The sequence below is a fragment of the Candidatus Pantoea gossypiicola genome, from assembly GCF_008632075.1.
Lineage (GTDB): Bacteria > Pseudomonadota > Gammaproteobacteria > Enterobacterales > Enterobacteriaceae > Pantoea > Pantoea gossypiicola.
The window spans coordinates 57,672-288,357 of the sequence record NZ_VWVM01000005.1 but is presented as its reverse complement, the minus strand read 5'-3'; the positions used below and the strand labels follow the sequence as shown (position 1 = coordinate 288,357).

216 protein-coding genes, 3 tRNA genes, 2 other RNA genes and 3 pseudogenes (1 of these 224 running past the window's edge) are annotated in these 230,686 nt (G+C 54.1%); 104 read left to right on the top strand and 120 right to left on the bottom strand.

Translation table 11 applies throughout. From position 1 onward, the window contains the following. A protein-coding gene (gene znuC / locus F3I20_RS09155; RefSeq protein ID WP_150015316.1) for a zinc ABC transporter ATP-binding protein ZnuC crosses the window boundary here: on the top strand, positions 1 to 204 show its end. Its footprint begins 552 nt before the window's first position; the window shows 204 of its 756 coding nt (coding positions 553-756); the start codon falls outside the window, past its left edge; the stop codon is at positions 202 to 204. Beyond that, complete coding sequence (gene znuB, locus F3I20_RS09150; protein WP_150037462.1) at positions 201 to 986, top strand: zinc ABC transporter permease subunit ZnuB; 786 nt, start codon at positions 201 to 203, stop codon at positions 984 to 986. Before znuC ends, znuB begins: the two co-directional genes overlap by 4 nt. Here znuB and ruvB read toward each other — a convergent pair whose 3' ends face one another. From ruvB to aspS, 6 genes are all read right to left on the bottom strand, one after another. After that, a complete protein-coding gene (gene ruvB, locus F3I20_RS09145) occupies positions 987 to 1,991 on the bottom strand; it encodes a Holliday junction branch migration DNA helicase RuvB (RefSeq protein ID WP_150015314.1) in 1,005 nt (334 codons plus the stop codon). It lies immediately after the preceding gene. Positions 1,992 to 1,999: 8 nt separating this feature from the next. Next, positions 2,000 to 2,614: a Holliday junction branch migration protein RuvA gene (gene ruvA, locus F3I20_RS09140; RefSeq protein WP_150015313.1), complete on the bottom strand. Its 615-nt coding sequence runs from the start codon at positions 2,612 to 2,614 to the stop codon at positions 2,000 to 2,002. Between the two features lie 94 nt (positions 2,615 to 2,708). After that, positions 2,709 to 3,236, bottom strand: a complete 528-nt coding sequence (gene ruvC / locus F3I20_RS09135) for a crossover junction endodeoxyribonuclease RuvC (RefSeq protein WP_150015312.1) — start codon at positions 3,234 to 3,236, stop codon at positions 2,709 to 2,711. A gap of 37 nt (positions 3,237 to 3,273) precedes the next feature. Further along, positions 3,274 to 4,017: a YebC/PmpR family DNA-binding transcriptional regulator gene (locus tag F3I20_RS09130; RefSeq protein ID WP_150015311.1), complete on the bottom strand. Its 744-nt coding sequence runs from the start codon at positions 4,015 to 4,017 to the stop codon at positions 3,274 to 3,276. A gap of 275 nt (positions 4,018 to 4,292) precedes the next feature. Beyond that, positions 4,293 to 4,724: a dihydroneopterin triphosphate diphosphatase gene (gene nudB / locus F3I20_RS09125; RefSeq protein ID WP_150037463.1), complete on the bottom strand. Its 432-nt coding sequence runs from the start codon at positions 4,722 to 4,724 to the stop codon at positions 4,293 to 4,295. Continuing rightward, positions 4,724 to 6,502, bottom strand: coding sequence for an aspartate--tRNA ligase (gene aspS, locus F3I20_RS09120; RefSeq protein ID WP_150015309.1), 1,779 nt, complete (start codon positions 6,500 to 6,502; stop codon positions 4,724 to 4,726). The genes nudB and aspS overlap by 1 nt, the downstream gene beginning before the upstream one ends. A 211-nt stretch (positions 6,503 to 6,713) precedes the next feature. On the opposite strand from aspS, the gene F3I20_RS09115 reads away from it, so the two are divergent. The 4 genes from F3I20_RS09115 (at position 6,714) to cmoB (ending at position 9,775) form a co-directional block, all read left to right on the top strand. Next, positions 6,714 to 7,535, top strand: a complete 822-nt coding sequence (locus F3I20_RS09115; RefSeq protein WP_150037464.1) for a DUF72 domain-containing protein — start codon at positions 6,714 to 6,716, stop codon at positions 7,533 to 7,535. 69 nt (positions 7,536 to 7,604) lie between these two features. Next, the gene (locus F3I20_RS09110) at positions 7,605 to 8,000 is read left to right on the top strand and encodes an MAPEG family protein (RefSeq protein WP_150015307.1); all 396 of its coding nucleotides are present in this window, start codon (positions 7,605 to 7,607) and stop codon (positions 7,998 to 8,000) included. 81 nt (positions 8,001 to 8,081) lie between these two features. After that, positions 8,082 to 8,810 carry a carboxy-S-adenosyl-L-methionine synthase CmoA gene (cmoA, locus tag F3I20_RS09105; RefSeq protein ID WP_150015306.1) on the top strand — a complete coding sequence of 243 codons (729 nt, stop codon included), beginning with the start codon at positions 8,082 to 8,084 and terminating at the stop codon, positions 8,808 to 8,810. Further along, complete coding sequence (gene cmoB / locus F3I20_RS09100) at positions 8,807 to 9,775, top strand: tRNA 5-methoxyuridine(34)/uridine 5-oxyacetic acid(34) synthase CmoB (protein ID WP_150037465.1); 969 nt, start codon at positions 8,807 to 8,809, stop codon at positions 9,773 to 9,775. The genes cmoA and cmoB overlap by 4 nt, the downstream gene beginning before the upstream one ends. A gap of 4 nt (positions 9,776 to 9,779) precedes the next feature. Here cmoB and F3I20_RS09095 read toward each other — a convergent pair whose 3' ends face one another. Continuing rightward, positions 9,780 to 10,403 (bottom strand): LysE family translocator, encoded by a 624-nt coding sequence (locus tag F3I20_RS09095; RefSeq protein WP_150053189.1) that lies wholly within the window; start codon positions 10,401 to 10,403, stop codon positions 9,780 to 9,782. Between the two features lie 146 nt (positions 10,404 to 10,549). Between F3I20_RS09095 and F3I20_RS09090 the strand changes: the two genes are divergently transcribed. After that, positions 10,550 to 11,647 carry a glycerol dehydrogenase gene (locus F3I20_RS09090; RefSeq protein ID WP_150053187.1) on the top strand — a complete coding sequence of 366 codons (1,098 nt, stop codon included), beginning with the start codon at positions 10,550 to 10,552 and terminating at the stop codon, positions 11,645 to 11,647. Between the two features lie 30 nt (positions 11,648 to 11,677). Here F3I20_RS09090 and F3I20_RS09085 read toward each other — a convergent pair whose 3' ends face one another. Next, positions 11,678 to 12,526, bottom strand: coding sequence for a hypothetical protein (locus tag F3I20_RS09085; RefSeq protein ID WP_190286157.1), 849 nt, complete (start codon positions 12,524 to 12,526; stop codon positions 11,678 to 11,680). 451 nt (positions 12,527 to 12,977) lie between these two features. Next, positions 12,978 to 13,730 (bottom strand): copper homeostasis protein CutC, encoded by a 753-nt coding sequence (gene cutC / locus F3I20_RS09075; RefSeq protein ID WP_150015300.1) that lies wholly within the window; start codon positions 13,728 to 13,730, stop codon positions 12,978 to 12,980. An 85-nt stretch (positions 13,731 to 13,815) separates the two neighbouring features. On the opposite strand from cutC, the gene F3I20_RS09070 reads away from it, so the two are divergent. Then, positions 13,816 to 14,961 (top strand): MalY/PatB family protein, encoded by a 1,146-nt coding sequence (locus F3I20_RS09070; RefSeq protein ID WP_150037468.1) that lies wholly within the window; start codon positions 13,816 to 13,818, stop codon positions 14,959 to 14,961. Here F3I20_RS09070 and F3I20_RS09065 read toward each other — a convergent pair. Next, the gene (locus F3I20_RS09065; RefSeq protein ID WP_150015298.1) at positions 14,958 to 15,521 is read right to left on the bottom strand and encodes a VOC family protein; all 564 of its coding nucleotides are present in this window, start codon (positions 15,519 to 15,521) and stop codon (positions 14,958 to 14,960) included. The two genes, F3I20_RS09070 and F3I20_RS09065, sit on opposite strands and share 4 nt — an antisense overlap. 311 nt (positions 15,522 to 15,832) lie before the next feature. Here F3I20_RS09065 and F3I20_RS24340 point away from each other — a divergent pair, with 311 nt between their 5' ends. The 4 genes from F3I20_RS24340 (at position 15,833) to F3I20_RS09050 (ending at position 20,128) form a co-directional block, all read left to right on the top strand. After that, entirely contained in the window at positions 15,833 to 15,955 is a 123-nt protein-coding gene (locus F3I20_RS24340) for a hypothetical protein (protein ID WP_009089698.1), read from the top strand. Positions 15,956 to 16,165: 210 nt separating this feature from the next. Then, positions 16,166 to 17,896, top strand: a complete 1,731-nt coding sequence (gene argS, locus F3I20_RS09060) for an arginine--tRNA ligase (RefSeq protein ID WP_150037469.1) — start codon at positions 16,166 to 16,168, stop codon at positions 17,894 to 17,896. A gap of 83 nt (positions 17,897 to 17,979) precedes the next feature. Next, positions 17,980 to 18,891, top strand: coding sequence for a LysR family transcriptional regulator (locus F3I20_RS09055; protein WP_150037470.1), 912 nt, complete (start codon positions 17,980 to 17,982; stop codon positions 18,889 to 18,891). A 238-nt stretch (positions 18,892 to 19,129) separates the two neighbouring features. Continuing rightward, entirely contained in the window at positions 19,130 to 20,128 is a 999-nt protein-coding gene (locus F3I20_RS09050; RefSeq protein ID WP_150015295.1) for an aldo/keto reductase, read from the top strand. An 89-nt stretch (positions 20,129 to 20,217) separates the two neighbouring features. Here the strand turns inward: F3I20_RS09050 and flhE are convergent, their stop codons facing one another. From flhE to otsB, 18 genes are all read right to left on the bottom strand, one after another. Beyond that, entirely contained in the window at positions 20,218 to 20,610 is a 393-nt protein-coding gene (gene flhE / locus F3I20_RS09045; protein ID WP_150015294.1) for a flagellar protein FlhE, read from the bottom strand. Continuing rightward, a complete protein-coding gene (gene flhA, locus F3I20_RS09040) occupies positions 20,610 to 22,709 on the bottom strand; it encodes a flagellar biosynthesis protein FlhA (RefSeq protein WP_150037471.1) in 2,100 nt (699 codons plus the stop codon). The genes flhE and flhA overlap by 1 nt, the downstream gene beginning before the upstream one ends. Continuing rightward, positions 22,702 to 23,853, bottom strand: a complete 1,152-nt coding sequence (gene flhB / locus F3I20_RS09035; RefSeq protein ID WP_150037472.1) for a flagellar biosynthesis protein FlhB — start codon at positions 23,851 to 23,853, stop codon at positions 22,702 to 22,704. The genes flhA and flhB overlap by 8 nt, the downstream gene beginning before the upstream one ends. Before the next feature lie 188 nt (positions 23,854 to 24,041). Further along, positions 24,042 to 24,683 carry a protein phosphatase CheZ gene (gene cheZ, locus F3I20_RS09030; protein ID WP_013358224.1) on the bottom strand — a complete coding sequence of 214 codons (642 nt, stop codon included), beginning with the start codon at positions 24,681 to 24,683 and terminating at the stop codon, positions 24,042 to 24,044. Between the two features lie 9 nt (positions 24,684 to 24,692). Continuing rightward, on the bottom strand, positions 24,693 to 25,082 hold the full coding sequence (cheY, locus tag F3I20_RS09025; protein ID WP_010258559.1) for a chemotaxis response regulator CheY: 390 nt from the start codon (positions 25,080 to 25,082) through the stop codon (positions 24,693 to 24,695). Between the two features lie 39 nt (positions 25,083 to 25,121). Then, complete coding sequence (locus F3I20_RS09020; RefSeq protein WP_150015331.1) at positions 25,122 to 26,171, bottom strand: protein-glutamate methylesterase/protein-glutamine glutaminase; 1,050 nt, start codon at positions 26,169 to 26,171, stop codon at positions 25,122 to 25,124. After that, positions 26,171 to 27,043 (bottom strand): protein-glutamate O-methyltransferase CheR, encoded by an 873-nt coding sequence (gene cheR / locus F3I20_RS09015; RefSeq protein WP_150015291.1) that lies wholly within the window; start codon positions 27,041 to 27,043, stop codon positions 26,171 to 26,173. Before cheR ends, F3I20_RS09020 begins: the two co-directional genes overlap by 1 nt. Positions 27,044 to 27,123: 80 nt before the next feature. Next, positions 27,124 to 28,800, bottom strand: a complete 1,677-nt coding sequence (locus tag F3I20_RS09010) for a methyl-accepting chemotaxis protein (protein WP_150037473.1) — start codon at positions 28,798 to 28,800, stop codon at positions 27,124 to 27,126. A gap of 105 nt (positions 28,801 to 28,905) precedes the next feature. After that, positions 28,906 to 30,468 (bottom strand): methyl-accepting chemotaxis protein, encoded by a 1,563-nt coding sequence (locus F3I20_RS09005; protein WP_150037474.1) that lies wholly within the window; start codon positions 30,466 to 30,468, stop codon positions 28,906 to 28,908. Between the two features lie 192 nt (positions 30,469 to 30,660). Next, the gene (locus tag F3I20_RS09000) at positions 30,661 to 32,331 is read right to left on the bottom strand and encodes a methyl-accepting chemotaxis protein (RefSeq protein ID WP_150037475.1); all 1,671 of its coding nucleotides are present in this window, start codon (positions 32,329 to 32,331) and stop codon (positions 30,661 to 30,663) included. 165 nt (positions 32,332 to 32,496) lie between these two features. After that, positions 32,497 to 32,994 carry a chemotaxis protein CheW gene (gene cheW / locus F3I20_RS08995; protein ID WP_150015287.1) on the bottom strand — a complete coding sequence of 166 codons (498 nt, stop codon included), beginning with the start codon at positions 32,992 to 32,994 and terminating at the stop codon, positions 32,497 to 32,499. A gap of 23 nt (positions 32,995 to 33,017) precedes the next feature. After that, positions 33,018 to 35,000, bottom strand: coding sequence for a chemotaxis protein CheA (cheA, locus tag F3I20_RS08990; RefSeq protein WP_190286158.1), 1,983 nt, complete (start codon positions 34,998 to 35,000; stop codon positions 33,018 to 33,020). An 11-nt stretch (positions 35,001 to 35,011) separates the two neighbouring features. Further along, entirely contained in the window at positions 35,012 to 35,956 is a 945-nt protein-coding gene (gene motB / locus F3I20_RS08985) for a flagellar motor protein MotB (RefSeq protein ID WP_150015285.1), read from the bottom strand. Continuing rightward, the gene (gene motA / locus F3I20_RS08980; RefSeq protein WP_150015284.1) at positions 35,953 to 36,840 is read right to left on the bottom strand and encodes a flagellar motor stator protein MotA; all 888 of its coding nucleotides are present in this window, start codon (positions 36,838 to 36,840) and stop codon (positions 35,953 to 35,955) included. The genes motB and motA overlap by 4 nt, the downstream gene beginning before the upstream one ends. A 133-nt stretch (positions 36,841 to 36,973) precedes the next feature. Further along, positions 36,974 to 37,552, bottom strand: a complete 579-nt coding sequence (gene flhC / locus F3I20_RS08975; protein ID WP_013358233.1) for a flagellar transcriptional regulator FlhC — start codon at positions 37,550 to 37,552, stop codon at positions 36,974 to 36,976. Then, complete coding sequence (gene flhD, locus F3I20_RS08970) at positions 37,549 to 37,902, bottom strand: flagellar transcriptional regulator FlhD (RefSeq protein WP_150015283.1); 354 nt, start codon at positions 37,900 to 37,902, stop codon at positions 37,549 to 37,551. The genes flhC and flhD overlap by 4 nt, the downstream gene beginning before the upstream one ends. Positions 37,903 to 38,920: 1,018 nt before the next feature. Then, the gene (gene otsA / locus F3I20_RS08965; RefSeq protein ID WP_150037477.1) at positions 38,921 to 40,357 is read right to left on the bottom strand and encodes an alpha,alpha-trehalose-phosphate synthase; all 1,437 of its coding nucleotides are present in this window, start codon (positions 40,355 to 40,357) and stop codon (positions 38,921 to 38,923) included. After that, positions 40,354 to 41,142 (bottom strand): trehalose-phosphatase, encoded by a 789-nt coding sequence (otsB, locus tag F3I20_RS08960; protein ID WP_150037478.1) that lies wholly within the window; start codon positions 41,140 to 41,142, stop codon positions 40,354 to 40,356. Before otsB ends, otsA begins: the two co-directional genes overlap by 4 nt. A 452-nt stretch (positions 41,143 to 41,594) precedes the next feature. Here otsB and eptA point away from each other — a divergent pair, with 452 nt between their 5' ends. The 9 genes from eptA (at position 41,595) to F3I20_RS08915 (ending at position 48,004) form a co-directional block, all read left to right on the top strand. Next, complete coding sequence (gene eptA / locus F3I20_RS08955; RefSeq protein ID WP_150037479.1) at positions 41,595 to 43,223, top strand: phosphoethanolamine transferase EptA; 1,629 nt, start codon at positions 41,595 to 41,597, stop codon at positions 43,221 to 43,223. Continuing rightward, complete coding sequence (pmrA, locus tag F3I20_RS08950) at positions 43,223 to 43,903, top strand: two-component system response regulator PmrA (protein ID WP_150015278.1); 681 nt, start codon at positions 43,223 to 43,225, stop codon at positions 43,901 to 43,903. The genes eptA and pmrA overlap by 1 nt, the downstream gene beginning before the upstream one ends. Further along, positions 43,900 to 44,958, top strand: a complete 1,059-nt coding sequence (gene pmrB / locus F3I20_RS08945) for a two-component system sensor histidine kinase PmrB (RefSeq protein ID WP_150015277.1) — start codon at positions 43,900 to 43,902, stop codon at positions 44,956 to 44,958. The genes pmrA and pmrB overlap by 4 nt, the downstream gene beginning before the upstream one ends. 311 nt (positions 44,959 to 45,269) lie before the next feature. Beyond that, on the top strand, positions 45,270 to 45,836 hold the full coding sequence (locus F3I20_RS08940) for a flavin reductase family protein (RefSeq protein WP_190285950.1): 567 nt from the start codon (positions 45,270 to 45,272) through the stop codon (positions 45,834 to 45,836). A 59-nt stretch (positions 45,837 to 45,895) separates the two neighbouring features. After that, entirely contained in the window at positions 45,896 to 46,429 is a 534-nt protein-coding gene (msrA, locus tag F3I20_RS08935) for a peptide-methionine (S)-S-oxide reductase MsrA (RefSeq protein ID WP_013358241.1), read from the top strand. Between the two features lie 269 nt (positions 46,430 to 46,698). Then, a tRNA-Ser gene (locus F3I20_RS08930) sits at positions 46,699 to 46,786 on the top strand. Between the two features lie 45 nt (positions 46,787 to 46,831). After that, positions 46,832 to 46,959: non-coding RNA, RtT sRNA (locus F3I20_RS08925), on the top strand. Positions 46,960 to 47,004: 45 nt separating this feature from the next. After that, a non-coding RNA gene (locus F3I20_RS08920) (RtT sRNA) lies at positions 47,005 to 47,132 on the top strand. 314 nt (positions 47,133 to 47,446) lie between these two features. Beyond that, positions 47,447 to 48,004 carry a serine acetyltransferase gene (locus F3I20_RS08915; protein WP_150014920.1) on the top strand — a complete coding sequence of 186 codons (558 nt, stop codon included), beginning with the start codon at positions 47,447 to 47,449 and terminating at the stop codon, positions 48,002 to 48,004. A gap of 316 nt (positions 48,005 to 48,320) precedes the next feature. Here F3I20_RS08915 and phoH read toward each other — a convergent pair whose 3' ends face one another. The 5 genes from phoH to putP all read right to left on the bottom strand — a co-directional run bounded on the left by phoH (position 48,321) and on the right by putP (position 54,627). Next, positions 48,321 to 49,109, bottom strand: a complete 789-nt coding sequence (gene phoH, locus F3I20_RS08910) for a phosphate starvation-inducible protein PhoH (RefSeq protein ID WP_033732961.1) — start codon at positions 49,107 to 49,109, stop codon at positions 48,321 to 48,323. Positions 49,110 to 49,678: 569 nt separating this feature from the next. After that, positions 49,679 to 50,956 (bottom strand): iron uptake transporter deferrochelatase/peroxidase subunit, encoded by a 1,278-nt coding sequence (gene efeB / locus F3I20_RS08905; RefSeq protein ID WP_150014914.1) that lies wholly within the window; start codon positions 50,954 to 50,956, stop codon positions 49,679 to 49,681. A gap of 2 nt (positions 50,957 to 50,958) precedes the next feature. After that, positions 50,959 to 52,071 carry an iron uptake system protein EfeO gene (gene efeO, locus F3I20_RS08900; RefSeq protein ID WP_150037480.1) on the bottom strand — a complete coding sequence of 371 codons (1,113 nt, stop codon included), beginning with the start codon at positions 52,069 to 52,071 and terminating at the stop codon, positions 50,959 to 50,961. 55 nt (positions 52,072 to 52,126) lie between these two features. Then, the gene (gene efeU / locus F3I20_RS08895; protein ID WP_150014908.1) at positions 52,127 to 52,951 is read right to left on the bottom strand and encodes an iron uptake transporter permease EfeU; all 825 of its coding nucleotides are present in this window, start codon (positions 52,949 to 52,951) and stop codon (positions 52,127 to 52,129) included. Between the two features lie 191 nt (positions 52,952 to 53,142). Then, positions 53,143 to 54,627, bottom strand: coding sequence for a sodium/proline symporter PutP (putP, locus tag F3I20_RS08890; RefSeq protein ID WP_150014905.1), 1,485 nt, complete (start codon positions 54,625 to 54,627; stop codon positions 53,143 to 53,145). A 451-nt stretch (positions 54,628 to 55,078) separates the two neighbouring features. Here putP and putA point away from each other — a divergent pair, with 451 nt between their 5' ends. After that, positions 55,079 to 59,026, top strand: a complete 3,948-nt coding sequence (gene putA, locus F3I20_RS08885) for a trifunctional transcriptional regulator/proline dehydrogenase/L-glutamate gamma-semialdehyde dehydrogenase (RefSeq protein ID WP_150037481.1) — start codon at positions 55,079 to 55,081, stop codon at positions 59,024 to 59,026. 189 nt (positions 59,027 to 59,215) lie between these two features. Here the strand turns inward: putA and F3I20_RS08880 are convergent, their stop codons facing one another. Next, entirely contained in the window at positions 59,216 to 59,878 is a 663-nt protein-coding gene (locus tag F3I20_RS08880; RefSeq protein ID WP_150014900.1) for a Fe2+-dependent dioxygenase, read from the bottom strand. Positions 59,879 to 59,941: 63 nt separating this feature from the next. Here F3I20_RS08880 and F3I20_RS23910 point away from each other — a divergent pair, with 63 nt between their 5' ends. Then, positions 59,942 to 60,211, top strand: coding sequence for a hypothetical protein (locus F3I20_RS23910; RefSeq protein WP_190286156.1), 270 nt, complete (start codon positions 59,942 to 59,944; stop codon positions 60,209 to 60,211). A 456-nt stretch (positions 60,212 to 60,667) separates the two neighbouring features. Here the strand turns inward: F3I20_RS23910 and F3I20_RS08870 are convergent, their stop codons facing one another. The 11 genes from F3I20_RS08870 to F3I20_RS08820 all read right to left on the bottom strand — a co-directional run bounded on the left by F3I20_RS08870 (position 60,668) and on the right by F3I20_RS08820 (position 76,721). Next, positions 60,668 to 61,735 (bottom strand): acyltransferase family protein, encoded by a 1,068-nt coding sequence (locus tag F3I20_RS08870; protein ID WP_150037482.1) that lies wholly within the window; start codon positions 61,733 to 61,735, stop codon positions 60,668 to 60,670. Positions 61,736 to 62,191: 456 nt separating this feature from the next. Further along, positions 62,192 to 62,944 carry an L-cystine ABC transporter ATP-binding protein TcyN gene (tcyN, locus tag F3I20_RS08865; RefSeq protein ID WP_150014894.1) on the bottom strand — a complete coding sequence of 251 codons (753 nt, stop codon included), beginning with the start codon at positions 62,942 to 62,944 and terminating at the stop codon, positions 62,192 to 62,194. Continuing rightward, complete coding sequence (gene tcyL / locus F3I20_RS08860) at positions 62,941 to 63,609, bottom strand: cystine ABC transporter permease (RefSeq protein WP_013358251.1); 669 nt, start codon at positions 63,607 to 63,609, stop codon at positions 62,941 to 62,943. The genes tcyN and tcyL overlap by 4 nt, the downstream gene beginning before the upstream one ends. Continuing rightward, the gene (tcyJ, locus tag F3I20_RS08855; RefSeq protein WP_150014892.1) at positions 63,609 to 64,409 is read right to left on the bottom strand and encodes a cystine ABC transporter substrate-binding protein; all 801 of its coding nucleotides are present in this window, start codon (positions 64,407 to 64,409) and stop codon (positions 63,609 to 63,611) included. The genes tcyL and tcyJ overlap by 1 nt, the downstream gene beginning before the upstream one ends. A 113-nt stretch (positions 64,410 to 64,522) precedes the next feature. After that, entirely contained in the window at positions 64,523 to 65,509 is a 987-nt protein-coding gene (locus F3I20_RS08850; RefSeq protein ID WP_150014890.1) for a D-cysteine desulfhydrase, read from the bottom strand. A gap of 204 nt (positions 65,510 to 65,713) precedes the next feature. Then, complete coding sequence (gene fliZ, locus F3I20_RS08845; RefSeq protein ID WP_008926851.1) at positions 65,714 to 66,217, bottom strand: flagella biosynthesis regulatory protein FliZ; 504 nt, start codon at positions 66,215 to 66,217, stop codon at positions 65,714 to 65,716. Between the two features lie 50 nt (positions 66,218 to 66,267). Then, entirely contained in the window at positions 66,268 to 66,990 is a 723-nt protein-coding gene (locus tag F3I20_RS08840) for an RNA polymerase sigma factor FliA (protein ID WP_003854529.1), read from the bottom strand. 142 nt (positions 66,991 to 67,132) lie between these two features. Further along, on the bottom strand, positions 67,133 to 68,101 hold the full coding sequence (locus F3I20_RS08835; RefSeq protein ID WP_150037483.1) for an HNH endonuclease signature motif containing protein: 969 nt from the start codon (positions 68,099 to 68,101) through the stop codon (positions 67,133 to 67,135). Between the two features lie 169 nt (positions 68,102 to 68,270). After that, on the bottom strand, positions 68,271 to 71,678 hold the full coding sequence (locus F3I20_RS08830; RefSeq protein ID WP_150014886.1) for a glycosyltransferase family 2 protein: 3,408 nt from the start codon (positions 71,676 to 71,678) through the stop codon (positions 68,271 to 68,273). Positions 71,679 to 71,794: 116 nt separating this feature from the next. Beyond that, on the bottom strand, positions 71,795 to 75,313 hold the full coding sequence (locus tag F3I20_RS08825) for a glycosyltransferase (protein WP_150014884.1): 3,519 nt from the start codon (positions 75,311 to 75,313) through the stop codon (positions 71,795 to 71,797). 208 nt (positions 75,314 to 75,521) lie between these two features. Continuing rightward, positions 75,522 to 76,721 (bottom strand): FliC/FljB family flagellin, encoded by a 1,200-nt coding sequence (locus F3I20_RS08820; RefSeq protein WP_150014882.1) that lies wholly within the window; start codon positions 76,719 to 76,721, stop codon positions 75,522 to 75,524. Positions 76,722 to 77,057: 336 nt separating this feature from the next. Here F3I20_RS08820 and fliD point away from each other — a divergent pair, with 336 nt between their 5' ends. From fliD to amyA, 4 genes are all read left to right on the top strand, one after another. After that, a complete protein-coding gene (fliD, locus tag F3I20_RS08815; protein WP_150014880.1) occupies positions 77,058 to 78,476 on the top strand; it encodes a flagellar filament capping protein FliD in 1,419 nt (472 codons plus the stop codon). Between the two features lie 8 nt (positions 78,477 to 78,484). After that, entirely contained in the window at positions 78,485 to 78,892 is a 408-nt protein-coding gene (fliS, locus tag F3I20_RS08810; protein ID WP_033733039.1) for a flagellar export chaperone FliS, read from the top strand. Further along, entirely contained in the window at positions 78,892 to 79,257 is a 366-nt protein-coding gene (gene fliT, locus F3I20_RS08805; RefSeq protein ID WP_150014878.1) for a flagella biosynthesis regulatory protein FliT, read from the top strand. Before fliS ends, fliT begins: the two co-directional genes overlap by 1 nt. 101 nt (positions 79,258 to 79,358) lie before the next feature. Next, the gene (gene amyA / locus F3I20_RS08800; RefSeq protein WP_150014876.1) at positions 79,359 to 80,840 is read left to right on the top strand and encodes an alpha-amylase; all 1,482 of its coding nucleotides are present in this window, start codon (positions 79,359 to 79,361) and stop codon (positions 80,838 to 80,840) included. A gap of 73 nt (positions 80,841 to 80,913) precedes the next feature. On the opposite strand, the gene yedD is transcribed toward amyA, so the two are convergent. After that, positions 80,914 to 81,387: a lipoprotein YedD gene (gene yedD, locus F3I20_RS08795; protein ID WP_150014874.1), complete on the bottom strand. Its 474-nt coding sequence runs from the start codon at positions 81,385 to 81,387 to the stop codon at positions 80,914 to 80,916. A 241-nt stretch (positions 81,388 to 81,628) separates the two neighbouring features. Between yedD and F3I20_RS08790 the strand changes: the two genes are divergently transcribed. Then, positions 81,629 to 81,952 (top strand): DUF6388 family protein, encoded by a 324-nt coding sequence (locus tag F3I20_RS08790; RefSeq protein WP_008926858.1) that lies wholly within the window; start codon positions 81,629 to 81,631, stop codon positions 81,950 to 81,952. Between the two features lie 192 nt (positions 81,953 to 82,144). Here the strand turns inward: F3I20_RS08790 and iraP are convergent, their stop codons facing one another. Beyond that, positions 82,145 to 82,444 (bottom strand): anti-adapter protein IraP, encoded by a 300-nt coding sequence (gene iraP, locus F3I20_RS08785; protein ID WP_013358264.1) that lies wholly within the window; start codon positions 82,442 to 82,444, stop codon positions 82,145 to 82,147. Positions 82,445 to 82,619: 175 nt separating this feature from the next. Between iraP and F3I20_RS08780 the strand changes: the two genes are divergently transcribed. After that, positions 82,620 to 82,859: a DinI-like family protein gene (locus F3I20_RS08780; protein WP_003854508.1), complete on the top strand. Its 240-nt coding sequence runs from the start codon at positions 82,620 to 82,622 to the stop codon at positions 82,857 to 82,859. Between the two features lie 38 nt (positions 82,860 to 82,897). On the opposite strand, the gene F3I20_RS08775 is transcribed toward F3I20_RS08780, so the two are convergent. The 3 genes from F3I20_RS08775 to F3I20_RS08765 all read right to left on the bottom strand — a co-directional run bounded on the left by F3I20_RS08775 (position 82,898) and on the right by F3I20_RS08765 (position 84,027). Continuing rightward, positions 82,898 to 83,164 carry a hypothetical protein gene (locus F3I20_RS08775; protein ID WP_150014872.1) on the bottom strand — a complete coding sequence of 89 codons (267 nt, stop codon included), beginning with the start codon at positions 83,162 to 83,164 and terminating at the stop codon, positions 82,898 to 82,900. Between the two features lie 151 nt (positions 83,165 to 83,315). Then, on the bottom strand, positions 83,316 to 83,657 hold the full coding sequence (locus tag F3I20_RS08770; RefSeq protein ID WP_150059916.1) for a hypothetical protein: 342 nt from the start codon (positions 83,655 to 83,657) through the stop codon (positions 83,316 to 83,318). Then, positions 83,644 to 84,027: a hypothetical protein gene (locus tag F3I20_RS08765; RefSeq protein ID WP_150014868.1), complete on the bottom strand. Its 384-nt coding sequence runs from the start codon at positions 84,025 to 84,027 to the stop codon at positions 83,644 to 83,646. The genes F3I20_RS08770 and F3I20_RS08765 overlap by 14 nt, the downstream gene beginning before the upstream one ends. A 136-nt stretch (positions 84,028 to 84,163) precedes the next feature. Here F3I20_RS08765 and F3I20_RS08760 point away from each other — a divergent pair, with 136 nt between their 5' ends. Then, on the top strand, positions 84,164 to 84,796 hold the full coding sequence (locus F3I20_RS08760; protein WP_150014866.1) for a helix-turn-helix domain-containing protein: 633 nt from the start codon (positions 84,164 to 84,166) through the stop codon (positions 84,794 to 84,796). Positions 84,797 to 84,861: 65 nt separating this feature from the next. Here the strand turns inward: F3I20_RS08760 and F3I20_RS08755 are convergent, their stop codons facing one another. Beyond that, positions 84,862 to 85,110, bottom strand: a complete 249-nt coding sequence (locus tag F3I20_RS08755) for a hypothetical protein (RefSeq protein ID WP_150014864.1) — start codon at positions 85,108 to 85,110, stop codon at positions 84,862 to 84,864. Positions 85,111 to 85,428: 318 nt separating this feature from the next. Between F3I20_RS08755 and F3I20_RS08750 the strand changes: the two genes are divergently transcribed. Then, complete coding sequence (locus F3I20_RS08750; protein WP_010247636.1) at positions 85,429 to 85,629, top strand: hypothetical protein; 201 nt, start codon at positions 85,429 to 85,431, stop codon at positions 85,627 to 85,629. A 399-nt stretch (positions 85,630 to 86,028) separates the two neighbouring features. Next, a complete protein-coding gene (locus F3I20_RS08745) occupies positions 86,029 to 86,385 on the top strand; it encodes a hypothetical protein (RefSeq protein WP_150014862.1) in 357 nt (118 codons plus the stop codon). Between the two features lie 29 nt (positions 86,386 to 86,414). Here F3I20_RS08745 and F3I20_RS08740 read toward each other — a convergent pair whose 3' ends face one another. Continuing rightward, a complete protein-coding gene (locus F3I20_RS08740; protein ID WP_223811668.1) occupies positions 86,415 to 86,822 on the bottom strand; it encodes an STY1065/STY2022 family phage-derived protein in 408 nt (135 codons plus the stop codon). Positions 86,823 to 87,589: 767 nt separating this feature from the next. Between F3I20_RS08740 and F3I20_RS08735 the strand changes: the two genes are divergently transcribed. From F3I20_RS08735 to F3I20_RS08730, 3 genes and pseudogenes are all read left to right on the top strand, one after another. After that, positions 87,590 to 88,903 (top strand): hypothetical protein, encoded by a 1,314-nt coding sequence (locus F3I20_RS08735; RefSeq protein ID WP_150053185.1) that lies wholly within the window; start codon positions 87,590 to 87,592, stop codon positions 88,901 to 88,903. A gap of 182 nt (positions 88,904 to 89,085) precedes the next feature. Then, entirely contained in the window at positions 89,086 to 89,226 is a 141-nt protein-coding gene (locus tag F3I20_RS23905) for a hypothetical protein (RefSeq protein WP_156085418.1), read from the top strand. Positions 89,227 to 89,300: 74 nt separating this feature from the next. After that, positions 89,301 to 89,576: pseudogene (locus tag F3I20_RS08730) on the top strand (tyrosine-type recombinase/integrase); the annotation flags it as partial. Positions 89,577 to 89,607: 31 nt separating this feature from the next. Here the strand turns inward: F3I20_RS08730 and fliE are convergent. Next, the gene (gene fliE / locus F3I20_RS08725) at positions 89,608 to 89,919 is read right to left on the bottom strand and encodes a flagellar hook-basal body complex protein FliE (protein WP_013358280.1); all 312 of its coding nucleotides are present in this window, start codon (positions 89,917 to 89,919) and stop codon (positions 89,608 to 89,610) included. 232 nt (positions 89,920 to 90,151) lie between these two features. Between fliE and fliF the strand changes: the two genes are divergently transcribed. The 15 genes from fliF to F3I20_RS08650 all read left to right on the top strand — a co-directional run bounded on the left by fliF (position 90,152) and on the right by F3I20_RS08650 (position 104,021). Continuing rightward, positions 90,152 to 91,879: a flagellar basal-body MS-ring/collar protein FliF gene (fliF, locus tag F3I20_RS08720; RefSeq protein ID WP_150014858.1), complete on the top strand. Its 1,728-nt coding sequence runs from the start codon at positions 90,152 to 90,154 to the stop codon at positions 91,877 to 91,879. Further along, on the top strand, positions 91,876 to 92,868 hold the full coding sequence (gene fliG / locus F3I20_RS08715) for a flagellar motor switch protein FliG (RefSeq protein ID WP_150037486.1): 993 nt from the start codon (positions 91,876 to 91,878) through the stop codon (positions 92,866 to 92,868). The genes fliF and fliG overlap by 4 nt, the downstream gene beginning before the upstream one ends. Then, positions 92,861 to 93,553, top strand: coding sequence for a flagellar assembly protein FliH (fliH, locus tag F3I20_RS08710; RefSeq protein ID WP_150014854.1), 693 nt, complete (start codon positions 92,861 to 92,863; stop codon positions 93,551 to 93,553). Before fliG ends, fliH begins: the two co-directional genes overlap by 8 nt. Then, positions 93,553 to 94,923, top strand: a complete 1,371-nt coding sequence (gene fliI / locus F3I20_RS08705) for a flagellar protein export ATPase FliI (protein WP_150014852.1) — start codon at positions 93,553 to 93,555, stop codon at positions 94,921 to 94,923. Before fliH ends, fliI begins: the two co-directional genes overlap by 1 nt. Before the next feature lie 19 nt (positions 94,924 to 94,942). Further along, positions 94,943 to 95,386, top strand: a complete 444-nt coding sequence (gene fliJ, locus F3I20_RS08700; RefSeq protein ID WP_003854478.1) for a flagellar export protein FliJ — start codon at positions 94,943 to 94,945, stop codon at positions 95,384 to 95,386. Then, entirely contained in the window at positions 95,383 to 96,666 is a 1,284-nt protein-coding gene (locus tag F3I20_RS08695; protein WP_150037487.1) for a flagellar hook-length control protein FliK, read from the top strand. The genes fliJ and F3I20_RS08695 overlap by 4 nt, the downstream gene beginning before the upstream one ends. A gap of 127 nt (positions 96,667 to 96,793) precedes the next feature. Further along, positions 96,794 to 97,279 (top strand): flagellar basal body-associated protein FliL, encoded by a 486-nt coding sequence (gene fliL, locus F3I20_RS08690; RefSeq protein WP_061062737.1) that lies wholly within the window; start codon positions 96,794 to 96,796, stop codon positions 97,277 to 97,279. Between the two features lie 4 nt (positions 97,280 to 97,283). Further along, positions 97,284 to 98,291 (top strand): flagellar motor switch protein FliM, encoded by a 1,008-nt coding sequence (fliM, locus tag F3I20_RS08685; protein WP_150014848.1) that lies wholly within the window; start codon positions 97,284 to 97,286, stop codon positions 98,289 to 98,291. After that, the gene (gene fliN, locus F3I20_RS08680; protein ID WP_013358288.1) at positions 98,284 to 98,691 is read left to right on the top strand and encodes a flagellar motor switch protein FliN; all 408 of its coding nucleotides are present in this window, start codon (positions 98,284 to 98,286) and stop codon (positions 98,689 to 98,691) included. Before fliM ends, fliN begins: the two co-directional genes overlap by 8 nt. Positions 98,692 to 98,701: 10 nt before the next feature. Continuing rightward, complete coding sequence (gene fliO / locus F3I20_RS08675) at positions 98,702 to 99,100, top strand: flagellar biosynthetic protein FliO (protein WP_150014846.1); 399 nt, start codon at positions 98,702 to 98,704, stop codon at positions 99,098 to 99,100. Then, positions 99,100 to 99,831, top strand: coding sequence for a flagellar type III secretion system pore protein FliP (gene fliP / locus F3I20_RS08670; protein WP_010247675.1), 732 nt, complete (start codon positions 99,100 to 99,102; stop codon positions 99,829 to 99,831). Before fliO ends, fliP begins: the two co-directional genes overlap by 1 nt. 25 nt (positions 99,832 to 99,856) lie before the next feature. Continuing rightward, positions 99,857 to 100,126: a flagellar biosynthesis protein FliQ gene (fliQ, locus tag F3I20_RS08665; RefSeq protein ID WP_003854466.1), complete on the top strand. Its 270-nt coding sequence runs from the start codon at positions 99,857 to 99,859 to the stop codon at positions 100,124 to 100,126. Next, positions 100,126 to 100,911: a flagellar biosynthetic protein FliR gene (gene fliR / locus F3I20_RS08660; protein ID WP_150037488.1), complete on the top strand. Its 786-nt coding sequence runs from the start codon at positions 100,126 to 100,128 to the stop codon at positions 100,909 to 100,911. The genes fliQ and fliR overlap by 1 nt, the downstream gene beginning before the upstream one ends. 627 nt (positions 100,912 to 101,538) lie before the next feature. Further along, on the top strand, positions 101,539 to 102,174 hold the full coding sequence (gene rcsA / locus F3I20_RS08655; protein ID WP_010247685.1) for a transcriptional regulator RcsA: 636 nt from the start codon (positions 101,539 to 101,541) through the stop codon (positions 102,172 to 102,174). Between the two features lie 140 nt (positions 102,175 to 102,314). Continuing rightward, positions 102,315 to 104,021 (top strand): methyl-accepting chemotaxis protein, encoded by a 1,707-nt coding sequence (locus F3I20_RS08650; protein ID WP_150014842.1) that lies wholly within the window; start codon positions 102,315 to 102,317, stop codon positions 104,019 to 104,021. Positions 104,022 to 104,125: 104 nt separating this feature from the next. Here F3I20_RS08650 and dsrB read toward each other — a convergent pair whose 3' ends face one another. Both dsrB and F3I20_RS08640 read right to left on the bottom strand, forming a co-directional pair. After that, entirely contained in the window at positions 104,126 to 104,320 is a 195-nt protein-coding gene (dsrB, locus tag F3I20_RS08645; protein WP_013358293.1) for a protein DsrB, read from the bottom strand. A 62-nt stretch (positions 104,321 to 104,382) separates the two neighbouring features. Beyond that, the gene (locus tag F3I20_RS08640; RefSeq protein WP_013358294.1) at positions 104,383 to 104,541 is read right to left on the bottom strand and encodes a YqaE/Pmp3 family membrane protein; all 159 of its coding nucleotides are present in this window, start codon (positions 104,539 to 104,541) and stop codon (positions 104,383 to 104,385) included. A gap of 316 nt (positions 104,542 to 104,857) precedes the next feature. Between F3I20_RS08640 and F3I20_RS08635 the strand changes: the two genes are divergently transcribed. From F3I20_RS08635 to F3I20_RS08625, 3 genes are all read left to right on the top strand, one after another. Then, complete coding sequence (locus F3I20_RS08635) at positions 104,858 to 105,091, top strand: DUF2525 domain-containing protein (protein ID WP_013358295.1); 234 nt, start codon at positions 104,858 to 104,860, stop codon at positions 105,089 to 105,091. A 354-nt stretch (positions 105,092 to 105,445) separates the two neighbouring features. Then, positions 105,446 to 106,237, top strand: a complete 792-nt coding sequence (locus tag F3I20_RS08630; RefSeq protein WP_150014840.1) for a mannosyl-3-phosphoglycerate phosphatase-related protein — start codon at positions 105,446 to 105,448, stop codon at positions 106,235 to 106,237. 30 nt (positions 106,238 to 106,267) lie between these two features. Continuing rightward, complete coding sequence (locus F3I20_RS08625) at positions 106,268 to 107,488, top strand: glycosyltransferase family protein (protein ID WP_013358297.1); 1,221 nt, start codon at positions 106,268 to 106,270, stop codon at positions 107,486 to 107,488. A gap of 85 nt (positions 107,489 to 107,573) precedes the next feature. On the opposite strand, the gene F3I20_RS08620 is transcribed toward F3I20_RS08625, so the two are convergent. From F3I20_RS08620 to F3I20_RS08605, 5 genes are all read right to left on the bottom strand, one after another. Continuing rightward, positions 107,574 to 107,753, bottom strand: coding sequence for a YodC family protein (locus tag F3I20_RS08620; RefSeq protein ID WP_013358298.1), 180 nt, complete (start codon positions 107,751 to 107,753; stop codon positions 107,574 to 107,576). A gap of 185 nt (positions 107,754 to 107,938) precedes the next feature. Then, positions 107,939 to 108,070: a hypothetical protein gene (locus F3I20_RS24335; RefSeq protein ID WP_003854444.1), complete on the bottom strand. Its 132-nt coding sequence runs from the start codon at positions 108,068 to 108,070 to the stop codon at positions 107,939 to 107,941. Between the two features lie 33 nt (positions 108,071 to 108,103). Continuing rightward, positions 108,104 to 109,015, bottom strand: a complete 912-nt coding sequence (locus tag F3I20_RS08615) for a DUF808 domain-containing protein (RefSeq protein ID WP_150014838.1) — start codon at positions 109,013 to 109,015, stop codon at positions 108,104 to 108,106. Between the two features lie 10 nt (positions 109,016 to 109,025). Then, positions 109,026 to 109,301, bottom strand: coding sequence for a hypothetical protein (locus tag F3I20_RS08610; RefSeq protein WP_150014836.1), 276 nt, complete (start codon positions 109,299 to 109,301; stop codon positions 109,026 to 109,028). A gap of 52 nt (positions 109,302 to 109,353) precedes the next feature. Beyond that, positions 109,354 to 109,833, bottom strand: coding sequence for a very short patch repair endonuclease (locus F3I20_RS08605; RefSeq protein ID WP_150014834.1), 480 nt, complete (start codon positions 109,831 to 109,833; stop codon positions 109,354 to 109,356). Between the two features lie 190 nt (positions 109,834 to 110,023). Here F3I20_RS08605 and dcm point away from each other — a divergent pair, with 190 nt between their 5' ends. Beyond that, the gene (dcm, locus tag F3I20_RS08600) at positions 110,024 to 111,409 is read left to right on the top strand and encodes a DNA (cytosine-5-)-methyltransferase (protein ID WP_150014832.1); all 1,386 of its coding nucleotides are present in this window, start codon (positions 110,024 to 110,026) and stop codon (positions 111,407 to 111,409) included. Positions 111,410 to 111,676: 267 nt separating this feature from the next. Here the strand turns inward: dcm and F3I20_RS08595 are convergent, their stop codons facing one another. Continuing rightward, positions 111,677 to 111,958: an Arc family DNA-binding protein gene (locus tag F3I20_RS08595; protein ID WP_150014830.1), complete on the bottom strand. Its 282-nt coding sequence runs from the start codon at positions 111,956 to 111,958 to the stop codon at positions 111,677 to 111,679. Positions 111,959 to 112,030: 72 nt separating this feature from the next. Then, entirely contained in the window at positions 112,031 to 112,735 is a 705-nt protein-coding gene (locus F3I20_RS08590) for a phosphohydrolase (protein ID WP_150014828.1), read from the bottom strand. Positions 112,736 to 113,346: 611 nt separating this feature from the next. Here F3I20_RS08590 and F3I20_RS08585 point away from each other — a divergent pair. The 3 genes from F3I20_RS08585 (at position 113,347) to F3I20_RS08575 (ending at position 115,152) form a co-directional block, all read left to right on the top strand. Beyond that, positions 113,347 to 114,024 (top strand): ASCH domain-containing protein, encoded by a 678-nt coding sequence (locus tag F3I20_RS08585; RefSeq protein WP_150014826.1) that lies wholly within the window; start codon positions 113,347 to 113,349, stop codon positions 114,022 to 114,024. 172 nt (positions 114,025 to 114,196) lie between these two features. Further along, a complete protein-coding gene (gene mtfA / locus F3I20_RS08580; RefSeq protein WP_190285948.1) occupies positions 114,197 to 114,973 on the top strand; it encodes a DgsA anti-repressor MtfA in 777 nt (258 codons plus the stop codon). Positions 114,974 to 115,076: 103 nt separating this feature from the next. Further along, positions 115,077 to 115,152: transfer RNA gene (locus F3I20_RS08575), tRNA-Asn, on the top strand. A 194-nt stretch (positions 115,153 to 115,346) separates the two neighbouring features. On the opposite strand, the gene F3I20_RS24530 is transcribed toward F3I20_RS08575, so the two are convergent. After that, the gene (locus F3I20_RS24530) at positions 115,347 to 115,604 is read right to left on the bottom strand and encodes a LysM peptidoglycan-binding domain-containing protein (protein WP_150014822.1); all 258 of its coding nucleotides are present in this window, start codon (positions 115,602 to 115,604) and stop codon (positions 115,347 to 115,349) included. A gap of 155 nt (positions 115,605 to 115,759) precedes the next feature. Between F3I20_RS24530 and F3I20_RS08565 the strand changes: the two genes are divergently transcribed. Both F3I20_RS08565 and F3I20_RS08560 read left to right on the top strand, forming a co-directional pair. After that, positions 115,760 to 116,020 carry a GlsB/YeaQ/YmgE family stress response membrane protein gene (locus F3I20_RS08565; RefSeq protein ID WP_150014923.1) on the top strand — a complete coding sequence of 87 codons (261 nt, stop codon included), beginning with the start codon at positions 115,760 to 115,762 and terminating at the stop codon, positions 116,018 to 116,020. 25 nt (positions 116,021 to 116,045) lie between these two features. After that, positions 116,046 to 116,426: a YidB family protein gene (locus tag F3I20_RS08560; RefSeq protein ID WP_150014820.1), complete on the top strand. Its 381-nt coding sequence runs from the start codon at positions 116,046 to 116,048 to the stop codon at positions 116,424 to 116,426. A 114-nt stretch (positions 116,427 to 116,540) separates the two neighbouring features. Here F3I20_RS08560 and F3I20_RS24150 read toward each other — a convergent pair whose 3' ends face one another. The 7 genes and pseudogenes from F3I20_RS24150 to F3I20_RS08535 form a co-directional block, all read right to left on the bottom strand. Beyond that, a complete protein-coding gene (locus F3I20_RS24150; protein WP_223811673.1) occupies positions 116,541 to 116,693 on the bottom strand; it encodes a hypothetical protein in 153 nt (50 codons plus the stop codon). Beyond that, the gene (locus F3I20_RS24410) at positions 116,626 to 116,820 is read right to left on the bottom strand and encodes a barstar family protein (protein ID WP_223811667.1); all 195 of its coding nucleotides are present in this window, start codon (positions 116,818 to 116,820) and stop codon (positions 116,626 to 116,628) included. Before F3I20_RS24410 ends, F3I20_RS24150 begins: the two co-directional genes overlap by 68 nt. A 75-nt stretch (positions 116,821 to 116,895) precedes the next feature. Next, positions 116,896 to 119,784 (bottom strand): annotated as a pseudogene (locus F3I20_RS08550) (hemagglutinin repeat-containing protein); the annotation flags it as partial. A 130-nt stretch (positions 119,785 to 119,914) separates the two neighbouring features. Then, on the bottom strand, positions 119,915 to 120,142 hold the full coding sequence (locus tag F3I20_RS08545) for a SymE family type I addiction module toxin (protein ID WP_150014816.1): 228 nt from the start codon (positions 120,140 to 120,142) through the stop codon (positions 119,915 to 119,917). Between the two features lie 429 nt (positions 120,143 to 120,571). Beyond that, a complete protein-coding gene (locus F3I20_RS23900) occupies positions 120,572 to 120,727 on the bottom strand; it encodes a hypothetical protein (protein WP_190285947.1) in 156 nt (51 codons plus the stop codon). 152 nt (positions 120,728 to 120,879) lie between these two features. Beyond that, complete coding sequence (locus F3I20_RS08540; protein WP_150037489.1) at positions 120,880 to 121,992, bottom strand: lactonase family protein; 1,113 nt, start codon at positions 121,990 to 121,992, stop codon at positions 120,880 to 120,882. Positions 121,993 to 122,189: 197 nt separating this feature from the next. Next, positions 122,190 to 123,599, bottom strand: a complete 1,410-nt coding sequence (locus tag F3I20_RS08535; RefSeq protein WP_150014812.1) for an EmmdR/YeeO family multidrug/toxin efflux MATE transporter — start codon at positions 123,597 to 123,599, stop codon at positions 122,190 to 122,192. A gap of 462 nt (positions 123,600 to 124,061) precedes the next feature. Between F3I20_RS08535 and F3I20_RS08530 the strand changes: the two genes are divergently transcribed. From F3I20_RS08530 to F3I20_RS08515, 4 genes are all read left to right on the top strand, one after another. After that, entirely contained in the window at positions 124,062 to 125,516 is a 1,455-nt protein-coding gene (locus F3I20_RS08530; protein WP_150014810.1) for an AMP nucleosidase, read from the top strand. Positions 125,517 to 125,870: 354 nt separating this feature from the next. Further along, the gene (locus F3I20_RS08525) at positions 125,871 to 126,062 is read left to right on the top strand and encodes a hypothetical protein (protein WP_150059915.1); all 192 of its coding nucleotides are present in this window, start codon (positions 125,871 to 125,873) and stop codon (positions 126,060 to 126,062) included. 634 nt (positions 126,063 to 126,696) lie between these two features. Then, on the top strand, positions 126,697 to 127,380 hold the full coding sequence (locus F3I20_RS08520; RefSeq protein ID WP_150037491.1) for a helix-turn-helix transcriptional regulator: 684 nt from the start codon (positions 126,697 to 126,699) through the stop codon (positions 127,378 to 127,380). A gap of 4 nt (positions 127,381 to 127,384) precedes the next feature. Beyond that, positions 127,385 to 128,050 (top strand): PAS domain-containing protein, encoded by a 666-nt coding sequence (locus F3I20_RS08515; RefSeq protein ID WP_150037492.1) that lies wholly within the window; start codon positions 127,385 to 127,387, stop codon positions 128,048 to 128,050. A 1,230-nt stretch (positions 128,051 to 129,280) separates the two neighbouring features. Here F3I20_RS08515 and F3I20_RS08510 read toward each other — a convergent pair. Further along, positions 129,281 to 130,579, bottom strand: coding sequence for an NCS2 family permease (locus F3I20_RS08510; RefSeq protein ID WP_197042348.1), 1,299 nt, complete (start codon positions 130,577 to 130,579; stop codon positions 129,281 to 129,283). 422 nt (positions 130,580 to 131,001) lie between these two features. Between F3I20_RS08510 and F3I20_RS08505 the strand changes: the two genes are divergently transcribed. Further along, a complete protein-coding gene (locus tag F3I20_RS08505) occupies positions 131,002 to 131,745 on the top strand; it encodes a response regulator (RefSeq protein ID WP_150037493.1) in 744 nt (247 codons plus the stop codon). Positions 131,746 to 131,769: 24 nt separating this feature from the next. Here F3I20_RS08505 and F3I20_RS08500 read toward each other — a convergent pair whose 3' ends face one another. Beyond that, the gene (locus tag F3I20_RS08500) at positions 131,770 to 132,090 is read right to left on the bottom strand and encodes an SDR family NAD(P)-dependent oxidoreductase (protein WP_223813099.1); all 321 of its coding nucleotides are present in this window, start codon (positions 132,088 to 132,090) and stop codon (positions 131,770 to 131,772) included. Positions 132,091 to 132,271: 181 nt separating this feature from the next. On the opposite strand from F3I20_RS08500, the gene F3I20_RS08495 reads away from it, so the two are divergent. Genes F3I20_RS08495 through F3I20_RS08485 form a run of 3 tightly spaced genes read left to right on the top strand, consistent with a single transcriptional unit; the run spans position 132,272 to position 134,224 of the window. Beyond that, the gene (locus F3I20_RS08495) at positions 132,272 to 132,508 is read left to right on the top strand and encodes a helix-turn-helix domain-containing protein (protein ID WP_150037494.1); all 237 of its coding nucleotides are present in this window, start codon (positions 132,272 to 132,274) and stop codon (positions 132,506 to 132,508) included. Beyond that, positions 132,498 to 133,061: a hypothetical protein gene (locus tag F3I20_RS08490; protein WP_150037495.1), complete on the top strand. Its 564-nt coding sequence runs from the start codon at positions 132,498 to 132,500 to the stop codon at positions 133,059 to 133,061. The genes F3I20_RS08495 and F3I20_RS08490 overlap by 11 nt, the downstream gene beginning before the upstream one ends. 5 nt (positions 133,062 to 133,066) lie before the next feature. Next, positions 133,067 to 134,224 carry a DNA cytosine methyltransferase gene (locus F3I20_RS08485; protein WP_150013853.1) on the top strand — a complete coding sequence of 386 codons (1,158 nt, stop codon included), beginning with the start codon at positions 133,067 to 133,069 and terminating at the stop codon, positions 134,222 to 134,224. Positions 134,225 to 134,719: 495 nt separating this feature from the next. On the opposite strand, the gene F3I20_RS08475 is transcribed toward F3I20_RS08485, so the two are convergent. The 4 genes from F3I20_RS08475 to F3I20_RS08460 all read right to left on the bottom strand — a co-directional run bounded on the left by F3I20_RS08475 (position 134,720) and on the right by F3I20_RS08460 (position 138,927). Continuing rightward, entirely contained in the window at positions 134,720 to 135,349 is a 630-nt protein-coding gene (locus F3I20_RS08475) for a D-lyxose/D-mannose isomerase (RefSeq protein WP_150037496.1), read from the bottom strand. 44 nt (positions 135,350 to 135,393) lie between these two features. Beyond that, a complete protein-coding gene (locus F3I20_RS08470; protein ID WP_150037497.1) occupies positions 135,394 to 136,332 on the bottom strand; it encodes an ABC transporter substrate-binding protein in 939 nt (312 codons plus the stop codon). A gap of 89 nt (positions 136,333 to 136,421) precedes the next feature. Further along, positions 136,422 to 137,402: an ABC transporter permease subunit gene (locus F3I20_RS08465; RefSeq protein ID WP_150019418.1), complete on the bottom strand. Its 981-nt coding sequence runs from the start codon at positions 137,400 to 137,402 to the stop codon at positions 136,422 to 136,424. A 10-nt stretch (positions 137,403 to 137,412) separates the two neighbouring features. Beyond that, positions 137,413 to 138,927 carry a sugar ABC transporter ATP-binding protein gene (locus F3I20_RS08460; RefSeq protein ID WP_150013845.1) on the bottom strand — a complete coding sequence of 505 codons (1,515 nt, stop codon included), beginning with the start codon at positions 138,925 to 138,927 and terminating at the stop codon, positions 137,413 to 137,415. 147 nt (positions 138,928 to 139,074) lie between these two features. Between F3I20_RS08460 and F3I20_RS08455 the strand changes: the two genes are divergently transcribed. Next, positions 139,075 to 141,681, top strand: coding sequence for an ATP-binding protein (locus tag F3I20_RS08455; RefSeq protein ID WP_150037498.1), 2,607 nt, complete (start codon positions 139,075 to 139,077; stop codon positions 141,679 to 141,681). Here the strand turns inward: F3I20_RS08455 and phnE (F3I20_RS08450) are convergent. The 16 genes and pseudogenes from phnE (F3I20_RS08450) to F3I20_RS08375 all read right to left on the bottom strand — a co-directional run bounded on the left by phnE (F3I20_RS08450) (position 141,635) and on the right by F3I20_RS08375 (position 155,838). After that, the gene (gene phnE, locus F3I20_RS08450) at positions 141,635 to 142,519 is read right to left on the bottom strand and encodes a phosphonate ABC transporter, permease protein PhnE (protein WP_150037499.1); all 885 of its coding nucleotides are present in this window, start codon (positions 142,517 to 142,519) and stop codon (positions 141,635 to 141,637) included. The two genes, F3I20_RS08455 and phnE (F3I20_RS08450), sit on opposite strands and share 47 nt — an antisense overlap. Further along, entirely contained in the window at positions 142,516 to 143,376 is an 861-nt protein-coding gene (gene phnE / locus F3I20_RS08445) for a phosphonate ABC transporter, permease protein PhnE (RefSeq protein ID WP_150013839.1), read from the bottom strand. Before phnE (F3I20_RS08445) ends, phnE (F3I20_RS08450) begins: the two co-directional genes overlap by 4 nt. Positions 143,377 to 143,471: 95 nt before the next feature. Next, positions 143,472 to 144,398: a phosphonate ABC transporter substrate-binding protein gene (gene phnD / locus F3I20_RS08440; RefSeq protein WP_150013837.1), complete on the bottom strand. Its 927-nt coding sequence runs from the start codon at positions 144,396 to 144,398 to the stop codon at positions 143,472 to 143,474. A gap of 26 nt (positions 144,399 to 144,424) precedes the next feature. Then, entirely contained in the window at positions 144,425 to 145,255 is an 831-nt protein-coding gene (phnC, locus tag F3I20_RS08435; protein ID WP_150037500.1) for a phosphonate ABC transporter ATP-binding protein, read from the bottom strand. 78 nt (positions 145,256 to 145,333) lie between these two features. Then, complete coding sequence (gene phnP / locus F3I20_RS08430; protein ID WP_150013833.1) at positions 145,334 to 146,104, bottom strand: phosphonate metabolism protein PhnP; 771 nt, start codon at positions 146,102 to 146,104, stop codon at positions 145,334 to 145,336. Positions 146,105 to 146,160: 56 nt separating this feature from the next. Beyond that, positions 146,161 to 146,697: a ribose 1,5-bisphosphokinase gene (gene phnN, locus F3I20_RS08425; RefSeq protein ID WP_150013831.1), complete on the bottom strand. Its 537-nt coding sequence runs from the start codon at positions 146,695 to 146,697 to the stop codon at positions 146,161 to 146,163. Beyond that, positions 146,697 to 147,833, bottom strand: a complete 1,137-nt coding sequence (gene phnM, locus F3I20_RS08420; RefSeq protein WP_150013829.1) for an alpha-D-ribose 1-methylphosphonate 5-triphosphate diphosphatase — start codon at positions 147,831 to 147,833, stop codon at positions 146,697 to 146,699. Before phnM ends, phnN begins: the two co-directional genes overlap by 1 nt. Beyond that, positions 147,830 to 148,543, bottom strand: a complete 714-nt coding sequence (phnL, locus tag F3I20_RS08415; RefSeq protein WP_150037501.1) for a phosphonate C-P lyase system protein PhnL — start codon at positions 148,541 to 148,543, stop codon at positions 147,830 to 147,832. The genes phnM and phnL overlap by 4 nt, the downstream gene beginning before the upstream one ends. After that, positions 148,544 to 149,305 carry a phosphonate C-P lyase system protein PhnK gene (phnK, locus tag F3I20_RS08410; protein ID WP_150037502.1) on the bottom strand — a complete coding sequence of 254 codons (762 nt, stop codon included), beginning with the start codon at positions 149,303 to 149,305 and terminating at the stop codon, positions 148,544 to 148,546. Then, positions 149,295 to 150,143 (bottom strand): alpha-D-ribose 1-methylphosphonate 5-phosphate C-P-lyase PhnJ, encoded by an 849-nt coding sequence (locus F3I20_RS08405; RefSeq protein ID WP_150037503.1) that lies wholly within the window; start codon positions 150,141 to 150,143, stop codon positions 149,295 to 149,297. The genes phnK and F3I20_RS08405 overlap by 11 nt, the downstream gene beginning before the upstream one ends. Then, positions 150,136 to 151,212, bottom strand: a pseudogene (locus F3I20_RS08400) (carbon-phosphorus lyase complex subunit). The gene F3I20_RS08405 and the pseudogene F3I20_RS08400 overlap by 8 nt, the downstream one beginning before the upstream one ends. Further along, complete coding sequence (gene phnH / locus F3I20_RS08395; RefSeq protein WP_150013819.1) at positions 151,212 to 151,787, bottom strand: phosphonate C-P lyase system protein PhnH; 576 nt, start codon at positions 151,785 to 151,787, stop codon at positions 151,212 to 151,214. Before phnH ends, F3I20_RS08400 begins: the two are co-directional and overlap by 1 nt. Continuing rightward, a complete protein-coding gene (gene phnG, locus F3I20_RS08390; protein WP_150013817.1) occupies positions 151,787 to 152,233 on the bottom strand; it encodes a phosphonate C-P lyase system protein PhnG in 447 nt (148 codons plus the stop codon). Before phnG ends, phnH begins: the two co-directional genes overlap by 1 nt. Further along, a complete protein-coding gene (phnF, locus tag F3I20_RS08385; RefSeq protein ID WP_150013859.1) occupies positions 152,233 to 152,946 on the bottom strand; it encodes a phosphonate metabolism transcriptional regulator PhnF in 714 nt (237 codons plus the stop codon). Before phnF ends, phnG begins: the two co-directional genes overlap by 1 nt. 316 nt (positions 152,947 to 153,262) lie before the next feature. Then, entirely contained in the window at positions 153,263 to 154,573 is a 1,311-nt protein-coding gene (locus F3I20_RS08380) for an SIR2 family NAD-dependent protein deacylase (RefSeq protein ID WP_150037504.1), read from the bottom strand. A 155-nt stretch (positions 154,574 to 154,728) separates the two neighbouring features. Further along, positions 154,729 to 155,838 carry a mechanosensitive ion channel family protein gene (locus F3I20_RS08375; protein ID WP_150037505.1) on the bottom strand — a complete coding sequence of 370 codons (1,110 nt, stop codon included), beginning with the start codon at positions 155,836 to 155,838 and terminating at the stop codon, positions 154,729 to 154,731. A 425-nt stretch (positions 155,839 to 156,263) separates the two neighbouring features. Between F3I20_RS08375 and F3I20_RS08370 the strand changes: the two genes are divergently transcribed. Further along, the gene (locus tag F3I20_RS08370) at positions 156,264 to 158,450 is read left to right on the top strand and encodes a putative bifunctional diguanylate cyclase/phosphodiesterase (RefSeq protein ID WP_150037506.1); all 2,187 of its coding nucleotides are present in this window, start codon (positions 156,264 to 156,266) and stop codon (positions 158,448 to 158,450) included. 91 nt (positions 158,451 to 158,541) lie between these two features. Here the strand turns inward: F3I20_RS08370 and biuH are convergent, their stop codons facing one another. Genes biuH through F3I20_RS08355 form a run of 3 tightly spaced genes read right to left on the bottom strand, consistent with a single transcriptional unit; the run spans position 158,542 to position 161,958 of the window. Next, the gene (gene biuH, locus F3I20_RS08365) at positions 158,542 to 159,228 is read right to left on the bottom strand and encodes a biuret amidohydrolase (RefSeq protein ID WP_150013809.1); all 687 of its coding nucleotides are present in this window, start codon (positions 159,226 to 159,228) and stop codon (positions 158,542 to 158,544) included. Then, positions 159,209 to 160,525 carry a purine-cytosine permease family protein gene (locus F3I20_RS08360; protein WP_150019402.1) on the bottom strand — a complete coding sequence of 439 codons (1,317 nt, stop codon included), beginning with the start codon at positions 160,523 to 160,525 and terminating at the stop codon, positions 159,209 to 159,211. Before F3I20_RS08360 ends, biuH begins: the two co-directional genes overlap by 20 nt. Next, positions 160,522 to 161,958 carry an amidase gene (locus F3I20_RS08355; protein ID WP_150037507.1) on the bottom strand — a complete coding sequence of 479 codons (1,437 nt, stop codon included), beginning with the start codon at positions 161,956 to 161,958 and terminating at the stop codon, positions 160,522 to 160,524. The genes F3I20_RS08360 and F3I20_RS08355 overlap by 4 nt, the downstream gene beginning before the upstream one ends. 334 nt (positions 161,959 to 162,292) lie before the next feature. On the opposite strand from F3I20_RS08355, the gene F3I20_RS08350 reads away from it, so the two are divergent. The 3 genes from F3I20_RS08350 (at position 162,293) to F3I20_RS08340 (ending at position 164,062) form a co-directional block, all read left to right on the top strand. Beyond that, entirely contained in the window at positions 162,293 to 163,003 is a 711-nt protein-coding gene (locus F3I20_RS08350) for a hypothetical protein (protein ID WP_150037508.1), read from the top strand. Further along, positions 162,996 to 163,643, top strand: a complete 648-nt coding sequence (locus F3I20_RS08345; RefSeq protein WP_150037509.1) for an RES family NAD+ phosphorylase — start codon at positions 162,996 to 162,998, stop codon at positions 163,641 to 163,643. The genes F3I20_RS08350 and F3I20_RS08345 overlap by 8 nt, the downstream gene beginning before the upstream one ends. Before the next feature lie 191 nt (positions 163,644 to 163,834). Further along, the gene (locus F3I20_RS08340; RefSeq protein WP_150019399.1) at positions 163,835 to 164,062 is read left to right on the top strand and encodes a hypothetical protein; all 228 of its coding nucleotides are present in this window, start codon (positions 163,835 to 163,837) and stop codon (positions 164,060 to 164,062) included. A 69-nt stretch (positions 164,063 to 164,131) separates the two neighbouring features. Here the strand turns inward: F3I20_RS08340 and F3I20_RS08335 are convergent, their stop codons facing one another. From F3I20_RS08335 to F3I20_RS08220, 24 genes are all read right to left on the bottom strand, one after another. Next, positions 164,132 to 164,974 (bottom strand): oxidoreductase, encoded by an 843-nt coding sequence (locus F3I20_RS08335; protein WP_150019398.1) that lies wholly within the window; start codon positions 164,972 to 164,974, stop codon positions 164,132 to 164,134. A 98-nt stretch (positions 164,975 to 165,072) separates the two neighbouring features. Further along, on the bottom strand, positions 165,073 to 166,854 hold the full coding sequence (locus F3I20_RS08330) for a thiamine pyrophosphate-requiring protein (RefSeq protein ID WP_150037510.1): 1,782 nt from the start codon (positions 166,852 to 166,854) through the stop codon (positions 165,073 to 165,075). A gap of 62 nt (positions 166,855 to 166,916) precedes the next feature. Further along, entirely contained in the window at positions 166,917 to 168,875 is a 1,959-nt protein-coding gene (locus tag F3I20_RS08325; RefSeq protein WP_150013791.1) for a hydantoinase B/oxoprolinase family protein, read from the bottom strand. Between the two features lies 1 nt (position 168,876). After that, the gene (locus F3I20_RS08320; RefSeq protein WP_150037511.1) at positions 168,877 to 170,922 is read right to left on the bottom strand and encodes a hydantoinase/oxoprolinase family protein; all 2,046 of its coding nucleotides are present in this window, start codon (positions 170,920 to 170,922) and stop codon (positions 168,877 to 168,879) included. An 18-nt stretch (positions 170,923 to 170,940) separates the two neighbouring features. After that, entirely contained in the window at positions 170,941 to 171,387 is a 447-nt protein-coding gene (locus F3I20_RS08315; RefSeq protein WP_033783466.1) for a GNAT family N-acetyltransferase, read from the bottom strand. A 254-nt stretch (positions 171,388 to 171,641) separates the two neighbouring features. After that, positions 171,642 to 172,154, bottom strand: coding sequence for an Lrp/AsnC family transcriptional regulator (locus F3I20_RS08310; protein WP_010247853.1), 513 nt, complete (start codon positions 172,152 to 172,154; stop codon positions 171,642 to 171,644). A 165-nt stretch (positions 172,155 to 172,319) separates the two neighbouring features. Next, positions 172,320 to 173,636 (bottom strand): 4-aminobutyrate--2-oxoglutarate transaminase, encoded by a 1,317-nt coding sequence (gene gabT / locus F3I20_RS08305; RefSeq protein ID WP_150013787.1) that lies wholly within the window; start codon positions 173,634 to 173,636, stop codon positions 172,320 to 172,322. Between the two features lie 113 nt (positions 173,637 to 173,749). After that, positions 173,750 to 174,883, bottom strand: coding sequence for a M20 aminoacylase family protein (locus F3I20_RS08300; RefSeq protein WP_150013785.1), 1,134 nt, complete (start codon positions 174,881 to 174,883; stop codon positions 173,750 to 173,752). A gap of 1 nt (position 174,884) precedes the next feature. Continuing rightward, complete coding sequence (locus F3I20_RS08295; RefSeq protein ID WP_150013783.1) at positions 174,885 to 175,811, bottom strand: 2-hydroxyacid dehydrogenase; 927 nt, start codon at positions 175,809 to 175,811, stop codon at positions 174,885 to 174,887. Continuing rightward, the gene (locus F3I20_RS08290; protein WP_150013781.1) at positions 175,811 to 176,653 is read right to left on the bottom strand and encodes a GNAT family N-acetyltransferase; all 843 of its coding nucleotides are present in this window, start codon (positions 176,651 to 176,653) and stop codon (positions 175,811 to 175,813) included. The genes F3I20_RS08295 and F3I20_RS08290 overlap by 1 nt, the downstream gene beginning before the upstream one ends. An 11-nt stretch (positions 176,654 to 176,664) precedes the next feature. Next, on the bottom strand, positions 176,665 to 177,996 hold the full coding sequence (locus tag F3I20_RS08285; RefSeq protein WP_150037526.1) for an NAD(P)/FAD-dependent oxidoreductase: 1,332 nt from the start codon (positions 177,994 to 177,996) through the stop codon (positions 176,665 to 176,667). A gap of 138 nt (positions 177,997 to 178,134) precedes the next feature. Beyond that, positions 178,135 to 179,799: an ABC transporter ATP-binding protein gene (locus F3I20_RS08280; RefSeq protein ID WP_150013779.1), complete on the bottom strand. Its 1,665-nt coding sequence runs from the start codon at positions 179,797 to 179,799 to the stop codon at positions 178,135 to 178,137. Then, the gene (locus tag F3I20_RS08275) at positions 179,796 to 180,647 is read right to left on the bottom strand and encodes an ABC transporter permease (RefSeq protein WP_013358371.1); all 852 of its coding nucleotides are present in this window, start codon (positions 180,645 to 180,647) and stop codon (positions 179,796 to 179,798) included. Before F3I20_RS08275 ends, F3I20_RS08280 begins: the two co-directional genes overlap by 4 nt. Further along, positions 180,644 to 181,600: an ABC transporter permease gene (locus F3I20_RS08270; RefSeq protein WP_150013777.1), complete on the bottom strand. Its 957-nt coding sequence runs from the start codon at positions 181,598 to 181,600 to the stop codon at positions 180,644 to 180,646. The genes F3I20_RS08275 and F3I20_RS08270 overlap by 4 nt, the downstream gene beginning before the upstream one ends. Before the next feature lie 25 nt (positions 181,601 to 181,625). Continuing rightward, positions 181,626 to 183,233, bottom strand: coding sequence for an ABC transporter substrate-binding protein (locus F3I20_RS08265; protein ID WP_150037512.1), 1,608 nt, complete (start codon positions 183,231 to 183,233; stop codon positions 181,626 to 181,628). 81 nt (positions 183,234 to 183,314) lie between these two features. Next, positions 183,315 to 184,592 (bottom strand): NAD(P)/FAD-dependent oxidoreductase, encoded by a 1,278-nt coding sequence (locus F3I20_RS08260; RefSeq protein ID WP_150037513.1) that lies wholly within the window; start codon positions 184,590 to 184,592, stop codon positions 183,315 to 183,317. A gap of 9 nt (positions 184,593 to 184,601) precedes the next feature. Further along, positions 184,602 to 185,270 carry a haloacid dehalogenase type II gene (locus F3I20_RS08255; protein ID WP_150013771.1) on the bottom strand — a complete coding sequence of 223 codons (669 nt, stop codon included), beginning with the start codon at positions 185,268 to 185,270 and terminating at the stop codon, positions 184,602 to 184,604. Positions 185,271 to 185,297: 27 nt separating this feature from the next. Next, entirely contained in the window at positions 185,298 to 186,767 is a 1,470-nt protein-coding gene (locus tag F3I20_RS08250; RefSeq protein ID WP_150037514.1) for an aldehyde dehydrogenase family protein, read from the bottom strand. A 446-nt stretch (positions 186,768 to 187,213) separates the two neighbouring features. Next, complete coding sequence (locus F3I20_RS08245; RefSeq protein WP_150037515.1) at positions 187,214 to 188,671, bottom strand: NAD-dependent succinate-semialdehyde dehydrogenase; 1,458 nt, start codon at positions 188,669 to 188,671, stop codon at positions 187,214 to 187,216. 160 nt (positions 188,672 to 188,831) lie between these two features. Continuing rightward, positions 188,832 to 189,791 (bottom strand): HTH-type transcriptional regulator Cbl, encoded by a 960-nt coding sequence (gene cbl / locus F3I20_RS08240; RefSeq protein WP_013358380.1) that lies wholly within the window; start codon positions 189,789 to 189,791, stop codon positions 188,832 to 188,834. A gap of 1,138 nt (positions 189,792 to 190,929) precedes the next feature. Continuing rightward, the gene (gene nac, locus F3I20_RS08235; RefSeq protein ID WP_150037516.1) at positions 190,930 to 191,847 is read right to left on the bottom strand and encodes a nitrogen assimilation transcriptional regulator NAC; all 918 of its coding nucleotides are present in this window, start codon (positions 191,845 to 191,847) and stop codon (positions 190,930 to 190,932) included. A 452-nt stretch (positions 191,848 to 192,299) separates the two neighbouring features. Continuing rightward, positions 192,300 to 193,325, bottom strand: coding sequence for an ABC transporter permease (locus F3I20_RS08230; protein WP_190285965.1), 1,026 nt, complete (start codon positions 193,323 to 193,325; stop codon positions 192,300 to 192,302). 23 nt (positions 193,326 to 193,348) lie between these two features. Next, a complete protein-coding gene (locus F3I20_RS08225) occupies positions 193,349 to 194,833 on the bottom strand; it encodes a sugar ABC transporter ATP-binding protein (protein ID WP_150013753.1) in 1,485 nt (494 codons plus the stop codon). 32 nt (positions 194,834 to 194,865) lie between these two features. Beyond that, positions 194,866 to 195,789: a sugar ABC transporter substrate-binding protein gene (locus F3I20_RS08220; RefSeq protein WP_150037517.1), complete on the bottom strand. Its 924-nt coding sequence runs from the start codon at positions 195,787 to 195,789 to the stop codon at positions 194,866 to 194,868. Between the two features lie 505 nt (positions 195,790 to 196,294). On the opposite strand from F3I20_RS08220, the gene F3I20_RS08215 reads away from it, so the two are divergent. From F3I20_RS08215 to mobC, 29 genes are all read left to right on the top strand, one after another. Continuing rightward, positions 196,295 to 196,370, top strand: a tRNA-Asn gene (locus F3I20_RS08215). A 161-nt stretch (positions 196,371 to 196,531) separates the two neighbouring features. Next, positions 196,532 to 197,782 (top strand): tyrosine-type recombinase/integrase, encoded by a 1,251-nt coding sequence (locus tag F3I20_RS08210; protein ID WP_047955800.1) that lies wholly within the window; start codon positions 196,532 to 196,534, stop codon positions 197,780 to 197,782. A gap of 421 nt (positions 197,783 to 198,203) precedes the next feature. Next, complete coding sequence (locus F3I20_RS08205; RefSeq protein WP_047955801.1) at positions 198,204 to 199,211, top strand: TauD/TfdA family dioxygenase; 1,008 nt, start codon at positions 198,204 to 198,206, stop codon at positions 199,209 to 199,211. A gap of 26 nt (positions 199,212 to 199,237) precedes the next feature. Next, positions 199,238 to 200,821: a phenylalanine aminomutase (D-beta-phenylalanine forming) gene (locus tag F3I20_RS08200; protein WP_080346973.1), complete on the top strand. Its 1,584-nt coding sequence runs from the start codon at positions 199,238 to 199,240 to the stop codon at positions 200,819 to 200,821. Further along, positions 200,818 to 201,870: a pyridoxal phosphate-dependent aminotransferase gene (locus F3I20_RS08195; protein ID WP_047955802.1), complete on the top strand. Its 1,053-nt coding sequence runs from the start codon at positions 200,818 to 200,820 to the stop codon at positions 201,868 to 201,870. Before F3I20_RS08200 ends, F3I20_RS08195 begins: the two co-directional genes overlap by 4 nt. 71 nt (positions 201,871 to 201,941) lie before the next feature. Next, positions 201,942 to 202,664 carry an alanyl-tRNA editing protein gene (locus F3I20_RS08190; RefSeq protein WP_223813098.1) on the top strand — a complete coding sequence of 241 codons (723 nt, stop codon included), beginning with the start codon at positions 201,942 to 201,944 and terminating at the stop codon, positions 202,662 to 202,664. An 8-nt stretch (positions 202,665 to 202,672) separates the two neighbouring features. Then, positions 202,673 to 203,725 carry a hypothetical protein gene (locus F3I20_RS08185; RefSeq protein WP_047955804.1) on the top strand — a complete coding sequence of 351 codons (1,053 nt, stop codon included), beginning with the start codon at positions 202,673 to 202,675 and terminating at the stop codon, positions 203,723 to 203,725. Between the two features lie 45 nt (positions 203,726 to 203,770). Then, a complete protein-coding gene (locus tag F3I20_RS08180; RefSeq protein ID WP_047955805.1) occupies positions 203,771 to 205,126 on the top strand; it encodes an FAD-binding oxidoreductase in 1,356 nt (451 codons plus the stop codon). A 49-nt stretch (positions 205,127 to 205,175) separates the two neighbouring features. Continuing rightward, on the top strand, positions 205,176 to 206,411 hold the full coding sequence (locus F3I20_RS08175) for an ATP-grasp domain-containing protein (protein WP_047955806.1): 1,236 nt from the start codon (positions 205,176 to 205,178) through the stop codon (positions 206,409 to 206,411). Next, entirely contained in the window at positions 206,408 to 207,592 is a 1,185-nt protein-coding gene (locus F3I20_RS08170; protein ID WP_047955807.1) for an MFS transporter, read from the top strand. Before F3I20_RS08175 ends, F3I20_RS08170 begins: the two co-directional genes overlap by 4 nt. Positions 207,593 to 207,851: 259 nt before the next feature. Then, complete coding sequence (locus F3I20_RS08165) at positions 207,852 to 208,769, top strand: hypothetical protein (RefSeq protein WP_150059914.1); 918 nt, start codon at positions 207,852 to 207,854, stop codon at positions 208,767 to 208,769. A 349-nt stretch (positions 208,770 to 209,118) separates the two neighbouring features. Continuing rightward, positions 209,119 to 209,313 carry an AlpA family transcriptional regulator gene (locus tag F3I20_RS08160; protein ID WP_041165340.1) on the top strand — a complete coding sequence of 65 codons (195 nt, stop codon included), beginning with the start codon at positions 209,119 to 209,121 and terminating at the stop codon, positions 209,311 to 209,313. A gap of 53 nt (positions 209,314 to 209,366) precedes the next feature. Then, positions 209,367 to 209,954, top strand: coding sequence for a DUF2857 domain-containing protein (locus tag F3I20_RS08155; protein WP_047955809.1), 588 nt, complete (start codon positions 209,367 to 209,369; stop codon positions 209,952 to 209,954). After that, positions 209,944 to 210,153 carry a TraR/DksA family transcriptional regulator gene (locus F3I20_RS08150; RefSeq protein ID WP_047955810.1) on the top strand — a complete coding sequence of 70 codons (210 nt, stop codon included), beginning with the start codon at positions 209,944 to 209,946 and terminating at the stop codon, positions 210,151 to 210,153. The genes F3I20_RS08155 and F3I20_RS08150 overlap by 11 nt, the downstream gene beginning before the upstream one ends. Before the next feature lie 395 nt (positions 210,154 to 210,548). Further along, complete coding sequence (locus F3I20_RS08145; protein ID WP_047955811.1) at positions 210,549 to 210,770, top strand: hypothetical protein; 222 nt, start codon at positions 210,549 to 210,551, stop codon at positions 210,768 to 210,770. Between the two features lie 72 nt (positions 210,771 to 210,842). After that, positions 210,843 to 211,487: a lytic transglycosylase domain-containing protein gene (locus tag F3I20_RS08140; protein ID WP_047955812.1), complete on the top strand. Its 645-nt coding sequence runs from the start codon at positions 210,843 to 210,845 to the stop codon at positions 211,485 to 211,487. After that, positions 211,484 to 211,762 (top strand): TrbC/VirB2 family protein, encoded by a 279-nt coding sequence (locus tag F3I20_RS08135; RefSeq protein ID WP_047955813.1) that lies wholly within the window; start codon positions 211,484 to 211,486, stop codon positions 211,760 to 211,762. The genes F3I20_RS08140 and F3I20_RS08135 overlap by 4 nt, the downstream gene beginning before the upstream one ends. A gap of 11 nt (positions 211,763 to 211,773) precedes the next feature. After that, the gene (locus F3I20_RS08130; RefSeq protein ID WP_047955814.1) at positions 211,774 to 214,521 is read left to right on the top strand and encodes a VirB4 family type IV secretion/conjugal transfer ATPase; all 2,748 of its coding nucleotides are present in this window, start codon (positions 211,774 to 211,776) and stop codon (positions 214,519 to 214,521) included. Positions 214,522 to 214,543: 22 nt separating this feature from the next. Continuing rightward, on the top strand, positions 214,544 to 215,272 hold the full coding sequence (locus F3I20_RS08125) for a TrbJ/VirB5 family protein (RefSeq protein ID WP_047955815.1): 729 nt from the start codon (positions 214,544 to 214,546) through the stop codon (positions 215,270 to 215,272). 11 nt (positions 215,273 to 215,283) lie between these two features. Next, positions 215,284 to 215,559, top strand: a complete 276-nt coding sequence (locus F3I20_RS08120; protein ID WP_047955816.1) for an EexN family lipoprotein — start codon at positions 215,284 to 215,286, stop codon at positions 215,557 to 215,559. Between the two features lie 71 nt (positions 215,560 to 215,630). Next, positions 215,631 to 216,662: a TrbL/VirB6 family protein gene (locus F3I20_RS08115; protein ID WP_047955817.1), complete on the top strand. Its 1,032-nt coding sequence runs from the start codon at positions 215,631 to 215,633 to the stop codon at positions 216,660 to 216,662. Between the two features lie 89 nt (positions 216,663 to 216,751). Next, on the top strand, positions 216,752 to 216,892 hold the full coding sequence (locus tag F3I20_RS23895) for a hypothetical protein (RefSeq protein WP_047955818.1): 141 nt from the start codon (positions 216,752 to 216,754) through the stop codon (positions 216,890 to 216,892). Beyond that, the gene (locus F3I20_RS08110) at positions 216,885 to 217,568 is read left to right on the top strand and encodes a VirB8 family type IV secretion system protein (protein ID WP_047955819.1); all 684 of its coding nucleotides are present in this window, start codon (positions 216,885 to 216,887) and stop codon (positions 217,566 to 217,568) included. The genes F3I20_RS23895 and F3I20_RS08110 overlap by 8 nt, the downstream gene beginning before the upstream one ends. Further along, positions 217,565 to 218,455: a P-type conjugative transfer protein VirB9 gene (gene virB9, locus F3I20_RS08105; protein ID WP_185939365.1), complete on the top strand. Its 891-nt coding sequence runs from the start codon at positions 217,565 to 217,567 to the stop codon at positions 218,453 to 218,455. Before F3I20_RS08110 ends, virB9 begins: the two co-directional genes overlap by 4 nt. Then, entirely contained in the window at positions 218,452 to 219,759 is a 1,308-nt protein-coding gene (gene virB10 / locus F3I20_RS08100; protein ID WP_047955821.1) for a VirB10/TraB/TrbI family type IV secretion system protein, read from the top strand. The genes virB9 and virB10 overlap by 4 nt, the downstream gene beginning before the upstream one ends. Then, on the top strand, positions 219,749 to 220,768 hold the full coding sequence (gene virB11 / locus F3I20_RS08095; RefSeq protein ID WP_047955822.1) for a P-type DNA transfer ATPase VirB11: 1,020 nt from the start codon (positions 219,749 to 219,751) through the stop codon (positions 220,766 to 220,768). Before virB10 ends, virB11 begins: the two co-directional genes overlap by 11 nt. Before the next feature lie 60 nt (positions 220,769 to 220,828). Next, positions 220,829 to 221,131: a TrbM/KikA/MpfK family conjugal transfer protein gene (locus tag F3I20_RS08090; protein ID WP_047955823.1), complete on the top strand. Its 303-nt coding sequence runs from the start codon at positions 220,829 to 220,831 to the stop codon at positions 221,129 to 221,131. Between the two features lie 699 nt (positions 221,132 to 221,830). Beyond that, positions 221,831 to 223,690 carry a type IV secretory system conjugative DNA transfer family protein gene (locus F3I20_RS08085; RefSeq protein WP_047955824.1) on the top strand — a complete coding sequence of 620 codons (1,860 nt, stop codon included), beginning with the start codon at positions 221,831 to 221,833 and terminating at the stop codon, positions 223,688 to 223,690. A gap of 9 nt (positions 223,691 to 223,699) precedes the next feature. Next, positions 223,700 to 224,446, top strand: a complete 747-nt coding sequence (gene mobC, locus F3I20_RS08080; protein WP_047955825.1) for a MobC family replication-relaxation protein — start codon at positions 223,700 to 223,702, stop codon at positions 224,444 to 224,446. 193 nt (positions 224,447 to 224,639) lie between these two features. Here the strand turns inward: mobC and F3I20_RS08075 are convergent, their stop codons facing one another. Beyond that, the gene (locus F3I20_RS08075) at positions 224,640 to 225,584 is read right to left on the bottom strand and encodes an ArdC family protein (protein ID WP_047955826.1); all 945 of its coding nucleotides are present in this window, start codon (positions 225,582 to 225,584) and stop codon (positions 224,640 to 224,642) included. Between the two features lie 425 nt (positions 225,585 to 226,009). On the opposite strand from F3I20_RS08075, the gene F3I20_RS08070 reads away from it, so the two are divergent. Genes F3I20_RS08070 through F3I20_RS08060 form a run of 3 tightly spaced genes read left to right on the top strand, consistent with a single transcriptional unit; the run spans position 226,010 to position 229,697 of the window. Then, on the top strand, positions 226,010 to 227,218 hold the full coding sequence (locus F3I20_RS08070; RefSeq protein WP_047955827.1) for an ABC-three component system protein: 1,209 nt from the start codon (positions 226,010 to 226,012) through the stop codon (positions 227,216 to 227,218). Then, positions 227,215 to 227,721 (top strand): ABC-three component system middle component 4, encoded by a 507-nt coding sequence (locus F3I20_RS08065; RefSeq protein WP_047955828.1) that lies wholly within the window; start codon positions 227,215 to 227,217, stop codon positions 227,719 to 227,721. The genes F3I20_RS08070 and F3I20_RS08065 overlap by 4 nt, the downstream gene beginning before the upstream one ends. Beyond that, the gene (locus tag F3I20_RS08060) at positions 227,718 to 229,697 is read left to right on the top strand and encodes an exonuclease SbcC (protein ID WP_047955829.1); all 1,980 of its coding nucleotides are present in this window, start codon (positions 227,718 to 227,720) and stop codon (positions 229,695 to 229,697) included. Before F3I20_RS08065 ends, F3I20_RS08060 begins: the two co-directional genes overlap by 4 nt. Positions 229,698 to 230,686 lie beyond the last annotated feature (989 nt).

Below are 230,686 nucleotides of genomic sequence, written 5' to 3'. Positions count from 1 at the left end.
ATGGCGAAAACGGATGAAGTGTTGTGTCTCAATCATCACATCTGCTGTTCGGGCACGCCGGAAGCGGTCTCCCAGCATCCCGAATTCATCGCGATGTTTGGCCCGCGTGGCGCGCAGGAGCTGGCTATTTACCGTCATCATCATAATCATCGTCACGACCTTCAGGGACGCATCGTTTTACGCAAAGGACAGAGTTCATCATGATTGAGTTGTTATTACCGGGCTGGATAGGTGGTGTGATGTTAGCGCTGGCTGCCGGCCCGCTGGGTTCGTTTGTGGTCTGGCGCAAGATGTCCTATTTCGGCGATACCCTGGCGCACGCGTCTCTGCTCGGCGTGGCGTTTGGCCTGCTGCTGAACGTGAACCCCTACTACGCAGTGATTCTGGTCACGGTCTGCCTGGCACTGGGACTGGTCTGGCTGGAGCGTCGTCCTCATCTGGCCATCGATACCCTGCTGGGCATCATGGCACACAGCGCGCTGTCTCTGGGCCTGGTGGTCGTCAGCCTGATGAAGAACGTGCGCGTCGATCTGATGGCGTATCTGTTTGGCGATCTGCTGGCGGTGACGCCAGATGACCTCTGGATGATGGGTGCCGGCGTGGTGATTGTGCTGCTGGTGATGGCGTGGCAGTGGCGTTCGCTGCTGTCGATGACCATCAGCCCGGAACTGGCGCAGGTGGATGGCGTGAATATCCAGCGAACCCGGCTGATTCTGATGCTGGTCACGGCGCTGACGATTGGGGTGGCGATGAAGTTTGTGGGTGCGCTGATCATCACCTCACTGCTGATCATTCCGGCTGCCACCGCACGTCGTTTTGTGCGCTCGCCGGAGGGCATGGCGGCCGTCGCCGTGGTCATCGGGGTGATCGCCGTCACCGGCGGTCTCACCTTCTCTGCGTTTTACGACACACCTGCCGGGCCGTCCGTGGTGCTCTGCGCCGCCATCCTGTTTATCTTCAGCATGGTGCGCAGACCGGCTATGTAATTACTCTTCGCGCGCAATGCCGAAGTGGCGATAAGCATGCTGCGTGGCCAGACGGCCACGCGGCGTGCGCTGAATGAAGCCCTGCTGAATCAGGAAGGGTTCAATCACATCTTCGATGGTCTCACGCTCTTCACCAATCGCGGCAGCCAGGTTATCCAGCCCTACCGGCCCACCCATAAACTTGTCGATAATCGCCAGCAGCAGTTTACGGTCCATATAATCGAACCCTTCGCTGTCGACGTTAAGCATATCCAGTGCGCTGCAGGAGACCTCACCGCTCATATCACCATTAGCCCGTACTTCAGCGAAGTCACGTACCCGGCGCAGCAGGCGGTTGGCGATACGCGGTGTGCCGCGCGCACGACGGGCGATCTCTAACGCCCCTTCATCACTCAGCGCCAGGCCCAGACAGGCGGCACTGCGTCCTACGATGTGCTGCAGATCTTTAACCTGATAGAACTCCAGACGCTGCACAATGCCAAAGCGATCGCGCAGCGGCGAGGTCAGCGAGCCTGCACGAGTGGTGGCACCAATCAGGGTAAACGGCGGCAGATCGAGCTTAATCGAACGTGCCGCCGGGCCTTCACCGATCATGATATCCAGCTGATAGTCTTCCATTGCCGGATAGAGCACCTCTTCCACCACCGGTGACAGGCGATGGATCTCATCGATAAACAGCACGTCATGGGGTTCAAGGTTGGTCAGCATCGCCGCCAGATCGCCTGCCTTCTCCAGCACCGGACCCGAGGTGGTACGCAGGTTAACGCCCATCTCGTTGGCCACGATGTTCGCCAGCGTGGTTTTCCCCAGGCCTGGCGGACCGAAGATCAGCAGATGATCCAGCGCATCGCCACGCAGCTGTGCGGCCTTGATGAATATCTCCATCTGCTCACGCACCTGCGGCTGACCGACATACTCGGTAAGCATCTTCGGGCGAATGGCACGATCGATTATCTCTTCTTCGTTAATGCTGGCAGCAGAGACCAGGCGGTCGGCTTCTATCATGACTTACCTCAAATGGCGGCGCGGAGCGCTTCGCGGATCAGGGTTTCGCAATCCGCATCCGGTCGACCGACTTTACTGATCATACGGCTCGCTTCCTGCGGTTTATACCCCAGCGATACCAGCGCTGCAACCGCTTCGGATTCCGCATCGTTGGTTTCCGGCTCGGCGCTCGGCGTGGTGAGCGTAAAGGCCGAATCGCCGCCAAACAGGTCGCCGTGCATCCCTTTGAAGCGGTCCTTCATCTCGACGACCAGACGCTCAGCGGTCTTCTTGCCTACGCCTGGCAGTTTCACCAGTGACGCGATCTCTTCTTTTTCTACCGCAGTAACAAACTGCTGCGCCGACATGCCGGAGAGGATCGCCAGTGCCAGCTTGGGTCCGACGCCATTCACTTTAATCAGTTCGCGAAACAGTGCACGCTCCTGCTTGCTGTTAAAACCAAACAGTAACTGGGCATCTTCACGCACGACAAAGTGGGTAAAAATCACCGCTTCGTGCTGAAGTTCAGGCAGTTCATAAAAACAGGTCATGGGCATGTGAATTTCATAGCCTACGCCGTGTGCCTCAAGCAGCACCAGTGGCGGCTGCTTTTCCAGAATGTTGCCCCGTAAACGACCTATCACCTGAATGCTTCCTTAACTAACGAATGTGGCGGATTTTATAACATAAAAAAGGCTGGATGAATATCCAGCCTGAGCGTGTGTTCTGTGCGGTGTCCTAACCTGAGCGCAACCGGCCGCGCGTCAACACCAGCTTACTGTCACTCATGCGCGCGGCGTTCTGCGCTACGTGACAGTGAGTAATGGCTATAGCCAGCGCATCGGCGGCATCCGCCTGCGGGTTTGCTGGCAGCTTCAGCAGAGTTCTCACCATGTGCTGCACCTGACTTTTCTCGGCGCTACCGATGCCCACCACCGTCTGTTTTACCTGACGGGCGGCATACTCAAACACGGGCAGATCGTGGTTTACCGCAGCAACAATCGCGACACCGCGTGCCTGGCCGAGCTTTAGCGCTGAGTCTGCGTTCTTCGCCATAAACACCTGTTCAATAGCGAAGAAATCGGGAGAAAACTGCGTGATGATTTCGCACACGCCCGCATAAATCAGCTTCAGGCGGGCGGGCAATTCGGTGGTATTAGTGCGGATACAGCCGCTGCCCAGGTAGGTGAGCTGGCGGCCAGTCTGACGAATAACACCATAACCGGTGATGCGTGAACCGGGATCAATACCCAGAATAATCGACATTACGCCTCTCCGGTTAACGCTGTGACGATAAACGCCATTACAGCGTTTCCGCCACCTCATCGGAGATCTCACCGTTGTGATAAACCTCCTGCACATCGTCGCAATCTTCCAGCATGTCGATCAGACGCAGCAGTTTCGGTGCGGTTTCCGCATCCATTTCCGCTTTGGTGGTCGGGATCATTGCCACTTCTGCGGTATCCGCTTTCAGGCCAGCGGCTTCCAGTGCATCACGCACGGTGCCCATCTCTTCCCAGGCGGTAAAGACATCAATCGCACCGTCATCATAGGTGACGATGTCTTCGCCGCCCGCTTCCAGTGCGGCTTCCATCACCGCGTCTTCATCCTGACCTGGCGCGAAAGAGATAACCCCTTTCTTGTTGAACAGGTAAGCCACGGAGCCGTCGGTGCCCAGGTTGCCGCCGGTTTTGGTGAAGGCGTGACGCACTTCGCCTACGGTACGGTTACGGTTATCACTCAGGCATTCAATCATGATGGCTGAGCCGCCAGGACCGTAACCCTCATAAATGATGGTTTCCATGTTGGCGTTGTCTTCGCCACCCACACCGCGCGCGATGGCGCGATCCATGGTGTCACGGGTCATGTTGTTGGCCAGCGCTTTATCCATCGCTGCACGCAGACGCGGGTTGGAACCCGGATCGCCACCGCCCAGCTTGGCCGCCGTCACCAGTTCACGAATGATTTTGGTGAAAATTTTGCCGCGCTTGGCATCCTGCGCTGCCTTACGATGTTTGGTGTTTGCCCACTTACTGTGTCCTGCCATGTTAACTTTTCTCCGATCTTTTACAGGGTGCAGACTCTCCTGGCTGCGAGCTTATCTACCGTCGGTTTTTTAAAAAACCGTCTGCCCTCAATGGGCGAGCTTAGTGCATCATCCTCACGTAGCGGTGTACGCAGGGGATGTCGCGCTGACGGTGAACAATTTCGTGGCGAGGATGACGCCTGACTGTTCAATAGGTTGGTGTAGTCCTGTTAAAACTCACCAGATTCATAAAATTTAATCTATCCGCCGATGGAATACCGGGCGATGGCGAGCATTCAGATAAATTCTTCAATTGCCTGGCGGTTACTCCATGATCGGGTTAATGCTGCAGCGTCAGCGGGTGCCAGCCAGCGAAACGCCAGATGCTCGGTCAGCGTAATATCCCGCTCTTCCGGCAGTTGCAGGCGAAACCAGTGCTCGTGATTATGGGTGACATCCGGAGCATAGCGATGGCGGAAATGGGGGAAGATTTCAAAGTCTATCTGACGCTGACAATCTTCTATTTCCAGCCGCTCAGCCAGCACGTTAATGCCGACCTCTTCCTCCACCTCACGACACGCGGTTGCCAGCGGTGACTCACCCGCTTCCAGGCTGCCGGTCACCGACTGCCAGAACGTGGGATCGTCACGCCGCTGCAGCATAAGCACCCGGCCAGTATCGCGCGCCGAAATGACGACCAGCACTGAAACCGGGTGTTTGTAGCCCATTATTTATTCTCAGGCTTTTCTTTTTTAACCACCTGGATGCCAAGCTCCAGCAGAGAAGCCGGGTTCGCTTCGCTTGGCGCTTCGGTCATCATGCAGGCTGCCGCCGTGGTTTTCGGGAACGCGATAACGTCACGAATGTTGTCTGTCCCGGTCAGCAGCATGGTCAGGCGATCCAGACCAAAAGCCAGGCCCGCATGCGGTGGTGTACCGAACTTCAGCGCATCCAGCAGGAAGCCAAACTTCTCGCGCTGCTCTTGCTCTTCAATACCCAGAATGCTGAACACCGTCTGCTGCATTTTACCATTGTGGATACGCACTGAACCACCGCCCACTTCATAACCGTTGATCACCATGTCATAGGCATTCGCCACGGCACGGGTCGGATCGGCTGCCAGCTCTTCTGCGCTCATCTCTTTTGGCGCAGTGAACGGATGGTGCATGGCAGCCAGACCGCCTTCCTCGTCCTCTTCGAACATCGGGAAGTCAATCACCCACAGCGGTGCCCAGGCTTTCTCATCGGTGATGTTCAGCTCGCGGCCCACTTTCAGGCGCAGCGCACCCAGGGCGTCAGCAACCACTTTGGCACGATCAGCACCAAAGAAGATAATGTCGCCATCCTGCGCGCCGGTGCGGCTCAGAATGCCTTCAACGATCTCTGCATTCAGGAATTTGGCAACCGGGCTCTGCACGCCTTCCAGACCATCGGCACGGACGTTAACCTTCATCCACGCCAGCCCTTTCGCGCCGTAAATCTCCACGAATTTGCCATATTCATCAATCTGCTTACGGCTCAGCTGCGCACCGGTCGGTACGCGCAGCGCGGCAACACGGCCTTTTTCGTCGTTAGCCGGGCCAGAGAAGACCTGGAACTCCACATTTTTCAGTAGATCGCCAACGTCCACCAGCTCCATCGGGTTACGCAGATCCGGCTTATCGGAACCGTAGCGATGCATCGCTTCCGCAAAGGTCATCTGCGGGAACTCACCGAGATCCACGCCCTGCACGTCCTGCCACAGATTGCGGATTAAACGCTCCATGATTTCACGCACCTGTGGCGCGGTCATAAAGGAGGTTTCTACGTCGATCTGGGTAAACTCTGGCTGGCGATCGGCTCGTAAATCTTCATCGCGGAAGCATTTTACGATCTGATAGTAGCGGTCAAAGCCGGACATCATCAGCAGCTGTTTGAACAGCTGTGGTGACTGCGGCAGCGCATAGAATTTGCCTTTGTGAACCCGGCTTGGCACCAGATAGTCGCGCGCGCCTTCTGGCGTCGCCTTGGTCAGCATAGGGGTTTCGATATCCAGGAACCCTTCGTCATCCATAAAGCGACGGACAAAGCTGGTGATTTTTGCGCGGGTTTTCAGACGCGTTACCATCTCAGGGCGACGCAGATCCAGATAGCGGTATTTCAGGCGCGCTTCTTCGCTGTTGGTCTGATTCGAGTCCAGCGGCAGGGGCTCAGAGCGATTAATGATGGTCAGTGCCTGGGCAAACACTTCGACTTCACCGGTTGCCATGTCGCTGTTCTTGTTCTTCTCATCGCGTGCGCGCACGGTACCGGTGATCTGGATGCAGAATTCGTTACGCAGTTCAGAAGCCAGCTTAAATGCGTCCTGACGATCGGGATCAAAAAACACCTGCACGATGCCTTCACGGTCGCGCATGTCGATAAAAATCAAACTGCCCAGATCGCGACGGCGGTTTACCCAGCCGCAAAGCGTGACTTGCTGACCCACATGAGACAGATTGAGCTGTCCGCAATATTCTGTACGCATAACACTATCCTTTTAACTTCGCCGCTGCAGCTGACAGCATCCGGCCGCGTTACCTGATGCGATGCTGTCGCAAAAATGGCGGCCATTATAATGGAAAAAGCCAGACAGGATAAGCAGATCAGCGCCAAAGCGCCGATTTCCTGTGTGCATTTGCCCCTCAGCCTGACCCTGGTCGATAATGGGATCACTTAACCTGCAGCCAGGAGCGCGCGTGACACTTCGTATTGGCCTGCCCCAGTGGCAGCATTCACACTGGAAACGCTGGGGTATTGAGAGCCTGGCGGACTATGCCCGCTACTTCCACTGTGTAGAGGGAAATACCACGCTTTATGCGCTGCCAACTGCGGAAACGGTGATGCGCTGGCGCGATATGACGCACGATGCATTTCGCTTCTGCTTCAAATTTCCCAACACCATCAGCCATCAGACGGCGCTGCAGCATAGCGACGACCTGCTGACCGATTTTCTGCGCCTGATGGAGCCGCTGGCCGACCGCATCGGTCAGTACTGGCTGCAGTTGCCCGCCAGCTTCTCCCCGGCGCAGATCGACGACCTGTGGCGTTTTCTGGATAGTCTACCGCGCCGTTTTCACTACGGCGTTGAAGTGCGTCATCCGGCTTTCTTCACCAAGGGCGAGGCGGAACGGTCACTGAATCGGGGCCTGCTGGCGCGTGGCATCAATCGTGTGATGCTCGACAGCCGTCCGGTTCATGCCTCCACCTCACAAAGCCCGGCGGCGCTGGTGGCGCGTTCTCAGAAGCCGAAAGTACCGCCTCATGCTCTGCGAACCGGCTCGCAGCCGATGGTGCGCTTTATCGGCAGCGACAGCGTGGACGAGAGCGTGCCGCTGTTTCAGATCTGGCGTCCCAAGCTGGCTGAGTGGCAGCAACAGGGCGACGCCATGCTGTTTCTGCACACCCCCGATATGGGCCAGGTTTTTCCGCTGGTGCAGGCACTCTGGCCGCAGTTGCAGGAGATCGATCCGGCTATCGGTAACGGACCCGACTGGCCGCAACAGACGTCACTGTTTTGATTGCGTTACAGGACAGCGGGCTGCACGCCCGTTAGAATAGAACCATTATGGACAGTCGCGGGAGTGGCTATGGTTAGCGCGTTATATGTGGTGATAGGTGCATTACTGATAATGAAATTCACGCTGGACGTGGTGCGTTACCGCCGGTTCTACCGGGTGGCATATGGCGATGGCGGCTATCACGACCTGAAAATGGCAATCCGCATTCATGGCAATGCCATCGAAACCATTCCGCTGGCGCTGTTTCTGCTGGTGATGATGGAGATGAACGGTGCCGATATCTGGATGGTGCATCTCACCGGCCTGCTGTTCTTTATCAGCCGCCTGCTGCACGCCTGGGGATTGCGCAGCAGCGCCATGGCAGGCCGCAAATATGGCATGCTGCTGACACTGTTTTCCCTGTGCGGCATGGTGATTTTCAACCTGATCTATATGCCATGGGAGCTGGTGCTGACACTCCATTAAACCAGCCTGGGTTAAGGGGTGCAGCCCGCCCCACTTTCTGCGAGAATAACGCCCTTTCCGTCGTCTCTTCGGATTTTCGATATGTCTGACCGCGATCAACTCTTCTCAGCGCCCATTGCAAAACTGGGCGACTGGACTTTTGACGAGCGTGTAGCTGAAGTCTTTCCAGACATGATTCAGCGCTCGGTGCCGGGCTACTCCAACATCATTTCGATGATTGGCATGCTGGCAGAACGTTTTGTGACTCCGGACAGCAGGGTCTATGACCTGGGCTGCTCGCTGGGCGCGGCCACGCTTTCGGTGCGCCGCAATATTCATGTGCCAGGTTGCCAGATCATCGCGGTGGATAACTCCCCTGCGATGGTGGAGCGCTGCCGCCGACATCTTGATGCGTTTCGCGCTGACACGCCAGTCACGGTGCTGGAAGCGGATATCTGCGACATTGAGATTGAAGACGCCTCGCTGGTGGTGCTCAACTTCACGCTGCAGTTTCTGGAGCCGCCTGCACGCCTGGCGCTGCTGGAAAAGATCTGGCAGGGACTCAAACCGGGCGGCGCGCTGGTGCTGTCGGAGAAGTTCAGCTTTGAAGATGCCGAGGTCGGTGAGCTGTTATTCAACATGCATCACGACTTCAAACGCGCCAATGGCTACAGCGAGCTGGAAATCAGCCAGAAACGCAGCATGCTGGAAAACGTGATGCTGACAGACAGCGTTGAAGCGCACAAAGCCCGCCTGAAACAGGCCGGGTTCTCGCACGCCGAACTCTGGTTCCAGTGCTTTAATTTTGGATCTCTGGTGGCGTTGAAATGATCGACTTTGGCCGTTTTTATCAGCAAATTGCAGTGGGACCACTGGCGAAGTGGCTGGAAGTATTACCGGCGCAAATCAGTGAGTGGCAACGTGAAAACCTGCACGGGCACTTTCGTGACTGGTACAAGTCGCTGGAGTATCTGCCGCTGCTGGAACCGCAAAAGCTGGACCTGCTGCACAGCGTCACCGCCGACCGCGATGATATCAGCGACCGTCATCGTCAGGGGATTGAGAAATTACTGCGTAACCTGATGCCGTGGCGCAAAGGGCCTTATTTCCTCTACGGCACCCACATCAATACTGAATGGCGATCTGACTGGAAATGGGAACGCGTGCTGCCGCACATCTCCCCGCTGGCGGGCCGGACGGTGCTGGATGTGGGCTGTGGCAGCGGTTACCACATGTGGCGGATGATTGGCGCGGGCGCACACCTGGTGGTCGGCATCGATCCAATGCAGCTATTCCTGGTGCAGTTCGAAGCAGTGCGTAAGCTGCTGAATGACGATCGCCGGGCACATATGCTGCCGCTGGGTATTGAGCAACTACCGGCGTTACAGGCGTTTGATACCGTATTTTCGATGGGTGTGCTCTATCACCGTCGTTCCCCGCTGGATCACCTGCTACAGCTGAAAAATCAGCTGGTGAGCGGAGGCGAGCTGGTGCTGGAAACGCTGGTGATTGACGGCGATGTCAATCAGGTGCTGGTGCCCGGTGAACGCTACGCCCAGATGCGCAATGTCTTCTTTATCCCGTCAGCGGAAGCGCTGAAAAGCTGGCTGGAAAAAAGCGGGTTTGTCGATGTGCGGATTGTCGATTTTGCTCTGACCACCACCGAAGAGCAGCGCCGCACCGATTGGATGACCAGCGAGTCGCTGGCGGAATTCCTCGACCCCGAGGACCCCAGCAAAACAGTTGAAGGCTATCCGGCTCCCCTGCGCGCCGTACTGGTCGCCACTAAACCTTAATGCCCTAGCGGCGAGACAACGCCAGTTTCGCCGCAAATCCAATAAATACGCAACCGGTCAGGCGATCCATCCCCTTCAGCACCGTCGGTTTTCGCAAATATCCGGCGAAATAGTGGCTGCCGCCAATCAGTACCGCATTCCAGAACAGCCCCAGCAGCATGTGTGTCAGTGCCATCAGCGTGCACCAGAGCGCAACCGACGCGCCCGCCGGGATAAACTGCGGCAGAAAAGTGACGTAAAACACGCCAATTTTCGGATTCAGCAGATTTCCCATTAATCCCCGACTGAAGCAAGCCAGATAGCCCTGCGGTTGTGCAGGCTGTTCGGCTGTCTCCACGGATTGCTGACGCGGCTTAAGCAGCAGCTTTATGCCCAGATAGAGCAGCCAGCCGGCACCGATCCACTTCAGCAGGTTATAGGCGATCTCAGAGGCCATCAGTAGCGCGCCCAACCCCAGCCCAACTGCGATGCCCCAGAGCAGACAACCCAGCGTCACGCCAAGGGCTGTCGCCCAGGCACGCTGCCAGCCCTGCGCAATGGCGGTTCGCAGCACGAGCGCGGTATCAAATCCAGGTGTGAGTGTCAGAATGGTTATCGCAAACAGAAATGAAAAGAGCGTGGCGCTCATGATGATTCTCCGTTATCTCTCCCGGCCAGGGGTGTTCAGGCAGCTTAACAGCCCATGACACAGTCATGTGCGGGATCACCTGCCACGCTGAGCGGATTGTGCCAGGCTGGATCGGGTCGAACCATTCATATTAAGGAGATGTGGTTATGAGTAAATTTATATTTTCATCACCCCGTAAATATGTGCAGGGTGCAGGTGTGCTGGATGAGCTGGGAACCTACCTGACTGAACTGGGCGATCAGGCTTTTCTGGTGGCGGATGACGTTGTCTGGAAGCTGATTGGCGAACGCACACAACAGACATTGCAATCCGCCGGGGTGAAATTCAGCTGGCAGCAGTTTAACGGCGAGGCCTCCAGTAATGAGATCACCCGTCTCAGTGCGCTGGCGAAGAGCCAGGGCTGTAACGTGGTTGTCGGGCTGGGCGGCGGCAAAACGCTGGACACCGTTAAGGCGGTGGCGGACGAACTTAAACAGCCGGTGGCGATTGTGCCGACCATTGCCTCCACCGATGCCCCCTGTAGCGCGCTGTCAGTGATCTACTCTGACAACGGCGTATTTGAGAGCTATCGCTTCTACAGCAAAAATCCCGACCTGGTGCTGGTGGATACCGCAGTCTGCGCCAGTGCGCCTGCACGGCTCTTTGCCTCCGGCATTGCCGATGGCCTGGCCACCTGGGTTGAAGCGCAGGCAGTGGCGCGGTCCCATGCTAAATCCATGGTCAGCGGCGATCCGACCCTTGCCGGTCTGGCGATTGCCCGCGCCTGCGAAGAAACACTGCTTAAGTGGGGATACAGCGCCTATATCGCCGTTACCGAAAAACGGGTCACGCCCGCAGTGGAAGCCGTGGTTGAGGCGAACACGCTGCTCTCGGGATTGGGCTTTGAAAACGGCGGGCTGGCAGCCGCCCACGCTATTCATAATGGTTTTACCGCCATTGATGGCGATATCCATCATCTGACCCACGGCGAGAAAGTCGCCTATGGCACACTGGCGCAGATGGTGCTTGAGAAGCGGCCGGATGAGGAAATTGCGCGCTACATCCGTTTCTATCGCTCTATCAACATGCCGACCACACTGCGTGAAATGCATCTGGAAAATGAAAGCTGGGAGAATCTGGTGAAAGTGGGCGCACTGGCGAACAGTGAGGGTGATACGCTGAAAAACCTTAACCCTCATTTGTCACCGGAAGATATCGCCAACGCCCTGCTGGCGCTGGATGCTTTTAGTCAGACGGTGAAATAAACCGCCAACAGGCGATCATTCGATCGCCTGTTACTCTTCTGCCGCAGGCTGATCCCAGTACTCATATTTGTAGGCGGAACTGAGATGGCGCTCGATGGTGCCACGCGTGAAGATTTCGGTTTCATGCAGATAGCTCAGGGTACAGTTGCCGACCTCATCCCAGGACTGACACTCATCGACCGACCGGATGGTGCTCAGCGGTGTGGTCGCCGTGCCGTTAAGCCGCACTTCACGCCACTGGGGGTCGTAGGTGTATTCGTCAGTTCTCCGGGCGGAGGTGGTGCGCGTCACCAGGCCCTTTGGATTCCAGTGGTAGTGGAACTCGCCGTTAGTCAGCGGATCGCTGCCACGTGCCACACTCTTCTCCAGTCGTAGCTGGCGATCGTAGCGATAGGTGGTGTCGGTAAAGCCGGTTTTACCCATGCTGGTAAATCTGTCGGAGGCGCTGGTAATATTGCCATGCTGGCCTTTCTGCCAGTTAATCGTTCCCTGCCGGTTATCAACAACGACTTCTTTGCCCTCTTTCAGCACTTTGACCAGATACGCATATTCCGCCACCCAGCCGCCCTGTACCCTGGCAATGTGTTGCTCCATGCTGAGGATCACGTTGCGTTCACTTTTGTCGTAGCTGACGTCAGCTACCGTGAGATCGCCACAGGCGTCAAACTGACCCAGCACCCGCTTTTGCGAATTCACATCTTTGCCAAATTCACCTGCAATCACCTGCTTCACTGCGCCTTTCGCATTGCCGCCCAGCAAAATCAGGTTGTTGCTGTTGGCCACGGCGGCGTTGTCAGCGCGGCATGCACTGGCCACAGCGTTGCCGCTGCACAGCATGGACAGCAAAAGGATGAGAGCGGCACTCTGATTGCGATTCATAGGGTCAGTTCCGGGCAACGTTGCTGTAAGTGTAAACCCTGCCGTGAAAAACAGCGGCAAGCGGTGACGAATTGAAGCTGCCGCCCGGGGTTATGCCTGAAGCGGTGCGGTGATGTAAGCGTAACGGATAGCCCGGCGGTTTGCGTGGGTCTCAGCAGTAAAAGTCCTGGATGGCAGTGAAAAATTCATTCGAACGACGGCTGCTCATGCCTGTCATGCCGGTTTACCAGGCTGACCGGCTGCGGGGGATAAACTGAAGTCCGATATGATCGTCTGTTCAAGCGAGGTAAGCGAAGGTGAGATGATGAGCAACCTGGCACTAAATGCGGCAGAGAACCGGGGCGAGCAGCAGATTTTACACAAAAAGAACCCCAGCAAGCTGTACTGGGGTTTGGTACTTGCAAACACCACGTCAATGATCGGCGTGCTGCGCGGCAAAATCTGTTGTGGTTCAGGCAACCCGAACGGTGCTCATCTGCATCACGCTTTTCATCGCCTCAACCACATCGCCGTCGACACAATAGCGGCTGAACTCGTCGGTTTCGGCTTCAGAACACATGGAGACGCCCGCTTTGCGGTAACGCATCGGTGACGCCATCAGGCGGCTGGCCGAGCTGTGGACTTCATCAATCCCCATGTCGAGAAACTTTTGCAGGTTGCTGAGACGCACGCCCGCACCCGCCATAATAATAGGACCGGTACTGGTCTCATTTAGTTCCCGAAGTAATGCAATTCCGTTTTCAGCGCTCTGCTGCTGACCGGATGTCAGAATGCGCGCCACCCCCAAATCCGTTAACGCTTCCAGTGCGCGCTTAGGGCTGTGACAGAGATCGAAGGCGCGATGGAAGGTCACCGCCAGACCGTCACACAGCGCCATAATCTGTCGCATCTGCCCCTCATGAATATGGGCGTCCTCATCCAGCATCCCAATCACCAGACCGGGAAATCCAAGTTCACGGATTAACGCCACATCCGATTTCATCGCCTCAAATTCACGTGCGGTATAACAAAAATCGCCACCCCGTGGCCGGACAATAGGATGAACCGGAATCGAAACCTCGCGCCGGGCGGCGTTCAGCATCCCCGCCGACGGCGTCAGGCCGCCTTCACGCGGTGCAGCACAAAGTTCAACCCGATCAGCGCCCGCCTGTTGTGCGGTCACGGCGCAATCCACGCCATAGCAGCAAATTTCCAGTGTGGTCATTCTCTTCTCCTTTACATGACTCTGGTTCAAGGCAGATTCATCAGTTAGTCTGGCTGCTGGAATGAGTTTACCGGGAAAGTTAACTATGACATTCAATTTCGACCAACGGATAGACCGTCGTCACAGCGATAGCCTTAAATGGAACAAATATGCGGACCAGGACATTCTGCCGTTGTGGGTGGCAGATACGGATTTCCGATCGCCTGACTGTGTCATCGACGCAATTCAGACCCGCGCCGCGCATGGGATTTTTGGTTATGGCGATACGCCGGTTGAATTTATCGACAGTGCGATAGCGTGGCTCGCCTCACGCTATCAGTGGCACGTTAATCCGGAGTGGATTGTAGTTTTGCCTGGCGTGGTCTGTGGACTGAATCTCGCCGTGCGTGCGTTTACCGCACCGGACGAGCTGACGATTGCCCCCACGCCCATCTATCCGCCGTTTCGCGGTTCGGCAAAACTGGCAGAACGGGGTCAGCTCAGTTTGCCGCTGACGCTGCAACAGGGGCGCTGGGTAGTGGATATGGATGCGGCTGAAGATCAGCTCACCGGCAAAGAGCGGCTGTTAATGCTGTGTAATCCGCAGAACCCGGGCGGTACCGTTTATCGCCGCGACGAACTGCAGGCACAGCTGGAATTTGCGCAGAAGCACAATCTGATCGTCTGTTCCGACGAGATCCACAGCGATCTGCTGCTGGAACCGGGCGCTGAACACATTCCGTTTGCGTCGCTGAGTGAAGATGCCGCGCAGCGCAGTGTGACACTGATGTCACCCTCCAAGAGCTTTAACATTGCCGGCCTGGGTGCGTCCATCGCCATTATCCCCAATGCCGAACTGCGCGCGCGCTTTAACCGGATGCGACGCGGGATTGTGCCGGATGTGGATATTCTTGCGCTGATCGCTGCTGCAGCAGCATGGCGCGAAGGTGAACCCTGGCTGCAGGCGCAGAATATCTACCTGCGCAGTAATCGTGACTGGCTGGTATCACAGGTCAATAAAATGAGCGGCTTGTCCGTCGCCACGCCGGAGGCGACCTATCTGGCCTGGATCGACGCCAGTGCGCTGGGTGTGGCCAGCCCTGCTCTCTATTTTGAGAAGCACGGACTGGGTTTATCGGCCGGACGTGAGTTTGGTAATGACCAGTTTGTCCGGCTCAATTTCGGCTGCACCCGTGCACTGCTGGATGAGGCCGTTGCGCGCCTGAAGCGCGCAGTAGCCGCCCGTATCTAGTTCTGCTCGCTGGCGACAATCTCTTCCAGTCGCCATGGGTGAAACTTGATTGTCGTCTGCCCATCCGTTACCGCCAGGGTCGGATTGGGCAGACGCTCATTCTCGCCCTGCGGTGAGCTGGTTTTAAATGAAATACCCGGCTGCGTCAGCGCGTCATCGGAAAGCAATGCCATCGCGCGCATGCCCAGCGTCTGATGATCGCCGCGCAACACCACCTCAATATGCTCCCAGCCTTCATGACGATAGCGCTTTTCACCCGGCCACGGCAGCTCAACCACATCAATCTGCCTGCCCGCCACGAACAGCGGATCATCTAGTTTAAACAGGCAAATCTGCCGTCCGTTAATCATCGCTGCTGAAAATTCAGTCCCAATCTGCCGCAGGCCTTGCTGCCAGCGCATCGCCGTCGTGTCCTGATGACAACGCAGCGAAATATGGTCAACTTCCAGATCGTTAAGACGCAAACCCAGTCTCTGCGCAAAACTTTGCAACGATTCTTCAAAGCGTCCCAAATCTGTCTTTAAATCATCCAATTCTGGCGGAAAAGATCGCTCAGTCACCGGGATTCCTCTCTATTTGTTAAGCATTTATAATTAGTCTGGTTTATTGTGCGCCGCGTGTCCCGCGTCACAAAATGGTAAGATTCATCTTATTTGGACCGGAATTTAACGCAAAACCGTATAATAACATCTTTCATTTCAGATTTATCTCCTGTTTAGGACCATGAGTTCCTTGATGAAAGTAGCTTAATTAATTGATTTAAAACACCTTCTTTAATACAATAAGATAACTCTCATTTGAACGACAAACAATTGCAGCCTCCCCCACCTTCCTATAAATTTGACCTAACACAACCAAAAGGAATGGCTCTATGTCTATGCTCATCGTTGTCGCTGTCCTGATCGCACTGATGGGGTTTGCAATCTCCCGCCATTGGAAGGTGCGTGAAGATAAAAGCGTAAAGAACCCACGCCGTCATCTGCGACGTCGTTAACGCCTACGGGAAACATCTTCTTCAGCTCTGTTTCCCCGCTTCATCCAACTACTGACGCCCATCCACATTTCACGTATACTTTTCCCCTCATTTTTTTCCGTTTTGTCTGCCCCATCCGTTTCTGCCTATTCGTTACGCGATGCGCTCAGGCAAGATGATGACAGCCCGGCTTTTTGTTCCGGGCGTTGTTCAGCACATGAAGGTAACTCGGTGAATATTCAGGCACTTCTTTCCGCAAAAGTCAGTCAGGCAATGGTTTTAGCCGGCGCACCCGCCGATTGCGAACCGCAGGTTCGTCAGTCTGCCCGGGTTCAGTTTGGAGACTATCAGGCCAACGGCATTATGGCTGTGGCAAAAAAGCTGGGGCAGGCACCGCGACAATTAGCGGAAGCGGTTATTCAGCACCTCGACCTGACCGGCATCGCCAGCAAAGTGGAAATTGCCGGACCGGGCTTCATCAATATCTTCCTCGACCACAACTGGCTGGCAAAGCATGCCCGCGAAGCACTGAGTCTGCCGCGTCTGGGTGTGCAGCTGGCCGAACCCCAGACCATTGTGGTCGACTACTCTGCGCCCAACGTTGCGAAAGAGATGCACGTAGGTCACATCCGCTCCACCATCATTGGTGACGCGGCGGTGCGTACGCTGGAGTTTCTCGGACACAAGGTGATCCGTGCGAACCACGTTGGCGACTGGGGTACGCAGTTCGGCATGCTGATTGCGTTCCTGGAAAAACAGCAGAATGAAAACCACGCTGAGATGGCGCTGGCCGATCTCGAAGGCTTCTACCGTGAAGCCAAGCGCACCTATGATGAAGATCCTGTGTTTGCCGAGCGTGCGCGCGGTTACGTAGTGAAATTACAGGGTGGCGATGCGTACTGTCGCCAGATGTGGAAGAAGCTGGTCGACATCACCATGAGTCAGAACCAGAAAATCTACGACCGCATGAACGTGACGCTGACGCGCAACGACGTAATGGGTGAAAGCCTCTATAACGATATGCTGCCTGGCATTGTTGCCGACCTGAAACAGAAAGGTCTGGCTGTGGAAAGCGAAGGCGCGACCGTGGTGTTCCTGGATGAATTCCAGAACAAAGAAGGTGAGCCGATGGGCGTCATCATCCAGAAAAAGGATGGCGGCTACCTCTACACCACGACTGATATCGCCTGTGCGAAATACCGTTACGAAACGCTGAAAGCCGATCGTGTGCTCTACTACATCGACTCCCGTCAGCATCAGCATCTTGTTCAGGCCTGGACCATCGTGCGTAAAGCGGGATATGTGCCGGAATCTGTGCCGCTGGAGCACCATGCGTTTGGCATGATGCTTGGCAAAGATGGCCGTCCGTTTAAAACCCGCAGCGGCGGCACCATCAAGCTCTCCGATCTGCTGGATGAAGCCTGGCAGCGTGCCTACACGCTGGTGCGTGAGAAGAATCCGGAGATGAGCGAAGCGGAAGTCAAAGCGCTGGCGGAAGTGATGGGCATCAGCGCGGTGAAATACGCTGACCTGTCAAAAAGCCGCACCACCGACTACATCTTCGACTGGGACAATATGCTGGCCTTCGAGGGTAACACGGCACCTTACATGCAGTACGCCTATACCCGCGTACTCTCGGTATTCCGCAAGGCGGGCATTGATGCCGATTCGCTGGATGCAGAGATTGTCATCAGCGAAGAGCGCGAAGCACAGCTGGCAACCCGCCTGCTGCAGTTCGAAGAGGTTATCATGCAGGTGGCTCGCGATGGCACACCACACGTGATGTGTGCTTATCTCTATGATCTGGCCGGTCTGTTCTCCGGATTCTACGAGCACTGTCCGATTCTCAGCGCAGAATCAGAAGCGACGCGTCTGAGCCGACTGCAGCTGGCGGCGCTGACCGCGAAGACGCTGAAGCTGGGTCTGGATACGCTCGGTATTGACACCGTGGAGCGCATGTAATCGCCGGGACGGAGAGGGTCTTCCCTCTCCGTCGCTAGCTGCTCCTGCCTTATTCCCCCTTCTCTGAGTGGCAGAACGACCTCATGTCTGTAGCAGCGCATCTCATCAGCAATCACCTTCCTGCGGTCAGGCAGTTGCAATGCTTTCTGGCTGTCGCGCATGAGCTTAACTTTCGCCGGGCGGCCGAACGGCTCAGAATGACGCAGCCTCCCCTGACCCGCCAGATTCAGAATCTGGAAGATCTGCTGGGGCAGCCCCTCTTCAGCCGGACGCCCCACGAGGTAACGCTCACCGAATCCGGGCAGGCTCTGGTTGCTAAAGCGGAAGCGATCCTCATCGCCCTCGAAGCCTTAACCCAGCGTGCGGACCCTGTTGTCTCGCGCCTGCGTATCGGCGTAACCCGAACGCTGAACTTTGAAGCTATCACGCCGCTTAACCAGCAGCTCGTTGCACTTCGTGCCAGTGAAGAGATGGAGATGCCCAGCCTGACCTCTGCGCAGCTGCTGCAGAACCTGGCCCGTAACACGCTCGATTTAATCCTCACCGGAGAAAAAGGCGCGGAGGCTGATGAGGCCGTCCACTACACCTGGGTTTACCGCGAGCCGCTGCTGGTCGTCCTGCCCGCATCTCATCCTGCCGCACGGGCGGAACAGGTTTCGCCTGAGGCCGTTGCTGACCTGCCCATGTTCTGGTTCGCGCGCAGTGCCAATCCGCTGTTCTACGACAAATGTGAGCGCTACTTCGCTACGCTCTGCGTGACGCTGAAACGGCAGCGGGAGCCGGAAGATTCACTGCTGATGCTGTCGCATATCGCCAGAGGCAAGGGTTTCGCCCTGATGCCCCGGTCAAAATGTACCTTCAACCAGGCCGGACTCTGCTACCGGCCGCTGAGCGAACGAGCGGCCCGGCACTTAGCCATTGATGTGTATGCGGCTATCCGTGCCGATGAAAAAAACGAGGCGATACTCGCGGCGCTGGAAAAATTATCCCCTTAAAAGTAAGGCATTCCGGTACAAAAAGCCGCACTTCATCGGCGAAGCTATATTTACGCCCCCTCAAAACGAAGCGTTAATTTCCCATTCCCGCGCTTTTCCGTTGTGCAATTAATCGCCTCCGTCGCCGCTTCTCCGGTTATTTATTCACCTGCCTGATACCTTTCTGGCATTGCCGGAATAGCAATTCATGGCTGTCGGTATGAGTGAAACAATAGCGACTCATTCGCGAGGAGAGACAATGAAAACACGCACGTTATCTCAGGGGCTGGACGTCAGCGCAATCGGTTATGGCGCAATGGGGCTGAGCGAATTTTATGGTCAGACCGACGACCGCCACTCCCTGCAGCTGCTTAACCAGTTACGCGAAACCGGCATCAACTTTATCGATACCGCCGATCTTTATGGCCGTGGCCACAACGAGCAGTTGATCGGTCAGTTTCTCGCCGGGCTAAGCCAGGCCGACCGGCAGACATTTACCATCGCCACCAAATGTGGCATCGCCCGGCCAGCCGATGAGGCCTATGCCCGCACCATTAATAATGAGCCGGACTACATTATCCGCAGCTGCCACGCGTCGCTGAAACGGCTGGGCGTTGAGCGCATCGACCTGTTCTATCTGCATCGTATCAGTCCGGCGACACCGATTGAGGAGAGCATGGCGTGCCTCAGCAGTCTGGTGCAACAGGGCAAGATTGCACGGATCGGATTGTGCGAAGCCTCTGCCGCCACGCTGAAGCGGGCGCATGCCGTGCATCCCCTGGCGGCATTACAGACGGAATATTCACTCTGGACGCGGGACATTGAGGCGGCGATCCTGCCGATGGTGAAACAGCTCGGCATCGGACTGGTGCCCTACTCGCCGCTGGGCAGAGGTTTTCTCACCGGTAAATACCGTAACAACAGCGATTTTACTGAAGGCGACTTTCGCAAAAAGAATGACCGCTTCCAGCAACAAAATCTCGACCACAATCTCAACCTTCTTAACGCGATCGCGCCGCTGGCTGAGAAATATAACGCCACTACCGGGCAGATTGCGCTGGCATGGTTGCTGGCACAGTATGACAAAATTGTCCCGATTCCGGGCACCAGACAGATCGCTTATCTCACTGAGAATGCGCACGCCGCAGATATCAGGCTGGAAGAGGACGACGTAGGGTTACTGAATACGATTCATCAGCAGATTGAGGTCAAAGGCGGCCGCTATTCTGAGGAGGGAATGAAGGGAGTTAACGCCTGAAGACATATTGCGCACTTGCGCACCGTGCTGCGGAAAGGAGCCAGAAACAGAATTCTGGCTCCCCTTCACTCAATTCAGCAGCAAGACGCTTACTGGTAATTGACCATCACTTCGCTGCTTACCACCCGTAATCCCGGTGGCAACGCTCCGCTGCCGGCAAAACCAAAGACCATATGCAGGGTTTCACCGGCGTTGAGATGTGCCAGCCCGCGTGTGGTGCCGCTGGCACCCTCCAGCGTGGTGCAGCGCTGTTCGCCGCACAGCCGCACTTCCAGGCCCGACGGCGCAGGTCTGCTCAGCTCATAACGCCAGTTAATGATGCTGACCTCCCCGCCGACATCGGCGGGTGGCGTCAGCGGCTGCGCCCGTTGCCAGCTGCCACGATTCGCCAGCAGCGGTCCGTTGGCCGTGGCGCTCCAGGCACCACCGGCCGCCTGAGCCACCATCGGCAGCATGAAGAGCACCAACAGCAGCCCGCGCATTATTTGCCTCCGATGGTAGCAGTCATACGGATCTGGCGGTTGTCGCTCAGCTCCAGATTCGAGAGTACGACCAGCTGCGGCAGATTACGGCGCAGGAACCGCGCCAGCAGCGCTCGCAGCGGATGATTGACCAGCAGCACCGGTGGCGCACCCAGCATCTCCTGACGCTGCAATGCCGCCTGTGCCTGGCTTAACAGCCGATCGGCCAGCCCCGGCTCCAGGCCGCCACCGCCCTGCAACGCCTGTAACAGCAGGCGCTCAAGCGTGGAATCCAGCCCGATAACCTGCACTTCATCATTGCCCGGGAACCACTGCTGCGTAATCGCGCGACCCAGCGCCACACGTACCACGCTGGTCAGCTCCTGTGGATCGCTCTGTACCGGCGCATGTTCCGCCAGCGTTTCGATAATGGTGCGCATATCGCGAATCGAGACCCGCTCCACCAGCAGGTTCTGCAGTACCTTATGCAGCGTGGTCAGTGAGATCACCCCCGGTACCAGATCTTCGGTCAGCTTTGGCATCTCCTGCGTCACGCGATCCAGCAGCTGCTGCGCTTCCTGACGGCCAAACAGCTCGCTGGCGAACTGGCCGATCAGATGGTTGAGGTGCGTTGCCACCACGGTACTGGCTTCTACTACGGTAAAGCCCTGAATCTGCGCCTGCTCTTTCAACGCGCTGTCGATCCAGACCGCCGCCAGGCCAAAGGCCGGATCGACCGTTGCTTCTCCCGGCAGACTGCCGGCAGCCGTGCCCGGGTTAATCGCCATCCAGCGGCCAGGATAGGCATCACCACTGCCAATCTCCACCCCTTTCATCAGGATGCGATAGCGCGCAGGAGGCAACTCCATGTTGTCACGGATATGTACCACTGGCGGCAGGAAACCCACATCCTGCGCAACTTTCTTACGGATACTGCGGATACGACCCAGCAGCTCGCCGTTTTGCTGATGATCGACCATCGGAATCAGGCGATAGCCCACTTCCATGCCCAGCGTATCTTCCAGCTGTACATCAGTCCAGGAGGCTTCGGTCGCGGCGGGCGTGTCTGCTGCCGCTTTGTTGCTGATGCTGCCAGCAACGTCCACTTTCTTCTTCGGCTGCATTTCGCGTCCGCGCAGCCACCAGGCCAGACCCAGCAAGGCGGCGGTGAACAGCAGGAAGACGAAGTTAGGCATACCAGGCACCAGCCCCAGTAGGCCAATCACCCCGGCGCTGAGCATCAGCACGCGGGGATCCTTGAAGAGCTGGGTAACCATCTGCTCGCCGACATCCTGATCGGTGGCGACGCGCGTCACGATAACACCCGCTGCGGTAGAGATAACCAGCGCCGGGATCTGAGCAACCAGACCATCACCGATGGTCAGCAGCGTATAGGTCTCTGCGGCATGCCCGACATCCATACCATGCTGCACCACACCCACCAGCAGGCCGCCGATGACGTTGATCACCATGATCATGATACCGGCGACAGCATCACCACGAACGAACTTACTGGCACCATCCATCGAACCGTAGAAGTCCGCTTCCTGGGTCACTTCAGCACGGCGGCGTTTAGCTTCATCTTCACCGATCAGACCGGCGTTGAGGTCGGCATCGATCGCCATCTGCTTACCAGGCATCCCGTCCAGTACAAAGCGCGCGCCCACTTCGGCGATACGACCTGCACCCTTGGTGATAACCATGAAGTTAATGATGACCAGGATGATAAACACCACGATACCGATGGCGAAGTTACCGCCCACCAGGAAGTGACCGAAGGCTTCAACGACCTGCCCTGCCGCGGCGGCACCGGTGTGCCCCTCCATCAGGATGATACGGGTTGAGGCCACGTTCAGTGCCAGACGCAGCAACGTAGAGAAGAGAAGAACGGTTGGGAACGCCGCAAACTCCAGGGTCCGCTGGGTGAACATCGACACCAGCAGGATCATGATCGACAGCGCAATATTAAAGGTGAACAGCAGATCGAGGATGAACGGCGGTAATGGCAGAACCATCATCGACAGGATCAGCAGGATCAGCACTGGCCCGGCCAGCACCTGCCACTGCATATCTTTAAAGTTGCCCGGTAAACGTAGTTTTGCGGCCAGGTTATTAGCCATCGTTTTTGCTCTCTCCTGCAAAGTCCATCTCTGCCGGAACCGGCAGGATTTTTGGTTTGGTTGGGATCAGGCCACCTTCGCGCTTCCAGCGGCGCGACTGCCAGACCCACGCCAGTACCTCGGCCACGGCAGCATAGAGCGCGCCGGGGATGTGCTGACCAATTTCGGTATGTCGGTATAGCGCACGCGCCAGCGGCGGTGCTTCCAGAACCGGGATGCGATGTTCGGCAGCCAGTTCACGAATTCTCAGGGCGATTTCGCCTGCGCCCTTAGCCACAACCTTCGGCGCGCTCATCTTCTTCTCGTTGTACTGCAGTGCCACCGAATAGTGCGTCGGGTTAGTGACGATGACATCGGCTTTTGGCACATCGGCCATCATTCGGCGGCGCGCGGCGGCGCGCATCTGCTGCCGGATGCGCCCTTTAACGTGCGGGTCACCTTCCTGCTGCTTATGCTCGTCACGGATCTCCTGCATCGACATCTTCAGCTTTTTAACGTGGCTGTAGAGCTGCCAGAAGACGTCATATCCCACCATCGGGATCAGCCCGAGCATGACCAGTGAACAGCAGACCGCGATCATTTGCATGCCGTGAATCAGCGCAGTGACGGGCGATTCGCTGATCAGCCGCAGCATCTCCGGCCAGTGGCTCCAGATGTACCACCAGCCCACTGCGCCGACCAGGATCGTCTTAAGGATGCCTTTAAACAGTTCGGTCCAGGCCTGCGCGGCGAACATCCGCTTGAAACCTGCCATCGGGCTCATCTTCTTCAGGTCGAACTTAATCGATTTACCGCTGAAAACAATACCGCCCAGCAGCATGGGCGCGGCGATGGCCACCAGCACCAGCCCCCCCATTAGCGGCAGCAGCGCCATCAGTGCCTGGGTAATGAGGCTGCCGATATGGCTGACGATAATTTTGTCATCTCTGACCATGCCGTGGTCAAAACGAAGCCCGGTGGCGACCATTGCTGCCAGCCGGTGCGCCATCATGTTGCCGCCCATCCACAGGATCATGATGCCGGCCAGCAGCATCAGCAGTGACGTCAGTTCGCGCGAACGCGGAATCTGGCCCTCTTCACGCGCTTTCTCAAGTCGGTGAGCCGTGGGCGATTCTGTTTTGTCTTCGTCGCTATCTTCAGCCACGACAAACCTCGGTTGGCAGGAATTCTGAGCTTAGAATGCCAAATCTGGCTTAAGTTAAAGCGGAGATAAGATGGGGAAAAAGGGCGTTCTTTGGGGGATGGGTCTGACAATGCGGAACGGGGCCTCCCGAAGGTGACCCAGTTATTTGACGCTGCGAGCCGTTTTGCCCGCCCGCAGGCGGACGAAACCTAGAACCCTAAGCTGTCCAGCAGGTCATCAACCTGATCCTGGTTCGCCACCACGCCTGGTGCATCAGCGTGAATCTGCGGTCCGTTCAACAGGCTGGTGCCTTCCTGACGCTTCTCAGCGCTGACCTCTGGCATGTTTTCCAGCAGCACCATTAACAGCTGGCGCTCGATTTCCTGGATCACATCCATCATGCGCTTGATCACCTGACCGGTCAGGTCCTGGAAATCCTGCGCCATCATGATTTCAAGCAGCTGCTTGTTGGTAAACGCGGTGTGCTCAGGCACGGCGGTGAGGAATTCGCGCGTATCCGTCACCAACTCCCGCGCATCACCCAGTTCAATCGGGTTCTCAAACCACGCATCCCAACGCCCTTTCAGCTGAGTTGCCCCGGCTTCCATCTTATCCTGATGGGGTTGTGCAGCTTCAACACAGTTCAGCGCACGGTCGGCGGCCTGCGCCGTCATCTGCACCACATAATCAAGACGATCGCGGGCATCAGGAATGGCTTCAGCTGCATCGGCAATGGCTTTATCCAGCCCCAGCTCGCGCAGACTGTCGCGCAGCATGCGCGTCAGTGAGCCAATACGTGAAATGATGTCGTGTGCCGCGGCATCCTCAGTTGGTTTCGGAAAGTCGCTCATCACATCTCCTTACATGCCCAGTTTTTCGAAAATTTTGCCCAGCTTCTCTTCCAGGGTTGCCGCAGTGAATGGCTTCACGACATATCCGCTGGCTCCCGCCTGGGCGGCGGCGATAATGTTCTCTTTCTTCGCTTCCGCGGTCACCATCAGCACCGGCAGCGAACTCATCGCCGCATCGGCACGAATGGTCTGCAGCAGCTGCAGGCCATCCATGTTTGGCATGTTCCAGTCGGAAATCACGAAGTCGAAGCCACCCGCTTTCAGTTTGCCGAGGGCATCCACACCATCTTCCGCTTCTTCTACGTTATTGAAGCCCAGCTCTTTCAGCAGGTTACGCACAATACGACGCATCGTATTGAAGTCGTCTACTACCAAAAAGCGCATGTTTTTATCAGCCATATCTACTCCTGAGTTGTCTCGCCCGGCGGGACGGGCCTGTTAAATACGCAATGCCTGTCCGGCGCTAATTTTCGCCAGCATATGCTGGCTGATGTTGCTTAAATCCACGACTTCACTCACGCCGCCTGTGGCGATGGCCTCACGCGGCATGCCAAATACCACACAGCTGGCTTCGTTCTGGGCGATAGTCCAGGCACCTGCCCGATGCATTTCCAGCATCCCGGCGGCACCATCGTTACCCATTCCGGTAAGGATGACCCCTACTGCATTTCGTCCGGCGTACGTTGCCACCGATTTAAACAGCACATCCACTGAGGGTTTGTGCCGGTTAACCGGTGGACCTTCATTCAGTTTCACTACATAGTTGGCACCACTTCGGGCCAGCTCCATGTGCATCGCGCCTGGTGCGATATAAGCGTGCCCCGGCAGAATACGCTCACCGTCTTCGGCCTCTTTCACCGTGATCTGACACAGCTTGTTCAGACGCTCGGCAAAAGAGCGGGTAAAGCCTGGCGGCATATGCTGGGTAATCAGCAGCGCCGGGCTGGTAGCCGGTAACGGCTGCAGCACGTGACGAATCGCCTCGGTGCCGCCGGTAGAGGAGCCAATCGCAATCAGCTTCTCACTACTCAGCAGTGGCCCCGCTTTCAGCGTCGCTGGTACTGGCATCGCTGCACGGTTGTGCAGGCGGGCACGGGCCGCCGCGCGGATTTTGTCGCCAATCATCTGGCTGTAGCCCAGCATGCCTTCGCGGATGCCGAGCTGAGGTTTGGTGACGAAATCCACCGCCCCCAGTTCCAGCGCACGCAGGGTGATTTCGGAGCCTTTCCCGGTCAGCGATGAAACCATCACCACCGGCATTGGCCGTAATCGCATCAGTTTTTCCAGGAAATCGAGGCCATCCATGCGCGGCATTTCCACATCCAGCGTCAGCACCTGCGGATTAAACTGCTTAATCAAATCGCGGGCGACCAGCGGATCGGGTGCCGTAGCGACCATCTCCATATCCGGATGGCTGTTGATGATCTCGGTCATCAACTGCCGCATCAGCGCAGAGTCATCTACGCACATCACGGTGATTTTGCTCATCATCTTTCCTTCGTCAGTCCATAGACGGTTTGTCCACGCAGCCAGAACTCTTTACTGATCTGACTAAAGTTTTCTGAGTGTCCGGCGAACAGGATGCCGCCCGGCTTCAGCAGCGGGACGAACCGACGCAGAATCTTCTCCTGCGTCTCTTTATCGAAATAGATCATCACATTGCGACAGAAAATTGCGTCGAACTGGCCCGGCAGCGCCCAGTCGTTGGCCAGCAGGTTAAGCTGTGCATAGGTGACCATATTGGTCAGCTCGGGACGCGCTCGCACCATTCCGGCGTGTGGACCGGTGCCGCGCAGGAAAAAGCGCTGCATTTGCGCCGGTGACAGCGTACGCAGCTCCTCCTGGCGATAGACACCCGATACCGCTTTTTCCAGCACCTGCGTGTCGATATCGCTGGCATGGACCTGGAACTTACCTGGCCCGGTTCCCAGCGTTTCCGCCAGCGTCATGGCGATGGAATAAGGCTCTTCACCGGTTGACGCCGCGGTACTCCAGACGCTGAAGTTGCCCTGTCGCTTACGTGCATGCTCCGCCAGAATCGGGAAGTGATGCGCTTCGCGGAAGAACGCGGTCAGGTTGGTGGTCAGGGCGTTGATAAACGCCTGCCATTCGGCACTGTTCGGATCGGACTCCAGCAGCGCCAGGTAACGACCGAAATCATCGATATTCAGCGTGCGCAGGCGACGAACCAGACGGTTGTAAACCATCTCACGCTTATGATCGGCCAGTACGATACCGGCACGCTGATAGATCAGCTGGCTGATACGACGAAAATGCGTATCGGAGAGCGGTAAACGCTGCACCATCTGCGACAGCAGCGTTGTCGTCTCACTTTGATCTAAAATTGTCGATTTTTTCATCTCTGCACCTGGCCCGAACTGAATATATTATTTTTCTGCTGCGATGCCCGGCGGCTCAATGGCGGCCGGACCACGGGCGATTAAAAGGTTTCCCAGTTGTCGTCGCTGCGTACCGCAGACGAACGACCAACGGCTAACGGTGCATCTGACTGGCGCGTTTTTGTCGCCGTTGTCTTGTTAACGGCCTGAGCGACAAATTCTTTACCAATATTGAACACTGATACCGCTTGTTTTAAGTGACTTGCCTGATCTTCGAGCGCTGCAGCCGCTGCCGCTGACTCTTCAACCAGTGAGGCGTTCTGCTGCGTGACGCGATCCATCTCGGTCACCGCAAGGCCCACCTGGTCAATGCCACGGCTCTGTTCGTCTGACGCAGAAGCGATCTCGCCCATGATGTCAGTGACGCGTGTGACCGCGCTGACGATGTTGCTCATGGTGTCACCGGCGCTCTCTACCAGCACCGAGCCGGTATTAACGCGGCTAACGGAATCCTCAATAAGACCCTTGATCTCTTTGGCGGCCTGAGCGCTACGCTGCGCCAGGCTGCGTACTTCACCCGCCACGACGGCAAAGCCGCGACCCTGCTCACCGGCGCGTGCGGCTTCAACCGCCGCATTCAGTGCCAGGATGTTGGTCTGGAAGGCGATGCCGTCGATCACACTGGTAATATCGGCAATCTTTTTGGAACTGCCCGCAATCTCTTTCATGGTGGTAACCACGCCATCCACCACTTTCCCGCCCTGCTGTGCGGTTTCAGAGGCGGTCAACGCCAGCTTCGACGCCTGACGGGCGTTTTCGGCATTCTGCTTCACGGTCGCGGTGAGCTGCTCCATGCTGGCAGCGGTCTGCTCCAGCGAGGCGGCCTGCTGTTCGGTACGCGAAGAGAGATCGTTATTACCGATGGAGATTTCGCTGGCACCGGTATAGATGGCATCTGAGCCGTCACGCACGGTACGGACGGTACGAGCCAGCTCCTGCTGCATATGCTGCAGTGACGTCAGTAACTCACCGATTTCGTTGCGCACGGTCATCTCAACCGGCTGAGTCAGATCACCGCGCGCGATGTGCTGAATATGCTCAATGCTCTGACGCAGAGGACGGATCAGCACAGAGCGCATCACGTTCCACACCAGGATAATCATCAGCAAGGTCACGGCCAGCGTGGCGATGACGATAGTGATGGAGCGGCTATAAGCCTGCTGGTTGGCTTCCACCCCCTGCTGCGCCATCTGTTTATTGGTCTCAAGCCAGGCGCTGTAATCTTTCTGGAACTTGTCCTGGAAACTCTGCGTGGGCTGATCCACAAACCCTTTAAAGTTGCCGGTGGTGAAAAACACCATCAGCTCTGCCAGCGCATCGTGATAGGCCTTGTAGTTCGCCTGTAACGCCAGGACGTTTTCAGCCGTTTTGCCCTGTTCTGACAGATTATCGTTAAAGATCTGATAGTTAATTTCAGCCTGTTTCAGCTCCTCGCCCGCCAGTGCGACCAGCTCTTTTACGCTGGCACCCGATCCCGACATCTGCGCATCCTGCAGAAAACGGATACCGGCGCGGTTGAGGGTGTTACGCGCCTGAACCAGCGAAACCCATGAGGTGCCCATCGCCTGTTGCAACGTATTCAGACGCTGGTTGTAGGCAAAATTCTCTTTATCTGAACTGACAGTTTTGAAAAACATTCCGCCGGAAAACAGCTGCAGCAGCGCAAACAGCGCCAGCACACATAGCAGGCCGGAAACAACGCGTACTCGACTAAACATAAACACCTCATTGGTTGGCGATTCGTGTTTATTTATCGGCGGCGTCGGGGGGAACTTTATGCGTAGCAACGGCTTTAAACCGCCGCCACGCTGAAAGGCAGAAAATCAGGCGCGGGAAATTTTGAAAACCGAGACGGCCTGGGTGAGGACGCTGGCCTGCTGCTCCAGTGCGGCAGCGGCGGCGGCTGACTCCTCCACCAGCGAGGCATTCTGCTGGGTCACGCGATCCATTTCGGTGACGGCAAGACCGACCTGCTCAATGCCACGGCTCTGCTCGTCTGATGCAGAGGCGATCTCGCCCATGATGTCGGTTACGCGGGTAACGGCACCCACAATCTCATTCATGGTGCTGCCTGCGCTTTCAACCTGCAGTGAACCGCTGTTGACGCGAGACACCGAGTCCTCAATCAGCCCTTTGATCTCTTTCGCGGCCTGAGCACTTCGCTGTGCCAGACTGCGCACTTCACCGGCCACCACCGCAAAACCGCGACCCTGTTCACCGGCACGCGCCGCCTCAACCGCGGCATTCAGCGCCAGGATGTTGGTCTGGAAGGCAATACCGTCGATCACGCTGATAATATCTGCGATCTTCTTCGAGCTGCCCGCAATCTCTTTCATGGTCGTCACCACGCCATTCACCACTTTGCCGCCCTGCTGCGCGGTTTCTGAGGCGGTCAGCGCCAGCTGTGAGGCCTGACGGGCGTTATCAGCATTCTGTTTCACCGTGGCGGTGAGTTGCTCCATGCTGGCTGCAGTCTGCTCCAGCGAGGCCGCCTGCTCTTCGGTGCGGGCTGACAGGTCGTTATTGCCGGCTGCGATTTCGCTGGCACCGGTAAAGATGGCGTCAGAGCCGTCACGCACATTACCCACCGTCATCACCAGTGATTGCTGCATCTCATGAATGCCGGCCGCCAGCTGGCTCATCTCATTACGTCCTTCAACCACAATCGGCTGGGTCAAATCGCCGGAGGCGATAGCGCGAATCTGCGCCAGCAACTGTTGCAGAGGCTGAATCAGCACCTGACGCAGGCCAAACCAGCAGGTAATAATTACCACCAGCACCACAACACCAATGGTGGCCAGCAACCACATCATCTGTGTAAACGCTTTCTGATTCTTTTCCATACCCTGATCAGAAAGGGCAGTCTGGAGCGCACGCCATTTGTCATAGCTGCCCTGCATCGCCACCTGCTTCTGCTCAATATTCTGTTTGAACATGCCTTCCAGGTCGCGCGCCTGCAGGCTTTTTACCATCGCTTTCAGGCCATTTTCGTAATTCGCGTAATCAGCTTCCAGCTTGTCACCCAGCTTCTCGTCAAGACCCGGCGTGGTTGGCAGGTGGTAATAGATTTTGAAGTGGCGATCGGCTTCAACCAGCTGTTTATTCGCTTTGACAATCAGTTCATCAAGCTGACCGCCGTTCATCTCCGATGCCATGCTGGTCTGTAAGCGCAGCATGCCGCGGTTCAGCGTGGTACGACTGTTGTTTAAGGCAATATAAGCGTCAGTCATCTCGGTGACATTGCGATTAGAGACCTGCGACAGTGCGAAGGACTCTTTGTCTTTATTGAGCGCTGACCAGAAAAGGCTGCCAGCGACTAACTGGAGCGCGCCAAAGATAACCAGAACTGCGATTAAACTGGTCACCACTTTTATTTTTTTTAACATCTCGTTCCCCTGCAGGTTAATTTAGGTGCAGCGGCTATATCGGCGTGTTTATAGTATTAATTAATGCTTTTCGGCGCTTTCAGAAGAGAAGTGGCTTTTGTAATTAATTTTATCAGCAGGAGCTGCTGAGTTTGGCTTTAAGCAGTAGATTAAAAGGGGTGGCTGCGCAACCCGCAGGATGCGCAGCATTAATCAGAAGGTTTCCCAGTTTGTATCACTGACCGGGGCCGTCAGGGCTTTGCGTGGTGCCAGCGCCTTTGTTGCGGACGAAGCAATCGGCAGATGCTTTGTCAGCGTCTGCCTGGTTTCACGTTTGATTTTAAAGACAGAGACTGACTGACTTAAACGGCTGGCCTGATCTTCCAGCGACGCGGCCGCTGCCGCGGACTCTTCCACCAGCGAGGCGTTCTGCTGGGTGACGCGATCCATCTCGGTGACGGCCTGCCCGACCTGATCGATACCACGACTCTGCTCATCCGACGCCGAGGCGATTTCGCCCATGATGTCGGTGACGCGTGTGACCGCACTGACGATATCGCTCATGGTTTCCCCGGCGGTACCGACCAGCTGCGAACCCACGCTGACGCGGTTGACTGAATCATCAATCAGTCCTTTGATCTCTTTGGCGGCCTGGGCGCTGCGCTGTGCCAGACTACGCACCTCGCCCGCGACTACCGCAAAACCGCGACCCTGTTCACCGGCACGCGCTGCTTCAACGGCAGCGTTGAGCGCCAGAATATTCGTCTGGAACGCGATCCCATCAATCACGCTGGTGATATCAGCAATCTTCTTTGAACTGCCAGCAATTTCGCTCATGGTTTTCACCACACCCGCCACCACGCTGCCGCCTTTTTCTGCGGTTTCGGACGCGCTGAGTGCCAGCTGTGACGCCTGGCGGGCGTTTTCGGCGTTCTGTTTCACGGTGGCGGTGAGCTGCTCCATACTGGCCGCCGTCTGCTCCAGAGATGCCGCCTGCTGTTCTGTGCGGGCGGAAAGGTCATTGTTTCCGGCAGAGATTTCACTGGCACCGGTGAAAATCGCATCCGATCCTTCACGGACATGGGTTACAGTGCGGACCAGCGACTGCTGCATGTCATGCAGGCTGGCGGCGAGCTGTGTCATCTCGTTACGTCCTTCCACCACGATCGGCTGGGTTAAATCACCCTGAGCGATATGCTGGATATGGTTAATGCTGCCATTCAGCGGGTTTATCACGATTTTGCGCAGGCCAAACCAGCAAAGCACGATCACCGCAACCACAACGCTCATAATAGCGGCAAGGATCCACATCATACGGCTGTAAGCGTTACTGTTCTCGGCCACGCCTAGCGTGGTCAGGCGACTCTGATCGGCCCGCCATTCGCGGTAAAGCGTCAGAAACGCACTCTGGCTCGGTGCCACCGGAGCTTTTGCGGCTGCGGCCATATCATTGACCTGCAGCGCACTCTGCAGGCTGTTCAGCGCGCCCGCATAATCATTGAAGCGCTGGTCAAGCTGATTGTTAAGTTGCTCATCCTGTCCTGGGGTATCTGGCGTCTCTTTGAACGTCTTGTAGAAACCCGCTGCAGCCTGCTGGAAGCGCTGACTCTCTTCAAACAACGAAGCAACATCAGCCGTTTTACCTTCCAGTTTGCTGGTGGCGATACGCAGCTGAACGCGGGTCAGCAAAACACGGCTCTGGTTGAGACTCATATAAGCGTCATTGAGCGCCTGCGTGTTTTGCATCGCCAGCTGTGACACAGCGAAACTTTGTTTATCGTGGCTTAATGCAGAGTAAAAGACAGAACCGGATAAGGCCTGTAACAGCCCGAATACCAGTAACACCAGTAACAGGCTGGTGACCACACGGATTTTCGTTAACATGAGTAACCCTGAACAATGTAGGTGATTTAAAAGTAGCAGTGAGATTATCGACAGGTGAGAGCAGGAAATTAGGGCGGACGTCGGTTTTAAGGATATGAATTCAAAAGAAACTATTACAGTCTGTAACGATTACGGGCCAGCCTAAGCCAGCCCGTGATGATGCGATTACGCGGTACGCAGGTTATCCACCAGCGCCATCTCGTCGCTGCTCAGCAGCTTCTCAATGTCGACCAGAATCAGCATGCGTTCGCCCAGCGCACCCAGACCGGTCAGGTACTCGGTAGACATAGTTACCGCGAACTCTGGTGAAGGTCGGATCTGATCCTGGGTCAGTGACAGCACGTCAGAAACACCATCGACCACGATACCGACCACGCGATTTTCCAGATTCAGTACGATGACCACGGTGTTGTCATTGTACTCAACGTCAGGCTGCGCAAACTTTACGCGCAGATCGATAATCGGCACGATTACGCCGCGCAGATTCGTGACGCCGCGGATGAATTCAGGGGTATTCGCAATACGCGTTACCTGATCGTAACCGCGAATTTCCTGAACTTTGAGGATATCGATGCCGTACTCTTCGTCGCCCAGCGTGAAGACCAGAAACTCCTGACCCACAGTTTCGCCAGCGATTTTTGTCACGGTTGCCATTCCATTCATGTTATTTACCCTTTCGTTATCTGTCAGGCGGCAGCGCCGGCCACACGTTTTTCACGGTTAAGTGACTGCAGTGCTGATACATCAACAATCAGCGCTACGCTACCATCGCCAAGAATGGTCGCGGCGGAGATGCCCGGCACTTTGCGATAGTTACTTTCCAGGTTCTTCACCACCACCTGATGCTGACCAATCAGCTGATCAACCAGCAGCGCGTAACGTTTGCCCGCGCTCTGCAGGATCACCACGATGCCCTGCGTGGCCTCGGTTTTGGCACCCTGCACATCAAAGACGTTCCACAACTCGACCAGTGGCAGATATTCACCACGCACTTCCAGCACGCACTCGCCACCGGCCAGCGGTTTCAGCTCTTCGGCACGCGGTTGCAGTGATTCCATCACCGCATTCAACGGCAAAATAAAGACTTCATCCGCCACGCGGACGGACATGCCATCAAGGATGGCCAGCGTCAGCGGCAGCAGGATACGAATAGTGGTGCCTTTACCCTGCTTCGAGGCGATTTCAACGTGACCGCCCATCTCCTGAATATTTCGTTTCACCACGTCCATTCCGACGCCGCGTCCTGACACATCCGTCACCTGCTCCGCCGTAGAGAAGCCCGGTGCGAAGATCAGCATGCCGACCTCTTCGTCGCTCATGTTCTCATGAACCGGCAGGCCCGATGACAGGGCTTTAGCCAGAATACGTTCACGGTTCAGGCCGGCACCATCATCTGACACTTCGATACAGATGTTACCGCCCTGGTGTTCCGCGGAAAGCGTCAGGTTACCGGTAGCCACCTTACCGGCCACCAGACGTTTCTCTGGCGTTTCGATACCGTGGTCAAGACTGTTACGCACCAGATGCGTTAACGGGTCGATGATGCGTTCGATCAGGCTCTTATCAAGTTCGGTTGAGCTGCCCAGCAGGGTCAGTTCGACCTCTTTGCCGAGTTTGCTCGCCAGGTCACGCACCAGACGCGGGAAGCGGCTGAAGACATATTCCATTGGCATCATACGAATCGACATCACCGATTCCTGCAGGTCGCGGGCGTTACGCTCCAGCTGCCCCATGCTGTTCAGCAGGTCGCCGTGCGCCACCGGGTCGAGTTCACCGGAACGCTGGGCAAGCATCGACTGGGTAATCACCAGTTCACCCACCAGGTTGATCAGCTGATCGACCTTCTCTACCGCAACACGGATGCTGGAAGATTCGCTCGACTTCGCCGGTGCCGCGACGCGCTTACTTTCACGCTTCGCCGCTGCCACGGGCAGTTCGGTAACGCTGGCGGTGTGAACCTCTTCTGCAACCGGTGCGACGGCTGCAACAGCAGCAACCGGCGCGGCAACCGCTTCGCCAGCCTCCGGGAAGCGGATCTGCGCTTCGTCGATGACGAAGCAGAGCACCGCCACGATGTCATCTTTACCGACGCCATCAATGCAGACGTCCAGCGTGGTGCTGCCCTTCTGCACATTGGTCAGGGTGCCGAGATTGCTCATCTCTTCCAGCATCAGGTCGACTTCTTTTTCTTTGAGGTCGATCAGCTGTACCCGCAGACCGCTGGTGCTGGCCGGTTCCGTGCTGGCAGGGGTTACCGTCGCCGGCACATCAACCGGCAGACCTTTCGCCTCGAGCGCCAGCTGGCGCAGCGCTTCACAGATATATTTGAAGCTCTCCGCGTTAGGCTCCTGCGCGGTTTTATAAGCATCGAGCTGTTCCTGCATAATATCTTTGGTTTCCAAAAACAGGTTGATGATGTCGGTGCTGAGCTGCATCTCGCCGCGACGAGCACCATCCAGAATGTTTTCCAGGATATGAGTCGTTTCCTGTAATACCGTAAAACCAAAGGTTCCGGCCCCACCCTTAATGGAGTGGGCGGCACGGAAGATGGCGTTTAGCTGTTCCGAATCTGGCTCCTGCGGGTCCAGGCCCAACAGGTGTTGTTCCATATCCGCTAACAGCTCATCGGCTTCATCAAAAAACGTCTGGTAAAAATCGCTGATGTCCATACTCACGGGAATCACCTCGGCTGTGAGGGGGCTGCTGTATTCACCGCGCTGCCCTGGGGTGCTGGCGGTGCGGTAATTTTTTCAATGGCCGCCGGATCGCTGATCTGGACGGCATCACTTTCTGCGTTCTCTTTTTCTATTGCCGCTTCGGTGTCGTGGTTCAACACCAGCAGGCTGATGCGGCGGTTAACTGCGTCATTACCGCCACGATTTTTCAGGCGCATGGTGTCGGCCATACCTAACACCCGTAAAATTTTGCCACTATCCAGACCGCCCATTACCAGTTCCCGGCGTGAGGCGTTAGCGCGGTCGGTAGAGAGTTCCCAGTTGCTGTAGCCTTTGTCACCGCTGGCATACTGGAAATCATCGGTATGTCCGGCCAGGCTGATGCGGTTCGGGATATCATTGAGGATCGGCGCTATCGCACGCAAAATGTCGCGCATATACGGCTCCACCTCGGCACTGCCGGTCTTAAACATCGGGCGATTCTGGCTGTCGATAATCTGAATACGCAGTCCCTCTTCCACCATGTTGATGATCAGATGTGGCCGCAGCGCTTTGAGACGCGGATCCGCTTCAATCATCTGGTCGAGCTTTTCACGCAGCCGGTTAAGGCGAATCTCATCCAGCTTGCGTTTCTGGGCGTCCATATCGACGACTTTGTTCACTTCGCCAATCTTTTTGGTCGGATCGTCACCGCCGCCAGGGATCGGGCTATCGCTGTCGCTGCTGCGCGCGCCGCCGGTAATCGCGACCTTAAGCGGCGTTTTGAAGTAGTCTGCAATCTGCACCAGTTCCTGCGGGTTGGCGATCGACAGCAGCCACATCACCATAAAAAAGGCCATCATCGCCGTCATAAAGTCGGCGTAGGCAATCTTCCACGATCCGTGGCTGCCTTCATGGCCTTTATGTTTGCGCTTTTTGATCAGCACAATTGGGCGATTGCCGTGTTTCATGAAGCCTCGTCTGAAGTCTGTTTAGCCGGGTTCTTGGCGTTACGTACATGCTCTTCAAGTTCGCTGAACGATGGGCGCTCGGCGGAGTAAAGGGTTTTACGACCAAACTCCACCGCAATCTGCGGCGCGTATCCATTAAGGCTCGACAGCAAAGTCACCTTGATGCACTGCATCATCTTGGTGGTTTCCGCACACTTCTGACGCAGGACTGACGCCAGTGGAGAAATAAATCCGTAGGCCAGCAAAATGCCCAGGAACGTTCCCACCATCGCATGGGCTACCAGCGCACCGAGTTCAGCCGCCGGACGGTCGGCCGAGGCCAGTGCGTGAACCACGCCCATTACCGCCGCCACGATGCCGAAAGCCGGAAGACCATCGCCTACTGCTGCAATACTTTGCGCTGGTACGTCACACTCGTGTTCGTAGGTCTCGATCTCTTCATCCATCAACGCTTCGATTTCAAAGGCGTTCATGTTGCCGCTGACCATCAGGCGCAAATAATCGGTAATAAAATCTACTAACTGTTTATCGGCAAGAATGCGGGGATAATTAGCAAAAATTTCACTCTGGCTGGGATCTTCAATATCACGCTCCAGCGATAACATGCCCTGCTGACGCGACTTCGCCATCAGGCGATAAAGCAGCGACATCAAATCCATGTAAACCGCTTTATTGTATTTGGAGCCGCGAAATAACAGTGGCAGCGCTTTCATCGTTTTTTTAATCGACTTTCCATTGTTGCCGACTAAAAAAGCACCGGCACCGGCACCGCCGATCATCAATAATTCGGCTGGCTGATAAAGCGCGCCCAGATGGCCACCGACCAGCGCATATCCGCCCAACACGGAGCCTATAACAATCAGGTAACCTATAATTATCAGCACAAAAAAATCCTTACGTTCATAACGTGTTGGTGGAAGTTAAGCCAGAGAGCCGCAGGCGTTATTCCTGAACCGCAAGCAAAAAAAAAGCAGCGGTATTAACCGCTGCTGGATGACTTCCACAGTGCGAACAAACTTAAACGGCGTGTTTAACCTGTTCATCCAGCAGTTGTGGAAACATATCGGCAGGTTCTGCAGAAAGTTTACGTCTTTTTACGGCACGTGATGGTGGCTGGCACAGGCTGCAGGTAAAGCTGCCAACCGGCTGATGCGCATGATTAATAAAGCTGCCATTACAGCATTTGCAATCCGCCAGTTCCAGCATGCCACTTTCAACGAATCGGACCAGGGTCCAGGCGCGGGTCAGCGCCAACAGCGGGCCCTCGTCCGATTGCGGACACTGTTCGAGATATAAACGGTAAGCTTTGATCACGGCATCGACGCCGCTGCACAAACCGGTTTTCAGTAAAAATTTCCAGGCGTTACAGAACATAGAAGCATGGATGTTCTGCTCCCACGTCATAAACCAGTCCGTGGAGAACGGCAGCATGCCTTTTGGCGGCGGACTGCCACGTAATTCTTTATAGAGCTTGATCAGACGACCACGGCTCAGCTGAGTTTCACTCTCTAACATCTGCAAGCGCGCACCTAAAGTGATGAGCTCCATGGCGAGCTGAATATCACGGGCTTCCTGAACAATACTTTTCTCACTCATGACATTGCTCTCTTTTTAGCAGGCGCTTCATCTTTAGACGCATTACGCAGTAAACGGCTTGATAATAAAATGCCGGTGTGGATTTGTTGTAAATCATCCACGCGTGATTCCTGCGTCAGGCGATTAATGGTGTTGCTATCGGTAAAACGAAACTGGCAAACCAGCTGATTGGTTTCCGCCATTTTTACCATCTCAGGCAATGTTAATTCAGATAATGCGTTCGCCATTTTTTCGTCAATACCGAGGCGAAACATTGCAGAAGCTTTATCCTGGTTAATTAAACGCTGCGCGAGCAGTAAATAAGACAAGTTAAGGTCATAAATATGTTTCAGTACTTCAGAGGTGCCCATTATTTTTCCATCCTGAGAGATGCGACGTAACTGTATCGCAGATTAAAATCTGCGGTTCGAGCTGCTGTTTGTTAAATCAAAAGATGGCAAAAAAAACTTCACATAATTTCAATGTCACTGTTTTTCGCCTTCTATTTTCGTGGGTTTCAGACCCACTGAAGGTCGAAAATCCATGCCATTCTATTTTCGAGTTCCGGACATCTTCCGTGACGTCTTCTTACATTTTTTAGGACTATTCCGAAAACAACGCAAATCTATATCGTCTGATTTCGACATACAACGACAGCCAGATGAAATTTTAGATAAAGTGTGACGCAGATCACACTTTTAACGCAAATTTCTTCAGCAACCCTTTACGATTACTCGCTGAGTGGTCACTTTTTGAACAAAAAAGTGTGTTTTTAAGTCCAATTTGTCCTGAGAAAGGTTTAATAGGGGGTAAAAGCATCGCTATTCATCGCTTTAAGCAGTCCGAAATGATTATCGGGTGTTAATCGCTTTAACACCCTATTTAGAACCATCTAAAAGAGGGTTATCAGGATATTATGCTGGCAAGGCAGGGAGTTATTTGCTGTTAAATTAGTTACTTAATGGGAGTATCGCAGGGTGTGAGTAATGAAATCGTTAAGGTTTCGACGGCAGTAAGGGGGGGTTCTGGCAACCTGGTGTTAACAGTGACAGCGGGATGTTCAGGCTCCGACACCCAATGTAACAAGGGGTTACATAAGAAAGACGAATGAATTAACGACAGGTTATGCGTTGGCACTATGACTATCGGCAGCCTGAAGAAAAACTTTAGCAAAGTAGTTAAAGAAAGCGGCAGGCAGCGGTATGACAGGGTTTTCGTGTTTCTGTGCATATATCAGGCCACTCTTAGCCGCTACTGAGGTCATCGGCAGATAATCGCAGCATCAGGTCGTTAACAGATAGCGGGCGAGTTTTCTGTGAGCTGGGCCCAAAAAAAAGCAGCGATACCCTGATGGTATCGCTGCTTCCATTATTCCCCTAAAGACTCAGGTCAGGCGAGCTTTGGGAAGGTCGCCACTTTGTTAACGGTGCTATGGTCAACACTGCGTGGGTCAATCCGCTCCAGGTCCTTCAGGAAGCTCTCACGCCAGGCGGTAATGTCGTTTTTGCGTAATACCGCCATCATGTCGTTGTAGCGTGAAATCCTTTCGGTACGCGGCATGGTAATCGCCTTATCCAGCGCGGCGGCGACTTCATCACGGTCATAAGGATTCACGATCAGCGCGGAGGTCAGCTCATTGGCCGCCCCGGCAAAGCGTGACAGCACCAGTACACCAGGATCGTCCGGGTCCTGCGCAGCGACATACTCTTTCGCCACCAGATTCATACCGTCACGCAGCGGTGTCACCAGACCGACATCGGTCAGCCGGAAGATCTTCATCAGCAGGCGACGGTCGAAATGCTGGTTAAGATAATAGAGCGGGGTCCAGCCCAGCGTGCCGTACTTACCGTTGATGCGCCCTGCTTCTGTCTCAAGCTGATGCCGGATATCCTGGTATGCCTGCACATCGCCACGCGAGGTTGGTGCGATCTGCGAATAGCGGATTTTGCCGCGATGCTGCGGGTAGTTCTCCAGCAGCGCTTCATAAGCAAGAAAACGCTCCGGCAGCCCTTTTGAATAGTCGAGACGTTCACAGGCAATAATGTTGCGTGCATCGCCCAGCTCTTTCTTCATAGCAGCCATTTTCGGCGGCAGTGGCCCCTCGGCCATCTCTTTAATACTGTCTGGCTCAATCCCGATGGGATAAACCTCAGTCATAAAGGTGTTGCCAAAGGCGCGATGCTTTTTGTCGCCTTTATTCTGCAACTGTGTCAGCTGGCTGACGCTGTCCAGGAACGCCACCCGATCGGATTCAGTCTGGAAGCCCAGCAGGTCATATTCACACAGCATTTCCAGCAGCTCTTTGTGCGGAGGCAGTGCGTTGAAAATTTCAGGCGTCGGGAACGGAATGTGCAGGAAGAAACCGATGCGGTTATTAATACCGGCCCGACGCAGCGCAGCAGCAAACGGTAAAAAATGATAATCATGGATCCAGACAATATCATCCGGTTTGATCAGCGGTTTTAATCGCTGCGCCACCGCGTCATTAACCTCGCAATACCCTTCCCACGCTTCACGCTGAAACTGCACCAGATCGAGGCGATAATGGAAGGCGGGCCAGATAACCGTGTTCGAGAACTGGCAATAATAGAGATCATAATCATTCTGGCTCAGCGGGAACGAGGCATACTCGATACCCTCATGCTCCTGAACCTTAACGTCTTCAACGTCTTCGCCGGTGAACTCGCTGATTTCACCGTTCCAGCCAAACCATAATCCACCGGTGCTTTTCAGTGCATCGAGAATGCCGACGGCCAGGCCGCCTGCGCTGGTTTTAGACCCATCTGGCATGGCGACACGGTTAGATACAACCACTAAACGACTCATAACCTAAACTCCTTACCGACGTTGTCTTGCTCTAATAGTAATAATGTTCTTTCCAGCCAGCCGTAAACGTCATCGACATCATTGAGTCGATAATGGGCCTGGCTTGATCCTTCGCCAACTTTAACTGAGACGCCCTGCCGTTCATTAACGGCCAGAAAGCCCTTCTCATCCGTCAGATCGTCGCCAATAAAGACTGGCGTACGCCCGGCAAAAGGCGTCTGCTGCATAAAGTCGCTGATTGCCGCGCCTTTATCGATGCCTGCCGGTTTAATCTCAACGACACATTTCCCTGGCTGAAGCGCCAGTCCCGGGAAACGCTTCACTGACTGTTCAGCCAGTCGCAACACATCCTGCTCATGCTGCATCGCCTGGCGGTAATGAAGTGCAAAGGCCATGCCTTTCACCTCAAGCTGAGTGCCAGGCCAGCAAGCCATCGCATCCTGCAATTCCTTCCTGAGATTTTGTTCAACCTCAACAGGCAGGCTGATGCGCTGCACATTACCCTCTGCATCACGACGCTCAGCGCCATGCACGCCCGCCGCCGGGCCGTGCCACGGCGCAGCCAGTGCATCCAGTTGTTCAATGGGTCTGCCGGAGACCAGCGCCAGTGCGCCCTGAGAAAGCGCAGAGAGTTGTTGAAGTTGTGCGATGACCTGCTCAGGAATAAATACCGCTTCGGGACGGGACTGTATCGCTGCCAGCGTACCGTCGACATCAAAAAAGAAGGCGTACTGCCCGCTGCTTAATGTCGGGTACCTGGCATAGGTGTCTGCCGCTTGGGTCACGTTACTTCTCCTGAAAATCCAATTTAATAAAACATTGAGTTAAAACAAGAATGTCCTGACGCAGTCAGGTCAGCAAGCGGGAAATTCTGATAAAGCGGTGATTGAGGGGTAAAACGCGGTGATTGGATAGGTCACTCTCCTCAAACTTGCAAGCGCATTGCTGACAATACTGGCTAACTGAGAACATCTTCACAATAAGTGTAGTCATTAACAGGGGTTATGCCAGAAATATGCACTTTTCATGCCAGCCGCTGCGGTTAAGTCAGCAGAAAAGCGCCATTCTCACCTGTTCTTTATTAATAATCGTAGCGGTATCGATCCGCATCACGCTGGAGTGATACCTGTTAAGCACTCCATACACATGACATTCTTCAGAGCTTAAGTTTCTTAAGGTATTCCTAATCTGGAAAGCGCACTCTCGTGACACTTTTATTACTCTGGTTCCTGCTCACATGGCGTTTATCCTGAAGAGGCCGCTGATTAGCCGCCTAAGCTTGCTGATTCTGGCTGCGGTTTATATCGCGGTTTTCCTTAATATCGCTTATTACCGTCAGGTGCTGGCGGTCATGCCGCTGAACAACCTGCATACCACGCTGGTGTTTTTATCGATGCCGTTAGTCGCCTTTAGCGTGATTAACATCGTGATTACGCTGGCCTCATTTGTCTGGCTGGACCGGCTGCTGGCCGCCCTGTTTATTCTGCTCTCTGCGTCGGCACAGTTTTTTATTCAGACTTATAACATCGTGGTTGATCGCTCAATGATCACCAACATGATGGATACCACCGCTTCTGAATCCTTTGCGCTGATTACGCCGCAGCTGCTCTTCACCCTGCTCACCTCAGGCGTGCTGATGGCGTTGCTGGTGTTCTGGCCGCGCATAAAACGGCAGCAGTGGCGTGGCGTGCTGGCGCGACTGCTCAGCGTGCTGTTTTCCGCTGCGCTGATCGTGCTGGTCGCCCTGTTCTTCTATAAAGATTACGCTTCGCTGTTCCGCAACAACCACGAGCTGGTTAAAGCGCTCAGCCCGTCGAACAGCATTGCGGCAACGCTCTCCTGGTATAAGCATGAGCAGCTGCAGAATGTGCCGCTGGTGCGCATCGGTGAAGATGCCCATCTGCAGCCCAGCCGCAGCAGCGGTAAGCCGAATCTGACGATTCTGGTGCTGGGAGAGACGTCGCGCGCGCAAAACTTCTCGCTGGGTGGCTACGGTCGTCTGACCAATCCTTTACTGGCGAAAGACGATGTAATCTACTTCCCACACACCACCTCGTGTGGCACAGCGACAGCCGTTTCTGTGCCCTGCATGTTCTCCAACATGCCGCGCGCGCACTATGATGATGTGCTGGCCGCTCATCAGGAGGGACTGCTGGATATTATTCAGCGCGCCGGCATCAGCGTGTTATGGAATGAAAATGATGGAGGCTGCAAAGGAGCCTGTGACCGTGTGCCGCATCAGGACATGACCAGCCTGAACCTGCCCGGCATGTGTATTAATGGTGAATGTTATGACGACGTGCTGTTCCACGGTCTGGACGACTACATCAGCCAGCTGAAAGGTAACGGGGTCATTGTTCTGCACACCATTGGCAGTCATGGCCCGACCTACAGCCATCGCTATCCGCCACAGTTCCGTCAGTTTGAACCGACCTGTGACACCAATCAGATTCAGGACTGTTCGCAACAACAGCTGATCAACACCTATGACAACACGCTGGTCAATGTGGATCATATTGTCGATAAAGCAATAAATGTCCTGCGCGCGCATCAGGACCGCTTCACCACCAGCCTGGTCTATCTTTCTGATCACGGCGAATCGCTGGGTGAAAATGGGGCTTACCTGCATGGCCTGCCCTATGCTATTGCCCCGGATACGCAGAAACATGTGCCGATGCTGATCTGGCTTTCTGATGATTATCAGAAACGTTACGCGGTCAATCGCGGCTGTCTGAATAAACTGGCGGCGACAGACGATTTTTCACAGGATAATCTGTTTTCAACCATGCTGGGATTAACCGGCACCACGACCCACGAATATGTGCCTGCGGATGATATTTTGACGTCGTGTCGGAGCCAACCTTAATGAAGATACTGATTGTTGAAGATGACGCACTGCTGCTGCAGGGCCTGATACTGGCGCTGGAAGGTGAAGGCTATGTCTGCGATGGCGTGACGCGGGTACGGGATGCAGAAGCGCATTTTGCCAGCGGTCTCTATAGTCTGGTCGTGCTGGACCTGGGCTTACCGGATGAAGATGGATTGCACTTCCTGATACGCCTGCGGCGGCAGAAGAAGATGACGCCGGTGCTGATTCTGACCGCGCGCGACACTATCAGCGAACGCATCGCCGGGCTCGACGCGGGTGCTGATGACTATCTGATCAAGCCGTTTTCGCTGGATGAGCTGCTGGCGCGGATCCGCGCACTGATTCGCCGTCACGTTAATCAGGGCGACAGCCAGGTGAGAGTCGGCGCGCTGGCGCTGGATATGACCCATCGTCAGATCACCCTCAGCGATGTGCTGCTCGATCTGACGCCCAAAGAGTTTGCGATTCTGTCACGACTGATGCTGAAGGCCGGCAATCCGGTTCACCGTGAAATTCTCTACCAGGACATCTATAACTGGGAAACCGAGCCTTCTACAAATACGCTGGAAGTGCATATCCATAACCTGCGCGACAAAATTGGTAAAAGCGCCATTCGTACCGTGCGTGGGTTTGGTTATGCGCTGGTGACGCAGGATGGCGTTCGCGAGGCAACATGATAAATCGTTTCGATCACCGCAGTATGCGCTTTCGCCTGATCCTGACTATTGGTCTGATCCTGCTGGTATTCCAGGTGATCAGCGTGGTCTGGCTGTGGCATGAGAGTAAAGAACAGATTCAGTTTCTGGTGGAAGCGCAGTTACAGAAGCGCAACATGGACAGCCACGTGAAGCGTGAAATCCACGAAGCAGTGGCCAGTCTGGCAGTGCCGAGCCTGGTGATGATTACGCTGACGCTGCTGCTTTGCTATCAGGCGGTGAAATGGATCACCCGACCGCTGTATCAGCTGCAGCGGGAACTGGAGAGCCGCAGCGAAGAGAATCTCGATCCCGTCACCTGTCACAGTCAGGTTCATGAGATCGATGCGGTAACTCAGGCGATAAATCAGCTGGTCGCCCGCCTCAATAGCAGTCTGGAACGCGAACGATTGTTCACCGCCGACGTGGCGCATGAGTTGCGCACGCCGCTGGCAGGATTACGGCTGCATCTGGAGTTAATCGAACGCAACAGCGATGTCAAAGTTCAGCCGCTGGTTCAGCGTCTGGATCAGATGACCCACAGCGTATCGCAGCTGCTGAATCTGGCACGCGCTGGCCAGTCATTTACCTCAGGCACCTATCAGAACGTCGGGCTGATCGAAGATGTGATCCTGCCGATGGAAGCGGAGCTGAGTATCATGCTGGAGGCGCATCAGCAGACGCTGGTGCTGGATCTGCCGCAGGAGCAGTTTGTGCGTGGAGATGCCACCCTGCTGAAGATGCTGCTGCGTAACCTGGTGGAGAACGCCCATCGCTACAGTCCGGATAACAGTACTATCAGCGTGCAGCTGTTGTCTGTTCCACAGCCTATGATGGTGGTGGAAGATGAGGGACCGGGCATTGATGAGAGTAAAAGTGGCGAGCTGAGTAAAGCGTTTATCCGGATGGACAGTCGCTATGGCGGTATCGGACTCGGGCTGAGCATTGTCAGCCGCATCGTCCAGCTACACCGTTTTCAGTTTTTCTTAGAGAACCGTCGCGACCGGAGCGGCTGCCGGGCCGTCATTAAGTTTTAAGCGGTAAACCAGGCAGACAGGAACAGCACAACGGTTGCTGCGGCAATCAGCAGAGCCGCATATTCACTCATCGGGCGTGTCGCAGTGACAGTCAGGGTAGCAGGCGCAGTTTTCATAGCATTATCCTCCGTTAAAGCAGGCAGTATCGCGACTGCATATTAAGGAAACCTTAAGCTCGCGAGGCGGTGGGTGAATATCTCTGCTCTCTCCTGTTTCCCCCGTGAACCTTCCCTTTATGCTCGCTACCCATCCCGTCGCCCCCGCAGGGTGCTCTACACTTAATGGCACCCTTCCGTTATAGGAGCTACGCCATGAGCCAACGCATGCACAAATATGCTTTTCCGGTCAGCAAAGCCCGTAAATATCTTGAGCCCGGTCCGGTATTGCTGCTCAGTTCGCAGTATCAGGATCAGCATGACATCATGACGCTCGGCTGGCACACGGTGCTGGAATTCTCTCCGTCACTGGTCGGCTGCATGATTGCCGGCATGAATCACAGCCACGAGCTGATCCGCAACAGCGGTCAGTGCGTGCTGAATATTCCTTCTGCCTCGCTGATTAATGAAGTGGTAGCGGTCGGCAACAGCCACGGTGACAGTATTGATAAGTTTGAGGCGTTTGGCCTGACGCCGGAACCAGCTCAGGTAGTGGGTGCGCCGATGATTGCCGAATGCTTTGCCAGCTTTGAATGTCAGCTTTATGACGATTCCATGGTCGCCCGCTACAACCTGTTTATTTTTGAGATCGTTAAAGCGCATGTCGCCGGGGAGCCAGAATATCCCGCTACCCTGCACTACACCGGTGAAGGCCGCTTCAGCGTGATGGGCGACAAAATGCTGGATAAGAGCGGAGATTTTAAACCAGAGATGCTCATCTAGTTGAAAGCGCTCTGCTGCGCCCCCATTCACCTCTTTCGACCTGACAGGAGTAAATTATTATGGCAATCGAATACGCAGTTATCGCTGGCGGCTGTTTCTGGTGTACCGAAGCGGTATTTAAAGATGTGATCGGCGTAGAGTCGGTTGAAAGCGGCTATACCGGCGGAGCCCGTCCTAATCCGACCTATGAGCAGGTCTGCAGCGGTGCAACCGGTCATGCTGAAGCGATCCGCATTGGCTTTGACCCGGAGCAGGTCACCTACGGCGATCTGCTGGATATCAGCTTTGTCACGCATGATCCGACCCAGCTTAACCGTCAGGGCAATGATATTGGCACTCAGTATCGCTCCGCCATTTTCCCGGCGAATGCAGAGCAGGAAGCAGAAGCGCGCGCCGCCATTGAACGTGCCCAGGCCGACCATGATGTGCCCGTGGTCACCACGATTGAGCCGTTGAAAGAGTGGTATCCCGCCGAGGCGTATCATCAGGATTACTGGGAAGGTGCGGGCCAGCGCAACGGTTACTGCATGGCAGTCATCCCACCGAAACTGCAGAAGCTGCGCAAGAGCTTCGCTAATCGGGTGAAGAGCTGATTTAGCGTCTGACGGTGCGGCGTCTGGCTGGGAGACAGGCCCGGACGCCGCAACGGGTTATTTCCGTAGTAATGCAGCCCTGAACATGAACCGGTCTGCTTTTATTACTGAGGAAGATGGCGCATAAATGGCCGGTTTTAAGCCGCAGTAAATGGATTCGTTCAGAGCTTAAGCGAATAGATCGAAAGAAAAAAATAGTGCTTGACCCTTTTCAGCCGACTCCCTATAGTACCGCCCCGTTGACCCAGCGCGGTCAGCGAAGTAAATGTGGTGAGGTGTCCGAGTGGCTGAAGGAGCACGCCTGGAAAGTGTGTATACGGCAACGTATCGGGGGTTCGAATCCCCCTCTCACCGCCACATTCCGAAGAAGAGCCTGAACTTTTGTTCAGGCTTTTTTTTTGCATATTGCAAAGTAAGAGGGGGTGAGAACCCCCGCCGGGGTTCGACAGCGGGCGCAGCCCGATGGACAGCGGAGCCTGCGACGCTGCCCGCAGGGTGAGCGAAGCGAATCCATCCCCCTCTCACCGCCACATTCCGAAGAAGAGCCTGAACAAACGTTCAGGCTTTTTTTTTGCATATTGCAAAGTAAGAGGGGGTGAGAACCCCCGCCGGGGTTCGACAGCGGGCGCAGCCCGATGGACAGCGGAGCCTGCGACGCTGCCCGCAGGGTGAGCGAAGCGAATCCATCCCCCTCTCACCGCCACATTCCGAAGAAGAGCCTGAACAAACGTTCAGGCTTTTTTTTGCATATTGCAAAGTAAGAGGGGGTGAGAACCCCCGCAGTGGAAACGATCGCATGCTGAGCGAATTCCTCTCTTCGCTGATGTTCCCTTTCTTTAATTTCCCTATGCTTTGCTCATTATTCTTATTTGAGGCCATTAATTAAATTTACGTAATACCCAAACTGGAAAGTTTAAATTTAATTCTGCGACACATTAAATGACCTGCCTCAAAAAGCACCTGCTATAGCCTGTTACTCTACGCGGCTATAAATTTGCAAAACGCTGATAAAGAACGATGAAAAAAGATGAATTAAAAAAACACCTGCATGAATGCTTACGTCGTGAAGTTATGATAAGTGATAAACCTTTTAGCTGGGCGCGTACGATTCATAAAGCCATTAAGTGTCCGGACAGGCGATTTAATTTCTGGTGGCGGATCGTCTCATTTCTGTACCATTCAGAGAGTAAAACCTCAACGATGCTCGCGAAGAAAATTAATCGTAAATTAATTCAGAAGTACAACACTGAAATCCAGCCCGGCACCCAAATCGGACCGGGACTGACAGTCAGCCACTTCTTATCGGTGGTAATAAATGAATGCACCGTTATTGGCTGTAATTTCAAAATCCGTCAGAACGCAACAATCGGCATCCCCGGCCGCAGAGATAACAGCACACCCGCCCGCATCGTTATTGGCGATAATGTTGAAGTGGGTGCCGGAAGTTGCATCATTGGCGACGCCCTGGTTATAGGCAGTAACGTCACTATCGGCGCGATGTCATTTATCAATAAGAGCATCCCGGACAATAGCCTTGTTTATACCGAAAAAACGCTGATCATCCGCCATAAATAACAGCCAGCGTTATGGTTAAACTGTACGAAAGTTTCCTGCATAACACTATGCAGGGCGTACCCCTGAATGTCAGCCTGCATTATTCCGAAGTCATGGTCAAAACCTTGATGTCTGACTTATCAGCATCAGCCTGTCATTAAATCCGTCAGGCAACACCCCTTGCCTCAGCTTTTTTATATTAAGTCTGCGGTGCGATTATTCACAACGTCACCTGTTTTTCTGACATCCACGCCGTTATAGCGCCCTAACCTAAACAGACAATAAGAAAACCCGACCGGAGCCGGGTTTGGGCGCTACACTTCTACTCAATCGAACACTAGCTGTACGCGTGCAGGGTGCGCTGACACAGCGCTGAACGCACACAATCCTCTTTGCCGAAGCGCACAATGCCAACCATCTCGTCCTCTTCAAAACGCGCCAGCGCGTCCGCGAGACCAGAAGGCACCCCAGCGGGCAAGTCGCACTGGGTAATATCGCCGTTAACAATGACCGTGACGTTTTCGCCCAGTCGGGTCAGGAACATTTTCATCTGCGCGGCGGTCACGTTCTGCGCCTCGTCCAGAATTACCACAGCATTTTCAAAGGTGCGGCCACGCATATAGGCGAAGGGCGCAATCTCTACCTTGGCAATTTCCGGACGCAGACAATATTGCATAAATGATGCGCCAAGACGTTTAACCAGAATGTCATACACCGGGCGGAAATAAGGGGCGAATTTCTCAGAAATATCACCGGGCAGGAATCCCAAATCCTCATCTGCCTGAAGTACCGGGCGCGTAACAATAATCCTGTCGATATCCTTATTAATCAGGGCCTCAGCTGCTTTTGCAGCACTGATCCAGGTTTTACCACATCCGGCCTCACCGGTTGCAAAGATCAGCTGTTTCGTTCCTATGGCATTAAGATAGTGCGCCTGGGCTTCATTACGGGCTTCAATCGGTAGCCGGTCACGCGTATCGCGCGCCATGCCAATTGCATCCAGTCCGCTCATATGCACCAGCGAAGTGACCGACTCTTCTTCACGCTGACGATGACTCCGGGAGTCATTACGAAGCACTCTTCTCGCTTCACGACGCGCTTTGATCACTGCTTTCTGTCTTCCCATAGTGGCACCTTTCAGTTGGTTTCATTTCCCGCGCGAGGCCGGTGGCCCGTTGCGATTACGTGAACGCTTTAGAGGTTTCAGTTGGCTTCCTTTTGAGCCATGACAGGACAGGATAGTGGGTATGCAGCAGCGCAATAGCGTGGCTGAACACCGGATAAAACAGGCTGTGCTAAAACAAAAGAAATGGTTGAAGGAAGGGAGAAATAACGAGGCAGAATTGCCCTCGCGGTCAGGCGCAATTTATTCAGTGACAGTAACGTTCCATAAAAGACTCGACCCATGCGCGAACTCCAGTGTGATACATCGACACATCCGATTACGCCTGTTGAATAAAGTGCATCATTTCGTTGGACCTTTGCAATAGTAATTTTACCTGCTGGCAAAGGAATTGCTAATCACACGTAACTATTTCTTTTAAGGCGAAATGTAAAATTAATAGATTACAGTAACTTAGAATATTTTATATATGCCAGAGAACGGTTTAATCTCAGCGAAAACTCAGTAAGCAAAGCGCTGAAACCGAAAAGGCAGGCGGTCTGGGAGAGGCCGCCTGGATGGTTAAAATTTAATCAGACTTCAAGCAATGGCTGCGCTAAATAATGGCTGGCGTCGGGGACACCGGGTAAAACGAAAAAGTAACCGCCGCCAAAAGGCCGGATATATTCTTCCAGCGCTTCCCCGTTCAGGCGCTGCTGCACGGTCAGAAACCCACGTTCCAGATCGTGCTGGTAGCAGACGAACAGCAGCCCCATCTCCAGCTGGCCGGATGCAGAGATACCCGCCGAGTAACTGTAGCCGCGTCGCAGCATCAGGCTGCTGGCCGTCTCAGGTGTGCGAGGGTTGGCAAGACGGATGTGCGCATCCAGTGCAATCACGTCGCCGTCCGGGTCACGGGCGTAATCCGGAACGTCACGCTCATGCTTCATCCCCAGCGGCGCACCGCTCAGCTTCTCGCGTCCAAAGATGGTCTGCTGCTCACCCAGCGGCGTGCGGTCCCACATTTCGACGTGAAAGCGGATAAGCCGCACGGCCTGATAGCTGCCGTTGCGTGCCCAGGCAGGTTCATCCTGGTCCGCGGTCACCCAAAGCAGTTGGTTCATCAGCACAGAATCGTGAGTATCCGGATTCGCGGTGCCATCTTTAAAGCCCAGCAGATTGATCGGCGTCTCCTGCCCCTGACTGCGTGCCGCGTGGTCGGAGATAAAGCCTTCGCGCCGCCAGCGTACACCCAGCAGATCGGGCGTATGCTTGATGATGTCACGCAGGGCATGAATCACTGTGTCCTGGGTGTTGGCGCAGAGCTGTAACAGCAGATCGCCGTGACACTGGCTGGCATCCAGCGAATCATTGGGGAAACGCGTCATCGGCTGCAATTTTTTTGGTTTATGCGGCGCCAGACCAAAGCGTTCGTCAAAGAGCGAGTGCCCGACAGATACGGTAATCGTCAGATTATCCGGCGCGATCGTCGCTCCCAGAATGCCGGAATCCATCGGCGGCAGTTGCGGATTGGTGACCGCAGGTGCCGGACCGCCTTTAGTGAGAAAGGCGATACGCTGGGTCAGCAGCTGAAAGAGACGCTTCAGTTCGGCTTTATCGCTGCTGAGCAGGTCAAACGCCACCAGCATCATTGATGCCTGCTGAGGCGTCGTAATGCCCGCCTGATGCTGACCATAAAACGGTTGCATCTGTTGTCGCGCCTGCGGCGTCACCGTACCTGGCGAAAAGCTGTCAGCGGCAGCGGTGTGGAACGGACAGCCGCCGCCGATGGCCGCCGCCCCGCCAAGCAGACCCAGTCCTTTCAGTAAACGACGACGCGCAGGTTGCGCGTCATCTTCCTTACGACTCATGATTAATCCAGACCCAGAGTGCCACGAAGTAATGAAAGATCTTCCGCCAGCGCGGTGATCGGCCCTTTCAGCGCGTTACGGTCAGCGCTGGTCAGCTTCTCATAGGATTCGAAACCGGTTTGGGTGCGGTACTTGCTCAGGATCGCATCCACTTTTTTGAAGTTGGCGTCAACTTTGGCCAGCAGCTGCGGATTTGCTTTGCTCACCAGCGGTCGCAGCAGCTCAACGATTTTCTGTGCACCATCGACATTGGCCTGGAAATCCCACAGGTCAGTGCGACTGTAGCGATCTTCCTCGCCGGAAATCTTGCTGGAAGCCACTTCTTCAATCAGACCGGCTGCGCCGCCGACGACTTTGGCTGGCGGGAAGGCCAGTTCGCTGATGCGCACCTGCAAATCTTTTACATCTTTACTCAGCTTATCCGCGTAGTCCGCCATGTCTTTGGTGCTGTTATCAGCAAACAAAGCTTTTTCCAGACGGTGGAAACCGGTGAACTTCGGATCGGCTGATTTCTTCTCGTAGTCATCTTCGCGGGCATCAATGCTGCCGTCGAGATCGGAGAACAGCTCAGCAATGGGCTCAATACGCTCATAGTACTGACGGGTCGGGGCAAACAGCGCTTTGGCTTTTTCCACATCGCCCGCTTTAACTGCGTCCGTAAACGCCTGGGTGCTGCTCACCAGCTGGTTCACCTGCTCCGTCACATAGGCTTTATATTCGGTGATCGGCCCTTCCAGCTGCATACGTGGAGAAGAGCTGACTGTCGCTGCACCCTCCCCTTTTACAATCAGCTTGCCTTTCGGATTGCTCAGCAGGCCACAGGTCATCTCATAATCGCCCGCTTCCAGATTGGCAGTCAGCTTCTGACTGAAGCCCGGCGCGATGTTTTCACGCTCTTCCACCACCAGCACGCCTTTAAGGATCTCCCACTCCAGCGCTTTCTGGCTGTTGTTTTTAATCAGGAACTGGGTTTTGCCAGCCTTGACCGTCAGGCTCATCGGCTCACACTGCCTGTCATTGACGCTTACGGTAACCTGAGGAACCGCTGCGGTAGCCGATGCGGAGATTGCCAGCAGAGGAAGCAGCAGCGCCTTGCGGCGGAAACGCATTGTCATCTCGATATTCCCTGTTAAGTTGCAGGCGCGGCGGGCGCACCTAAAAAATGTCTGATTACACCGTCGCCGACGCAGCAGGTCGCGCAGGCATAAAGAACAGAATCAGCGCCGGGATCAGATAGACGAAGTAAATCGTCACTTCACTGACGCTTGGCGTCTCCTGATAACCCAGAATGCCTTCCAGCAGCGTGCCGAACAGCGAATGGGTCGATAAGGTATTGCTGAGATCAAAGGCCACATCCTGAAAGCGATTCCACAATCCCGCTTCGTGGAAGGCGCGAATCGCACTGGCTGCAAGGCCCGCCGCGACAAAGAGGATGAAAACGCTGGTCCAGCGGAAGAAATGCGCCATGTTCAGGCGGATACCGCCCCAGTAAAGCAGCATGCCCAGCACCACGGCGGTTGCCAGACCCAGCACCGCGCCGATCGGCGGCGCATAACCGACATCCTGCGTAAAGGCCGCCAGCAGGAAGAACACTGACTCCAGCCCTTCACGCGCCACGGCAAGAAACACCATCAGCACCAGCGCCAGACCGCCCCGGCCTGAACGTTGCAGCGCCTGATCGACCGCCTGCTCAAGCTCGACCCGAATGTTGCGGGCGACTTTGCGCATCCAGAACACCATTGAGGTAAGGATTACCACCGCAATCACCGCCACGATGCCTTCAAACAGCTCCTGCTCTTTTTGCGGGAATTCACCGGTAGTCGCATTGATAAACAGACCCAGGCCCAGACAGAGCGCAGCGGCGATAAACACGCCTGCCCACATCGCCGGAAACCATTGGGTGCGCTGGGTGCGCTTGAGATAGCTGGCTATCAGGCTGACTATCAGCGCGGCTTCAAGCCCTTCCCGCAGCATGATGAGAAACGGAACAAACATCGCCAACCTCTTGAATGTTAAGCAGCGTCAATGAACAGTAAAATCAGGTAAAGTGTAAACGATACCGATTATCATTATCGCTGCGAAAAAAACAAGTTACTGGCGGAGATAATTTCATCCTTGGGTGATTTATCTTTGTAACAAAAAAAGCCCGCTCCTTGCGGGGCGGGCTTTGATGATTAACGCTTCGCTTATTTGGTCTGGAACTCCGCTTCTGCGGCAGCAAAGCGCTGCTGCGCTTCGGCTGAGGGTTCACGTCCCATCAGGCTGAAGACCACAATCGCGATGCTGGCGAAGATGAAGCCAGGGATGATTTCATACAGTCCCAGCCAGCCATACTGTTTCCATACCAGCACGGTCAGGGCACCGATAATCATCCCCGCCAGCGCACCGTTGCGGTTCATACGCTTCCAGCAGACGCCAAACAGCACCACCGGACCAAACGCCGCACCAAAGCCCGCCCAGGCGTAGCTTACCAGGCCCAGCACGCGGTTTTCCGGGTTCGACGCCAGCGCAATCGCAATCAGCGCCACCAGCAGCACCATCAGACGCCCTACCCATACCAGCTCTTTCTGACTGGCATTTTTGCGCAGGAAGCCTTTATAGAGGTCTTCGGTCAGGGCGCTGGAGCAGACCAGCAGCTGACAGCTCAGCGTTGACATCACTGCTGCCAGAATGGCAGACAGCAGAATACCGGCAATCCACGGATTGAAGAGAATGCGCGCCAGCTCGATAAAGACGCGCTCAGCGTTATCATTGACGCCGGTTGCCAGGGTCGGGTTGTTCTGGAACCAGGCAATACCGAAGAAGCCAACGGCCACCGCGCCCGCCAGACAGAGCACCATCCACGTCATACCGATACGGCGTGCGGTGCGGATAGAGCGATGCGAATCTGCCGCCATAAAGCGCGCCAGAATATGCGGCTGTCCAAAGTAGCCCAGACCCCAGCCGAGCAGCGAGATGACCGCGACAAAATTCAGCCCTTTCAGCATATCGAGGTTTTCAAGGCTCTTCGCCTCGATTACCGCCATCGAATCGGACCAGCCACCGACGGCGATAATCACAAATACCGGCGTCAGGATCAGCGCAAAAATCATCAGGCTCGCCTGAACGGTATCGGTCCAGCTCACCGCCAGGAAACCGCCCACCAGGGTATAGAGGATGGTCGCCGCGGCACCCGCCCACAGTGCAGTCTCGTAACTCATCCCAAAGGTGCTTTCAAACAGACGCGCACCGGCTACCACACCTGAGGCGCAATAGATGGTGAAGAACACCAGAATCACAATAGCGGAGATAACGCGCAGGATTTTACTGTGGTCTTCAAAGCGGCAGGTAAAGAAGTCCGGCAGCGTCAGGGCATTGTTATGATGCTCGGTCTGAACACGCAGGCGACCGGCCACGATTTTCCAGTTCAGCCAGGCACCGATCGTCAGACCAATCGCAATCCAGCTCTCAGAGATGCCGGAAATGAAGATGGCACCCGGTAAGCCCATCAGCAACCAGCCACTCATATCGGATGCACCGGCAGAGAGTGCCGTGACCACACTACCCAGACTGCGGCCACCGAGGATGTAATCATCGAAGTTTTTGGTCGAGCGATAAGCCGCAAAACCGATTAATACCATCCCAAGAATATAAACCACAAAGGTCACCAGCATCGGTGTACTTACACTCATCTGTCTCTCCACTTATTATTTGATATCCCAAGGAAATCGCCAGCTACCCGCCTGCCGGAACGGGGCAAAGCGGGTCGATTTTCTTCGTCAGGGCGTCAGTCATTTCCCAGCGGCGCGGTATCCTGCCGGAAAGGCGTTCCGCGCACAATGGATTTAACACAGGCGTTACAGTGATTTCACTAACCGTTTGTGAAAACGTGCTGATAGGTTGCACTCGCTCACAGTTATCTGGTTGCACCTCTGTATAACCGGCCGGAAACCCGCTTTTTATCAGGCCAGCCGACCTGGCGAGGATCTTGCAGCAATATCCGTGCCGCATTGCGGGATTTAACAATTGCTGATGTCAGAAGGGTGTTAACTGGCTCACATTTAACACGGTTGCACAAAGTTGCAACTTAAGTGATAGTGCAGCCAACGCCGTACCGAACCACTATTAAGGAGCTCTGGAGTCATGGCTACAACCACCATGGGTGTAAAACTGGATGACGCGACACGCGAGCGCATCAAACTGGCTGCGCAGCGAATTGATCGCACGCCACACTGGCTGATTAAACAGGCGGTCTTTAACTATCTCAGCCAGCTGGAGAGCGGCGACGCCGTGCCGGAGATCCCGCTTTCTGCCCAGGCCGCCGCGGAATCGGACGACATCCAGTCAGAGGAGACGCACCAGCCGTTCCTTGACTTCGCAGAGCAGATTTTACCTCAGTCCGTGACGCGTTCAGCGGTGACTGCCGCCTGGCGTCGCCCGGAGACCGATGCGGTCCCGATGATGCTGGAGCAGGCACGGTTACCCGCGGCGCTGGCAGAGAAAACGCATCAGCTGGCTTATCAGCTCGCCGACAGGCTGCGGCACCAGAAAGGTGCAACCGGACGCGCTGGCATGGTGCAAAGCCTGCTGCAGGAGTTCTCTCTTTCTTCACATGAAGGTGTGGCGTTAATGTGTCTGGCGGAAGCGCTGTTGCGTATTCCTGACAAGCCGACACGCGATGCGTTAATCCGCGACAAGATCAGCAACGGTAACTGGCAATCTCACCTGGGACGCAGTCCGTCGCTGTTTGTCAATGCGGCGACCTGGGGCCTGTTGTTTACCGGCCGGCTGGTCTCGACCCACAATGAGGCGAATCTTTCCAGCTCGCTCAACCGCATTATCGGTAAAGGCGGCGAGCCCCTGATCCGCAAAGGCGTGGATATGGCGATGCGTCTGATGGGTGAGCAGTTCGTCACCGGTGAAACCATTGCTGAAGCACTGGCGAACGCCCGCAAGCTGGAAGAGAAAGGTTTCCGTTACTCTTACGATATGCTGGGTGAAGCGGCCCTGACCGCAGGCGATGCCAAAGCCTATCTGCTCTCTTATCAGCAGGCGATTCACGCCATTGGTAAAGCATCAAATGGTCGTGGCATCTATGAAGGCCCGGGCATCTCCATCAAGCTCTCAGCCCTGCATCCCCGCTATAGCCGCGCGCAGTATGAGCGGGTGATGGATGAGCTCTACCCTATTTTGAAATCGCTGACGCTGCTGGCCCGCTCTTATGACATCGGCATCAACATCGATGCAGAAGAAGCCGACCGGCTGGAGCTGTCGCTGGATTTACTGGAAAAACTCTGTTTCGAGCCAGAGCTGGAAGGCTGGAACGGCATCGGCTTCGTGATTCAGGCTTACATGAAACGCTGTCCGTTTGTGATCGATGAGCTGATCGATCTGGCGCAACGCAGCCGCCGTCGCCTGATGATACGTCTGGTGAAAGGCGCATACTGGGACAGCGAAATTAAGCGCGCCCAGATGGAAGGCCTGGAAGGCTACCCGGTTTACACCCGTAAGGTTTACACCGATATCTCTTACCTGGCCTGCGCTCGCAAACTGCTCTCTGTTCCCAGCCTGATCTATCCGCAGTTTGCCACCCACAACGCCCACACGCTGGCCGCGATTTATCAGCTGGCAGGCAATAACTACTATCCGGGTCAGTATGAGTTTCAGTGTCTGCATGGCATGGGTGAACCGCTGTATGAGCAGGTGGTTGGCAAAGTCGCTGACGGTAAGCTGAATCGCCCCTGCCGTATCTATGCGCCGGTCGGCACCCATGAAACCCTGCTGGCCTATCTGGTGCGTCGACTGCTGGAAAACGGAGCCAACACCTCCTTTGTTAACCGCATTGCCGATACCTCGCTGCCGATTGATGAGCTGGTAGCCGATCCGGTGACTGCTGTAGAGAAACTGGGTGTCAGCGAAGGCGCTATTGGTCTGCCGCATCCAAAAATCCCGCTGCCGCGCGAGCTGTATGGCGAGACCCGCGTGAACTCAGCGGGTCTGGACATGGCTAACGAACACCGTCTCGCCTCACTCTCCAGCGCCCTGCTGAGCAGCGCCGCACAGCCCTGCCTGGCCGAGCCGATGGTCGACGGTGAAGCGGGTGCGGGTGAGTTGCGCGACGTTCTGAACCCGGCCGCACCAAACGATCGTGTAGGTCAGGTACGTGAAGCCACTGAGCAGGACGTCTCTGTGGCGCTGGATGCCGCCGTGAACAGCGGACCGATCTGGTTTGCTACCCCGCCGCAGGAGCGTGCGGCGATTCTGGAACGCGCCGCACAGATTATGGAAGGCCAGATGCAGCAGCTGCTTGGCATCCTGGTACGTGAAGCAGGCAAGACCTATAACAACGCCATCGCGGAAGTGCGCGAAGCGGTGGATTTCCTCTATTACTACGCCGGTATGGTGCGCGACGATTTCGACAATGAAACCCATCGTCCGTTGGGTCCGGTGGTCTGCATCAGCCCATGGAACTTCCCGCTGGCGATCTTCACCGGTCAGATTGCGGCTGCACTGGCCGCTGGCAACAGCGTGCTGGCTAAACCGGCTGAGCAGACTCCGCTGATTGCCGCGCAGGCGGTTCAGATCCTGCTGGATGCGGGTGTGCCACCAGGCGTACTGCAACTGCTGCCGGGTCAGGGTGAAACCGTGGGCGCACAGCTGACCGGGGACAATCGGGTCCGTGGCGTGATGTTTACCGGTTCAACCGCTGTCGCGAGCCTGCTGCAGCGGAATCTGGCCGGTCGTCTTGATCAATACGGTCGTCCTGTACCGCTGATTGCGGAGACCGGCGGGATGAATGCGATGATCGTTGACTCTTCCGCGCTGACTGAGCAGGTAGTGATCGATATCGTCGCATCCGCCTTCGACAGTGCAGGACAGCGCTGTTCTGCCCTGCGTCTGCTCTGCATTCAGGAAGATGTCGCCGACCATACGCTGAAGATGTTGCGCGGCGCGATGGCGGAGTGCCGCATGGGCAATCCGGAGCGCTTCTCAACGGATATCGGCCCGGTGATTGACGCCGAGGCAAAAGCCAATATCGATCGCCATATTCAGGCGATGCGCAACAAGGGCTTCACCGTTTATCAGGCAGTACAGGATAATCCGCAGGACAGCAAAGAGTGGACCAGCGGCACCTTTGTCAAACCGACGCTGATTGAGCTGAATCAGGTCAGCGATCTGGATAAAGAGATTTTTGGACCGGTGCTGCACGTGGTGCGTTTCACCCGCAACAACCTGCCGAAGCTGGTAGAGCAGATCAACGCCTCCGGCTATGGCCTGACGTTGGGTGTGCATACCCGCATCGACGAGACCATCGCACAGGTTACGGCCAATGCCCGTGTCGGTAACCTCTACGTTAACCGCAACATGGTGGGCGCGGTAGTCGGCGTCCAGCCGTTTGGCGGCGAAGGCTTATCCGGAACCGGTCCGAAAGCCGGCGGTCCGCTCTATCTCTACCGCCTGCTGGCCAGTCGTCCGGATGGCGCGCTGCGTCTGACCTTTGATCGTCAGGATGCCGAGCGCCCGGCAGACAGCACACTGCGTCAGGCACTGCTGGCACCGCATCAGGCACTCAGCAACTGGGCAAAAGATAAACCGGAACTGGCGCAACTCTGCCAGCACTATGGCGAGCTGGCGCAGGCAGGCGTGGTCCGTCTGCTGCCTGGTCCGACTGGCGAGCGCAACACCTTCTCGCTACTGCCGCGCGATCTGGTGCTTTGTCTGGCAGATAACGAGCAGGATGCGTTAATCCAGCTGGCTGCCGTGACCAGCGTCGGCAGTAAAGCGCTGTGGCAGGATGATGAGCTGCATCGCGCGCTGCGGGCCTCGCTGCCTGATGCCGTGAAAGCGCGCATCACGCTGGCACATGACCCGTTAGCGGCAGAGTTTGATGCGGTGATCTATCACGGTGATGCCGATCAGTTGCGCACCCTGTGTGAACAGATCGCAGCGCGTGATGGCGCGATTGTCTCGGTGCAGGGCTTTGCCCGCGGCGAAACCAATCTGCTGCTTGAGCGTCTGCTGATTGAGCGTTCGCTGAGTGTGAATACCGCGGCGGCAGGCGGTAATGCGAGTCTGATGACTATTGGGTAAGGGGCTTTGGCTGTCAGTCTTGCACTGAATCCCGATCATGAACAGTTCGGATGAATGAATGTGTAGTGGACAGATTAACTCTGCCACTACACATTTTCATGTCCCGTTTTTATCATCTGGAATCTGATGAGATATTTAGCGTCAGAATGACTTTTAACGGATATGCCGGGGTTTGCGTTTCAACTTACCTTAATCCTCGACCCAGCGCCGAAGCAGGTTTGACTGCGTCTTTGCCAGCAGGTCCATTTCTGGTGTCTTTCCTAACAACTCGAAGAGTCGATGCCGGGCAGTGTCCAGATCAAAAAGCGTCTCCCGATCAGCGGCATTCCGCACAAAACTGCGCACCCAGGTGACCGCGGCTAACCGCTCGCCAGAGACGACAGGCGCAACACGATGCAAGGATGTTGTGGGATAGGTTACGGCATAACCGGCCGGTAGCTTCACCTCGCGCTCACCGCCAGGAGAATCCATGACCAACTGACCGCCTTCATACTGGTCTGGATCCGAAAGGAAAATGGTTACGGAAACATCAGTGCGCACCCCTCTCATAATTGAGTTATCAACATGATTCCCATACTCCATGCCCGATTCATAGCGGCTGAACATCGGGGGAAGGATAATTTTGGGCCTCACAGCCATACGGAACAAATCATTGCTCATCAGGCGATCTGTGACGAGTTTCTGCATATCTGCCAACGCTGGATCAGTGCGAGCAACTTGTTGGTTCCGTTTCACCGGGCGAGCCTCTCGTCCAGCAGTAACGCGACCATCAACATAACCGGCATGACGCATCTTTTCGCAAAGCAAACCCGCTTCATTTGAATTAAGTAAATTGGTTATCACAACTAACATGTATAATCCCTTCTGCAATTAATCCTTAGGAATGTTTATCCTAACACTGAAGGAACAGTAAACATGCGTTTAAAATTATGGATTGGCGTCGGTATCTTTGTCATGGCTCAATCAGGACAGTCCGCACTTGCTGCGGTTGAAAATAGTCGTGTCAGTGCTCACCCGATAAGTGACCTGCGTGGTGAGCACGAAGGCGGTGAGTACGAAGGCGGTGAACATGAAGGCGGTGAGCACGAAGGCGGCGAGTACGAAGGTGGCGAGCACGAAGGCGGCGAGCACGAAGGCGGCGAGTACGAAGGCGGCGAGTACGAAGGCGGCGAGTACGAAGGCTAAATAAAAAGGAGTCTGGGGCTTTTATTCAGGCTTCAGACTCCTTCCTGAGCAGATTTTTTAAAAAAGTAAGCTGAGAAGGCCACAGGTTTTATAAGTAAGCGAGGCAGTTTGAGAATAAACATTACATAAGCGTTACGATAGCTTTAAATAAGACAACACTGTTAAAAAATCATTAACAAAAAAGTCATGCTAATACGTTAGCAATTATCTGCTTCTGAATTAAAGCGTGAATACGCTGAAATCCCCCCTTGCCATAGCTCTGTCAATTCCCGGTTACCCTGGCCGGCAAAACAACGACGTTGCATCCAGCGTTGCGGGTCAGGAGTACGTCAGGCAGAACGTGACGGGGGAACACTATTTCCCGCCGCCCGCACCGTTTCACCCTGCGTCAGTCCGACTTCCCCCGGCTGCCTGATGCGCGCATTCATTGGCTGCCACGCGTAACCCGGTGAGCCACTATCCAACCCGCTTCATTAAGGTTGGAAAGACAAACAGCGACTGTCCGACGCCACGGTTTGTCAGCGACCAGATCGCCACTGAACAGAGCGAACAAAGGCCCACGATGGCCACCGGATAGAAACAGGCCCACAGGAACGAAAACCATGCCTGCCCGAACAGATGATGCCGCTGCGCGAACAGAATCGCGGACATCCCAAAGAACTCGATGAAAATACGATGAATGACGTAAATCTGCAGCGTATTGCGGCCCACCCAGTTGAGATAGCGCATGCTGAAATGCTGATTCAGCCAGCGGCATGCAGCAATACTGAACAACACCGCCAGCACACACAGGAACAGACTCTTATCCAGACCGAATATCACATGAATACCGGCGACCGCAGCAAGCAGCGCCCAGGGCATCAGATTCTCTCGCCGCCATTCACTCAGGCGCAGCATGGTCTGGCTCCAGAACGTCCCTAGCAGGAAGAACAGGAAATATTGCGCCAGACTCTGCGGCCCCCAGAACGGGATTACTTTTTCGACAGCCAGATAATTCAGCAGAATCGCCACCGCTACCAGGGCCAGCTTATATTGGCGAAAAACTTTGGCGCAGAGGAAATAGAGTCCCAGCCCATAGAGATACCACGAGGTACTCATGGCCATAAAGGTCAGCTTGAGAAATTCAAACAGCGAACCGGCATAGGCGGCATTCAGATTCTGCGAAATCCGCTGGCCGGTAATTTCTGTGGAGATGCCAGTGATGGACCACCACTGAATAAACCCCCACAAAATATAGAGATAAAAAAGATTGGTGATGCGGCTGGTAAACACCTGTTTCCAGGGCCGGTTAATAATACCATTGGTCGCCAGCAGTCCCGACACAAAGAAAAAGGCGGGCATACGCAGCGGCGACAGGACCGTATTAAACTGTATCCATATTTCGGCGGGGATCCACCCGGCAGTGAGGTATTTCATCGTCCCTTCAAAACCCGGTAATACCGTGTGGTACAGGACCACCAGTAATATGCAGGCACCCTTCAGGGTATCTACCCACAATATCTGGTCTGACTTAGTCTGGCTCATTCAATGACTCCTGCTATGTAGGTCAGAATGCTGGAAAGTAAAAGCGAGGAAATCAGTATTGCTTTTATGATTATCCAGCGATTATTCGCCATTGAACCGATGATGAATGTAGCGAAACTCTTAAAAGCCGCGGGGTGGACCTGATGCCACAGTTATTTACTCAGCAGAACGTTTCCTTACACTTATTAATCATCATGAAAACAGGCTAATTATCAGCGTTACAGCCGGAATAATGAGAAAGAATTTTTCATAGTGCAGGAAATATAAATAAGAGAAAGCGGCACCGGGAAAAACCATTAAATAACCGATGAAAGGAAAAGATTTGTCAGATGCAGCAAAAGGTTTAACGGCTGAATAATGGGTTGTGATATCACGGCACGCATTATGCTGACAGCCGTCCGTTATCGTTTAAACAGTGGGGCGATTAAAACTGCCTTCCCCGGGAAGGCAGTGAGGTTACTGACTGAGGAACTTATCGAGGAACTGACGGGTACGCGGCTGCTGAGGATTACTGAATAACGCTTTCGCCTCGCCCTGCTCCACAATGCGCCCCTGATCCATAAAAATAGCGCGGTCAGCGACGTCGCGGGCAAAGCTCATCTCATGCGTCACGATAACCATGGTGCGTTTCTCTTCGGCCAGCGCGCGAATAGTGCTGAGCACCTCACCCACCAGCTCCGGATCCAGCGCCGAGGTTGGTTCATCAAACAGGATCACTTCAGGTCGCATTGCCAGTGCACGCGCAATCGCCACGCGCTGCTGCTGTCCACCCGACAGACGACGCGGATAGCTCTCCTCTTTGCCGTGCAGCCCGACCTTCTCCAGCAGCGTGCGGGCGCGGGCTATCGCATCCGCTTTCGCTTCACCTTTGACGATAACCGGCCCTTCAATGATGTTCTCCATCACCGAACGGTGCGGAAACAGATTGAAGTTCTGGAAGACAAACCCGACCTGCTGACGCAGACGACGCACCTGCTCTTTCTGCTTACTCTGGGCCAGCGCCGCATCCACGGTAATCTCTCCGACGCGGATAGTGCCGCTGTCCGGTACTTCCAGCAGGTTGATACTGCGCAGCAGCGTGGTTTTACCCGAGCCGCTGGGGCCGATAATCGCCACCACTTCACCGGCAGCCACATCAAGGTCGATGTCGTGCAGCACCCTCTGGCCGTTAAAAGATTTCACCAGCTTTCTGACTTCGATGGCGCTCATTTCGACTCCGAATCCTGACGATTAACATGCTGTTCCAGCCGGTTCTGCAACGCAGACAACACCGTTGCCATTACCCAGTAAATCAGCGAGGCCGCCAGATACATAGTAAAGACTTCCAGCGTGCGCGAGGTGATCAACTGCGCCTGACGGAACAGTTCCGGCACCTGAATGGTCGCCGCCAGCGAGGTATCCTTCACCAGGCTGATAAAGCTGTTGCCCAGCGGAGGCAACGCGGTGCGGGCCGCCTGCGGCAGGATCACCCGGCGCAGGGTCTGCCAGCGGGTCATGCCGATACTCGCTGCCGCTTCCCACTGTCCGCGCTCAATCGATGCAATCGCGCCGCGCAGTGACTCTGAAGCATACGCGGCGGTATTCAGGGAAAGACCAATCATCGCGGAGGGGATCGGATCCAGCTCAATGCCAAACTGCGGCAGGCCGTAGTAGATCATAAACAGCTGGGCGATCAACGGGGTCCCACGGAAAATCGAGACATAGATCCGCGCCAGCCAGCGAACCGGCCAGAAGCGCGACAGACGCATCAGTGCCAGAATAAAGCCCAGCAGCAGGCCGAAGAACATGCCGCCGATGCTGAGCTGTAGCGTAAACAGCGCGCCTTTTAATAAAAAAGGTGCTGAATCCAGCACCAGTTGAAGACTTTCCTGCATTATTTCGTCACGTCCGCGCCAAACCATTTCTGAGACAGCTTGCTCAGCGAGCCATCTTTCTGCATATCAGCAATGGCCTGGTCGATCGCTTTCAGCAGATCGTCGTTGCCTTTACGCACTGCAACGCCCGACTCCTGACGGGAGAAGGCACCACCCGCAACCGCCATGGTATCCCCGGTTTTCTTGACCAGATCCAGCGCGGCCAGACGGTCAACCAGAATGGCATTCAGACGACCAGAGCGCAGATCCTGATATTTTGTCGGGTCATCATCATAGGTCCGGATGTCCACGTCCTTCACGTTCTCACGCAGCCACTGCTCGTAGTTGGTGCCCAGCCCCACGCCCACTTTCTTGCCCGCCAGATCGGCCGGTTTAGTGATGGTATTCGCGTTGGCTTTCATCGTCAGCGCCTGAATGCCAGAGACCGTGTATGGCGTGGAGAAGTCATACTTCTTCTTACGCTCATCAGAGATGGTGACCTGGTTGATGACGACATCGATACGCTTCGCGTCGAGTGAGGCCAGCATGCCGTCCCATTTGGTCGGTTTCAGGCTCGCTTTAACGCCCATGTGCTGCGCCAGCTGTTCCGCGAACTCCACTTCAAAGCCGGTCAGCTTGCCCTTTTCATCCTGGAAACTGAATGGCGGATAGGTGCCTTCCAGCCCCACCAGCAGCGTGCCACGCTCTTTAATTTTGTTCAGCAGGTTTTCGGCTGCAAATGTTTTAACGTTAACGCCTGCGATCAGCGCCACCGCCATGACGCCCATCACCATCTGACGACCTGCACGAGAAAAGGACATATTCACCCCATTATTGACAGTATTGTGTGTGTGTTTTTATAAGGGCAGCACCGCGAGTTGCTGCCAGTCCAGAATGATAACGCACGGAGTATAAACTGTTTTATTCGCTTGTCTCAGACCGAAGGATGATAAGCAAATAACGCCGGTGCGCCGCCCGTATGAATAAACAGCAGCGGACCTTCACGACGGAAGCGATTCTGACTGATGCCATCCAGCAATCCAGCCATTGCCTTGCCGGTATACACCGGGTCAAGCAGGATGCCTTCCAGTTGCGCCAGCAGTTTCACCGCCGCCATGCCTTCATCATTGGGTTCACCGTAGCGTGGCGCAAAATAGTCATCCCACAAGGTAATCGGTGCCGTGGCCTGCACTTCCAGCGTCTCCGCCAGCGACTGACGCAAACGCTCTACCAGCGGCAACTGCGCATCGACCTGGCGTGAAACGGTGACGCCGACCAGCTCAGTTTCCGGCAGCAGATGTTCCAGGCCTACCGCCAGTCCGGCATGCGTGCCAGCACTGCCCGAAGCGACAACCACGGCGGCGAAATCGACCACGCCTTCGCTCTGATGGGCGATCTCCTGCGCGCACTCTACATAGCCTAGTGCACCCAGCGCATTTGAGCCGCCTACCGGCACGATGTAAGGACGGAAGCCCTGAGCTTCCAGACGCGTAGCCTCTTCAGCCAGCTGCTCTGCGGGATTGTGCAGTGCATCGACCCTTATCACTTCCGCGTCCATCAGGTCCAGTAACAGACGATTGCCGTTGCTCAGGTAGTTTTCAGCGTGGGTGCCAATCGGGTTTTCCAGCAGCGCCACACACTTCAGGCCAAGCCGGGCCGCGACGGCCGCCGTCTGTCGCACATGGTTAGACTGGATCGCGCCCGCTGTCAGCAGCACGTCTGCGCCTTCGCGCAGCGCATCGGCTGCCAGGAATTCGAGTTTGCGCAGCTTGTTGCCGCCCATCGCCACCGGTGTGAAGTCATCACGTTTGATGAAAATATCGCGACCCAGATAGTCGGAAAGCCGTGGCAGATGTTCTAACGGCGTCGGTGCGCCAAGCAGTTCAAGACGCGGGAATTGATGTAACAGATGTAAAGACAAGACTGCCTCCGGTCGGGCATGAAAATTATCCTTACAGTGTTGCAGAAGATGCGCAAAGGATCACCCTGATTCAGGTGTCCGCAGATGCGGTAATAAAGAGGCGAGAAGAAAGAAGCGCCGTGCTCCCCCTTCCCTTTTACCTGGCTGGCAGGTAAGGGAGAACGTGCCGCAGGCACGCGGGGGAGCAATCGGTGCAGAACAGGCTTACGCCTGCTGCCAGCCTAAAAACTGATCGTACTTGCGCAGCGCGATACGGTAATTGTTATTACCGGCATCGGGCAGATCGCTTTCCAGGCACTGATGCCAGCTATTTCCTTTAAGCTTTTCAGCCGGGAAATTTTTGGCTTTCAGCATCTCATCCAGTCGACGCAGACGCACCACATATTCACGAATCGTGCTTGGGCTCATCTCTGTCTGTTCAAACAAATATTGTTTAAACGCCATAATGTCGAAGTAATTAGGATGGGTATTACAAAAAATATCACTACAAAAACGACAAAGCGCGGTCAGTTCGGGCTGAAGTTTCAGCCACAGCTGTTCATCAATCATCTGGTCCATCCGTGCGATGGCCTCTTTATTGATGATCTGGCCACGAAAAACGAGCGCCATTCGATCTAATACCTTGCCACAGTGTGAACAGTTGCTCTGGCTGTGTTTATAGTCTTTAAGATAACGACTTAACGGTCTGGCCTTGGTCTTGGCTCCCATTACTGAGTCCCCGGTTTCTTATAATTTTGAATCGCCAGGAACTGATACTGCTAGCGCGCTCCCGCAAGTCGGGCCCGCAGGCGTTTAATCGCCTGACTGTGCAGCTGGCTGACACGGGATTCACCCACATCAAGTACCGCGCCAATCTCTTTCAGGTTCAGTTCTTCCTGGTAGTACAGTGTCAGCACCATCTTTTCACGATCGGGTAACGCTTCGATCGCTTCAATGACGCGCTCACGCAGACTCCCTTCCAGCAACTGGTGAAGCGGATTAGCCTCTTCATGGCCTTCCGTCACCAGCTCCGCGCTGTCGCCGTGCTCTTCCCGATACTCGTCGTAGGAGAAAAGTTGACTATTGTTGGTGTCCAGCAGGATCTGCCGGTACTCCTCCATGGAAACATTCAGCTGCTGCGCCACTTCCTGCTCGGAAGCAGATCGCCCCAGCGACTGTTCCACTCTGTGCATTGCGCCCGCCACTTCACGTGCGTTACGACGCACGCTGCGTGGTGCCCAGTCCCGACTGCGAAGCTCGTCGAGCATTGCGCCACGAATACGCTGCACGGCGTAGGTGGTAAAAGCTGTGCCCTGGAGCGCGTCATAACGCTCTACGGCATTTAACAGCCCTATCCCACCTGCCTGCAGCAAGTCGTCAAGCTCAACGCTGGCTGGCAGGCGAACCTGCAGACGCAACGCTTCATGGCGCACCAGCGGCACGTAGCGCTGCCAGAGCGAATGCTTGTCCATCACGCCTTCGGCGGTATAGAAATCGTTCACGTTGACTACCCTGCGTTAATGAAGTTATCGGCATGATTATCCAATTCTGTAGCGTTTTCGATTGGCTGAATAGGCGGGGTAAAACGAGGCTATTTGATTTTTGTTAAGTCAGCGTGCAGTTATTTCTGCACGCCTCCTGAAATTAACGACGGGCGCGCAGCCGTTGCCGCGTGGCGGGCGGCACCGCGGCCCACAAACTGCAGATACGCCCCTCCAGCTCCTGATACCAGGGCGCAATGTGCTGCCGTGCCTCCTCGCCGGGATGCACCTGAATCGCGCCTGATTCAGCATCAATGCTAATCAGTCGGTTAATAAATAGCCGCTGCAGATCGCTGCGTAAAAACAGGCCGTTATCAATACTGTTGTCTGCCAGAACGCCGTCATCGCCCACCTGCGTGTCGATATGACAGGCTTCCACCCACGGCCAGTTGTGCCGTTCAGTAAGCTCGGTGCCGGTCATCACGCAGGCACCATAGCGCGCTTTGACACCCGCGCTGAATTCCGCCTGGCTGGCACGCTGCAGCACCCGTGCTTTAACGCGACGTCCGACTTCAGTTCCAGGCATTACCGCCGCAGGGACTTTGTGCTGCGGCGTACTGAGCACCACGATGAACTGAATACGCTGCGATTGGGGAAAACAGGGGTCCGCCTGCGGATTAAAGAGTTGCCAATAGATGTCTTCATCATCCTGATGCATCAGCACCAGTTTGTAGCCGCGACTGTTTAACAGATTCTGTGCCGTGGCCGATTGTGGATCAATCATTGCGAAGACCTGACTGCTGCCCATCACTTTCCACAGGTTGTCGCGCTTATCGTTGTCGCTGCGACGAAAATAGAGGAAAGAGAGATTCTGCTTAAGGTAGTGCTCAAAACGGCGCAGATAATTTTTACGCTCATTGTCATGGGAGATGAACAGCAAATCTTCCAGCGGACTGTTGCTCTCTTCACTTGCGAACACCGCACGGATTTTCAGCGTGCGCAGGCCGGTAGACGGGCTCAGCAAGGCACGCGCCGTCAGCTCTTTATCATCAGGATATTGCAGCGCATAACGCCGGGCGATCTCGTCGAAGGTCAGCCGCTCGCCCGGTAAAAGGTCATAATTGAAGCGCATAGACACTCCACAAAGTTAAAATCAAAAATGATGTTGTTCTGTGGAGAGTTATCGGCAGGCTGGAGGGGAACTGTAACGGACGGGATGATCGTCATTATCTGGCTGACTGTGCCAGGCTGTGGAAATCCATGCACAGAATGGGTACGTATACGTACCCATCTTCCCGGTATCAGCGATCTTTACGGGCAAGCCATACCGGCAGTTCTCCGGGCTGGTAAATCCAGCGTCTGTTAACTTCCTGATAGAGGTTTTCACCGAGGCTTTGCATTAAAAACGGATTGCGGATCATTTTGTTAATCATAAATCGCCACTGCGACGTTTTATTTTTAATACGCTCAACGCTCATTATCTCTTTATAAGCATCGTGATCGCTGGCCAGCACCGGGTAACCGCAGGCACCTAACTGCGCGATAACACGATGCCCTTCCGCCTGGTTGAGTAACGAATCTGAGAGAGGTGCAAGCGCAAGGTTTAAATTTAAGGACTGAAACAACTGCGCAAGCCTGTTTTGCGGCACTTTACGATGATATTCATGGATAAAGGCTTTCCATGCGTCAGGACAGGCTCCGTAAATAATCCAGCAGACATCTTCACACATCTCCCTGATAAGCACCTCAATGTGCCGCCAGTCTTCCGGGTGCAAATCCGTCAGCACGATGCCCACTCTGGGCTTATCATGATTGACGGATAGAAACGGACGGGGCTGGATAAGTTGCTGCCAGTCTGTGCCGAGTTTGTCAGCCTGCAGGACGATGTTTTTATGGCTGAAAAGTTTCCGGGCAGCGTCATTTCTCACCACCAGCAGATCGGTGTTCTGCAGGATCTCATCATGATCAGACTGAAGACTGTTCATGATGAATGATGCTTTGGTCGCCTCAACAATAAAACGGGTGCCAGGGAAAAGGTGTCTTTTTTTGAACAGCAGCAAGTTTCTGTGAGCCATCACATCGCTCAGCACAATACACTCCGGCTTTATCCTGTAAAGTTCAGCAGCAGATAAACGCTGAGACATTAACGTATGTATGCCATTGCCGGCGTGTGAAACTGACAGGAAGCGTTCTTTTGCGCGCTGTGTTTCCGCAGAGTCTTCGGCATTAAACAAAAATACCGCATCGGGTTTTAAGCCCTGCCGTGCGGCTATCAGCGAACGATTATTCTCGCGGACTACATGCTCCCCATTCCAGGAGAGGTTAGGATTAACAGCAGGATCTCGGGCTAACCGGTCAATCCATTTATCATAAAAGAGAGAGGTGGCAGGGATGCGTTCTGCGTCAGAAAGGATGTCATCGCAACACACCCGTGACTGAGGCACGGCTAACATCAACGTTTCTTGATCAGAAGCCCTTAGCAGCAGGTCGCTAATCGCCGCATTTATCGTCGGGAACGCTTCATCCAGGCCCCCCGCCTGCTGGCAGGATACGGTTCTTAGCATGATACAGTCACTGCTGAGCAGTAAATATTGTCGTGGAACGATCAGTTCCAGGGCGTTCACCCCGTTCGATGAATGCCCTGTGTATGACGGATCGTAGTGATAGCGCACTGCTCCCTCAATCACGCCAGGTGAATAGAGATGGTTACGTTTATCTGTTAAAAATGGCGCGCAGGCGAGGAGTTCAGAACGCCCGCAATGATTCAACAAGGCGTTAAGCCACGCTACATTGTTAAAATAAATGCCACAGGAAAGATAAAGTGTAAATTCACCGCGCGCCACAGAGAGAGCATAATTCAGCGCACTGACGCTGCTGATTTTCTCATCAACGAAATAGACTCTGAAGATATCTTCATTTATTTCTGAGAGTGAAGATAGCCATGCTCTGACGCTCTCGTCTTCTGACAGATTATCGATAAAAATGATTTCATAGTCTGTATCAGTGACGGTGTCGACAAACGTCGACAGCGTCCGCTTAACCTGATCAATTTCATTGTCTACGATAAGAACGACGGTAAGCTTTTTAATTGCTGACGTATTGTAATGTATAGCAAACACGTTCTTATTTTTTTCAATTGAAGCATAGCTGTACCCTCTTAGCGTCAGGTGCTCTGCCAGTAAAGCCTGCGTTAACTCGTCATTATTATTGTCTGCTGATAACACCTCTAACACAGGCAGCGGGATATGCTGAATATCAGCCATCATTCGCGCATTGAGCAGTGGGAATAAAAAATCGATTTCAACCGTCCGGGGTGAAATGTCACGTGATTTAATTATCTCCATACACAATTCACGTCTGAAGAAAGCTCCCCTGGCAAAGCACTCTGGCTTCGCTAAAAAGTAATCAGGATCAAAATCGGGCAGAAAAAGTGACGAAGTTTCCCCATCCGGATCCAGCCAGATACGGTCTGTATAAAATGCCAGCGATGTCGTAATTTTTTCGCTGAAAAGTGAGAGACTGTTGAATATATTGGGGAAAATTCTGTCGCCAGAATGGAGAAACAGTATCCATTCATTCTGGTCTTCAGCCAGGATTTGGCTTAACCAGCGGCTGAAGTGATCCGGTTTTGGATCCTTTTTACTCATTTCCACAGTGGCGTAGATGTTAATATCCACGCACAACGTATGAAGTGAGGTGAGTGTAATATCGAGTGCCTGCTGCGATAGATTGTTATCCAGCACCACCACGCTGAGGGACAGACCGGCACTCGCTTCAGCCAGAGATTTTTCAGGCACGGGATAATGGGCCAGCCAGTTTTCCGTTGAGACAAACCTCTCTTCACTTTTCTTTTCTGCAGCCTTCTGCGTTTTACTAAAAAAGTGCGTTAACTGCTGCGAGAAATTTGCTTCAAATTTTCGCATGTGGTCGCGAACGTTAAAAAGCCCGGCACGCGTGCTCTCCAGTTCCGCGGGATCGTCACTAAAGCAGACACCCGCCCCGCCCATATCGCGAATCGAAGCGTCGGAGATGGCGAGTTTTTCATAACCCGGGGCGACCAGAGAAACCACCGGCACCCCACACAACGCAGCCAGGTTACAGGTTCCGGACCATTCAAAGGTGTACATCACCGTGGCCGACTTTAAAATTTCTGCCAGCTCTGCCAGAGGACGAGGATTTTTAACCGATATAATCGTGATATCGTCGGGTAAAGCAGTAAAATCGACTTTCTCTTCAGGTACCCGATTCAGATAGAGAAGTTTTGTCGTTTTTACTCTACCGTCATCCGAGAACATCTCTAAATCCGGGCCTACCATCGTTAAAAAATCAACGTCAGGTTCTTTCACAATCAGCTGTGAGCTATACCAGAAAAAGAGATCCTCTTCTGTTTCATTAAGACGATTACCATTGAGCAGCGCTTCATGATTTAACATGTAGCGCACGCAGACGTCAGCTTTAATTGGATTACCAGAATAAATTTCAGGATAAACAGCGATGGGGATCAGCGCCAATTTTTTATGCTGATCATAAATTTCAACATCCAGCTTAGGCGTAGTCCAGGCAGGATTGGTGACATCGCTATTTACCATCCATGCATTGCCGCCATGCAGATTGATTTGATGACAGAGTTTGTGCAAAGCCTGAATACCGCCGGATGACTCCCGATAATCAGGTGAAAATATATAATAAGGATGTTTGAATTCAGACATTGCAACTCCGCCCGCCAGGTTGATGAAATCACTTAACCGTTCTGTGCGCTGCGCTGTTTCAGGCCATCTGAAATTTTGATCAGATAGCCTGAAAGGTTAACAGCTGCCGAAAGAAATCAGGGCTGCCAGGCTTTTGCCCACAGGCGCAGGGTCTCACCGGTCAGCATCCAGTTACGTCGAATCTCAGCCTGCAATTCCATCCCCATTTTTGCGCTGGCATCCGGGTCAGCCAGATGCATCCGGATAGCCTCGCGCCAGTCAATGAAACGGTTATTAACACGGGTAACCGGCAGATTATCGTCCCGATAACAGGCAACGTTACTGCAAATAACGGGCACCCCGCAGGCACCGTACTCCAGTAACCTCAGGTTACTTTTACAGGCGTTAAAGATATTGTCTTCAACCGGTGCCAGCGCCAGATCGAGATTGAGCGACGCGAGCGCTGCAGGATAAAGTGTGAGATCAACGCCATTGTGTATTTCATGCACGTAGGGACGGAGTTTATCCGGACACATACCCATAAAGATCCATTCAACGTCTTTCGAAAATTCCCGGACAATGTCGAAAATCATTTCAAGATCGCCCCGATGGCTGACACCGCCGGCCCAGCCCACACGGGGTTTCTTACCCTGCTGACGCAGTGAACGAAGGCTGCCCCAGGCCTCTGAAGGAAGGCGATTTTTCATCACAACGATGTCCGGGTGCATATCACGCATCGCGTCGGCCAGTGGTGCGGTAGAGACCACAAAGCGGTCAAAAAAGCTCAGGCTTTTACGTATTAATTTTGTCGTCTCCTGCTTATAAGCGTGACGGCCATGATGTTTCATGGGCAGATTAATGATGTAATCGTCCAGTTCAAACACCTTAAATACGTTGTGAAGTTTACTGACTCGCTCCATCCAGTTATGAAATGCTGGTGCATACCGGCGCTGGATAATCAGACTATCGGGGCTGAACTGCCCCATTTCACTCAAAGTCAGCAGTGTCATACCGCTTTTCCCCTGAGCAACGCCTTCCGCTATCATCGCCTCAAGCGGTTGAGTGATACGGTAATGTCCGCAACCGTAAATATCGGCATTATGCGCAAGGAAGGTGGGCAGATTTTCTGCTCTGACCGGCAGCCAGTTAACATCGTCATTTCGTAATTCGAAGTGACGACTTCGCATTGAAAGGTTTGGGTTATACGCAGGGTCACTGGCCACAACCGGCATCCATTCAGCATAAATTTTGTCTTCTTCCAGCTGTTTTAATTTACTGGACGCCTGCACGCTTTCATCCGGGAACGGGCTGGTGCGTGCTGCGGGACGATGCAGACGGGCATAAGGTGTCCAGACCGTCAGATAGCCCTGCTCCCGTGCCTTCAGGCACAGATCAACGTCAGCATATAAGCGCTTATCCTGATCAAATCCTCCCAGCTCGTCGAATACCGATTTGCGCATCAGCATCAGATCACCCGAAACGGCACTGTAGTTCTGATCGACATTCATGCGTCCCAGATAGTTGGCGTCTTTGTCGTCATTCCCTCTGAAGACTTCACCCACTGCACCGTTTACCCCCAGGACGTAACCTGCATGCCTGATCTTATTGTCAGATGAGAGATGCTTTCCACCCACAGCAAAGACTTCGGGTCGTAGTCCATGATTCAGGAGATTATCGAGCCATTCACCGTCCGTGACCGCCATTTCACAATGCATGAACAGCAGATAGTCTCCTGTGGCCTGTTCAGCGGCGAGATTAGCCATCGCACTGTGGCTGAATGCGCCGTTAAAGCTTGCCGTTTTTATGCGGACAGGATCAACTTTTGCAATATCTGACAACCATTTATCCCGCTCAGTCGTACCCTGGTTATCAGAGATGATGATCATCTCGTAGTGGTGCCAGGTGGTTTTTTCCAGCACGGTCGTGACGCAACTAATCAGCGAAGCGAGATCCCAGTTAGCCAGAATGATGATTGAGACAACCGGCTTATCGGGATGGTTGTATCGTAAACGGTAATTGAAGAATTTATCTAATGCCGCTCGTCCATCGGGGTAGCCGCGATTATGCAAATGCCGCTCAATGATCGCCACATCTTCAAGGATATCTCTGCTTTTCAGATGACCTGTTAACAACGGCTCAGCGAGGTGACCGATACCCTCAAACCCCTGAGATTCAATCAGCTTAACAATGAGATCAAACTCTGCTGAAGCGGGATAATCGGCATCCAGTCCTTCCGCCGCTAACAGCAGCTCTCGCCGGAATAACCAGTGTTGCGCCATCGTTTTGGGCGAACTGAGCAGTAAGTCAAGATTAAAATCGGGCCTGAAAGCGGCACCAAGTGGTGCATTATCGATATAAAAAAATTCATCCGCATAGAGTGCTAAATAATGGTTTTGAACGAGGAGCATTTTGCTCAATGCGATCATACCGGATGCGTGCAGAATCGTGGTCGCCTCAAGAAACATGACCCAATGGTCTTCACGTTCATGGATGATTTGATTGATGACACTGATTCGGCTCTGCTCTGTTGCGGCATAGCATTCAGCGTCCGTGTCAGGCGTTACGTCGATGGCAACGATAACCGGTTCAAACCGGATGCCCACTGTCGCTGTCTGGCCGATCGATTTTAAAAGTGTATCCAGACCGGTGACGGTCTCTTCTGTAACCGTAATCACGACCAGCACGCTGACGGGATGCGTGTGCGTCGCGGCAAGATCCACCAACATATTATGCTGCAATGGATTCAGGGTGCGTGAAGCTCTCCACGTCGCAAGCGTGTCTAAGGTAAAGTTCTTCTGCTGCTCTTCAGAAAGATTTTTGAGGCCAAACAGATCAGGTCGATCCGTGGAAGCAACGCGCGTGAGATGTGGCTCATGGTCGACATCATTAAACCAGCTTTCGTTACGGATCTTTTCATATAACGCCTCTCGCCCGTCTCTGAAAATATCGTTACTTTCACGCTGATGAGGCTGAAATTCCACATCTGAAGCACGAATGCTACACAACGGCGTAGCAAACCAGAGAAGGTGGCTGTGCCTTAATAAATGGTGAAAAATAACCAGTGCCGGAACCGCCTGCAATGCCGGATCGCCGGAGGTGAGCAGTGAATGATCGATAAGGCTGCTGGTGAGATCTTCGCGGTAAAACAGGGCGGCGGTCATTTCTCCCGGCAGACTGTACGCTTTCAGTGTCTGATTACGCAGCAAATCCTGGCCGTTGATAATGCTGTTTTCACTGTACAAAGCCGATGTTGAGATAAGCTCGGGCAGCACTTCACCCTGTGGACCTACCCGTTCCCGAGGGGAGGCAGCCACACGGCACGCAGGCTGTGCCATCAGGCCTGAGACTAGTGTGGAGACGCAGGCAGGTTTCAGGAGATCGGCATCTGACAGGAATTTAATATATTTTCCGCGCGCTGCGCTGACGGCAGCCTGATAAACCGGTGTCCCATCATCTATTTTTAAATAGCGAAGAAGATGGCCGTATCGGACAAGATAACCCTGTAGCTTCTTATGAATAAAAGGCGCGTCACTGTAATCAGCCACAATGATTTCAGTATGCGGGTAATCCTGGCTGAGCACACTGTCGAGTGCGTTTGTAAACCAGGCTGAAGCGCCTGAGGTAATGATGATGCTGACAAGATCATGTTGATGCATTTTACTCTCTCTCACTGATTCCTCTGAGTCATGACCGACTGAGAGCAGCGCACATTTTGCTTTAGCATAATCTTTGTGCCTGGGTTCAATCGGAGAAGTAAAACAGCAAAGAGGGCCTAATCTGCCAGAACAACAACGCAGGACTATTCTTCAGCCATAAAAAAACCCCGCCGAGGCGGGGTTTTTGCGTGGATTCTGAGGGAATCGATTAGCCCTGCAGCAGAGACAGAACCTGCTGTGGAACCTGGTTAGCTTTCGCCAGCACGGAGTTACCAGCCTGCTGTACGATCTGCGCTTTAGACATGTTTGAAACTTCAGTTGCGTAGTCAGCATCCTGGATACGAGACTGTGCAGCTGACAGGTTGGTCGTGGTGTTGCTCAGGTTAGTCACGGCTGAGTTCAGACGGTTCTGAATCGCACCCAGTGAAGAACGGAACTTATCCACGCTTGCAATCGCTTCATCCAGTTTAGCCAGTGGGCTTGATGATGCGCCAGTGGTCAGGCTTGACAGGCTCATGTTAGAGGTGTCCAGCTTGAACGCTGCGGTGCCTGCAGTCGTTGCAGTATCGGCTGACTGTGGGTCAACTGCGACGAAGAAGGACTGAGACGCGCCGCTGGCGATATCAAAGCCATTTGCTTTCAGGTTGTTGGTTTCAGCAGCGCTTGCTGATGCAACAGTGACTTTAGCAAACATTTTGCCGTTGTCATCTTTGTACACAGTACCGGTGTCAACAGTCACACCTGAAGTTGCCACACCCAGACGGGTAGACAGGGCATCAGCAGTTGATTCAGCAACAGTTGCGCCAGTTACGTTGGTAGTAGAACCGTAAGCAGCTTTAAATTCTGTTGCGCCAGCTGCAGTTGGGGTACCCGCAGGACCGTTCACGTTGAAGCTATCCAGACCCAGGGTCTTGGAGTCGATTTTTTTCAGGTCGATAGTGATGGTTTCGCCATCGTTAGCGCCAACCTGGATGTTCATTTTGCCGTCTTTAGCCAGCACGTTCACGCCGTTGAACTGAGTCTGACCCGATACGCGGTCAATCTCGTCCAGACGTGATTTGATTTCGTCCTGGATTGAAGATTTGTCAGAATCTGAGTTAGTACCGCTTGAAGCCTGTACAGTCAGCTCACGGATACGCTGTAAGTTGTTGTTGATTTCTGACAGCGCGCCTTCAGTAGTCTGCGCAGCAGAGATACCGTCGTTAGCGTTACGAGCAGCCTGAGTCAGGCCCTTGATGTTAGAGGTGAAACGGTTGGCAATCGCCTGACCAGCAGCGTCATCTTTCGCGCTGTTGATACGTAAACCAGAAGACAGACGCTCCATTGAAGTAGACAGAGCTGACTGGTTCTTGTTGATGTTGTTCTGAGTGATCAGCGAGAGGCTGTTGGTATTAATGACTTGGGCCATGATAAATTTTCCTGTTAATCAAGTCTTTCGGTTAAGGTGTGGGCTTCAACCCGCCGGCTTCAGCGCCGTCAAAGTTGTTATCGTCTGCCGTTTAACAACCTTTAGAATTTTTTTAGTACCAGGCGAATTTTTCTGCTTCAGCCTGTCACGTTTTAAGTTATCGCCACCCTGCCGAACTTCTTTAGACCTGATTCATTAATTTTCTAGTCACTGAATTACCCTTCTCTATAGGGCTTATTTACCTCATTACCCTAAGGCAAATAACGTTAAACTTTCCTTATTCAAGGCCGATAACCCAGGTATCAATTTCCCTGTCGACCTTATAAAGGAATTAACATGGCTAGTATAAGTAACCTGGGTGTAGGTTCCGGCCTGCCCCTCAGTACCATGCTTGACAGTCTGACCACCGCTGAAAAAGCTGCACTCACACCGATTTCAAAACAACAGTCAGCTTATACGGCCAAGCTCAGTGCCTATGCCACCCTGAAAAGTTCACTGACGACGTTTCAGACCGCCAACACCAAGCTGAACAGTGCCGACCTGTTCACCGCCACCACCGCGACCAGTAGCTCTTCGGCGTTCAGTGCCACTACTTCGGGCAGCAGCACCGTCGCCGGTAAATATGCGATTAACGTCACGCAGCTGGCACAGGCGCAGGTTCTGACCTCAGCAGTGCAGAGCAGTAGCACTACCGCACTGGGTGACAGTTCAGTGGCCAGCCGTAGCATCGCGATTACCTTAAAAGATGGTACCAGCAAAAGCGTGACGCTCTCGGCCGATCAGACCTCGCTGACCGGTATGCGTGACGCTATTAATGGCGCGAATGCGGGTATCACCGCCAGTATCATTAAGGTGTCAGACGGCAGTTTCCGTCTTTCCATGAGCGCCAATAAAACCGGCAGTGACAATGCGGTGGCAACGATTGCCGTTACCGGCGACGACACGCTGCAGGGAATCGTAGGCTTTGACGCATCCGCCAGCAGCAATGTAATGACCCAGAGCGTCGCGGCGCAGAATGCCAAACTTACTGTGAACAACGTTGCGATTGAGAACAGCAGCAACCAGATTAGTGATGCACTGGAAGGGATAACCTTAAATCTGACCGCGCAGACGGTTGGTGATCAAACTCTGACGATCACCAAAGATACGTCGAAAGCCTCCAGTGCTATCAGCGCCTGGGTGGATGCCTACAATACGTTGCTGGATCAGTTCAATACGCTGACCAAATATACCAAAGTCGACACTAACAGTGACGAACAGGACTCCAGTAATGGTGCCCTGCTGGGTGACAGCACGTTACGCACCATTGAGACTCAGCTGAAAAGCATGCTCACCAACGCGCAAAGCTCATCTTCTTATAAATCACTGGGTCAGATTGGTGTGACCACCGATCCTACTACCGGTTCATTAAAACTGGATTCGACCAAGCTGAGCGCCGCCCTGGATAAAGATGCTGCGGGCGTGAAAGAGATGATCGTGGGTGACGGTAAAACAGGCATTACCGCGAAAATCGACAGCAAACTGACTGACTGGCTTGCAACTAAAGGGATTGTTCAGGCGGCTACTGATGGTGTCAGCAAAACGCTGAATAACTTAACCACCCTCTACAACACCACCAGCGATCGCATTGATGCGGATATCGCACGCTACAAAACACAGTTTACCCAGCTGGATCTGGCCATCAGTAAACTTAACTCAACCAGTACATATCTGACGCAGCAGTTTGATACGTCAAGTTCTTCTGACAAATCATAGGAGTGACCATGTACACCGCTACAGGCACCAAAGCCTATGCAAAAATTGGCGTAGAAAGCGCCGTGATGAGCGCCAGCCAGCAACAGCTGGTCGTGATGCTGTTCGACGGCGCACTAAGCGCGTTAATCCGCGCCCGTCTGTTTATGCAGGATGGCAATATTGAAGGCAAAGGCAGTTCCATTTCCAAAGCCATCAATATTATCGAAGCGGGCCTGAAAGAGGGTCTGGCTGAAAACCGGGGTGATGAGCTGGCAGACAATCTGCTGGATCTTTACAACTATATGACGCGTCGCCTGTTGCAGGCCAACCTGCACAATGATGTTGCAGCGGTTGAAGAGGTCGAAGGCCTGCTGCGCAACATCGCGGACGCGTGGAAAGAAGTGGTTCAACCTAACCTGATTCAGGACGCCGTTTAATGACTACTGCACCGCATCTGATTACCGTTTACCAACAGTTACTCGATCTCAGCCAGGGAATGCTGCGTCATGCCGCACAGGGCGAATGGGATGAATTGATCAGCCGGGAGATGGAGTATGTCAATGCGGTGCAGAACTTAGCCCAGTCGACAGAGGCGGTATCGCCTTCATCCCAGACGCAGGAGCAGTTACGTCCGGTGCTGCGCCGTATCCTCGATAACGAAAGCGAAGTGAAACGCCTGCTGCAGGCGCGGATGGATGAGCTGGCCTCGCTGGTCGGTCAGAACAGCCGTCAGAAATCGGTGATGTCCGCCTATGCCAGCCAGGGCGGCATTGTGATGGTGCCGCGCGAAACCCTCTCCTGACCCCCTGCTCTGCTACGCCGCCAGATTTATTTTTCTGCGCGGCGTCTCTTTTCTGCCGCTTACTCCATACTTGATTTTCATCATCCCCTGGAGTGTGGTATATGCAAAACCCAACGTTATTACAGTTTTTCCATTGGTATTACCCGGATGGCAGCAGACTGTGGCCCGAAGTCGCCGATCGCGCGGCCTGGCTCAGCGAAGTTGGTATCACTATGGCATGGCTGCCACCCTGCTACAAAGGGGGTTCGGGCGGCTATTCAGTGGGTTACGACAGCTACGATCTGTTCGACCTGGGGGAATTTGATCAGAAAGGGGGCGTTGCCACCAAATATGGCGACAAAACGCAGTTACTGGCTGCCATGGAAGCCCTGCGCAGCCACAACGTTGGGGTGCTGCTGGATGTGGTGCTGAACCACAAAATGGGCGCGGACGAGAAAGAGGCGATCAGCGTCAATCGCGTCAATCCGGACAACCGCGATGAAATTTATGACGAGGTCGTCGAATGTGAAGCCTGGACGAAATTCACCTTTCCGGCACGCGCCGGTGAGTATTCGAAATTTGTCTGGGACCACAAATGCTTTAGCGGCGTAGACCACATCGAAAACCCGGACGAAAACGGCGTATTCAAAATCATCAACGACTACACCGCCGAAGGCTGGAACGATCAGGTTGATAACGAGCTGGGCAACTTCGACTATCTGATGGGTGCCAACATCGATTTTCGCAACAATGCGGTCAGGGAAGAGCTGAAATACTGGGCGCGCTGGGTGATGGAACAGGTGCCCTGCACCGGCTTCCGTCTGGATGCGGTAAAACATATCCCGGCCTGGTTCTATAAAGAGTGGATCGATCATATTCAGGAAGTCGCTGAAGAGCCGATGTTTATCGTCGCGGAATACTGGTCGTTTGAAACCGAGAAACTGCAGGAGTATGTGCATCAGGTGGAAGGCAAAACCATGCTGTTTGATGCGCCACTGCATATGAACTTCCATCAAGCCTCAACCGCAGGCAGCGCCTACGACATGAGCCAGATTTTCGCTAACTCGCTGGTGGTGGCGGATCCGTGGCATGCCGTAACGATCGTGGCTAACCATGACACCCAGCCGCTGCAGTCGCTGGAAGCGCCGGTTGAAGCCTGGTTCAAACCGCTGGCCTATGCGCTGATCCTGCTGCGTGAGCAGGGCGTACCGACCATTTTCTATCCTGACCTGTTCGGGGCGACGTATGAAGATGAGGGCGGCGACGGCGAGGCGCACAAAATCGAGATGCCGGTCATTCCTGAACTCGAAGGATTAATCCGGGCGCGTCAGCAGTATGGCTGGGGCGTGCAGACCGACTATTTTGATCATCCCAACTGCGTGGCGTTCAGCCGAAGCGGCACCGAAACGCAACCTGGCTGTGTGGTGATCATGTCGAACGGCGATGCGGGCGAGAAAAGTGTGCCGATGGGCGAAGGCTTTGCCGGTAAGGTCTGGCGCGATCATCTGGGCAACCGTGAAGAGACCATTACCGCCGACGAGCACGGCACAGCCGTCTTTGTCTGTAACGGTGGCAGCGTCAGCGTCTGGGTTGTAGCAGAATAAGTGACTGAGTAAACGTAAAACCGCCCCGGCAGACGCGTGCGTGCGCTACCGGGGCGTTTTTTATGGGCTGCGGTTACGACTGCGCGTTATGGTCAGTAATAGGCGTGCGCAATAGCTGCGGTTCAATGTTCTGAATGACAGCAGCTTTCGGCTGTTTTGCCACTTCTTCCAGTGCCTGCTGACACTCTGTTGTCGGCCGCGCCACCTTGCGCAGAGTCAGCCCGTCATAGTTAAGTTCGCTGTTATCAACGACCAGCGGCATCACCCGAATCTTGCGCGTGACGTTGACATAGTCACCGTTCAGACGGGTGAGTTTGCCCGGCTTCGCAATCACACGCATCCACTGACGGCAATCCAGCGTGCTGCCATCCGCATTGATAATCAGACTGGCTATTGCCTGTCCGCTGATCAGACTGCTCTGTGGTCCAACGGTTTGCCAGTTCCCCTGCAGATCAGCGGGTGCCGGCGTCTGTACCGCATTTTCATAATCGTTGATTTGCGCACAGCCACTCAGTGCCAGCGCGGCAATCAGCATCCACTTTTTCATGTTTAATCCCTAAGATCGCGTCAATGGCGGCTACGTTATAATTTTTCTACCGCGTAGCGCAAGGTATCTGGCTGTTCAGACACCCGCGAGCGACTGTTTACAGCAGAATTTACCCTTGAGCCAGGAGACCGGTCAGCTTTTTGATCGGCAACTGGCAGTCTGAATGGGCTCTGGCACGCCTGACAAGCGGAAGACAACCCGATACACTGACGCGCTGCATCAGCCTTTCAGGAATATAAATATGAAAACGCCAGAAGCCTATTATGCTCAGGCACGTGAAATGTTTTTTACCGCGCATCCCGACTTTCAGTCTGCACTGGATGAGTTAACGGAGAGCGATGCTCGTGCCGCTAATCTGTCACTGCGACAGCTGCGTGAATGGCACGCCGAACGCATCTATGCAGCCTTTTTACGGCAGAAGAATCTGGATGGGATGATTTTTTCTATTCAGCTCGCTGAGCCGGATAAAGCGGTAGCGGCTGAGGCTATCGAGACCTATCTCAAATCTCATGCTGAGTCTCTGGGGATGAGCTGGGAAGAGTTTTGCATCAAAAACGAGCTGTAATGTTCAATCCACTGAAGAGGTATAAGTTACACCTCTCAGCCTGTCGTGCAGCATCGGATAAAGCAGTAAAGCAAAAACGCGAGACCTTCGCGTCATGCCGCAGGTCATGATTGCCCTTGTGGGCAAAGCAACTGCACTGCCTCCGGAGAGATTGCCGGGCTTCCCTCTCTGGAGGCATATTGATAAATGGCCCTACTCCCGCTCTTCCGTGGCTTTGCCTTTCACTTCTACATAGCTTGCAACCGCCAGCAGACGATTGATGTGTGTCAGGAGCAGATCAACATCCGACTGCAGAAACTCAGTCGACGATTGCGAAGCGGTAATGATGGCATCCTGCACCGTTTCTGTAATAGTCAGCGAGTTGTCCTGTTTCGCCTGCACCAGCAGCGCTGCAACCAGCAGGGATTGCGCTTCAAGCTGCGCCGTCAGCTCTTTTGCGTCGACGTCCATCTTTGCCAGCTTCAGCAGAATATCAATTACCAGTTGTCGCATCGCGGACCTCCTGAAAAGTAAGCCGACATTATGTCGTGATGCGTGCGCATTTTGCTAGCCGAAGATTGAGGTCTGGGCGAGATAAAAATTTACGCGAAATCAGGCGTACTGCCTTGCTACTGTTTTTATTTACAGTATTATATATCAGCGATTTTGCCCTGAATGGATTGCCATCATGTTTGTTGAGTTGATTTATGACAAGCGCAACGTTGCCGGTTTACCGGGTGCTCGCGAGATGATTCGTGAGGAGCTGGAAAAGCGGGTGCATCGGGTGTTTCCTGACATCGAAGTTAAGGTTAAGCCGATGGAACGTAACGCGATTGATACTGATTTGAGTAAGAACGATAAGGCGACAGTTGCGCGTATTGTTGAAGAGATGTTCGACGAAGCGGAAATGTGGCTGGTAGCCGACTAATCCATTAGCGGCCACCGTATCAGTCAGCGGGAGATGAATCAGCTCTCCTGCTCACTGTGATTAATTTCAATCTCGATGTCCTGAATAGCGGCATCCAGATCTTCCAGCAGTTTACCCTGCTTATTCAGCAACCCATCGATACGATCGGCGTTTGTCTTATCTTTATATTCACCGGCATCAAACGCTAACCAATGGCTGGAAAGGGTTTCGGTGTTGGTCTGCGCGTAGTGGCGCATCTCCTTCAGCTGCGAAGTCACATCGCGCAGATAGTCGTTTTTGGTTTTGGTTTCTGTTGAATCGCTCATGCTAAATTTCCTTCTGGTCAATTATCAAAAGTGATTAGGCTTAGCGGTTCATCAACCGGCCAATCAGCGGACGTCAGTTCAGATACAAAATGTCGTCCGGAGATTTAAAACTAGTCGATGATAGCGAAGCCGCACTAAGAATAATCGGAAGTTACGGTTTCTCCGTGGGTTTCGCGGATGGCACCTCCTTCTCAATCACGACTTTTTTTACTTTTGTGATCGTTTTGTCAGCGATGCGATCCGGTATCACATCAAGCTTATGCTGTAACGCTGACACCTGACTGGTCAGCAAATCCACACGGTCATCACGCCGCGCTGCAATGATCCGATAATCTGCCCGGATCTCCTCAACCCGCTTATTTGCCGTGTTACTGACGTAAAGAAAAATAATTGTCATCAGAATGCAAATCATCGAACAGCTCAGCAGAATGCAGCCGAGAATAACTTTGCGCCGGTATGACATAGGTGCCTTAAGGCTGTTAATCGTTGCCATCGCTGCGATCCTCCAGAGTTGAGATCAGCCGATCAATTTCATTACGAAATTTATCGTTCTGACCGGTTTCGGTCATTGCCAGTAAAATGCCTACGGCATTTTTGATTAACCGCAGATCTGTTTCGAGTGTCGCGATACGTCGCAGATTTCTGTCGTGACGTTCACGTAACTCATCGTTCTCCTCCCGTATTATCAGGTTGCTCTCTTTCAACAACTCCACCTGCTCTTTGTAGCTGGTAATAATTTCGCCGCCGGCTCGATTACTGGTTACGATTGACGCAATACCCGCCAATAACGGTTTCCAGAACAGTGCTGCAGCCCCCCCACCCAGAACTAACGCACCCATACTGGTAATCAGACTACTTTCCATGCCACACCCCTTTTTCCGGTAAGGTCTCTGGAACACACCGCGTGCAGAACAACCACGACCTCCACCCTGAATTTAAGATTGCTTAAATACCAGAGTTAAGTATACTTAAGCCACTCTCAACCAAAAAGTCAAGCTAATGAAAAACGAAACGCTGGGTGACCGCATCCGACTCCGACGTAAATCACTGCAATTAACGCAGAAGCAATTGGCGCAACAGGTAAAAGTCTCTCATGTAGCGATTTCGCAATGGGAAAAAGAGGAGACGCTGCCGCGCGGTGAGAACCTGCTGCGGCTTGCCGAAGCGCTGGGCTGCGCGCCGTCTTATCTGATAGATGGGGATGGTCCTGTTTTCAGCGAAATTAGCTGGGCTGGCCTGCATCAGGTCCCGCTTCTGGCACAACGCGATCTGGCGCAATGGCTGAGTGACACCCGCTCTGTCCGCTATGAGAAACTGATGCACAACGACATGGCGCTGTCGCAACAGAGTTTTGCCTTCCGGGTGGAAGAACAGGCCATGTCACCCGCCATTCTGCGGGAGGATGTGGTGATTATCGATCCCTGTCTGGCACCTCAGCCTGGTGACTGCGTGCTGGCAATGCAGCAACAGAATGCCCTGCTGCGCACCTGGCGTCAGCGCGGCAGTGAAAATGGTGTTGCGCAGTTTGAACTGGCACCGGTCAATATCAACTTCCCCGAGCTGCATTCAGGCCGCGACAGCCTGAAGCTGATAGGAACACTGGTAGAATTGCGCCGCTTTCGGCAGCCATAAAAAAACCCGCCGGGTGCGGGTTAACGTTTCAGCGGAAAACAGTAGCCAGAGTCATAGCCCTGCAACTACAGGGCGTCGACCAGTTGATCCACTACTACCTTGCCCTGCAGGTCGGTCTGCATAATGCGATAGTTGACTGGCCATGAGCGGCGGGTGCTGAATTTATCGAACAGGGTCACGCCACCTTTTTTGACACCCTGACGGCTGACAATAATCCATTCCGTCACCTCTTCCTGACCACGATTTCTCAGGCTCAGTGTGCGCTGTTCAATTAGCTGGTCTTCCGCTTCAATCTTTAAATAGTCTCGTAACATAATGTCTATCTCCTGGTAACGCAGGTCACTATATGCTTTTTATTAATCTCTTCAATCGAATTTATTAATCGATGTTTATCGTCGGGAATGTGACCTGCCGCAGGTGATATGACAGGTTTGTCCATTTCTGCATCAGGCCTTTACCGTTAGCATGGTTGTGCTGCACACACCCGAACATCGAAAAATGACGTGTTCAGTATGAGAGAAACTCCGATTAGCCCGCCTCTGGCGGGCTTTTTTTGCTCTCCTGATCCCGATGTAAATGCGGGATGTCAGGGCTGGTCTAGACTTAAGGCACTGGAAAAAAAGGAGTGAGTTATGTTTAAACACAATACGAATGAAGAACGTAAGAAAGAAGGTGATGTCAGCAAAAGCCTGCCTGAAGCTGCGCCAAACGCGGGCAATGCCTATGAAGAAGATGATCATCCTGCCACTGACGCGCCGAAAGATCATGGCGAAGTACCGCGCAAAAATGATGACAGCCAGGATGATAAGAAAGATCCCTACAAAGCAAGTTGATGTGCATAAGGCGCGCCCGGCGGGCGCGCCCGTTATCGTTGCTTAAGAATGCTTTCGGCAATGGGGACGCCAGGCCTTAAGGGCAAAAAATTTTCTGCGTAATCGTGTTTCTCACCGTTTCGCCACCTTCCTGCTTATGTGCGGCAACTTCTCCTGACAGACTGCTCATTAAACCCTGAAGGTTCATTCTGGAGCAGCGCTTTACGAATTTTTCGTACATTACCCATAAATTGATCCTTCCATCCGCCCTCCGTTAACTCAAAGTGAGGCGGATAAGTATTGTGTTCATGAATTGGTGACGCTGAGTGTTGTACCATCTGCTCTGACTGACTTAATCACAGGTCCATGACCATGCCTTAAAGGCGCAGATTAGCCGGATAAATAATGAGAGTGGATGCCATGAATAGATTAATCATCGCTCTGAGCGTAAGCCTGCTGAGCGGATGCGTGGATATGGGTCGGGTTGGATTGCACCCGGAAACGAAGACCGCCTGGTTCGACGGTCATCCTTATCAGGTTGAGTCCTGCCTTATCGAAATGGCGCAGAATCAGCGGGCTTACCTGGAGCAGGATGATCCTCTGCCAGATGGCACGAAGCGATATAACCTCGAAAAGGATAATGAAACCGTAGCCTGGGTTGAAATTGCAAAGTTCAGCCATCATCAGACCAGCGCGACATTTTACTACGATCCTAAAGCGCCGGATATCAACGCACTGGTTTCAGCGATGATTACAGCGTGCAAAACATTGCGTTAGCGGCATCGCCGGGCTGGTCGCAGATCCGGCTATTTAACGGATTCGCAATCATAGAGTCCCCGTATGCGGATCTGACTCTGACTGGTGCGGACGATTTGCGCCCTTAACATTCCTTTGCCCTCTGGATTCGTCAGCTCCATGTCTATCATCCCCGGTGCTTTGCTGTTTTTAACCAGCAACTTTATCGTGGCGTTGTCGTAATCACCCTTCTCTTTTGAAAACGTGACTTTCTGCGTTTTTGCGCGTTCTCCGTTGACTGAGAACCAGCCACTCTTATCGGCTCTAAGGTAGAACGGCCCGCACTGTGTGGCGGCAAAAGCTGGGGCTGACAGGCTGATTAATGATGTTATCAGAATAATTATTTTTAGCATGAAGGTGTCGTCCTGCTGATAAATGGTGTCGTACAGAATCGTATCCGCTGAATATATTCTACTCACTCGAGGCTCAGGATGCATTGCAGTATAGCTAATGATGGCTCCAGCATTGCCTACTCAGTGTCAGGGATATGAATCTTACAGCACGCTGGAATCAGTAAGTTCTGACCGGATTTTCGGGATTGTGCAAACAGACATTAACGCCATGCTGACGGCTAATCGATTACATATGACATCACACTCTCGCATCCGTTTTACCGTTGAGCGTGCCAGACTCTGCTAACATGTCCCCGATCTTTCTGTCCGCTCTTTTAGGCTGCGGGTTAACGAGATAATGATCTCACTGTAGGCATCCATTAAGCTTTATCCGGCATGGATGTGCATTAGCTCGGGCCGGCTTTTTGCTCACCAGGAATGTTGAACACAACAAAAATGAAGATTTTTATGCCTGCTCTTCTGACTTAGTATAAGATGCAACTGAGCTGACAACCTGCTCTGGAGATGAATAACATCCTGAATTTTATGATTAAATCACTTTAGTAGTGATATTTGCCAACATACATAATTCAGGGACGGCACATGAACGTCATTGCTAACATGTCTCAGGGATTACACCACAGGCAATGAATGGCGAGAAAAGAATGATAGTCATTCAGCCTGCATATCCACTGGTAAGTCGCTCATACAGAAAATCGTCTAACGATAAAAGAAGGTTAGTGAAATGAGATGTTTAGTTACGTATCCACAGCCCGTTATCTGTCATATGTGTTAAATGCCCGAGCATACCATTCATCCTGATATTCGCTTTTACGCTACATTGATTTAGCATTATGGAGGTTCCTATTAAAACTTTAAGCCATTCGAAAGTAGCCATGATTACTTTCGTAATCTCATTCCTGATATTTTTTGCCAGATTTCCCCAGCCTGTTATCACCCCCACGATATATGCTGAGGACGGAGTCTGGATTGGCTCTGCATTGTCAAATGGATGGCTATACACTTTCCTTCATGCCCGTCCTGACTACTTTGTTTTCTTCAATATATTTTTTCTGTTTTCATCTGCACTCCTTAGTAAGGTGTTTAGCGGCAGCGTACTCATGCTTCTGCCTCTTTTTATTGCGCTTATTTCTTATGCTTTTTATGCTCTGACTTCAGTCATCATATATTTTACTGTTCGCCGCTACGCCAATAATATGATGGCAGTGCTTGCTTTCATGATGTCTGTATTGGTACCGCTTGGCGTCTCGCAGGCAGAATCCATTGGAACGTTAGTTCAGATTGGCTTCTATATGCCCGTTTTGTCGATATGCGCCCATCTTTATCGTGACAGCTCATCATGCAAAAAACGCAGGGCCGTCTGTGACATTCTTATCTTCCTGATGGCGGCTACGAACCCGGTAAATTTTGCCGTTACAGGCTCATATCTCTTCATTAAGTTTTTCTGCACAGAAGATAAAAAGAAGTTACTCATCGGATTTGCCCCCCTGCTAGTTGCAATGTTGGTTCTTTTTATCGTTATTGTTCCCAGAATGAATGGAAGCGGGGGTATTTTAGGGGCATTTAATAGCAGCAATCTTATTGAGATGTTAACTGCCAGGTCGATACTTTTTCCTTTTGTCTTTAGTTTCTATGATAAATTAGGCAATGCATCTGCAATTATACTGACGCTTGGTTATTTTCTCCTGATTCTTGTCGCTTATATCAAAGCTGAACCACAGGTACGCATTTCAATATTGCTGCTCTTTTTCATGTTGATCATCTATGATGCCGCTACGGCAGCAGGCAGATCTGGTATTACGGGCCTGCTCAACGGTTACAACTCGACATATCCCGATCGCTATTTTATGGGAATAAACATCATCTCATCCGTGCTAATTGCAGTTTGCCTGGGCCAGTTTAAAAAAAGACGGTTCAGATATGTTGTCGTTTTATTATTAATCATCGTTTACGCTTGTGGACTAAAAAACACGTTTGAAAGCTCACAGGATAAGCGTCGTATACCGCTGGACTATATTTATACCAATGCCTTATGCAGTGCCAGCGATGAAGGGACAGGCTTTAGTCGGATAAAAATATTGCCTTCTGCAGACTGGTATATAAGGTTGCCCTCAGGGTATGTCCAAAGCATTGGATGCGTAAAATAACAGAAAGCCCCTTACGGGGCTTTTTTCCATCGGTATGATATAACTCAATAATGAGAAATGACTCATAGCGGACACTGAAGTAACCTTCCCACTCTCGCACTCTGAGTGACGTGTTTCCAGGCGGCAATCAGCATGAACTGGATCATGGTTGTTGAGTGTGCCGTCATTGTTAAAAAGGAGAGATGGATTATGAAGAAGGTTGGGTCAACGGCGATAAAGAAGTGATGAAGAATATCCGCAACATCTCAAGCGGCGAGCTCACTCCAGGTTCGCTTTTTTTATTGGTATCGTGCTGCTCTGAATTCGCGACAGGAAGGCTATAGGGAAGTGGATTGATAACCCGCCAGCGACGGTTGCCAAAAATAAATTTACTTAAACTAGCGCCATTTCAACAACTGAATCATTCGGGCAGATATGGACCGGCGCACTGAGGCGTGCAGGCCTCCGTCACCGGAAAGCCTATCAGTCGCGTCATACGTTCGCATGCTGGGCTCTGTCAGCAGGCGCAAACCCGAACTACGTTGCATCGCAAATGGGTCACTCCGATGCGCAGATGGTGTACCGGGTTTATGGCGCCTGGATGTCAGAGAACAATACCGACCAGCTATCACTCATCAACACGAAAATGAGCGATCTTGTGCTACATACGTGCTTCACCAAAGTGGCAGTATGATAAACTTCAGCATCTTCAGACAGTTACCCGCCTAAACCTGCATATTCATAATTTCACTATAAGCCGACACCAGCTTGTTCCTGACCTGAATCCCCATCTGCATAGAGATGGATGATTTCTGCAGATCGACCATCACATCATTCAGCGCGATGCCGGGTTTCCCCATTTCAAAATCCTGCGCCTGGGTGCGGGCGGTGGTCTGCGTCTCGCTGATCTTATCCAGCGCCGCTTTCATGGTCGCGCCGAAATCGATCTGATTAGTGGCTTCACTGCTGCGGTTACTGGCCTGCAGTGAGGTCGCCTGAAGCTGCTGCAGTACGCCGTCAATTGCCTGAATAGACATGAACGATACCTTATTAAAGAGGATGACATTTTTGATGTGAGGAAAAGTTAGCACGTTGTCAATGAGACAAAGCCGCTAAATGACAGCAAAAAACCTACCTTATCCAGCCATCGAATTTTGCTTATCACCTAATAATGCCTGGCATTGAAGTGGAAATTTTATCTACGCAGGTCAGGGAGTCTGTTTTGCCATCTCAACTTACCCGGTCAATTACGTCAGGCAGGAATCGGTCATGAATGCGAGCACAGCCGCCACAACAGAACAAGAAAAGAAAGGCTTCGGTGACCTGCTCGCTCGCCTGCGCGCAAATCCGCGTATTCCTTTAATCGTCGCGGCGGCTGCCGTGGTGGCGATCGTGATCGCGATGGTGCTGTGGGCAAAGCAGCCCAGCTATAGCGTCCTTTATAACAACCTCACTGATGAAGATGGCGGCGCCATCGTCACCCAGCTGACGCAGATGAACATCCCCTACCGCTTCGCCGAAAATGGCGGCGCACTGATGGTGCCGGAAGCGAATGTGCATGAGCTGCGTCTGCGTCTGGCTCAGCAGGGTCTGCCAAAAGGCGGCTCGGTGGGCTTTGAACTGCTGGATAAAGAGAAGTTCGGTATCAGCCAGTTCAGCGAGCAGGTTAACTACCAGCGCGCGCTGGAAGGCGAACTGGCCCGCACCATTGAATCACTGGGTCCGGTCAAAAGCGCCCGCGTTCATCTGGCGATGCCAAAACCCACCTTATTTGTACGTGAGCAGAAAGCACCATCCGCCTCTGTCACCTTAACTCTGCAGCCTGGCCGTGCGCTGGATGAAGGCCAGATTCAGGCCATCGCCCACATGGTTTCAAGCAGCGTCGCCGGTTTACCGCCGGGCAATGTCACCGTGGTCGATCAGACTGGTCGCCTGCTGACCCGTTCTGATAACGCCGGTCGCGATCTGAACGACGCGCAGCTGAAGTACTCGTCTGAAGTGGAAGCGCGCTACCAGCAACGTATCGAAGCGATCCTGAATCCGATTCTTGGTCAGGGCAATGTGCATGCGCAGGTAACCGCGCAGATTAACTTCGACACCAGTGAGCAGACCGACGAGAAATATCAGCCTAACGCCAACCCGTCTAACACGGCGATCCGTTCGCGTCAGACCAGCACCAGCGACCAGTCGGGCAGCCCTTATCCGGGTGGCGTGCCAGGCGCGCTCTCTAACCAGCCTGCGCCAGCCAATACCGCGCCGGTCACGACGCCAAACAATAATGCGGCCAATGGTCAGAATGCCAATGGACAGAATGCTAACGGACAGAATAACGCCGGTCAGACCACCAGCACTGCCACAGCCAGCGCGACGCCGACCAACTCACGTCGTGATGACACGGTGAACTACGAGCTGGACCGTACCATTCGTCATACCAAACTCAACGTCGGCGACGTACAGCGTCTGTCGGTGGCAGTCGTGGTTAACTTCCGTGCAGATGACAAAGGCAAAGCCGTTGCGCTGAACGAACAGCAACTTAAGCAGATTGAAGACCTGACCCGCGAAGCGATGGGCTACTCCCAGACGCGTGGCGATAGCGTCAACGTCGTGAACTCGCAGTTCAACACCACTGAAGCAGTGACCGCCGATCTGCCCTTCTGGCAACAGCAGTCCTTCTTTGATCAGCTGATGAACGCCGGTAAGTGGCTGTTGATTGCCCTGGTAGCCTTTATCCTCTACCGCAAACTGGTTCGTCCGCACCTGGTTCGTAAGCAGGCCGCAGAGAAAGCCGCTGCAGAAGCCATTGCCGCTCGTGCCGCTGAACAGCCAGAAGAAGAAGCCTTTAGTGTGCAGCTCAGCAAAGACGAGCTGGAGCAGGAACGTAAGTCTAACAACCGCATGAGCGCAGAAGTGATGAGTCAACGCATCCGCGACATGTCAGAAAACGATCCGCGCGTTGTTGCGCTGGTGATTCGCGAATGGATGAGTAAAGAGCTATGAGTCTGACCGGAACCGAAAAAAGCGCCATCCTGATGATGACCATCGGCGAAGAGCGCGCTGCGGAAGTTTTCAAACATCTGAACCAGCGCGAAGTACAGCACCTGAGCGCGGCGATGGCCAACATGCGTCAGGTGTCACACAAGCAGCTGACTGAAATATTGCGTGAGTTTGAAACCGATGCTGAGCAGTTTGCTGCATTGAGCCTGAACTCCAACGAATACCTGCGTTCGGTGCTGACCCGGGCGCTGGGCGAAGAGCGCGCCTCCAGCCTGCTGGAAGACATTCTCGAAACGCGCGAAACCACCAGCGGGATGGAAACGCTCAACTTTATGGAGCCGCAGGCTGCCGCCGACCTTATCCGCGACGAGCATCCACAGATCATCGCCACCATCCTGGTCCACCTCAAGCGTGGTCAGGCCGCCGATATTGTGGCGCTGTTCGACGAACGTCTGCGTCACGATGTGATGCTGCGTATCGCCACCTTCGGTGGTGTGCAGCCAGCTGCGCTGGCCGAACTGACCGAAGTGCTGAATGGCCTGCTGGATGGCACCAACCTCAAGCGCGCGAAGATGGGCGGCGTGAGAACCGCAGCCGAGATCATCAACCTGATGAAAACGCAGCAGGAAGAGGCCGTTATCGAAGCGGTACGCGACTTCGATGGCGAACTGGCGCAGAAAATTATCGACGAGATGTTCCTGTTCGAAAACCTGGTGGAAGTGGACGACCGCAGCATCCAGCGTCTGTTGCAGGAAGTGGAGTCCGAACAGTTGCTGGTTGCACTGAAAGGTGCCGAACAGCCACTGCGCGAGAAGTTCCTCAAAAACATGTCAGCCCGAGCGGCCGATATCCTGCGCGACGATCTGGCCAACCGGGGTCCGGTGCGTATGTCCGCAGTAGAGAACGAACAGAAAGCGATCCTGCTGGTGGTCCGTCGCCTGGCCGAATCGGGCGAGATGGTGATTGGTGGTGGCGAGGAAACTTATGTCTGATGCATTTTCTGCCCGTCCCTGGCAGCTGTGGCAGCCCACTGATTTAGGCCGTTTTGATGAGCCTGAACCGGAGCTGCAGCCAGAAATTTACGAAGCTGAAGAGGGCGTGGATGAGCAGCAACAGCAGCTCGAACGTCTGCAGCAGCAGATGCGCAAAGAGGCGCAGGGTCAGGGTTACAACGAAGGCTATCAGCAGGGTATGACCGAAGGCCAGAAAGCGGGCTACGACGCCGGTTTTCAGCAGGGGCTGGCGGATGCCCGGCAGCAGCAGGCACCGCTTCAGGCGCGGATGCAGCAGCTCGTAACGGAGTTCCAGAACACGCTGGAGTCACTGGATAGCGTAATTGCTGCCCGTCTGATGCAGCTGGCGCTGGAAGCGGCTCGCTCGGTTATTGGTCAGGCCACTACGGTGGATGGTACCGCCCTGCTCCGCCAGATTCAGGGTCTGCTGCAGCAGGAACCGATGTTCAGCGGCAAACCGCAGCTGCGTGTTCACCCGGACGACTTACAGCGTATTGAGCAGACTTTAGGTCCGACGCTGGATCTGCACGGCTGGCGGCTGATCGCAGACAGCACCCTGCACCCTGGCGGCTGCAAACTCAGCGCTGAAGATGGCGATCTGGATGCCAGCGTCGCAACGCGCTGGCAGGAACTCTGCCGCCTTGCCGCGCCGGGAGAAATCTGATGACCACCCGTCTGAATCGCTGGCTGGGCTCGCTCGACGTCTTTGAAAAACGCATCAACCAGGTGCAGGCGGTGCGCCGTTATGGCCGCCTGACCCGCGCGACCGGTCTGGTGCTGGAAGCGACGGGTTTACAGCTGCCGCTGGGTGCGACCTGCATCATCGAACGCAACGATGGCAAAACCATCAGCGAAATCGAAAGCGAAGTGGTGGGATTCAACGGTCAGAAATTGCTGATGATGCCACTGGAAGAAGTCGACGGCATTTTACCGGGTGCGCGGGTCTATGCGCGCCAGAATGGTGACAACCCGCAGGCGGGCAAACAGCTGATGCTGGGACCGGAACTGCTGGGCCGCGTGCTCGACGGTAGCGGCCGACCGCTGGACGGTCTGCCGTCACCGGATACCGGCTATCGCGCACCGCTGATCACCCCGCCGTTTAACCCGCTGCAGCGTACGCCGATTACCGATGTGCTGGATACCGGCGTGCGGGCCATTAATGCCCTGCTGACGGTGGGTCGCGGGCAGCGTATGGGTCTGTTTGCCGGTTCAGGCGTGGGGAAAAGCGTGCTGCTCGGGATGATGGCGCGCTACACCAAAGCGGACGTTATCGTGGTCGGTCTGATTGGCGAACGTGGCCGCGAAGTGAAAGATTTTATTGAGAACATTCTGGGTGCTGAAGGCCGAGCCCGTTCGGTGGTAATAGCTGCCCCGGCAGATGTTTCGCCGCTGCTGCGTATGCAGGGTGCCGCTTACGCCACCCGTATCGCTGAAGATTTTCGCGATCGCGGCAAGCATGTGCTGCTGATTATGGACTCCCTGACCCGCTACGCCATGGCGCAGCGTGAGATCGCCCTGGCGATTGGTGAGCCACCGGCAACCAAAGGCTACCCGCCTTCCGTGTTCGCCAAACTGCCTGCGCTGGTTGAGCGTGCCGGTAACGGCATCGACGGCGGCGGTTCGATCACCGCCTTCTATACCGTCCTGACCGAAGGCGACGATCAGCAGGATCCGATCGCAGACTCCGCGCGCGCCATCCTCGATGGCCACATCGTGCTGTCGCGCCGGCTCGGGGAAGCGGGTCACTATCCGGCTATTGATATCGAAGCTTCGATCAGCCGTGCGATGACCTCGCTGATCGATGAGAACCACTATGCGCAGGTGCGCCAGTTTAAGCAGTTGCTCTCCAGCTTCCAGCGTAACCGCGATCTGGTCAGCGTCGGTGCCTACGCCGCCGGGAGCGATCCGATGCTCGATAAAGCCATCAGGCTCTATCCGCAGATGGAAGCCTTCCTGCAACAGGGCATCTTTGAGCGCAGCGATTATGACGACGCCAGCCTGCATCTGCATGCGCTGTTCGGCTCGTCACAGTGATTAACGCGAGGTAACGGCAATGAAAACTGCAAATGCCATTGATACGCTGCGCGACTTAGCGGAGCAGGATCTCGAACGTGCCGCCATCTATTTAGGCGATATGCGCCGCGGCCAGCACGCCGCTAACGAGCAACTGACGATGCTGCTCGATTATCAGGACGAGTATCGCAACAAGCTCAACGATGACATGTCGTCCGGCATCGCCAGCACCCGCTGGACGAACTATCACCAGTTTATTCAGACGCTGGAAAAAGCGATTGAGCAGCATCGCAACCAGCTTAATAACTGGAATCAGCGACTGGAGCAGGCGCTAATCAACTGGCGCGACAAACAACAGCGGCTGAACGCCTATCAGACTCTGATAACACGGGCAGCGGAAAATGCTTTACGACAGGAAAACCGTCTCGACCAGAAACGGATGGATGAATTTGCCCAACGGGCCGCATCGAGGAGAGGCGAATGATTACGCTGCCACACATTGGCATAAAAGCGGCGGCTAAAACCGACGCGGAACCATCAGGCGCGACGGACCTTGCAGCAGGGGCTGATGCCCTGCCGCAGGACTTTCTGACCACGCTGGGAAACCAGCTGGCAGGCCTGGCGAAACAGCAGGGAAAAGCGGCGCAATCCGCTGACGTTAAAGCAGAAACTGCCGATGACGCCCGACCAAAAGCGCCGCTGAATGCGCTGATGGCCGCGCTGGATAATCCTGCTGAACTGACCGCCCTGTTTAAACCGGAAAATATTAAAGCTGGTATAAAATCAGCCGATGATAAAGACAAGCCGGAGGCCGCAACCTTAAGCGCCAGTGACATGCAGAATGTGCAGGCACTGTTCGCCATGTTACCGGTTGCGGTGACGCCGACAGCGACGCCTTCGACGCCGGTCAGCAGTGAAGCAGGTGAGTTGATTGCCCAGACCGACACCGGCCGGAAAAGTCAGACCTCGCTGACGCAACTGCTGAACAGTGCGCAGCAGAGCCACGCACCGGATAACCCTTTGCCGGGTAAAGATGAGAAGCATGACGCTAAAGGTGCCGCACTGAACTCACCTGTCGTGAACAGCACCGCCAGTCAGAATCAGCCTGCCGCGCAAAGTGCGACCAACAGCAGCCTGATACTCGACAGCAGTTTCCAGCAGGCGCTGAGCACTATGGTGAAGCAGGATGATCAGGGTGCGATCAAAGCCAGTACCAGCGACAACGCGATCAGCGCCACGCCGTTCGCCAGCGCCAGCAGCCTGCCCGCGCCTGTGACCGCCTCCGCGACCAGCAGCACCCCGTCCACCCCGATGCTGAATTCACAGCTGGGCAGCGACGAGTGGCAGCAGGCGCTGAGTCAGCAGATTGTGATGTTCAGCCGCAACGGCCAGCAGAACGCGGAGTTGCGTTTACATCCGGAAGACCTTGGCGCTATCCAGATCAGCCTGAAACTGGATAACGATCAGGCACAAATTAATCTGGTTTCCAGCCATAGCCACGTCAGATCGGCACTGGAAGCCGCGATACCGCAGCTTCGCAGCGCGCTGGCAGAGAGCGGTATAAACCTGGGCGAGAGTCAGGTGAGCAGTGACAGTTCCACGCAGGGCCAGCAATTCCAGCAACAGCAGGAGGCGCGCCGCGATGGACAGCATGGCCGCTTCTCCCTCACCCAGGACAGTGACACCGACATTACGCCGATTGCCGTTCCCGCTGCCCTTCAGGCTCGCGTTAGCGGCAACAGCGCCGTCGACACTTTCGCCTGACAGCGGCAAACGCTGAAGGTAAGCGTAAAACCCGCGTCTTTTCTACCCATTGGTTTGACTTAAGACGCGGATAATCTGTCCCGTGAGCCGAGAGGCTTGCCCATAATTCACAGGAAGTAACTGCACCATGTCTGATAACGCGAAAGCAAAAGGCAGCAAACGTAAACTCTTAATACCAGTGTTGATCATTCTGACGCTGGCCGCTTGCAGCGTGGCAGGCTATGCAGTCTGGCGAATGATGAATAAACACGAGGGCGATAAGCCTGAGGTGGCGAAAGTTGAACCGCCTCCCGCTCCGGTCTTTTTTGCACTTGATACATTTACGGTTAACCTGGTCAATCCCGACAACGATCCTGACCGCGTGCTTTACGTAGGCTTTACCCTGCGTCTGGCCGATGAGGAGTCCCGGAGTCGGATGAATGACTATCTGCCTGAGGTGCGCAGCCGTCTGCTGCTGCTGCTCTCGCGTCAGAGCGCTGCGGCGCTGGCGACAGAGCAAGGAAAACAGGCGCTTGTTGAACAAATCAAACAGGCGCTGACACCCCCGCTGGTAAAAGGTCAACCTCCGCAGGCTGTAAACGACGTGCTGTTTACTGCCTTCATTTTGAGGTGAATCAATGGGCGATAGCATTCTCTCCCAGGCTGAAATTGACGCCCTTTTAAACGGCGACAGCGGCAGCGCGGAAGAAGAAAAGAAACAAAACGGGCCGGAGGGCGATATTCGGCCTTACGACCCGAATACCCAGCGCCGCGTGGTGCGCGAGCGTTTGCAGGCGCTGGAGATTATTAACGAGCGTTTTGCCCGTAGTTTCCGTATGGCGCTGTTTAACCTGTTGCGCCGTAGCCCGGATATCAGCGTCGGGACGATCAAGATTCAGCCGTATCATGAGTTTGCCCGCAATCTGCCGGTGCCAACCAACCTGAATCTGATCCACCTGAAACCGCTGCGCGGCACGGCGCTGGTGGTGTTCTCACCCAGCCTGGTGTTTATCGCCGTCGACAACCTGTTTGGTGGTGACGGACGTTTCCCGACGAAAGTCGAAGGCCGTGAGTTTACCCATACCGAGCAGCGCGTTATCCGCCGCATGCTGAAGCTGGCGCTGGATGGTTACAGCGATGCATGGAAGGCGATTTATCCCCTGGACGTCGAGTACGTACGTTCAGAGATGCAGGTGAAGTTCACCAACATCACCACTTCACCGAACGACATCGTGGTTAACACGCCGTTCCAGGTGGAGATTGGCAACCTGGTGGGTGAGTTTAACATCTGCATCCCGTTTTCAATGATTGAACCGCTGCGCGAGCTGCTGGTGAACCCACCGCTCGAAAACTCCCGCCAGGAAGATAACCACTGGCGCGATAACCTGGTCAAACAGGTGCAGCACTCTGAGCTGGAACTGATTGCTCACTTTGCCGAAACGTCACTGCGTCTGTCACGGATTCTGCAGCTGAAACCCGGTGATGTGCTGCCGATTGAGAAGCCGGAACGCATTATCGCCCATGTCGATAGCGTCCCGGTCTTAACCAGCCAATATGGCACGATGAATGGGCAATATGCGCTCCGTGTCGAACACCTGATTAACCCGATTTTGAATTCGCTTAACGAGGAACAGCCCCATGACTGACAGTAATAAACCGTCTGACGATATCTCTGCGGACGATCTGTGGGCTGAAGCGATGAACGAGCAGGTCGGCAGCAGCAGTGCGCCGCAGACCGATGACGTCTTTAAGTCATTCGACAGCGGCAATGTCGCGGGCTCGTTGCAGGATATCGATCTGATTATGGATATCCCGGTGAAACTCACCGTCGAACTGGGCCGCACTAAGATGACCATCAAAGAGCTGTTGCGTCTGACGCAGGGTTCGGTGGTAGCACTGGACGGACTGGCAGGTGAGCCGCTGGATATCCTGATCAACGGTTACCTGATTGCACAGGGTGAAGTAGTAGTTGTGAACGACAAATATGGCGTTCGTATCACTGACATCATCACCCCGTCTGAACGTATGCGTCGTCTGAGTCGCTAAGAGTCACATTATGAATAGCCAGAATCAAACGCTGCAACCGGCCGCACCGCACGCACAGGCGATTTCGACCGGTTCTATGCTGGCACAGGTCAGCAGCGTGTTAGCAGTGATTATTTTATTGATTCTGGCCTGCGCCTGGCTGGCACGCCGTGCCGGCTTTGCGCCGAAAAAGGTCAGTGGTCAGGAGCTGAAACTCACGGCCAGCGTCTCAGTGGGCCAGCGTGAGCGGGTAGTGATTGTCGATACTGCTGACGCGCGTCTGGTGCTGGGCGTCACTGCCCAGCAGATTACTCATCTGCATACGCTGCCGCCGGGTGAGCCGGTCTCTGTGACGCCGGCTGACCGTGCGCCACAGGATTTTCGTCAGCTGTTACAGAATCTGGTTAAACGTCCCGGAAAACCACAATGATGCGTCGACTGCTTCCTTTACTGCCACTGCTGCTACTGGCACCGGTTGCCCATGCCCAGTTGCCGGGCCTGGTGAGTCACTCACTGCCGAATGGCGGTCAGAGCTGGTCACTGCCGGTACAGACGCTGGTCTTTATCACTGCGCTGACCTTTATTCCGGCCGTGCTGCTGATGATGACCAGCTTCACCCGTATCATCATTGTGTTTGGTTTACTGCGTAACGCGCTGGGCACGCCCTCTGCGCCGCCTAACCAGGTGCTGCTCGGACTGTCGCTGTTTCTGACTTTCTTTATTATGGCACCGACCTTCGACAAGATTTATCAGGATGCTTACCTGCCGTTCAGCCAGGACAAGATCAGCATGGAAGTGGCGATTGATAAAGGAGCCCAGCCGCTGCGCGAGTTTATGCTGCGTCAGACCCGTGAAGCAGATTTAGCCCTGTTTGCCCGTCTGGCGAATACCGCGCCGATTGCCGGTCCTGAAGCGGTGCCCATGCGTATTCTGCTGCCCGCCTATGTGACCAGCGAACTGAAGACCGCGTTCCAGATTGGCTTTACCGTATTTATCCCGTTCCTGATCATTGACCTGGTCGTCGCCAGCGTGCTGATGGCGCTGGGGATGATGATGGTTCCGCCAGCGTCCATTGCGCTGCCGTTTAAATTGATGCTGTTTGTTCTGGTCGATGGCTGGCAACTGCTGGTCGGTTCACTGGCGCAAAGCTTCTACTCCTGATCCCCTTTTCTTACCGGAGCACGACATGACACCCGAATCAGTAATGGTAATGGGACAGGAAGCGATGCGCGTCGCCCTGATGCTGGCCGCCCCGCTGCTGCTGGCAGCTCTGGTCAGCGGTCTGCTGATCAGCCTGATCCAGGCGGCGACCCAGGTCAACGAACAGACCTTATCCTTTATTCCTAAGATCCTGGCGGTTGCCACCACTGGTATCATTGCCGGCCCATGGATGCTGAATCTGCTGCTGGACTATATCCGCACCGTCTTTACCAACCTGCCTTATATCATCGGCTGATGATTACTCTCGACAGCAGCCAGCTGGTTCAGTGGGTCAGCCAGTTCTTCTGGCCACTGGTGCGCATCATGGCGTTGTTTGCCACTGCGCCGATCCTCAGTGAACGATCCGTCAGCAAACGTGTCAAAATCGGACTGGCGGTGATGATCACCTGGCTGCTGATGCCGATGTTGCCTGCTGTCAATGTGACTCTGTTTTCCCCTGCTGGTTTCTGGCTGCTGATTCAGCAGATGCTGATTGGTATCGCGCTGGGCTTTACCATGCAGTTTGCGTTTGCAGCTGTGCGTCTTGCCGGGGAAGTCATTGGTTTGCAGATGGGCATTTCGTTCGCCACCTTTTTTGACCCTGGCAGCCGTCTTAATATGCCGGTGCTGGCCCGTTTTCTCGACATGCTGGCCATGTTGCTGTTCCTGACCTTTAACGGACATCTTTGGCTGATCTCACTGCTGGCGGACAGTTTTCATACGCTGCCGATTGGCGGTCACCCCCTGAATGCCAACGCATTTATGGCGCTGGTGAAATCCGGCGGATTAATTTTCCTTAATGGCATGATGTTAGCGCTGCCCTTAATCGTTTTGTTACTCATGGTAAATCTGGTACTGGGTTTGTTAAACCGCGTTTCACCACAGTTATCAATCTTCGCAATTGGCTTCCCGATTACCTTATCAGTCGGAATTTTAACCATCAGCCTGCTGATGCCCCTGCTGGCCCCGTTCTGTGAGCATTTGTTCAGTGAAATATTTGATTTACTGGCCCTGTTCCTGACAGAACTATCCCGCCCCTGAACATTAAGTTTCTAACTACCTTTGCTCAGCGACACTTAAGTATCGCAAAACCATCCCTGCATTTTCCGAACCATGTTTTCCAGAATGCAACTAAGGAAATTCTGATAAATGTGCTGAGAGTCTGAAAATAATTCTTATTAAACCGGGCTTCGCGTATTTTAGTTGGGTGGTTCACAGAAGCGGTCAGACTGTGAATGTGCAGGCAAAACCGGCAATGGACTGAATTTACAAGGAAAAAAACTTTAAGTGATTTTTCTTGTTAAAAAATGTTTTTTCCGGCATTGTCATCGCACGCTGAGACTTCACACTTTCGTAAAACAAATGTTTTTGAGAATTGTCCTATCAGAAAACTTCCTGTTTTCAGGGATAGTGACATAGTTCTCAAAAAATGAGCTTTACTGAATCTCCGGCACTTCACTGGCATTCCCCGCCATTGCCGGAGAATGTGTGACGTCATGGCAGCACAAATTTTTTGCAGAACGGGTCAGGGATGAAGACTTTTACGGGCGTTTGCCTGTTGCCACACTGCACGAGCAGAATAAAAAAGTACCTAAGAAATCTCTCTCGTACCGCAACGCGTATTCATCGTTGATTTAAACGGATAACAAATTGGTGAGGGTCGCTATTATGCCAACTATTATTATGGATTCCTGCAACTACACACGCCTGGGATTATCAGACTACATGTCTTTAAAAGGAGTTAAGAAGAAAAATATCTCTTCTGTCTCCGATATTGAGCAACTACAGCAAAAATGTGAGCAATTAAATCCTGGTGTCGTCTTTATTAATGAAGATTGTTTCATTCATGAGTCAGATTCCAGCGAACGTATCCGCAGTATTATTACGCAGCATCCTGATACGCTGTTCTTTATATTCATGGCGATTAGCAATATCCATTTTGAGGAATATCTCTACGTTCGTAAGAACCTGATTATTACATCAAAATCGATGAAGACATCGACCCTGGATTCCTTACTCAGCACCTATTTGCAGAAGAAGCTTAACCAGTCTGCGCGCATCTCTTCGGGCATGGATGTTCACCCGCTGACGCTGAGCCAGACTGAGTCAAACATGCTGAAGATGTGGATGTCAGGTCATGACACCATTCAGATCTCAGATAAAATGCAAATTAAGGCCAAAACGGTATCGTCACACAAAGGTAATATTAAACGCAAAATCAAAACCCATAATAAACAGGTTATTTATCATGTGGTGCGTTTAACCGATAATGTAACCTCGGGTATTTACGTTAATATTCGCTGATCGTCAGACCTGAAGAACCGGCCTTAATGGCCGGTTTTTTTTGCGCTGAATTGGGAGCCAGGTCTCACTCTTGCTGCTAAGCCTTTACGCTCTTTTGCCGATGTTAAGCCTTATAACAACAGCCTCAAGAGAGCAAGGATATGAACACTGCATTAGATAATGATGGACAGAAAAGCGCTGGCATCTGGCAGAATCTCCGCCTGGTGCCGCTGTTTAGCCTGATCTTCGGCGGCATTTTGCTGCTGTTCGCACTCTGTATTGGTGTCGCCAGTTACTTTCTTATTTCAAGCAACCACTCCCTCGATGATGCTACGGACGAAATCCAGGTTCGTATGGGCCTTGCTAACAGCTCCAATCACCTGCGTACGGCACGCCTGACCATTATCCAGGCCGGTGCCGCCGCGCGTATTGGTGAAATGGATGAGTTTCGCGCCAACGTGGCGGCTGCTGAAAAACGTATTCAGCAGGCTAAAGATGGCTTTGCAGTTTATGAAGCGCGCAAAGTGAAGTCTCCGGCTGACACTGAACTGGATGCTACGCTACAGGCACGCTTCAATAATTACATTAATAAAGGCCTGATACCGATGATTAATGCCGGTAAACAGGGCAGCTTTGAGGGCATCATCGCGCAGGAAACAGACGTTACCCGCAGACTGGATGATGACTATAACGCGGTGTTACTGAAGGCGATCAAAATCCGTACTGACCGCGCGAATGCCATTACTGCCGAAGCCGATCATCAGTCGCGCATTGGCTTTATCTCCATGGCCGTGGCGTTTAGTGCCGCACTGGTGCTGGTACTGATGACCTTTGTCTTCCTGCGTCGCGTGGTAATTAACCCGCTGCGTCAGTCTGTGCTGCGCATTGAACGCATTGCGCAGGGCGATCTGACCTCTGCTCCCCTGCCCTATGGCCGCAGTGAGATTGGTACATTGATCCACAATCTGCAACTGATGCAGCAGGCGCTGGTGACCACCGTCGGGACAGTACGTGAAGGTGCCGTTGCGATTTATCAGGGCTCCAGCGAAATCTCCGCCGGTAACACCGACCTCTCTTCACGCACCGAGCAGCAGGCGGCAGCACTGGAGCAGACCGCTGCCAGCATGGAACAGCTCACCGCCACGGTAAAACAGAATGCCGAGAATGCCCATCACGCCAGCCAGCTGGCCGCGGATGCTTCTGGCAAGGCGCGCAGCGGGGGTGATCTTGTCGATAGCGTGGTGAAAACCATGACCAACATTTCCGGCAGCTCGAAGAAAATCGCTGAGATCACTAACGTCATTAACAGCATCGCGTTTCAGACCAACATCCTGGCGCTGAACGCAGCAGTTGAAGCAGCGCGCGCCGGAGAACAGGGTCGCGGCTTTGCGGTGGTGGCAAGCGAAGTGCGCAATCTGGCCCAGCGCAGTGCGCAGGCGGCCAAAGAGATTGAATCCCTGATTGCTGAGTCGGTCACGCTGATTAATGACGGTTCGCATCAGGTTGGCGCAGCGGGCAGCACCATGGGTGAGATTGTCGAGGCGGTACGCCGCGTCACCGATATTATGTCGGAGATCGCCGCGGCATCGGACGAACAGAGTCGGGGTATTCAGCAGGTGAGCCAGGCGGTCACTGAGATGGACAACGTCACTCAGCAGAACGCCTCGCTGGTGGAAGAAGCCTCAGCGGCAGCAGCCTCGCTGGAAGATCAGGCGGGCAAACTGACACAGGCGGTGGCGGCATTCCGTCTGCAGGATTCGCCTGCCACGAAAAGTGTGGCCGCGCGCGTCACATCACCAGCCAAAACATCCGCTCTGACACCGCTCCCCGCGCTGGCCACCGGTAGTGATAACTGGGAAACCTTCTGACGCCCTCCAGGTAACCGTCAGCGGCTGTTGTCGACGACAGCGGCACTGAATGCAAAAAAGCCCCGTTACGTTAACGTAACGGGGCTTTTTTATGCACGTCAGGCTCAGGCGTCGTGGTAAGGCTCGACGAAAATGCCATCCGGCTGCTGCGTTTCATTAAAAAACCAGATGCCTAGTGGATAATCTTCCAGCGCGACCAGAAACATGGTGCCTTCATTAAATGGCTCCATAGCCAGAATGGTACCCACGCGACGCGGGCCGCCATCGGTTTTGACGCTGACGCGATCATTTACCTTCATTTCGGTTCTCCTGATTATTTACTGCGTACAGTCTAAACGAAGAACCGGCACGATGCAGCGCGTTAGCGGCGGGCAATGACCCAGACGGCATGAACGATACCAGGGATGTAACCACAGATCGTCAGCAAAATATTCAGCCAGAAAGCCCCCCCAAAACCGACCTGCATAAACACGCCCAGCGGTGGCAGCAGAATTGCGATAATAATTCTTAAGATGTCCATAACCATTCCTTTAGGTATTGAATAAAATCAGCTTTATCATCAACTATAGCCGAATCTGCATTGTTCAGGGGCAAAGTCAGGTAAATCTGAGTAAGGACCATTTTTGCAATTTCTTAACATTTCACCGCAAGACTTCTTACGCGCCTGGCCTTTACACTTCCTCCACTGCACCACCCCCATAGGTGCAGCCACAACCTAAAGTAACAAGGATTTTGCCCGCGCAGCGCGGGCTTTTTTTTATCTGCGATCTGCCCAATCCCCTCTTTCTGCCCCGCGTTCTATACTGATTATTCTGTTTGCTCTCAGGAGTCAGAAAATGACAGACGAAAAGCAGCACACCGATATGCCAGCGTCCGATTTGAAGGTGGATGTTGAAGGTTTACTGGCGGCGATACAGGCGAAAACGTCAGGAGAGATACGGGAGTATATGGAGCAGGGCCAGATGCCACGGCTTGAAGTTGAAGGCCAGATTTTTCACTCGTATACCGAACTGGCGGAAGCGTTTGAAATCGACATCTGTGACTATCGCGCCTATGAAGCTAACCGCTGAAATCGATTTCAAAAAAATACCCGGCTGTAAAGCCGGGTAAAAATTCAATTCGTTACACCAGGGAATTCTTAACACCTCTGCAGATTACGCGAACGCGTCACCAAAACAAGTATCAGATATGCACGTTTCTGCAACGAACCGGGTCGTTATGGGGCAATAGTTACCGAAAAAACCGCGCCAGCCAGTGACTTAGCGCCTGCACACTTCCTGCATCCCTCGCTTTTCTCCCTTTCTTTTTTAAGATTTATCCTGGATTTTCAGTCAGCGTGGCAGGAAAAAAAGTGTGAGCCATATTCAACTATAATATTGAAAAATCGCTGCTTTAGCCGCGAACGTGATGAAAGGAGCCTGTTAATGCCCGATCTTCAACAGCCGTTAATGATTATTACCGATCTCGATGGTTCCCTACTCGACCACCATACCTATCGCTGGGATGCGGCCACTGAGTGGCTTACCACGCTGAAACAGCACGAGGTTCCGCTGGTGATCTGTTCCAGTAAGACGGCCGCCGAAATCCTTCCGCTGCAAAAAAAACTGGGGATCAGTGGTTCACCCTTTATTGCCGAGAACGGGGCCGTGGTCCAGACGCAGGAGCAGCAGCGTATCCGTCTGCCTGATAATACGCTGACCTATGACGCACTCTGCCAGCGGCTGGCCGCATTGAAAACAACCTACCGTTTTACCGGCTTCCATGACTTCTCCGATCCGGAAGTGGCCTCAATGACCGGACTGAGTGAGGCAGATGCCGCGCTGGCACGCCAGCGCGACGCGTCTGAAGTGATTGTCTGGCGCGACAGTGACGAGGCTTTCGATAGCTTTCAGGCGGCACTGGGTGCTGAAGGGCTGGCGCTGACGCAGGGCGGCCGTTTCTGGCATGTAATGCAAGCAGGCTGCGGCAAAGGCGAAGCGCTGCGCTGGCTGCTGGACCATTCTCCCGGTGAAACAGCCATCACAATTGGTCTTGGTGACGGGCCGAATGATGCGCCGATGCTGGACGCAGTTGATTATGCCGTCGTGATTAAGGGCTACAGTAAAACACCGGTAACACTCAGCCGGACCGATCAGCAGCAGGTCTATTACACCGCTCACCATGGCCCCGAAGGCTGGCGTGAAGGACTGGACTATTTTTTGACTCAACCTCAATAAGCTGCCCACGGGCATTAAAAGGATGATGCGATGAGTGACTTTTATCAGAATGGCGTAATCACCAACTTCCACAACCTGACCCACCGCAGCGTGGAGTCGCTGGAAAAAGAGATGGTTCGCTTTGCCCGCAAACGCAAAATGGGGCTGATCCTGCCATCGCTGTTTTCCGAACTTGAAGGTCCGGCGCTGACGAAAATCGTTGATGAGCTGGCCAAAGTGCCTTATCTGGATGAGATCGTGATTGGTCTGGATCGTGCTGACCGCGATCAGTTCCTGTTTGCCCGCGAGTTCTTCTCCCGCCTGCCGCAACGGCATCGCATTCTGTGGAACGATGGCCCGCGTCTGAAGGCCATTGATGCGGAACTGGATAAAGAGGGTCTGTCGCCTACCAATCCCGGTAAAGGCCGTAACGTCTGGTTTTGCACCGGTTATACCCTGGCGTCGGACCGCACCAGCTGTGTGGCGCTGCATGATTGCGATATCGTCACGTATGAGCGTGGCATGCTGGCCCGCCTGCTCTATCCGCTGGCAAACCCGGCGTTTCAGTATGAGTTCTGTAAGGGCTTCTACGCGCGCGTCGCGGATGGCAAGCTGAATGGCCGTGTCGGGCGTCTGCTGGTCGGGCCGCTGCTGCGCTCACTGCAGAAAGTCTATGGCCATTCGGAATACCTGGATTACCTGACAAGCTTCCGCTATCCGCTCTCTGGCGAGTTCGCCATGCGAACGCATGTGCTGAACGGCATCAAGATCCCCGGCGACTGGGGACTGGAGATTGGCGTGCTGTCGGAGATTTATCGTAACTACACCACCCGCCAGTCGTGCCAGGTTGAGATCGCCGATAACTACGATCACAAGCATCAGCCGCTGGCAGAAGATGATGGCACCGGCGGACTCAAGCGTATGAGCAGCGACATCGTTCAGTCCCTGCTGCGTAAACTCGCGACCATGGGTGTGCCGCTAACCAGCGATTCATTCCGGGTGCTGAAGGCAACCTATTACCGTAATGCGCTGGATATGATGGAGACCTATAACCACGAAGCGGCAATGAACGGACTGAAGTTTGATCAGCACGTCGAAGAGGCCGCGGTGGAGATGTTTACTCAGTCGATTCTGGAAGCGGGACAGGCGTTTATTGAACGTCCTAACGATAAACCGTTTATACCCAGCTGGAGCCGGGTTCAGTCGGCGTTCCCGGATGTATTGCAGCGCATCTATCAGGCGGTTGAAGAGGATAACGACGGTAACGTCTGAAACAGGGCGGCACAGGGAGTGTGCCGGGCCTCAGGCAATATGAAACCGGGCCTGTCGGGTCATCTGACCTTCAGGCCTGAGGCTCTCAGCTTGCGAGTTGTTGCGCAGGATTCAGGGCGCAGAGTTCATCACTGCGAAAAGCCTCGCTGCGCACGGCATAGCCGTCATACCAGCGGCATTCCACCATGCCACTGGCGTAGCCGGTCACCACCATCGTATGACCTTCTTCCTTGTGCTGCACTTCTTCACTGATTGCGAAAACCATGTTGCGCTCCTTTCATGCGTGTTATTAACCTGAGTGATTATTTTCTTTATAGCAGGCAAAGCCGACCCTTGCCTGTTAAGGCACGCAAAAAAAGGGCAAATTCAGAATTAAGCAGCTGGATATGCGGAATATAAAAAAAGCGGATAAAAAAACTTATCCGCTTTGATAAAGTGTTGACGCTGACGTCAGATTTTACAGCCTTCGCAATCGGCTTCGTCACCGAGATCATCCGGCACTTCGCTGGCTTTTTTCTCTGCTTTCGCTTCAGCCTGCTCAAGCTGTGCGTCGATATCAAATTCAAACATGTCGTCGTTCATCGTCATTCTCCTGACCGTAAATCACAGTGCGCTTTATACCGATTTTCCGCGCACTCTGGCAATAAGGCTGACCACTAACAGCACAATCGACCCAATGATAAAGCCCAGCACCAGGTTTGCGCCGTTGCTGAGCAGCATCGCGATCCAGCCGCTGAAACCGCCGCTGACTTCCTCAATCAGATGATGCAGCGGCGTGATGCCATGCACCACGATGCCGCCGCCGACCAGGAACATCGCAAGGGTGCCGACCACCGAAAGGGTCTTCATCAGCCACGGCGCGGCGGTCAGCAGCACACTGCCAATACCCTGCGCAACGCGCGACGGCTTTTCACGCAGCCAGAAACCGAGGTCATCAATTTTAACGATACCCGCCACGATGCCATAGACACCAATGGTGACCAGAATGGCGATGCCCGCCAGGATGATCACCTGGTTGAGCAGCGGTGCTTCCGACACTATCCCCAGGGTAATCGCGACAATTTCCGCCGAGAGGATGAAATCGGTGCGCACCGCGCCTTTGATTTTTTTCTTCTCGTACTCTGCCGCGTTCTGATTCGCCAGCGAATCGAGGCGCTGCTGACGTGCTTCCGGTGATTTGCTCTGCTTGTCGTGCTGCAGACTGTGCATCACCTTCTCCACGCCTTCGTAGCAGAGATAAGCCCCGCCAATCATCAGCAGCGGCGTAATCAGCCAGGGCGCAAACGCGGAGATAATCAGCGCCAGCGGCACCAGGATCAGTTTGTTAAGAAACGAACCTTTAGCCACGCCCCAGACCACGGGCAACTCACGGTTGGCTTTTACGCCGGTAACCTGCTGTGCATTCAGCGACAAATCATCGCCCAGGACGCCAGCGGTCTTTTTTGCCGCCACTTTTCCCATGACGGAAATATCGTCCAGAAGTGTTGCAATATCATCAAGTAAAGTCAGTAAACTGGTGCCTGCCAAAATCTTATCCTTAGTCTGGTTCGTTATGTTGACAACATGGGCAGCGCTCAATTTCCGTTACGGTCATCTCAGCGATGCCCTCACAATCCCACTCTACCCGCACCGCATCACCTTCTGCGCGTTCAGCGTGCAGGTATTTGCTGACCGGGCTTTCGGTCATGCCGGTGATCGCCTCCGTAGCGATAAGCCTGTCGCCGCAATAGACCCGCGCAGTGGCTTTGGTGTTCACCATCCGCTCGTCACGAATCTGGTAAAGGCGTTTAACCGTCAGTTTTATGCTGCTCATGTCAGGCTCCTGGCCACGGAGAAAGCGCAGATCTAACCAATTATGGTCCTGATTAGCAATCAGCGTTGTAATGATGAATCCCCTGATGGTCGATCTCGGCACTCTCCGACATCGCCAGCAGCCACTCTTCCAGCCGCTCCAGCAGATCCTGATCCGTCAGGCGCAGTCTGCCACGCAGCGCACACTCCCAGATGATCAGCACTTTCCAGCCGCTTTCCTGCAGCTGGCGCACATAACGCCGGTCGCGTTCAACATTGCTGTTAATTTTCCCGGTCCAGAATTCTGTGCGCGTCGCCGGCAGTTTAAACAGATAGCAGTGATGACGATGCCAGAAGCAGCCATGAACAAAAATAATCGCCTGCTGTTCGGTCAGAACAAAATCAGGCCGTCCCGGCAGGTTTTTATCCTGCACGCGAAAGCTGAATCCCCGATCTTTCAGCAGCAGCGCAATACGTTGCTCAATGGCCGTATCCTGAGCGCGAATGGCACGCATATTTTTGCTGCGTGTTTCGCTGGAGTGAACATCAGCCATAACGTCTCCTTTTTTGCTGGTTCTGTAACTTTAGCCTGCGCCGCGAAAAGCGAAAGCTGTCGCCGGAGGACTTCGGAGCTTACGCCGCAAAAACAGAACTTTCCGGCGGTCTGACACAGGGCACATCCCGACAATTTCCTCGCAGCCTCTGGAGTGTTAGCATAGGCTCCTTACTGTTAAGGAAAAACGCATGCATCCCGCCGCTCTCGCTGAACCACTCTCTGCTGCACTTTCATCTGCTGATGTGTCTGAACTCTTTGGACAGGTGCTGGACATCTATTCGGTTCGTGATCTCACGGCCCGACTGCAGCAGGCGGGATTTTCCTGCTGGACCCCGGCCCTGCTGAACCGGATCCGTCAGGGTAAAAGCGCCCTGCCACCGCTGTGTGAGGCGGAGCTGTCGCTGTTGCAGAGTCTGCTGCCGACCCGGCCCGCCCACTATGATAATCCTGAGTTTCGTTTTATCGATCTCTTTGCCGGGATTGGCGGCATCCGTAAAGGATTCGAGGCGATCGGCGGTAAGTGTGTGTTCACCAGTGAATGGAATAAAGAGGCGGTTCGCACCTATAAAGCCAACCACTATAGCGATCCGCTGGAGCATCACTTCAATACCGATATTCGTCAGGTGACCCAGCCTGAAGGTCTGACTGACGATGAAGCGATATACCGCGCGATTGATGCAGCAATCCCCGACCATCAGGTGCTGCTGGCCGGTTTTCCCTGCCAGCCCTTTTCGCTGGCAGGGGTCAGCAAGAAAAATGCGCTGGGCCGCGCCCACGGGTTTGAGTGTCAGGCGCAGGGTACGCTGTTTTTCGATGTTGCGCGCATTCTGGCCGCCAAGAAACCGCCGTTTTTTGTGCTGGAGAATGTGAAAAACCTCAAGAGCCACGATAAGGGCCGCACCTTCGCCATCATCATGGAGACGCTGGATGAGCTGGGCTATGACGTGGCCGATGCCGGAGCCGACAGCCCCGATGCCAAAGTGATTGACGCACGTCACTTCCTGCCACAGCATCGCGAACGCATTGTGCTGGTGGGGATTCGCCGTGACCTGAAAAAGCAGGATTTTACGCTGCGCGATATTCGCCGTTTTTATCCGGCGCAGGTGCCCAGCCTGCAAAGTCTGTTAGAGAAGACGCCAGACGACAAATATATTCTGTCGCCGGTGCTGTGGCGCTACCTCTATCAGTATGCGAAAAAGCATAAAGCGAAAGGTAATGGCTTTGGTTTTGGCCTTAACGATCCGCGCAATCCTGACTGCTGCGTGCGGACGCTGTCAGCACGCTACTACAAAGATGGCTCAGAGATTCTGATTGACCGCGGCTGGAACAGCGTGCTCGGTGAAGCGGAGTTTCAGAATGCGGATAATATGGCACGGCGTCCGCGTCGTCTTTCTCCGCGCGAATGCGCACGCCTGATGGGCTTTGATGTGCCGGGCCGCGAGCCGTTCCGCATTCCGGTTTCAGATACCCAGGCCTATAAGCAGTTTGGTAACTCGGTAGTCGTGCCGGTGTTTGCAGCGGTCGCGCAGCTGCTGCTGCCGCATATTCGTCAGCTGAAGTCGTCATCGAACTGAAATAAAAAACCCGTCTTGCGACGGGTTTCAGGCTGATGAAGAACTTACATCTGACGATACTCACAGCAACAAATAAGCTCAACTCGCAGGGAACACGGTCAGAAGGGGAAAGCGTCCCGCGCCAGGACGGTGCGGGCCGAGCATGCCATGGATGGCGGCTTTTGCGTCTTTCCGATCTGACCGTGTTCCCTGAGCAGGCACAGTCTCATAGCGAAACAGTCCAGCCTTTCTCCAAAGTAAAAACCCGTCTTGCGACGGGTTTCTGTTTTATTTCTTCTTTTTGCTCTGCTTCTTCAGCAGCAGGCGGATCTGCTTCAATTCGCTGGCGCTCAGTCCATCAACTTTCACGTCACCGGCACCCGCGTCATCGGCTCCCTCTTCAGTGATGTCCTGATTATCAATGGCGGGATGCGGATGCGTTTCCAGACTGGCCTGCAAACGCTGCACAATTTCCTGGCTCATTGAAATCTGGTTTTCCAGCGCCAGCTGTTTAATTGTTTCTTTCAGCTCGGGATCAATTTTAATCGTTAAATTAACAGTTTCGGTCATCGGGCAGCTCCTTTTTGTTATTGCTCACACGCTACCGGATGACCGTTTCGATTAACATACTGTCATAAAAATTTAATATTCGGTTTTCAATGGAGTGAAATCCCGCAGCACGCCCTCATCCATCCCCACCAGGTTACCCTGAAGCTCGGCATATAGCTTCGCCATGTAGCGCACCAGGAAATCGGCGTTATGCTCAGCCAGCATGCGGCCGGTTTCGGTATGCATGGTTTCCGGCAGGCGCAGCAGCTTCTTCTGGAAATGGTCCAGCGTCCACTTAACATCATTCAGCTCGCGATCTTTACCCAGCGGATCCTGACTGTCGAATAACGGGCGATTCAGTGCACCGGCCGTGTAAAACACCCTGGCCAGCCCGATTGCGCCCAGTGACTCGAGCCGGTCTGCATCCTGCACAATTTTGGCTTCGAGCGTCTCTGGCGGGATACCGGCGCTGAAACTATGGGTTTTAACCGCATGCATAACGGCATCGATCTTTTCTGCCGGGAAATCGAGAAAATCCTGCTGCAGAATACGCTGCGTTTCCGCGGCTGCATACGTTGAGGCGAGATGCCGTTCCGGATGATTCTTGGGAAGATTCACTACATCATGAAAATAGCAGGCGGTGAGCACCACCAGCGGGTCCGCCTTCGTGCCGGTCATGATTCGCTGCGCGCTCATCCAGACGCGTCGCAGATGGGCGATATCGTGCGCGCCGTCGTCGTGGATCCAGTTCGCCTGAAACCAGCTTTCATAGCGGGATTGCCAGAGTGTAAGTGACATAATCTATCTCCCTGTAGTGATCGACAGCGGATTCTCTGTCGTGATCAGTGCGCAAACGGCAAGCCATCATAGCGACTGGCTAATGACACTTTTTTTACAGTGCTGTTGAAAAGAGCGGCGCTGCCAGCGATTTCGGGCAGAAAAATGAGATCTTGATCATCTGTATAGCATCTCTGTTACAGAAATACCGCAATTTCGGCGGTTTTCAGCCTTTCCTCAGTGAGTTTCTGCTAAGAAAATTAGTTTAACAGTAGTAATGTTTGATTGCTTTTGAACCATTTGAACTGGCCATTCTTAACCTTTTTTTGTCACGCATTTAATTGTAAAAGTGTGGGCAATAGCAGGTGAAAAAATCTGAAAAGGTTCCTATTTTTACCGTTATAACGTACTGTATCCGGGCTGTTCGTCGCGTTCTGCCGATTGCATGATAAGCTTTGGTGCGCTTTTTGCATTTTGCTGGTTTTTAACACCCAACGTGACAAATTTAAAGTGACTGTCAGGCGACAAATTATTAAGCAAAATGATTTAAAGCTTTTATGATAATTCTTAGATGTGAAGCAAATGGACGTTTACAGCAGTAACCGGGTTCTACTAATAAAAAGAGGTAATCCATGAAAGAACGGCCGATTCTTTTTTCCGAACAGCGTGTTCGTGCCCTGTTGGTTGGCCAGCAAACACAAACCCGGCGCATTATGAAAACTCAGGCTTTCGGGCCGGGTCAGGATCATCACGAGGGCGTACACGCTTTCGATGTCAGTGCTAACCATCTGCATGGCTACAAGATGATGTCGATGGCGGACATCAGCTATCAGTGCCCCTACGGTAAACCGGGTGACATCCTCTGGGTGCGTGAAACCTGGCGCGGCCCGATGGTGCCGGAGAACGATCTCGCCGAATATGAACGCGACCCGACGCCGTTTCGCCTGCCGGAATATTGCCAGTATCGTGCCGACAGTAATGAGCTGGGTCAGCATGCGATGAGCACCCCGGAAGCCGAGGAGTTTGGCTGGCAGACCGCCATCCACATGCCGCGCTGGGCCAGTCGTATCAACCTTGAAATCACCGGCGTACGCGCGGAAAAGATTCAGGATATCAGTGAAGATGACATTATGGCGGAGGGCGTACAGACCGACTCGCATTTCCTTAATAACTTCTTCACCATGAACGTTAATTCTGAGTCGCCAAAAGAGGCGTATCGTAAAGCCTGGGAAAAGCAGTACGGTGCAACCAGCTGGGAAGTGAATCCCTGGGTCTGGGTCATTGAATTTCAGCGCGTTGAACGCAGGTAATGCCTCAACCCTGCGCTTTGCGGGTTGAATCACAGACAACGGCCGCGCTAACGGGTTGAATAGACAGCCTTCAGTCCTGAAGTGCGACAGAAGATGCCAGCATTCGATGCTGGCATTTTTATGTCTGCCGCGTCAGGATAGCGACATAGCCCGGTTCTGTGCAGGAGTTGCGATGTTTAAATGGCCCTGGAAAACGCATAACGACACCATACTGACGGCACTGCCGTGGCAACAGGGGCTGTCACAGCCTGTCTTCAGCCCGCTGGATGAGTCTGAACAGCAGGCGCTGGTGGAGCTGGCAAAGCGCTTTCTGCAACAGAAAAAACTGGTGCCTCTCGGGGGCGTTCAGCTGGATGAACTGCGCAGCGTGCGGATTGCACTGCTCTTCTCTCTGCCAGTGCTGAAGCTGGGTCTGGAGTGGCTGGACGGTTTTCATGAGGTGCTGATCTATCCCGAGCCGTTTGAGGTTGACGATCAGTGGCAGGATGAAGATGGGCTGGTTCACAGCGCACCTGCCGTTCACGCCGGACAGAGCTGGACCCAGGGACCGGTCGTCCTCAACTGGCTCGATATTCAGGATTCATTCGATCTCTCCGGCTTTAATCTGGTGATTCATGAGGTGGCACACAAACTGGATGCGCGCGGCAGCGGTTATACCAGCGGCGTTCCGGTCATGCCGCTGCGGGTCGTAGCCCGGTGGGAAAAGGATTTGCGAGCCGCGATGGCAGAGATTGAAAGTGAGGTGGAACTGGCAGGCGAACAGGCTGCGACTGTCGATCCTTACGCCGCCAGCGATCCGGCGGAGTGCTTCGCTGTACTCTCTGAGTATTTCTTTACGGCTCCGATTCTGCTGGCAGAACGTTTTCCTGCGATGTATGAACATCTGCGTCAGTTTTACCAGCAGGATCCCCTGAGTCGGATGACATCTGAAACGGTTCAAACTGCTTAAATCCCGATCGCATTGCGTTAAAGCTAGCCAGTTGAATGATAATGTCTTTTTTGCTGTTGACACCATAGTGCGACGCGGCTAATATTCGCCTCGTTCAAACGATTCCTCTGTAGTTCAGTCGGTAGAACGGCGGACTGTTAATCCGTATGTCACTGGTTCGAGTCCAGTCAGAGGAGCCAGAATTAGAAAAGCCCGCTCAGGGAAACCTGAGCGGGCTTTTTGCTTTTCAGTACTCCCAATTTTCTCGTTCTTTCTGATTAGCATCCGGATCCGCCTGCTGTTACCTGCATATGCCTGGTGAATCCGGCGGTGATAAATGCAAAAACCAGCCGGGCAATCCCTGCTCAGGCTGGCTCGTACTCCCGGCGAATTATTACTCAGGAATAGTCAGTACCTGACCCGGCGCAATATTATCCGGGTTGCTGAGGATATTTTTATTTGCCTCAAAGATTTTCATATATTTTGATGCATCATTATAAAACTGCTTAGCGATTGCGCTGAGCGTGTCCCCGGATTTCACCGTATAAGTGCGGACACCTGCTGCTGAAACATCGCCCTTATTCTCAACATTTTTATCAACGCTATGTAACAACTCATCGCCAATATTTTTAATATTATCCAGAATGCTCACAATTACTCCCCTATCGTTTCCGATACGTTTAGTTTAATTAAAAAAACAGGATTGCCAGACAAATACTGCGCGGCGTACGATACACCTGCTTTTATTTCGTGAATTAAACCACTGCTAAACACGCAGTAATTTATATAAAAAGAAGGATGGTAATGATGGGTATATTGTCATGGGTTGTATTTGGTCTGATCGCCGGTATTATCGCCAGATGTATTATGCCAGGTAAAGAACATATGGGCATTTTCATGACCATGATCCTGGGTATTATCGGCGCGCTGATTGGCGGTGTTGCCAGTACGGCTCTGGGCTTTGGCAAGGTCAGTGGTTTCAATATTTACAGCATTGCGATTGCAACCCTGGGTTCAATTATTGTGCTGTTTGTTATTCATAAAATCAGAGCTTGTAAACAGTCTTAAGCGATTACTATTCAGGGGAAATAAAATGAGTTTACTCGAAACGGTGCTGGCGATGTGCGGCCTGAATACGCAGACCAGTCAGGAAGTGAAAGGTGTGCTGGAGTGGGTGGAACAGCAAGGCGGTTTACACACCATCGTAAGCCATCTTCAGAGCGGTGAGTACAGTGAGGTGGTTAATTCCTGGCTCGGCGATCAGCAGAACGTTGCCCTGAGCAGCGATCTGGTGCAGAAGATGATTAACTCTGAAGCGATTGAGCAACTGGCTACGCGGATGGGTATCAACACCAGCGATGCACTGAATTTGCTGGTCAAATATCTGCCACAGCTGGTGGATAAAGCGTCATCTGCAGGTGTGATTGATAAAAAAGCCGATCTCACCGGGCTGGTCAGTCAGTTAATGCACTGAGCGTGATGCAATTGGAAGATAAAAGCCTGCTGCGAAAGTATGAGGCTTTTATCTTTTAGATTCAGGGGAATTAAGCAAAGTTGTTCAGCACATAGTCTGAATATTGAGAAGAGGTTATTTTAGCCAGTAATCAAATTTATCTTCCAGAGAAAAGCTTATATCCTGCTGCCTTACCCTTTCGAAAACCTTGATGATTTTATCAAATCGCTCTCCAGGCTTTTTTTGATAAACCTGAGTGACACCAGGTAATTCTTGTTGGCCTTTCAATATCTGTATTCAGGCAATCCCAGAGAGCATCCAGATTCCTGCCGTAACAGGGGTCCAAATCCATCATCTCAGCCAGAATACGATGAAGATCAGATTCTGTATGTATATCACGACCCTCTAAGATCATATTTTATCTCATTCGATTTACCTACAGGCAGAGGTAAGACTTCAGAAAGTGCGAGCAGAGTAAATACAGGCTAAGGCCAGCGCCATTCGACAGCGCAATGCTGCCGCCGCTGTGACTGACTTTATAATCAGCAGAGTTACCGATGTCGCTGAAGCCCAGCGTGCCGGTATCCAGACGGTTGTCTGCGGCATCACCCTGGCTGGCAATCACCGCACCGTTAAGCTGCGTGTGATTGCCGACGGTGATATCGAAGCCCCCTTTACCGGCATAGATACCGCTTTGCTCCTGCACACTGTCGTAGTTGCTGTGCATTTTGTCCTGATTGATGCTGGCATACCCGGAAGCCGTCATCGAACCAATGGTAAAGCTGCCACCCGCGCCGTAGCTGGTCTGTTTTGAATCGTAACGATCGCTGTCCTGCTGGCTGGTCAGGGTTAAATCGCGGCCTGCGTTTGCGATGACCTGGTCAGCGCTGACCTGTGCGCCCTCCAGTGTGGTGTCCCGCCCGCTGGTGAGGTTAAGTTTGCCGCCACTGTCCAGCGTGGTCTCAGTCCACCGCGTGCCGTTGCCGCTCTCTTTGCCTTTAGCATCATTTATGCTGGCAAAAATACTGATGCCTGCACTGCCCTGTCCGGCACCAATACTGACGCCCACACCGCCGCCGCTGCTGCTGTTCTTACCGCTGCTCTCCTGAGTATTCACTGCGCCGGTCAGTAAAATATCTTTAGCCGCATTCAGACTGCTGTCGCCTGCTGCTTTCAGCTGACTTCCGGCAATCTGAATATCACCACTGTGCACACTGTTATTTTTTCCTGTGGCAGTGATCGCGAGATTATTGCCGGCATTGATCGTCGATCCCGAGACGCTGTCCGTGCTCTGATGCTGCTGCGATTTGGATTTCTGCGTATTCAGTGAAAGACTGACGCCAATTCCATTGCTGGGATCAGCACTCACTTCCGCCAGCTGGCTGGCCTGGACCGCCTGAACGCCAGAGAGCGCAGCCTTTGTTGCCTGCAGAGCTGCCAGACGCCCATCACTCTCTTTTTTCGAGGATTGTGCGGCGGCAACGGCATTGTTGATGGCATCACCTACGGCACCGGATAACGCAAGTGTCAGCCCGCTCTTCTTCTGCTCAAACAGTTCATCATGAGTCCGTTTATCATGGCCCGGATCGATGATCACGCTGTCGCCGGTAATGGCAAGATCGCGCCCCGCCACCAGATCTGAGCCGCTGACGTGAGCCTGTCCACCTGCAACAATACTGACATTACCGCCCGTGCTGCCCACAATGCTGGCGCTCTGGCTCTGTGTGGTGCCCTTGTCACGTAAGTCATGGACCGACTTACTGCTGCCCACCGTGATGCCGATGCCGCCGGTTCCCATCAGGCCGCTTTTCTTCGTTTCCGAAAAACGCCAGGTTGAGTCTGTATTGGTCGCAGCAAAGATATCCACGTTGTTACCGGCTTTGAGCGCTACGGTGCTATCTCCTGCGACCTGTGAACCCTGGACAAGTAAATTGTTGCCCGCATTAAGTGTGACATTATCGCCGCTCAGCAGAGTGCCATTTTCACGGGTGTCACTGTCTTCGCTGATGGTATGGGCAGTCTTTTTACTCAAAAATCCTTTTTTGGTTTTGGTCTCTTCTTTGTAGGCATAATCGCTATCAGTTGCGGTAATCAGGTTGATGTCACGTCCGGCACCCACTGCGATATCACCGCTGGCTGTAACCTGAGCCGCTTCACTGTTAACATCCCTACCCGCTTTAACCGCAGTACTCCCACCGCTGGCAATTTCAGTGCCCTGCTGGCGTACCGACTCATTAATCTCAACCTTCTTACCGGATTTGTAGCTATTACCAGAACCCGTTTCAGCCGCCAGCAGATTGACGTCACGCCCTGCCTGTAAAGTGACGTCTTTGTCTGCGGCCATGCCTGCCGCCTGGCTGTTAAGGTCGCGTCCGGCCTGGAGTGCTAAATCGCCGCCACTGGTCAGCGTCGTGCGATCCAGACCGGTTGAATGGGTTTCACGTTTACCCTTCACATCATTCTGGCTGGTCGTCGCGCTGTTGAGATTAAGATCGTTACCGGCTGCCAGCGCCGCGTTTTTACCGGCGTTGATGCTGCTGGCGGTAACGGTCAGATCGTGGCCCGCCTGCATCGCCAGATTGCCGCCTGCGGCAATCTGGCTGCCGGCGGTATTGACGGTCTTAGTGCTGGTCGCATCAACTTTTTGCCAGCGATTTCCGGAACCGAATTGCGCGCTGCCAGTGACGTTCTGATTGCCGGTGATGGCAATATCATTCCATGCGTTCAGCAGCAGATCGCTACCCGCTTTGAGGTTCGCGCCTGTGACAGCAATATTATTGCCCGCCTTGAGGCTCAGTGAATCTAGCGAAGTGATGCTCGCCGTTGGCCCGCTTAGGGTTTCGGTATAGGATTTTTGTACGCCTTTGCCGTTGCCTGCATCCAGATGCCAGAGCTGCGATGTGGTCAGGTTGTTGATATCACCGTTAAGACTCTCAAGCTCAACCTTTTTACCGCTGATAGTCGCACTGACGTTGTTAATATCGTTCAATGCGCTAAGTTGCAGGTCACCACCCGCATGGAGCAGACCGGCGTTGAGGTTACTGAGCGTATTCTGGCTGTCGATGGTCAGATCGTTTTTGGCCATCACGCTACTGCCAGTGTTGGTGACGTTCCCGCCTTTCAGCGTCACGTTGTTCCCGGCAATCACGCTGCCATCGCGCACTTCCACATCTTTTGTCGACAGATAGAGCTTCGGCACCATCACCGTTTCACCGTTGATCGTGGTGGCTTCCCACCAGATCATGCTCTTGTCTAACGAGGCGAGTTGCTCAGCAGAGAGTGAGACACCAAACTCCAGTCCCAGCGACTGCTGCGCCGCCGCTGCGTTGTCCATCAGATAGCGCATCTGGGCAAGATCGGATCCCAGGCCATTGATAAAGGCGATGAGGTTGCTGGTTTTCGAGGTTAGGGTTGATGGCTGAAATGACGCCCACATCTTTTTCTTATGCGGGCGTTTCAGACTGCTTAATGATGAAGATAACTCATAAGCCAGAAGAGGCCGCAATATCCTATTGCTGAGTATTTTCCGGAACCAGCACAAGACAGCCCTGCTCAATTTTCACCGTAATAAGGGCTCCGGTTTCAAATCCAGCTTCACGAAGCCATTTCCCGCTCAGATGTATTGCAGGTGTGGTGCAATCGCCGCGTTTGGGCTGATAGCCGATGGTATACCGACGTTGTGTTTTAGTTGGCGCGCTTTCAGATGGCAAATGGTGTTGTTCGAGGTTCGTGCTCATGGGGAAGCCTCCAGTATGCATTTTAAACCGCCACCTGAGGTTCCAATCTCATGGGTGGCAGACTGAACGAGGTTGGAACTACCGGGCACACTGAACCGGCGCACCCTAAGGTGCCCTCGCCCAGCCCACCATTGAGGTGTAGCCAGACGCACGACAATAAAATGTTGCCGCGAGTGTGCATTAACCGGAGTTCCAATTCCGTCGCCTGATTTGGCAGGCGCAGAAAAAGAATACGGCGATTAATGCGGGACGACAAGAAGCAGTGCTGGAACACAACTCGCAGATATTAAACGAAGTTATCTGCCAGAGAAACCAGCTCATCTCTTTATCCCTGCGCTTTCTGAGCAACGAAATGACCGTTCGCTTCACCCTGAACGCAAAAAGGCCCGCAAAGTAGCGGGCCTTTAACCAGTCAAAGTACAACAACCGTTATCTTTCATGGTAACGATGCACTGCCGGGTAATATTCCAGTCCATACAGCTGGCTCAGTGGCAGCAGCAGTTCGACGTTAATATCATGTACACGTTCACTGGTCACAGGGCCACTCAGCAGCTGTTCAAACCAGGCTATCAGTTTCTGTTTCATGTCAGGTTCTCCGCATCAGTTGATGCCCTGAGTAAACCCGCTTACGCGCTCGATCAGAACCAAAAATTTCTGCGCAGCTTATGCCGAAAATGGCATAACGCGCCTTGCCTGGTCAATCATCAGCCGCCGCCAGAGACCGGCTGCTCAAAAATCTACTGCGTTATCAGGGTCACCCAGTTCGCCCCTTTGCCAGCTGGGGCCTCCCCCACCCGCTTAAGTTCACCGCTGGCGGGATCGATGGCGTAGCTGCCAATCACGGCGCTCTTCTCTCCGCTGACGATCAGCCATTTGCCCTGCGCATCAATCGCGATACTGCGCGGCTGTTTTTCCACCGGCCAGCTGCCGATGAATGTTAACTCACCCGTGTGCTTATCTACCCGATAACCGCTGACGGTGCTGGAGGTGCGTTCAGTCACATAGATAAATTGCCCATCAGGCGTGATTTTAATGTCTGCCGCCCAGATGCGCGGCGTCGGATCGCTGTAGCCCGCCGGACGCTGCTCGCCATGCTGCAGGTTATATTTCTTCGCCACCGCGTTGGGCCAGGTTTTCAATGGCGTCAGCGTACCATCGGCTGCGCGCCGGAACTGCGTAATAGTGCCGCTCATCTCCGCGAGGTTATAGAGAAAGCGATTATCCGGCGAAATTACAGAATGCCGTGCGCCGCTGTTCTTCTCACCCTGTACAAACCCCGTACCCAGCGGAGTAATGGCCCCGTCACTGGCGAAGGTATATTGCAGTACCCTATCCGCGCCAAGGTTACCAACGTAGAGCGAATGGTTGCTGACGTCGGTGATCACCGAATGAGCATGCGGCCCGGTTTTCACTTCGCCCGTAACCTGGGTCGTCACAATGCCTTTATCATCAATCCGGTTACTGGTGACGATATCGCTGTCATAGGAGGCGGCCAGCAGGTAGCGCCCGCTCTTATCGGTGGTGATCCACGGAAAGCTGGCTTTGATCGGCGTCACCGCCAGTTTCTGCAGATCACCGTGTGGACGGGTGACGCGCCAGCTGATGATTGCGTAAGGCGGCGATCGCAGCGCGCCATAGAGATGTTTACCATCCGGGCTGGCCGCCAGCGGCATAATCTTTTTCCCGGCGGGCGTATCGCCCCGCCATTGCAGGCTGCCATTGGCTTCACTGAGCTGATAGCGGGAAACGGTGCCGGATTCGGCATTCGACACATAGACGAAGGTTGTCGCCCACAGCGGAGCGCTACACAGCAGCGGCAGGAGTGCCAGCGCTGTTTTAACAGGGATCATAGGGTCACCTTGATAAGCAGGTTCTGCGCCAGTGCGCAGCTGGAAATACGCTACCCCTCTCAGACGAGACTGGCTTTGTGCAACTGACTGAAATTATACCTGAAAGCCTGGAGATGTGACGGAGATGTTATTTTTAAAGGCGGGGTCTGAGAGGTGATGCCTTCCCCCCGGTGAGAGGAGAAGGCATAGGCATGCTGCTAACCGGTTTTCGCGATCATTTTATGGTAGCGGTTAAGCCATTTGCCGCTGTTAAGTCGCCACCAGAAGAAGATGCCACGCACCGTCCAGTCGAGGAACATCCCCAGCCAGACGCCGGTGACGCCCATGCCAAGTTGAATGCCCAGCAGATAACCGACCACGACGCGCGCGCACCACATACTGAACATCGACACATACATAGTGTACCGCGCATCACGTGCGCCTTTAAGACCCGCCGGCAGCACCCATGACGCGGCCCATAGCGGCATAAACAGCGCATTCAGCCAGAGCAGATGTTTCGTTACGTTGATCACTTCCGGGTCGCTGGTGTAGAACCGCGCCAGCAACCCGGCCAGCGGCACCGTCAGCAGCGCTATCGCGCTCAGACACGCCGTCGCCAGCCAGAAAACATGCCGCACCTGACGCTCCGCCTGGAAGACCTGATTTTTGCCCAGACGGGTACCGGTAATGATAGTTGAGGCTGAACCCAGCGCGTTGCCCGGCAGGTTGATCAGCGACGCGACCGAGAACGCGATAAAGTTACCCGCAATCTCACTGGTGCCCATGCCTGCCACAAACACCTGCGTCAGCAATTTACCGCCGTTGAACAGGACCGACTCGATACTGGCAGGCACACCTATACCTAATACTTCCATCAGAATGCTGCTGTTCCAGCGCCGGAAATAGCTCGACAGCGTGATTTTCAGCGAGGCATTAAAGCCGATCATCAGCACGTAAATCACCGCGATCGCCCCGATATAACGGGTGATGGTCAGACCCAGCCCGGCACCGATAAACCCTAAACCGTCCCACGAGAAGCAGCCATAGATCAGCACGCTACTGATGATGATGTTGAGGATGTTCATGCCGCCGTTAATCAGCATCGGGATTTTGGTGTTACCCGCGCCACGCAGCGCCCCGCTGCCGATCAGCGTAATAGCGGCTGCCGGATAGCTCCAGGCAGAGGTCTGCAGATAACTCAGCGCCAGCGCTTTAACTTTGGGTTCGGCAGCACCGGCGATGGCATCAATGATGAGATGGCCCCAGAACTCAATGGCGATCACCAGCACAAAGGCGAGTATCGTCATCATGGCCAGCGACTGACGCGTGGCGGCGCGGGCACGCTTGCCGTTGCGTTTTGCCAGACTGAACGCCACCACCACCGTGGTGCCGAGATCGATAGCCGCAAAGAACGAGATGATCACCATATTGAAGCTGTCGGCCAGGCCAACGCCCGCCATTGCCTCTTTGCCCAGCCAGCTGACCAGGAAGGTGCTCAGTACGCCCATCAACAGCACACAGGCATTCTCGAAGAAGATAGGCACTGCTAATGGCGATATTTCACGCCAGTAGAGCGTGCGATAAGAGCGGCGTTTCGGGTACCACGCCGTGCGCTTAATCGCCTGCATCACTGCTACGCCGGGATTTTGCAAAGGATTACCAAATCAGAAGAGACTGACGAGATCTAATGATGATAGTGAGCAGAGAAATATGCAAAGTCTTTCCGGGACAAATTAATCATGGTTACAAACTTTTTAGTTCAGATTCGGCAGATTCTGCCTCGCCGGGCCGTCCGCTGTAGCAAACCTGATTATTTCCGGTAGGTTACGATCGCCTGTCATCACGGTGCCACCGGCTGCACTGCTGCTCTTTTATCAGTTGCAGCGCAACAGACACGGCGGCATCGCCTGTTGCGGTAATAAAGATTTTCTTAACGGATTTTCGTAATGTGCGTTCCGGCTCACTGCCGCACTGCTCAGATTACGCGCTTCGTTAGCGCAAAAAAAAGGCGATCACAGATTCTTCACCAATCTCTGCAACAAACCCGCTAAGCTTGGGGCAAATTGCGGAAAAAAATGGAAGGAGAAACCATGCCGACATTACGGAAAAACCTGACCAGCCAGCAGGCGCTGGATGAACTTGAACGCCTTTACGATGGTGCCGTTGATGCGCTGCGTGCGGCGATTAAACTGTTTACCGAAAACGGCACGCTCCCCAATGCCGCGGAACGGGAAAAGGGACTGTTTGTATACCCGGAGCTGCGCATCACCTGGCACGGTGAAGGTCCGCAGCAGAATCGCACGCGTGCCTGGGGCCGCTTTACCCATACCGGCAGTTACAGCACCACCGTTACCCGTCCGGCGTTACTGCGCCACTATATTTCAGAACAGCTTCAGATGCTGGAAAAAGAGTATCAACTGGAGATCGACGTGGTGCCGTCCAGCCAGGAGATCCCCTATCCTTACGTGATCGACGGTTCTGATCTGTCGCTGGATCGCACCATGAGCGCCGGTATTGCGCGCCACTTCCCGACCACCGAGCTGTCACAGATTGGCGATGAGACTACCGACGGTCTGTTCCACGCCGACGCCAAATTCCCCCTGTCGCACTTCGACGCGCTGCGCACCGACTTCTCGCTGGCCCGTCTGCGTCACTACACCGGCACCAGCGTAGAGCACTTCCAGCCTTTTGTGCTGTTCACCAACTATACCCGTTATGTCGACGAGTTCGTGCGCTGGGCAATTGAGCAGGTGCGCGATCCTAACACCCCTTACGACAGCCTGGCCTGTGCGGGTGACGTGGTGCTGACGGCCGATACCGCCAACAGCGAGTCGATGCTCTCAGATCTGGCGTGGAAGAAGCATCAGATGCCTGCCTGGCATCTCACCTCACCTAATCGTCGCGGCATCACACTGGTTAATATCGGTGTCGGCCCGTCGAATGCCAAAACCATCTGCGATCATCTGGCGGTGATGCGCCCGCACGCGTGGCTGATGATTGGTCACTGCGGCGGTCTGCGCGAGAGCCAACGGATCGGCGACTATGTGCTGGCCCACGCTTATCTGCGTGACGATCACGTACTCGATAGCGTGCTTCCGCCAGACATCCCGGTGCCAAGCATTGCCGAAGTGCAGCGCGCACTGTATGACGCCACCAAGTCGGTGAGCGGCATGCCAGGTGAAGAGGTGAAGCAGCGCCTGCGTACCGGCACCGTGGTGACCACCGACGATCGCAACTGGGAGTTGCGCTACTCCGCGTCGGCCCTGCGCTTTAACCTGAGCCGCGCGGTAGCGGTCGATATGGAGAGCGCCACCATTGCCGCGCAGGGCTATCGTTTCCGGGTGCCGTACGGCACGCTGCTGTGCGTTTCCGACAAACCGCTGCACGGCGAAATCAAGCTGCCGGGTCAGGCGAACCGCTTCTATGAGGGGGCGATTTCAGAGCATCTGCAGATTGGCATTCACGCGGTTGAGCTGCTGCGCGCTGAGGGTGATAAGCTGCATTCGCGTAAGCTGCGGACGTTTAATGAGCCGCCTTTCCGGTAGATGTATCGCCGCTGGCTCGGGGAGGTTTGTTCGCTGCGCGAACGGGCTGGCAGCAGAGCTGATGCCGGGGATTGTTCGCTGCGCGAACGGGCTTTGAGAGGGGTTTCGTTCGCCTGATCAGCTGGGCAGTTTCAGACACGCCTCTGCTGGCGACCGACAAGGGGTGCCAGTCGCCGCGCCCCTTGACCCCCGGCTCCGGCCTGCTTCACCGCCGCTTCGCGGTCCCTTCGCTTCTTCCGGATTTCTTACGGACCAGCGGGTTCGCGCCATCCCTGGCGCTCGTCCTGAAATCCCTCATCCGCTCAGCGGTTCTGACGGCCTCCCCACCCCTCGCTGTTATCTCTTCTTTTTGTTTTGGGTACTTTATCGCTTTACGTTTCCGGGATTGGCTTTGGCTTTGGCTTTGGCTTTGGCTTTGGCTTTGGCTTTGGCTTTGGCTTTGGCTTTGGCTTTGGCTTTGGCTTTGGCTTTGGCTTTGGCTTTGGCTTTGGCTTTGGCTTTGGCTTTGGCTTTACAGGACAGCAGACAACACAACACCACAGTTAACACAAAGAAATCACAGGCGGGGGGTTGTCAGAGGCATCCGGAGCGCTGAGGAACAACCGGAGGCAAGGATGAGCCGACAGGACGTCGGCGAAAGGACGGTTCGCGCCAGGGATGGCGCGTCCGGACGGTCCGCTGGCCGCAGGGCGTGACGAAGGCACCCCGCGAAGCGGGGCGCGCAGGCTGCCGGACGCCGGGATTGTTAAGGGGCGGGCGTCCGCCCCTTGACGCGTCCGCCTGCACAGGCAACCTGAAACTCCCCATCGCCTGGCGGGCGTAACCTGCTCAGAGCATGCCCACCTCTCCAGACGAACGAAAACCCTCTCAGCGTCAGCCTGCTCCAAAGCGAAATTTATGCGGACCACTAAGTCCTGCCATTAACCCCAATTAAATCCCGTAATTAATCTGCCTCTTAAAACAAAAAGCCCATAACCTTTCGGTTATGGGCATGCTTCTTTTTTATTATATAGACAACTTTCCCTGCGCGTTGGCTTGTGATATTACTTTCACACCCATTCCGGCTTGCATGAAGGTACAATTAAAGTATGGCGCTTTATATAAAGTGTCATTTCTCTGTAGGGTTATTAAGTTGCAAGGTCAATTTAATGTAGAGTAATGAAAATGTAAGGACACACTCATGAAAAAAATTACGTTACCCGCAAGGCTTATCAGAATGTTTGAAAACGACCCTGTTGTCGGCTGGGGAGTGAAGGACAATCAGTCCCGCTTTGTTTATGTGAATAACACTCTCAAAGCCTGGCAAACTCTATCGCCAGGTATTAATTATGAAGGCCGCCATATTAGAGAAATGCCTGTTCCGGTTGCAGAATTTGCTGACCTTTTTAGCCAGCAGGAGCGGGAAATAGAGCGAACAGGTCAGCCAGTCAGAGCAATCACCACACATATACAGGGAAAAGAAAAAATCATGCAGCCTGCTTATAGTGTTCAGGAGCCACTGTATGATAACGAGCATAACTGTATCGGAACGGTTATCAGCGTCAGGCATGTGAGGATCATCACACCGAGCGCCTTGCTGGACGGCAAAATAATTCAGCATGCGACTTTTGAAGCACCCTCATCCGTCTTCACAGAAAAAGAGTGGGAAGTCGTTTATCTGCTGGTCTGTGGGATGAACATAAAAGAAATAAGCAGTATCCTGGCGATTACAGCTGACGCAGTTAATGGCAGACTCAGAAGTTGTTACAGAAAGACCGGTCTGAATTCGCTTTCTGCACTGATCAGCTATTGCCGTGACAATAAGTTAGACCATTATATTCCACCGTTCTTCCTGAAAAAAGGCCACATTATAATAAGAGGATGAACTGATGGTCAGAAAGCTGAATCCTGTTGAATATTACTTAGATAACTCACTGTTTGGCTGGGCTATTAAAAACAATGTCTCACGCTATGTTTATGCCAATAAGCTTGCATGCAGTTATTTCAACGTTCCGTCTGACACTATTATGGGGGCATTCGACACCGACCTGACGCCAGACATTAGCGATTATTACCATCATATTTTGCATGATGATAAAAAAATCCTGAATACTAAAGAAATGAGCATTGTGCTCAAGACTTTTGAATACGGAGAAGAGAACAGGCTGCGATCTTTTATGGTGGAGAAACGCCCGTGGACGTTCAGTGATGGAACCGATGGTATTATCTGTACCTATCTTGAGATCACCAATGTTTACTTTTCAACGTTCCTCCGGCCACGTGACAGAAGACCCTTTGTTTTTACCCGGCCCGCGAATATCTTCACCGATAAAGAGTGGGAAGTGATTCTGCTATTGCTCTGTGGGGTAAAGCAGAACCTTATGCCAGGAATTCTGGGCATCAGTGCTCCGGCCCTTCGCAACCGACTTATACGCTGTTACGACAAATCTGGTGCAACCAGCAACGCTGCGTTGAAGCAGCATTGTATGCAGGAGGGGTGGGATAACTATATCCCGCCTTTTTTCCTGAACAAAGGATATGTGCTGATCACCTGAGGCGCAAAGAGCCAACCGGAGGCCCGGAAGAGTCGACAGGGCGTCGGAATTGTTCGCTGCGCGAACGGGCTCTGAGAGGGGTTTCGTTCGCCTGATCAATTGGGCAGTTTCAGACACGCCTCTGCTGGCGACCGACAAGGGGCGCCAGTCGCCGCGCCCCTTGCCCCCCGGCTCCGGCCTGCTTCACCGCCGCTTCGCGGTCCCTTCGCTTCTTCCGGATTTCTTACGGACCAGCGGGACGCGCCATCCCTGGCGCGAACCCGCCTCTTCGCGACATCCCTGTCGCTCGTCCTGAAANTCTGAGAGGGGTTTCGTTCGCCTGATCAATTGGGCAGTTTCAGACACGCCTCTGCTGGCGACCGACAAGGGGCGCCAGTCGCCGCGCCCCTTGCCCCCCGGCTCCGGCCTGCTTCACCGCCGCTTCGCGGTCCCTTCGCTTCTTCCGGATTTCTTACGGACCAGCGGGACGCGCCATCCCTGGCGCGAACCCGCCTCTTCGCGACATCCCTGTCGCTCGTCCTGAAATCCCTCATCCGCTCAGCGGTTCTGACGGCCTCCCTACCCCCCTGCTGTTATCTCTTCTTTCTGTGTTGGGTAATTTATCGCTGTGGGTTTTTGGCTTTGACTTTGACTGTGGCTTTAAGTCCAGCAGACAACACAGCACCACAGTTAACACAAAGAAATGACAGGCGGGGGGTTGTCAGAGGCATCCGGAGCGCTGAGGAACAACCAGAGGCAAGGATGAGCCGACAGGACGTCGGCGAAAGGACGGTTCGCGCCAGGGATGGCGCGTCCGGACGGTCCTTCGGCCGCAGGGCGTGACGAAGGCACCCCGCGAAGCGGGGCGCGCAGGCTGCCGGACGCCGGGATTGTTAAGGGGCGGGCGTACGCCCCTTGACGCGTCCGCCTGCACAGGCAACCTGAAACTCCCCCTCGCCTGGCGGGCGTAACCTGCTCAGAGCCAGCCCGCTGCTAAGCATGCCCACCTCTCCAGACGAACAGAAACTCTCTCAGCGCCCTTTCGCGCAGCGAACTAAAGGCCTGGCGGGCCGCTACCCGCAGGGATTGTTAAGGGGCGGGCGTCCGCCCCTTGACGCGTCCGCCTGCACAGGCAACCTGAAACTCCCCCTCGCCTGGCGGGCGTAACCTTCTCAATGTTAGCCCGCTGCAAAGCGATCCCTTCTCAGCCTCTGCCCGCTGCTAAACGTTCCTTAACCGCAACGCGGTAAATTAAGCACTCAACCACCCAAGCTTAATCACAAACAGAATCGACAGAATTACCAGCGCCGCATTCACCTCTTTGGCGCGACCACTCAACAGCTTTACCAGAGTCCAGGTAATAAAACCAAACGCGATGCCGTTAGCGATGGAATAGGTCAGCGGCATGGTCAGCGCGGTCACGGTAACCGGCGCGGCCGTGGTGATATCTTTCCAGTCAATATCTGCCAGGCCCGATGCCATTAATACCGCTACAAACAGCAGTGCAGGTGCAGTAGCGTAAACCGGCACGCTGGAGGCCAGCGGCGAGAAGAACAGCGCCAGCAGGAACAGCACACCCACCACAATCGCGGTCAGCCCGGTACGGCCACCGGCACTCACGCCCGCCGCCGATTCCACATAACTGGTGGTGGTCGAGGTCCCCAGCAGTGAACCAAACAGCGCAGCGGCACTGTCGGCAATCAGCGCACGGCCCATCTTCGGCACGTTACCCTGCTCATCCGCCAGACCGGCACGTTTCGTCACGCCCAGCAGCGTGCCGGTGTTATCAAACACATCAACAAACAGGAAGGCAAAAATCACGCTGATCAGGCCGACGTTAAATGCCCCGGCGATGTCCAGTTGCAGGAACGTCGGTGCGATGGACGGCGGCGCAGAGAAGACGCCCGCGAACGGCGACAGACCGATGCCCATCGAGATAAAGGTCACCAGCAGAATGCCGATCAGCACCGCACCGGTCACGCGACGCGCTTCCAGCACCACGATCACCACAAAGCCGAGCATCGCCAGCAGCGGACCCGGCTTGGTCAGATCGCCAATGCCCACCAGCGTCGCCGGGTTATCGACCACGATGCCCGCCCCTTCCAGCGCAATAATCGCCAGGAACAGCCCGATACCTGCTCCAATCCCGGCGCGCAGCGGCAGTGGGATACTGGCAATAATCCACTCACGGATTTTAAACAGGGACATCGCGAAGAAAATCACCGCCGAGAGAAACACCGCGCCCAGCGCAACCTGCCACGTGTAGCCCATGTGCAGCACCACGGTGTAGGTGAAAAAGGCGTTCAGTCCCATGCCAGGTGCCAGCGCGATCGGGTAGTTGGCGATCAGCCCCATCAGCACACAGCCAATCGCCGCCGCCAGACAGGTGGCGACAAACACCGCGCCCTTGTCCATGCCGGTTGCGCCCAGAATGCTCGGGTTCACAAACAGAATATAAGCCATCGCCAGGAAGGTAGTGATCCCGGCGATAATCTCGGTACGAACCGTGGTGTTATGCGCTTTGAGTTTGAATAGTTTTTCTAACATCATCATCTCTCGATACAGGAGACAGCCGTCTCTCTTGCCAAAGGGGTTTGTATGCTGATTATTCTGTTTCCGGGATATGGATACCGGCCGCTGCATACCTGCGTGCCAGAACCACCTGAAATCCCTGCGTTACCCACTGCCCAAAGCAATTGCCATGCCATTTGCCGACGCAATCGATTACCTGGGAGCGCAGGACTCGCCTAAGAAGATTCCTAACCAAATCGAGGCGCGATTATGGTGCAATGCACCGATCCTGCGCAATCGTTTTCCTGCGGCAAATCAGTAACCCCTAAAAACTCTGCGCCAGCGCACGCTTCCATACTCTCACAGGCGAAGCTGGTCACGTTTCAGCACGCTGCCTCAGCAACCTTTTCAGGCCTGTGTAGACTCCAGAATTAACTCTTTCGTAACATTGAGGCCGCGCCATGAAGCCAGCGATTTTGGTGGTGGATGATGATCCTGCTGTCTGCGACGTCCTGCAGGATGCGTTAAGTGAACATCTGTTAACGGTCTACCGCTGTCATCAGGGACGCGAGGCACTATCAATGCTCAGCGAACACCCGGAGATTTCACTGGTGATGCTGGATATGATGCTGCCCGATACCAACGGGCTGCTGGTGTTACAGCAGCTCCAGCGTCAGCGACCCGAGGTACTGGTGATTATGCTGACCGGTATGGGTTCCGAAGCGGAGATGGTGGTGGGTCTGGAGATGGGGGCAGATGATTACATCGCCAAACCTTTCAATCCCCGCGTAGTCGTGGCCCGCGCCCGTGCCGCTTTGCGCCGCAACGGGCGTATCGCACAGGCCGATCCTGAGCAGGCAGGCTGGCGTTTTGGCGGCTGGCAACTGGACGATGGCCGCTGCCAGCTGTTCAATCCGCAGCGCGAACTGGTGCCGCTGACCCAGGGAGAATACAGTCTGCTGCGCGCGCTGGTGCGCCACGCCCGCAAAGTGCTGACCCGCGATCAGCTGCTGGAGCTGACCCACAGCGAAAGCCTCGATGTGTTTGACCGCACCATCGACGTGCTGATCATGCGACTGCGCCGTAAAATTGAAACCAACCCGCATCAGCCTGACCTGATCCGCACCATCCGCGGGTTGGGTTACGTCTTTTCCGCTGACGTGATGAAACCGGAAACCGTGCCGCGCGCCAGCCAGATCGCCTGAAGGCCCGGTTCAGCAGACCGGGTATTATGCATCATACGCTCCGCCATACGCTCGCGGCACAAGATCCCCCTGTGCCTCTCCTCTTTCAACCATTGCCGGAATCTTGTCAGCCACGCGCTCCGGCGCATGCGCGAAAGCGGCGCTCTGTTCAGCCTGCTCAATCGCCACGGCCTGTCCCGATTTCACCGACTGATAAAATTCTGAGGTAGCCATAAACGGGTGAACGACGGAAAACGTAATCCCGGTCTCAGCCAACTCCAGCCGCGCAACGCCGGATAGCATATTCAGCCCCGCCTTAGAACTGGTGTAGGCCGCTGATTCCGTCCATTTTTGAATAAAAACCATAAAAACAATAGTTTATATAAAAAATCAATACTGTAAGTGAAATTTCCATATTATCTTCAACTGTAAGATGCCCTCACATCCGATGGGCTTTGCCATATTTTATGAAAGTTGTGGCTTATAGTCCGTGGACTCATAGTCTTCAAAAAATCGATCATGCCTCTCTGTTAAATGGGAGACGTCAATGTCAGAAGAATCACTTCTAAAAGCCTTTGGCCAGAACATATGCCAATTAAGGAAAGAGCTGAAGTTAAGCCAGGAACAATTGGCTGAAAGAGCTCAACTTGATAGAACATACGTTAGTTCTGTCGAACGCGGACAGAGAAACATTAGCCTTCTGAACATATGCAAATTGGCAGCTGCACTAGATGTGCTGCCAGGAAGTCTCCTGGCAAACCTTGGAGATTTTTATGAACAATAAACTTGATGAAGCATTCTCTTTCTATACCCGCCACATCTACGACGAAGAAAAAATCTACTTGTTAAGGTTACATAACCTCAAAGTCGCCGGACATGTCCCATCCGTGCTATGGGAACTGTTTGGAGCTATTCTTACAGGGCGACAGGGCAAGGGCGCTATAGGCGCAGACCTTCAAGGCTGGGAAGTTAAGTCGTCGGCATTTAGAAGCTCCTACGAGTATCAGTATCACTTGAACACAGGCGAAGCTAAGCTTTTGGAGGATTGTGAAGTCAACCACCTCTTTTGCTCTTATTCAATTGATTATCGTGACCTCATTGTCAAAGCTATTCATGGTAGCGAGCTTAAGACCCCTTTTTTTGAAGCTTGGCTGCCCGAATACAGAGCAAATTATGATCGAACCGCAGTCAGTGCTGCTAGACGCCAGCGTTTTAGGAAAGCCATTCCATATGGGTTTGTTCAAATGTATGGACGCACAATTCTTGAAGTTAAGGCTGGTGAAATATACAGTAGAAATGATATTCTTTTAGAAGAGTTCAACAGATTAGTAGGTTAGCAGAAATGAGATTTGCAGAGTTTTTTGCTGGAGTAGGATTAGTGCGGGAAGGGCTTGAGAGCTCTGGTTGGCAATGTGTATGGGCTAACGATATTTCTGCCGATAAAATGAGTACTTATGTAGAGAACTATGGCGGTGATCATTTTTATTTAGAAGATATTTGGAAGGTGGCAGCCGAAGCTGACGATATTCTTCCTAAAAATGTTTTCCTTTATACTGCTTCCTTCCCTTGTACTGACTTATCAGTGGCTGGCAGTAGGGCTGGTCTTGCAGGGGCAGAATCTGGTACGCTTAATGCTGTTTTAAATATCCTTAAAGAAAAAAAGCTTGCAAACGATTTACCAAAAATCGTTATGCTTGAAAATGTATCCGGTTTCTTGACATCACATGGAGGCAGAGACGTCATTGAGACTGTCAAAACTTTATCTGAACTTGGGTTTGTAGTTGATATCATTGAATTGGATGCCGCGCTTTTCACTCCGCAGAGTAGACCTCGTGTTTTTTTAATAGCAGTGATTAAAGATATTGCTAGTAAATTCATGCTCCTAAAAAAAAGTGAGGATCTTTTTGACACTTGGTGGCAGAGGTATGATGAGCAGCCTAAGTTGCGCTCGACAAAGTTGAAAAAACTCATTGCTTCAAATGAACAATTGAATTGGGGACTATTTGATATCCCGCTTCCTAAGCAAAGAACATCAACCCTGGAAGATATCATTGAGTATGATATCCCTAATGATTCCTCTTTATGGTGGTCAGACGACCGTAAAAATCATTTACTTGCTCAGATGAATCCTGCACATCTCGCGAAATTACAAGCAATGATGGATAGTGAGTTATTTTCATACGGTACAGTATTTAGAAGAATGAGAGCAGGGGTTTCTATGGCCGAGCTTAGAACTGATGGTATTGCTGGGTGTTTAAGAACTCCCCGGGGAGGATCTAGCAAACAGATACTGGTTCGTGCTGGCAATGGAGAATTGGGAGTGCGATTACTTACTCCTAGAGAGTATGCTCGTTTACAGGGAGTGCGTGATAGTTTTATATTACCAAATAATATTAATAAAGGATATTTCGCAATGGGAGATGCTGTTTGCGTCCCTGCAATCGAGCATCTCTCAAAACATGCGCTTATTCCTATCTTTAAGTGTTCACAGCTGACTTAATTATTGGGGCCCCAAAAAAGGGGCCTACTCGATGCGTTATGTAGATTAATGTACCTCAATGTTAGGTATACTCTCACCTGATCAACTAAATGTAAAAAGTGTCTTCAAACGAAAAGCTCATTCGCTTAAATCGCGACACTAAAGCCGATTTATGTCCATAAATTTCCACAAATATGCACTGGTTCAGAAAGCTACCTTTTGCACTTAACACAAAATTTTGTGGCTTCATTACAATTATTGGGCTCCCACGACCGCCGTCGCGGCCGATGTGGGCTATGAAAGTCTGACGCAGTTTACGCGGGAATATGCGCGCCTGTTCGGTGAGCCGCCCGCCCGCAGCATCAGAAAACTCAGGCTGACCGGCACTGAAACATTACAGCAGATCGGAGAGCGAGGTTAATGCGACCTGCCGCTGTGATGGCGGCGGGCCTGCACTAAGCTTCACAGAAAGCCGTTCGCATAGTCATTACACAGCAACCAGCGCGGCGCTTCATCCTAATTCAGCGGATTAAAACGGGCCAGCGGCGTCAGAAACACGTTGTCATTTTCATCATCGTTGGGCATCGATACCTCGCCCACCAGCACGTCGCCGAAGCCGTTTTCGCCCCAGAAACTGTGCCAGATGCCCGCCTCCAGCGTCACGCTTTCACCCGGCGAGAGCCGCAGTTGTGAACCGGCTGCATGGGTCTGGCGCAGGCCGTCCAGCGACACCACCACTGGCGAATCTGCCAGTCCGTCACCGTCGCGGTTATGCAGTTCGACAATCAGGTTGCCGCCGCCGCGATTAATGATGTCTTCCATCTTGCGCGGATGATAGTGCATCGGCGTCAGTTGCCCTTCGCGCACGTGCATTATCTTCTCGGCGTAGGGTTTATGCCAGGGCTGACCGCCCGGCGAGCCGTTGCGGAGAGTAAACAGCGTCAGGCCGGTCTGCATAAAATCTGCCGCGCCAAAACTGGTGAGGTCCCAGCCCAGTCGCAGCGCCAGAATCTCCTGTATCACGTCGCGATCCTGAGCACGCCACTGGCTGACGCTGTAATCGGCCCACGGCGGCAGATGCACATCCTGCTGCCGGAAAAACTCGCGGGTATGTTGCAGGTAATAGTTAACCTCTGAACGTTGCATGATGGCCTCCTGGGGGCAGCACCCGGAGGGTGCCGCATTAAAGCCTATTTCACCGTCCAGCCCTGATAACTGCCGATATTATCGCGGTCGATCAGTTTCACCGGGATCAGCACTGGCTTATCCGGAGCCGGTTTGCCCTGCAGGATGTCGTAGCCAATCTCCACCGCCTTCGCCGCCATCACCTGCGGGTCCTGCGCCGGGGTCGCGACAAACAGCGAGTTTTTACGCTTCAGCGCCTCTTCTCCGTCCGGCGATCCATCGACGCCCACGATAAAGAATTCGCTGCGCTGCGCCTGTTTTGCGGCTAAGTCCGCGCCAATCGCAGTCGGATCGTTGATGGCAAACACCGCATCGATTTTGGGGTTTGCGGAGAGCAGACCGGTCATCACCTCCAGTCCACCTTCCCGACTGCCTTTGGCGTTCTGGTTGTAGGAGAGCAGCTTGATCTCCGGATGGGTTTTCAGCTCGTTCATGCAGCCTTCAACACGGTTCTGTACGGCTGAAACCGGCGGCCCGTTGATGATTACCACGTTGCCTTTATTCTTCAGGCGGTCAGAAATATATTTACAGGCCATCGCGCCCGCTTCGGTGTTATCGGAGGTGATGGTCGCATTCGCGCCATCGGCGGCCACGTCGACCGCCACTACCACGATACCGGCGTCACGCGCTCGCTTCACCGCTGGAGCGATGCCTTTAGAGTCGGCGGCATTGAGGATAATCATGTCGACTTTGGCCGCAATAAAGTTATCAATCTGGCCAACCTGCTGACCGAGATCGTAGCCGCTGGAGACCAGCGTCACGTTGACCTTATCGCCCGCCAGCTGACGCGCCTTCATCTCTGCGCCTTTGGTGATCTGCACGAAGAAGGGGTTAGCGAGATCGCCGACCGTGACGCCAATAGATTTGAGTCCTTTTGCCTGAGCCAGACCAGTGCTGAGCAGCGTCGCCGCCAGCAGCCCGGTTACAATTGGATTAAAACGCATAGACCTTCTCCTGCTGTTTTTAGATGCCAACCACTTAATGGCGTTTTTTGGGTGGCGGAGGCGACATCGTGCATCCGCCCGGTGGAGCCTCAGCTCACATGATGACGGGTGCGGTATTTGTCGATCAGGACCGCGATGATGATCACTGCGCCCTTGATTACCAGCTGCCAGAAATAGGAGACGCCCATCAGCGTCATGCCGTTGTTTAGCGTGGCGATAATCAGCGCGCCAATCAGGGTGCCGGTGATGGTACCGATGCCGCCGACAAAGCTGGTGCCGCCCAGGATCACCGCCGCAATCGCATCCAGCTCATAGCCGACGCCCAGGTTGCCGTTAGCACTGTAGAGCCGCGAGGCACTCATCAAGCCGCCCAGCCCCGACAGCAGGCCGCTCATGCCGTAGACAAACAGCAGCACCACGCCAACCTTGATGCCGGTCAGACGCGCCGCCTGGATGTTGCCGCCGACCGCGTAAATATGGACGCCCAGCGTGGTGCGACGCAGGATGAACCAGCAGATGGCGATCACCGCAAAAGCAATCACAATCAGCCACGGCACCGGCCCGAGATAGCCGTTACCAATCCACTCAAAGTTAATATCGGAGTTAATCACCGTGGTGCCGTTCGCCAGCAGATAGGCCGCCCCACGCAGCGCGGTGTAGGTGCCTAGCGTGACAATAAAGGGCGGCAATCCGGCCCACGCAACCAGAATACCGTTGAACAACCCCATCACCAGCCCTGCGCCCAGCGCCATCGGAATGGTCAGGGAGGCGAGCATCGGGTCCAGCGACGCCACCAGCGCCACCACTGCGGTAGTACCCAGCATCGATCCCACCGACAGGTCGATGCCGCCGGTCAGAATGACAAAGGTCATGCCTGCCGCCAGCACGATATTGATCGACGCCTGACGGGTGATGTTGAGCAGGTTCGCTTCGGTAAAAAAGTTGGGCGTAACGAAGCCAAATACCGCCACGATCAGGATCAGAATCGGCAGGATACCCACCGTTTGCAGTAGGTCGCCCATCAGGGCGCGTTTCAGCGTCGGCGCATTAGTGCGGGCCAGTTGTGTCATGGTGATCTCCTCAGATTTCGCCTGCTGACGTGCTGTGCGCACCGGTTGCCAGCGTCATAATGTTTTCCTGACTGATGTGGCTGCCCTCCAGCTCACCGACGATGGTGCCTTCGTGCATCACGTAAACGCGGTCGCTCATCCCGACCACTTCCGGCAGTTCACTGGAGATCATTAAAATCGCCACGCCCTGCCGCGCCATCTCCTGCATCATGCGGTAGATCTCACTTTTCGCGCCGACATCGACACCGCGCGTCGGCTCATCAAGGATCAGGATGCGCGGGCCAATCGCCACCCAGCGCGAGATCAGCAGCTTCTGCTGGTTGCCGCCCGACAGGCCGCCCGCCCGGACCTGAGCGTGCGGTACACGAATATTAAGGGAGGCGATTGCCTCCGTCGCGATGGTCTGGCCTTTGCGGCGGTTGAGCAGCCCCATGCTGGCGTCGCGCTCCAGCGTCGCCATGACGATGTTCTCCTGTGCCGCCATCTCCAGAAATAACCCCTGCTCTTTACGGTTCTCGGTGAGGAAGCCGATACCGCGCGCAATCGCATCGCGCGGCGAATGAATAGTGACCTTCTCGCCGTCAATCCAGATCTCACCCTGTTTCGGCTTATGCACGCCGAAGATCAGCTGTGCCAGTTCACTGCGGCCTGCGCCCACCAGACCGGCCAGGCCGACTATTTCCCCGGCCCGCACCGCCAGACTGCTGGGATGCACTTTGCCGCCGTCAGCGAGGTGATTCACCGCCAGCCGGATATCGCCCAGCGGGATCGCCCGGTCTTTGTTAAACAGGTCACTGAGTGGCCGTCCGACCATCATCCGCACCAGTTCGCTGGCGTTGAGCTGGTCACGCGTCAGGCTGCCCACATACGCCCCGTCACGCAGCACGCTGACGCGGTCGGACAGCTCATAGACCTCTGCCATGCGGTGACTGATGTAAATAATCGCCATGCCTTCGCTGCGCAGCCGTTTAATCAGCGCAAAAAGCTGTTCGGTTTCACGGTTAGAGAGCGCGGCGGTCGGCTCATCCATCACCAGAATGCGGCTGTTGCGCTGCAGCGCGCGGGCGATCTCCACCTGCTGCTGCTCGGCGATGCTCAGACGACTGACGAGATCCCAGGCACTGAACTGCGCGCCGAGCCGGTCAATCACCCGCTGCGCCTCTTCGGCCATCTGCCGCCGCTTCACCAGCCCGCCGGGCGCGATTTCGCTGCCGAGAAAAATGTTCTCCGCCACCGTCAGGTTGGGTGCCAGGTTGATCTCCTGATAAATCAGGGTAATCCCGGCGGCCAGCGCCTCTTTCGGACCCTTAATCGTACAGGGCCTGCCTTCAATGAGAATCTCCCCGCTGCTGGCGGTATAGGCACCGGCCAGAATCTTCATCAGTGTGCTTTTACCCGCGCCGTTCTCTCCCATCAGCGCATGAACCTCACCGGGCCAGACCGTCAGGTCAACGCCCTTCAGGGCATAAAAATTGCCGAAGCGTCGGGTAATGCCCCGCATTTCCAGTATTGGTGTGGCTGTCATCGCCCTGCTCCTGCGGACTGTGGATAGCCGCCAGTTAAGCAATGCCAGATAAACGGAAAATGTCAGCGGCCATTCATATTTGTCATAAACGCCCGACATCACGCTCCTATACTCGCCCCACGGTTGCCGTGAAGAAGAGGTCATGAGATGCAGCGTAGTTATCCGTGGCAGGCCGGGGCGCGTGGACGCCTGTTGATGTTCAATCTGCTGGTGGTATCGGTCACGCTCATGGTGAGCGTGGTGGCGATCGTGGGCTTTCGTCACGCCGGGGCGATTCAGGAGCAGGCACAGGCGCAGACGCTGGCGGACATGAACGGCAGCCTGGCGCTGGCACGTGACACCGCCAACGTGGCGACGGCAGCGGTGCGGCTGTCGCAGGTGGTCGGGGCGCTGGAGTATCAGAGCGAATCACAACGGCTGCAGCAGAATCAGCAGGCGTTGCAACAGTCGCTGAGCCTGCTGGCCAGTGCGCCGCTGGCGGCCCGACAGCCGGAGCGCATCGCCCGGATCCGCGCCCGCAGCCTGATGCTGGAACAGACGATTAACAGCCTGCTGCTGAACAGCCATCAGCGGCATCTGCAACGCAACAACATGCTGAGCGATCTGTGGCAGACGCAGATCCTGCTCGGTCATATCGACCAGCGGGTACAACGGGAACAGCGGACGCAGCCGGATGCCGCACTGCGCGAGCAGACCGAACGGCTGATCACCATTGCCATCCGCACGCCCTCACCCATCGCCGTGATTGAGCAGCTTCAGCAGGTGATGACCCAGTGGCGCACGGTGCCGCTGACGGGTGTCACTGGCGAGCAGGTACAGCGGCTGCTTAATACTCAGCAGCACCTGCTGCCGCTGGCGGAGGCGCTGGAGCAGAGCGACCTGGCGATCGCCTACGCCACCTACCGGATTAAAGCGCTGGTGGCGATGCTGAACGACGATATCAATGCGTCGGTGCAGCAGGTCGCGTTGCAGAGCGAGGCGCGCACCCAGGCCACCCACCACGAACTCGATTCGATCATCAGCTTTATCGCGCTGTTTGTGCTGCTGGCGCTGGCGATCACCGGCTATGCCGGGATCTATATTTACCGCAACCTCGGGTCGAGCCTGACGGCCATTGCCGGGGCGATGACCCGGCTGGCGCAGGGCGAGCAGAACGTCAGCGTGCCAGGATTGCAACGGCGCGACGAGCTGGGCGAGCTGGCGCGGGCGTTTAACGTCTTCGCCCGCAATACCGCCTCGCTGGCGCACACCTCGCGGCTGCTGAAAGAGAAGAGCAACCAGCTGGAGTCCACGTTTCTGGCGATGCGCGACGGCTTTGCGCTGTTCGATCACCACGGTCAGCTGGTGGTGTGGAACGCCCAGTATGCCGAGCTGCTCGGAATCGCGCCGCGTGAGCTGCATCGCGGCGTCCATTATCAGCAGTTGCTGGCCCCGCTGGCGGTGGATCTGCACGATCCCGGTGACCCCCAGGAGATCCGGCTGGCCGATGGCCGGACGCTGGAGCTGCGCTTCAGCCCGATCCCCCGGCGCGGCATGGTCAATACCGTGCTGGACCGGACCTCGCGCAAAACGCTGGAGGAGGCGCTGCAGCACAGCCAGAAGATGAAGGCGGTCGGCCAGCTGACCGGCGGCCTGGCACACGACTTCAACAATCTGCTGGCGGTGATTATCGGCAGTCTGGCGCTGACTGAAGGCCAGCTGATGGCCGGCCCGCTGGCCACCCGGATAGAACGGGCGCGGCAGGCGGCCGACCGTGCGGCCCAGCTGACGCAGCGTCTGCTGGCGTTCTCACGCAAGCAGGCGCTCTATCCGCGTGCGGTGTCGGTGGTGACGCTGGTGGATAACCTGCAGAGCCTGCTGCAACACGCGCTGCTGCCGGGACAGCAGTTGATTATTGATGCGCAGCGCCCTGGCTGGCTGGCATGGATTGATGCCAGCCAGCTGGAGAATGCGCTGATGAACCTGGTGGTAAACGCGCGTGATGCGATGCATCAGCAAAGCGGCGAAATCCGGCTGCGTATCTGGAATCAGGGTCATCCGGAAGAAGGCGACAAAAGTGACATGGTCACAATTGAGGTTATCGATCATGGCTGTGGCATGTCCGCCGAGGTTCGGGAGCAGGTTTTCGAGCCCTTCTTCACCACCAAAGCCACCGGCAGTGGCAGCGGGCTGGGGCTGTCGATGGTTTACGGCTTTGTGCGGCAGTCCGGCGGGCAGATCGAACTGGAAACCGCGCCGGGTCAGGGCACCACGGTACGGCTGCTGTTACCGCGCGCTTCGGAAGCCGCCACTGCCGTCATCGCCCCGCCACCGCCAAAGCCCGCGGAGGCAGAGGCAGCGAACAACCGGCTGATACTGGTGCTGGATGATGAACCGGCGGTGCGCCAGACGCTGTGCGAGCATCTGCATCAGCTGGGGTATCTGACGCTGGAGTGCGGCGACGGAGAAGCGGCGCTGGCGCTGCTGCGCCAGACCCCCGATATCGACCTGCTGATCAGCGATCTGATGCTGCCCGGCGAGATCAATGGCGCGGAAGTGATCCGCCAGGCGCAGCAGAACTGGCCACAGCTGGCGACGCTGCTCATCAGCGGTCAGGATCTGCGCCATCAGCCGGTGACGCTGCCGCTGTGTGAGCGGCTGGCGAAGCCCTGGCAGCAGGCCCAGCTGGTGCAGGCGCTGCAGCGCGCCTGGCAGCGCAGTGAGCGGCTTAATCGCGCGCAGCAGGCTGCCACAACGGCACCGGCTTGCCACTGATGTAGCGCTTACGCAGGCGGCTGGAGATCACATCCATGATCATGACCACCACCACCAGGATCAGCGTCAGGAACATCACCACATCCCAGTTCCAGAGCCGCATATTCTCGGCGTAGACCAGGCCTACCCCGCCCGCGCCGACAAAGCCCAGCACCGCCGCTGAGCGGGTATTGGACTCAATCTGGTAAAGGCTCAGCGCCAGAAACTGCGGGAATGACTGGGTGAAGATACCGAACCGGTGTTTCTGCAGGCTGTTGGCCCCGACCGCGCCCAGCCCGCGACTGGGCGAGCGCTCCACCGCTTCATGCCCTTCGGCGTACAGCTTACCGAGCAGACCAACATCCTGCAGGATAATCGCCAGCACCCCGGCAAGCGGCCCCATGCCCACCGCACGCACGAATATCAGTCCCCAGATCGCCATATCGATGCCACGTAACACATCGAACAGACGCCGCACCAGAAACGCCAGTGGCTTCGCGGCGCGATCGTGCATCACATTGCGTGCCGCCAGAAACGACAGCGGCAGTGCCAGCAGCGAGGCGGTGAGCGTTCCGGCAAACACAATGCCTAAGGTGATCCCGACCTGCGACAGGTAGTAGCCAAATGGCCAGTTCAGGAAGTCGTGCCAGACGAACATCCGCAGGAAATAGCGCCCCAGCTGCTGGCAGCCCATCAACAGACGCGACCACTCCAGGCCAAATACCGAGAAGAAAAAGAGGTAATAAAGCAGCACCGCCAGTGCCATCAGCCCGATGCGGCGCAGATAGCGCGGTTGCGCGGCGAACAGTTCACGATGCTGCTGCTTCAGCTGCGCGACATCCGGTGCGGCGCTCATCATGTCCGATCTCCTGTGACGCGGCGACGAAGCTGACCGGATAGTGTGTCCAGCAGCGACACCACAATCAGGATCAGCAGCAGCGTGATACTGACCTGATCGTAGCGGTCCAGTTTGATATTGGTCATCAGCTCCTGGCCGATGCCGCCGGCCCCAACCAGCCCGAGGATGGTGGAGGAGCGGAAGTTAATCTCCAGGCGCATAAAGCTGTAGGAGAGGAAGATCGGTTTAACCTGAGGCCAGAAAGCGAAGCGCATCCGCTGCAGCTTGCTGGCACCGCAGGCGGCCAGGCCACGCACCGGCTTATCCGACGCCGACTCAATCGCCTCATAAAACAGTTTTGTCAGGCTGCCGACAGTGTGCAGCGCCAGCGCCAGAAAGCCCGGGATCGCGCCGATGCCAAACGCCATGACAAACATCACCGCCCACGCCAGCTCCGGCATGGTGCGCAGAAAGGCGACAAAGGCGCGAATCATCACCCGCACGCTGACCGGCGTCTGGGTATTGTCGGCGGCAAAAAAGGCCAGCACCGCTGCAAGGGCGACGGCCACCAGCGTCGAGGCCAGCGCCAGTTGCAATGTTTCCCAGATCAGCGGCAGCTGAATCGGCAGACGGTAGCCCCAGTAAGCCAGCGAGCCACTGGTTTTGCCGTCGGCAAACAGCAGCGGCAGATGCAGCACCGGCAGGATTTCATGCAGATAGTCGAAGAAGTGCGGCAGCGACTGCCAGACGGTGAGCAGATTAAATTCTGCTACCCTGCCCGCCGCCAGATAGAGCGTCACCAGCAGCAGTGACCACAACAGCGTGGCACGCTTCTGCTGACGGCGGATGCGTTGGTAATAGTGTTCGAAGTCGGTCAAAGGGAGGTTCTCCGGCGTTAAAGCAGCGGAACGCCGGCGGTGTTGCCGCGTCCCGCCTTCCCCGCCTGGGCGGGGAAAGTCAGGGCGTCGTCGGCTTAGCCGCGACTGCCTTTCATCAGGTCACGTTTCATATCGATGATATTTTTGTAATCAGCAACCGTCGCCTCACCGATATGTTGCTGGCCGCCCACCGCTTTCACGAAGCAGGCGTGATCGTCCTTATCCAGCTTTTTAATCGCAGACACCACTTTCGCTTTAAAGTCAGCAGGCAGCTTGTTGCTGACCAGCACAGGGCCGTTGGGGATCAGCGGTGATTGCCAGATAATGCGGATCTGCTTCATCAGATCCGGATGGTCCATACGGATCAGACGGCCAAACGCGCCAGAGGTGTAGCCGCTGTTGTAATCACCGACCAGCGAGGTCCAGGTGACCGCGCCGTCAAACTGGTTGTTCAGCACGCCCAGAATGTCCTGCTCATGGCCGCCGGAGAAGGTCACGCTGGAGAAAGTGTTGTTATATTTGTCATCCACCGAGCCTCCGAACATCTTCTTAAACGCCTGGTTGGGCATCAGGAAGCCGGAGGTCGAGTCGGGATCGGCCATCCCGAACGATTTGCCTTTCAGGTCTTCCAGTTTTTTGTACGGGCTGTCGGCTTTAACGATGACAACAGAGTGGTAGCCGCGTGACTGATCTTTGTCATCCACCACAATGCCGACCACATCCACCGCTTTCGGGTCCTGAAGGTAGACCGAAGCGAACGAGGCCGGTGACATGCTCAGCACCATATCGATCTTGCCGCCCAGCAGGCCCTGAATCACGCCCGAATAGTCTGAGGCGTTGCGCATCTGGGTATCGACACCCAGCTCTTTATCAAAGAAGGTCTTCACACACTGATTATCACCGATTTGCTGGGTGGCGTTCTGCCCACCCAGAATCCCCAGATTAAGCTGTTTCGGCGCATCCGCTGCGCTGACACCAAACGCCATGACAGGGGTCAGAAGTGCTAAAGAAGTCAGTTTCATTCGGAATAATTCTCTTGCTGTGGACGTTAATGGATTTGGTTAAGTTCATCGCCGTACAGCTGGTGAAGCAGGCTGTCGGTGAGTCGGGAAGGATGGTCGTCAAACAGCACCACGCCGCGCTGAATGCCAATCACCCGGGTGCAGTAGCTTTTCACCAGCTCAATCGAGTGCAGGTTGACCATCACGCTGATCCCCTGCTCGCTGACCTGACGCAGCACATCCATGATGCGTTTGGTATTTTTGGGATCCAGCGACGCCACCGGCTCATCGGCCAGCAGGATTTTCGGGTTCTGCATCAGGGCGCGGCAGATCGCCACGCGCTGCATCTGTCCGCCAGAGAGGTTTTCTGCCCGCTGCAGCGCCTGCGGCAGCATGTTCATCCACTGCAGCAGTTCGATGGCGTGCGCCCGATCCTCGTCAGAGAAGATTTTAAAGAAGGACTTCAGCGTGCTGGTCTGGCTCAGACGGCCCAGCAGCACGTTGGTCAGCACGTCGAGGCGCGGCACCAGACAGAAGTCCTGAAAGATCATGCCGCACTGGCTGCGCCATTCGCGCATCTGACGGCTGTTGAGCGAGACCACGTTACGATCGGCTTCGCCTTCATGCAGGCTGATAATCGCGCCGGACGTAGCGTTAATCGTGCCGTTGAGCATATGCAGCAGGGTCGATTTACCCGCGCCAGAGCGGCCAATCACCGCCACCAGCTCACCGGCGTGCAGGTCGAAACTGACCTGATCCAGCACCTGGGTGTCGCCATAGGCTTTGCTCAGTTTCTGCACCGACAACACTTTTTGTCCGCTGTGGCTGGCCGGTGGTGCATCGTTATCGACCACCGTTTTCAGAAGTGCCTGTGCCATGCTGTTCTCCGTCATCGCTGATTGCGTCTGCCGGTTATTAAGGCGTGACGCGATGAACGCGGGATGACAGCGAGATGATCAAACCGTGACAGGCCAGTGCGCACCGCATAGCAGCGTCTGGCCATCACGGGCAGGCTGCACACCCTCCGGCAACGGATTGTCCGTTAACCAGTTATCCATCTCATGACTGAGATGGGTCAGCCAGGTCTGACGCGGCTGAAGCAGCGCCGCAATCGCCAGCGCCCGGGTCACATCATTGTGATTACCCGGCTCTGCACGCGGCGGATCGTTGCAGTCAATCACCAGCTGATCCAGCGGCTGGCCGCGCAGGAAGTCGGCGGTGTCAGGCGGCAGCCCGCAGGTGTCGCACAGCCAGGCGAGCCGGGTGTCGTGCCAGTCGAACAGATAGCCGTGTGTCAGCTTCGAGTGTTGCAGCGGCAGCGGCGTGACCTGCAGTTCACCAAAGGCGTGCGACACAAACGGCGTTAAGGCGGGACGGAAATCGAGCAGACCAGGGTGTCTGTAGAGGTCGTCACAACCGCGCGAATCGGGCGGGCCCCAGACCGGAATCGGATCCCCCACTCCCCAGCGCAGCGCAAACAGGCCCTGCACATGATCCATGTGGTAATGCGTCAGCAGAATGCGCGTCAGCGTGCCGGGCGGAAAGTGCGACGCCAGCAGCGGCAGACCGGCATCCAGCAGGATGCGCTCGTGGCCGAACGCGATCAGCGCACTGCAGGGCGCACGCGCATGGGCGCTGTTGCGCTGTGCCCGCTGGCAGGCGCGACAGTCGCAGCCCGGCAGCGGTGCCGCAGTCACCCCGCCGGTACCCAGAAAAGTGAGTTTCATGGATGCGTCTCCGGTTACGGATGTCGCTGCCGGACGGTTTCCGCGGGTGCCAGGTGTCATTGATGCGCCTCCAGTATCTGGCGCAGCTGGCAGACGGTTTCCGCCAGCGCGCCATCGTTGTTAAGGATAAGGCAACCATCGGGCTGGGGCTGGGCGGCGCGCGCCAGCCGCCGGGCGATCGCCGCCTCATCTTCCCGTCCGCGCTGACGCAGGCGCGCCGCCAGCACGGCGGGCGTCACCTGCAGGCAGACCGGCAGCAGCTGCGATCCAAACCGCGCCTGCGCCTGGGCCAGATGCAGCCGCGACCCGTTCACCACCACGTTCTGCCCGCGCAGCAGCCATTGCTCCGTCTCGCAACCAATGCCGTAGCGGAAGCCGTGCGCCTCCCAGCTCACCGCGAACAGACCGAGTGCCGCGCGACGCTCAAACTCCGTCTCAGTCAGTGCCACATGATTTTCACCCCCCGCATCGGCGGCGCGGGTGATGTAACGATGGGCGATCAACAGCCGTGGCGGCGGTGCCGCCCGCAGCGCATCCAGCAGGCTATCCTTGCCGGAGCCGGAAGGTCCGGTGAGCCAGATCAGCCTCGCCATCAGTAGACCTGCCGGCCTTTGCTCCAGACGTGCCGCACGTGCGGGTAGCCGTGTGCGGTGTGCGCCAGCACCAGATCGGCGCGACACCCTTCGGCGATCACCCCGCGATCCTCAAGACCTAATGCGCGAGCAGGGTTACAGGTCACCAGCGCGATGGCCTGCGCCATGCCGAGACTATTGCGCTCGTCAGCCGCCAGCCGGAACGCCGCATCCAGCAGGCTTGCCGGGTAGTAGTCGGAGGAGAGAATGTTCAGCAGGCCATGAGACGCCAGTTCCCAGGCAGCGACGTTGCCGGAGTGCGAGCCGCCGCGCACGATGTTAGGCGCGCCCATCAGCACCTGCATGTTGCGATAGCGCGAAGCACGTGCCGCCTCCAGCGTGGTCGGGAACTCCGCGATGCGGCTGCCTGCCGCATGGGACTCCTCCACGTGTGCCGCCGTAGCGTCATCGTGGCTGGCAATGGCGATGCCATGTTCCCGGCACAGTCTGGCAATCGCCTGACGATTGGGCTGCGACCACTCCGCCGCCAGGGTGAGCTGCTCATGCTCGAACTGATCCATCTCGACGTCGTTGAGCTGATATTTGCCCTGATAATATTCGCGATATTTGATCAGCGAAGCGTACTGGCGCTGGCCCGGCGAATGGTCCATCAGCGACACCAGCGCCAGCTCAGGCGTGCCCATCAGCGCTTCAAACAGCGGCGCGGTAGTGGGATGCGGCAGTTCACAGCGCAGATGCAGCAGATGCTCGGCGCGGTTCAGGCCTTTGCGGTTGCTGTCGCGGATGGCGTCGATCATCTTGCTGAGGTTATCCAGCCGGTGACCGCCGTCGCGCACATCGCCCACGCCAATCGCGTCCAGCACCGTGGTAATGCCGCTGGAGACCATCAGCGCATCGTGGCTGCTCATCGCCGAGTGTGCGGGCCAGTCTACTTTGGGCCGTGGCGTGAAAAACTTGTCGAGGTTGTCAGTGTGCAACTCCACCAGCCCCGGCAGCAGCCAGGCCCCCTCGCCGTCCAGCGCACCGGGCTCCTGGCTGCGGGTTTCGCTGAAGCTGGTGATGCGCTCGTCGCGAAACTCCAGCGATCCGTTCACCACCTCGTTTTCCAGCACCAGTCTGACATTATTGATGATCATGCCTGCACTCCTGTGTCGATGGGGTGCATCAGGTGCAGCCGGTCGGCTACCCGCTCGCGCACCGCCCGATCATGAAAAATACCGACGATGGCGGCACCCCGGGCGCGCGCCTGTTCAATCAGGCTCACCACCGCCGCGCTGTTGACGCTGTCGAGCGAGGCGGTGGGTTCATCCAGCAGCAGCACCGGATAGTCGGCGATAAAGCCGCGGGCGATGTTCACGCGCTGCTGTTCACCGCCGGAAAAGGTGGATGGGGCCAGCGACCAGAGACGCTGCGGCACATTCAGCCGGGTCAGCAGTTCGGCGGCCCGCGCTTCGCAGATTTCGCGATCCACGCCGCGCTCCAGCAGCGGCTGCATCACAATTTCCAGCGTCGGCACGCGCGGGATCACCCGCAGAAACTGGCTGACCCAGCCCAGCGTGTCACGGCGCAGGGCGATGATCTGCCGGGCGGCGGCCTGCGCCATATCGATCCACTCGCCCTGATGGGCAATCCGGATGTGGCCGCTGTCGGGCTGATAGTTGCCGTAAAGCGCGCGCAGCAGCGTAGATTTGCCGCTGCCGGAATGACCGTGCAGCACCACACATTCGCCCTCGCCCACCGTCAGGCTGGCGTTGTGCAGCACCGGCAGCGCCGCGCCGTTCTGGTTATGCAGCACAAAGGTTTTACACAGATTTTCTACACGCAGGCGCGGAGTGAGAATCGTCATTTAATTAAGCACCGAAGAGACCAGCAGTTGAGTGTAAGGATGATGAGGATCGTCCAGCACGCGATCGGTCAGACCGCTCTCCACCACCCGCCCCTGTTTCATCACCAGCAGGCGATGCGCCAGCAGTCGCGCCACGCCGAGATCGTGAGTAACAATCACCACCGCCAGATTCAGCTCACGCACCAGCATCCGCAGCAGATCCAGCAGTCGCGCCTGCACCGAGACATCCAGCCCGCCGGTCGGCTCATCCATAAACATCAGCTGCGGCTGCGTCACCAGATTACGGGCAATCTGCAGACGCTGCTGCATCCCGCCGGAAAAGGTGGTCGGCAGATCGTCGATGCGCCCGGCGTCTATCTCTACCGCCTGTAGCCAGCGACTCGCCTCAGCGCGGATGTCGCCATAGTGGCGCTGTCCGGTTGCCATCAGCCGTTCACCGATGTTGCCGCCCGCGCTGACCTGCGAACGCAGCCCGTCCATCGGATGCTGATGCACCACGCCCCACTCGGTGCGCAGCAGACGACGGCGATCGCTTTCACTCATCTGATAAAGGTCGCGGTTCTGATAGTGAATGCTGCCCTGCTGCGGCGTCAGACGCGCCGACAGGCTCTGCAGCAGCGTGGTTTTACCGGAGCCGGACTCGCCGACAATCCCCAGCACCTCGCCGGGCCAGAGATCAAAACTGACCTGCTCAAACCCTTTGCCCGGCGCATAAAGATGGGTGAGCTGGTTCACCGCAAGCAGCGGCTGTTCACTGTGCATGGTGCTGTTCCTGCTGCTGATGGCAAAAGTCGGTGTCGGAGCAGACAAACATCCGCGTTCCCTGATCGTCCATCACTACCTCATCGAGGTAGCTGTGGCGCGAGCCGCACAGCGCGCAGGGTTCTTCCCACTGCTGCACCGTGAACGGGTGATCGTCGAAGTCGAGGCTCTCCACGCGGGTGTAAGGCGGCAAGGCGTAGATGCGCTTTTCACGCCCGGCACCAAACAGCTGCAGCGCGGGCATCATGTGCATCTTCGGGTTGTCGAATTTGGGGATGGGCGACGGATCCATCACGTAGCGACCGTTGACCCGCACCGGATAGGCGTAGGTGGTGGCGATATGGCCGTAGCGGGCGATATCTTCATACAGCTTCACCTGCATGATGCCGTACTCCTCCAGCGCATGCAGGGTGCGGGTCTCGGTTTCACGCGGCTCGATAAAGCGCAGCGGGTCCGGGATCGGCACCTGAAAAATCAGGATCTGATCCTCTTCCAGCGGCGTTTCCGGGATGCGGTGCCGGGTCTGGATCAGCGTGGCATCGGCGGTGCGCTCGGTGGTGGAAGCATTGCTGACCCGCTTAAAGAACTGGCGAATCGACACGGCATTGGTTGTGTCATCTGCGCCCTGATCGATCACCTTGAGCACATCCTGATCGCCAATCACGCTGGCGGTAATCTGGATGCCGCCGGTGCCCCAGCCGTATGGCATCGGCATCTCGCGTCCGGCGAACGGCACCTGATAGCCGGGGATCGCCACCGCTTTGAGAATGGCACGACGGATGGTGCGTTTGGTCTGCTCGTCGAGATAGCCGTTGTTATAGCCGGTGAGTTCAGCCATGGTTGCGCTCCTGATAATCGTGCTGCAGCTGTTTAAGCAATTCCAGCTCGGCCTGGAAATCGACGTAGTGCGGCAGCCTGAGGTGCGAGACAAAGCCCGCGGCTTCGACGTTGTCGGCATGCGACAGCACAAACTCTTCGTCCTGCGCCGGGCTGGTCACGCGCTCATTCTGCTCGCGGCTTTGCAGCGCGCGGTCCACCAGTGCCATCGCCATCGCTTTGCGTTCGGCACGGCCAAACACCAGTCCGTAGCCACGGGTAAAGTGCGGCGGAGCGTCATCACTGTGGGCGACGCCGTTGACCATTTCACACTCCGTCAGCAGCAGTTCCCCGATCTCCAGCTCAAAACCCAGCTCTTCGGGACAGATGCTGACGCTGAGAGTGCCGGTGCGGATCTCGCCAGCAAACGGATGGGTACGGCCATAGCCGCGCTGGGTCGAATAGCCCAGCGCCAGCAGAAAACCTTCGTCGCCGCGCACCAGCTGTTGCAGCCGCGCGGCGCGTGAGGCGGGAAAGCTCACTGGTTCACGGGTGATATCAACCGGCTCGCTGCCGTCATCCACCTCGCCAGCGGCCAGCCCTTCCTCACTCATCATGCTGAACATGTGCGGGCACTGGTCAGGCACCGGGCAATCGTCACGCGGCGCAGCGGGCGTTTCACCGTTAGCCAGCAGAGTGAAATCGAGCAGTCGATGGCTGTAGTCATACGTCGGCCCCAGCACCTGGCCGCCCGGCAGATCTTTGTAGACCGCCGAGATACGGCGTTCGATGCGCATCGCACCGGTCGTCAGCGGCGTGCTCTCTGCCAGTCGTGGCAATGTGGTGCGATAGGCGCGCAGCAGAAAGATCGCCTCCACCAGATCGCCGCTGGCCTGTTTAATCGCCAGCGCCGCCAGTTACGGATCGTATATTCCGCCTTCGGTCATCACCCGATCCACCGCCAGCCCCAGCTGCTGCGCCACCTGATCGCAGCCAAGTTCAGCCACTGCCCTGTCGCCGCGTCGCAGATCGGCCTGCAGCTGGTGGGCATTTGAAATGGCTTTCTCGCCCCCTTTCACCGCGACATACATCAGCACACCTCCACAACGGTGGTGCGCGGCACCGCCATGATCGCTTCGCCACAGGTGAAGATGAGATCCACGCCCTGCGGGAAGGGATGCGGACGGGTGCGCAGATAGTCCAGTACGCTTTCCGGCAGCTGTGGCGCAATGGCGCGGGTTTCCCGCAGGCCTGGACCGGAGAGACGCAGCGTTAATCCGCCATTCAGCGACGGCACTTCGATGATCAGCGTGGTGCTTTTTTCCGGCGACATATTGTCACCCGCCGCAAACTGCGTCGGATCGGGCTGCGCCGCCGCATGGCTCAGCGCGAACGGGGCATCCTGCCGGGTGGTGATGGGCGCGCCGGTATGGAAGCGCAGATTGTTGCGCAGCTGTTCGTTGTCGATTTGCGCATCCAGCCAGACCGGGCTTTCCTGATCGACCAGCGTCAGCAGCAGCGCCGTGGCCGCCGGTGACAGCGCGCCCCAGCCCTGCTGCAGCGGTAGCGAGACCATCACGCCCGGCTCGCTCATCGCTTTCAGAATGCGGCGAAACGCGCGCTGTGCATCCGCGACCGGATGGTTAAAACTTGCCAGTAAAGTCATCAGTTATCTCCGCGAACCAGCGTAAAGAAATCCACTTTGCTGCTGGCGATTTCACGCGCGCGCAGCTGTCGCTGCTCATCGCGCCATGCCGCCAGCGGGGTAATAATCTTCTCTTCCAGCAGTGACCGGGTTTCCGGCTGCTGCAACAGCGCATCCATTAGGGCGCAGCGCTCGGCATGGGCTTTGTTGCGCCCCAGCAGATAGCTGTAACCCAGCGTGCCGTCGCCCAGCTGCACCACCGCACGCGTCACCGTGGCATCGCCCATCACAAAGCGTTTGCCCGTCACCCCCATCCGCGCCTGTAAGCGCGTCAGCCCGATCTCAGCCGGACGAACAAGGGTGAATTCAGGCTGGAGGTTAAGCGCCAGCCAGTGCTGTTCAAGCAGGGCGGCGCTGCTGTGTGCCAGCACCGACAGCCAGCGCTGACGATCTGTTTGCTGTTCCATTAGTGCTCCAGAGTCAGTTCGATCATGTCGCCGCGCGTCAGGCTGACGGAGTATTCCGCCAGCGCGCCATCACGGGTTTTGTTCAGGGTCCGCACGCAGAGCAGTGGCGCATGCAGCGCGATATCGAGCTGGCGACACTCCTTCGCCTGCGCCCGGCGGGTGCTTATACGCGTCTGGGTGCGCACCAGCTGCTTGCCGGTATGCTCCACTAAGAAGTCGTGCAGCGACCCGCTGTTAAATTGCTGCAGCTGTGGCCACCAGTTAAGGTCGGCGAGGAAGTGGTTGATCAGGCAGAGCGGCACGCCGTTGGCGCGTCGCAGGGTGCGCAGATGAATGACGTTGTCGCCCTCTTTTACGCCCAGCGCGCTGGCGACGTCGTTGCTGGCCGGACGCAGCACCGCCAGCAGCCGTTCGCTGGTCGGGTGACTCCCTTGCTCCATCAGGTTCTGGCTGAAGCGCGCCTGCGCATGCAGCGGATAGTCATACGGGCGCATCAGCACCAGGATGCCCACGCCATGACGGCGCTGCAGCAGCCCTTTGTGCACCAGCTCATCGACGGCCCGACGCAGCGTGTGGCGGTTCACCTCATAGTGATCGGCCAGCTGTTGTTCGGAAGGAAGATAGTCGCCGCAGCGGTAGCGCTCTTTCAGCGCCTGCTCCAGCTGTGCGGCAACAGCCTGGTAGACAGTGGTCGGATGTCTGGATAACTCCATCACGATGAAATCCTCACGGGTTACAGAGTGGGAACGCAGTGATAAGACGCTGCGGGATGGGGTTAGCCTGAGGGAAGCAGATGACAGAACGGTGACGCGGGGGTGAAGGTGGGGTGAATGTGGGTGTGTAGTCCAGAGATAAAAAGGGACTCGTGTGAATTAAGACTGGATATATTACAGTTGATACTGGCTCAGAGGTAAGTATTAATGGTTGTAGAAAACTATAAATTCTGAGGGGTGGTTACTCGAATGGAGCACCTATACATAAAATTAGTAAGGTGCAATCCAATTTATAATCACTCGTTAATTTTAAACATCATGAGTCAATATCATTAACTACCGTTAATGCATCAGGCCAGGAAGTATTTGCTTCGATATATTTTTTAATTAGCACTCGATTCGACACAATCATTGATGACCACCGATTCTTCCAGGAACTGTATGCATGCCATGAATAACCAATATAATTACCTTTTCTCATTGTTGTCATTGAGCGCAGTACTGCTTCAAGATATTTCTTTTCAATTGATGTCTGGCTCACTTCAAAAATGGCCCCCAGATAAATCAACCATCTAGCCAAATGTTCATACTGTTCCCATGCATTATGCTCTTTAGTTAAATTTGTTTTGGTTTCAATAACATCACCAATCATTACCACTACTAAATTATTATTCCAGCTCAATCCCTCAGCGGCAATTGCAGAAATAATTTGATAAAATGAATCTTCGAGTTTTAAGTATTCTTCTTTAAAAGTCCGCTTTTCATATACGACTTCACGAATAGATTTCAAAGAAATTTCTGAAATTTTTTCCGCCTTTGGTATTTCTTTATTCAACTCCTTGAAAAAATTCTTAATACCCATTGAATCTAAGACTCTAATTCCATAACAATGAAAATAATAGTCTTTTACATACTGATCAATCGACGACCTGGAAATCAAGAAAATATTAGAACCCACCACATGGCTTTTAGAGAAAGCTTTATAATCATTGATAATCGCTTTTAGGTTAGTATCTCCAAGAGAATACCCCAAAATCACGACGGTATTCTCGTACAACACAGTGCTTAATTTTCGCGAAAAATATGAATCGCTATTTATAAACTTAAAGTAGTCTTCTGATGTAATTACCATATTTGGCGGAGAATCTATTGAACCATGCACATGATATACTTTAACATTAGAAGAAGATCTCGGTATCGGTAATCCCGGCGTAATCGATTGAAAAGTATTTTTACCTGTTAAATTTTCAGCAAGTTTATCATAGTTTGTTGTTACAATTCGGCAGGAACGGTTAGAGAAAAAATCCTCAATATCTTCATTATCATCACCCAACTCAATCCTGGAAATGATCTTAGCAACTTCCTCATGGATATCCATATCTTGAGCTGCCAACTTTATCGAAATTACCTGAGCTGTTTCTTCGAGATTCAAAGGTGATGGATCATCTTTTGGGAAAAGTGATGCTTTCAGTTTCACTGAATTTGGTAAAATATCACATAGTTCTTCCAGAAGACCTTTCCATGTCGGAGCAGTGCCATTAGATACTTCTTTTGAAAAACCAGTTCCAGTAAATAGACAAAGTCTGTTTGTAGCAGCAGCATATGCAATTTCAAATATCTCACTCATCGAAAACTCCTTTTCCATATTTAATCATAAGTAAAATACAACTAAGTAACTAGTTTATCAATGAAGGAATAGCCCTTTCTGGCACCAATGTAACTAAAATTAAATTTTCTTCAAACGACAAAAAACGTAATAACAGCTAATCTAGTGCGCATCCATCATACATAATTGTCGCTTCCTGCCCCTGATCCTTTCCCAGCCTTCTCACTCCCCGAATCCGTCAGCGACGCCCTCACCTGTGGCAGGCTTTCCGGGTAGTTCTGCTGAATAAACTCAATCATCTTCTCACGCACATAACAGCGTAAATCAAAAGCGATTGGAGAGTTCTGCGCGGTCATCAGCATCCTGATGGTCATGGTTTTTTCGGTAGTATCGGTCACCTGAAGCACCGAAGTTTCCCGATCCCAGAGTTTGGTTTCATTCAGAACTTTTTCAAAGTGCTGTCGCAGCGGTTCCAGCGGCATCGAGTAATCCACGTAGAGAAACACCGAGCCTAAAATCTGGGCGTTGTTGCGCGTCCAGTTCTGAAACGGATTCTCGGTGAAATAGGTAATCGGCAGCACCAGACGGCGCAGATCCCAGATGCGCACCACCACGTAGGTCAGGTTGATCTCCTCAATCCAGCCCCACTCTTTTTCCACCACCACCGCATCATCAATCTTGATCGGCTGGGTAAAGGCAATCTGAATACCGGCGAACAGGTTAACCAGCGACTTCTGTAAGGCAAAACCGATAATGATACCGGCGACACCGGCACCAGCCAGAATGGTGGTACCGAATTTACGCACGCCGGGGAAACTCAGCAGAATCAGCGAAACGCAGAACAGTACCAGGATGACAATGACGACTTTCTTGACATAGATAATCTGGGTACGGATTTTGCGCGCACGCAGGTTATTGGAGATATTAATGTCGTAGCGGATATAAAGCATATCCTGCGCCACGTTGGTCAGCCGGATTAAGACCGAGCAGAATGACATGATAATAAAGACGTTGATGATATTGGTGATGAGATCGAGTGATTCAGGATGGAAATCGATGTAGTTAATCCCGACATTGATCATCAATAACGGCAAGAAAAAGAACATCGAACCGCTAAGGTGCTTTTCCAGGGATTTGAACAGCTTTCTGTCACGGCCCTGCCAGTAGCGGATAAAGGCAAGCAGGATAAGGCGAGCCAGAAAACCCAGAACAAATGAAAGCGAGACGAGTAATACAACAGGCACCCATGACGGGAAACCAGATAACTCACCGAATAACAATGGCATTATTTTCCCTTTTCGTTAGCTGACAGGCGCAGGCTGTCAGATAAGTGACCCACTCAGTAACCGTTGTCTGCACGGTTATCCGTCTGTAACACAATCAGCGCACATGAGTATGAACCATAGCAGCAAAGTTGGCAGGAAATGCGCGGTGATGCGGATCTCAGCTCTTCTGCCGGCCGACCTCACAGATTTCTGCAACAGCACGGCAACGAACTCTGTCAGTGCTGGCGTCCCTGAAATTCCCGCGCAACAACATTAATACATCTGATATGACCGCTTCGCTTTTTTGCTCGCTATTTTTGGCACCCTACGACTTCAGACAATAAAGAAACGTTCCATAAATCACTAGCCGCAATGGTTTACATGAAAGATTTTTTAGCATCTGCTAATTTTTAAGCTGTTCCCCAGCTGCAGAGAAAAACAACAATATGATTAACCCCCTTAAACTTTCCTCTGATTTTCGCCGCAGTTTCCTGCGCGAAGTGCTGGTGCCGCTGGTGGCTATCCTGGTGCTGACGTTTGCCGGGGCGGGGGCGGCACTGTTTATTGGCACGTCACTGACCAATACTGAGGCCCGGCATCAGCAGCAGCGGATGATTGAGGCCTCTTTTTCGCAAAGTCTGAATGAGCATCTGCGCCAGTTGCATAGCCTGTCACGCTGGCGGCCCTTTGAGGAGCATCTGGCTGAGGGCAACAGCGACAGGTGGCTGGATGAGAACATCGGGCAGTGGCTCTATGAGATGTTCGGCCATCAGCTGATTATGGTACTGGATGCGCGAAACCAGATCGTCAGAGTCTGGCGTGAAGGCCAGCCGTTCTCCGCAGCAGAGAGTGACCCGCTGATTGGTGAAGTGCTGCAAAACACGCTGATCCAGGAACCCAGGCGCCAGGATAACGCCGATTATGCCCGTATCACCCAGCGTGCTGCGGCCCTCGCTGTGGGTAACATCCAGCGGGATAGCGACGACCTGCCGCGTTTCCGGCTGGTGAGCCTGAAATTTCTCGATGACGGTTATCTGGCGAGCCTGGCGGAACGCAATCAGCTGGAGGGACTGCACTTCTCCGATGGTTCGTCTCAGTCCGGCACCAGCGCACGCTATTTGCTGATCGCCCAGGCAGGCGATCCGGTCGGCTATCTCAACTGGATCCCCTCCCGCCCGGGTGCGCAGATGCTACGCACCATCGGGCCCTCTACCGGGCTGGCGGTGCTGGCGATATCCCTGCTTTGTCTTTATATGGTGCGGCGCCTCTGGAACTCGTCGGTCAACCTCTCGCAATCGATGCTCAGGCTGGGCGCATCAGAAGCGCAGGCGCAGCATCTGGCGTTTCATGACGTGCTGACCGGCCTGCCCAACCGCGCGCTGGTTGAAGACCGCTTAACCCAGGCGCTGGCCCTGGCGACGCGCAACGATCAGCGGGTAGCCTTGCTACTGATCGACCTCGACCGCTTTAAGGCGGTCAACGATACCCACGGTCATCATGCTGGCGATGAGCTGATCATCGCAGTGGCGCAGCGCCTGAGCCGTATCGTGCGGGCCAGCGATACAGTGGGACGCATCGGGGGCGATGAATTTATCGTGGTGATGCCGGAGGTCGATAATATCGGTCAGGTGAATAGCCTGGCGCAGCGCATGATTGACGAGTTGGCTCAGCCGTTTACGCTGTTCGGCAGCAACGTCTGGAGCGGGGCCAGTATCGGACTGGCGCTGGCACCTAAGGACGGCATCGATCGGCTGGAGCTGATGCGCAAAGCCGATATCGCGCTGTATGAAGCCAAAAGTGGCGGGCGCGGCCGGTTTCGTCAGTTTGAACGGGCAATGGATGAGTCAGTGCAAACGCGGCAGTCCATTGCTGCCGATCTGCGTACGGCACTGCAAACCCGACAGGGACTGGAAGTGTGGTATCAGCCACTGATGGACGTTGGCGGTCAGCAGATGGTCGGCATCGAGGCGCTGCTGCGCTGGCATCACCCGACGCGCGGCCTGATCGCACCCGGTGAATTTATCGCGATTGCCGAAGAGACCGGCCTGATTATCCCACTGGGCGAGTGGGTGCTGGCGGAAGCCTGTGCCACTCAGCAGCGTTTTCCCGAGCTGCTGGTGGCGGTTAACGTCTCGCCGGTTCAGTTCCGCTCCAGCGGCTTTGTTGAGCGGGTGATGACGATTGTCGGCGAGCATGGCGGTGACCCGAAGCGGCTGGAACTGGAAATCACCGAGGGCGTGTTAATCGAGGATGAACGCGAAGCACGCGAGATTATTGTGTCGCTGCGGGAAGCGGGCTTGCGCATCGCGCTGGATGACTTCGGCACCGGCTACTCCAGCCTCAATTACCTCAGCACCTTCCCGGTGGACAAAATCAAAATTGACCGCTCGTTCACCCAGTCGCTGGGCGTGGCGGAAAATTCCGTGGCGATTGTTGAATCCGTGGTGAAACTGGGCCACGCCATGGGGCTGATGGTGACGGCGGAGGGTGTCGAGACTGTCGGGCAGATGTCTGCACTGGCGGATGCAGGCTGTAATCAGTTACAGGGCTATCTGTTCAGCCAGGCGGTGCCCGCCGATCAGCTTGAAGCGCTGATGATATCACCTGCGCCAGAGGATACGCAGCGGGAATAGGGATCCAGATGGCCTGAGCGCATAATGGCGCTCAGGCCAGGCGGAATCGCCCTGAGTCAGGGCAGCACCTCTTGCTGTGGGATGCAAAACGCTACACGCCCAGGCTATCCAGCAGCGCGGCGGACGTGGCGACGGCACCAAAGATACCGCCCTGCATGTGGATCATGCTCAGCGCCGCCTCATGATGTCGCTGCTCGGTCGCAGCACAGCAATCGGAGAGCACCAGGCACTCAAAGCCGCGATCGTTGGCTTCGCGCAGCGTGGTATGGACGCAGACGTCTGTGGTAATGCCGGTCAGGATCAGGTTACGGATGCCGCGACTGCGCAATATCAGCTCCAGATCGGTGGCGTAAAACGAACCCTTCCCCGGTTTATCAACCACGACTTCCCCCGGCAACGGAGCCAGCTCCGGGATGATTTCCCAGCCCGGTTCACCGCGCACCAGAATGCGGCCACAGGGTCCTACATCGCCAATCCCGGCGTTCATCCGTCGCGAGCGCCAGCGTTTGTTGGCGGGCAGATCGCTGAGGTCGGGACGGTGACCTTCGCGGGTATGGATAACCGGAAACTGCCGGGCGCGCATCGCCGCCAGCACCTGTTGCAGCGGGGCGATGGGCGCGCGGGTCAGGCTCACGTCATAACCCATGCTGTCGACATAGCCGCCGACGCCACAGAAATCGGTCTGCATATCAATCACGATCAGCGCCGTGTCAGCCGGGGTAAAGCTGCCGTCAAACGGCCAGGCGTAGGGGGTCGAATTAACGCTGTAGTCGGGCATTACTGTTCTCCATTACCGGGTGCGGCATGCGCATTTTACTGATCAGGGTGTAGCTGATGGCGGCGGTCACCAGACCGATCACCGCTTCACCGAACTGCGGAAACGCGATGTGGGCGATGACCGCACACAGGCTGCCAATCGCCCAGGCGGCAAACGCGGTGCCACGAAAACGCTGCGCCGGACGCTGCTCGCTGATGCGCGCCATGAAAATCAAATCCACAATCATCACGGCACCAAACGGTGGCACCACAATCCCCAGCAGGCTGAGCCACTCCAGGAAGTAAGACCAGACTCCCGCCAGCGCCAGCACGCCGCCAATGGCACCGAGGATCAGCGTCCAGAGTCGCATTTTGCTGCTGAACAGATGACTGAAACCCACCGCGCCGTTGTAGAGACAGTGGGTGCAGACCGACCCCAGGTTGATAAAAACAAACAGACAGGCCACCACCGACAGGAAGGCGCTGTGTCCCATCAGCATCGGCAGGAAGTTACCGCCGTTGGTCAGCGGATCAACCGCCGCGCCCACCGCCACAATCACCACGCCGAACAGATAGGAGATCACATTAGCGACCGGGAACGCAGAGAACGCGGCGATCACTGCCGAGCGGCCATTCTTCGACCAGCGGGTAAAGTCAGCGGTCATGGTGCCGGAGTCGGCAAAACCGGCCACCACCATAGTGACAGCGGTGCCCATGCTCATCGCACCGGCGGCGCTGGCGCTGCCCTTCCACTGCGTCACGATGGAGAAGTCGTGCTGTTTGCCGATCAGCCACAGCGCCACTATCCCCAGCACCACAAAGAGCGGCGCGGCAATCATCCCCAGCACCGACAGTGCCCGCACGCCCAGGAACGTGATACCGGTATAGAGGATCATGGCAAAAGCCGTCACCGCCAGCGCATTCCAGCCAAAGGTCTGGTTAATGACCGTACCGGTAAGACCGGTCTGGAAGGCATACCAGCCGATCACCACCGTCGAGAGAAAACCGGAGACCAGGATGTAGCCTTTGCTGCCAAAGGTGCGTCTGGCCTGCAAAGCAAAGTTCATCCCGGTGTTACCGGCGAACCAGCTCAGCGCACCGACATAGGCGAACAGCACCAGGTTGCCCAGCAGAATAGCAATCAGCGCGGGCCAGAAGCCCAGATGCCAGGTGATGATGCCGCCAAACAGTGCATTGGTAAGGATCATCGGGAATCCAAACCAGACCGCCGAGACGGAGCGGGTGGAATGACGATGCGACAGCGGCACCGGCTCATGTTCAAACTCCTGCTCCAGCGCAGGTGTATCAGATGTTTTCATTGGGCGATTCCGGGTTGAAGGTGATTCCACGGCTGTATGCGCTCGAAAGCGGCACTGGCAGCCAGCACTAACGCATCATCAAGATGACGTCCGACAATCTGCATCCCGACGGGCAGGCCGCTGGCGGTAAAACCGGCAGGCACGGATGCGGCGGGCTGTCCGGTGAAGTTGAACGGGTAACAGAACGAGAGCCATTGATCGTTGCGGACCATACGGCCATTGATGATCTCTGGTCCCTGCATCCCCAGCGGAAATGGTGGCACTGCCAGCGTCGGGGTGATCAGCAGATCAAAGCGCTGCATAAAGCGCCACAGACTGTTGCTGACCGCTTTGCGGGTGGCGATGGCATCAGTGAAGTTTTCCGCCCGCCAGTCGCGCTGCAGCATGGCAACCAGATGCGGCGACATCGCGCTGCCCTGCTCCATCATCATCTGGCGCATGCCGGTAAGATCGCTCTCCATCGCCACCAGCGCGCCAAAAGCAGCGGCCGGATCCGGGAAGCCGGGATCGGCCAGTTCCAGTTCAGCCCCGATTTCAGCGGCAAAGCGTTGCACCGCCGCGCTGACCACCGCCCGCACCTCCGGGTCAACCGCCACATAGCCAAAATCTGCGCTGAAGGCGATGCGCAGTTTGCCGGGCAGATGCTCTGGTGCACCCAGCCAGTCAACGTCGCTACAGGGGATCGAGTGGCGGTCACGCATATCCGGTCCCGCCATCAGCGACATCATCAGCGCGGCATCGCGTACGCTGCGCGTCATCGGCCCGATATGCTCCAGCGACTCCCAGCTCGACACGCCGGGATAGCGCTCATCACGACAGCCGGGCCACAACGGCACCCGGCCCATCGACGCTTTAAAGCCAAAAATGCCGCAGTGCGCCGCCGGAATGCGTACCGACCCCCCGCCGTCGCTGCCCAGTGCAATCGGGCAGAGCCGCGCCGCCACTGCCGCGCCAGAGCCAGCGCTGGAACCGCCGGGCGTCATCGCCAGATTCCAGGGATTGCGCGGTGACGGGAACAGCGGATTGTGTCCGACACCGCTGTAACCAAACTCCGGCGCGGTGGTTTTACCCAGCAGAATGGCGTCGGCGGCCAGCAATCGCTCCACTGTGATGTCGTCATTTTCCGGTACGAAATCCTTGTACGCCGCCGAACCGGAGGTGGTTCGGACGTTTGCAGTGCAGATTAAATCTTTCACCGCCAGCGGCACGCCCGCCAGCGCGCCCAGCGTTTCCCCACGCGCTCGTCGGGCATCCACTTCTCTGGCCTGTGCCAGCGCCAGTTCCGGTGTCGGCGTACAAAAGGCCTGTATCACCGGCTCCCGCCGTTCCATCCGCGCCAGCGCTGCCCCGGTCAGCTCGCAGGCCGAGACTTCCCCGCTGCGGACCCGTGCGGCCATCGTGGTGGCATCTTCGTCTAATAAGGAGTCAAACATGAGTCACCTCGCCAGAATTGTACCTGTCAGCGAGTGCATGAAGCGTGCCAGATAGCGGTGATGCGAGCGGTCTGAGACAGGGATGCCAGATGGAATACGGCCTGGGATACAAGATCGAATTCTTATGATGTCGCAGGCAGGGGGCTGTTTGTTTTTTCAGCACGATGATGGCGCAGGGCTGCGCGATAAGGGGGCGAGCAGTTCCTCAGCGCTTGTCATGCCAAAGCGCAGTCTGTCGCTGGGTGGTTTTTGATCAGTTTACGTGGAGGACTTTCGCTATATACGATATATTGTTGATATTCGATATTTGTATTTTGCCAGCAGGAGCAAAATCATGATCAGGTCTGATAAAACCACTGGCTTCGACGTTATACCCGTGTCGGCAGGCAGTATTTCCTCTTCCCGCTCCCAGGATGGACAAGCAGAGATCACAGTGTCAGTCCCGCACTGCCATGATGAGCCAGCGCAATACTATGTGGTGAAGCGTCCCGATGCTGTGGATGAAGCCGCCTTTAAAATCGCGCTGGATGCCGCGTTCCGGGCGGTATCGGGCATCAGTCAGCTCGCCAGTCAAGGTAAGTCACCTTTCAGCGCTGGCGAGATGGCAACAGTAGAACAGACCAGGCCGCCGGTCACAGTGAGTAACACCACAAAGCTGGAACAACTCAGGAAGCATATTCTGGACGACAGCGAGTGGTTGCCTGCGCAGGAAGTTTCACGCCGCGCTGGCAGCAGTGCCAGTGTGAAAAATCCTAGCGGATTACCTAACCGGTGGAAGCGAGCCGGTAAGATTTTTGCACTTTCCTCCGAAGGCAGGGATCTTTATCCGGCCTATGGGCTGGACGTTGGCGGTCAACCGTTGCCGCTGATGAAAAAAATTATCGCGCTGTTTGGGGAATCAAAAACACCATGGACTCTGGCCGTCTGGTTTGGCACGCCAAATAGCTGGCTCGGTAATGAAAAACCTAAGAATCTGATGACGTCGGAACCGGCAAAAGTACTGGAGGCGGCACAGCGGGCAAAGGACGGTCCGGTTCATGGCTAAAAAGATCAAAACGCCCGGCAAAGATGATGATTTATCGGTCTCTCTGGTCACCTGGCCGAAAGGTAAAACGATTGACCGCATTCACTGGTCGCAGTATGGCGCTGCGGAGTTTAATCCAGGAAAAGGCGTTGGACGCTTCAGCCCAATTGCTGATCGTGCGGGTCACATCATACCGACGCTTTATGGCGGTAAAACGCTGGCTGTTGCCCTGATGGAGACGGTATTACACGATCTTCCTGTGCCCTGTGAGAATGCGCCCGTAGACCTGACAGTGCTGAATAAGCTGGCACACAGTCAGCTCACCCCTAAAGAAGAGATAAAGCTGGTGGATCTCAATCCACGCTTTATGAAAAAACATGGCATTACGCAAGGCGACCTGCTGGGGTCAACTGCCGATCACTACCCGGAAACCCGACAATGGGCTGAGCAGATACATCACTCTAACCCAGAGGCACAGGGAATTCAGTGGTCTTCGAAGCAGCATGGCGATAAGGCATTAATGCTTTTTGGCGATCGTATCTGTACTGAAGATCTGGACATTACACTTGATGCTCAGTCCGCTTCAGAGTCAGCAGATGTGGAACGTGAACTCAGCGCTCTGGCGAATGAGATGGCACTGATTCTGCTTTCCGGGTTTTAGCGTGATGTCATAGGATGCTTTTTGGTTAATGGCCTGGCTGAAGTCTGTTTTGACGTTCCACGACGCCATGCCTGGGTTAAAAAATGAACTACGCTACAATCACCGAACAGGGTTGCCAAAGAAAGCGCCGCAACCTTTAATCCCGGACTGTTTCCAGGCTTATAAAGTCGTGACTACAGGGAGAGCTTGCTATGTCGTTTTATGATACACACGATGAAACAACCCCTTTGGCTCCGGTTGAAACCCGATATCAGGAGTTAAGGGCACTTTTGATTGCTCAGTGGCTGGCCCGGCCCGATCTGCCCGCCATTAAAGCCCAGTTAGCTCAGGCGAGAAAACGTTCCTCATCTGCCCTGTTGCGGCGTAAGCTGAAAGAGCTGAATGCGCGTGAAACGCAGGAAGCTAAGGTACTCGATTAGCGCTTAAAGGCCCGATAAACGGGCCTTTCGTATTTTAACGGCTTCCCGCCACCCACAGAGCACTCACCTCTACTCCGGAAAATCCGTCTCCACCGACGTCTTTTTCCACGCTTCGATCTCAGCCAGACGCTCTTTGAGCTTGCTGGTAACGGCGTCATGGCCCCAGGCCCCCATTACCAGATGGCGTGGCGGGTTGTCATGTTCGGTGATGGCGATCATTGCCGTGGCAGCCCGCGCCGGATCGCCTTTCTGAGTACCGCTGTATTCGGCGGTGGCTTTCATCCGCGCAGCCGCGGTCTCTGCATATTCCGGCAAGTGACTCGGCGTCTGATGCAGTGAGCGTCCGGCCCAGTCGGTGCGGAACGGACCAGGCTCGACGCAGGTGACGTGAATACCCAGCGGCCCCGCTTCCAGCGCCAGTGAATCGGACCAGCCTTCCACCGCATGCTTGCTGGCAGAGTAGTAGCCTGAGCTGGCAAAGCCAATCAGGCCTGCCACGGAGGTAATGTTGATGACATGACCGCTGCGCGCCTTGCGCATCGCAGGCAGCACGGCGCGCGTCAGGGCGAACAGGCCAAAAACGTTGGCATCAAACTGGGCGCGGATTTCACTTTCCACACCCTCTTCCACCGAACTCTGATAGCCGTAACCGGCGTTGTTTACCAGCACATCAATGGTGCCAAAGGCGTCCAGTGCTGCGCTGACGGCCTGGTCGATGCTCGCCTGACGGGTCACATCCAGCGCCACCGCCAGTGCGTTATCGTGTCCTTCAACCAGATCGGCAATCGACGACGTATCACGCGCCGTCACCACCACGTTAAAACCACGTGCGATGGTCTGCTGCGCCAGTTCACGACCAAAACCGGTCGAACATCCCGAGATTAACCAGACAGGGCTGGAATGAGCAGTCATGTTAAGACTCCCGATAAGTTTGATGATGTGGTTTAAGACCCGGACGCGACTGCATCCGGGGATCAAGATTAGTGAGGCGCGACCGCCTCACTTAGCCCTTAATGCTTTTTATGAAACAGCTGACTGGCGGTGTCGCTGATGATCTGCGCCGCCCCGCGATCGCCCTTCACCATCGACGCCATAAAGGCTTTTGCCTGCTTAAAGGTGATGTGCGGCGGTAACGGCGCGACCTCCGGATCGGTTTTCACCTCCAGCAAGACCGGACGATCGGCGCGGAGCGCACGCTGCCAGGCACCGGCCAGATCGTCAGGATTATCGACATAAATTCCGACCATCCCCAGCGACTGCGCAAACTCGGCATACTTCACGTCCGGCAGCTGCTGCGAGGCATCAAAGCGCGGATTACCCTCCATCACGCGCTGCTCCCAGGTAACCTGATTAAGATCCTGGTTGTTGAACACGCAGACGATCAGGCGCGGATCGGCCCACTGCTGCCAGTATTTCTGGATGGTGATCAGCTCGGCCATGTTGTTCATCTGCATCGCGCCGTCACCCACCAGCGCCACCACCGGTTTCTCCGGGTGAGCAAATTTCGCCGCAATCGCGTAAGGCACCGCCGCGCCCATACAGGCCAGGCCGCCGGAGAGCGAGGCGCGCTGCCCCTGCTTCACGCGATAGTCGCGGGCGAACCAGTTAGCGCAGGAGCCGGAATCCGATGTGACAATAGCGTTGTCCGGCAGTTGCGGTGACATCTCCCACACTACCCGCTGCGGATTGACCGGATTAGCGGGTGCCATGGCGCGCTCTTCCATCAGCGTCCACCAGTCACGCACCTGAAGCGCAATATCCTCCTGCCAGCTGCGGTCCTCTTTGTGGGTCAGCAGCGGCAGCAGCGCACGCAGGGTTTCAGCCGCATCGCCATGCAGATTGACTTCGCTGGGATAGCGCAGGCCAAGCATGGCCGGGTCGATGTCAATCTGCACGGCACGCGCCTTGCCTTCTTCCGGCAGGAACTCCGTCCACGGAAAGCCACTGCCGATCATCAGCAGGGTGTCGCAGTTCTGCATTAAATCAGATGAAGGTTTGGTGCCTAGCAGGCCAATCGAGCCGGTGACAAAAGGTGCGTCGTCCGGCAATACATCTTTGCCAAGCAGCGCTTTTGCCACGCCTGCACCCAGCACATTGGCGACCTGAACCACCTCAACGGCGGCGTCGCGTGCGCCTGCGCCAATCAGAATCGCCACTTTTTTACCGGCATTAAGCACCTCGGCCGCACGTTGCAGGTCCGCTTCGTAAGGAATGACTTTAGGACGCTGATAGCCGCTGCCGGAATGGGTAAAGCCGTGCAGATGTTGCGGCGGCTGCCACTCTTCATCCTGAATATCTTTAGGGATGATAATCACCGCCACGCCGTTTTGCGCTTTGGCGATGCGCACGCCACGGTCCAGCAGATGGCGCACCTGCGTCGTGGTCGAGGCTTCCTGAACGAAGTTGGCGACGTCCGAGAAGATGCGATCCAGGTTCATCTCCTGCTGGTAACTGGCACCGCGCGCGGTCGCCTCTGCCTGTCCGGCAATGGCCAGCACCGGGGCATGGTCCATTTTGGCATCATAGAGTCCGGTCAGCAGGTGGGTGGCACCCGGCCCGCCAGTCGACAGGCAGACGCCCAGCTCACCGGTAAATTTTGCGTGTCCGGCCGCCATAAAGGCCGCCATCTCTTCATGACGCACCTGAATAAATTCGATGCCGTCGCCTTTGGCGTTCGCACGCTGAATCGCCCCCAGCACGCCGTTAATCCCGTCTCCCGGATAGCCGTAAATGCGTGTGACGCCCCACTCTTTCAGGCGCTGGACAAAAAAATCACTGGTTTTCATGCTCATCGTCGCGTTTCCCCTCGTTGTCCTTACAGACTTAAAGCGTAGTAGACGATGAGCCATCGCCGTTAACTGTTGGCCATTGCCGGGTATCGCTGACGCAAATCACTGAATATTTGCGCCATATCCGCCGTTTCGCCTGTCTCCTCCACGGCACGGAATACCTGGGTTTTCAGGAAGTGACGCCAGCTCACCGGCGCGGTTGCCAGAAAAGTCGTCAGTAACCGATAACGCTGAGGCGTCCAGAGCGTTTCAAAGCGCTGGCGTGCTTCACCATGCTCAAAATGGTGCGCAGGCTGCTGTGGCATGTCGGCACGCAGGCGTTCTGTCGCTTCACGATCCACGCGGTTATCCACGACCACTACCCCATACTGCGCCCTGGCCGCCGCCACGCTGAGATAGCCGCAGCGCACATCCTGCATGACCGCCTCACTATTACGCTGCGATGGCAGGCCGTAACCGCCCGCGCCGGGACCGCGTACGTCGACCACATCACCCGGCTGGCAGTGGATCACATCGGTGTTACCGTGATTAATAACCTCTCCGTTGCGCCGGGTACGGAAGGTCGACAGCGCGCCGCTCTGCCCGCCCACTACACCCGCCGAGGCAAACACTGACCGGTTACGGTTGCGCGCGGTGATCGTGGTATTGGGGGCGAAAATTTCAAACGCCATTTCGGTGGCTAAGCCGCCGCGATAGCGACCGGCACCGGCGCTGTCCTGCGCCAGGCCGTAGCGATGGAAGCGAATCGGCACTTCCGCTTCGTTGATCTCAATCGGGGTATTTTTCAGAAAGGCGGAAAGCCCGCCGGAACCGTCGGGTCCATCATGACGCGGCGTGCCACCTGCGCCGCCGCCCACCGGACCCAGTGAGGCGACCACGCTGCGGTTGTGCGTCTGGGTGCGGATGTTCATGATCGAGTTGCCGCCCGGTGAATTCGCGGGCAGACGGTCTGGCATCGCCAGCGAAAAAACGCCAATCGTTGCAATCTGCGACAGCGCACAGGTCAGCGAGCGCATCCCCACCGCCGCAGGCGCTTCGCAGTTCATCACCGTGCCTGGCGGCAGAATTGCCCGGGTGGGTCGCAGCGTACCGGCGTTAAGCAGCAGCGAACGGTCCAACGTTGATAGCACATAGGTGACGCCCACCAGCGCCAGCGGATGCCGCTCGCGCCCGCCGGTCGGCATGTTCAGCGACGACGCCAGCTGCGGATCGCTGCCGGTATAGTCCAGCTCCAGCCGATCGCCCTGCACCCGCAGCGTAATGGCGATGCGGCAGGGATAGCCGCCCTCGCCATCTTCATCGGCGTAGTCGGCATAAAAGTATTCACCGTCGGGAATGGTACTGATAATCGTGCGCGCCTGCGCTTCGGCGTAATCGAGAATGCCCTCAATGCCCTGCAAAAAATCATCAATGCCAAACCGGGTAATGATGTCGTGGATTTTGCGCTCGCCCACGTTCACCGACGCCAGCTGCGCCTTAAAATCGCCCCAGTTCTGGTCCGGCACCCGGACGTTGAGCCGCATAATGCTGGCAACCTCCTCGTTGAGCTGCCCCTGTTGCATGATCTTCAGCGGCGGGATGCGGATCCCCTCCTGCACGATATCGGTCAGCGCACGCGACAGCGAGGCGGGCACTGCGCCGCCGACGTCGGTGTTATGAATGTGACCCACCACGAAGCAGACGATTTCGCCCTGATGGAACACTGGCTTCCAGATGTGGATATCGGGCGAGTGAGTCGCCACGTTGCCGGCATAGGCGTCGTTGGTGATGCAGATGTCGCCCTCGGCGTACTCCTCTATCAGCGCCAGCACCGGCGCATAGTCGATGCCGCTGTACCAGGGCGCGCCGAAGCTGCGCGGCGAGGCAAATGCCAGCCCGCTGCGGCTGACGATCTGGCAGGAAAAGTCTTCCGTCTCTTTCACGAAGGTGGAGTGCGCGGTGCGCATCAGCGTAAAGGCCATCGCATCGGCCGCGGCGGCGCAGTAATTCGCCAGGATCTGTAAGTTACGTCCGTCAATCGCCATGTTATGCCTCGTTCGCCGTGATGAGCAGATTACCGAATGAGTCGACCGTGACGCCCATGCCGGGCGGCACGCAGGTGGTGCAGTCGTCCTGGGCGATGATGACCGGGCCACTGAGCTGATGTCCGGCGCGCAGCACAGAGCGCAGCACTAAATCGACCTGATGCCAGCCGCCGTCGATCCAGGCTCTGGTCTGTTTCAGCACCGGGACGGGTGCTGTGGCGGAGGGAAGTGTATTGAGTACCGGTTTCGGCGTCGGCGAGGCGATGACCAGCCGCAGGTTGATCAGCTGCACGGGCGCCTGCGGGTCGCAGTGACCAAACAGCTGCTGGTGCTGACGATCAAAGGCGTCATGCAGCGCAGCAAAGTCCGCCTGTGTCAGCCAGATCGCCTCCAGCGGCACGTCGATCTCAAAAGACTGACCGCGATAGCGCATATCCGCGCTGAACTGCAGGCTGTAGGACATGTCGCTGCCGTGCTCCTGCGTCAGCCAGCCGCAGGCGCGCTGCTGCAAGGCTTCGGCTTCACTGGCTAAGGTGTCGGCCAGCGCAGGCGTCAGATCGCCGTAGAGTGTGCGGATAAAATCGTTACGGATGTCCGCTACCAGCCCGCCCAGCGCGGAGAGCACGCCCGGCGTCGGCGGCACGATTACTCCTTTCATGTTCAGTTCGCGAGCGAGAAAACAGCCCATCATCGGTCCCGCGCCACCAAAGGCCAGGAACCAGAATTCACGGGGATCGAGGCCAAAGCGTGACAGCAGGCCGCTGGTGTCGCTGTACATGCTGGAGATGGCCAGCTGGATAGCAGTTTCGGCGGTTTCTTCGACCGAAATCGCGAGCGCATCCGCCAGCGGCTGCCAGGCGGCACAGGCGGCGGCGACATCCACCGTCACCGCGTCATAACCCAGTGCGCCATGGCCCATCATGCCGCAGGCGGCAAAGGCATCGGTGGCGGTCGGCTGCGTGCCGCCGCGCTGGAAGCAGACCGGGCCCGGCAGCGAACCGGCGCTGTCCGGCCCCATCTGCAATACGCCCTGCCCATCAATCCACGCCAGCGAGCCGCCGCCCTGACCCACCGAAGTCACAGCGACGGAAGGAATAAAGATCGGGAAATCCCCGATGATCTCGCCGTTGCCCTGCGCCACCTTGCCGTCGATGATCACCGCCACGTCGGCGCTGGTACCGCCGATATCCAGGCTGAGAATTTTGTCAAAACCGCAGGCGCTGGCGAGGTAACTGGCACCAATCACGCCGGAGGCGGTGCCGGAGAGCACCATCTGCACACATTCGCGCTTCGCCTGGTCGACGCCCATGACCCCGCCGTTGGATTTGGTGATGCGCGGCGGCGGCTTCACGCCAAGCCGTTGCAGTGCCTGCTCAAAGGATTCCAGGTAGTGGATCACCATCGGCTGCACGTAAGCGTTGATGGTGGCGGTAATGGTGCGTTCATATTCGCGGATGATCGGCCAGATGTCGGCGGAACAGGAGGTCAGCAGTTCAGGTGCCACCTCATCGATAATCGCTTTTACCGCCGCTTCATTGTGTCGGTTGCGATAGCTGTGCAGCAGCGAGACCACAATGCCCTGACAGCCGGCGGCGCGTGCCTGATCGATAGCGTTGAGCACGCTCTGGCGATCCACGGGTTGCAGTATGTTGCCCTGCGCGTCACTGCGTTCGCGGATGGCAAACACCCTGTCGCGGGTAATCAGCGGTGCTGCACGCCGTGAGAAAAGGTCGTGGATATGCGGAATTTTCAGCCGGGCCAGCTCCAGCACATCGCAGAAGCCCTCGGTAGCAAACAGCGCCAGCCGCACGCCGCGCCGCTGGATCACCGCGTTGATGCCTACCGTGGTACCGTGAGTGAAGTAGCCAATCTCAGCGGGATCAATGCCCTGCTGCTGCTGAAACTGCGCCAGCCCGGTTAAGATTTCGCTGCCGGGCTTGTCCGGTCGCGACAGGACCTTCAGGGTGTGGATCTGGTTCGTTTGCTGATCGAGCACGGCGAAATCGGTAAAGGAACCACCAATATCCACGCCAACGCGGTATCGCATATCGGGTTAACTCCAGTGTCAGGAAGGGGGAAATTCCATCAGCGTCTCGGGATGCTGCACCACACGCCAGCCGAGCCGCTGGTAGACCTGATGCGCATCCTGGGTTGAGAGCATCCAGCGATGCACCGTTTGCAGCTCCGGGTGTTCACGAACACAGGTCGCCAGCCAGCTACCCAGTCCGTGACCACGCCAGTTTTCATCAATCATCACGTCGCACAGCCAGCCAAAGCGGGTGTAGTCGGTGATCAGTCGGGCAAAGCCAATCTGTGCCTGCTGGTGATAGAGGCCAAACGGCAGGGAACCGGCAATCGCCCGCCGGGTTTTCGCTTCCGGCTGGCCTTTGGCCCAGTAGGACTTCTCCGCCAGCTGGATGTGGATCCAGGCCAGATCGAGCCGCTGGCGATCGGTAGAGACAGTGAACGCATCGCGCTGCCACTGCTGGTCAGCAATCTGTAATGAGTCCATGACAACTCCTTGTATCGGTTGAATTCAGTGTAAAAGGCTTCGCTCAACGATTAAGGCCGTAGCACGCGACAAAACCGGACAGAGCGACTGAATTTTGGGCAGGGAAAAAATTTTATGCTGAGGGAAAAATCGCAAAGGTTAAAGGGCAAAAGGAAGGACCGTCTGTGAGCAACGTTAGTTGAGGTGAACAGCAGACAGAAACAATGCGTGTGGCCGCCCTCTCCACCGGGGAGGTGGCGAGGGGCGACCGCCCGTTATACGCCGAATTCGACCGAATTATGTTTGCCGATGAGCGATCGCAACGGCACGCTGCTTTTCATGATGGGGGATTTGATGACGATATAGCTGAAGTACTTATCGATGCCGATCTGCGCGTCGAGCATCTTCTCAATCACTTCCTGGTAATGTTCAATGCTGCGGGTAATAAAGCGCAGCAGATAGTCATAGCCGCCGGTGATCAGATGGCACTCCATCAGTTCATCGACGTCGCGCATCGCACTTTCAAATTTCATAAAATCTTCGCGGCGATGGCCGGACAGGGTGACTTCGGTAAAGACGGTCACTGAATCGGTGATGCGGGTGAGATTAATGTGCGCTTCATAACCGGTGATAAAACCGGCCTGTTCCAGACGTTTGACCCGTTGCAGACAGGGGCTGGGCGAGAGGCCTACGGCGTCGGCGAGGTTAACGTTGCTGATACGGCCATCTTTCTGGAGTTGCACCAGGATGTTGATGTCGATGCGGTCGAGTTTCATTAAGCCGTTCATAGCACCCCCCTCATTGTCAGAGCCTGTTGGGCCAGGCGCGCAATCAAATGTTCAGAACCTCCCGAAGATATAACATGCTTTACTGCAAACGCGCCAGCGCTTCGCAGTGGTTATACCAGCGGGAGATTTTCAAATTAATCCAACAAAATCAATGAGGAATAGGGTTTAACCCAGCCGCCCGGTGGCACGGGCCAGCGCAATATCGAAAATATGCAGCGCCTCTTCCAGCTGTGAGTCGGTGGTAACCAGCGGTGCCAGGAAACGGATAGTGTTCCGATGCAGGCCGCACTTAATCAGCAGCAGCCCTTCCTGACAGGCGCTGTCGAGGATCTTCTGGGTCAGCGCCGCATCGGGACGGCCGGTTTCGAAATCGAGGATTTCCACCGCCTGCATAAAGCCCACGCCGCGCACGTCACCAATGCAGGCATATTTATCCGCCAGCTGTCGCAGACGGGCATTGAGCTGTTCACCGAGCTGACAGGAACGCTGCAGCAGGTTCTCATGCTCAAACAGATCCAGCACCGCCAGCGCCGCCGCACAGCCCAGCGCGTTGCCGCCATAGGTGCCGCCTAACCCGCCAGGCGTGGGCGCATCCATGATCGCCGCCCGACCGACTACGCCGGAAATGGGCAGACCGCCGCCCAGACTTTTTGCCAGAGTGATTAAATCCGGTTTGATACCCAGCTGCTGGAAGGCGAACATCGTGCCGGTACGTCCGAAGCCGGACTGCACTTCATCACAAATCAGCAGAATACCGTGCTGGCTGGTAATGCGACGCAGCGCCTGCATAAAGGCTGGCCCGGCTGGCAGGAAGCCGCCATCGCCCTGAACCGGTTCAATGATAATCGCCGCCACACGCTCCGGCAGGATTTGCACCGCGAATAGCTGATCCAGCGCCTTCAGGCAGTCCGCTTCCGTCACGCCGTGCAGTGGATTCGGGAAGGGAAGACGATAGATGTCGCCGGGGAACGGGCCAAAGTTCTGTTTGTACGGCGCGGACATGCCGGTCAGGGTGACGCCCAGCAGCGTGCGGCCATGAAACGCGCCATCAAACGCGATGATGCCGGGGCGCTGGGTGTGTGAGCGGGCAATTTTCACCGCATTTTCCACCGCTTCGGCACCGCTGGTGAAGAAGACACTTTTGTACGCCTCATCGCCGCCCACCAGTTTATTCAGCCGCTGCGCCAGCTCGATGTAGCCCGGATAGGCCACCACCTGAAAACAGGCGTGTGACACCAGACCAAGCTGGCGGGTCACTGCATTGACTACCGCCGGGTGATTGTGGCCGACATTCAGCACGCCAATACCGCCAACAAAGTCAAGATAGCGATTGCCCTCAACGTCCCACACTTCACTGCCTCTGGCGCGTTCAATCACCAGCGGATGGGCGGTCACTACACCGCGCGGCACGTTCTGCTCGCGTGCATCCAGTAACAGGCTGTTATCGGAGTATGCTTGCTGCTCTGCCATGACATTCTGCATTTTAAACCCTCATCCACGTAACGTTCGGTTGGCTCAAGTATCGCAACCCGCTGGTTTCTCACGCTGCCGTAATTCCCGAGGCAGCGGCATTTCCTGTCAAAATCCCGCTGCATTCAGCAGGGAAATTTCTCTGCCAGTGCCTGGCGTACCAGCGCGACAAAAACGTTAACGCCATGGGGGATCAGCGCATCGTTAAAGTCATATGCGGCATGGTGCAATGGCTTACAGGGCGACGATCCCAGCCACAGATAGGCACCGGGACGCGCCTGAAGCATAAAAGCGAAATCTTCCGAGGTGAGCGCGGGTCTGGCCGCGGCGTCAGCCGGGATGCCTGCCTGCGTCAGCGCTTCAAGGCAAAACTGCGCTTCCGTCGCGCTGTTCATCGTCGCCGGGTAGTAACGCTGATAGCTCACTTCTGCGTGCAACCCATGAGCCGCCGTGACGTGCTCTGCCATCTGGCGAAGCCGTGCTTCAATCGTATCCTGCGCCGCCGGGCTAAAGGTACGCACCGTGCCGGTGATACTCGCCTCGGCCGGGATCATGTTGTGTGAAAAGCCGCCCTGCATCCGTGTGACGGTAAGCAGCGCGGTTTCGCACGGATCCAGGGCGCGAGAAACCAGCGTATTGAGCTGTACCACCAGCTCGCTGGTCGCCAGCAAAGTGTCACGCGTCAGGTGAGGCTGCGCGGCGTGACCACCGCCGCCCAGCACCCGGATATCAAAGCGGTCGGCTGCTGCCATAATCGGGCCAGGGCGAGTCTGTACCTGACCGAGCGGCAGTTCCGGCCAGTTGTGAATGGCGTAGACCGCCTCACAGGGAAAGCGACTGAACAGACCGTCGTCGATCATCGCTTTTGCACCCGCCATTCCCTCTTCAGCAGGCTGGAAGATAAAGCAGACGTTGCCGTCAAAGCTGACGTCCCGTGCCAGTTTTTCAGCGGCACCCAGCAGCATCACGGTATGACCATCGTGGCCACAGGCATGACTCACCTGCTCTGCCTGACTTTGCCATTCCGTGCCGCCCTGGTCCTGCATCGGCAGCGCATCCATGTCGGCGCGCAGGCCAATCATGCGTTTACTGCTGCCCTTCTTCAGTATCCCGACCACGCCGGTTTTACCCATGCCGCGATGCACCTCGATGCCCAGCTGGTGCAGAAAGTTCGCCACGATGTCGCTGGTGCGCTGCTCCTGGAAACCCAGCTCCGGGTGCGCATGCAGGTCGCGGCGCAGTGCCACTAAATGTTCCATCTTAATATCCTCGCGAACGGTCAATCTCACCGTGCAGCGGCTCGCCACGCTGATAGCGCCGCAGGTTCTCCAGCAGGGCCGCAATGGCACTCTCATTCTGCGTCTGGCTGGCAATGTGCGGCGTCAGCCAGATAGCGGGATGGTGCCAGAACGGATGGCCCGGCGGTAACGGCTCCGGATCGGTGACGTCAATGACGGCGGCACGCAGCTGACCGCCTTCCAGTGCCCGCAGCAGATCGTCATGATTCAGCTGCGGGCCGCGCCCGGCCTGCACCAGCGCCGCGCCGTGCGGTAGCTGGCTGAACAGAGACTGATTCAGCAAACCCTGGGTGGTGTCGGTCAGCGGCAGCAGGCAGACCAGAATCTCGCTGTGCGCCAGAAAGTCAGCGAGTTGATCTGCGCCGTGCCAGCAGCGGACACCGGGGCACTCGCGCGGTGTGCGGCTCCAGCCTGCGCAGTCAAAGCCCAGCGCCACCAGCTGCGCTAACGCGGCCTGACCCAGTTTGCCCAGCCCCATCACGCCGACCCGACGTTGCCCGGCAGGTATAGCTGCATGAGGCAGCCACTGCTGCTGGTGTTGCTGATGGAAATAGCGCGGCATGTCGCGATGCAGACCGAGCACCGCGAAGGTGACATATTCCACCATGCCCTGCGTCAGGCCCGGCTCGATCATTCTGATTACCGGCAGGTCGGGCGGCAGCGCGCTGAAGTCAAACTGGTCGGCACCTGCCCCCACCGAGAAAAGCAGTTTCAGCCGGGGAAACAGCGCCGGAATGTCAGCGGGAGGCTGCCAGGCGACCAGCGCTTCAACCTGCTCCGGATCACCGGTCTCCGGCCAGAGATGCAGCTGAATATCAGGCGAATGTTCCGCCAGCCAGCGCTGCCAGATCCGGCCTCGTTCCGGCTCCGATTTATAGACGATATGCATCAGGCCATCGCCTGCGTCATGAGTCCAAACGCCTGCATACCCTGCGGCGTCCAGGGCGTGCCGCGCACCATGGTGGTGGGCGCATCGACCTGAGGAATACCCAGACTTTCAAGCCAGGCCGCCATCGGCAGCGCGGCGTCGGTGTCGATGCGCAGAAATTCACCCTGCAGCGACTGCATCAGCGAGGCGACCAGTGCCTGAGCGGCCGGAAAGTCTGCTGCGATCACCGGGCCTATCGCCCAGCCGTGACCAAAGCGGCGCAGGCTGGCGAAGCCCTGAATCTGCTGCTGCGCATCCTCTAAAATCACTGTCTGGCAGTCGCGCAGCAGATGCTCAATCAGCGCCGGGCGATGCATGCCGTGTGCCTGCTGATCCAGCGTCACCAGCGTGCCATGATCGGCTGCTGTCGCCGGGCGCAGTTTCAGCCCCGCGGGGATCACCACTTCTGGCAGCGTGGTCAGGGCACGCGTCTGGTGCTGGCGGATCTCACCACAGCTCACAAAACCGAGCTTCTCATACAGCCCTTTGCCCATTTCGGTGGCGTGCAGACGCACATTGTAATCAGGCAGTTTTTCCAGCTGCGCCAGCATCAGCTGCTTGCCGAGGCCGCGTCCCTGCTGCTGGTTATCGATAATCACCAGTCCCACCGTGGCGGCACGGTCACCCCAGCGCCAGAGCACAGCGCTGCCAATCAGTTTGCCCTGCTCTTCTATTACCGTGCCCTCGCCCAGTTGTAACGCCAGCTGCCAGTCTTCACGGCGATGGGGCCAGTTCAGCACCTGGGTTAAGGTGAAACACGTTTCAATATCATCTGGCGTCATTGCGCGTATGGTCAGGCTCATTCGCGTTCTCCTTACATCATGCCTGGCGTGTCAAGTCCGCTGCCGTCAACCAGACGGCTGTAGCGGTAAGGGGTCGGATCAACGATGGGTGTGGCGTCGGTCGCAAGGTCAGCCGCCAGTCGTCCGGCTCCCGGCCCGATACCGAAGCCGTGGGCGCTGTAACCCGCCGAGAGCACCAGCCCCGGCAGTTTCGCCACGGTTGAAATCACCGGAATCGCGTCCGGGGTACTGTCAATCATGCCGCCCCACGACTGCGCCAGCCGGAGATTCGCCAGCGCCGGATATTCACGCCGCATTGCCGCCAACCCCTCTTCCACGATTTTTGCATCGGCAGCCGGATCGAGAATGCGCATCCGCTCAAACGGCGACTCGCGGTCAAATGACCAGCCCCCCATCGCTTCAGGGCCGTTGAAGAACGGCGACAGGCCGAGATTCAGGGTCAGATTTTTGCGGCGACTTTTAAAGGTCGGATAGAACTGGCGGGCATAGCGCAGCCCCTGCGCGCCCGGCTCCAGACGTCCGCGACCCGAAACGGACACGGTATAGCTGCCGTCAATTTGTGGGCGACAGGCAAAGCCCGGCGTGTAGAGCGGCATGGCGATCGCCTGCTCAATGGGCTGAGTGCGGAAGGCGGTGCCAATCACGTTACCCAGCGGCAGGTCGATGCCGTGACGACGGCAGAACATGGAGGTCCAGGCCCCGGCGGCACAGATAACCCGGCTGGTTTTGATCAGACCGCGTTCGGTCCAGACGCCGCTGACCCGACCTGCGGCGATATCCAGCCCGCGGACTGCGCACTGCTGAAACAGCAGTGCGCCTTTTTTCTGCGCGCCCGCCACCAGCCCCGGTGCAGCCAGGCGCGGCTCGGCGTGACCGTCTGTGGGCGACGAGAGACCGCCCAGCCAGTTTGTGGTGCTGCCGGGCGTCATCGCTTTGGCCTGCTCTGCTGTGAGAATCGAACTGCGCATGCCATAGCCTTTTGCCATCTGGTTCCACTTATCCCAGGCCGCGATATCCGACTCTTCCTGCGTGGCGTAAACCAGGCCGCTGCGGCGGAAACCCAGCTCTTCACCGGTTTCTTCACCTAGTTCACCCCAGCGTTGCAGCGCATAGATAATCAGCGGCAACTCACGCTCATCGCGGTTTTGCTGGCGGCACCAGCCCCAGTTGCGGCTCGACTGCTCAGCGCCAACCAGCCCTTTTTCAATCAACACCACCTTAACTCCCAGCTTCGCCAGCTCCCAGGTGGCGGCGGCACCGGCGATACCAGCGCCAATCACCACCACATCGGCGGAATCGGGAAAGTCAGCACTGTCCTGTACATAACGAATCGGTGCGGGCATAACACAATGACCTCTGTTGTCAGTATCGGGTCTGGCGCAGTGCGACATCGCCGCTGTACGCTGACCCACGCCGCCTGCCTTGCACATCAGTACTGCGCAGACGGATAAATTCAGTTGCCCGTAAGGCTCAGCGGCCACTCACTCCGCTTTTAAAATCTCTTCATGTTCATCCAGCCAGCCCTGACGCAGCTCCGGTACCGCGCGTTTCAGCCGCTCGAAATACAACTCGCTGGTCGGCTTGTCGTAGTCATTGCGTGCCAGCTGGGTAACGATGCGACCGCTTTTCATCACGACAATTTCGTCGCACACCGCGCGCACCGCATGCATGTCGTGGCTGATGAAGATCACAGAGAGTCCCAGCTCGCGGCGCAGTTCGCTGATTAAGTCGAGGACGGCGGCAGCGACCACGGTATCCAGCGCAGAAGTCACTTCATCACACAAAATCAGGTCCGGCTCCGCTGCCAGCGCACGTGCCAGGTTGACGCGCTGCTTCTGACCACCGGAGAGCGCCCAGGGACGCCGCCACAGCACGCTGCGCGGCAGCTGCACCAGATCCAGCAGCTGATAAAGTCGCTGCTGTCGGGCCGCCCCGCTCAGCCCATGAAACAGCGTCAGCGGTCGCGACAGGATGCGCTCAACGCTATGGGCCGGATTCAGCGCGGTATCCGCCATCTGAAAGACATACTGAATGCGCCGCAGCTCGTTGTCAGGGCGTTTCTGCATATCGCCGGCAATATAGTGACCGTTAAACAGGATATGCCCGTGGCTCGGCGCGTTGAGACCGGCAATGGCATGGGCCAGCGTCGTTTTACCCGAGCCAGACTCGCCGATGATGCCAATCGCCTGGCCTTTCCACAGCTTAAGGTTAATCTCCTCCAGAATGCGTATTTTCGGCTGGCCGTCGCTGTCGCGCGGGCCATAACCGGCATTGAGATCACGCACTTCCAGCAGCGGCTGAATATCGGCGGCGGCCGGACACCAGTTGCTGGGCCGCTCTTTCTGCCGCGCTGCATCCATCAGCAGCCGGGTGTACTCCGCCTGCGGCGCGCCAATCAGGTGCGCGGTGCTGCCATACTCCGCCATTTTACCGCGCAGCAGCACCAGAATCCGGTCAGCCATCTGTGCCACCACGGCCAGATCGTGACTGACGTAAATCGCGGTGACGCCGCGCTGCACCACTACGCGGCGAAACGCCTTCAGCACTTCCACCTGGGTGGTCACATCCAGTGCGGTCGTGGGTTCATCAAGGATCACCACGTCAGGGTCGCCAATCAGCGCCATCGCCGTCATCAGACGCTGTAACTGACCGCCCGATACCTGATGCGGGAACCGGTCGCCAATGGTTTCGGGATTGGGCAGCGCCAGCTCCCGGAACAGGCCGATCGCTTTGGCTTTCGCGTCTTTGCGGGTCATCGTGCCGTGAATAACCACTGGCTCAATCACCTGGTCGAGGATCTTCATGCCCGGATTAAATGACGCCGCGGCGCTCTGCGCGATATAAGCGACCTTGTTGCCGCGAAACGCGCGCAGCTGGCCAGGCGTCAGACTGTTCACGTCGGTGCCGGCAACGTGAATATTGCCCTCAGCGATGCGGCAGCCGTTGCGGGCATAGCCCATCAGTGCCATGGCAATGGTGGTTTTTCCGGAGCCGGATTCGCCAATCAGCGCCAGCACCTCGCCCTTCTGCACCGTGAAGTGAATGTCAGACACGAGGTCGATCTCTTCGCCGCGATCGGTCTGTGCGGTGACGCGCAGTTTATCCACCGAAATCACCGGCATAGCGGTATGTGGTGTCACGTTCATGCTCCCTCCTTCGCCAGCGTCATCGGACGCATCGCCTGCAGGCTGTCAATAAACAGGTTGGCACCAATGGTCAGGCTGGCAATCGCCAGCGCGGGCATCAGTACCGCGGGCGAGCCATCAAACAGTCCCTGCATGTTTTCACGTACCAGCGTGCCCCAGTCGGCGTACGGCGGCTGCACCCCCAGGCCGAGGAAGCTCAGGCCGCTCAGCAGTAGCACGATGTAGACAAAGCGCAGGCCAAAGTCCGTCAGCATCGGATGCACCATGTTAGGCAGGATATCGTGAATGGCGATGTACCAGCGGCTTTCGCCCCGCAGCCGTGACGCCCGGACGTAATCCATGCTGCGCAGCGAGCTGGCCATGGCAAACGCGATGCGGAATGCGCCCGGCCAGTAGGTGAATACCGCCGTCAGGATCAGCATGGGCAGTGAGGAGCCAAACACCGCGACAATCATCAGCGACAGCACTTTGCCAGGCAGCACCAGCAGCGCATCGTTGACGCGGCCCAGCAGCTCCTCCAGCCAGCGTCCCGTTACCGCCGCCAGCAGTGCCAGCAGCGTGCCAATCAGGCTGGCCAGCAGCGCCGCACTCAGTGCCAGGCCGATGGAGAACTTCGCGCCGTAAAGAATCCGGCTCAGCATGTCGCGCCCCAGGTAGTCGGTCCCCAGCAGGTTATCGGCCGTCATGCCGCCCATCAGCGGGCCACCGCCGATGTCATCAATGCTGTGCGGGGCCAGTGGCGTGCCAAACACCGCCATCAGCAGCCAGAACAGCGACATGATCAGACCCAGCCGACCTGACCAGGAGAGCGACTGTAAGAAACGCCAGGGCAACAAGAGAGTATTCATGCGCTTCTCCATTTCGGGTTAAAGGCGATAGTCAGAATGTCGGCCGCCAGCAGCAGAACCAGGTAGCAGGCGGCGAAGAGCATCACGCAGAGCTGCACAACCGGCAGGTCGCGGTTACTGACCGCATCCACCAGCTGGCTGGCCAGACCGGGATAGCTGAAGATGGTTTCGATGATGATCACCCCGCCAAACAGGTAGGAGAGGCTCAGCGAAATCGCATTGGCGATAGGTCCGACCGCGTTAGGCAGCGCGTGACGCAGCACAGCACGCAGTGGCGATACCCCTTTCAGCAGCGCCATCTCCAGGTAAGGGCTGTCGAGCTGGTTGATAATGGCGGCCCGCGTCATGCGTGCCATCTGCGCCACCAGCACGCAGCAGAGCGTCAGCACCGGCAACGCATAGGCTTTGAGGTAGCTCAGCAGGTCGCTGTCCGGACTGCCGAACGACATCGCCGATACCCAGTGCAGCTTCACGGCGAAGATCAGCACCGCCACGGTCGCGACCAGGAACTCCGGCACGGCCACCGTCGCCATGGTGCCGATAACCAGCGCCCGATCAAGCCGGGAACCGCGATTCATCGCCGCGATAATGCCGATAATCAGTGCCAGCGGCACGCAGATCAGCGTGGTGATGCCCGCCAGTTCAAAGGTGGCGGGTATGCGTTGCGCTACCAGCTGCGAGACCGGCAGATGGCTGGCAAACGAGATGCCAAAGTCACCCTGCACCATACCCGTCAGCCAGTGGAGATAGCGCACCAGTAAAGGCTGATCGAGCCCCAGCTGCTGCCGTAACGCCGACACCGTTTCCGGCGTGGCGTTCTGGCCGAGGATCATCTGCGCCGCGTCACCCGGCAGCAGGCTGGTGATGAAAAACACCACCGCCGAGACGATAAGCAACGTCAGGATGCCGGCACCAATGCGCCGGGCAATCAGGAACAGCATGTATCGGTTCATCGGCGAACTCCTTACTCAGATAAAATCAGGCTGACAGCCACGCAAACTCATGGAAGCGATAGCCCATCATCATGCCCGACGGCCAGGCCTCGACCCCTTTGACCTTTTTGTTGTAGCCATCGGTGGAGCTGATAAAGGTCGGGATAATCGTGCCGCAGTGGTCATAAATCAGCGTCTGCATGTCGCCATACATCTGCTTGCGCTTTGCCTGATCGCGTTCTCCGCGCGCGGCGACCACCAGCTGATCAAACTGCGGATTTTTCCAGCCCGACTCATTATTCGGTGCGGTAGAGAGATAAAACTGTGAGAAGAGCATGTCGAGCGTCGGACGCGGATTTATCGAGCCATATCCCACCGGATCTTTCATCCAGTGCGAAGACCAGTAGCCGTCATACGGCACGCGTCGCACTTTGATGTTCAGCCCTGCCCCGCGCGCCATCTGCTGGATCATCTGCCCACCTTCGTTCGCGCCTTCAATGTTGGGCGTCGTGATGATCTCTACTGTAGCGCCAGCCATGCCCGCTTTTTTAATGTGGAACTTCGCTTTTTCTACGTCGAGCGGACGCGGTTTGAGGTCGGCGTTGTAAAGCGGATGCCATGGCGGCACCGGCGTGTCATTACTGACGTCGCCGTAACCCTGCAGTACCGTTTTCACCAGCATTTCGCGCGGCTGCAGATATTTCATCGCCAGCACAAAATCCTCGTTGTTACCCGGCTTCATGTCGGTGCGGATAATCAGGTTGGTGTACATGCCTGATTTGCTCTCCAGTATGCCAAACTCGCTGCTGGCTTTAATGCGTTTGCAGTCCGCGGCGCTCAGGGTGGAGACCATCTGCAGATCGCCCGACATCAGGGCATTGACACGCGCCGCGTTGTCAGTGACGCCGATCAGCTCCACCTCATCCAGATGCGGCAGGCCGGGCTTGTAGTAATTGGGATTTTTGGTGCCGATGGTGCGCGTGCCTGGCATAAAGGTATTGCAGACAAACGGACCGGTGCCGATGCCTTTGCTGAAGTCGGTGGTGCCGTCTTTGACAATCAAAAACGGTGGCGTCGCCAGCATGTAAGGGACGTCAAAGTTGGCGCTGTTCAGCTCCAGTTGTACCTCGTTATCATTGACCGCACTGAAAGTTTTGAACTGATCGGCCAGCTTAAAGGCGATTGAGGCGATGGCCGGATCTTTGTGGCGGCTGAGCGAGAAGATCACATCTTTAGCGGTCAGGGGTTTGCCATCATGGAAGGTGACGCCCTTGCGCAGTTTAATATGCCAGGTGATACCGTCGCTGGATTCCACTGATTCGGCCAGCGCCGGTTGCGCCATCAGGTTTTTGTCCAGTTCGGTCAGACCGCTGTAGAACATGAACTGGCGGGTGTAGTCCGCGCTGTTGTTACTTTTAGCCGGATCGAGCGTGTCGGTGGCGGAGGCATTCGACATTGCCGCCCGCAGTTTACCGCCTTTGACCGGCTTGTCGTCCGCCAGTGCCGCACCGGAAAAGCCCACCAGCCCGCTGCTCATCACCGCACCGGCGGAAAGAATCTTCATCAGGCTGCGACGTGACAGCGAGCCTTCGGTGATCATGCGCGTCAGTGCCGGATTTACCGCATCAGCGTCGTTATTATCAAATTTACTCATCTCTCTACCCTCAATAGTCAGGCGAACCGGGATCATGTTCTGGCGGTGCTGGCAACCTGGCGGCCAGCACCCGACGGGACGTTAAGAAAGGCGATCCTTTGCTTTGTAATAGAGTCCTGCGAGCGGTAAAAACCATGGCTTGCCGTGATAACCGGGCAGCGCGGGCCATGCATCACGCTGCCAGGGATTTTCAGTGCGCTTTTCGGCCAGCAGATCGGCCATGACCCGCCCCATCCACACCGACATCTGCGTGCCGTGGCCGCTGTAGCCCAGCGAATAGAAGAGGCCATCCTGTTCACCCGCGTGCGGGAGACGGTCGGCGGTCATATCGACCATGCCACCCCAGCAATAATCCACCTCTGCCTGGCCGAGCTGCGGCAGCATCTGCGTCATCGCGTGATGCAGGATCTCGCCGCTACGCGAATCAGATGTCGGGTTGCTGACCGCAAACCGCGCCCGCCCGCCAAACACCAGCCGGCTGTCGGCCGTGGTGCGGAAGTAGTTGCCGATATTCAGCGATGTCACGTAGGTTCGGTTATGGGGCAGCACCTGGCGCAGCAGCGCCGGGTCGAGCGCTTCCGTCACCACAATAAAGCTGCCGACCGGCACAATGCGGCGCTGAAACCAGGGGAAAGGGCCGACGTTGGAGCAGCCCGTCGCCATCAGCACTTTATCCGCCAGAAGGGTGCCCTGCGCGGTGTGAATCCGGTGCTGATAGCCCTTCAGACGTTCCAGCTTCGTCACGGCATGGTGCGGGTAAATTTTCGCCCCGCTGCGGGCGGCGGCCTCAGCCAGCCCGATGCCAAACTTGCCCATGTGCATCTGACCACCACGCTTCTGCAGCAGGCCGCCGTGGAATTTGTCACTGGCGATTTCGTCGCGCACCGCCGTTTTGTCGAGCAGTTCGATCTCGGGGTCCACAGTGCGACGCATCAGTTCATACGCCTCCCGCAGCCCGGCGACATGCGACGCTTTGCTGGCGAGCTTGAGTTTGCCGCACAGCCGGAAGTCGCAGTCGATCGCTTCATCCTGGATCAGTTGCTGGACGTAGCTCACCGCGTCGTCAAATGCCCGGTAGAAGCGGCTGGCCTGCTCCAGCCCCTGACTCGCCACCAGCGAGGCGAAGTTCTGCGCCACACCGGTATTGCAGTGACCGCCGTTGCGCGCCGATGCCTGGCTCATGACGTCGCCACTCTCCAGCAGCACCACGCTGATGCCGCTGCGCGCCAGGTTAAGGGCTGCCGAGACGCCGGTGAAGCCGCCGCCAATCACCACCACGTCCGCCTGGGCGGGCAGCGGTTCGCGGGCAGCACCGGTAAAGGCGGGAGCCGTGGCCTGCCAGAACGATTCCAGTTTCATGGGGGGTCCTCAGAGTCCGACGACGCCAGGCAGGCCGCCGATATCTTTGATTTCGGTGTACTGGTAGTACGGGTTCGCCGGTTCATGACCGCGATTAACCCAGACTTTGTTTTTGATGCCGAGATCGTAGGCGGTCATCAGGTCATAGCGGAAGCTGGAGGAGACGTGCAGGATCTCTTCCGGGCCACAGCCAAGCTTATCCAGCATGTACTCAAAGCCCTTCATCTGCGGTTTGTAGGCACCCGCCTCTTCCGCCGTGATGGTCATGTGGATGGGCGCACCCAGACGCGGTATATGGTGCGGGATAAGGTCTTTCATCGAGTTGGTCAGCAGCACCAGCGGAAATTCTTTTGCGACTTTCGCCAGCCCGGCCGGCACGTCGGGGTGCGGCCCCCAGCTGGCGCAATCGGTGTAAATGAAGTCGCTGTCGGCTTTGTCCCACTTAACGCCCCACTTTTTGCAGGTGCGCTGGATGGCATTGCTGACCACGTCGTAATAAGGTTTCCATGCGCCGAGCACCTCATCCAGCCGGTAGCTGGCAAAGTCGGTGGTGAAGGCGTGCATGGCTTCAGGATCGACGCGGTCGCTGAAACAGCGTTCTGCCGCACCGGCCATATCGAAGCGAATCAGCGTGCCGTAACAGTCAAACGTGATGAATTTCGGTTTAAACAGTGCCATGTAACACCCTCGTCTTGTCAGTTGCGCTTAGAAATCGATGAGTACGCTCTTCTGGCGCTGGCAGGCCTGAAACGCCTGACGCCCTAAATCTTTACCTATGCCGGAGCCGAGAAAACCGCCGGTGGGAATGATGAAGTCGCCGGAGCGGCCATAGCGATTGATCCAGACGGTGCCTGCGTCAATCGCCCGCATCGCCCGCAGCGCGCGCGGCAGGCTCAGGGTGTGGACACCGGCGCAGAGACCGTAGGTGTCGTGCGCAGCCATCGCCAGTCCCTGCTCTTCATCATCAAAGGTCTGCACCGTCAGCACCGGGCCAAAGATCTCCTGCTGCACCGCCGGGTTATCCTGCGATACATGGCTCAGCAGCGTCGGCTGCCAGAACCAGCCGTTGTCGGTGTCAGCAAAGCGCTCTCCGCCCACCAGCACCTCTGCGCCCTGCGCTTTTGCGGCTTCAATGACCGAGCAGACTTTGTTGCCCTGACGTTCATCGATCAGCGGCGCATAGCGGCTGCCCTCCTGCCAGGTGACGCCCGGTTTCACTTCCCGGCAAAGCTGGGCCAGTCGCTCAACCAGCGGATCGGCAATGTTGCGCTGCACAATAAGACGGGTGCCCGCCACGCACGCCTGACCGCCGTTGGCGGTGAAGCCGCGCAGAATGCGCTGAGCCAGCACCTCAAGGTCACCCGCATCATCAAACACCAGCTGCGGGCTTTTGCCGCCCAGCTCCAGCGTCACCGGTTTCATGCCGTGCTGTGCGGCATCACTCATAATGCGTGCGCCGGTCAGGGTCGAGCCGGTAAACGAAACTTTGCGCACCAGTGGATGTTTCACCAGCGCGCTGCCGGTCACCGCGCCACTGCCCTGCACAATGTTCAGTACGCCCGCTGGCAGGCCCGCCTGAATCGCCAGTTCGGCCATGCGCACCGTCGAAAACGGGGTCAGTTCAGAGGGTTTCAGCACCACCGCATTGCCTGCTGCCAGCGCGGGTCCGCATTTCCACGACGCCATCGACAGCGGGAAATTCCACGGGGTAATCGCAGCTATGACGCCATAGGGTTCCGCAATCAGCATGCCGAGGCTGCTGTCGCGGGTGGGAAAGAGATCGCCGCTGTATTTGTCGGCGCATTCGGCATAGAAGCGAATCGCCTCGGCGGTAAACGGAATTTCATGCAGCACCACGTCGCTGATGGGTCGCGTTGAGCCCAGCGCTTCCAGCTGAGCCAGCAGCGCGTCCTGCTCAATCAAATCCGCCCAGCGACGCAATACCCGTCCGCGTTCACGCGGCGGACAACCAGACCAGCCGCTGGTTTTCAGCGCCTGATGCGCGACGGTGACGGCACGATCGACATCCTGCGGCGTGGCGTCCTGCAGCGCGGCATAGACCCTGCCATCAGAGGGACGTTTAACCTCAAAGGCTGCGCCCTGGCTCTGGCAGTGCTGGCCGCCAATATAATGGCCAGCCGGAAGAGAAACTTTTTCAGGGTCGAAACTTAACATGGAAGAATTCCTTATTTGTAACACCCATCAGTTGCTGGCTTATTAGCGTTTTTAACTGGCGATTTCTGCGCTGTTAATAAGCTAATGCAGAAAGTATGCCAGCCGGACAAAAAATAAAAATGCGTTTAAAACAGCGCAAAAAAATTTTCTGCCGTATTGCCGGGGTAATTTTTGCGGATTTGCCGAACAATTAAACAGATGATTTACTTCACAAAATTTATGCGCCCTGCTGGTGCAACCTGCACGGAAATTGCACCAAAGCGGATATTCCGGCTCAGGCTGCTCATTTCTGCGTTCATGACACACCCATTTACCGACGGGCCTCACATCCCGGATAAATTCTTTACTTTTTAAAGTGGATTATTTGACGCCGTGGAAATAATTCTGTGCGTCAGGCATAAAAAACGCCAGCCAGATCGTCCGGCTGACGTTTTGGTCATATTTAATTACAGACTGCCAATGTGAAACGTTTTCTGTTCCAGATATTCATCAATTCCGTAGCGGGATCCTTCCCGGCCAATACCGGAAAGTTTCACGCCACCAAAGGGAGCAACTTCAAGAGAAATCGCCCCGGTATTAAAGCCGATCATGCCAAACTCCAGCGCCTCCGCCACCCGCCAGGCACGCCGGATATTTTCGGTAAAGAAGTAGGCGCCCAGGCCGTAAGGCGTGTCATTCGCCATCGCGATCGCCTCTTCTTCATTATCAAAGATAAACAGGGGCGCGACCGGACCGAATGTTTCTTCATGGGCGATGCGCATGCTGGACGTGACCTCGCCGAGCACCGTGGGCTGCACAAAGGTGCCGTTGCCCTGGCTGATGCCGCCGACCAGCAGCGTGGCCCCCTGGCTGAGTGCATCATCGATGTGACCATTCACCTTCTCTACCGCGCGGGGGTTGATCAGCGGACCAATGGTGCTGTCGGGCGCAAAGCCATCACCCACTTTCAGGGTGGCGACCGCCTCCAGCAGTCGCGCGGTGAAGCGCGGATAGATATTGCGCTGCACCAGGATGCGGTTGGCGCAGACGCAGGTCTGCCCGGCGTTGCGGAACTTGCTGAGCATGACACCCGCGACCGCAATCTCAATGTCGGCATCATCGAACACGATCAGCGGCGCGTTGCCGCCCAGCTCCAGGCTCAGACGTTTGATGCTGTCAGCGCTCTGCTGCATTAATAACTGCCCGATGCGGGTCGAGCCGGTAAAGGAGATTTTACGTACCGTACGGCTACCAGTCAGTGCCGCGCCAATCTCCGTAGGCAGGCCGGTGAGTACCTGTAATACGCCTGACGGGAAACCGGCACGCTCTGCCAGTACTGCCAGCGCCAGCGCCGAGAGCGGCGTTAATTCAGAAGGCTTGACGATAATCGGGCATCCGGCGGCCAGCGCGGGGGCCACCTTGCGGGTGATCATCGCAATCGGGAAGTTCCAGGGTGTGATGGCGGCGGCAACGCCTACCGGCTGTTTCAGCACCAGAATGCGCCGGTCATCGCTGGGCGCAGGAATGGTGTCGCCATAGATACGGCGCGCCTCTTCCGCGAACCATTTCACAAAACTGGCTCCGTAGAGTACTTCACCTCTGGCTTCCGCCAGCGGTTTGCCCTGCTCGGCAGTCATGATGATTGCCAGGTCATCAGCATGTTCAATAATCAGCTGATGCCATTTTTCCAGCAGTGCGGCACGGCTGGCGTTAGTGGTTTTGCCCCAGCTGATGCGTACCGTTTCCGCATAGGCTATCGCCTGCTCTGTTTCCGCACGGCCCAGCGCCGGAATAGTCGCCAGCGTTTCGCTCGTGGCGGGATCGGTAACCGGCAGCGTGGCACCCTGATGTGCATCCTGCCAGCCTCCGGCAAACAGCGCCTGCTGGCGCAACAGATCGCTGTCTTTAAGTTGTAATCGCGACATAACATCCCCTTGTGGTCAGCTGATTCCACTTTATCGCGCCGGGTCAGCGCAGGATGTTGTTGTGCGGGGTCAGAAAGGTCAGTTAAAGAGTTTTTCGCGGGGATTTGAAATTTTATGCTGTGCGGAAATGGGCGCGCATCCGGTGGGATGCGCACGCGCTTTAAATCTGGAAGTCGATGACCGGTTCGTCGTCATTACTGTAGGAGAGTGCCTGGCGTTTGATCTCCTCCAGCGACAGATTAGCGTTGCAGAGTTCCAGAAACTGCCAGACATAATTGCGCTGCAGCTGTCCACGCTTGAGGCCGAGCCAGACGGTGCTGGCATCAAACAGATGTGTGGCGTCGATGCGTACCAGCTCTTCACTCTCTTCCGTTTCACACGCCTGATCGGCCAGTATCCCAACGCCGAGACCAAGTTTAACGTAGGTTTTTACCACGTCGGAGTCCTGGGCGCTGAGCACGATATCCGGTTTTAAACCCGCCGACTGGAATGCACGGTCAACCCGCGAACGGCCAGTGATACCCTGGCGGTAAGTAATAAGGGGATAACGGCTGAGGGTGCTCAGTGAAACCGGCTGATTCTGCACCAGCTCATGATCTTTCGGCACCAGCAACGCATGATGCCAGCTGAACCAGGGGAACGCCGCCAGACTGCTGTTATTGACCAGCATTTCACTGGCGATACCGATGTCCGCTTCACCGGCCAGCAGCATGGTGACAATTTCCTGTGGCGATCCCTGATTGAGTTCCAGCCGGACGTTGGGGTAGAGCTGACGAAACGCTTTGATGATTTTCGGCAGGCTGTAGCGCGCCTGAGTATGGGTCGTTGCAATGGTCAGAATGCCGCTGGTTTCATTGGTAAAGACATCGGCCAGACGTCGTACCTTCCCCGCTTCATCAAGGATGCGTTCGGCGATGGTCAGCAGCGCTTTACCCGGTTCGGTCATTCCCAGCAGGCGCTTACCGCGACGGATAAAGATCTCAACGCCCAGTTCATCTTCCAGGTCACGAATGTGCCGACTGACACCTGACTGAGAGGTAAACAGCGTGTTAGCGACTTCCGTTAAGTTAAACTCACAGCGGGCCGCCTCGCGGATGATTTTAAGCTGCTGGAAATTCACGGCATTTACCTCTCTTTACATAATCTGATTCCCCGATGTTAAGAACTATTATTGATAACAGGAAATACTAAAAAATTTGGCTTTATGACTTTAGGGAATAAAGGGGGTTGCGCTGATGCGCTGAGGTGTTCGCTGCGCGAACGGGCCAGGAGAAGGTTTCGTTCGCCTGGTGAGCCGGGCAGTTTCAGACCTGCCTCTGCAGGCGACCGACAAGGGGGCGCCAGTCGCCGCGCCCCCTTGACCCCGGGCTCCGGCCTGCTTCACCGCCGCTTCGCGGTCCCTTCGCTTCTTCCGGATTTCTTACGGACCAGCGGGACGCGCCATCCCTGGCGCGAACCCGCCTCTTCGCGACATCCCTGTCGCTCGTCCTGAAATCCCTCATACGCTCAGCGGTTCTGACGGCCTCCCTCTCCCCGCTTTTATCTCTTCTTTTTGTGTTGGGTACTTTATCGCTTTACGTTTTCGGGATTGGCTTTGCAGTTCAGCAGACAACACAGCACCAGAGAAAACAAAAAGAAATCACAGGCGGGGGGTTTCTCAGAGGCATCCGTAGCGCTGAGGAACAACCGGAGGCGAGGATGAGCCGACAGGACGTCGGCGAAAGGACGGTTCGCGCCAGGGATGGCGCGTCCGGACGGTCCGCTGGCCGCAGGGCGTGACGAGGGCACCCCGCGAAGCGGGGCGCGCAGGCTGCCGGACGCCGGGATTGTCAAGGGGCGGGCGTACGCCCCTTGACGCGTCCGCCTGCACAGGCAACCTGAAACTCCCCCTCGCCTGGCGGGCGTAACCCGCTCAGTGCAAGCCCGCTGCACAGCGTAATTTTCTCACCGGCAGGGGTCTGCCAGAAGCATCCGTAGCGCTGAGGAACAACCGGAGGCGAGGATGAGCCGACAGGACGTCGGCGAAAGGACGGTTCGCGCCAGGGATGGCGCGTCCGGCCGGTCCGCTGGCCGCAGGGCGTGACGAAGGCACCCCGCGAAGCGGGGCGCGCAGGCTGCCGGACGCCGGGATTGTTAAGGGGCGGGCGTCCGCCCCTTGACGCGTCCGCCTGCACGGGCAGGCTGAAACTCCCTCACGCCTGGCGGGCGAAACCTTCTCAGAGCCAGCCCACCGCCAGGCAGGCAAAATCCCTCCACCCTTAACTCACTAACATCAACTCCCGCTCCTCATTCAGCGGCTTATTCAGCAGTGACAGCAGGATATTTTTCACGGCCTGTGCAGAAGGCGACAGCGGCAAACGGGCGGAGATGTTCAGCGACAAAGGCAGACTCAGTGAGGGGCTGTTGATGCGTGACATCCAGGCATCCGTCGAACCCACCAGCGCACGGGCGGCGGATTCAGGTAATACGGTGACACCCATGCCGCTGGAAATTGCTGCGGTCAGGGTTGAAATCGATTCGATCTCACCAATGATGCGCGCACTCAGGCGACGCAGTGAAAAGGCCTCATCAACCCGTTTGCGCACTGCGCTGTAGTCGCGCGGTAAAAACAGGCTCATCTGTGCCACATCGGCCAGATCGACGCTGGCACCTGGGTAATCGGTTGCACCGACCAGGAAGAGATCTTCTTTCATCAGCGGCACGCTGTTGATTCCGGCAGTCGGCGCGCGATCGTACAGCACTGCCATATCCAGCTGACCGTTCATCACTTTCTCATTCAGCACGCTGCCGCTGTTTTCGTGCAGGTAGACCAGGATTTCAGGAAACTGATCGCGGACGGTCTGCAGCAGCGGCATAGTCAGCGAAGAGGCTGCCGTGCCCGGTGCCAGTCCAATCGACACCTGGCCGCTCAGCACCTGACCGGCATTGATCACCGCTGTCTGGGCCTGCTCGCATTGACGCAGAATAGTACGCGCATGGCCATAGAGAATCTTTCCGGCTTCCGTTGGCGTGACCCCGCGCTTGGTGCGGATCAGCAACTGCTGATCAAGCTCATTCTCCAGCGTTGCCACCTGCTGACTGAGTGCAGGCTGTGCGATGTGCAGCACTTCGGCTGCCTGCGTCAGACTGCCGATATCGACGATTTTCACAAAGTACTTCAGTCGTCTTAAATTCATCTTGCCTCCGTCACTTACCCTGAATAGCGAAAGGTGTCTGGCCCATCGCTCTGATGACAGAGATTTTGCAAGATGCAGGCCAGGTTTAAATCCTGCGACTTGCCCGTCAGCCAGATTTTTCCTAACGGCCCGGAAAATAAGCGTTTCTGATTACCTCTTAAGGGTTAATAAGGATCAGGAATGCGTAATAGCAATGGAGGACGCGAGCGGGCGCACTGTGGCAGTGCAGATGCTGCGAGTCAGACGTGCAGAAAAGTGATGACGGGCTGTACAGTTTTAGTGCAGTGGAAACGCATTGCACCGGATGAAGGCTTGCCGGGCTTACAGAAAAGCATTAACTAACTGACTGAGAATGTAACCGCTATCAGCGGGATTTCTTATCGCTGAGGCTTCCTGAAGACAAAAAGCACCCGTTGCCCTCTCCCGTTGCGGAAGAAGGCAACGCCTGCTGATTAACGTTTTTTACGGTTACGGTGCATGTCGATAGAAACCGCGGCCACGATGATTATCCCTTTAATAATGTCCTGAATGTAGGCGTCAACACCCACGAAGGTGAATCCGCTTTTGATCAGACCGAGGATAACCGCGCCGATTAATGTGCCGGTGATACGACCGACACCACCCATCAGGCTGCTGCCGCCGATAACGGCTGCGGCTATCGCATCCAGCTCGTAGGACATCCCCATGCTCGACTGACCGCTGCTGACACGCGCCGCCAGTACCACACCCGCCAGGCCAGAGAGCGCACCGGCAATGGTGTAGACGATGATCAGATACTTATTAACGTTGATACCGGAGACTTTCGCCGAGGTCATGTTGCCGCCGATGGCGTAAACATATTTACCGTAGCGGGTATGTTTCAGGGCGATATGGAACAGCAGTGCCACCACCAGGAAAATCACGACCGGCATGGCACCCTGACCGATTGAGGTAAAACCATCGGAAAGGAAGCTGATCGGATTACCCTGGGTGTAATACTGCGCCAGACCACGTGCCGACACCATCATGCCCAGCGTGGCAATAAAGGGCGGAATGCCGGTACGGGTAATCAGTACACCATTGACCGCACCCGCCAGCAGCCCCACACCGATACCGGCCGCGATAGGGATCACCGCAGGCATATTGACCAGCGACGGATACATGGGTGACAGGCTGTCAGAGGTCTGCGCCAGGCTCGCGGCGACCACCGCCGCCAGGGCGATGACGGAGCCGGACGAGAGATCGATACCGGTGGTGATAATGACCTGGGTCACGCCAACGGCGATAATCCCGATAATCGCCACCTGCAGGACAATCAGGATCAGACGGTTGGTGTTGAGCAGGAAAGACTGGTCACGCACGTACCAGCCGAACATTTCAAAAATCAACGCAATCCCCACCATCACCACAAAAATGCCAGTGTCTTTCGGCAGTTTATGGCGCAGGCTGGCAAAAAAAGAGGGTTGCTGCGGGGCTGCCGGGGTAGCAGTAGCTTTCATATTGCTCATAGTGGTCTCGCGCCTCACTCGGATGCCAACGACAGAATGGTTTCCTGATCGGCTTCTTCTTTATTGAGGATGCCGGTTATACGCCCGCCGTGCATCACCATCACCCGGTCGCTCATGCCAAGGATTTCCGGCAGTTCAGAGGAGACCATGATGATAGCCACGCCACGGTTGGCGAGTTCACTGATTAAGCGGTAAATCTCCGCTTTAGCACCGACGTCTATACCGCGCGTCGGTTCGTCCAGAATCAGAATCTTCGGTTGTGCCAGCAGCCAGCGGGCAATCAAAACCTTCTGCTGATTACCCCCGCTGAGGTTATTGATGATCTGATCCATGGTCGGCGTTTTGATATTGAGCCGACGGATTTGCTCCATGCAGTCCTGCGCCATCTTCACATGACTGACAAAACCGCTTTTGCCGCTGTACTCCGGCATGTTGACGATGCTCATGTTCTCCATCACCGACAGCACCAGAAACAGGCCGGACTTTTTACGGTCCTCGGTCAGGAACGCCATGCCCTTTTCAATTGCGGTTGAGGGTGAGTCGATCGTCACCGGTACGCCATCAATCAGGATCTCACCGCTGTCAAAACTCTCCATGCCGAACAGGCTCTCCATCACCTCGCTGCGACCGGCCCCCACCAGCCCGGCGACACCGAGGATTTCACCCCGGCGCACGCTGAAACTGACATCGGTGAAACGATCTTTGCAGGTGAGGTTACACACCGTCAGCACCTCTTCGCCGATGGCGCTGTTGAATTTCGGGAACAACTGCGTCAGCTCGCGTCCTACCATCTGTGTGATCAGTGACTGACGGGTATATTTCGCCGTCTGATCGCTGGCGATCCAGCTGCCGTCGCGGAAGATACTGACTTCATCGGTGATGTTGAAAATCTCATCCATCTTGTGGCTGATGTAGATGATGGCTTTGCCCTGCTCCCGCAGATCGCGAATGATGGTAAACAGATGCGCCACTTCGGTTTCCGTCAGCGCGGAGGTCGGCTCATCCATAATGACGATGTCTGAATCCCAGGAGACCGCTTTGGCAATCTCGACCATCTGCTGCGACGCAATACTCAGCTCACCCACCATCCGATCGGCTTTCAGGCGGATATTCAGGCGGTTGAGCAGTTCCTGCGTCTTCTGATTAAGTCGGGCGTGATCGACCAAGCCAAACTTCATCGGCTCACGGCCGAGCCAGATATTCTCGGCGACGGTCATGAAAGGCACCAGATTAAGTTCCTGGTGGATCATTGAAATGCCGGAACGCAACGCGTCCATGGTGTCCTGAAACTGCACCGGCTCCCCTTTAATTTTGATGGTGCCCTTATCGGGACGATACATCCCGATAAGGCACTTCATTAAAGTGGATTTGCCCGCGCCATTTTCGCCCATCAAGGCATGTACCGTTCCCGGACGCACCCGCAACGACACGTTGTCGAGAGCTTTGACGCCGGGGAAGAACTTGCTGATGCCTTCGGCTTCAAGCGCAAACGCGTTCATACATCACCTCCGTACAGCTGGGTCGGGAACGATTATTTCAGGTTACGATTGGTAAACTGTTCCATGTTTTCTTTGGTAATCAGCTGGTAAGGGATGTTGATGATTTTCTGGACTTTCTCGCCCTTCACCAGTTTGACCGCCGTCTGCACCGCACCTTCACCCTGGCCCTGCGCATCCTGGAACACCGTAGCGACCATCTTGCCCTGCTTCAGCATCTGCAGTGCATCCGGCGTGCCATCGACGCCAGCGATCAGGATTTTGTCCGGATTTTTACCCAGCGCCTGCAGCGCACCAATCGCCATTTCATCGTTGTTCGACGCGATGGCATTGATTTCATCGCCCGCCGTCATCCAGTTACTGACGACATCCACCGCGTCGTTACGGGTAAATTTGGCGGTCTGTTTCTGCACGATTTTGATGCCAGGGAATTTAGCGGCGACTTCTTCCACACCTTTGGTACGGTCGCGGGTCGCTTCATTCGCCAGGTCACCCATCAGGATGGCGACGTTGCCTTTGCCGTTCATCGCTTTAGCCAGCGCTTCCATCTGTAACCGCCCGGCCAGTTCTGAATCGGAACCCACATAGGCCATTTTGCCGGTCAGTTCTGCCTGTGGACGGCGGTTGACAAAAATCAGCGGGATACCCGCTTTGCTCGCCTGATCCATAATCGGTTTCACCGCATTGGTGTCGACCGGGTTGACGATCAGGGCATCCACGCCCTGACCGATAAAGTTCTGAACCTGCTGAAGCTGCTGTGAAACGTCACCTTTTGCATCCTCAACCTGGCCTTTAACGCCATCCTTCTGCATCTCCTTCTGCATTGACGTACGCAGAATCGTCAGGAAGTTGTCATCAAACAGCGCCATTGAGACACCCACTGAGATATCTTTTGCCATAACCGCGGCAGGTAACATGCAGGCTAACAGTGAGGCGACAATCGTTTTTTTAATGTTCATAGGGACCCTTCTTATTTGTTAACTTGCTCAGCGGCTGCACGCGCGAATGAAAAATATCTTTTACATTCATCCAGCCTGTCTGGCGTCTGTTTGAGGAAATTTAAGGTAAGACTTCAGGTTATGGCTATTTTTGTGATCGACCACTCCTTTTCACAATCACTTGATCTGCAAACAGTTAGTTTAAGAATGCCGTTTCATTTCCGGATGATAATCACGACCGTGATGATAAGCAGTTTATTTGTTCCATATAATCTCGTTTTGAAATTTTTATCATAAAAGCACTGAAACAGCTGTTTTAACATCGGCAAACAACAAAACTTTGACATGCCTCTAACATCTGCCGAGAAATGCCCGTAAAGTGAGATCCTGTTGGCAGTTTGAAAAGCCAGCAGAAGTGCGTAAAAACAGCCAATCCGCTGCTTTTACGAGCATCTGAACGCAATTCAGTAAACAGGGCTTTGACAAGCGGGATCAGCGCCGTTAATATTCGCCCCGTTCAAGCGATTCCTCTGTAGTTCAGTCGGTAGAACGGCGGACTGTTAATCCGTATGTCACTGGTTCGAGTCCAGTCAGAGGAGCCAATTTCCTGTTTTCATGCCTCCTTGCGAATCTTTATCTGATACTGATTCAAGAGGTTAGCGTGAAAATTCTTCCCGGTGTATTTTGATTTAATCCTCCGCATCGGGAAAAATTGGTGGTCAAATCTGGGGTCAGGTTAGTTCGATAATGGAGTGACCCCCATATGTCCCTTACCGATGCGAAAATCCGCACTCTTAAACCTTCTGATAAATCCTTTAAAGTCTCCGATTCTCACGGTCTGTATCTTCTTGTCAAACCGGGCGGCTCACGTCACTGGTATCTCAAATATCGTATAAACGGCAAAGAATCCCGCATTGCACTGGGTGCCTATCCTGCCGTTTCCCTGTCTGATGCCCGCCAGCAGCGCGAAGGTATCCGTAAGATGCTGGCGCTGAACATCAACCCGGCACAGCAGCGGGCAGTTGAACGCGGAGCCTACACATCGGAGAAAGTATTTAAAATCGTGGCACTGGCGTGGCATAAAAGTAATAAAAAATGGTCGCAGAACACCGCTGACCGTCTGCTTGCCAGCCTGAACAATCATGTATTTCCGGTTATCGGCCACCTGTCAGTCTCAGAGCTTAAACCCCGGCATTTCATTGGCCTGCTGAAAGGGATTGAGGAAAAAGGACTGCTTGAAGTTGCGTCCCGCACGCGGCAGCACCTCAGCAACATCATGCGTCATGCAGTTCATCAGGGGTTAATCGACAGCAACCCGGCGGCAAACCTTGACGGCGTAACGGCTCCTCCCGTCAGACGGCATTATCCCGCCCTGCCACTGGAGCGGCTGCCTGAACTGCTTGAACGTATTGAGGCATATCATCAAGGCCGTGAACTGACCCGGCTTGCCGTCCTGTTGACGCTGCATCTGTTCATTCGCTCCAGTGAGCTGCGCTTTGCCCGCTGGTCAGAAATAGATTTCAGAAATAGAACCTGGACGATACCCGCCACACGCGAAGCCATTGCAGGCGTGCGTTATTCCGGGCGCGGTGCCAAAATGCGCACTGCTCATATCGTACCCCTCTCAGAACAGGCCATCGCCATTCTGAAACGGATTAAAGATATCTCCGGTGATGGTGAGCTGGTCTTCCCCGGCGACCATAACCCATATAAACCGATGTGTGAAAACACCGTGAATAAGGCACTGCGCCTTATGGGTTACGACACTAAACATGATATCTGCGGTCACGGCCTCAGGGCAATGGCATGCAGCGCCCTGATGGAGTCCGGTTTATGGTCGCAGGATGCAGTGGAGCGCCAGATGAGCCATCAGGAGCGCAACAGCGTGCGGGCGGCTTACATACATAAAGCGGAATACCTTGATGCTCGAAAAGCGATGATGCAATGGTGGTCGGATTATCTTGCAATTAATCGAAAGGTTTTTATTTCACCATATCTTTTTGAAAAAAATTAAAATATTCATAATATCTTAGCTTTACAGAACGGCCCATTATCGTATTAATCATGGGCCTTTTTTATACTGCCATGCCGCAATCTCCCCCCCTCAAGCTTACTCGGTAATTATTTAAGTAAGCAGCTGATCTTTAATGGTACTCATTGATTCGCAAAGCCCAGTTTAATCAGGATTTTACTATCGATGGACCCAAAAACCTGGCAAACGACAACTGGAGAAACAAACTAATGAAAAATAATTCCAATAGTTTTATTTTTTTATATCTTATTGATTTTAAATAAATTAAATATCAATAAAAGATGTTTGAGTACATTTTATTTCTTTTAAAAGAAAAAATAATCTTTTTGTTGACTTTGATGATTCATGGCGATTAATTAGTAGACAGACATATCAACATTTCTTAAGACTCAAGGAGACTAAGATGGTGATGTTGAAAGAATGTAATGAGAGTGGACTGTCTGGATTCACCGTTGATGGGTTATCGGTCACTGATACGCAAAACTTCTTTACTCAAACTGCACCAGATATTCGGGAAGCAGTGCTCAATAACGGAGCGTTGCTACTACGCGGCGTTGTGCAAAGTGCAGAACCCGCTGTGTTTGAAGTGATAATGAATGCGCTAGGTTTTCGCACCAGAGATTACATTGGTGGTTCATCTCCCCGTTCAACCATAAAAGGTAAAGTGATGGAGGCAACCCGAACGCCTCCGGCATGGTCAATCATCCTCCATCAGGAAATGGCCTATGTAAAACACCCACCGGAAATCATTGCCTTCTCTTGCGTCAAACCCGCCACAGAGGGCGGAGAATCTACCATTGGCGATATGCGCCGAATAACAAAACTGGTCGAGCCTTCAACATTACAACTTCTGACAGAACGCGGCCTCAGACTGCGTAGAACACTGCCGGATGAAAACCGAGTTCATCTGAAACCCGGAATAAAAAAAAGCTGGCAGGAAGCGCTTTCTGCAAAAACAAAAGAAGAGGCAGAGTTTGCCTGCCGCTCCAGGGGTTGGGAATTTGAATGGTGGAATGATGATTTAATCCTTTGGCAGGACTGTATTTCACCGGTGCGTCAGCATCCTCGTAAAAATGAGTTGATCTGGTGCAATCAGGCACATTTCTGGGGTGCTGCTGCGATGATTGAATGGGCACGGGTGGATTCCAGAAACGAAGACGAAGAAGAGTTAAAAGAAGCTGCTCAGAATTGTCCTGAACTTCTCGAATCCATGTGTTTCGGCGATGGAGAACCGCTACCGGAAGAACTGACACTTAACTTATTTCATCTGGTCAAGGGGTTAGAACAGGACGTGAATCTCAACACCGGCGATATTTTGCTGCTCGATAACCTGCAGTTTGCTCATGGCAGGCATGCATTTTCAGGAAACAGAGAGATTAACGTCATTATTGCCGACTGGACTGAACATTAATTCAAACAAACAGAAGGAAAATGGTCATGAATATTACACAGCATAATAGCACATCCACAGGCGATACCTTCATTCTCAGCCCAGGCCGTAACGTCAGTCTGAAAGACTTTATTGAATTCTCTCAGTTCAGTAAAAAAATAGTTGCTTCAGAAGAAACCAGAGAAAGAATTGCCGCATCAAGACGAGCCCTTGAAAAATTAGTGAAAGAAGGCTCGGTTATATATGGTGTCAACACTGGGATGGGTGGGTTTGTCGATCATCTCGTTCCGCTCGAAAGGGCTGAAGAATTACAAAAAAACCTTATCCGTGGTGTTGCGACAAATGTTGGTGAAAGATTTTCAGATATAATTTGCCGGGCAACTATGTTCGCCCGAATTATCTCACTTTCTCGCGGCAACTCAGCATTATCTCTGGAAAATTTCGATCGATTTATCGCAATCTACAACGCTGGTCTGATTCCTGAGATACCACGTAAAGGGTCATTGGGCACCAGCGGAGATCTGGGGCCACTGGCAGCCATGGCCCGTATGCTCACTGGTGAGGGCAATGCCTGGTTCAATGGTGAACGCTTGGCTGCAGAAGATATTCTGCACCAGCTGGGGCTCGCACCGCTTGAGCTAAGTTATAAGGAAGGGCTGGCACTCATCAACGGCACCTCCTGCATGGTTGCGCTTGCCGCCCTGAATGTCATCGAAACCAGGTCACTTCTTGAACAATATGCGTCAATCTCCGCCTTTGCCTCAGAAACGCTTCTTGCCCGGATTCGGCCATTTCATCCCGACGTTCATCAACTAAAACCGCATACAGGCCAGCAAAAAATTGCAGAGATGATATGGAATAACCTCCAGGGAACAAGGCTGGCGGTTGATGATATACAGCTTTCATCAGAACTCGGAAGCAGGCTTACGAATAGCATCAAACAAGAAGATATGCCGATTGAAGATGCCTATTCAATTCGCTGCACACCACAGATACTTGGCCCGGTTTTGGAGACAATAGAATTTGTGGAACGAATAGTGAGTAATGAATTAAATTCGTCAAATGATAACCCCCTTATCACACCCGAAAACGGTCAGGTTTTCCATAACGGTCATTTTCACGGACAGTATATATCCGCCGCGATGGACTATTTGACGATAGCAATCATTACCATGTGTAACTTATCTGACCGGCGAATAGACAGATTGCTGACCAGTGCGAACAGCAACGGGCTCCCCTCTTTTCTATGTGCAGAAAATGGTGGGCTGCGGTTTGGTTTAATGGGGGGACAGTTTATGTCATCTTCTGTCACAGCGGAAAATCGTTCTCTGGCTACACCTGTATCAATACAAACACTAACAACAACAGGTGATTTTCAGGACGTAGTCTCTTTCGGTCTGGTTGCTGCTCGCAGGACGGCGGAGGTGCTCCAGAATACCCGCTATGTTATTGCTTTTGAGTTGATCTGCGCCGCTCAGGCAGCTGATATCAGGGATGCTACAAAATTAGGAAATTCAGGTCGCCTGTGGTACGCAAAAGTGAGGGAGTCAGTCCCTTATCTGGACCATGACGAGTCAATAACACCTTATCTGGAAGAACTCGTATCCCGGATACTTGGAGGCCACTCATGATGTTCTCTAAAAAAATCCGGGAATGTGTTGAGGGAGCAAATAATAATGCTTCCATCCGCCTGCACGCCAATGAAAATCCGTTGGGTTCACCAGACATAATACAAACAGGACAATATGATCTGTCTTTGCTGAGCCTGTATCCCGATCCCACCTACAATGCACTGAGAGCAGCAATTGGAGAACGCTGGAATATTAATCCGGAACAGATCATCACGGGTAATGGCTCTGACGAACTGATTGATATCACACTGCGTAGTCTGCTGAAACCGGGTGCACGGCTTACCGCTCCTCGTCACAGTTTTATGATGTACAAAAAGAGAACTGATATTCTCGGAGCCTTATACAGTGAGATCCCAGTGAAAAGTGGGCGCATCCTCCCTGAGGATTTAAAAGAGGCGGTCAGTCATAAACCTGACATTCTGGTCCTAGTTAATCCTTCTAATCCTTTGGGTCACTATATTGCACCTTCAGAAATGATATCTTTAGTTGAAACCATACCGCCAGAAACGACCATTATCATTGATGAGGCCTACGCAGAATTTACACCTGATATCGAAAATACGGCAGGTATTCAAATAGTTCATAAACGCGTTAACTCAATATGCTTACGAACATTTTCAAAAGCGTATGGACTTGCCGGATTGCGTCTTGGCTGGGCTTACGTCAGCACAGATCTGTATCCACAACTGGAAGCTCGCCGGGCGCCTTACAATGTCAGTGCTTTATCTGCTCTTGCTGGTGAACATGCACTACAGGATCGTGAGCATCTTTTCAAAACAACAGAATATTGTCTTAGCTGGGGAAGAAAACTGGTAGATTTATTTGAAGATTACGGAGTCAAAGCCAGTGCCCAATATGTCAATTTCGTCTTTGTTGAATTTGACAGTGAAGAACGCAGCCGGGAGATCCAGAACAGTCTTAACAGTGAAGGTTTCCTTATAGCCAGGCTGACCGATTATTCTTTGGATCATTGCCTGAGAATTTCATTCGGACCCCGGGAACAAATGGAAAAGTTACTCTTTGTTTTAGAGAAAGAACTAAAAGCATAGATTCTGCCAAGGTTATTTACATTCATTCAAATAAATAATTAAAAGTATCTATTCAATTGAGGTTTAAGAATATGAATAAAGTACCTGGGCTATACCATACAGCCCCCTATCTAAGTCAAACCCAAACGCGACTCCTTCATGTTAACCTTGATGAGTCAAATTCTCCCTATTGTGTCCTCAGTCCGACCATTTTTTACCCACAGGGTGGTGGGCAATTGGGTGACAGAGGTTATCTTGTTTTACCGGATATGCTGACATCACAACAAAAAATCGGTGTTCTCACAACAAAACGAAAAGATGAAGAGATCAGACACTATCTTGATATTAATGAGATCGGTTTTGACTTGCTGAAAAAGCAGGCAGGTCAGCAAGTGACTGCTATTCTTGATTGGGATCTGCGATATCACCAGATGCGTATACACTCGGCTGTACATCTGATCCATTGTATACTCGAGCAGGTAACAGGCCATTCAATCCCTTACCCTGTTCGTTCACCACTCAATGATGAAAGCGGAGAGAATCATTATCAACTTCTTGACTATATTGATAAAGATATTCTTGAAAAGGCAACAACAGAACTAAATGAATTTTGTTCATCGGGACATGAGATACAAACTGTAAATGTTCCCGAACAGGGAAATAACTTTCGGATATGGAAGTGTGGACGATGGTCAATTCCTTGTGGAGGTACACATGTAAAAGATACAAAAGAGATCGGGATGATATTTTCCACGTTGAAAATCAAAAAAAACATGACGCGTATAGCACTCAGGCTCTCTGATAATTCAGGTTAACCTGGTAGATGTCTATAGAGTCAATATCTAATCAACAAATAACGATGGTAGCCTCTGGTATGAGAACAGATAAAAACGAAACAAAACACGTAGATAGTCTCCCTGGTAAAACGTCTAACAAGACAGATGAAAAACATGCTCTTGGTTCATTCCTGACACAACTTCGTGTTGAAAGGGGACATCTTAAAGTTTCGACATTTCTGGAAGGGATAGATATTCCTTTTTCTGCTAATTATTATCGTGATATCGAAGCAGGCAGGAAATATCTCAGTATAGACTCAGCAGTAGAACTCCACAACTCTCTTGGTATAGAAACATCAAGCAAATCAAGCTTTGATTATTTCTGGCATTATTTTAAGGATTTATTACCTTCTGATATGCATGAAATGCTATTTGGGAAAGGAATAGAAACAAGAGATCTGTCTTCAAGACTAGAACTGAGAGACCATGATTCCAAAATATTACGCCGCGCACTCAGCCTAAGTCGATATGAACGCGAATTTATTATTTCTGATGAAATAATTAGAGGATTTAAGAACAATTTTGATTTATGGCCGCTTATGACATATCTATATATGGTTGACACTGCATCCGTGGCTGAAATTAAACAAGTTTGCCATCAACTTGACATTGCATTCGATTCTCGTGTGGTCGAATTTTTGAGTCTTGTAGCAAAAGAACGAAATCATGAGGAAGCCCCTTTTGTTCGCCTTGCACCGACACTCAGAATGCCAAGGACCCCAGAATCTATTAATCTTAAAGACAAATTTATGTGTTATGAAACTGAGAAATCCCTGTCCAAACCCGAAAAAAGTGAATATTTTGACATAGATGGGACATTTAAATTTAGTGCAATGGTTACGCTTAAATCGCCGGAAATTGAACAAATACAGGACAGACTTGTTGATCTCTTTTCCGCTATTGAGGTACACACTAAATCCGGACGACAGCTTGAGGATGAGAATGCACATCCTTATTTTTTGGAATTGATCATTTCAGGCAGACCAGAATATGACGGTCGAACTGCCAGAAAACCATCAGGGTTTAAAAAGCCAGAATAGTTCCACCATAAAGACCTGATTTTATATTTACAATGGAGGCAATGAATGAACATATCAGTTATCGAAAAATTACAGGAAAAATTTGGCGATCATTTTCATACGGAGCCGACATTCAGAGAACAGTACTGCCAAGCTCCGACGGGAATTACTCTTAGTCCTCCCGATGGGGTTGTGATCGTCCGAAATGAGCAGGATATCGTGGATATCGTGACGTTCTGTTCTGTTGAAGGACTGCCCATGATACCAAGTGGTGCCCGGACCTCGATCGAGGGACAGATCAATGCCCCGCAAGGAGGTATATGCATTGATTGCTCTGAAATGAATGCCATTACGGACATCAGCATTGAAGATATGACCGCGACAATCCAGCCCGGTGTCACGCGCGAACAATTGAATGAAGCTCTCCGGGGAACAGGGTTGTTTTTTTCAGTTGACCCAGGTGCAAATGCCTCAATTGGCGGTATGGCCGCAACCCGTGCCTCAGGAACAAACTCAGTGCGTTATGGCACGATGGCAACGAATGTCCGGGCTGCCCGTCTTGTCATGGTTGACGGGTCTATAGCAAACATAGGATCCAGAGCGGTGAAATCAGCTATGGGGCTTGACCTGCTTTCACTTGCCGTTGGTTCGGAAGGCACACTAGGCATTTTCAGTGAGTTAACCGTTAAGCTTCATCCACTCCCTGAAGTTATTCTTTCCGGTGTTTGTGCGTTTGACTCAGTAGAGAATGCCGTCAGGGCTGTGACAGACACCTTGAAATCTGCACTACCTATTGCACGTATTGAACTCCTTAATGTTTCCGCAGTTCGGGCATGTAATGCTTATTCAAAACTGGGATTATCAGAAAAACCGCATTTGTTTGTGGAGTTACACGTTAATAGCCTGTCAATGCCAGGTAATATTGCGTTATTTGAAGAACATGTGCACAGGTACGGGGGGGAAGTACAGCTTTCTTCTCATCCAGAAGAAAGAGAAGCACTGTGGGTAGCACGTCATGATGCGTGGTGGGCATTCCATGCCTTTTATGAAGGTTGCCAGGGGATCCCTACGGATATCTGTGTCCCTCTGTCATGCCTGAGTGCTTGTATTTCTGCAACAGAAACGGATATCGCGAATACAGGGCTCAAGGCTCCCTTAATAGGGCATGTTGGAGACGGTAATTTCCATCTTTTACTTATGCTCCGTGAAGGAGAGGAAGAAACTCCTGTTATACAGGGATTTCTGAGTCGTCTGGCTGAACGAGCTTTGTCATATGGTGGAACCATCAGTGGCGAGCACGGTGTCGGACAGGGAAAAATAAAATGGATGCCAGTGCAGCATGGTGCAGCCCTGCATTTGATGAAAGCCATTAAGTCTGCTTTGGATCCACATAATATCATGAATCCAGCAAAAATGTATTGAGCGGATTCAGCAGAACTATTCTGGTTACACTAAAACGGGAATATTTAGTATGCAATACATATTAATCGTAGGAATAAACAAGATATCGGTGAAATATATTAGTGACGCTATTCGCAATGCAGGTCACGACCTTATTCTTTCTATTGATAAATCTGCACTTTGTGGCGATGCCCTACAAGCAATTAGTGATGTTCAATGTATTCCTCTTTTTTCTGACCATAATGCTCTGTCTGACTATTTGAATGCCAATCCGGATGTCACTCAGAATATCCACAGCATTACTACTTTTTTTGATGAATTATTCCCGATGGTCAACAAAATCGCGGAGGAGTTTAACTTTAGAGGACCACCCTCCGTCTTTGCTGAGCTGGCGTCAAAATATGCGGTCGGTAAGATCGTCCCTGAGCATGTTCCGGAAGAGGTACAAATCTCATTTTCCGAAGATAAATTCGTTCTACCTTGGCTTAAGGTACGTGAAAACAATACGATCATATTGAAACCAGCGATCGGTTCAGGCGCGCTTGCTACATCCACACTGCATATTGAAGCAGACCGGGACCCGACGCATACGATCAAGTCAGCGATAATAGCAAGCGGTGCTAAATCCTGTGAAACCCTTCCCTGGATTATCCAAGAATATTGTTCAGGAACGCTAGTGAGCATGGAAGGATTTGTGCAGGGAGGTAAAACTATTTACCTAGGGTTGTCCAGACGTGAAAGAGTTCGGTTTACTGAGGTGGCAAACCATTTTCCAAACGACTGCGGTATTGAGCCCATCGTACATGCAAAAATTCAGGCGGCTATTCACGATCTTGTCTTACGTTCAGGATTTGATAACGGATTCTTCCACTGTGAATTTATCGCCACAGATACGACAGCATATCTTATTGATGCCAATATGGGACGTTTAGGTGGGGCAACTATCGTAGAACAGGTTGCTCTGGCCTATGGATATTCTCCTTCAACTGTTTTGCAGCATGCAGCATTACTCCCATTAGGTCTGGCAGAATCCGTCCCCGCATATGACCAAGCAGCGCAGATCAATAATACCTTGAGCTACTGGTATGGTCTGGCAGAAGAATCGGTTATCCGTGGATGGGACGTTCCGGCGATTTCATCCATTCATACCCCGATAGCCAGTCCAGGCAGCCGCATCCAGCCTGTGGGGGTATCGGATTATTCGTGGGTCGGGATGCTTACCGGGTACACCGACATTGTTCAGCAGGAAATCAACCTGATACGCGTAAAAACTGACCATGGGGACAGGATACCTGTATTCAAATGATATACATTATTCGCTTTTTCTCAGCTGCGGCCTGGAGCTTTTTTTATCCCTTCATGGCTGTCTGGCTTAATAGCGTTGTGGGACTCAGCAGTAGCGCTGCCGGTATCGTCGTCGGGTTTGCTATTGTGGCGAACCGTACAGGCGCGCTCGCTTTCCATCGCCTGCTGGACAAAACAGAACGAAAAGCAGAGATCGCACTGACGCTGTTGGGTGTTGCCATATCAGCATTCCTGATGCTCGTTGCAGCAGCAATGGGCGTTTCTGATATCTTTGTCTGGATTGTTCTTGCAACGTTATTTGGCCTGACTAACTCTGTATCAGTCATATCGCAAATTTCATACATCGTGCATGTTTTCCATGACGGCGAGCATGAGCGTGTGCTTTCATATGAAAACGTTGCAGCCAATGCTGGCGCTGGTATTGCACCATTTCTGGCGTCCTTCATGCTTTCAGGTACAGGTTACTGGTTTGTTGCCTTTCCCTTGTTACTTGGGACACTGGGCGCAATAGCCACCCGTCCTCTACCCTCTGCAACCCATCCTGAGGTGGCTGACACAAAAAGTGAAACAGCGAATTCATCAGAGGATACTGGTAATCACCAAATTATCGCTTTTATGGTGATTAATTTCCTGACGATGGTTGGCTATGCCCAGTTTTATTATGTATTGCCGACCTATGCGGTGGAAAAGTTTTCCAGTGAACTGGTAGGCACTCTATTTCTTCTATCAAGTATTATCATCATTATCGGACAGGTTTATATCACTTCATTCTCACAGAGGATAAGCCGACTATGGCGGGTTGTTATTTCAAACTTATGTATCGGTTCAGGATGTGCATTATTAATATTCTCATCTGAGCAGCAAGCCGTTCTGTATATCGTTGTCGTCCTGATAGTAACCGGAGAAATGATTTGTGGTCCGTTGTATCAGGCGCAGGCAGTTAGAATCTGGCGAGGACGTCGATCTGTTGTAATGGCAATACAGACCTGTGTCTGGGGCGCTGCTGAAGCCACTGCTACAGTAGCAGGGCTGTTACTTATTGCAGGAAAGCTGAGTGTTATTTCCTTCCTGTTGGGAGTTTTGACCTGTTTTATTGCAGCAGCTGGAGCATGGTTATCAATACTCCAGAAACGACCTTTAATCGGTATTGATACGGATAAAAATTTCGCAGACTCTTCATAATCAGACGAGGCCAACACTATAACATAATGATTGTGGTAACAGTTGTTACCGCAACGTATGTGAATGCTGCGGAAAACGGCATCATTAACTTTACGAACATCATGCATGACAATCTTAAAACTTTCTGAGTATATAATCTGATTTATCCGTAGGCAGTGGCACACGATTTTTTAAAATACATCAAAGATTACAAGAGTAAAATTATTAAGCATAGCAAGTAATATCATGTTTACTCTGTGATATTCAAGGAGTTTATTTTATGCAAAATGATGTTAGTAAAGTCAATACCTTTTTCCCTAAGCCAGCCTGGGTTACCATCCGTGAAGCAGTAAAAATAACCAATAAACTTAGGGATATAAAAATAGCAGAATATGATATTTATCGACATGCCTTATATGGTAACATTTCACTTTCGATATACTTTCAGTCACCTGTTATACTGAGAAAAATTCGTTCCTCAGTGAACAAAATAAAACTACGCCCAGTAGGCGATTCTCTACCATATCGGCTTTGCATGCTTGAACGAAATGTATTTTTAAATGGTAAAGGTTTAATTCTCAGTACAGAGGGGGAATATATCTCACCTGCTCAATTAGTCATGAACATAGGTATGCTGGGACATAAATTCGTTCTCATTCAGCGACTACTTGCACATTCTCTAAATATGCCGTTACCTATTACAGGTGCAAATAATGCCAATTATGGTATTACAATTGCTTTGGCAGGCCAATCATATCAGATTTTTGAAAAAAAGACATGGCAGGACAGAATTAATCAGCAAATCACGCGATTACCGGCGCATATCATTGCAGATATTTATGAGGATGAATCAGTAAACAGATTCATGAATTTTTCCGGTAAAGGATATTTTCCTGTTTATGAACTCCCGGAAGATGCCTGCTTTGTAATACGACAAGAGGAACTTGATAAATTACTCGGTACACATGCAGATCGCTTTACCCACACTTCATCCAGTAGGCTTTCCACACCTCTCTCACGCTTATTCTGGTTAGCATGCAAACATAATGATTCGATCAGTCCACTGCTCAGGCATCCCTATAAACTTCTTCCCATTTTTGAAGAATGGGCATCAGTCGATGGTATTACCGATCATCTGAGCGCGGACACGCTGAAAAGAGCGCTTGAACGCGGATCCCCGAATCAGAGTTCAAAATAATATGGCATACCCGAATAATATCCATATCAATTGTAAAACCATTCATAATACGTGCTCACACTCCCACTAATTTTTTTCATTCCCTGTCGAATCCCATTTCTTTTCATATCAAACCTGCCTTATCTCTCACCTAATAGAATAATCAAACTATCAAATCGATTATCTACTAAAAAGGACAAGCCACTACTCTGGCAATTAAACGCAAAAGTTAAGACATTTCATTCATCCTAAAAACTCGTAATAAGGGTATTGTAACCCTTAATAAGGGTTCAGAAACTTTCCCTCCGCTCTTACCTGTGTTTTTTATGATTGTCGGATACCTCGGTTAATTTTGATGCAGGAGCAGACAATGACAACACACCAGTTATTACGTTTAAAACAGGTCGAAGAAAAAACCGGCCTGAAACGCTCGCAGATCTACCTATATATGAAAAATGGCGACTTTCCTCGTTCCATTAAAATCGGCCCTGCCAGTGTGGCATGGCTCGAATCGGAACTTGATGAATGGATCAACCGGAAATTATCCAGACGTGAGAGTAGTTAAAACATCCGTTTATGTACTCAACTTTCCTCCCAACAAATTGAGGAGATAACAGAATGATCCCATCAATTAATTACGCCATCATGACCGATGCACTGCATGCACTAAAACAAGGCAATATTCGCCACTGCGAAGCTCTGGGATTTACTTTCGACGAAATAAATGCTCTCGATCAGTTATCTCTTGATGAACTGTTTACTGTCAGCCGGACGGCGGCACCCTTCATTTCGATTACTGTCAGCCATGATGTTCTGTCTCATTTACTGACACAGGCACGTCAGGAATATCGGCGACAACAGCAGATTAAACGCGCTATCCGCCTGGGTGGTTCTATCGCTTTGCTCAACCGCTATTTTGGCCTGACGTCAAATGAGGTCAGCCTTCGCCGACGGTTACTGGGTATCAGCGTGCCATATGGGCGCACACCTGAGCCAGATGAAGAGACGGATACCGAGATCTGGCGGCAATGGCAACGATGCCGGGTGGACAACCTGGAATCGCCCGACGCGCTGATAGCAATGATGAAGGTGACTGAATCCCTGCTGCCAAGGACCGAAGGACTGTCACTCACAACGGTCTGGAAGCGTATTACGCTGTGCGAACAGGAGGTCGTCGCTAACAGGAGGGTGCCCCATGCCGGATGAGATTGATCGCGATCAGGAATTTAATGAACAGCGACTAGAGGAGATGATTGAACAGAATCGTTTTAAACCTGGGTTAGAACCGTCATTACTCCACTGTCGTGTATGCGGTAAACCCATTCCTGAAAAGCGACGACAGACATTGCCGGGCGTAACCACCTGTACGGAATGTCAGGAAAAACTTGAGCGCCGTAGACGTTAATCATGGCAACAATGACGTGCGAAGATATTATTTCTCTGCACGTCCTTATCATTCTCATTAAATTTAAATGAGTCTCTATTTTCTTTTTTATACTTTTATCCTTCTCATAGCATCTTAAATTCCCCACTTATTAATCTCTCTTCTTTTTATTTTGAGTTTGTCGTTTATATCCTGCGATAAATATCCGATCCTGAAATTGCCATTACAGCATGGTTGCCAAGATAGACGTTAATTCGTCCGGGCCGGGTATTGCTCTTTAAAAAAATGGATCGGGCTGTCACGTGACCACAATTCAGGGTGCCGCTGAATGTTCTCGCTGCCCCGTTAAAACCGGAATGCAGAATTGGGATGTGACATTTATTTAACTCATCGATGTTTTTATTAGAGGAGACTTCATGCGAAAACCCATTTATCACGTATTTGTCACCCAGGAAAGTCAGCCCGATGCACAGGGTGAAAAAAACACGTACTGGACAAAAGTTGGCGTTGCCTTCGCGCATAACTGCAAGCCCGGCCTGAATATCGTGTTGATACCCGGTATTGCGGTTTCCGGCAGGCTGGTGCTGCTCGAACCGAGAGAAGAAAGCGACATTTCACAGGATGCCTCTGCCGCTTAATCCATTTTCTCTTCTTCTCCACCGGCGGCGTACTTTTCTATAAGCCGCCGTTCTCTCTGTTACGAGGCCAGCATGCTTTCCACCACTGCCTTTCTGGCACTGGCGGTGCAGTGCGCCGCCAGTATTCACCCGGCCACGTCACTTGATGTCGCACGGGTCGAATCCGGTTTCCACCCTTACGCCATTGCTGAAACTCTGCCAGACAGCCGGGGCGTGATTTCACATTTCCCCACGAGCCTGCCGGAGGCGATCCACCTCACCAGACAGCTGGCTGCACAGGGCCGACGCTATTCGGTCGGCCTGATGCAAATCACCAGCACCAATTTCCGCCATTACGGCGTCACGGCCAGCGACCTGCTTAACCCTTGCATCAATCTGTCGGTATTTGAGCGCATTCTCGCCGACTGTTACCGGCGCGGCGGAACACTGAAACGGGCGCTCAGTTGTTACTACTCCGGCAACTTTGAAACCGGCCAGCGACCGGAATCGGCCTTTAACCAGACCAGCTACGTGCAGCGCATTGGCTATGTCGTCCCGTCCACCCGGGAAGACCGGCAGCGTGACCCTGACCGGAACGCGCAACCGCCTGTCCGCTATCCCGCCGTTGTGCTGCGCGACGAGCCAGCCGGTGCCACTGCGCCGATCCTGACTTCCCTGCATTATCCCGGTTCCGTCATTCGCGGCGCTATCCCTGTTATCCCTGATGAGGAGAAATGATCATGCATAAACGCCGTTACTACGCTGTTGTTTCCGTGCTGCTGTCTTCCCCGGTGCTGGCGGCGGACAGTGGTTTTAACAAGGCCAATGAAACACTGAGCAATACCTCGACCGGCCTGCTGGGACTGGCCGCCGTCACCATCACGCTGGCGACCATGTGGGTGGGCTACAAGGTGCTGTTCGACGGCAAGAGCCTGCACGACATGCGTAACGTCATCATCGGCGCGATCCTGATTGTCGGCGCGTCCGGCTTCGGTGCCTACTGGGCGTCATAAGAGAGGCAACGATGGCTACGCTGAATAAAGCACTGACGCGGCCTGCCGCCATTATGGGTATTCCTCTGGTGCCGTTCGTTCTCGTCAGCGGGGCCATCGTCCTGCTGGCGGTCTATGTCAGCTATTACCTGGCGGTTCTGCTCATTCCTGCCTGGGCGGAAATGAAAAACAAAGCCCGAAAGGATATTCATTATTTCAGTCTGCTCTGGCTGGCGTTTAAAACCCGTGGACGACTTTTCACCAATACCCATTTTGGCGCGAATGCCCTGCTGGCAAACCAGTACGATAACGTTGATGTCTCGGAGTTTATTCAGAAAATGAAATTAAACGAGCGTATTACGCTGGATAAATATATTCCGTATTCCTCCCATATTCACCCCTACGTCATCAGAAATCGTCACCGTGATTTGGTTGCCACCTGGGAGCTGGGCGGCACAGTCTTTGAATGTGAAGACGAACATCTCCTGACCCTGATGGCCACGCACCTGAATAACGTTATTCGTTCGTATGAGGGGCTGCCGGTAACATTCTATATTCACCGGCTCCGTGAAAAATATCATGATGTCTTTGAGGCGGATTCCGGCATTCCCTTTTCCGATGAGGTAACACGTCGGTATTACCAGCCGGTAAAAGAAAAACCGTTCTGGCGGCACCGGCTCTTTTTCACCGTCTGCTACGCGCCGTTCTCTCAGATTGAGAAGAAAACCATGAAAGCGCAGTCGCACGGTAAACGCCTGGCAGCACTGGATGACGCGCTCAAAATCATGCTGGAATACCGCGAAGCACTGGAATCTTCATTATCCCGCTATATGGCAATGCCGCTGGGGATATATGAAGAAAACGGGCGGGTATATTCCTCGCAAATGGCGTTCTTCCACCGCCTGATCACCGGCCAGTGGCAGAAAGTGGCCGTAACGCGCTCGCCGTTTTATGAAACGTTAAGCACGCCGGACGTGTTTTTCACCACCGACACCGGTGAATGCCAGACGGTCAGCGGTTCCCGCTTCTTCCGCAGCCTTGAGATTAAGGATTATTCCCCGGAAACCCATACCGGTATGCTGGATGCGCTGCTGTACGCCGAAAGCGAGTATGTTCTGACGCAGTCCTTTACCTGCATGGCACGGGATGAGGCGCAGCATCATATCCGGCTGGCGGAAAAACGGCTGAACTCAGCGGACGACGACGCGATTTCCCAGCGCGAAGAGCTGATTGTCCTGCGCGACCTGCTGCAGTCCGGGCATGTGTCGTGCGGTAAATTCCACTTTTCCCTGCTGATCTCCTCAGAAAGTCCCGGACAGGTGGTGAAGGACACTAACGTTCTGGCCCAGCCCTTCGCCGATCTGGGTATTATGACGACGCTCTCCACCCTGTCACTGCCCGCCGCATATCTGGCGCAACTGCCGGGCGTCTATACGCTGCGTCCCCGACTGGTGGCCGTCAGCAGCCAGAATTTTGCCGATATGGCCTGCCTGCATAACTTCCATCCCCACAAACGCAGCGGCAATCCGTGGGGGGAAGCCATCGCCATCCTCACATCTCCCGGCGGTGGCGGGTATTACCTGAACCTTCACGACAGCCAGGCCGGGCGGGATGATACCGGTGAGAAAACGCCAGGGAATACGGCGATTATCGGGAAAACCGGCTCCGGCAAAACCCTGCTGATGACGGTCATGCAACAACTGATGCAGAAGTACCGCAACCCGGCGACGTTTGCGCCTTCTGCCACCATCAAACGGCTGACCACAGTGTATTTCGATAAGGATCGGGCGGCGGAGATGGCGATCCGCCAGGCGGGCGGGCGTTATTTCCGCATCCGTACCGGCGAGCCCACCGGCTTCAACCCGTTTACGCTGGAGCCAACCCGCCGGAACATCAGTTTCATTAAACGTCTGGTGCGCATGCTGTGCCGCCGCAACGGTAAGCCGCTCGATCCGCGCGATGAGGAGCGGATCAATGCCGCCGTTGACACCATCATGCTGGACTACCCGCCGGAGTACCGCCGGTTCGGGATCACCCGGCTGCTGGAAATGCTGCCAGAGCCGCCGACTGCAGATGCCCGCACAAACGGGCTGCGTATTCGCCTGAAACAGTGGGCGCAGGGGGGCGAGTTCGGCTGGGTGTTTGATAACGAGGCTGATACTTTCACCATCAGCGATGTCGATAACTTTGGTATCGACGGCACCGAATTTCTGGATGATGACGATATTCGCGGCCCCGTGACCTTTTACCTGCTGTATCGCGTGACCAGCCTGCTGGATGGTCGCCGCCTGGTGATGTTTATGGATGAGTTCTGGCGCTGGCTGGCCGATGTCGAATTTTCCCGCTTCTCGCTCAATATGCTGAAGGTCATCCGCAAGCTGAACGGTATCTTCATCCCGGCAACACAGTCACCGGATGAAATCGTCAGACACCCCATCGCCCCGGCGATTATTGAGCAATGCGGTACCCAGATTTTCCTCGCCAATCCAAAAGCCAGCCATGCGGATTACGTGGAGAAAATGAAAGTGCCGGACAGCGTTTATGAGACGGTCAGAAACCTTGATCCGGGCGAGCATTATATGGTCATCCTGAAAACACCGTTGCAGGCCGGAGAAACCCGCCCGTTTGTGGCAATGGCGAAAATGGATCTGTCCGGACTGGGTAAACTCACCCGGCTTCTCAGCGGCAGTGAGGACAACCTGAAAATATTCGATGCCATTTATCAGGACGGTATGCGACCTGATGAATGGAAAGACGCTTTCCTTGAGCGGGCAATCTGAAAGCCAACCGGAGGTAATATTAATGCGTACCCGGGATCACCTTCTGGCATTATCGTTATTTTTCTCGACGCAGGCTTTCAGCGCCGGAATACCGGTTTTCGACGCCGTGCAGAATACCGAATCCATTAACCAGTGGATGCAGAAATTACAGCAATGGGAGAATACAGTTACCCATTATAAAAGTGAACTTGATGCATATAAGAAGCAACTGGCTACCGCAACCGGCGTGCGGGATATTCAGAGTTTTCTCAGTGATGCCCGAAGCCTGAAAACCGATATTGATAATCTCCGTAAGAACGGTATTTCACTGGATGATCTGCTGACCACGCAGAACAGTTCATATTCTTCTGAACTGCAACACCTTTACAGTAAATACAAATCGTTCAGCGTATGCAGCGAGGAACAGGAAGGAATAAAATATCAGGCCCTGGCCGACAGTTGCAAACAGATAATCCTCAATCAGGCAATGGCGATCGAGAATACCACTGACGTTGAAAACAGGATCAACAGCACACTCAGCGATATATCAGACTTATCTGACCGTATATCGAATGCGCAGGACTCGAAAGAGTCTCAGGATCTGGCTAACGCCATCGCGGCGAAAAGCGTACAGTTAAATGCGCTGACGAATCAGTGGGAGATGTCTGTCAGACAGGCTCAACAGCGAACGACATTGCTGGAACAGCAAAGACAGAAAGCCTTTGAACAGCAGCAGCTAACGGCACCTGTTGCTGACCTTAATAATTTATAAGGAGGTTATCCGTGCTCAGATCCTTATTCACCTTATGCACACTCTCAGGCGTGATATTACTGTCCGGCTGCAAGGAAACCAAATCCGAAGCCTGGTATAAGCAACATCCTGACGAAACTTATGCGGTTTATACGCAATGCCTGAAGGATGGCGAGGCAAGCGATAACTGCGAGTTTGCTCAACGGGCTGCCATTATGTTCGCTCAAATTGGCAAGCCCAGAATAAAAGAAAAATTTGAGATAATCTTTCAGCAGGAAGCCGAAAAGAGAAAATCCGTCACACAGTAATATCTCCTCCAGCAAAACAGGGAATTCTCCCTGTTTTCTATTTCCTTTCTTTATATATCAGGTGAGGCACCATGTCCGGTGGTATTTTTGTGGGTATGGACAAAAACATCATGGATGGACTTAATGCCGTACTGGAAGGTCAGTCTTCCAGTTACGGTACGATGATCAGTGTCATCATCGTCAGCTCTTTTACCTTATTTATACTGTATCGCGGTTATCAGACGCTGGCTGGCAAACTCCGGGCCCCGGTTGAAGATGTCGTCTGGGATGTGGGGCGAATGTTGCTGATCACCACCTTTGCGTTAAACCGGGATGGCTGGCTGGATATGGCGGTAGCGGCTATCCAGGGACTCAAAGACGGTGTCAGCGGCAATGATAACGTCTGGGCGCTGCTTGATACCGTCTGGGAAAAGGCACAGACACTGGGGCAGACACTGTTCAGTATGGACACCTCGACTTACGTCAAACTGAATGGTGGCTTTGCCGAAGTGCTGGTATGGGGCGGCGCGATCGTTCTGTTACTGGCTGCCACCTTTGTCAACCTGCTCGCTGAAATTGTCATCCTGTTAATGACGACCACCGCGCCGCTCTTTATTTTCTGCCTGCTGTACGGTTTTCTTAAGCCGATGTTTGATAACTGGCTGAAAACGATTTTCGCGGCAATATTAACGATCATGTTTTCCGCCTTATCCATCCGTATCGCCATCAATTACCTGAATAAAATCCTTGATGCAGCGACCCGGACATCCAATGTCAGCAACATGGTGACGCTGGCGGCACAGTGCCTGCTGGCCGGGATTGCAGCCGGTGTGGTGGTCTGGTTCTCGGCGAAGCTCGCCAGCGCCCTCAGCGGAGCCGCTGTACAGGCGGTGTTACAGGGGGCGGCCATGAGTGGTCTGACCGGACTGGCGAACAAATCCGCCGACCTTGCCGGGCCGGGGATAAAGGGTGGTGCCCGCCTGGCTGCGAAAGGCGGTATGGCCGTCGCAGCGGCGACCGGCACACTCACTGGCGCAGGCGCGGGTAAAACCGTGAGCGCCTGGCAGAAACGCGCCGCCGCCATCGAAAGTATGAAACGCCTGAACCGGCAACGTCACCGTTAATCCTCCCGTCTCTTAATTTCCTTTCCCCGTCACGCCGTGGCCTGCGCCACCGGTGCGGCATTCCTGCATCCATACGATAAGGGGCTTCCATGAAATTCAGCATCTTCCTTCTGATGCTGTGCGCGCTCACGGGCTGCGCACGGCATCAGGGCGACCTCCCGCCGGTATCCGGCGAACTCGAGCCGGTGAATTCCCCCGCCATCATTCAGGAGCTGACTAACCATGTCTGATATTCAGAACATTGTTAATGTTTCCCGCTCTTTTGAATCCATCCTGCTGGAAAAGGAAGAGCGTTCCCGAAGAACCGCCTGGCGGGTGGCCACTGCCGGACTGATTCTGGCCGCAATGGCGATTACGGCCATTATTATTCTGCTGCCGCTGAAAACCACCGACACTGAATTATGGTCAGTGGATAAACAGACCGGGCGCTATGAATATATGACCCGCGTGAAGGAACGGGATATTTCGTCTGAAAAGGCACTGGCGCATTCACTGGCAGCACACTATGTCAAACTCCGCGAGGGATATAATTATTTCTCCCTCCAGCGTGATTATGACGACGTACAGTTATTCAACAGCGACAGCGTAAACCGGGACTATCTGTACGGGTTTAACGGCGACCAGGCACCGGACGTTATTTTTAACAAGGCGGAATATGTCGTTTATATCGACATTATTTCCAATGTGCATGCGCCTGCCACTAGGCCGGATAATCTGGCAACCCTGCGTATCAAACGCACTATCCGCCGTATTGCTGATAATTCCGTGAAAACGGATGTCTGGAATATCCGTCTCACATACCGCTACGTCCCGCACCGGCAACTGACCGACAGCCAGCGCGAAGTGAACCCGCTGGGCTTTATCGTCACCAGCTACCAGCGCGATAAAGAGCTGAGGGGGGAATGATGCTTAGACATACCCTGCTCCTCTCTGGCTTACTGGCGTCATGCGTGGCATGGAGCGCAGCGACACCGCGCGGCAGCGCGTATGACAGCCGGATGCAGAACGTCACATACAACAGCCAGAACGCCACGGTCGTCAGTACCCGCCCCGGCTACGTTACCATGCTGGTGTTTGATGACGATGAAACCGTTATCGATGCGCAGGCGGGTTTTCCCAGAGGCTGGACCGTGACGAAAAGCGACAACCGGGTGGGCGTCAGTCCGAACCCGATTACCCAGCCGGTCACGGATGCCAGCGGCAACACCGTCAGCCAGGTATTTCTGCCGACAGCAAAAGACTGGAAAACCAATCTGTTCGTGGTGACATCGAAGCGCGATTACAGCCTGGAGCTGAACGTCCTGGATAAAGACTCGCCCGCTCAGGCATTTGTTATCCGCTACCGCTATCCCGATGAGCAGAGGGAAAAGTCAGCCGCCGCCAGCGCCCCCCGTCAGCAACGACAGCAGGAAACACTGGACCGCAAGCGGATAGCGGCGGCATTCGGGAAGGCTACCACTCCGCGCAACTGGCGCTATACAAAACGGGTGGCAGCAGGCTCAGCCTTCATCGCCCCGGACTTTACCTGGGATGACGGCCGTTTTGCGTATATCGGTTTTTCCCCCACGAAAACCCTGCCTTCTGTCTTCCGGGTGGTTAATGGTCAGGAGCAGGCGGTCACGCCGCAGACAGTTCAACAGGGCAACTACACCGTGATGGTGGTTCCGGCATCGCCGCAGCTGGTACTGCGTTACGGCACCTCGGTGGTGGGGATCGAAAACGACGGATTCGGGCGTTTCCCGCTGACCAACAGTGACACCGTTTCGCCGTCCGTTACGCTGGAGGCAAAATGACCGACAAATCTTTCCCGGACGAACCGGAAAAAACCACCGCAGAACGGGAAGCGGAAGCCCGTGAACGCGCCCGCGCGGCAATGACATATCAGGAGCCGGAGCAGAAAACGCCGCCCGGCCAGCCGGAAGTGACCCGTTTCCGTAAGGCGTCCGGTCGCCGCACGCTGATCGTCAGCCTGCTGAGTCTGGTCCTGGTCATCGCGCTGGCATCCGGTGGCGATCGTCTTCTCAGCGCCCTGAAAAGGGATGATGAGAAAAAATCTGACACCGCGCCGCCGCCCTCCTCCGGGGCGGTGCAGCAGGAGCGTAAGAATCTGGGCATGGACAGTAACCCGTTTGGCCTGTTCGGGCCAGGGAGGCAGGAAAGCGCAGGCCCTGCCAGTCAGAGCGACACTGCTCCTCCCTTATTACCGCCGGAACCACCCGCCCTGAACAAGGCGGCAGCACTGGCCGATGGGCTGAACAACGGCAGTACAACAGCTGGCGGCAATACCCGCACGTCCCGTAGCGAACCGCACAGCGGCACGGGAACGTCGGGCAGTCCGGCATCATCCACGGCGTACACATCTTGTCAGTTGGTACTGGTCAGGGGGAAGGATGGCCGCCTGCACTGCCCGGATGGGGTCACATCGGCAGCCAGCAGTAACAGCGACGATCCGGGCCTCGCCAGCGTCACCGGTGTCAGGCGGCTGGGCCTCGATCCTGATCTCTATATCCCGGTGGATCGATATATTCCCTGTTCGATGATGCGGCGCTTCGTGTCGGATGTTGGCGGCCATATCTCCTGCCTTATCAATGAGGATGTCTGGAGCGCCAGCAACCATGTAAGGCTGATCCCAGCGGGAACAGTTGCCCGTGGTTTCTACCGCACCGGGGCACTGCATCACGGACGCAGCCGGATGTTTGTGCTGTGGACGGAGCTGCGCACACCGGAGCCCGGCAGCCTGCAAATCCCGCTCACCGATACGCAGGCTACCGGCCCGCTTGGTGAGGCGGGGATCGCAGGCTGGATCGACAGCCATTTCTGGGAGCGTTTCGGCAACGCCCTGATGCTGAGTACCGTGCAGGACGTGGCGGCAGCGGCATCAGATGCCGCGCCGGGTAAAGACCGCAATACCGACTATACCGAAAACACCCGTGCCGCCACGGCTGAAATGGCAAAAACGACGCTGGAAAACAGCATCAGTATCCCGCCCACCATGTACCTGAACCAGGGTGATGTGCTCGGCATCATGACCGGCACGGATATTGATTTTTCCTCTGTTTATCAACTTCGACTAAAAAAGAAATGGTATGAACGCTGAAAACCTGTCACTGGACTTTATGAAAAACCGGCTCTTTGGTGATTTTCTTGCGCAGGATGGCCTGACAGAAATTGCCGTTAACCGGCCGGGCGAACTGTATACGAAAATCCGGGGGAATTGGCAAAAACAGGCATCCCCGATCACGCTGCGTCAGTGTCATGCCTTTGCCAGGGCGCTGGCATCCTGGCATGACGATAATATTGACGATACATCACCCATCCTTTCTGCAACATTAAGATCCGGCGAACGTATTCAGGCGATTATTCCTCCGGCCTGTGAGCGTAATACGGTATCCATTACGCTGCGCAAGCCCTCGTTTGAGCAGAAAACACATCAGTCATGGATTGATGCGGGATTTTATCAGCGTGTGGCCGGTCAGGAGAAAACGGAAAGTCAGGATGATGCACTGATTCAGTTATATAACAGCGGGAATATTCCCCGCTTTATGGAAAAAGCGGTGGAATATGGCAAAACGATTTTTATTGTGGGTGAAACCGGCTCCGGTAAAACCACCTATATGAAAACGCTACTGCATTATATTCCGTTGCATCTCCGGCTAACCACCATTGAGGATAATCCTGAAATCCGTTTTTATCACCATGCCAATTATGTTCATCTTTTTTACCCGGCGGATGCCGGGGATAACGCTATTGTCACGCCTGGCAGGCTGATTCGTGCTAATTATCGGATGAACCCTGACCGGATATTACTGGCGGAAATTCGTGGGCGTGAAGCGTGGGACGCGCTGAAAATTGTCGGCTCGGGACATGAAGGACTAATCACCTCCATGCACGCGGGCAGCCCGGAAGAATGTATTGAAGGGATCATTGACCGCTGCTATGAAAACCCCGACTGCCGGAATATTCCTTTTGATGTGCTGTTACGCAAGGTACTTAAAAGCATTGATGTCATCGTCAGTATTGACATACACGGCGATGTGCGCCGGATGAGTGATATTTACTTTAAGCCAGTTCATTTAAACAGCATGAAAGAGGCATTCAGACAATAACTCTGGCAAATAACATTACCCTAAATACGCAACCTTTCATTAATCATACCGGTAACTGAAATGAAGAAAGTCATACTCTCCTTATTATTTCTCGGCGTTATGGCGTCATGTTCAACATCCGCAATGGCCGCTGATGCCTGCGAAGTGGTTTTATGCATGTACGGTAAAACAACGGGAAACAGTGGCAGCAGTGAATGTCATTCCGCTGAACGGGCATTCTTTAATATCGTGAAAGAGAATAAACACGGTTTTCTTCCTGACCATACGGCCGATGCCAGAAAATCGTTTTTACTTGAATGTGATTCGGCAGACCCGGCGGCTATCAGTCAGGTCATCAGTAAATATGGCCGCGTTCGTGGTTAATACTGGCGAGACGGGCACAGAGCGTGACGGTTTTCAGGTTTTTACGGCTTCTGTTTTTCGCGGATTAAGGAGCGAAGAAACAGGGGCCGTAAAAATGAGGCAGCGGACAGAAATATTTTCGCGGGTTAAGGAGCGAAAATAATTCAGGCACCGCGCCTCACCTGCAAACAGCCGCGCCCACGCGGATTTTGCAGGCTGGGGGGAGCCGGATAAATTTCGCCGCCCCAGCGAGCGAAAAGCTGTCGCCCACGACAGCGGTTTATTTGGGGGGCATCGCCCCGCACACCGTCGCAGCTAAGTCTCCGGCCAAAAGCCGGTAGCGTGGCGCGACCACCCTCTTTAAAGGTCAGCTTCCCTTTTATTCCCGCTACGAGGAACGAGTAAAGGGAAGAAAAAGGCGAAAGCGACCGTCTTAAAGGGGGTGGTCGCGCGTAGCGGGCGACGGTGTGCTGCCTTTGACCCTGGGGGTTTTGGCGCGGCGTCCAGCCACGACATTGCCCCCATGTGACAGGCAATAAGGGCGTCCAGCCCGCATGTACTGGCGCACGCCGTTTCGTGCAGGGAAGCATGCTTTCCTGCACATGGCCGCACAGCGACCACCTTCTTTACCCCATACGTTCGCCCCGCCTTTTCGCCCGACACCGTGGGGCGAACTGATGGGGCGATGTCATGGGGCGAATCGCTGACGAAGGAGGCACGATGATTTTAAATAAGCTTACCGCTTCACTGTCGCCGATAGTGAACGGGATGCTGGCACTGCTCGCTTTTGTGCAACAGCAACAACTGATACTGGCGTTATTAGCGGGGCTGACGATGCCGTTTTTTACGTCGATGAAAAGCGATGAACGGCAGAAGGCCCCGTTATGGAAAAAGCTGATTATTGCTTTTTCGCTGTTGTGTTTTATATCTGGCACAATGGCCCCGATAGTTATCGGATCCTTTCAGTGGCTGTATAAAATCAGACTCACCAGTGATAATACGGTACTGGCGTGGGCAGTACGGATCACTTTCACTGTGACCGGGATTATTTTTCATATTATGCTTCGCCGGGTATTCACGCCTGAACTGGACAGAATAAAGAAACGCCTTGTTAAAAAAACCACCCTTGAACGGGAATTGCGCACCGATGTCCGCACCGTAAAATCCCTGCTGCCGGAAACACTGCATTATAACCCGCTGGATTATATCGACCTGAATAAAGGTATTTTTACTGGTATGGACAGCGAGAAGGAGCCGTTGTATCTCCCGTTAAAGGACTGGCAGAAACAACACGCGGATATTATCGGCACCACAGGAGCCGGTAAAGGGGTTGCTGCTGGTATATTGCTTTATCAAAGCATTCTGGCCGGTGAAGGTGTGTTTGTTATGGACCCCAAGGATGATGAATGGGCACCGCATCTTTACCGCAAAGCCTGCGAGGATGCAGGCAAACCCTTTGCCTTAATCGACCTGCGAAAACAGCAATACCAGTTAAATCTGATTGAAGATATCACGCCCGATGAACTGGAAGAATTGTTTGTTGCCGGTTTCAGCCTGGCGGAAAAAGGGCAGGAATCGGATTTTTATCGCATTGATGACCGAAAAGCCGCACGTATGGCCGCGCAATTTGTCAGTGATAACCCATCGGCAACTCTCCGTGATGTTTATAACGGTGACTACGTTCAGAGCATTGCCGAAAAAATCAAAGCATTTTTCGGTAAGATTGAAGAGCTGGCATTATTAAATGCCATTAATTCACCGGAAGGTTTTTCACTTCAACAAATGTTTGATGAAGGCGGCTGTTGCTATGTTATCGGCTCCATGCGAAACAGCAAAATTATTACAACCCAGCGCATGTTACTGGTTCGCCTGTACCAGTTAGCAGAAAGGCGCGACCGTGTAACAAACGTTCCCCGCTCCATAGCTATTTATCTTTCCGAACTGAAATATCATTTATCCCGGCCAGCGCTGGAAGGTTTAGGTGCGGCGCGGGATAAAGGCGTGCATATTATTATGGACCACCAGTCCATTGCCGATTTAAAAGACTGCCCGGCAGATTTGAAAGGTGATGCCGTTGTCGGTGCGGTCGTTGAAAATGCCAAATTCAAACTGGTTTATCGCGTCATGGACCCGGATACGGCGGAATGGGTGGCAAGAATGTCAGGCACTATTCTGGTGGATGATGAACTCCGTAAGGCTAAAACGGATAATATGCTGACAGAGACCATCGACAGTGAGCGCACAATCCGCCAGGCCGAACGTTACTTTATTGACAGTAACATGATCCTGAACCTGCACGATTTTGTCAGCTTTATCTTTACGACAAAAACGCTACCTTCTGCCTCACTGATTTCACCGATAAAGATCAGAAAGAGTCAGCTAAAAATCTTCTCGGTTTCCCCTGATATTGCCGCATCGGCGGCACCGGTGAAAATCGCACTGGATTTTGACGAGGATGATAAACCATCCATACAGGATGTGATGACAACGCACCCGGATCTTTTCTTCAACGAAAGCGAAGTCAAACCGGCAGAGCCCCAACCTGATGAAGGAGAACACCTGTCCCCGCTGGATTTTTAAGGAGCGGTTATGCTGATTTCTACATATCAAGAGCGCCAGACACGCAACAGAGAAAAAATAAAACAACTGCTGAACTTCCTGAAAGAAGAAACCTACAGCGATTTCAAAACGCTGATGCTGCTATTTGGTTTCCGGGATCATAAATCGCTTTATTCGCTGTTGGCAAAAACTGAGCAAATGGGGTTAATCCAGAAGCATGTGCTTGAATCACGGACAATGAAGATTTCATTATGGGGGATCACCAGCGACGGGCTGGCGGTGGTGTTAACTCCGGATGATAAAATCTTTCCCGCGAGGTTTGAACCGTCCAGAATTACCGGCTGGACGCTGGAGCATCATCTTGATAATCAGGCCGCCAGACTTATTCTGGAGAAAAAAGGTGCTTCGGGATGGATTAACGGCGACCGGACCACTTTTATCAGCAAGTATCAGGTAAAACATCGCCCAGATGGGTTACTGACCCTGCCTGACGGAAAAGTTATTGCCATTGAAACCGAGCGCCGCCTGAAAACCCGGGCCCGTTATCAGTCGATAATTGCCAGTCACCTGCTGGCCCGTACCCGCAAGAACTGGATTTATGTTTTTTATGTCATGCCTGACCCACAGAAAAAACGGGCACTTGAACTGCTGTTTGACAGCATCAGACACGTCATCATCAACCATCAGCACGTCCCGCTGGAAGAACGCCACCGTCGGGTGTTTCGCATTTATACCTTTGATGAACTGAAACACCTTTCATTAGGCAGCTATACGTAAGCTTTTATTCAGGTCATCGTGATGGCCTCACCGGCCTGGCGGCGATACCGCCAGGCCGGAATTTTTTTTATTCCACTGCGAGGCGCAGACTGTCCGGTACTCGCTGTGCTGCGTTCCGCCTCAGTCTGCGCCCTGCAGCGTTGCCGGTTAAAACCATGTAACCGCATTCCCTTGCGGTTGTCCGGCTCCGGCCTCAGAGTTTATCCATCAGATAACGATGCGCTTTGGAGGCGGCGCTGGCCGCTTTAAAAATATAACGCTTGTCGTTTTTCAGCGCTTTCAGCCAGGAAGCAATATAGCTTTCATGTTGTACCTCTCCCTCAATCCCCAGTTCCGCCATCAGAAAAGCACTTCCCAGCTCCGCCACCAATTCTTCCTCTGCATAATCTGCACTGCCAAACTTCCCTTTCATTTCACGGTTCAGGCGTTTTTTACCACCACTCCAGTGAACCAGCTCATGCAGGCCAGTAGCGTAGAAGTTAGCCGCATCCGAAAACAGATGGCGCGCTGGTAACCAGACTTCATCAGAGGATGGACTGAAAAAGGCATTTTGTCCTTTCTCGATGATGCTTGCGCCGCTCTTCCTGAACAGATTTTCAGCATGCGGCAACGGGTCAAAGGTTGCTTCCGGGCTGACTGTTTCAGTTGTCAGGGCCAAGCCGTCGATTTGCTGAACGTTAAACACGGTGAAAGTTTTAAGCATCGGGATATGGTCAATTTCTCCTGCGTCGTTTTCCTTCTCCAGCGTGGTGTAGAAAATGGCCGTCGTACCATGTTCGCCCTTGCGAACCTGTCCACCTGCTGTCTGAGACTGTTTGTAGGTCATCCAGCGGGAATCACTGAAACCCTGTTTTGACGCACTGCACCACAGCAACATGATATTCATGCCGCTGTAGGGTACGCCGGTGGCATAATTGGATGGCAGACCAGACATGCCCGATACGCGCTGCCACGGGCAGGACCACGGTTTTACACCGGCTTCCAGTGCTGTGATGATGTTGTCGGTAATGGTCTGATAATTATCTGTTCTGGTTTTAGAAAATTTCGTTTTTGAGGAGCCTGACGGGTCCAGCGGGGATACGCTGGTCGTCGCTGCGGCGTTAGGGGCTCTAGTCTGGGTATGCAGGGAAATCTTCATGGTTTTTTCTCCGTCAGTGTGTGATTTTCGTCTTCGTATCGCCTGACGGTTCGCTTTCCCGGCATCGTTCCGGCCAGCAAGGGCGCAGCATGCGTGCCATTTACCCTTACGGGACGGGTTGTGTTGGGAAAAGATTAACCGGAAGCAGATACGGAGAACGAAAAGCGCACGAGAGAAAAAAACTTGCCCCTGCATAGCCGGGCGCAGCGCCCCTTGCTATGCAGCGGTGAAAAGGGTTTGAACTATTGAATGAATAACTGCACCGTAGCAATACGCATGCAATCAAAACCATCATAATTTATTGATTTAAAAGATTTTTCAAGCCACTCCTTGAGAGTGAAAATTCTGATTGATTAGTGAAACAATTGGTTAGAGAATGTAATTATTCACACAGAAATCCTACTGAAAAAAATAAAGAGACAGTAATGAGTATGTTAATCTGGAAGAAAAAAAATAATGCTAAACACTTAATCTTGTTTATACATGGCTTAAAAGGCGGAAGTGATACGTGGGCAGTTGATAAGATCACATCCTTTCCACAGCTTATATGTGAGGATGAAGATTTTTGTGATGCCTTTGATATAGCTTGTTTTGAGTATTTCACTAATTTTACGAATACCTACGGTAAAAGTAGAAATCTACTTGCCAGGTTGTTCACATCACTAACAAAAAAAGAAGTCAATCTTCCTGTTGATGAATTATCAGAGTTACTTGTTGGTGAATGTCAAATAAATTTATCCGATTATAGTAATATAATATTTGTCGCTCACAGCATGGGAGGTTTAATAGCAAAATCATGCATTATTAAAATGCATGAAAGAGATCTTTCTCACAATATAACTGGATTTATTTCACTTGCTGTTCCTCATTCGGGGTCAGAAACTGCTTCATGGGCTAGTATGGTTTCATCAAATGTCCAGCTTGGTGATTTAAGTGTATTTAGTAAAGAAACAGATTCTCTAAACCGCAGATGGGTAAAATTGTCTAAACTCCCTGAGTTAAAGTTTTTGTATGGAAGCTACGATAGTATTGTAGTTAAAGCCAGTGCAATTCCTGTTCAAGTTTCTGCCAAAGAGTCTATAGCTGTTCAGGAGGATCATTCGACAATTTGCAAACCAAAGGATAGGGATTCTAATGTTTATCTTATCGTTAAGAAACTAGCTCTTGAAATACATAACAAAACGGAACTAATTTCATCTTCACCAGAATTTAAAGATGATAAGCAATATGACAATGAATTTTTTGTATTGAAAATGATAGTCGCTGATGTACATAGTGATATATCAAAACATGCTAAGGAGTATTATTATAATGCAGAATTGGCCAGAAATATTTTCACTAGCGATCGAGATAGAGAAACCTTAAGTGTTTTGTATAGAAAAATAAGGGAGATATATCAAACACAGTATCATGACTCTATAGCAAATCATAATACAGCAAACCAACTCTTAGCTGCAATACACAAAAAAATAGAAGATGAAGATAAGGTTAAATTATCATCTCTTCTTGATACACTTGATAGTGTACATAAGAAAGGAATGCTGCATCAGCTTGCTAATAAGCTAGATAGAGATATAATTTGGTCCCCAGACACATCTCTTGACTCTTTGAATAGTTTAAGGGGGCAAAAATGATTTCATTACCTTATATTCCTCTTGATGAAGATTTTAATTTGAATGTTGCTCTTCTGATTATTTTAATTCATACGCTAAGCAAGAATAGAAATGATGTTCTATTGTTGGATAGAAATAAAATTCAAATATTTTTATATTTGATTAAAAACCCGTCAAAACTTGAGGCTGTAATGATTTTGGCAGGTAAACAAAACACATCCATTGATATGACAGAAACTTATACAATTAAAAGTCTATCATTAAACGTTGATATTCTTTTCAGCACTCCAAAAATAAAAACACTTTTGAAAAAAGTGTCGATACTGGGATGGCTTCGTGTAACAAAGTCTGATGGTGCAACTTATTTTAGTTTAACAACTGAGGGTGAACGCGCTTACGAGCAGTTTGGCGGCGAATACTTTAACTCAGTGAAAGCTTATACCAAATCACTGGATAAAATAAAATCACTAACCTCCAGTAAATTAAATTCCATTCTGAATGAAGTATTCAAGGTGTCAAAATGAAATCCTATTTAAGAATTGAACGATTAATCCTTGTTGGTGTACGTAAGAATTACATTGTCAAGTTTGAAGATGGATTAAATATTATACATGGTGATTCAGACACAGGAAAATCTAGTATTTTAGAGTTTATTAACTATTTACTTGGCGCCAGTAAAATAGAGTTGGCCGATGAGATTATATCATCTGTTAATTATGCGGCGTTAGAGGTTATAATAAATGATTCTGCCTATACCATAGTTAGAGATATTTACAAACCACAAAATTTCATTGAGGTCTATCAGTGTCCTTTCGAGAGGAGAGAAGCATTCATTTCTAGAAAATATGCTCCTAACTTCTCTAATAACAATGCCCCAGATGGATTCTTTTCTGATTTCTTAATGGATGCATTAAATTTCCCCAAATTAAAATTAAAAGTGTCACCCACTCAGGTGACTAGTCAATTTAAGCGGTTAAGCTTCAGAAATATCATTAAATATTCCTACGTCAATCAAGATGATATGGGAAGCAAGTCTCTCTTGGGAATGACTGACTGGGCTAAATATACGTATACTAAAGAAGTTTTCAAATATATATATAACGTACTAGACACTGACATATCCGATATTGAGCAACAAATATCAGATAAAAGATCTGAATTAAACAACTTGCGTAAAAAGTATGAACATGTTTCGGAGTTTTTGCGAGAGACAGGTTATGAAAGCATCCCATCAATTGATGATGCAATAGAAGAATGTGATTTAATCTATGATTCGTTGAACATTGAGCTTCACTCATTAAATAGTAGTATGATGGCAAACTCTGACAATTACAATCAGTTTAAATCGTACCATTCAGAATTCAACCTAAAAATAAAAATGATCGTAAGAAGCATTGAAGAAATAAATTTAAAAAAAGATCAATACATTAGACTTAAAAACGATTATATTAATGACATAAAGAAAATAAAAGCAATTCATTTGGCTAATGAAAAAATTGGCCTTACCCAAGATATTAAATGTAATTGCCCTATTTGTGATAATATAATTACCATTGAGAACGGTGAAGGTGGATTTATCAAATCCAAACCTGAGTCTCTCGATGAAGAATTATTATCATTAGAAAAAAGAGAAAAATCCATTAGCGATCTAATTATTAACCTGACTCATGAACATAGGATTTTGCTGGATGATAAAATTCAACTTGAAGCTGATCTGAACAAAGTCAGTGGAATGATAGATACAGAAGCAAAACAGTTTATTACTCCATTTCTCACCCAACGTGATTCTTTATTAAAAGAAATAACATCTGTAAGTAAAAAAAGAGAGGCTTTAGTATCAAGCTTAAAAGTTAGAAACCGTCAAGAGGAACTTTTAACCAAGCAAAAAAGCCTTACAGATAATATAGAAACTCTTACAGAAAAACTTAACGACTTAAGAGTTAATGCTCCTAGCATAGATGGTATATTATCTTCTTTAGGGGATGATTTGATGATTTTTTTAACCGGTGTGAAAATAAAAAATAGAACTGGGATAAGTATAAGTAAAAAACATTTCTCGCCCATTGTAAGAGATAGAGACTATTTTAATATTACATCTGGAGGTTTAAGAACTATTATTTCCATAGGGTATATGTCATCAATATTAAAGAGCTCTATTGACTCAGACATAAACCATCCTCGTTTTTTGATGCTTGATACTATAGGTAAGTATCTCGGAAAAAACTTGAAGACGAAATATGCATCCGAGACCAATATAATAGATGATATTGATGAAGGAATTTCTGATCCAGAAAAATATGAAAACATCTATAATGCACTCATAGAAATAACCAATTATGCGCAGAAAAAAAGAAGCCCGTGTCAGATAATTGTTGTAGACAATGATGTCCCTGATAAGCTTTCTGACAGATTAAAAGCTATAACTGTTGCTCACTATAGTGCAAATAAGGAAAACGGGTTACCTGTCGGACTAATTGATGATGTCATTTACAAACATTAACTACTTTAGATTGAGGGATGCTAAACTTTGGTTTTCACTGTGATACTTACAGGAAAACCACAGGGATGCCATCATTCCATTGCCGCACCCCAGCTCGAGGATATGGCTACCTCAGGCTCTCTCATAATCCTGCGCTCCGGACGAATATCTGTTCTGGTGCAGGGAGCTTTAATGCCCGGAATAACATTCCTCATATGTGCCGGGGAGATAGTATTTGCCATCAGGCGAGGGTCTGGTTCCTCCCGGTCAACCATTCATGCCCCGCAGACCGTTTTCCCCGGCAAGTCTGGCTCCGCCGTTGGCATCATTTGTACGCTACAGTTTGCACCCGTCCTTTGAGTCACTCTGCCCGGCATAAGTCAATGCTGAAAATGCCAGGGTATACAGCATAAAAAAATCAATATCTTACTCATACTTTATCCTCTTTCCGCACTCATCATCTGACCGTTATCGAATCAGCCTGCTGTTCAGTCACTTTCAGCCCCGCCCCCGCGAGTGCGGTACAGAGAGCATCACTGATGGTCATCCTGCCTTTAACGGGATTACCCCTGACCGGGGCCGTCCTGCTGAGGTCTATCCGGATAAAACACCCGGTCCCTTGCGCCAGTTGCTGATCTGTTTCATCAAACCGGGAAAACTGATATCGTAATTCGCAATGGTGTAACATTTGCCTTCCGGCACATGAGCATCCGGGGAAGCATTGCATGAAATAATTAAGAAAATCGATTGACCGATAACAATTAGACTATTTTAATGGGCAAGCAATTAAAGGCAACAGAATAATTTAAATATATCCGATTAATTTCCTTATTGTTATGACAAAATATAAAATCGACTACAAAAAAAGGTTCAACCTATGGAAACAGTAGATAGGTCAACAATAGATTTTATTAGAAAAATCATCCATGAGCTAGAAATAATAGGTGATTGGAACAGAAGATTTCATTGGAACTTTCTAAGAGAATTTCCTGACGAAAAGAATATAGAAT

Coding starts and splice junctions, on each gene's coding strand:
- virB9 (WP_185939365.1), top strand. CDS start 217,565: ATGATGCTTAGACATACCCTGCTCCTCTCTGGCTTACTGGCGTCATGC.
- F3I20_RS08115 (WP_047955817.1), top strand. CDS start 215,631: ATGTCCGGTGGTATTTTTGTGGGTATGGACAAAAACATCATGGATGGA.
- F3I20_RS09130 (WP_150015311.1), bottom strand. CDS start 4,017: ATGGCAGGACACAGTAAGTGGGCAAACACCAAACATCGTAAGGCAGCG.
- pmrB (WP_150015277.1), top strand. CDS start 43,900: ATGATAAATCGTTTCGATCACCGCAGTATGCGCTTTCGCCTGATCCTG.
- F3I20_RS08360 (WP_150019402.1), bottom strand. CDS start 160,525: ATGAAAACATCTGATACACCTGCGCTGGAGCAGGAGTTTGAACATGAG.
- F3I20_RS08370 (WP_150037506.1), top strand. CDS start 156,264: ATGATTAACCCCCTTAAACTTTCCTCTGATTTTCGCCGCAGTTTCCTG.
- F3I20_RS08085 (WP_047955824.1), top strand. CDS start 221,831: ATGATTTTAAATAAGCTTACCGCTTCACTGTCGCCGATAGTGAACGGG.
- phnN (WP_150013831.1), bottom strand. CDS start 146,697: ATGGCGAGGCTGATCTGGCTCACCGGACCTTCCGGCTCCGGCAAGGAT.
- aspS (WP_150015309.1), bottom strand. CDS start 6,502: ATGCGTACAGAATATTGCGGACAGCTCAATCTGTCTCATGTGGGTCAG.
- F3I20_RS08635 (WP_013358295.1), top strand. CDS start 104,858: ATGACAGACGAAAAGCAGCACACCGATATGCCAGCGTCCGATTTGAAG.
- putA (WP_150037481.1), top strand. CDS start 55,079: ATGGCTACAACCACCATGGGTGTAAAACTGGATGACGCGACACGCGAG.
- F3I20_RS24410 (WP_223811667.1), bottom strand. CDS start 116,820: ATGATCTTAGAGGGTCGTGATATACATACAGAATCTGATCTTCATCGT.
- F3I20_RS08130 (WP_047955814.1), top strand. CDS start 211,774: ATGGCTACGCTGAATAAAGCACTGACGCGGCCTGCCGCCATTATGGGT.
- F3I20_RS24335 (WP_003854444.1), bottom strand. CDS start 108,070: ATGAACGACGACATGTTTGAATTTGATATCGACGCACAGCTTGAGCAG.
- F3I20_RS08540 (WP_150037489.1), bottom strand. CDS start 121,992: ATGATCCCTGTTAAAACAGCGCTGGCACTCCTGCCGCTGCTGTGTAGC.
- znuB (WP_150037462.1), top strand. CDS start 201: ATGATTGAGTTGTTATTACCGGGCTGGATAGGTGGTGTGATGTTAGCG.
- F3I20_RS08285 (WP_150037526.1), bottom strand. CDS start 177,996: ATGCCCGCACCGATTCGTTATGTACAGGACAGTGCTGACTTTCCCGAT.
- tcyN (WP_150014894.1), bottom strand. CDS start 62,944: ATGAGCGCCATCGAAGTCAGAAAGCTGGTGAAATCTTTTAACGGCCAG.
- mobC (WP_047955825.1), top strand. CDS start 223,700: ATGCTGATTTCTACATATCAAGAGCGCCAGACACGCAACAGAGAAAAA.
- F3I20_RS08090 (WP_047955823.1), top strand. CDS start 220,829: ATGAAGAAAGTCATACTCTCCTTATTATTTCTCGGCGTTATGGCGTCA.
- F3I20_RS08265 (WP_150037512.1), bottom strand. CDS start 183,233: ATGAGTAAATTTGATAATAACGACGCTGATGCGGTAAATCCGGCACTG.
- fliZ (WP_008926851.1), bottom strand. CDS start 66,217: ATGGGAGCCAAGACCAAGGCCAGACCGTTAAGTCGTTATCTTAAAGAC.
- F3I20_RS09095 (WP_150053189.1), bottom strand. CDS start 10,403: ATGAGCGCCACGCTCTTTTCATTTCTGTTTGCGATAACCATTCTGACA.
- F3I20_RS08640 (WP_013358294.1), bottom strand. CDS start 104,541: ATGGACATCTTAAGAATTATTATCGCAATTCTGCTGCCACCGCTGGGC.
- fliQ (WP_003854466.1), top strand. CDS start 99,857: ATGACACCCGAATCAGTAATGGTAATGGGACAGGAAGCGATGCGCGTC.
- cheW (WP_150015287.1), bottom strand. CDS start 32,994: ATGAATGGAATGGCAACCGTGACAAAAATCGCTGGCGAAACTGTGGGT.
- rcsA (WP_010247685.1), top strand. CDS start 101,539: ATGCCAACTATTATTATGGATTCCTGCAACTACACACGCCTGGGATTA.
- F3I20_RS08150 (WP_047955810.1), top strand. CDS start 209,944: ATGCCGGATGAGATTGATCGCGATCAGGAATTTAATGAACAGCGACTA.
- phnH (WP_150013819.1), bottom strand. CDS start 151,787: ATGACTTTACTGGCAAGTTTTAACCATCCGGTCGCGGATGCACAGCGC.
- F3I20_RS08255 (WP_150013771.1), bottom strand. CDS start 185,270: ATGGCACTGTTTAAACCGAAATTCATCACGTTTGACTGTTACGGCACG.
- F3I20_RS08530 (WP_150014810.1), top strand. CDS start 124,062: ATGCCGACATTACGGAAAAACCTGACCAGCCAGCAGGCGCTGGATGAA.
- F3I20_RS08110 (WP_047955819.1), top strand. CDS start 216,885: ATGTCTGATATTCAGAACATTGTTAATGTTTCCCGCTCTTTTGAATCC.
- F3I20_RS23900 (WP_190285947.1), bottom strand. CDS start 120,727: ATGAAACAGAAACTGATAGCCTGGTTTGAACAGCTGCTGAGTGGCCCT.
- fliO (WP_150014846.1), top strand. CDS start 98,702: ATGAATAGCCAGAATCAAACGCTGCAACCGGCCGCACCGCACGCACAG.
- fliP (WP_010247675.1), top strand. CDS start 99,100: ATGCGTCGACTGCTTCCTTTACTGCCACTGCTGCTACTGGCACCGGTT.
- ruvC (WP_150015312.1), bottom strand. CDS start 3,236: ATGTCGATTATTCTGGGTATTGATCCCGGTTCACGCATCACCGGTTAT.
- F3I20_RS08610 (WP_150014836.1), bottom strand. CDS start 109,301: ATGAGCAGCATAAAACTGACGGTTAAACGCCTTTACCAGATTCGTGAC.
- F3I20_RS08835 (WP_150037483.1), bottom strand. CDS start 68,101: ATGCGCTTCAATTATGACCTTTTACCGGGCGAGCGGCTGACCTTCGAC.
- F3I20_RS08830 (WP_150014886.1), bottom strand. CDS start 71,678: ATGTCTGAATTCAAACATCCTTATTATATATTTTCACCTGATTATCGG.
- phnP (WP_150013833.1), bottom strand. CDS start 146,104: ATGAAACTCACTTTTCTGGGTACCGGCGGGGTGACTGCGGCACCGCTG.
- phnK (WP_150037502.1), bottom strand. CDS start 149,305: ATGCACAGTGAACAGCCGCTGCTTGCGGTGAACCAGCTCACCCATCTT.
- dcm (WP_150014832.1), top strand. CDS start 110,024: ATGCATCCCGCCGCTCTCGCTGAACCACTCTCTGCTGCACTTTCATCT.
- F3I20_RS08750 (WP_010247636.1), top strand. CDS start 85,429: ATGTTTAAACACAATACGAATGAAGAACGTAAGAAAGAAGGTGATGTC.
- mtfA (WP_190285948.1), top strand. CDS start 114,197: ATGTTTAAATGGCCCTGGAAAACGCATAACGACACCATACTGACGGCA.
- cheY (WP_010258559.1), bottom strand. CDS start 25,082: ATGGCTGATAAAAACATGCGCTTTTTGGTAGTAGACGACTTCAATACG.
- cheR (WP_150015291.1), bottom strand. CDS start 27,043: ATGAAAAAATCGACAATTTTAGATCAAAGTGAGACGACAACGCTGCTG.
- F3I20_RS08200 (WP_080346973.1), top strand. CDS start 199,238: ATGAATATTACACAGCATAATAGCACATCCACAGGCGATACCTTCATT.
- F3I20_RS08335 (WP_150019398.1), bottom strand. CDS start 164,974: ATGACTGCTCATTCCAGCCCTGTCTGGTTAATCTCGGGATGTTCGACC.
- otsA (WP_150037477.1), bottom strand. CDS start 40,357: ATGAGTCGTTTAGTGGTTGTATCTAACCGTGTCGCCATGCCAGATGGG.
- gabT (WP_150013787.1), bottom strand. CDS start 173,636: ATGCAGAATGTCATGGCAGAGCAGCAAGCATACTCCGATAACAGCCTG.
- efeU (WP_150014908.1), bottom strand. CDS start 52,951: ATGTTTGTTCCGTTTCTCATCATGCTGCGGGAAGGGCTTGAAGCCGCG.
- F3I20_RS08625 (WP_013358297.1), top strand. CDS start 106,268: ATGAGTGACTTTTATCAGAATGGCGTAATCACCAACTTCCACAACCTG.
- flhE (WP_150015294.1), bottom strand. CDS start 20,610: ATGCGCGGGCTGCTGTTGGTGCTCTTCATGCTGCCGATGGTGGCTCAG.
- F3I20_RS08380 (WP_150037504.1), bottom strand. CDS start 154,573: ATGAGTGAGATATTTGAAATTGCATATGCTGCTGCTACAAACAGACTT.
- pmrA (WP_150015278.1), top strand. CDS start 43,223: ATGAAGATACTGATTGTTGAAGATGACGCACTGCTGCTGCAGGGCCTG.
- phnD (WP_150013837.1), bottom strand. CDS start 144,398: ATGAAACTGACTTCTTTAGCACTTCTGACCCCTGTCATGGCGTTTGGT.
- F3I20_RS08295 (WP_150013783.1), bottom strand. CDS start 175,811: ATGCATATCGTCTATAAATCGGAGCCGGAACGAGGCCGGATCTGGCAG.
- F3I20_RS08495 (WP_150037494.1), top strand. CDS start 132,272: ATGTCAGAAGAATCACTTCTAAAAGCCTTTGGCCAGAACATATGCCAA.
- F3I20_RS08470 (WP_150037497.1), bottom strand. CDS start 136,332: ATGCGTTTTAATCCAATTGTAACCGGGCTGCTGGCGGCGACGCTGCTC.
- F3I20_RS09005 (WP_150037474.1), bottom strand. CDS start 30,468: ATGTTAAAAAAAATAAAAGTGGTGACCAGTTTAATCGCAGTTCTGGTT.
- F3I20_RS08170 (WP_047955807.1), top strand. CDS start 206,408: ATGATATACATTATTCGCTTTTTCTCAGCTGCGGCCTGGAGCTTTTTT.
- F3I20_RS23910 (WP_190286156.1), top strand. CDS start 59,942: ATGCGTTTAAAATTATGGATTGGCGTCGGTATCTTTGTCATGGCTCAA.
- F3I20_RS08310 (WP_010247853.1), bottom strand. CDS start 172,154: ATGAACGGCTTAATGAAACTCGACCGCATCGACATCAACATCCTGGTG.
- F3I20_RS08825 (WP_150014884.1), bottom strand. CDS start 75,313: ATGCATCAACATGATCTTGTCAGCATCATCATTACCTCAGGCGCTTCA.
- F3I20_RS08595 (WP_150014830.1), bottom strand. CDS start 111,958: ATGACCGAAACTGTTAATTTAACGATTAAAATTGATCCCGAGCTGAAA.
- cmoB (WP_150037465.1), top strand. CDS start 8,807: ATGATCGACTTTGGCCGTTTTTATCAGCAAATTGCAGTGGGACCACTG.
- F3I20_RS08340 (WP_150019399.1), top strand. CDS start 163,835: ATGTCGTTTTATGATACACACGATGAAACAACCCCTTTGGCTCCGGTT.
- F3I20_RS08155 (WP_047955809.1), top strand. CDS start 209,367: ATGATCCCATCAATTAATTACGCCATCATGACCGATGCACTGCATGCA.
- F3I20_RS08160 (WP_041165340.1), top strand. CDS start 209,119: ATGACAACACACCAGTTATTACGTTTAAAACAGGTCGAAGAAAAAACC.
- fliF (WP_150014858.1), top strand. CDS start 90,152: ATGAATGCGAGCACAGCCGCCACAACAGAACAAGAAAAGAAAGGCTTC.
- F3I20_RS08245 (WP_150037515.1), bottom strand. CDS start 188,671: ATGTCGCGATTACAACTTAAAGACAGCGATCTGTTGCGCCAGCAGGCG.
- cutC (WP_150015300.1), bottom strand. CDS start 13,730: ATGACCACACTGGAAATTTGCTGCTATGGCGTGGATTGCGCCGTGACC.
- fliI (WP_150014852.1), top strand. CDS start 93,553: ATGACCACCCGTCTGAATCGCTGGCTGGGCTCGCTCGACGTCTTTGAA.
- F3I20_RS08465 (WP_150019418.1), bottom strand. CDS start 137,402: ATGACACAACTGGCCCGCACTAATGCGCCGACGCTGAAACGCGCCCTG.
- msrA (WP_013358241.1), top strand. CDS start 45,896: ATGGCAATCGAATACGCAGTTATCGCTGGCGGCTGTTTCTGGTGTACC.
- F3I20_RS08065 (WP_047955828.1), top strand. CDS start 227,215: ATGATTTCATTACCTTATATTCCTCTTGATGAAGATTTTAATTTGAAT.
- biuH (WP_150013809.1), bottom strand. CDS start 159,228: ATGCCCGACTACAGCGTTAATTCGACCCCCTACGCCTGGCCGTTTGAC.
- F3I20_RS08490 (WP_150037495.1), top strand. CDS start 132,498: ATGAACAATAAACTTGATGAAGCATTCTCTTTCTATACCCGCCACATC.
- fliG (WP_150037486.1), top strand. CDS start 91,876: ATGAGTCTGACCGGAACCGAAAAAAGCGCCATCCTGATGATGACCATC.
- yedD (WP_150014874.1), bottom strand. CDS start 81,387: ATGAAAAAGTGGATGCTGATTGCCGCGCTGGCACTGAGTGGCTGTGCG.
- F3I20_RS08460 (WP_150013845.1), bottom strand. CDS start 138,927: ATGACAGCCACACCAATACTGGAAATGCGGGGCATTACCCGACGCTTC.
- F3I20_RS08455 (WP_150037498.1), top strand. CDS start 139,075: ATGCAGCGTAGTTATCCGTGGCAGGCCGGGGCGCGTGGACGCCTGTTG.
- putP (WP_150014905.1), bottom strand. CDS start 54,627: ATGAGTGTAAGTACACCGATGCTGGTGACCTTTGTGGTTTATATTCTT.
- F3I20_RS08355 (WP_150037507.1), bottom strand. CDS start 161,958: ATGTTTGACTCCTTATTAGACGAAGATGCCACCACGATGGCCGCACGG.
- F3I20_RS08500 (WP_223813099.1), bottom strand. CDS start 132,090: ATGGTTTTTATTCAAAAATGGACGGAATCAGCGGCCTACACCAGTTCT.
- fliM (WP_150014848.1), top strand. CDS start 97,284: ATGGGCGATAGCATTCTCTCCCAGGCTGAAATTGACGCCCTTTTAAAC.
- F3I20_RS08260 (WP_150037513.1), bottom strand. CDS start 184,592: ATGAAACTGGAATCGTTCTGGCAGGCCACGGCTCCCGCCTTTACCGGT.
- F3I20_RS09010 (WP_150037473.1), bottom strand. CDS start 28,800: ATGTTTAGTCGAGTACGCGTTGTTTCCGGCCTGCTATGTGTGCTGGCG.
- F3I20_RS08535 (WP_150014812.1), bottom strand. CDS start 123,599: ATGCAGGCGATTAAGCGCACGGCGTGGTACCCGAAACGCCGCTCTTAT.
- F3I20_RS08565 (WP_150014923.1), top strand. CDS start 115,760: ATGGGTATATTGTCATGGGTTGTATTTGGTCTGATCGCCGGTATTATC.
- phnM (WP_150013829.1), bottom strand. CDS start 147,833: ATGATCATCAATAATGTCAGACTGGTGCTGGAAAACGAGGTGGTGAAC.
- F3I20_RS24340 (WP_009089698.1), top strand. CDS start 15,833: ATGTCTATGCTCATCGTTGTCGCTGTCCTGATCGCACTGATGGGGTTT.
- flhA (WP_150037471.1), bottom strand. CDS start 22,709: ATGGCTAATAACCTGGCCGCAAAACTACGTTTACCGGGCAACTTTAAA.
- F3I20_RS08605 (WP_150014834.1), bottom strand. CDS start 109,833: ATGGCTGATGTTCACTCCAGCGAAACACGCAGCAAAAATATGCGTGCC.
- eptA (WP_150037479.1), top strand. CDS start 41,595: ATGGCGTTTATCCTGAAGAGGCCGCTGATTAGCCGCCTAAGCTTGCTG.
- F3I20_RS08315 (WP_033783466.1), bottom strand. CDS start 171,387: ATGGACTCATTACAGATTGCTGACCAGCAGTGGCAGCGCGATGCGTTC.
- F3I20_RS08275 (WP_013358371.1), bottom strand. CDS start 180,647: ATGAATACTCTCTTGTTGCCCTGGCGTTTCTTACAGTCGCTCTCCTGG.
- F3I20_RS08075 (WP_047955826.1), bottom strand. CDS start 225,584: ATGAAGATTTCCCTGCATACCCAGACTAGAGCCCCTAACGCCGCAGCG.
- ruvB (WP_150015314.1), bottom strand. CDS start 1,991: ATGATAGAAGCCGACCGCCTGGTCTCTGCTGCCAGCATTAACGAAGAA.
- F3I20_RS23895 (WP_047955818.1), top strand. CDS start 216,752: ATGAAATTCAGCATCTTCCTTCTGATGCTGTGCGCGCTCACGGGCTGC.
- F3I20_RS08755 (WP_150014864.1), bottom strand. CDS start 85,110: ATGTTACGAGACTATTTAAAGATTGAAGCGGAAGACCAGCTAATTGAA.
- virB10 (WP_047955821.1), top strand. CDS start 218,452: ATGACCGACAAATCTTTCCCGGACGAACCGGAAAAAACCACCGCAGAA.
- F3I20_RS08225 (WP_150013753.1), bottom strand. CDS start 194,833: ATGAACGCGTTTGCGCTTGAAGCCGAAGGCATCAGCAAGTTCTTCCCC.
- F3I20_RS08650 (WP_150014842.1), top strand. CDS start 102,315: ATGAACACTGCATTAGATAATGATGGACAGAAAAGCGCTGGCATCTGG.
- F3I20_RS08175 (WP_047955806.1), top strand. CDS start 205,176: ATGCAATACATATTAATCGTAGGAATAAACAAGATATCGGTGAAATAT.
- F3I20_RS08070 (WP_047955827.1), top strand. CDS start 226,010: ATGAGTATGTTAATCTGGAAGAAAAAAAATAATGCTAAACACTTAATC.
- F3I20_RS08230 (WP_190285965.1), bottom strand. CDS start 193,325: ATGAAAGCTACTGCTACCCCGGCAGCCCCGCAGCAACCCTCTTTTTTT.
- F3I20_RS08190 (WP_223813098.1), top strand. CDS start 201,942: ATGAATAAAGTACCTGGGCTATACCATACAGCCCCCTATCTAAGTCAA.
- phnC (WP_150037500.1), bottom strand. CDS start 145,255: ATGGCACAGGCACTTCTGAAAACGGTGGTCGATAACGATGCACCACCG.
- F3I20_RS08505 (WP_150037493.1), top strand. CDS start 131,002: ATGAAGCCAGCGATTTTGGTGGTGGATGATGATCCTGCTGTCTGCGAC.
- F3I20_RS08790 (WP_008926858.1), top strand. CDS start 81,629: ATGAAAACGCCAGAAGCCTATTATGCTCAGGCACGTGAAATGTTTTTT.
- F3I20_RS08125 (WP_047955815.1), top strand. CDS start 214,544: ATGCGTACCCGGGATCACCTTCTGGCATTATCGTTATTTTTCTCGACG.
- F3I20_RS08325 (WP_150013791.1), bottom strand. CDS start 168,875: ATGGCGATTGACGGACGTAACTTACAGATCCTGGCGAATTACTGCGCC.
- motB (WP_150015285.1), bottom strand. CDS start 35,956: ATGAAACACGGCAATCGCCCAATTGTGCTGATCAAAAAGCGCAAACAT.
- cheZ (WP_013358224.1), bottom strand. CDS start 24,683: ATGAGCGACTTTCCGAAACCAACTGAGGATGCCGCGGCACACGACATC.
- fliN (WP_013358288.1), top strand. CDS start 98,284: ATGACTGACAGTAATAAACCGTCTGACGATATCTCTGCGGACGATCTG.
- F3I20_RS08820 (WP_150014882.1), bottom strand. CDS start 76,721: ATGGCCCAAGTCATTAATACCAACAGCCTCTCGCTGATCACTCAGAAC.
- F3I20_RS08620 (WP_013358298.1), bottom strand. CDS start 107,753: ATGGTTTTCGCAATCAGTGAAGAAGTGCAGCACAAGGAAGAAGGTCAT.
- F3I20_RS08195 (WP_047955802.1), top strand. CDS start 200,818: ATGATGTTCTCTAAAAAAATCCGGGAATGTGTTGAGGGAGCAAATAAT.
- fliH (WP_150014854.1), top strand. CDS start 92,861: ATGTCTGATGCATTTTCTGCCCGTCCCTGGCAGCTGTGGCAGCCCACT.
- F3I20_RS09070 (WP_150037468.1), top strand. CDS start 13,816: ATGACATTCAATTTCGACCAACGGATAGACCGTCGTCACAGCGATAGC.
- fliT (WP_150014878.1), top strand. CDS start 78,892: ATGACTACTGCACCGCATCTGATTACCGTTTACCAACAGTTACTCGAT.
- fliJ (WP_003854478.1), top strand. CDS start 94,943: ATGAAAACTGCAAATGCCATTGATACGCTGCGCGACTTAGCGGAGCAG.
- F3I20_RS08585 (WP_150014826.1), top strand. CDS start 113,347: ATGAAAGAACGGCCGATTCTTTTTTCCGAACAGCGTGTTCGTGCCCTG.
- F3I20_RS08735 (WP_150053185.1), top strand. CDS start 87,590: ATGGAGGTTCCTATTAAAACTTTAAGCCATTCGAAAGTAGCCATGATT.
- F3I20_RS08180 (WP_047955805.1), top strand. CDS start 203,771: ATGAACATATCAGTTATCGAAAAATTACAGGAAAAATTTGGCGATCAT.
- F3I20_RS08870 (WP_150037482.1), bottom strand. CDS start 61,735: ATGAGCCAGACTAAGTCAGACCAGATATTGTGGGTAGATACCCTGAAG.
- fliD (WP_150014880.1), top strand. CDS start 77,058: ATGGCTAGTATAAGTAACCTGGGTGTAGGTTCCGGCCTGCCCCTCAGT.
- F3I20_RS08560 (WP_150014820.1), top strand. CDS start 116,046: ATGAGTTTACTCGAAACGGTGCTGGCGATGTGCGGCCTGAATACGCAG.
- fliS (WP_033733039.1), top strand. CDS start 78,485: ATGTACACCGCTACAGGCACCAAAGCCTATGCAAAAATTGGCGTAGAA.
- flhD (WP_150015283.1), bottom strand. CDS start 37,902: ATGGGCACCTCTGAAGTACTGAAACATATTTATGACCTTAACTTGTCT.
- F3I20_RS08205 (WP_047955801.1), top strand. CDS start 198,204: ATGGTGATGTTGAAAGAATGTAATGAGAGTGGACTGTCTGGATTCACC.
- nac (WP_150037516.1), bottom strand. CDS start 191,847: ATGAATTTAAGACGACTGAAGTACTTTGTGAAAATCGTCGATATCGGC.
- F3I20_RS08520 (WP_150037491.1), top strand. CDS start 126,697: ATGAAAAAAATTACGTTACCCGCAAGGCTTATCAGAATGTTTGAAAAC.
- cmoA (WP_150015306.1), top strand. CDS start 8,082: ATGTCTGACCGCGATCAACTCTTCTCAGCGCCCATTGCAAAACTGGGC.
- F3I20_RS08060 (WP_047955829.1), top strand. CDS start 227,718: ATGAAATCCTATTTAAGAATTGAACGATTAATCCTTGTTGGTGTACGT.
- F3I20_RS08880 (WP_150014900.1), bottom strand. CDS start 59,878: ATGTTAGTTGTGATAACCAATTTACTTAATTCAAATGAAGCGGGTTTG.
- F3I20_RS08135 (WP_047955813.1), top strand. CDS start 211,484: ATGATCATGCATAAACGCCGTTACTACGCTGTTGTTTCCGTGCTGCTG.
- F3I20_RS08185 (WP_047955804.1), top strand. CDS start 202,673: ATGTCTATAGAGTCAATATCTAATCAACAAATAACGATGGTAGCCTCT.
- F3I20_RS08210 (WP_047955800.1), top strand. CDS start 196,532: ATGTCCCTTACCGATGCGAAAATCCGCACTCTTAAACCTTCTGATAAA.
- F3I20_RS08345 (WP_150037509.1), top strand. CDS start 162,996: ATGGCTAAAAAGATCAAAACGCCCGGCAAAGATGATGATTTATCGGTC.
- F3I20_RS09000 (WP_150037475.1), bottom strand. CDS start 32,331: ATGTTAACGAAAATCCGTGTGGTCACCAGCCTGTTACTGGTGTTACTG.
- F3I20_RS08545 (WP_150014816.1), bottom strand. CDS start 120,142: ATGAGCACGAACCTCGAACAACACCATTTGCCATCTGAAAGCGCGCCA.
- flhC (WP_013358233.1), bottom strand. CDS start 37,552: ATGAGTGAGAAAAGTATTGTTCAGGAAGCCCGTGATATTCAGCTCGCC.
- F3I20_RS08590 (WP_150014828.1), bottom strand. CDS start 112,735: ATGTCACTTACACTCTGGCAATCCCGCTATGAAAGCTGGTTTCAGGCG.
- fliL (WP_061062737.1), top strand. CDS start 96,794: ATGTCTGATAACGCGAAAGCAAAAGGCAGCAAACGTAAACTCTTAATA.
- F3I20_RS08745 (WP_150014862.1), top strand. CDS start 86,029: ATGAATAGATTAATCATCGCTCTGAGCGTAAGCCTGCTGAGCGGATGC.
- F3I20_RS08475 (WP_150037496.1), bottom strand. CDS start 135,349: ATGCAACGTTCAGAGGTTAACTATTACCTGCAACATACCCGCGAGTTT.
- F3I20_RS08915 (WP_150014920.1), top strand. CDS start 47,447: ATGAAAAAAGATGAATTAAAAAAACACCTGCATGAATGCTTACGTCGT.
- fliE (WP_013358280.1), bottom strand. CDS start 89,919: ATGTCTATTCAGGCAATTGACGGCGTACTGCAGCAGCTTCAGGCGACC.
- F3I20_RS08375 (WP_150037505.1), bottom strand. CDS start 155,838: ATGCCATTGTTATTCGGTGAGTTATCTGGTTTCCCGTCATGGGTGCCT.
- F3I20_RS08290 (WP_150013781.1), bottom strand. CDS start 176,653: ATGAGCCTGACCATACGCGCAATGACGCCAGATGATATTGAAACGTGT.
- cheA (WP_190286158.1), bottom strand. CDS start 35,000: ATGGACATCAGCGATTTTTACCAGACGTTTTTTGATGAAGCCGATGAG.
- efeO (WP_150037480.1), bottom strand. CDS start 52,071: ATGACAATGCGTTTCCGCCGCAAGGCGCTGCTGCTTCCTCTGCTGGCA.
- F3I20_RS08515 (WP_150037492.1), top strand. CDS start 127,385: ATGGTCAGAAAGCTGAATCCTGTTGAATATTACTTAGATAACTCACTG.
- F3I20_RS09090 (WP_150053187.1), top strand. CDS start 10,550: ATGAGTAAATTTATATTTTCATCACCCCGTAAATATGTGCAGGGTGCA.
- amyA (WP_150014876.1), top strand. CDS start 79,359: ATGCAAAACCCAACGTTATTACAGTTTTTCCATTGGTATTACCCGGAT.
- F3I20_RS08350 (WP_150037508.1), top strand. CDS start 162,293: ATGATCAGGTCTGATAAAACCACTGGCTTCGACGTTATACCCGTGTCG.
- F3I20_RS08775 (WP_150014872.1), bottom strand. CDS start 83,164: ATGAGCGATTCAACAGAAACCAAAACCAAAAACGACTATCTGCGCGAT.
- F3I20_RS08760 (WP_150014866.1), top strand. CDS start 84,164: ATGAAAAACGAAACGCTGGGTGACCGCATCCGACTCCGACGTAAATCA.
- F3I20_RS08765 (WP_150014868.1), bottom strand. CDS start 84,027: ATGGAAAGTAGTCTGATTACCAGTATGGGTGCGTTAGTTCTGGGTGGG.
- F3I20_RS09110 (WP_150015307.1), top strand. CDS start 7,605: ATGGTTAGCGCGTTATATGTGGTGATAGGTGCATTACTGATAATGAAA.
- F3I20_RS09050 (WP_150015295.1), top strand. CDS start 19,130: ATGAAAACACGCACGTTATCTCAGGGGCTGGACGTCAGCGCAATCGGT.
- nudB (WP_150037463.1), bottom strand. CDS start 4,724: ATGGGCTACAAACACCCGGTTTCAGTGCTGGTCGTCATTTCGGCGCGC.
- F3I20_RS08770 (WP_150059916.1), bottom strand. CDS start 83,657: ATGGCAACGATTAACAGCCTTAAGGCACCTATGTCATACCGGCGCAAA.
- tcyJ (WP_150014892.1), bottom strand. CDS start 64,409: ATGTCCTTTTCTCGTGCAGGTCGTCAGATGGTGATGGGCGTCATGGCG.
- efeB (WP_150014914.1), bottom strand. CDS start 50,956: ATGAGTCGTAAGGAAGATGACGCGCAACCTGCGCGTCGTCGTTTACTG.
- F3I20_RS08780 (WP_003854508.1), top strand. CDS start 82,620: ATGTTTGTTGAGTTGATTTATGACAAGCGCAACGTTGCCGGTTTACCG.
- phnL (WP_150037501.1), bottom strand. CDS start 148,543: ATGACGATTCTCACTCCGCGCCTGCGTGTAGAAAATCTGTGTAAAACC.
- F3I20_RS08485 (WP_150013853.1), top strand. CDS start 133,067: ATGAGATTTGCAGAGTTTTTTGCTGGAGTAGGATTAGTGCGGGAAGGG.
- tcyL (WP_013358251.1), bottom strand. CDS start 63,609: ATGCAGGAAAGTCTTCAACTGGTGCTGGATTCAGCACCTTTTTTATTA.
- F3I20_RS08510 (WP_197042348.1), bottom strand. CDS start 130,579: ATGATGTTAGAAAAACTATTCAAACTCAAAGCGCATAACACCACGGTT.
- F3I20_RS08220 (WP_150037517.1), bottom strand. CDS start 195,789: ATGAACATTAAAAAAACGATTGTCGCCTCACTGTTAGCCTGCATGTTA.
- F3I20_RS08320 (WP_150037511.1), bottom strand. CDS start 170,922: ATGCGATACCGCGTTGGCGTGGATATTGGTGGTTCCTTTACCGATTTC.
- F3I20_RS08280 (WP_150013779.1), bottom strand. CDS start 179,799: ATGAACGTGACACCACATACCGCTATGCCGGTGATTTCGGTGGATAAA.
- F3I20_RS08300 (WP_150013785.1), bottom strand. CDS start 174,883: ATGGAACATTTAGTGGCACTGCGCCGCGACCTGCATGCGCACCCGGAG.
- F3I20_RS08940 (WP_190285950.1), top strand. CDS start 45,270: ATGAGCCAACGCATGCACAAATATGCTTTTCCGGTCAGCAAAGCCCGT.
- F3I20_RS08330 (WP_150037510.1), bottom strand. CDS start 166,854: ATGAGCATGAAAACCAGTGATTTTTTTGTCCAGCGCCTGAAAGAGTGG.
- F3I20_RS08695 (WP_150037487.1), top strand. CDS start 95,383: ATGATTACGCTGCCACACATTGGCATAAAAGCGGCGGCTAAAACCGAC.
- F3I20_RS08145 (WP_047955811.1), top strand. CDS start 210,549: ATGCGAAAACCCATTTATCACGTATTTGTCACCCAGGAAAGTCAGCCC.
- F3I20_RS09085 (WP_190286157.1), bottom strand. CDS start 12,526: ATGAATCGCAATCAGAGTGCCGCTCTCATCCTTTTGCTGTCCATGCTG.
- F3I20_RS08140 (WP_047955812.1), top strand. CDS start 210,843: ATGCTTTCCACCACTGCCTTTCTGGCACTGGCGGTGCAGTGCGCCGCC.
- F3I20_RS08250 (WP_150037514.1), bottom strand. CDS start 186,767: ATGTTAAGTTTCGACCCTGAAAAAGTTTCTCTTCCGGCTGGCCATTAT.
- virB11 (WP_047955822.1), top strand. CDS start 219,749: ATGAACGCTGAAAACCTGTCACTGGACTTTATGAAAAACCGGCTCTTT.
- F3I20_RS08165 (WP_150059914.1), top strand. CDS start 207,852: ATGCAAAATGATGTTAGTAAAGTCAATACCTTTTTCCCTAAGCCAGCC.
- F3I20_RS08630 (WP_150014840.1), top strand. CDS start 105,446: ATGCCCGATCTTCAACAGCCGTTAATGATTATTACCGATCTCGATGGT.
- iraP (WP_013358264.1), bottom strand. CDS start 82,444: ATGCGACAACTGGTAATTGATATTCTGCTGAAGCTGGCAAAGATGGAC.
- phoH (WP_033732961.1), bottom strand. CDS start 49,109: ATGGGAAGACAGAAAGCAGTGATCAAAGCGCGTCGTGAAGCGAGAAGA.
- phnG (WP_150013817.1), bottom strand. CDS start 152,233: ATGGAACAGCAAACAGATCGTCAGCGCTGGCTGTCGGTGCTGGCACAC.
- F3I20_RS23905 (WP_156085418.1), top strand. CDS start 89,086: ATGGATTATGAAGAAGGTTGGGTCAACGGCGATAAAGAAGTGATGAAG.
- fliR (WP_150037488.1), top strand. CDS start 100,126: ATGATTACTCTCGACAGCAGCCAGCTGGTTCAGTGGGTCAGCCAGTTC.
- F3I20_RS08270 (WP_150013777.1), bottom strand. CDS start 181,600: ATGAACCGATACATGCTGTTCCTGATTGCCCGGCGCATTGGTGCCGGC.
- phnE (WP_150037499.1), bottom strand. CDS start 142,519: ATGATGAGCGCCGCACCGGATGTCGCGCAGCTGAAGCAGCAGCATCGT.
- phnF (WP_150013859.1), bottom strand. CDS start 152,946: ATGGAGTTATCCAGACATCCGACCACTGTCTACCAGGCTGTTGCCGCA.
- F3I20_RS08405 (WP_150037503.1), bottom strand. CDS start 150,143: ATGGCTGAACTCACCGGCTATAACAACGGCTATCTCGACGAGCAGACC.
- F3I20_RS09020 (WP_150015331.1), bottom strand. CDS start 26,171: ATGAGCAAAATCACCGTGATGTGCGTAGATGACTCTGCGCTGATGCGG.
- F3I20_RS09055 (WP_150037470.1), top strand. CDS start 17,980: ATGTCTGTAGCAGCGCATCTCATCAGCAATCACCTTCCTGCGGTCAGG.
- dsrB (WP_013358293.1), bottom strand. CDS start 104,320: ATGAAGGTAAATGATCGCGTCAGCGTCAAAACCGATGGCGGCCCGCGT.